The following is a 185835-nucleotide window of genomic DNA, read 5'->3' as shown; positions in this document are numbered from 1 at the left end:
AATCGGGCATGCTTATGGGTGTTCATCCGGGTCGGCTCTTTGGGTTGGATTGAGGTTTGGCGACTTCCAGTCTCTCAAACCCCATCCGGATGAACACCCGATACAACCTATTGAAGCTTCACACCTAGAGGTGGTGATGCCCCCGGCGGTGCCGCCAGGCCTGCGCCAAGAGCACGGCAGCGGTCATCGCGCCCAGCGTCAGCACGGCGGTCTTGGCCGGCGCGATGCGCGCCATGTCGTGCGCCATCTCGCCTGCGTGCGGGCCTGCGAGCTCGGCGCGGCGCCGGGCCATCTGCGCGCCCAGCTCGACGAGCCGTTCGCTGCCGAGCAGCTGCTCGGCGCGCGGCAGCAGCACCGCTTCCTCGTCGGCGACGTGGTGCAAGACGGTGCGCATCAGCTCGTGCAGCAGCGGCATCAGCTCGTCATCCTGCTCGTCCAGCGAACGCAGTTCGGAGGCGAGACGGCGCACCTCGTCGTGGTCGGGGATGCTGCGGTTGAGCACAGGATCCTCCAGGCCCGCCGCGCGCAGCGCCGGATAGAACAGCTCCTCTTCGAGCTGCGCATGGATCTCCAGCGCGGTGCACAGGTTGCGCACCAGCGCCGCGCAGGTGGCGGGCGAGACCTCGGGCGTGAACTTGTGGAACAGCGCCGCGATGTGCTCGTGGTCGTGGCGGATCGACTGCGTGGCGCTGGGAAGGACCTTCTCGAATAGAACGCTCATGGGGCGGCTCCTGTGGACGGCGTACTTGTCCTTGCACGGCGGGCAAGCGCGGTTCCCGCCCTCGCGTGACGGCACGCCGCTTGCCGATCAAGGATCGAAGTGCTCGCACAACGAAAGGGAACGTCATGGGAACCCGTAGCGTGCTTGGCGGGCAACGCGCCCCGAAGGAACCTCGCGGCCGCGACGCGGGGTCGCTCGGCCCGAGCGACAGCTCGGACAGCGGCAGCGACATGACCGGCGTCGATCGCGAGGAAGGCGATCCGAACCAGCCGGTCGACGTGGCGATGCAAGGCGACGCGACGCGCCCGCTGGTCAGCGGCGACATCCTCGACGGCGGGCCGTCGTCCGACGCTGCCGGCACCGGCGAGCGGCGCAGCGCCGGCTCGGATGCCGGCCCGCGCGAGGCGCCCGACATCTCGACCGACCGCATCGTCGACGTCGGCCGCACGGCCGGCGAGGAACAGCCCGCCGAAGACGAGGAGGCAGACCCCGACCTCGCCTTCATGGACGACGACGAGGAAGGCGACGACGAGGCGGATGCCGGCGAACGCGCGGGCGACGAGCCGCGGCGTCCGGGGGATCCGCAGCGCACGAAGACGTAGGTGTGAAGCTCCCTCTCCCGCGTGCGGGAGAGGGGGCCTTCAGCCTCCTTCGCCCCCGCTTCGCGACGAGCGCCGCCGCGCGTCGATCAGCGGCGTGACCGAGATGCCGTGCAGCAGGATCGACAACGCCACGCACAGCAGCGTGGCGTTCGCCAGCGCGCCGGCGATCGGCGTGTCGATCTCATGCTCCAGCGCGAACAGCAGGTAGTACACGCTGCCGATGCCGCGGATCCCGAACCAGCCGACCAGGCGGCGCTGCTCGACGGACATCATGCCCGGGCGCACCACCATCCACACCGACAGCGGACGCAGCAGCACCAGCAGCAGCAAGGCGAACAGCCAGTCGCGGACGTGGAAGGTCAGGCCGCTGAGCGCCGCGCCGATGCCCAGCACCAGCAGCGCCTCGACCAGCCGCTCGAGGCGCGCGCCGAACGCGTGCAGGCGCTCGGCGAGGTCCGCATCGCGCGAGGTCGCGCGGCTGCGCTGCGCCGGGATCAGCAAGGTCGCGCCGACACCGAACGCGACGACGAAGGTCGAGACCTTCAGCCAGCGCGCCAGCGCGTAGGCGATCGCGACGGCGCCGACATAGATCAGCTCGTCGCGCACCAGCGGGTCGCCGTGCTCGAGCCTGCGCCGCAGCGCCTGGCCGAGCAGCAGGCCGATCGAGATGCCGACCGCCGCGCCGCCGCCCATGGGCCACAGCAGGTCGTGCCACCACCACCGCGCGCCGTGCTCGCCGAGTTCGTGCAGACCCAGCCAGCCCAGGCACAGCATTACCGCAGGCAGCGCGGTGCCGTCGTTGAGGCCGCCTTCGACGGTGAGCGAAAGCCGCACCGCATCGCGGTCGCGCTCGGAGCGGATCTGCACGTCGGAAGCCAGCACCGGGTCGGTCGGCGCGAGCACCGAGGCGAGCAGCAGCGCGGCGGCCCACGGCAGGTCCAGCACCGCCCAGGCCACCGCGCCGGCCAGCACGATCAGCAGCACCATGCCCGGCCCGGCCAGCCACAGCGCGACATGCCACGCACGCGGGTCGGGCGGCACGCGCAGGCGCACGCCGACCGCGAACAGCGACATCAGCAGCGCGAACTCGGCGACCAGCGACAGCGAGGGCGCGTTGACCATCCACAGCTGCGTCGGCAGCCCGCCCACGGCACCGGCGGCGCCCCAGCCGACGGCGAGGTAGACGACCGCGGGCGTCAACGGCAGGCGGCGCACCGGCGCCTCGGCAATGGCCAGGGCTACCAGCACGACCCCGAGGACCAGCAGCGTGGGCGTGAGCATCGGTGGATCGCCCAACAAAGAGCCCGCCGGCGGCGGGCTCCGTGTCGATGCGGCTTGGCGCGCCGCTGCTCGCGGCGCGCCGCGGCCGCGGGCTACTTCGTCGAGCGGCTGGTCGAGCCGGTCGACGAACCGCTGCTGCCCGAGCCGGTGCTCGGCGAGGTGCTGCTGCCGGTCGTGCTGCCGCTGGCCCCGTAGCTGCCGCTCGAGCCCGCGCCGCTCGAGCCCGAGCTGCCCTGTTCGCCGGACGAGCCCTGGTTCGTGCGCGAACGCCGCCATTGCGAGAAGTCGTCGGAGAACTTCTTGTAGCGATCCTCACGCCACGAGCGGTAGTCCTCGTCGAGGTTGCGCATCTGCTCGCTGCGCCAGCTGTAGTAGTCGGGGTCGAAGTCGCGCTGCCACTGCTGCTCGGAGCCTTGTCCGCCATAGCCGCCCGCGCCACCGCCATGGCTGCCGTAGCCGCCTTGCTGCCCGTAGCCGCCCATGTAGCTGCTGCCGCCTCCGCCGCGCCAGCCGCTCTGGCCGCCCTGGCCGCCCTGGCCGGCATAGCCTCCACCGCTGCCGTAGTAGCCGCCGCTCTGGCCGTAGCCTTGCTGCGGGCTGCCCCAGTCCTGTCCGCCGCCGTGGCTGCCGTAGCCGCCTTGGCCGCCGCCACGCTGTCCGCCGTAGGGCTGGCCGTAGCCTTGCCCGTAGCCTTGGCCGCCGTAGCCGCCCTGGCTGCCGTAGTAGCCGCCTTGCTGGCCGCCGCCATAGCCGCCATAGCCGCCGCCGTACGGGTTGCCGTAACCGCCCTCGGGCCCGTAGCTGCCGCCGCCCATGCCGCGCGCGCCGCCGCTGTAGTAGTCGCCCATCATGTCTTCGTCCTGGCGGCCGCGTCCGTAGCTGCTCTCGGAAGGACGCCAGTCACCGTAGTTGCTGCCGCCTTCGCTGCGCTGCCCGCCGGAGCGGCCCTCGCCGTACTCGCGAGAGCGGTCCTGAGACTGGCGGCCATAGTCCTGGCCGCCGCGTCGGTACATGTCGTCACGCTGGTTCATCGCTGGTCCTTTCATGCATGTCGGTTCAGGCCCGAAGCAGGCTTCGAACCCGTGCAGCGGGGGGGCAATCGCTGTACCTGTGAAGCGAGGCCGAACGCGCGATCACGCGAGCGTGTCGGCGCCGGCGTCGGCCGCCTCGCGGCAGCTCACCGCACAGCGACGGCACATCGACGCGCAGGACTGGCAGTGGTCGTGCTCGTGGCGTGCGCACTCGGCCGCGCAGCGCTCGCAGATGCTGGCGCAGAACTCGCACAGCACCGGACCGAGCTCGCTGCCGCGCGCCATCGCGGCGGCGGTGAGCTGGCACACCGCCGCGCAGTCGAGATCGAGCCCGATGCAGCGCGCCAGCGCGGCGACGTCGGGTTCCTCGAGGCAGGCCCGGGCGCAATGCGAGCACGCGGCCGCGCAGAGGTTGCAGGCGTTCACGCAGGGACTGTGGGCGGTGTCGTTCATGGGGGCTTCTCTTTCTTTCGGTATGTCATGTCGACGCCATCGGCAATCCGGGTGCCGTGCCGCGTGGGCACGGCGTGTGCCGTAACGGCTGAAGGACTGAACGAACGGAGAGCCTGCGATGCCCAGGGCCTTGTGGAAGGGCGCCATCAGCTTCGGCCTCGTGCACGTGCCGGTGGCGATCTATCCGGCCGCCAGCAGCGGCGGCATCGACTTCGACTGGCTCGACGACCGCAGCATGGACCCGGTGGGCTACAAGCGCGTCAACAAGCGCACCGGCAAGGAAGTGCCGCGCGAGCACATCGTGCGCGGCGTCAAGCACGCCGACGGCGAGTACGTGCTGGTGAGCGACGAGGAGGTGAAGGCCGCCTATCCGCGCACCACGCAGACGATCGAGCTCGAGTCCTTCGTGTCGCCCGCCGAGATTCCCTTCGTGCTGCTCGAGCGGCCCTATTACCTCGAGCCGCAGGGCAAGGGCGACAAGGTCTATGCGCTGCTGCGCGATGCCTTGTCGGCCGCGCAGCGCGTGGGCATCGCGCGCGTCGTGATCCAGACGCGCGAGCACCTCGCGGCGCTGATCCCCGACGGCGCGCTGCTGATGCTCGACACGCTGCGGTGGCCGGCCGAGATCCGCAGCGCCGAGGCGCTGAAGGTGCCGCCGCACGGCAAGGGCGCGGCGGCGGTCAAGGACAGCGAGCTGAAGATGGCGATGGCGCTGATCGAGGACATGGCGCGGCCCTGGGACCCGGCCCAGTACGAGGACCGCTTCCAGGCCGCGGTGATGGCGCTGGTCGAGCGCAAGCTCGAGCGCGGCCAGACCGAGCGCGTGCAGCCGGTCGAGGAGGCCGCCGACCTGCGCGGCAGCAACGTGGTCGATCTCACCGAGCTGCTCAAGCGCAGCCTCGCCAAGCCGCCGTCGGCCGGCAAGGCCGAGGCCAAGCCGCGCGCCCGGCGTGCGGCCCCACGCCGTCGCGCATGAGGCGCCGCAAGGACCGAAGCGATGGCCGACCCGCTGCAGCGCTACCGCGCCAAGCGCGACTTCCGCATCACCCGCGAACCCGAAGGCGGGCGGGCCGCGGCGCGCGGCGCGGGGTCGCTGGCCTTCGTCGTGCAGGAGCACCACGCGCGCCGGCTGCACTGGGACTTCCGCCTCGAGCTCGACGGCACGCTCAAGAGCTGGGCGGTGCCGCGCGGCATCAGCGACGATCCGGCCGACCGTCGCCTGGCGGTGCAGGTCGAGGACCATCCGCTGTCCTATGGCTCGTTCGAGGGCCGCATCCCGGCCGGCCAGTACGGTGCCGGCACGGTCGAGATCTGGGACCGCGGCGAGTGGCAGCCCGAGGGCGACCCGCGCCGCGGCCTGGCGCGCGGCAAGCTGCACTTCGAGCTGCGCGGACGGCGACTGCGCGGCCACTGGACGCTGGTGCGCACGCGCGACCCGAGCCAGTGGCTGCTGTTCAAGAGCAAGGCGTCGGCCGACGCGCCCGCGCCAGCGCATGAAGCGCGCGCCGCACCGGCGCCCGACGCGCCCGGACGCGCGCTGAAGAACGCGCCGCGCGCCGAGCTGCCCGACACGCTGGCGCCGCAGCTCGCCACGCTCGTCAAGTCGCCGCCCGCCGACGAATCGAACTGGCTCTACGAGGCCAAGTTCGACGGCTACCGCATCCTCACGCGCATCGAGCGCAAGCAGGTGCGCATGTTCAGCCGCAACGGCCTGGACTGGACCGAGCGCTTCGCCGCGCTGGCGCGCTCGCTCGCCGCGCTGCGCCTGCCCGACGGCTGGTACGACGGCGAGGTCGTGATGCCCGGCAAGCAGGGCCTGCCCGACTTCGCCGGCCTGCAGGCCGCGCTGGCCAATGGCGCGCGCGGTGCCGATGCGCTGCACTACTACCTGTTCGACCTGCCGTTCTGCGAAGGCAAGGACCTGCGCGGCGTGCCGCTCGAACTGCGCCGCGCCAAGCTGCGTGAGCTGCTCGGTGAGGAGGGCGGGGTGGTCCACTTCAGTTCTGCTTTTGAGCAGACGGGGCGCGACCTGCATGCCGCGGCCTGCAAGCTCGGCCTCGAAGGCCTGATCGCCAAGCGGCGCGACGCGCCCTACGCAAGTGGTCGCAACACCGACTGGCTCAAGCTCAAGTGCCGCCTGTCGCAGGAGTTCGTCGTCGGCGGCTACACGCATCCGAAGGGCAGCCGCGCCGATCTCGGCGCCTTGCTGCTGGGCGTGCAGGCTGCGCCCGGCAAGGCCGGGCCGCTGCGCTACGTCGGCAACGTCGGCAGCGGCTTCAGCGCGTCGCAGCTGGCGATGCTGCGCAAGCGGCTCGAGCCGCTGCAGCGCGAGAGCAGCCCCTTCGCCGACGGGCCGAAGCCGGTGCGCACGATCGCCTGGGTCGAGCCGCGCCTGGTGATCGAGGCCGACTTCGCGAGCTGGACCGCCGACGGCCATCTGCGCCAGGCCTCGTTCCGCGGCCTGCGCGAGGACAAGCCGGCGCGGCAGATCACGATCGAGACCGCGCGCGAGCTCGGCGATGCGCCGGCAGCGAAGAAGCCGGCCGCCAAGGCCTCTGCAAAGTCCGCCGCCGCCAACGCCACCGCCAGCCAGGCCGGCGGCTACAAGCTCACGCACCCCGAGCGCGTCGTCGACGCGCACAGCGGCGCGACCAAGGCCGAGGTCGCCGAGTACTACGCGCGCGTCGCCGAATGGATCGCGCCCCACCTCGCGCAGCGGCCCGCCGCGGTGCTGCGCGCGCCCAGCGGCATCGGCGCGAAGATGTTCTTCCAGAAGCACAAGCCGGCGCAGATGGGCCTCGACGGCGTCGACGAGGTCGCGATCGAGGGCGACGACGACAGCATGCTGGGCATCGCGGTGCCGCAGGGCCTGATGGCCTGCGTGCAATGGAACGTGCTCGAGTTCCACACCGTCGGCGCGTGGTCGCGCAGCCCCGGCGTGGTCGAGCGCCTGAGCTTCGACCTCGACCCGGGCGAGGGCGTCCAGTGGCCGCGCGTCGTCGAGGCCGCGAAGCTGCTGCGCACGATGCTGCTCGAGCTCGGGCTGGAGCCCTTCGTGAAGACCAGCGGCGGCAAGGGCCTGCACGTCGTCGTGCCGCTCGCAGGACGTTGCGGCTGGGAGCGCGGCAAGGCCTTCTGCAAGGCCGTGGCCGAGCACCTGGCGCGCACGCTGCCGGAGCGCTTCGTCGCGATCGCCGGGCCGCGTCGGCGCGTCGGCCGCGTCTTCGTCGATTACCTGCGCAACCAGCCGGGCGCGACGACGGCCTGCGCCTGGAGCGTGCGCGCGCGCCCCGGCCTGCCGGTGTCGCTGCCGATCGAATGGGAAGAGCTCGATGCCGCCGCGCCGCTGCGCCTGACGCTGCGCGAGGCGATCGACGCGCGCCCGCAGGGCAATGCGCCGTGGGCGGGCTACGAGGATGCGCGCCGCACGCTGCGCGATGCCGAACGCGCGCTGCTGCGAGCCGGGCGCACTGGGGCACGCGATGGCTGAGGTCGGCCGGCGCGCACGCTGGCTGCCGTGGGCGGCCGCCGTGCCGCTGCTGCTGATCGCGGCGCTGCTGCTCGCCGAATGGAGCGGCTGGCGCTTCCTGCGCGCGAGCGTCGAGCAGCGCCTGTCGGACGCGGTCGGCGCGCCGGTGCGCATCGACGAGGGCTTCGAGCTGCACCTGCTGCGCGCGCAGCCGCGCGTCGCGATCGGCCGGCTGCAGGTGGACAGCCGGCGCGAGTTCGGCGTGCCGCACCTGCTGCTCGCGACCGCGCTGGAGATCAGCACCGGCTGGGGCGACCTGTGGCGCTGGCGCGGTGGCGAGCAGCTGGTGCTGCGCGAGGTGTCGGCGCGCACGCTCGGCGCGCAGCTCGTGCGCCTGGAGGACGGCCAGGCGAACTGGCGCCCCGCGGGCGCGGCGCCGGCGCCGCCGCCCGACGAAGCGCCGCCGCCGCTGCCGCGCGTGGGCCGCATGGCCGTGCCCGACGGGCTGATCGAGCTCGACGACCGGCCCCTGCGCACGAAGCTGCGCATCGCGCTGAGCGCGGTCGACGGCGCCGCGGGCACGCCGGCCTTTCGCGCCCAGGTGACGGGCCACTACCGCGCGATGCCGCTGCGCCTGGGCGCGGTTTTCAGCCCGGCGCCCCACGATGCGCAGCAGGTGCTGCTGCGCCTCGACGGCGAGGCCGGCCGCTCGCGGCTGCGCTTCGATGGCGCGCTGGCGCCGCTGGCGGCCGCGCGCACGCTGCAAGGCGAGGTGCGGGTCGAGGGGCCGTCGCTCGCCGCGATCGGCGTGCCGCTGGGGCTGACGCTGCCGACCACGCCGCCGTTCGACATCGCCGGGCGCCTGAGCCGCGAAGGCCAGCGGTGGCGCTTCGATGCGCGGCGCGCGGTGATCGGCAGCAGCCAGCTGGCCGGCGAGTTCGTCTTCGAACGACGTGCTCAGCGGCCTCACCTGGGCGGCACGCTGCGCGGCAAGCGGCTCGCCTTCGCCGACCTCGGCCCTGCCGTCGGCACCGGCGCGCGCCCGCCCCAGGCGCCGCGCGAGCGCGTGCTGCCGGCGCGGCGCTTCGACATTCCCCGCCTGCGCGCGATGGACGCCGACGTCGCGGTCGACGTCGACCAGCTCGACTTCGGCAGCGCGGCGCTCGCGCCGCTGGGCGAGGTCAAGGCGCGCGTGCGGCTGGCCGACGGCGTGCTGTGGATCCAGGACCTGCGCGCCGGGCTTGGCAAGGGCCTTCTCAGCGGGCGCACCCGGCTCGACGGCCGCGGCGACCCGGCGCTGTGGAGCGCCGATCTCGCGGTGCAGGGCATCGCGATCGAAGACTGGGTGCGCGGCGTGCGCCGTGCGCCGCGGCGCGCGCCGGCCAACGGCGTTGCCGCGCCGCCGCCGCCCTACGTGACGGGCGAGCTGGTGGCCGCCATCAACGTCAGCGGGCGCGGGCGCTCGACCGCCGAGCTGCTCGCCTCGATGGACGGCAAGGCGCGCCTGCAGCTTCGCAACGGCACGCTCTCGCACCTGGTCACCGAGCTGGCCGGCGTCGACATCGCGGAGTCACTGGGTGTCGCGGTCAAGGGCGACGAGCCGCTGCCGCTGCGCTGCGCGCGCGTCGACCTGCAGATCCGCGACGGCATCGCGACGCCAACGGTTGCGATGCTCGACAACCGCGACAGCTCCGTGCGCGTCGACGGGCGCATCGACCTGCGCGACGAGTCGCTCGCGCTGCGCGCGACGGTGCGCCCCAAGGACGTCTCGCTGCTGTCGCTGCGCTCGCCGCTGGTGGTCAGCGGCCATCTCGCGCAGCCGCGCGTCGGCGTCGAGGGCGGACGGCTGGTGCCGCGCGTGCTGGCCGCGCTGGCGCTGGGCTTCATCGCGCCGCCGGCGGCCGTGCTGCCGCTGGTGGACCCGGGGGCGCCGGCGCCGGCGCCTTGCGGCTGAAGTGGGCGCGCCGGGCGCACAGGCATCCCGCTTGCCGCGCCTGGCTGCCTGCCCTGCGGCGCAACCTAGGAGACGCTCATGAATCGCATCCGCGCGACGCGACCCGTCGGAGTGGCCATCGCATCGGCCCTGCTTGCAGCGACGATGCTGGGCGGCTGCGACCGCGCGAAACCGCCGAACGCGCCGGAGAACCCGCCCGGCACGCCAACGCCTTCCACCACGCCGACGCCCAGCCCTGGCATGCCGCCGGCCTCCGCGGCCAGTCAGTGAGCGGCTTCGGGCACGCTCCGCTGCACGAGACCTGGAGCCTGCTCGTCGAAGCCGGCCAGGCCTGGTTCGACGACCATGCCGCGAGCATGGGGGCCGCGCTGGCCTACTACACGCTGTTCTCGATCGCGCCGCTGCTGCTGATCGCGATCTCGATCGCCGGACTGCTGTTCGGCGAGCAGGCAGCGCGCGGCGAGGTCTTCGAGCAGCTCGCGGGCCTGATCGGCCCCGACGGCGCCGCGACGATCGAACAGGCGCTCGAGCGGCTCGACCAGCCGCGCGCCGGAGTGATCGGCACCGTGGTCGGCGTCGGCGTCGTGCTGGTCGGCGCGACCACGGTGTTCGGCGAGCTGCAGGCGGCGATGGACCGCATCTGGGGCGTGCCCAAGGCGCCGCGGCCGGGCTCGCGGCGCTGGTGGCAGCTGGTGCGCACGCGGCTGCTGTCGTTCGGCATGGTGCTGGCGATCGGTTTCCTGCTGATCGTCTCGCTGCTCGTCAGCGCGGGCATCTCGGCGCTGGCCACGGTGTGGGCGCCGCGATTCAACGGGGTCGCGAGCCTGGTGCAGACGCTCGACGCGGCGACCAGTTTCGCGCTGTTGACGCTGATGTTCGCGGCGATCCTGAAGTGGTTGCCGCGAGTGAAGATCGCCTGGCGCGATGTCTGGTTCGGCGCGATGACCACCGCGGCGCTGTTCGCGCTTGGCAAGAGCCTGATCGGCCTGTACATCGGCCGCAGTGCGATCGCCTCGGCGTTCGGCGCCGCGGCGGTGCTCGTCGTGCTGCAGCTGTGGGTCTACTACTCGGCTCAGGTGTTCCTGTTCGGCGCCGAGCTGACGCGCGCCTTCGCGCACCGCCACGGCTCGCTCAGCGCGTCGGCCGGACCGATTGCCGCCACCGCCGTCGCGCGCGCCCGCTGACGGCGGGCACGCCGATTGCCGTTCATCCGCTACCCCGGGGGTCCCTCCGAGCGCCTGCCCTTTGGCGTCCCCCCGATCTGGCGCCGGTTCCCCGGGGGCCTTTTTGCGGAACCGCTGCATTGGAGACTCCCTCGCCCCCGCGAGGGGGAGAGGGCGGCGGGGGTGAGGGGGCAACGCAGCAGCCCGCGAGATCAGATCACGCCGACCGCGCCGACTCCTGCGCCGGCCAGGCCAGCTTGCGGCGCCGGTCGGCCGACTCGATCTGCATCGACTGCCGGTACTTGGTGACCGTGCGGCGCGCGACCACCAGGCCCTGCCGGCCGAGCTGGCGCGTGATCTCGCCGTCGGAGAGCGGGCGCGTCGGGTCCTCGGCGGCGATCATTTCGTGGATCAGCTCGCGGATCGCGGTGGCGGTGCAGGCGCCGCCGCCGGCAGTGGACATCGCGCGCGAGAAGAAGTACTTGAGCTCGAGCACGCCCATCGGCGTGGCCATGTACTTGTTGTTGGTCACGCGCGAGACGGTCGACTCGTGCAGGCCCACTTCGCGCGCGACCTCGCGCAGGCCGAGCGGCTTCATCGCCAGCGGGCCGTAGTCGAAGAAGTGCTTCTGGCGCCGCACGATCTCCTGCGCCACCGAAAGGATGGTCGCGAAGCGCTGCTCGACGTTGCGCACCGCCCACTTGGCTTCCTGCAGGTGGTCGGCGAGTTCGCCGTTGTGCGCGCAGCGATGGCGCTCGAACATCTTGGCGTAGACGAGGTTGAGCCGCACATGCGGCACGACCGCGGGGTTGAGGCTCGCGGTCCACTGGCCGCGCACCTTCTTCACGATCACGTCGGGCGTGAGGTACTGGATGCCGGCGTTGCCGAAGCGCCAGCCCGGGCGCGGATCGAGCCGGCGGATGCGCTCGCACACCGCCTCGATCTCGACCACGTCGCAGCGCAGCGCGCGCGCCAGCCCGCCGATGTCGTGCGCGGCCAGCTCGTCGAGGTGTTCGCAGACGATCTGCTCGGCGAGATGGCGCTCGCGCTCGCCGGCAATCAGCGGCAGCTGCAGCCGCAGGCATTCGGCGACGCTGGTGGCGCCCACGCCCAGCGGCTCGAGCGACTGCACGCGCCGCAGCGCGATGCGCAGCTCCTCGACGCTGGCCGGGTCGTCCGGCGCGACGACGCTGGTCAGGTCCTCCAGCGGAATGCGCAGGTAGCCGTCGTCGTCGAGGCAGTCGACGATCGCATGCGCGAGCGCCAGGTCGCGCGGCGACAGCGGCAGCAGGTTGAGCTGGCCGTGCAGCGAGCCCGCCAGCGTGTCCTCGCCTTGCAGGCGGTCGAAGATGCTGGTGCCGTCCTCGCTGCCGCCGCCGCGCCCGCTGCCCAGGCTGCCGTCGGATTGCCACAGCTCCTGGCTGTCCATCACGTCGCCGCCCTCGAGCGGCGTCGCCTCGCCCAGCGTCGCGTCGCTTTCGGCGACGGCGGGGATCTCGCTCGTCTCGGGGGCCGCCGCTGCCGCCGCAGCAGCGGCCAGCGGATCGGCGCTGCCGGGCGCGACCTGCGGCTCGCCGTCGCTGTCCTCGACTTCGAGGAAGGGGTTTTTCTGCATCAGCTCGCCGAGCTGCTGCAGGTAGTCGGTCGACGACATCTGCAGGAGGCGTACGGCTTGTTGCAGCCGCGGCGACAGCGTCGTCTGTTGGCGCGCCTCGGTGCGCAGGGTGATGGCGGTCATGGGCGGTGGCAGCGACATGGGCGTGCTGAAAACGAATGGGCGGCGGAGCTCTTTCTGCAACCGCCATGCCACGAATGCGGGGGCGCGTGGACGCGGGCCCGCAGCCCGCGCCGTTCAAGGCTTTGCGCCGTTTGCGCCGCGCGCCGAGGCGGCACCGAACGGCCGTGCGAGGCCGGTAGTGATTGCGCCGCGCGGTCCGAATTGCCGCAGCTTTGGCCCCGGCGCAGGCCCTGGCCGGCGACTGTCACGAAATGCACGTCGGCCGGTGCCGCGTGCTTCGTGACCAAATGTCAGGGCGTCTTGCGCAGGCGACGCGCAACGCGGTCGAGCACCGGTCCGAGGCCGGTGTCGACGCGGCCGCTGAGCCGGTCTTCGTAGCCGCGCCGACCCATGCGCTCGATGTCGTTGCCGGTGTCGGCCTGCGAGTCCGCCGATTCGTCACGCTCGTGCGGCAGGCGGGGCGCCGGACGGCCCTCGACGTTGGGCCGCGTCGTGCCGGGTTTCCTGTTCATCGCGATCTCTCCAGGGTTTCGAGTTGTTGCGCGGGCACGCTGCGTGCCGGATGCGGGAACGGCGGTTGCCGAGTCGCGCTGAAGCGATGCGCCGCCGGGCGCGCCTGCGCCTCACACGGAGATCGCCATGCCTCATGCACATCTGGTCAATCGCAACCGCCTGCGCGTGGTGGCGAATGCACGCGCGGCCGTGCTCGAGACGCTCAAGGAGGACCACAAGCGGGCCAAGAAGGCGTTCCACGACTTCAGCCTGCTCGACCTCGACGAAGACCCTGAAGGCGCGCGACGCCTCGTCGAGCGCACCTGCGCCGAATTGACCATGCACGCCACGCTCGAGGAAGAGTTCCTCTACCCGGCGGCGCGCCGCGTGATGGTCGAGGAAGAGGTGGTCGACGAGGCCGAGGTCGAGCACGTCGCGACGCGCCGCCTGATCGACACGCTGCGCAAGATGGGCCCGAGCGACAAGAAGTACTCGGCCTACTTCGCGGTGCTGGGCGAGTACGTGCGCAACCACATCAAGGAAGAGGAGCTGGAGATCTTCCCGATCCTGCAGGGCGCCAAGCTCGACTGGGTGGCGATGAAGGAAGACATGGACATCCGCCGCTCCGAACTCCTGGCCAGTTTCCCCGAGCCGGTCGAGCTGACCCGCGTGATGCGCCAGGTCGGCGCGGCCAACGGCAACAACGGCTTCGAGCCGGCGGGCAGCGCGTCGACCACCGGCGCGGGGGCCGGTCCGGTCACGCCCTGAGCGGTTGACCCGGCCGTGGCCGAAGCTTTCTCCGCGCAGGCCGGCGAGCCCGGTGCGCCGTGGCTGCGCTCGTTCTGGATCGGCGGCTTCGAGGGCGCCGACCACGTCAACCGCGCCGGCGAACGCCTGGACATGGCCGCCGCCAATGGCCACCTGCGCATGCTCGCCGAGGACTACACCGCCGCGCGCGAGCTGGGCATCGGCGCGGTGCGCGAGAGCGTTGGCTGGCGCATCGCCGAGCCGCGCGAGCGCCGGCGTCGGCTGGCGCGCGCCTGCGAGATGGCCGAGCAGGCGCGCCGCGCCGGCGTGCAGGTGCTGTGGAGCCTGATGCACCACGGCCTGCCTGACGACCTCTCGCTCGACGACGACCGGCTGGTCGAGCGCTTTGCCGAGTTCGCCTACGACGTGGCCAGCGCGCTCGCGCCCTACCACGACGACGCGCCGGTCTACACGCCGATCGACGAGATCGGCCTGGCGGCGTGGGGCGCGGCCAGCGGCATGTTCGGGCGCCCCGGCGAGCCGCCCGTGCTCACGCCGCCCGACACGCCCGCTCAGCGCGCGCAGTCCGAGGCGCGCAGCGAGCGCATCCGCCGTCGACTCGTCACGGCGGCGCTGCGCGCCACCGCCGCGATCCGCGCCGCCGACAGTCGCGCGCGCTTCATGGCGATCGAGCCGCTCGGCCACGTGGTGGCCGCCGCGCGCGCGGACGAGCCGCTCGCGCGCCAGGCCAACGCGTCGCAGTGGCGCGTGCTCGACATGCTGCTCGGCCGCGAGGCGCCCGAGCTCGGCGGGCAGGAGCGCGCGCTCGACCTGATCGGCCTGTGCCACTACGCGAGCAGCCAGTGGGAGCTGCCCTCGCAGCAGCGCCTCGCGTGGGACGGCAGCGACCCGCGCCGCCGGCCGCTGGCCGAGCTGCTCGACGAGGCCGCGCGGCGCTACCGGCGCGCGCTGCTGCTGCAAACCAGCCATGTCGGCAGCGAGCGCACCGCCTGGCTGCACGAGGTCTGTGCACAGGCGCGCGCGGCGCAGCGCCGGCGCGTGCCGCTGGCCGGGCTGTGCCTGTACCCGCTGGTCGACCGCAACGACTGGGACGACACCGCGGTGTGGCACCACAGCGGGCTGTGGGACATCCGCGACGACGCGCAGCCACAGCCGGCCGGGCCGGTGCTGGTCGACGACTCGCTGCGCCGCGTGCCGGTGGCCGAGCTGCAGGACGCCTTGCGCGCATGGCAGCCGCAGCTGCCCGCGGCGAGCGCGCCGCCGCCGCCCGCGGTCACCATCGTCGCGTTCTCGCACGTGCGCTGGCGCGGCGTGTTCGCGCGCCCGCAGCAGCTGCTGGGCCGCCTCGCGCAGCGCTTTCGCGTCGTCTATGTCGAGGAGCCGGTTCCGGCGCCGGGCCCGGCGCGCCTGGTGTGCTCGAGCGCGGGTCCGGGCATCGAGGTCATCACGCCGCACACGCCGATCGACGAGCCTGGCTTCCACGACGCGCAGCTGCCCGGCCTCAAGCCCTTGCTCGACAGCCACTTCCAGTCGCTCGACGGCAGCGAGCTGGTGCTGTGGTTCTGCACCGCGATGGCGCTGCCGCTGGCAGCCTCGCTGCGCCCGCGCGCCGTGGTCTACGACTGCGTGGAGGACCTGAGCGCGTTCAAGGACGCGCCGCGCCAGCTGCGCCAGCGCGAGAGCGCGCTGATGCGCAGCGCCCAGCTGGTGCTCGCCGGCGGGCCGCGCCTGTTCGAGGCGCGGCGCGACAGCCACGCCAACATCCACTGCCTGCCCAACGGCGTCGACGCGCGGCGCTTCGCGCCGCACGCGCTGGCCGACGGCTGCGCGGCGCAGGGCGAGGCGCAGCGGCTGATGCAGCCGATCGGCACGCCGCGCCTGGGCTTCTACGGCGTGATCGACGAGCGGCTCGACCTCGCGCTCGTCGAGCGCCTGGCCGACGCCGACCCGCAATGGCAGATCGTGATGGTCGGCCCGATCGCGCGCATCGACGCCGCGCGGCTGCCGCGGCGCGACAACCTGCACTGGCTCGGCCTGCAGCCGCACGCCATGCTGGCGCACCTGCTGGCGAGCTGGGACGTGTGCCTGCTGCCGTTCGCGCGCAACGCGGCCACGCGCTTCGCCTGTCCCGGCCAGGTGCTCGAGTACCTGGCCAGCGGCAAGCCGGTGGTCGCCACGGCGGTCGGCGACGTGCCGGCGCTGTACGGCGAGGCGGTGACGCTGGCGCAGGACCACGGCGGCTTCGTCGTCGCCTGCGTGAAGGCGCTGATCGAGCGGCCGGCGTGGCGCGAGGAGCGCGAGGCGCGCGCGCGCGAGCTCGTCGAGGCCTCGTCGTGGGAGCGCGCCGCCGAGCGGGCGGGCGCGCTGCTCGACGAGGTGCTGGCGCGCCCGCCGCTGGAGCCGGCCGCGGTCGACGACGAGACCGCAATGCCGCCGCCGTACGCGCCGCCGCACGCGCCGGCGATGCCGCACGCCAAGCGCGTGCGCACGCGCTCGATCTCGCACCTCGTCGTCGGCGGCGGCGTCGCAGGGCTGGCCGCGGCCTGGCAGCTCGGGCAGGACGGCCTGGCCGCGCGCACGCTGCTGGTCGAGCGCGCCGACCGGCTCGGGGCCTCGTTGCGCAGCGCGCGCGCCGGCGGCTGCGAGTTCGAGTACGCCGACCTGGGCCTGCCCGACAGCGACGCGGCGCGCACGCTGATGCAGCGCCTGCTCGGCCGCAACCTGCAGTGGCGCACGACGGTGATCAGCTTCGCCGGCGGCGCGCCGGAAGCCGCGCTGTTCGGCAGCGACGAGGCGGGCGCGATCGCTCATGCCGCCGGTCGCGCCGATGCGCGGCGCAGCGCGACGCTGATCCTCCCGGCCCCCGCGCGCGGCGGCGCGAAGGCGCTGGTCGATGCCTGCGCGCGGCGCATCGATGCGCAGGTGGCGCTGAAGACGGCGCTGCTGCGCTTGTCGCCGTCGTCGCACACCGCGCGCCTGGACGACGGCCGCTCGGTGCACTACGAGGCGCTGGTCAGCACGATGCCGCTGCCCGACCTGGTGGCCGCCTGCGGCAGCGACATCCCGGCGCCGCTGCGGCGCGCCGCAGCGCAGCTGCGCACGCGCCCGGCGCGCTGCCTGTGGTTCGGCCTGCGGCGCGCGGATCCGCTGGCGGTGGACCGCTGCCTCTACCTGCCGGCAAGCGCGCCGTTCCAGCGCGCGCTGGTGTGCACCGCGTCGCGCTCGTTCGGAACGAACGCGAGCCCGTTCCGCGAAGGCCTGGTGATCGTGCGGCTCGACATCGCGCAGCCGGCGGGGGCCGAGGCGCAACGCGAGCCCGCCGCGCGCGACGAGCCCGGCGTGCAGGCGCTGCTCCTCGCCTGCCGCCGTCTCGGGCTGATCCGCCCGCACGACACCGTCGTCGCGCAGTGGGAGCTGCGCCTGCCCGGCGCCTATCCGCTCGACGATGGCGCGCGCGCCGCGCGCGTGCAGGCGCTGCGCGAATGGTTCGCCGCGCGCGACATCGAGCTCGCCGGCCACTTCGGTGCCTGGGGCGGCGACGGCGGGATGCATGCGCTCGAAGCGGGGCAGCGCGCGGTGCTGCGCCTGCGCGAGCACCGGCGCGCGCAGGCGCCGGACGCCGGGTGATCAGCTCCCTCTCCCTCGGGGAGAGGGCAGGGGTGAGGGGCTCGTGCCGGCCGAGGGCTTCGACCCTCACCCCAACCCTCTCCCGCACGCGGGAGAGGGAGTCATCCGCTCTCCCGCAGGCGCGATAGGAGGCTAAAGCCCCATCCGCTCGTGATGGCGATGCGCCGCGATGGCCTTCTCGAACGCCGCGATTGCCGCGGTCACGTCGAGTGGCTCGTCGTTGCCGAGTTCGGCGTCGGTGTCGACGCCGCAGATCACGATGCCCGGATCGGGCTGGCCGTCGGGCAGGAAGCGCTGCAGTCCACAGGCCGCGGCGAGCGACTCGTTGGCGCCGAGCATCAGGATCGGCTTGCCGTGGCGGTACTGGTCGCGCACGAAGTCGACCAGCGGTTCCGCAACGGCCGACGCACCGTCGCGCTCGCCGAGATCGGGCACGACCACCGCGTCCCACACCGCCGACGGTGCGGCTTCGAAGGTGATCTCGGCATCGACGGCGACCTCCTCGCTGCCGTCGATGCGCCCGAGCCGCGAGGCGACGAAGCGCGGCGCCGCCTTGGCCGCCAGCAGCGCCGCGTGCACGCCCATCAGCTCGCGGCTGACGAGGCCCTCGGCCGCCAGCAGCGCGACGCGCCGCCCGGTGATCTCGCCGTCGCCGGGCCGCGCCAGCAGCGACAGGCCCTGCGAGACCGTGACCTCGGGCTGCGGCTCCTCGTCGATCGCCATCGGCATCGGCTGCGGCACCGCGATGCCCAGCGCGGCCGCGACGCCCGCGGCCAGCTCGGCATGCACGTTGGCGAGCATCGAGACCACGCGCTCGCGCACCGCCGGCGTCTGCACCTTGGTCAGCTCGAACGCATAGGCGGCCACGATGTGGCGCTGCTCGATCGGCGACTGGCTGGCCCAGAACAGGCGCGCCTGCGTGTAGTGGTCGGCGAACTTCTCCGGCTTGGCGCGCAGCTTGTCGCCCGCCACCGGCAGCGCAAGGCTCGCGAAGCCGCGCAGCCCGGCCTGGAACGGACAGCCGCCGCCCAGCGAGTTGGGCTCGTAGCTGACGCGCCCGCGATGGATGGCCTGGCGGTGCAGGCCGTCGCGCTGGTTGTTGTGCGTCTGCGCGAGCGAGGCGTTGATCGGGATCTCGTGGAAGTTGGGCCCGCCCAGGCGCGTGAGCTGGGTGTCCTGGTAGGAGAAGTTGCGGCCCTGCAGCAGCGGGTCGTTGGTGAAGTCGATGCCCGGAACCACATGCGAGGTGCAGAACGCGACCTGCTCGGTCTCGGCGAAGAAATTGTCGGGGTTGCGGTCGAGCACCAGCCGCCCCACCGTGCGCAGCGGCACCAGCTCCTCGGGCACGAGCTTGGTCGGGTCGAGCACGTCGAAGCTGAAGGCCTCGGCCTCTTCCTCGCTGAACAGCTGCAGCTGCAGGTCCCAGCGCGCAAAGTTGCCGGCCTCGATCGCCTCCCACAGGTCGCGGCGGTGGAAGTCGGGGTCGGCTCCGCTGAGCTTGACCGCCTCGTCCCACACCAGCGAATGCGTGCCGGCCAGCGGCGTCCAGTGGAACTTCACCAGTGTCGCCTCGCCCAGCTTGTTGACGAAGCGGAAGGTGTGCACGCCGAAGCCCTGCATCATGCGGTAGCTGCGCGGGATCGCGCGGTCCGACATCAGCCACATCAGCATGTGCGTCGATTCGGGCATCAGCGAGACGAAGTCCCAGAAGGTGTCGTGCGCGCTCGCGGCCTGCGGCATCGCGTGGTGCGGCTCGGGCTTGAGCGCGTGGACCAGGTCGGGGAACTTCATCGCGTCCTGGATGAAGAACACCGGCATGTTGTTGCCCACCAGGTCCCAGATGCCCTCGTCGGTGTAGAACTTGACCGCGAAGCCGCGCACGTCGCGCGCGAGGTCGGTGGAGCCGCGCTCGCCGGCCACGGTGGAGAAGCGCACGAACACCGGCGTGCGCTTGCCCTCGAAGGCGAACGGCGCGGCGGCCGTGTATTCATCGAGCGACTGCGTGCACTCGAAGTAGCCGTGCGCGCCCGAGCCGCGCGCATGGACCACGCGCTCGGGGATGCGCTCGTGGTCGAAGTGCATCACCTTCTCGAGCAGCACGAAATCCTCGAGCAGGGTCGGCCCGCGCAGGCCGGCGCGCAGCGAGTGCTGGTTGTCGGCGATGCGCACGCCCTGCGCCGTGGTCAGCGCCTGGCCCTGCGAGTCCACGCGCACGCGGTCGAGCGACTCGTTGCCGGGGTTGTGGCCGAGATGCACGTCGCCCTCGCCGGTCTTCTCCGAAGCGGCCTCCTCGTTGACCGTGCTCGCGCCGGCCAGCGGTTCGTCCGACGGCGTGCACACACCCTCGCGCGGCACGCCGCCGTTCTCGGCGCCGTACTCCAGGGCCTTGGCCGCGTTGCACGGGCGCGCCGCGGCGAGCTGCTGCACGGCCGCGCGCTGGCGCGCGAGCGCCTGGTGGTTGGCTTCGGCCAGCCGGGCGATCGACGCGGGGTCGATCTCGGCGTCCGACGGGCCGGACACGCTGCCGAGCAGGCTGCCGAGCCGCACCTGCGCGGCGGTGCCGGAGGGCGGGTCGCGGGGCGGCGCTGCGGCCGGGGCGGGCCGGCTCGGCTGGCTCTTCGGGCTCTTCGGGGGCTTGCGGTGGTTGGGCATGGGTGGCTCGCGGGAGGGATGGCGCGATGAAGACCGCCGTGGCAAACGCCATGCCTCAGGAATGCGGCTTGCCTGCTGAGCGGCAAGACCCCAGCGCCAACAGGAGGATCCCCATGGCTCGCATGACCTCGAAGCGATCGTCGGCCGCCGTCCACCTCGTGCTGGCCCTGGCGGCGGCGGGCAGCGCCGCGCTGCTGGCCAGCGGCTGCGCGGTCAGCAGCGGCCAGAGCAGCGTCGGCCAGTACGTCGACGACACCACGATCACCACGCGCGTGAAGACGCGCATGGCCGCGGACCCGACGGTCTCGGCGATGCGCATCCAGGTCGAGACGCTCAACGGCGTCGTCCAGCTCGCAGGCTTTGCGGCCTCCGAGCGCGAGCGCCAGCTCGCCGGCGACATCGCCCGCAACGTGCCCGACGTGAAGAGCGTGCGCAACGACATCGTGGTGCGCCCGGCGACGCAGTAGCGCTGCGCGTGCCCATGGACGGCAGCGCGCGGCCCGCAAGACCCGCTGCCGGGCCGTGGGCGCTGCGCGCGCTGCTGGCGATCGCGCTGCTGGTCGTCGTTCACCTCGGTCAGGCGGTTCTCGTGCCGATGGTGGTGGCGCTGGTGCTGGCCTTCGCGCTGGCGCCGCTGGTGCGCCAGCTGGCGCGCTGGGGCGTGCCGCCGGTGCTGGCGGCCGGCCTGTCGGTCGGCGGGCTGCTGCTGGCTGCGGCGCTGATGGCGACGGCGCTGTCGGAGCCGGCCTCGCGCTGGTGGCGCGACGCGCCGCAGACGATCAACCGGCTGATCGACCGCGTCGACGAATGGCGCGCCAGCATCCCGCTGATCGCGCCGCCGCCACCGCCGCCGCGGCCCAAGGGCCGCGACCCGTCGCCGCAGCAGCCGCCGTCCGATCCGCTGCACGAGAAGATCGCCATCGAAAGCGCCGAGGCCACCTGGTCGCTGCTGGGCGGCACGACCGCCTTCCTGCTCGGCACCGCCGCGAGCCTGCTGCTGGTGTTCTTCCTGCTCGCGTCCGAGCGCTGGCTGCTGGAGCGCGCCTGCAAGCTCTTCCCGCGCACGCGGACGCGCTGCCTCGTGCTCGCCGCGATGCGCGACGCGCAGCGCAACATCGGCCGCTACATCGCCACGCAGGCGATCATCAACACCGGGGTCGGCATCGCCATCGGCCTGGCGCTGGCCTGGCTGGACGTGCCCAACCCGGGCCTGTGGGGCACGACGGCGGGGATCCTGAACTTCATTCCCTACCTCGGCCCGCTGCTCACCGCGGCGCTGCTGCTCGTGGTCGGTGCGCAGAACTTCGACGGCCTGACCGAGATGCTGGCGCCGGCCGCGGCGGCGCTGCTGGTGCACGCGATCGAGTCCAACTTCGTCAGCCCGGTGCTCGTGGGCCGCCGGCTGGCGATGCATCCGCTGGCGATCCTGGTCGCGGTGATGTTGGCGACCGGCCTGTGGGGGCTGGCCGGCGCGATGCTCGCGGTGCCGATGCTGATCGCGGTGCGCAGCCTTTGCCGGCGCTGGCGCTCGTGTCGGGTGGTGTGCGTGCTGCTGGAAGACGAGCGCGACGTGCGCACGGCGTGGCGGCGCAGCCTGGCGGGCGGGGGCGCGCCAGGCGGAGGCGAGGCAACGGCGAGGGCGCCGGCGAAGCGGCTGTAGGGGCCGGGTCGGGCTCGGCGACGTCGGGCCCTGGCTCAGCGGCCACTCGGGTTCGGCAGGCGCAGGCGTTCGAGGCGCACGATGCGCCGGCTGTCGAACTCGCCCGGCGCATCTTCCACGTAGTGCACGCGCAGCGTCTCACCTTGCGCAAAGTTCAGCGGCTCGTCGCCGCTGTTGGTGTAGCCCGCCACCGACGCGTCGCGGATGAAGCCGAAGGGCACCGCGCCGACGTAGAACGACTCCGCGATGCTGCGGTCGTAGCGCTTGGTCGAGCTGTTGTACTCGGCCCGATGCTGCACGCTGTAAGACTGCAGCGCACCTTCGACGACCAAGGTCTGCCCCTCGCGCAGGGCGGCCTGCAGGCGTTGGTGGTCCCAGACCGAGAAGCCCGTCGCGAGCAGGATCAACGCACTGGCGCCCGTGAAGAAGCACCGCACGCCGAGGCCATGGCGCTGCCGGCGGCGGCGCCAGAGCACGACGAGGGCCACCACCAGCGCCACGGCGCTGGCGACCAGCCAGCCCGTGTTCGGCGGGCCCTGCAGCGCGAGGTCGTAGAGCGTGTCGTAGGCGGCGGCGCGATGCGAGGTCGGCGTGGGATCCATGGGCGGAGCATGCTTGCGGCCGGTTGCAGCACGGCTTCGCGCGCGCGGCGGGCCGGTTGCATGTGTTGCGGGTGTGTTGCGTGCCAAAGGAGGAAGCACGATGGCCAAGTACCTGATTTCCTTTCCCAGCGCGGCGATGGTCGTGGCCGACGGCGAGTGGGAGGCGGTCGGCCGCGACGCCCACGCCGTGATCGACGAAGCCAAGGCCGCCGGCGTCTATGTCTTCGCCGGGGGCATCGACGAAGGCGTGGCGCCGGTCCTCGTCTCGGCCGACGGCAGGTTCAGCGAGGGCGGCTATCCGTGGGCGCCGCCCCTCGACGGCGGCTTTGCCGTGCTCGAACTGCCCACGCGCGAGGAGGCCGTGGCCTGGGCCGCGCGCATCGCGAAGGCCTGCCGATGCGAGCAGGAGTTGCGCGTCTTCCAGTTTGACCCGCAGTCCTGAGGGATCCTGGAAGAGCGTTTTGAGATCATAAAAGTCGACGAAAGACGTTTGCTAAGCAAGCAGGTCGACATTTGTGATCACATTTTAGGGGTGGCGCTACACTGCGGGCATGACAAGCAAGCTGCTCGCCGAATTCCTGGTCGCGCACCGCATCCACGAAGTGGAGTGCGTGATCCCCGACATGACCGGCATCGCCCGCGGCAAGATCCTGCCGCGCGACCTCTTTCTCGCCGCCGGCGAGATGCGCATCCCGAAGAGCGTGCTGCTGAACACCGTCAACGGCCAGCAGCCGGACAACGGTCCCTTCGTCGGCGATACCGACCCGGACATGGTCTGCCTGCCGGATCCGGCCACCGTGCGCGTCGTGCCCTGGGCGGCCGAGCCGGTGGCGGTGGTGATCCACGACTGCCAGGAATGGGACGGCCGTGCCGTGCAGCTCTCGCCGCGGGCCGTGCTGCGCCGCGTGCTGTCGCTGTACGAGCGCCAGGGCTGGCGGCCGGTCGTCGCGCCGGAGATGGAGTTCTACCTGGTCGCGCGCCAGCAGAACCCGCACGAGCCGCTGCAGCCGCCGCTGGGCCGCACCGGCAAGCCCGAGGTCGGGCGGCAAAGCTATTCGGTCGACGCGGTCAACGACTTCGACCCCTTCTTCATGGAGTTGTCGAGCTTCTGCGAGCAGCATCAGCTCGGCGTCGAAACCCTGATTCACGAGGCCGGCCCCGGCCAGATGGAGATCAACTTCAGCCATGGCGATGCGCTGGACCTGGCCGACCGCGTGTTCCTCTTCAAGCGCACGGTGCGCGAGACGGCCTTGCGCCACGGCGTGTTCGCCACCTTCATGGCCAAGCCCATGGAGCAGGAGCCGGGCAGCGCGATGCACATCCACCAGAGCCTGGTCAGCACATCGGACGGCAGCAACGTCTTCAGCCGCGAGGACGGCTCGGCGAGCGAGCTGTTCATGCACTACCTGGCCGGCCTGCAAACCTACATCCCGCAGCTGATGCCGATGTTCGCGCCCTATGTGAACTCGTACCGCCGGCTGGCGCCCTACATGTCGGCGCCCATCAACGTGCACTGGGGCTACGACAACCGCACCTGCGGCCTGCGCGTGCCCAAGTCCGGCCCCGAGGCGCGGCGCATCGAGAACCGCGTGCCCGGTGTCGACGTGAACCCCTACCTCGCGATGGCCGCCACGCTGGCTTGCGGCTGGCTGGGCATGCGCGACCGGCTGCGGCCCACCGAACCCACCGCCGGCAGCGCCTGGAACGTCAGCCACGAACTGCCGCGCCACCTCGAAGACGCGATCGAGGCCATGCGCGCATGCGACCCGGTGAAGGAGGTGCTGGGCGAGCATTTCGTCGACGCCTTCTGCGCGGTGAAGGAACTCGAATACGCCACCTACAACCGGGTGATCAGCTCCTGGGAGCGCGAGCATCTGCTGCTGCTGGTCTGACCATCATGACCACCACCACCACCACCACGACGAACCGCGCCCGCACCGGCATCGCGCCGCAGCGCGTGCACGCGCTGGCCGCGGCCGAGCGCGCCCGCTACGCGGCGGCCAACCCGCGCTCGCGGGCCCTGGCCGCGCAGGCCGCCCGGCACCTGATGTTCGGCGTGCCGCTGCACTGGATGAACGACTGGTCGACGCCGTTTCCGCTGCACGTCGACCATGCCCGCGGCGCGCGCCTGGTCGACGTGGACGGGCACGCGCGCATCGACTTCTGCCTCGGCGACACCGGCGCGATGTTCGGCCATTCGCCGCCGGCCGTGACGGCCGCGCTGCAGGCCCAGGCGGCGCGAGGTCTGACGACCATGCTGGCCAGCGCCGATGCCGCGGCCGTGTCGGCCCTGCTGGCCGAGCGCTTCGGCCTGCCGCATTGGCAGTTCGCCATGACGGCCACCGACGCCAACCGCTTCGTGTTGCGCTGGCTGCGCGCGGCCACGGGTCGCCGTGTGCTGCTGGTCTTCAATGGCTGCTACCACGGCACCGTGGACGATGTGTTCGTCGACCTGGTCAATGGCCGGCCGGTGCAGCGCGACAGCCTGCTCGGCCAGGTGCACGACCTGACCGCCACCACGCGCGTGGTCGAGTTCAACGACCTTGCCGCCCTCGAGGCCGCGCTGGCGCCGGGCGACGTGGCCTGCGTGCTGGCCGAGCCGGTGATGACCAACATCGGCATGGTGCTGCCGCAGCCCGGCTTCTGGGAGCGAGCGATCGACCTCATCCACCGGCATGGCGCCAGGCTGGTGATGGACGAGACCCACACCATCAGCAGCGGACCCGGCGGCTATGCGCGCGCGCATGGCTTGACGCCCGATGCGGTCGTGATCGGCAAGCCCCTTGGCGGCGGCATGCCTTGCGCCGCCTATGGCTTCAGCGCCGAGCTGGCCGCGCTGGCCGAAGCCGCCAAGCGCTCGGCGCCGCCGGGCCACTCGGGCATCGGCACCACCCTGACCGCCAACCTGCTGGCCATGGCCGCGATGCGCGCCACGCTGAGCACGCTGATGACGCCCGAGGTCTACGCCGCGCTGCATGCGCGCTGCACGCGCCTGGCAGAGGGCCTGCGCGCCGTGATCGCGCAGCGCGGCCTGCCCTGGTGCGTGACGCAGGTGGGCGCGCGCTGCGAGTTCCAGTTCTGCGCCACGCCGCCGCGCAACGGCAGCGAAGCCGGCGCGGCCATGGATGCCGATCTGGAGCAGGCGATCCATCTGGCCCTGCTCAACCGCGGCGTCATGATCACGCCCTTCCACAACATGATGCTGGTCTGCCCCGACACCACCGACGCCGACGTGGCCGCCTTGCTCGCCGCTTTCGACGAGATACTGGCCGAGCTCACCGGCTGACCCTCATCGCCCGATGCCCACTGCCCCCGCGCCGACCACCACCCAACAGGACGACACCTACGCCACGCTGCGGCAATGGGTCACGGTGGGCCGCTTCCAGCCCGGCGAGCGGCTGAAGATCCGCACGGTGGCGGCGGCATTGGGGGTGGGCGAGATGCCGGTGCGCGCCGCGCTGCAGCGGCTCGCCGCCGAAGGCGCGCTGGTCAACGTGCCCAATGCAGGCGTGGCGGTGCCGCGGCTGTCGCTGCCCGAGTTCGACGACCTGCTGCAGATGCGCATGCTGCTGGAAGGCGAAGCCGCCGAGCGCGGCGCGGCGCGGCTGGACGCCGCCGGCGTGAAGGCCCTGGCCGCGCTGTGCCAGCGCATGGCCAAGACGCTGGCCAAGGGCGACGCCGAGGGCTACCTGGCGGCCAATGAAGACTTTCACGTGATGCTCTACAAGGCGGCGGGCTCGCCGATGCTCTTCGAGCTGATCGACACGCTGTGGCTCAAGGCCGGCCCGATCTCGAACCAGCTGTTCGACACGCCCGAGGCTTCGGCGGTGTTGAACGACGCCCATGAAGACCTGCTCAAGGCGCTAGCCCGCCGGGACAGTGCAGGCGTGCGCCGCGCCGTCGAGAAGGACATCTTTGTCGCGGGCCAGTTCCTGCGGCAGCGGATCAAGGCCAGCAGCGCCAACGCCCGATGAGTCAGGCGGCTTGCCGCAATTCGGCGCGGAGCCGACGGCCGTTCCTTCCTGGTTCACAACTGCGTCGCGCGATTCACCGGTGGGCTGACGACGTCGCTGGACGTTCGTTGCATGCCCTCGTTGGCGCTTGATCAGCGCGTGCGGCGCGGTTCGCTTTTGCCTCGCAGTTGGGCGCCCGCGCTCGCGCTGCCGCTCGTGGCGGGCCTGTCGGCCCCGCGTTTCGCAGGCTTGACGAGGCCGGTCGACGCCGCGACGACGACAGTTTCGTACTTGGCGCTGTAGTGCCTGCGCATGCGCACGATCTCTTGCGTGTACTTGCGGGCAAGCTGCTTCTTCTTCGTCTGCGACAGCAGGCGCCCGGCGAGCTGGAAGAACTTCGACTCCTCCTCCTTCAGGTGGTGGCGCACCTTGAAGCTGAGCTTCTTCGCGGTTGCGATCCAGCCGGCCTGCTTCTTGTTGCGCACGGACAGGTCGTCCAGCAACTCGTCGATCTGGTGGTGCTCGTGCAGCGCATGGCGCGACGCGTCGAGGCCGCCGTCCTCCATCAGCAGCGGGACGTACAGGTGACGTTCCTCGGCCGCCGCATGCGCCATCAGCTCGACCTTCAACTGCAGGAAGAGCAGTTGGCGCGCAGCCATGTCGCCGCGCGATGCCGTGAGCTTGCGGCACAGGTCACGCTGCAAATCATGACTTTCGCGGATGGCATCAAAGATCATGTTTCAGCTCCCGCATCACCTGGCACGCGCGCGGAATGCATTCGTCGCCAGCGAGCGAAGAATGGCGACGCTGGGTGTCTCAGACACTGCGTCGCACCATCATTTCCTTGATCTTGCCGATGGCCAGCGCGGGGTTCAACCCTTTGGGACAGACGTCGGTGCAGTTCAGGATCGTTCGGCATCGGAACAGGCGGTAGGGGTCCTGAAGGTCGTCCAGTCGTTTGCCGCTGGCCTGATCGCGGCTATCCACCAGAAAACGGTAAGCCTGCAGCAACCCTGCCGGCCCGACGTACTTGTCGGGGTTCCACCAGAAGCTCGGGCATGCGCTGGAGCAGCAGGCGCACAGGATGCACTCGTACAGGCCATTGAGTTCACCGCGGGCCTCGGGCGACTGCAGTCGCTCACGCTCTGGCGGCGGGTCGTCATTCACCAGCCAGGGCTTGATCGAGTCGTACTGCTTGAAGAAGCCAGTCATGTCGACGAACAAGTCGCGGATCACCGGCAGGCCAGGCAGCGGCTTCAGCACCACGGTGCTCGGCAGCGAGCGCATATTGGTCACACAGGCCAGGCCGTTCTTGCCGTTGATGTTCATGGCGTCAGAACCGCAGATTCCTTCGCGGCAGGAGCGGCGAAAGCTCAAGCTCGGGTCGAACGCCTTCAGGCGCGTCAGCACGTCCAGCAACATGCGGTCGGCGTTTCCCACCTCCAGCTCAATCACCTGCATTCGAGGTTTCTCGTCGGCATCCGGGTCGTAGCGGTAGATGTGGAAGCTGTGCATGGCGACGATCAGGGTGTCGATGGGCGGAGGTAGCGGTCCGCCCGGTCGACCAAGCTCAGCATCTCGTCGGCCGCTCGCAGCGTGATCGGGTGGGGGGTAAAGCCGGCTCGCGGCGAGATGTAGCTCGCCATCCCTCGCGCAAGGGTCAGTTGTCGATCCGGCGCCTTGGCCAGCAGCGCGATGACCAGGTTCTCCAGCGCGATCACGCGGATGCGGAGCTGCACCAGTTCCGCGTTCGTCATTGGCGTGTCATCAGGCGGACGCCCGTCGTGCCTCGACGCAGGAGGGAAGTTCCCCTCAGGTTCGGAATCCAGAGTCGGGGTCACTGGGCTGGTCATCGTCATCGTGAACGGGCGAAGGTACGCCCCGCGCCTAGCGTGCGCTCAGTCAGACTTCGGAATCTGTGCGGGAGCGCACTCAGGGCGCGCACCCGAACTTGCGAACTCACGGACGCGTTCAATCCAGAGGTGGCATACGTTGTCGGCTGCGGCAGCTACCGATGTTTACCAACGGCTGCGTTTAAGACACGTTGACCCTCGCACCAGCGGCACGAGGCGCCACCCCAGCGGCTTCCGTCTCACCACCGCCCCGTACCCGCCAGCGCCGGCGACTCCTCTTGCAGTTGCCAGCGCAAGGGCAGCGCCGACGGGCGCAGCAGCGCCTCGCGCAGGTGCAGGCGCACCAGCCGCAAGGCCCCGGCAAAGGCCTGCACCTGCGGGCCTTCCCAGACGATCTCGGCGTCGCCGGTGATGTGCAGCAAGTCGCCGCTGGCGAAGTCGGGGAACACCAGCCCGGCGCGCGGCTGCAGCATCAGGTTGCCCAGCGTGTTGAAGAAGGAGTTGCCGATGAAGTCGGGCCAGGTCAGCGTCGCGCCGTCGTCGCTCACCTGCACGAAACCGGCGCGCCCGCCGCGGTGCGACACGTCGCTGCCGCCATTGATGCCGTCGCCTGCCGCGTGGGTGGCGATGAAGAACGTGTCGGCCGCGCGCAGCTGGGCGGCCATCGGCTCGTCCAGCCGCGTCGCATGCCGCGGCGCGGCCGGCGCCGCCGCGCCGGCGTCGGGCAGCGCCAGCGGGCGGCGAAGCTGGATGTACTTCGGGCAGTTGCCGAAGCTTTGCTGGACCTCCAGCGTCCAGCCTCCGTTCCCGAGGGCGCGGACGACGCCGTTGGCGCGATTGCGCCGCCGCGTCGGCAGTTCGATGCCCAGCAGGCCGACCTGCGCACCTTCATGCAGCAGCGGCGCCAGCGGATCGTCGGCCGGCGGCAGCGCCTGGATGCGCAGCGCGGTGTCGCTGGGCGAACTGACGAAGCCCGGCGCGGCCCCGGCCAGCAAGGTGGCCGACGGCTGCCCGGCCGCATCGGCCGCGCCCAGCACAACGAAGGGCAGCAGCGGGAAGAAGTCGCGATGCTGCTGCGGCATCGCGCCGCGCATCACGCGTTGGCCGATCTCCTGCATGCGCTCGTGCACCCCGGTGCGCCGCTGCGCGGCCTGCTCGCCGGCATGGAAGGGGGCAACGTGCGGATGCGGCCAGCCCGGCAGCGACGACATGGCGTGCTCCTTGTTCGAAGACAGATGAAGATGGCGACCGGGGCCGGGGCTCAGGCGGCCAGCAGCCCGCAGCGCGACGGCGCCATCGGCACGAAGCGCGGCAGCGCCTCGATGCGCCGCAGCCAGCCGCGCAGCACCGGAAACGGCTCCAGCGAGACATTGCCCTCGGGTGCGTGCGCGGTGTAGCTGTACAGCGCGAGGTCGGCGATCGTGGGCTGGCTGCCGGTGATGAAAGCCCGGTTGTCCGCCAGCGTCCGCTCGATCACGCTGAACAGCGCCTGCGCCGCGGCAATGGCCGGGCCGGGGTCGTCCGGCAGGCCGAACAGCTGCACCACGCGGGCGCGCGCCGCGCCGTACGCCAGCTCGCCGGCGGCCACCGACAGCCAGCGCTGCACCTGGGCGGCGGCGGCCGGATCGCGCGGCAGCCAGTGCTCGGGCGCATAGCGCAGCGCCAGGTAGGTGAGGATGGCGTTGGAGTCGGCCACCACCGTGCCGTCGTCGTCGATCACCGGCACCTGGCCGAACAGGTTGAGGGCCAGGAACTCGGGGCGCTTTTGCTCCTTGCGCCGCAGGTCGACGTCGATGTTTTCGTACGGCAGCCCCAGCAGGTTGATGAAGACCTCGGCGCGATGCGCGTGGCCGGACAGTGCGTGGCGGTACAGCTTGATCGGGCGGGCGGGGACGGTCGTGCTCATGTCTGCGGCTCCATCGGTGGCGGGATGGCCGCGATTCTTGGCCGGTCTCGCCGCGCAATAAAGACTGCGGCGCGGATTTGACTGATCCGATTACCGGAGCAATCATCGCGCCCTCATGGACAAGCTGCGCGCGCTGGAAACCTTTGTCGCGATCGTCGAGCAGGGCAGCCTCACGGCCGCCGCCGACGCGCTGGATTCGTCGCTGCCCGCGGTGGTGCGCCAGCTGGCCGGCCTGGAGGGCCAGCTCGGCGTGCGGCTGCTCAACCGCACCACGCGACGGCTGTCTCTCACCGAGGAGGGGCGGCTCTACCTGGAGCGCGCGCGCCGCGTGCTGGCCGACGTGGACGAGGCCGACCGCTCGGTGAGCCTGCGGCAGGCCGAGCCCAGCGGCTTGCTCTCGGTGACCGCGCCGGTGCTGTTCGGCCACATGCATGTGGCGCCGGCCATCGCGCGCTTCCTGCAGCGCTATCCGCAGATGCAGGTCAACCTGGTGTTGCTCGATCGCGTGGTCGACCTGATCCAGGAAGGCCACGACGTCGGCGTGCGCATCGCGCAGCTGGCCGACTCGACGCTGGTGGCGCAGCCGGTCGGCGATGTCCGCCGCGTCGTCGCGGCCAGCCCCGAGTGGCTGCGCCGGCACGGCACGCCGCGCCATCCGCGCGAGCTGGCAAAGGTGAACTGCATCCTCGGCAACGAGGGCCGGCAGTGGCGCTTCATCGAAGGCGGCAAGCCGCTGACGGTGGCGGTGCAGGGCAACTTCGAATGCAACCTGGGCGCGCCGCTGCTGGAGGCCTGCGCGCTGGGGCTGGGGCCGAGCCGCTTCCTGTCCTACCAGGTGGCGCCCTATGTGCGCGACAAGCGGCTGCGCGTGGTGCTGGCGGCCTTTGAGGAGCCGGCCCGCCAGGTGAGCATCGTCTACCCGAGCGCACGGCTGCTGCCGCTGCGCACGCGGGTGTTCATCGAGTGGCTGAAGCAGGAACTCTCGGCGACGCTGCAGCCGCTGCCGCCGGCGGCTCGCCAACCTTCTGCTTGAGGTTGATCTGCGACCATCGGTCCTCGCAAGCCTTGACCTGCACCCGATGCCCACGATGTCGACCCCACCTGCTCCTCGATGAGCACGCCGCCCCCGTTGAAGTACCTGGCGGGCTACCCGCCCGAGCTGCTGGCGCGCGTTCGCGAGCTGATCGACCAGGGCGGCCTGGCGCAGAACCTGGAGCGTCGCTATCCCGAGCGCCATGCCGTGCTCAGCGACGGTGCGCTGTACGACTACGTCTCGGCGCTCAAGAGCCGCTACATGCGCAATGCCGGGCCGCTGGCGAAAGTGCTCTACGACAACCGGCTGCAGCTCGTGCACAAGGCCCTGGGCACGCACACCACCGTCTCGCGCGTGCAGGGCGGCCATCTCAAGAGCAAGCGCGAGATCCGCATCGCCAGCCTGTTCCAGCAGGCACCCGCCGCGTTTCTCAGGATGATCGTCGTGCACGAGCTGGCGCACCTGAAGGAGCGCGAGCACGGGAAGGCGTTCTATGCGCTGTGCGAGCACATGGAGCCCGCGTACCACCAGGTCGAGTTCGACGTGCGGGTGTGGCTGACCTTGCGCGAGGCGTCTACAGCAACTCGTTGAGCAGGTAGAAGGCGTTGTCCTTCAGCTTGTGCACCCAGCCGCGGCGCTGCCACGCCTCGAGCTCGATCTCCTCGGCGCGCTGGACATACCTTTCGAAGACGGCATCGAGCCGCTCGGCCAGGCCCTGGTCCAGGATGGACAGGCTGATCTCGTCGTTGGTCTCGAAGCTGCGGTCGTCGAAGTTGCTCGAGCCGATGGCGCTCCAGACGCCGTCGACGGTCATGATCTTCTGGTGCAGCAGCGTGTGCGGATACTCGAAGAGGCGCACGCCGTTCTTCAGCAGCTTCTCGAAGTTTCGATGCCCGGCGTGCTGGACCATCGGGTTGTCAGAGCCGCTGGTAGACGGCATCAGGACGCGCACGTCGACACCGCGCCTGACGGCCGCGCCGAAGGCATCGATGGCATCGGGCTCGGGAATGAAGTACGGGTTCTGGATCCAGATGCGCTTGCGCGCCACGCAGATGGCCGTGTGATGGAGGATCTTCACCGTCGGGGCCGAGTTCTCCGGCTTGGCGAATACCGCGTGGATGAGCACATCGCCCGCCGGCTCGAGCTTGGGGAAGACGTCGTCACCCAGGAACAGCTCGCCGGTCTCGCCGGCCCAGTTCTCGCTGAAAGCGCCTTGCAGGCTGTGCACGATGGGCCCGTGAAGCTGCACGCTGACGTCGGAGAAATGCTGGTGGTCCTCGGCATCGCCGAGCCAGCTGTCGACGATGCAGTGCCCGCCGACGAAGGCCTCGCGCCCGTCGATCACCACGATCTTGCGGTGGTCGCGGTCGTTCAGCACGCCGATGTTGCGAAACGAGCGCTCGTGAAAGAACTTCAGGTGGCAGCCGGCCTCGCGCATCTGCCGCACGACATCCTTGCCCACCCCCTTCGAGCCTTGCGCATCGAGCAGCACGCGCACCTGCAAGCCGGCGCGCGCGCGTTCGATCAGCGCGCCGGCCAGGCGCCGCCCGAGCTGGCCGTCTTTCCAGAGGAAGGTCTCGAAATGCACGGACCGGCGGGCCGCGCCGATGCGCGCGAGCAGCACCTCGAAGAACGCCCCGTTCTCGAGCACCTCGACCCGATTGCCGCCGACCGCCGTGCCCAGTGTCAGGCCCGCGAGGCTGGGCATCAGTTCATCGATGCGAGCGTCGCTGTCGATGCGCAGGGCAGGGTCACGGTGACGGCGGATCGACCAGATGACGACGACCTGCAGCACGACCACCGCAAACAGCAAGCCTCCCCACACCCAGCTGATCATGGCGCCACCTCCGGTGCGAGTCCGACGGGAAAGGTCGGGCCGGATGATCATGCCTCAGGCCCGCGCCGGTCGACCCTGCGGCACACTCGCTGCGATGCCCGCCGCCAAATCCGCCATCCAAGCCGAAGCCGCCCCGATCTTGTTCAAGAGCGCCAGGGCTTTCGAGACCTGGCTGAAGAAGCATCACGCCACCTCCAACGGCCTGTGGCTCAAGATCGCCAAGCGCGGCGCCGCTGAACCCAGCGTCACCTACCCCGAGGCGGTGGAGATCGCGCTCTGCTGGGGCTGGATCGACGGCCAGAAGAAGGGTCTCGACGACCAGTACTTTCTCCAGCGCTTCACGCCGCGGCGCGCGCGCAGCATCTGGTCGAAGGTCAACGTCGACAAGGTCGCGGCGCTCATCGAGGCGGGCCGCATGCGGCCGCCGGGCTACGCGCAGATCGAGGCCGCCAAGGCCGACGGACGCTGGGCCCGCGCCTACGACGGAGCGCGCACGTCCGCGGTGCCCGATGACCTGCTGGCGGCGCTGGAAGCCGAGCCGAAGGCCAAGGCCTTCTTTGCCACGATCAACGCGACCAATCGCTATGCGGTGCTGTGGCGCATACAGACGGCCGCCAAGGCCGAGACGCGTGCCCGGCGCATTGCCCAGCTGGTGGCAATGCTCTCGCGCGGCGAGACCATCCACATCTTCAAGCCCCGTGCCAAGGCGTGACCGCGAGGTTCGCGCGGTCTGCTTGCGAGCCGTGAGTTGAGGTTGGGCTGGCGCGGCTCAGGGTTTCCCTAGAATCGCGGCCGCCACGCCGGCAGCCAACGGGCTTGCCGACGCGGTCATCCGCTGGGGGTGTTGGCAGGCCGCAAGGCGCGCCGACTGAGAGAGTCCCTTTGAACCTGATTGAGGTAATCCTCGCGCAGGGAAGCACGTTCATCGGCCCGCCGGCTTTCTCTTTCTCGCACCGGCATGGCGGCCCGAACGCTTGCCGACCTGCCATCTGCATGAGTTGCACATGGCACATCCGTCTTTCTCCCGTTTGAGCCGTTCCCGGCTTTCGGCCCTGTGGCTGTCGACGCTGGCCTGCGGCGCGGCCTCGGCGCAACCGACGCCACAGCCGGCAGCATCCGCCGCAGCCACCACTGCGGCCACTGCGGCGCCGAGCCGGCACATGATTGCCGAGATCCAGGTCGTTCCCCGGCCGTCCGGCACGGCGGACGACCGCTACAAGCACGTCGACGCCGCCATCGCCGTCATCCAGGCCTGCGGCCTGCGCTACGAGGTGCACGGCATGGGCACCGTCGTGGAAGGTCCGCCCGAGAAGATCTGGCCGCTGCTGCAAGCCGTGCACCAGGCCACGCTCGAGGCCGGCGCCGAGCGAACGTTGAGCATCATCAAGGTCTCCAGCGGGGCCGGGACGGGCGGGCCGTCTGTCGATGAACTGGTGCGCAAGTTCAGGAGGTGAGGGGATTCCGGTGCGCCGTGGGGCGCGCTGGGATTGCGCTTCAGACTGATCTCAGTCACTCCTCATCGAGTCGACGAGGGACAGGAGCCGGCCAGGACCGGCCGCTGGGGACGGGCCGCTCCCTGCCCCTGCGAACTGCATGTTGTTCGGTGAATGGGCTTCCGTCATGCCATACCACCGACTTGCATCTGTGGGCCATGGGCATGTCACAAACCGGTCCGCCTGCTCGTCAGGCACCACACTCTCTTTGCCGACATGACACATTTGGACGATTGTTCCCAGAGTCGCGGTGCTGCGGATCGAGCACGGCGGTTCGATCTCGAGCACGCACGAAGGTTGCGGGCGCTTGCCTACCGCATGCTCGGTTCGCGGGCCGAGGCAGAGGACATCGTGCAGGAGGCCTGGCTGCGTTGGGCTGAGGTCGACGAGAGCACGGTGGTCAGCGAAGGCGCCTACCTGTCGCGGGTTGTCACCCATCTTTGCCTAGACCGGCTGCGCTCGGCCGCGGTGCAGCGTGAACAGTACATCGGCGTCTGGCTGCCCGACCCCTTGCTGGACGACGTGGCCGCCGTCGATGAGACACCTGGGCCCGAGCAGCAGGCGGAGTTCGCACAGGACGTGTCGGTGGCGTTCTTGCTCGCCCTGGAGCGGCTGTCGCCACTGGAGCGGGCGGCCTTTCTGCTCCACGACGTGTTCGATCTGGGCTATGACGAGATCGCCCGCCACCTCGATCGCAGCGAAACGGCTTGCCGCCAACTGATCAGCCGGGCGCGCAAGCGTGTCAAGGCCGACTATGCGCGTCACGAAGTCGCCGAAGAGGAGCGGCAGCGCCTGTTCCATGCATTTGCCGACGCGGTGCGCAGCCGCGACGTAAGCGCGCTGGCCCAGGTGCTGGCGCAAGACGCCGTTCTGCTGGCTGACGGCGGCGGCAGGGTGACCGCCGTGCCGCGTCCGCTGCATGGCCGAGCACAGGTGGCCCAGGCCTTCATCGGCTTTGCCCGATTGACCACCAGCAGAGGCTGGCGCCTCGAGCCGGCGCGGGTGAACGGCTTCCCCGGCTGCCTGCTGTTCGACGACCTCGACGGCGGCCGGCTGGTGCAGACCATCGCCCTCGCGCCTTCGTCTACAGAGCCCGGGCACATCGGCGCCATTTACGTACAGCGCAACCCTGACAAGCTCGGGCATGTCACAAACCGGGACAGGGGTCCGTCTTGACGGTGTGCGCGGCGCGGTGCCGGGCACATCGTTCTCAAGCAAGGAACTGCCCATGACCCCGACCGACCTGCAAGCCCACCTGGATCCCGGCGCCATCGCCCCCGAGCTGTTCAAGAAGTACCTGGACTTCGCCCTGGCCTCCACACTGGACGAGGGACTGGCCCTGCTGGTGGACATCCGCGCCTCGCAGCTCAACGGCTGCGCGTTCTGCCTGGACATGCATGTCAAGCAGGCTCGTATCGCCGGGGAACGCGAGCTGCGCCTGCACCATGTGGCGGTCTGGCGCGAATCGCCGCTCTTCAGCCCCAGGGAGCGCGCCGCACTGGACTGGACGGAGCAGCTCACCCGACTGGGCACCGAAGGCGTGAGCGATGCCGACTATCGCCAGGTACGCGAGCACTTCGACGACACAGCCCTGGTGGAACTGACGTTCCGCGTGATTTCCATCAACGGCTGGAACCGCCTGAACATCGCCTTTCGCCGGGTGCCGGGTTCGCTGGACCGCGCGTACGGTCTGGACAAGGCGGGCCTGCAGTGATCGCGGACGCACGCTGGCGCGACCTCTTCGCTGGGCCGCTGGCACTGCGCATGGCGGTACTTGCCAGCGGCATCGCCCTGCACTCAGTGAGCCTCTACATTACGGCCAGCATGCTGCCCACGGTGGTGGAAGACATCGGTGGCCTGCCGCTCTACGCGTGGAACACCACAGTGTTCGTGATTGCGGCCATCCTGGGCGCCGCGGTGGCGGTGCCGGTGCTGCAACGGGTCGGGCCACGCTGGGCCTACGTATCCGCCAGCGCGGTTTTCGCGGCCGGCAGCGCGCTGTGCACGCTGGCTCCCACCATGCCGGCAATGCTGCCGGGGCGCCTGCTCCAGGGGCTCGGGGGCGGCTTGTGGCTGGCGCTGCCCTACGTGCTGGTGCGTCAAGTCTTGCCGGCGCCTCTGTGGTCGCGCGCACTGGCGCTGTTCTCCGGCATGTGGGGCGTGGCCACCCTGCTCGGGCCGGCCGTGGGCGGCGCGCTGGCTCAATACGCCAGCTGGCGCCTCGCGTTCGGTGCCTTGGTTCCCCTCGCGCTGTTGCTGGCCCTGAGCGCCACTGTGGCGTTGCGGGGTGTGAAGGCCGAAGCCGCTACGACGGCGTCTCCAGTGCTTCAACTCGCCCTGCTGGCGGCGGCCGTTCTGGCCGCGTCGAGCAGCACCGTCGCCGACTCCACCCTGGCCGGCGCGCTGGGTCTGGTAGTCGCGCTGGGGATGCTGCTGGCGATCGGCGGGCACGATCGAATCGCAGTCGCCCGCCTGTTGCCGAGCGCGGCCTATGTGCGCTCCAGCCCGCTCGGGCGGCTATACGCGGTGTCGGCGCTGATGGCCATCACGGTTACCTGTTCCGAAGTCTTCATCCCGCTGTTTCTGCAGCGCAACCAGGGCCACTCACCGCTGGCAGCCGGCTACATCGCCGCGACAGCGTCCGCGGGCTGGACGATCGGCGCCTTGTGCAGCGCATCGATGGCTCCCGGACCGGCCCATCGCTTCGTTCGGTTCTCACCATGGCTGTGCGCGTTGGCGATGGCTCTGCTGTGCACTGCAATGGCGGAAACGAGCGCGTCACCGTCGTTCGGTTCCACGCTGGGCATTGCGCTCGCGCTTGTCGCGCTGGGTCTGGGCGTGGGCTTGGCCTGGCCACCTCTGGCCAGCAGCATCATGACCGCTGCACCGCCAGCCGAGGCAGACCTGGCGTCTGGCGCCATCATGACCGTGCAGTTGATTGCCACCACGATGAGTACGGCTGCGGGCGGCTACCTGATCGGGTTGACGGCGCCGGCCGACGCACCAGACCTTGCGGCACCGGCGGCTTGGCTGTTCGGCCTGCTGGCGCTGGCCCCGGTGGCTGCTGCGGTGCTATGGCCACGCCACAAGGCCAGCGGCGCGTAGGCTTGAGTGTGCTGACTCAGATGCGGCTGCATCTCAGCAGTGCCAGCATGCACGGGCGGCAGCTGAAGGGAAATCAGAGAGGTGAACCAAGTGTCGCCGATGGGTCGAAAGCGGCCCGTCGGTTCTGGGGTTTGGACTTCCGCTTGAAGCCGAACTGAGGCGGTCGACCGGGGAATGTCGGCTGCCCAGCTTCGGCCAGAAGCGAAGGTTGTCGAAAGGCCGTGCTCGGGCGAGCCAGTGCCGCCGCCGGACGCGAGCCCGCGCACCGGGTGGCCAATGTCGAATCGGCATGCTTCCGTTCGTCATCATGGTGCGAGGCGCCCTCAAGCGGGTGCGTCGGCCGGTCAACCCAACAGGAGTCAAGGCATGTCCTACATCGACGGTTTCGTGATCGCGGTTCCAACCGCCAACAAGCAGAAGTTCATCGAGCACGCGCGTCATTTCGACCCACTGTTCATCGAGTTGGGCGCGATCCGTGTGATCGAGGGATGGGGCGACGATGTGCCCGACGGAAAAGTCACCGATTTCCGTCGCGCGGTGCAGGCCACGGCCGAGGAAACGGTGGCCTTCGCGTGGGTCGAATGGCCCGACAAGGCCACGCGCGATGCCGCCATGAAGAAGATGGTGGAAGACCCGCGCATGGACCCGTCCACACCCGGCAATCCCCCCATACCCTTCGACGGCAAGCGCATGATCTTTGGCGGCTTCGAACAGGTGGTCGAAGTGAAGGCCTGAACGGCGGGTCGACCAGCGACTGTCGGCAGCCCACTTTCGGCCAGTTGCGGGCTTTCGACGAGACTCGGCGACCTGCAGCTGCGTGCTGGCTGCCGTCCTTCAGGTTCGGCGCTGACGCAGTGCCGAGCGGAGGCCGTGCCGAGCGTGTCAGGCGGCGGGGCTCGTGAGGGTGCGAGAGACCGGCCTGATGTGGGCGAACATGCTGCGGGCGTTCCAAGTCGGAAAGGCTCTGACGAGCGACGAGGGGCCATGCAGTTGGATGCGGTGCTCCCGGGTGGCCTGGGCCCAGGAGAGCTGGCCGGCGTGCCATTTGACGAAGGCCTCGGCGTGCGCCGTGACGTAGAGGTCTTCGTCGTGGCCGCGGTACGTCTTGCAGATCTCGGTGTCTCCGCGCTCGATGAGCAGCCAATAGCGCTCTGGGCGCGGGCCCGTGAAGTCGAAGCGGATGACGATGCGTCGATCCGGGATCTGCTCTCGCCGCAGCGCATTGCACATCGACCACAGCGCGACGAAGGGGTCGAGGTGCTCTGGGGCGATCTCGAGCCAATGCGCGCCCCACTCACCGAGCGACTGGCACACCGCGAACAGGTCGTGGCCCGCGGGCGCGAGCTCGTAGTGGTGCCCGCGCCCGTTGGGCTTGGGTGCCGACTCGACGATACCGAGCCTTTCGAGCTGCTTGAGCCGTTGTGAGAGCAGGGTGCGGGACAGCCCGGGCGCGCCCTCCAGGATCTCGCTGAAGTCGGCGCAGCCCAGGTGCAGGTTGCGGATGATCAGCGGCGTCCAGCGCTCGGCGAAGATCTCGGCGCCACGGGCGATCGGGCAGTACTGGCCGTAGGTTCTCACGGAGCCAGTGTTGCGCGCCTGCGTTCGGTTTGGAAGTCCAGATTCTTGACTATCCAACCGCGGTCTGCCGTGCTCCGATGGGCCCATCCAGAAAGGAGCACCCGATGACGACATCGACCACCGTGGAAGTCGGCCCGCGGAGCATGAGGCCGACCGGCGTGCAGATCGACGGGTTCCGGGGCCGGCAGATATGTGCCGGCGACGCCGACTACGACGCTGCCCGCGCTGTCTGGAACGGCGCCATCGACCGGCGCCCACGCCTGATCGCCCGCTGCATCGGCGCCGCCGACGTGGTCGCAGCCGTGTGCTACGCCCGCGACCACGACCTGGAGATTGCCATCCGGGGCGGAGGCCACAACGTGGCCGGCACCGCCGTTTGCGACGACGGGATCGTCATCGACTTGTCGGCGATGCGGGCCGTGCAGGTCGATCCCGTGCGCCGCAGGGCCTGGGTGCAGGGCGGGGCGCTGTGGGGCGACGTCGACCACGAGACGCAGGCGCACGGCCTGGCCACCACCGGCGGCATCGTGAGCCACACCGGCGTCGCCGGGCTCACCCTCGGCGGCGGCGTCGGCTGGCTGATGCGCAAGCACGGCCTGACGGTCGACAACCTGCTCGCCGTCGACCTCGTGACGGCTGAAGGACAGCGGCTGCGGGCGTCCGAGGACGAGCACACCGACCTGTTCTGGGCGCTGAGAGGCGGCGGCGGCAACTTCGGTGTGGTGACGGCGTTCGAGTTTCGCCTCCATGCGGTCGGGCCCGCCGTCCTGGCCGGGCCGATCCTCTGGGACGCGAGCGCCGCCGGGGACGTCCTGCGCTGCTACCGCGACCTTGTCCGCGACGCTCCCGACGAGCTCGGCACGGTCGTGAGGTTCGGCACCGTCCCGCCGCTGCCGGTCATTCCCGCGGCCTTGCACTGGCGTCCGGTGCTGATGGTCGGTACCTGCTACGCCGGGCCGATCGAGGACGGCGAACGGGCGCTCCGACCGCTGCGCGCATCGCGGACTCCGCTGCTCGACCTCGTCGGGCCCAAGCCGTATGTGGGATTCCAGAGCGCGCTCGACTCGACCGTTGTCCATGGTTGGAACTACTACTGGAAGTCCACCCACCTCCCGTCGCTCAGCGACGACCTCGTCGACGTGATCGCCGAGAACGCGTTCTCCTGCGCGTCGCCCCGCTCGTACGTGGCGATGTTCCATCTGCAAGGGGCCGTGGGCCGGGCGGCCGAAGGCTCGACGGCGTTCGGCAACCGGCAGGCGTCGCACGCGATCACCCTCGACGCCGTGTGGCGCCCGGGCGAGGACTTCGGCGACCGGGACACCGCTTGGACGAGGAGGTTCTTCGCGGCCCTCGGCCGCTTCCGGGAAGGCGTCTACGTCAACTTCCTCGGCGCCGACGAAGAGCCTGACCGGGTGCGCGAGGCGTACGGCGACGCCGTCTACGACCGGCTGGTGGACGTGAAGACGACGTACGACCCCGACAACGTCTTTCACCACAACCAGAACATCCGCCCGAGGTCGCATGCGAACTGAGACGGTCAACCACGGACTGCCGGTCGTGCGGCGCGGGGCGGCCAAGGATCGGCCTGCGGGCGCTAAGCCCCGATGGGTAGGTTCACCGCTTTGGCGATCTCCTGCACGCAGGCGATGGCGCGTTGCGCCATGGGCGACGGCGTGCGATTGACCAGCGTCACGATCCCCATCTCCGAATAGACGTCCGGCACGTCGTCGACGTCGAGCCGCACGATCGCACCCGCGCGAACATCGTCGCGCAGCCCCGCCTCGGGCGCGCCGATCACGGTGTCGGTGGTGAGCGCCAGCGTGCGCAGCAGGAAGACGTCGTCGCACTCCACCGCCAAGACGGGCTCCTGTCCCGCGGGCAATCCGATGAGCCGCGCGAGCAGAGCGCGCATCGGCTTGGGCAGCCGGGTGGTCGCGAAACCGCAGCGCCAGACCTGCGCGAAGGTGCAGCGCCGACCGGCCAGAGGATGGCCCGTGCGGGCGTACAGGTGCGCCGGCTGGCGCCCGATCGAGCTGATCTCGATCTTCGGATCCGCCGGCACGTCGCGCACGTCGGCGACGAAGAACTCGATGTCCTCGGCCACCAGCCGCGCGTGCAGCAGCTCCCAGTTGTTCGTCTCGAGCCGCAGGCCGACACCCGGGTATTGCTTGCGCAGGGCCACGACGACCCGCGGCATGATCGTCGCGGCGGGGAACGGCCCGGCGCCGAAGGCCGTGTCGCCGAGCTGGCTGTCACGGTACAGCGCCGCGTCGCGCTGCAGGCAGCGCGCGTCGAACAGCAGGCGTCGCGCCCGCTCGACGAGAAAGGCGCCCGCGGGCGTCGGCTTCACGTCGCCTGTGTCGCGATCGAAAAGGCGCATGCCGACATCGCGCTCGATCGACTGAATGCTGCGGCTGAACGCCGGTTGGCTCAGGTGCACCCGCTCCGCGGCGCGCGCGAAGTGGCACTCGTCGGCGAGCGCGACCACGTGCGAGAGCCGCTTCAAATCCATCGCTCAATGCTGCCGATGCATTGAGGCGTTGTCAACAATGCATTGGACACATTAACGGGCGCCGCCGATAAATGGCACGCCCGCAAGAACGCGCGCCCGAAGGCGCCGCCCCGCAAGGAGACAAGCGATGAGTCCGATGCTTCAGAACGTACTGGTGCTGGCCCTGATCCTCGGCTACGGGCTGATGGAGTTCGCGACGCGCCGCTACCAGGCCACGGTGAACGCGAACGGCAACGACACGAAGCTGGAGTTGCTGATGTTCGTGAGCCTGATCGCGGTCGCACAGCCCGTGGCCTTGCTCGGCACCGACGCGCTGTGTACGTGGCTCGTACCCGGCCAGCGCGGTGCATGGGCGGATCTGCCCTGGTGGAGCATGGTCGCGATCTTCCTCGTGGCCGACGACATGACGCAGTACTGGTGGCACCGCCTCTCCCACACGCCGCTGCTGTGGCCTCTGCATCGCGCCCACCACTCGGCCAAGTACATGAGCATTCGCATCACGTACCGCAACAACTTCTTCTACTACCTCCTGATGCCGGGGATCTGGGCGGGCGGCGTGCTGCTCTTCCTCGGCTTCGGCAAGGTGTACGCGGCCTACATCGTCGTGAAGATCGCGGTGATCCTGGGCGCCCACTGCGCTTGGCGCTGGGACGAGCCGCTCTACCGCATCCGCGCGTTGCGCCCGCTCATGTGGGTCGTCGAGCGGACGATCTCGACGCCGGCCACGCACTGGGCGCACCACGCGCTCACCAACGCCGACGGCATCGGCCACTACAAGGGCAACTTCGGCAACCTGCTGTTCTTCTGGGATGTGCTGTTCGGCACGGCGCACATCACGCGCAAGTACCCGGCGGCCGTCGGCCTGGAAGACGACCGGCTCTTCGGCGAGGAGCACTGGGCCGACCAGATGTTCTACCCGCTGTCGCACTCCACGCGCGAGCACACGGCGCTGCGCCCAGGCGGCCGCCCCTACGAGAGCAGCGCCGATGCCCCGCTGACCGCGTCGGCGAACGGCAGCGGAGCCTGATCCCATGAACGACCGGACCCTGGCCGTCGACGGCGGCGCGCGCGTTGCCCAGATCTTCGACGCGCAGCAACGCGCGTTCGACGCGCAACCCTTTTCTTCGGCGGATGAACGCCGTGCTCAGCTGCGTGCCCTGAAGCGGCAGGTCTCGCGCTACCAGGACTTGCTGGCCGATGCGATCAGCCGCGACTTCGGCTGGCGCTCGCCGTCCGAATCGATGATGCTCGACGTGCTGCCCACGACGCTCGAGATCGACCATGCGATCTCGCATGTCAGGCGCTGGATGAAGCCGAGCCGCCGCTCCACCGAGCTGCTGTTCCTCTCCAACAGCCTGAGCGTGCACTACCAGCCCAAGGGCGTGGTGGGCGTGATCGCCACCTGGAACTTCCCGGTCTACCTGTCGCTTGGGCCGCTTGCGGCGGCGCTGGCCGCGGGGAACCGCGTGATGATCAAGATGCCGGAGGTGACCCCGGCCACCAACGGCGTGCTCAAGGGCCTGCTCGGCGAAGTGTTCCCCGAGGACCGCGTCGCGTTGATCGGCGGCGAGCTCGAGGATCCGAACGCCTTCTCGTCGCTACCCTTCAACCACATCGTCTTCACCGGCTCGCCGCAAGTCGGGCGCATCGTGATGCGCCAGGCGGCGCAGCACCTCACGCCGGTGACGCTGGAGCTGGGCGGCAAGTCGCCGGCCCTGGTGATGCGCGGCTACCCGGTGCGCGAGGCCGCGCTGCGCATCGCGCACGGCAAGGGCGCCAACAGCGGCCAGGTGTGCGTGTCACCCGACTACGCACTCGTCCCGCGCGAGCATGTGGCCGCCTTCGTGTCGCAGGTGCAGGCGAGCTTCGTGCGCCTCTACGGCGAGTGCGCGGCCGACAGCCGGGACTACACCTCGATCGCGAGCGATCGACACGTCGCGCGCCTCCAGGCACTGCTCGACGATGCAAGGGCCAAGGGCGCCGTCGTGACGCCGTGCGGCCCGCTCAACGATGCGCGCCGGATGCCCTTGCACATCGTCACCGGCTGCACGCCGGAGATGGCGCTGATGCGCGAGGAGATCTTCGGCCCCATCCTGCCGGTGATTCCCTACGACACGCACGACGAGGCGATCGCCTTCATCTGCGCCCGGCCGCGGCCGCTCGCGCTGTACTGCTTCAGCCACGACGCGGCGGCGCGCGACGACGTGCTGCGTCGCACGCACTCGGGCGGCGTGACGATCAACGACTGGGCCTGGCACGTGGTCAACCACGACGCGCCTTTCGGCGGGGTGGGCAATTCGGGCATGGGCACGTACCACGGCGTCGAAGGTTTCCGCGAGCTGTCGCATGCGCGCACGGTGTTCAAGCGGCATCGCCTGTTCCCTGTCGGTCTGTTCTATCCGCCGTATGGCAAGGCCGTGCAGCGGCTCGCGCTGAAGTTGTTCATCGGCCGCGCCGATCCGGCGTTGAAGAAGGCGCAGTGAACGATTGGCGATTGGATTGAAGAGAAAAGCGCATCGACGATGAATGTCCCCGAGACCCCTTCTTTCGCCCCGCTCGATGAAGCCACGCGTGAGCTCGCGCTTGCCGGGAAGTCCCTCGCGGTGACCGGCGGCTTCGGCGCGCTCGGCCGTGCGGTCACCCGAGAACTGCTGGCCGCCGGCGCGCGCGTGTCCATGCTCGACAAGGCACCGGCGCCGGCCGACGTGCCGGACAACGTCGTTGCGCTCGGCGGCATCGACTTGGGCGACGCCGCGGCGGCGCACCGTGCCCTGGACGACGCCGCATTGCGTTTGGGCGGCCTGTCAGCGCTGGTCAACGTCGCCGGCGGCTTTCGATGGGAAACGGTGGAGCAGGGCAGCGTCGACACCTGGGACGCGCTGTATGCCATGAACCTGCGCACCACCTTGCTTGCGTCGCAGGCCGCGCTGCCGCACCTGCTCGCAGGAGGCCACGGTCGCATCGTCAACGTAGGCGCATCGGCTGCCGGCCATGCCGGTCTCGGGATGGGCGCCTATGCCGCCGCGAAGTCCGGCGTCGCGCGCCTCACCGAAGCGATGGCCGAGGAGTTCAAGGACCGCGGCATCACCGTCAACGCCGTGCTGCCGAGCATCATCGACACGCCAGCCAACCGCTGCGCGATGCCGAACGCCGATCACGCCCGGTGGGTGAGTCCGCGTGCGCTGGCACGCGTGGTCGTGTTCCTTCTCTCCGATGACGCGGCGGCGATCACCGGTGCGCTCATTCCCGTGAAGGGACGCACCTGAAGGAGTTCCACATGAACGACCTGCTTGCTGCGGCCGCCGGGACAAGAGGAACTCGTAGCCGATCACCGGCAGCGCGGCTTTTTCTTTGGGAGCCCAAGGTTTTTTATAGAACCGGCGTTGGGGCCAAGTTTTCTTATGCCGCGCTGCCCCGCCCAAACAACCCCGCCAGCCGCCTCACCGCTGCCTCGGCCAGCGCCCGGTCCGGCGCCACGCTCTCGTTGCCAAAGTCCCCGTCCCCCTGCGCCTGCACCAGCAGGCCGTCGCGCCGCGAGACCACCGAGAGGTTGTGGCCGCGCCAGGTGATGCCGTAGCGCACGTCGGGCTGCGGCACCAGGCGAGCGATCTGGCCGCGCACGGGCACGAGGCTCTCGTCGCCGAGCAGCGCGCGGGCGCCGTAGCCGGTGGCATTGACCAGCGTGCGTTCGCTCAGGCCGGCAAACTGGCGCGGGCTCTCAAAGTCGCGGTGCACGATCTCGCCGCCGTCGCGCATGAACTCGTTCATCAGCAGCTGGCTGTAGGCCGGCAGGTTGAACACCATCTGCGTGTAGCGCCGCGCAAAGGGCACCGGGAACGGGTGCTGGTGGGGCGCCAGCGGCACCGAGCGCGGGCGCAGGTCGCCGAGCAGCTCGCCTTCGAGGTCCGCGTAGTCCGGTTCGGCTGAGGCCTCGGGCTGGGCCGGCTCTGGCAGCGGCAGGCCGAACGGAATGTCCGACAGGACATAGCCCTCGCGCCATTCCACCGGCTCGCCGGGCAGGCCCAGCAGGTGCTGGTACATCTGGTGCGAGTCGCGCGCCATCGTTTCCCACTGTCGGCGGAACGCGGGCGTCGCATGGGCCTCGTCGCACAGGCGCGATGACGGCGACCAGACGCCGGTGGCCATCGACGAGCGCACCTGCGGCGGCAGCTCGCGGCTGTAGATGCGCACCCGCAGGCCGGCGCGCTGGGCCACGCGCGCGGTGGTGAGGCCGATCGCGCCGCAGCCGATCACCGCGAGGCGCTTCTCGCGCGTGGTCAGCGCCAGCTCCACCGCGAGCCGGGCCGAGCCCCACGAGAGCGACCAGCCGCTGCCGCCGTGGCCGTAGTTGTGCACCACGGTCTGACGCCCCCATTGCTGCGCCTCGATGCGCGGCCCCGCGGCGCGGAACGGCCGCGTGCACACCATGATCTCGACGATGCGATCGATGCGCGCCTGCATCGGCACCAGCGGCGCCGGCGTCGCGAAGGGCGCGCCCGCGCTGCCGCCGGGCGAGGACGTCTCGGCGGGCGAAGCGGGTGCAGGGCGGGCGCCCATCGCCGCCAGCGCGGCGCCTGTCCCGCCGATGAAGCGGCGACGTTGCATGGTGATGGGCTGATGCGGGGCAGATGCGCCTCGCCGTGTGAGGGTTCCGAAAGGCGCGGATTGTCGAGGCGCCCGCGCGCCTCGCCTCATGGCGGCCCGGCCGGCGTCAAGCCGCGCGCCGCAGCGCCTCGTCCGCCAGCGCGCCGGCCAGCTCGAGCCGGAAGTAGCGGATCGTCTCCTTCAGCCCGTCTTCGAGCGAGACACACGGGCGCCAGCCCAGCATGTGCATCGCGCGCCGGATGTCGGGGCGGCGGCGCACGGGGTCGTCGGCCGGCAGCGGCCGGCGCACGAGCGCGGAGCGGCTGCCGGTCAGGCGCAGCACCAGCTCGGCCAGCTCGAGCACCGTGGTCTCGACCGGGTTGCCGACGTTGAACGGCCCCGGCCCGTCGCTGGCCATCACGCGCACCAGTGCCTCGACCGTGTCGTCCACGTAGCAGAAGCTGCGCGTCTGCTCGCCGTCGCCGTAGACGGTGAGCGGCTGGCCCAGCAGTGCCTGCACGATGAAGTTGCTGACCACGCGGCCGTCGCCCGGGCGCAGCCGCGGGCCGTAGGTGTTGAACACGCGCGCGATGCCGACCGTGGTGTCGAACTGGCGCGCGTAGGCAAAGGTCAGCGCCTCGGCGAAGCGCTTGCCTTCGTCGTAGCAGGAGCGCGGGCCGATCGGGTTGACGTGGCCCCAGTCCTCCTCGGCCTGCGGATGCGCGAGCGGATCGCCGTAGACCTCGCTGGTCGAGACCTGCAGCAGCCGGCTGTCGCCGTGGCGCGCGAGCTCGAGCAGGCGCCAGGTGCCCACGGCGCTGGTGAGCGCGGTGTGCACCGGCTCCTTCTGGTAGGCCGTGGGGCTGGCGGCGCAGGCGAGGTTGTAGATGCGCTGCGTGGGCGGCAGGTCTTCCGGCAAGGGGTGGCAAATGTCGTGCAGGCGCAATCGGATGCGCCGGCCGTTGGATGCGAGCCGCGCGAGGTGCGTGCGCCGTCCGGTCGAGAGGTCGTCGAGCGCCACCACGTCGTGCCCGTCGCGCAGCAGGCGCTCGCACAGATGGCTGCCGATGAAACCGGCGCCGCCGGCCACGATCACCGCTGCACCGTCCATTGCTGGGCCTCCTTGCGCTTGTGTGGCATTGAAGCCGTCGTCGGCAACCCCCATGCCTACGCTGTTGTCGCGGGCATGGCGGTTGCCAACGCCGGCTGCCAGCAGGCCTTTCGTGCCGGCTGCCTGGAGCCGCGATGCGCATCGTCTACGTCACCGAGACCTACCCACCGGAACTCAACGGCGTCGCGATGACCACCTGTCGCACCGTGGCCGCGCTGCGCGAGCGCGGCCATGAGGTGTGCGTCGTGCGGCCGCACCAGCCGGGCCACGACGATCGCGCGCCGGCGCTGGCGCCGACGAGCGACCAGCTCACCTTCGGGCTGCCGATCCCGATGTACCCGCAGCTGCGCTTCGGCCTCGCGAGCGCCGCCGCCCTGGCGCGCCGCTGGCGGCCGCTGCGGCCGCAGCTCGTGCACGTGGCGACGCCGGGGCCGCTGGGCGCGGCGGCGGTGGTCGCCGGGCGCCGCCTGGGCGCGGCGGTGACGAGCGACTTTCGCACCCACTTCCAGCGCTACTGCGGCCACTACGGCCTGGGCCTCGCGAGCGGCGCGGTGCGCGGCTACCTGCGCTGGCTGCACAACCAGGCGCACCGCAGCTTCGTGCCCACCGACGAGGCGCGCGAGGAACTGCAGCAACTGGGCTTCGAACGCCTGGCGGTGGTCGGGCGCGGCGTCGACGGCGAACACTTCAGGCCCGAGCTGCGCAGCGCCGAGCTGCGCGGCGCCTGGGGCGCGACGCGGCCCGGCCAGGTGGTGATGCTCTACGTCGGCCGCCTCGCGCGCGAGAAGCAGCCGGAGCTGGCGCTCGCGGCGTTTCGCGAAGCGCGCCGCGTGCGGCCCGGCACGCGCATGGTGGTGATCGGCGACGGCCCGTGCCGCCGCCGGCTCGAGGCCGAGTATCCGCAGGCGCTGTTCCTCGGCGTGCGCACCGGCATCGATCTCGCGCGCTGCTATGCGAGCGCAGACGTGTTCCTGTTCCCCAGCCTGACCGACACCTTCGGCAACGTCACGCTCGAGGCCCTGGCCTCGGGCCTCGTCGTCGTCGCCTACGACACCGGCGCGGCGCGCCAGCACCTGCGTCACGGCTTCGACGGCGTGCTGTGCCCCAAGGGCGATGCGCAGGCGTTCATCGAGCGCACGCAGCGCGCGGCGCTGCTGGCGCTGCCGCCCTCGCCGATGCGCTTCGAGGCGCGCCGCACCGCGCTCGCGCTGAAGTGGCGCCCCGTGTTGCAGCGCTTCGTCGACGAGCTCGACGAGGTCTCGTTCCAGGTCCACCTCGAGCAGATGCGCCATGCAGCCCTGGCCTGAGGATGACCACCCCCGAAGCGCCTTCGGCGCCTCCCCCTCGAGGGGGCGACGCCAGCGGACCGGCGAAGCCGGATCCGCGGCGTCCGCTGGGTGGCGCCAATTCATGTCTCGCGCCTCGTACGAAGCGACGTGGAGCCACTGCTGCGAGCTGGACCTTCGCTGGACGCTCGCGCTGCAGCGCCACCTCGCGAACCGCGCGGTCGTGCTGTCGCTGGCCATCGTGAGCCGGCTGGGCGATGGCGTGCTGTGGTACGGCTTGATGATCGCGCTGCCGTGGCTGGACCGGCGCGACGGCTGGGCGGTGGTGGCGCACATGTTCGCGCTGGGCGTCCTGAACCTGATGATCTACCGCGAGGTCAAGCGTCGCACCGCGCGGCGCCGGCCCTTCATCGCCTGCGTCGATGTCTGCGCGCGCGCCCGCGTGCTCGACCAGTTCAGCTTCCCGAGCGGGCACACGCTGCACGCGGTCGCGTTCGCGACCCTGCTGACGGTCAACTACCCGCCGATGGCGCCGGCGCTGTGGGCCTTTGCGGCGCTGGTCGCGGCCTCGCGCGTCGCGCTGGGCCTGCACTACCCGAGCGACGTGCTGGCCGGCGTCGCGCTCGGCCTGCTGACGGGCGGCATCGTGGTCGCCGGGTCCTGAAGCGCGTCGAGCGCGCCGCCCAGCGTCAGCGCCGGGCCGCCGCGCAAGCCCGCCTCGAGCCGCCGCATCCACGCGCGGCGCACGTTCGCGTGCTCGGCATCGCCCGGGTGCAGCTCCAGGCGCAGCGGCGCGGCGCGCGTCTGCACGCGCGCGAGCACGGCGTTCCAGGCGATCGACGCCTGGCGCCGCCACGCCGAGCGCGTGCTGTAGGCGTGCGCCAGCGAGCTCAGGCGGCGCCCGCGCCCCGGCGCGTCGATGTGCGCGAGAAAGCACAGGTAGTCGAAGCCGGCGCGCTCGAGCACCGCGCGCGCCGCCGGGCTGCAGAGCCAGGCCGGCGCGACGAAGCCGCGCGCCGGCGGCAGGCCGTGGCTTTCGAACCAGCCGCGCGCTGCCGCCAGCCGCCGCAGGGCCTCGGCCTCGTCGAGGCCGGCGAACTCGCCCTCGGCGCGCGTGTAGATGCGCCGCAGCCACCAGTCGAGCGGGTGCCGCGGCCGCGCCGCGTCGACGTGGCTGTAGCCGTGCAGCGCGAGCTCGTCGCCGCGCGACACCGCCTCGTGCAGCCCGGCGATGAAGGCCGGCGTCGACGGCGCCCAGTGCAGGCGCGGCACGACGAGCCAGGTCACCGGGATCGGCGCGGCCGACGGCGCCACGCTCTGCACCGCCTGCCACAAGCGTTCGCAGCGGGGCCAGGTCGGCGCGCCCGCGTCGTGGATCACGACGCAGACGGGGCGTTGCGCGTGGGCGGGCACGTCGGTTGGCGGCCTGCGGCCGGCGGCGGCGGGCTCGTGTTCGCCGCCGCGGGTGTGCCGAGGCACAGCTGGCGGTAGCGCGCGGCCAGCGAGGGCAGGATGCGGCGCCAGTCGTGCTCGGCGCTGCGCGCGAGCGCCGCGCAGATGCAGTCGTTGGGCCGCTCGAGCGCCGCGCGCAGCGCCTCGGGCCAGTCGTGCGCCGGAGCATCGGCATCGACGCCGATGCCGGCGCCGTCGCGCACCAGCTCGCCCAGGCCCGCGGCCGCGCGCACGACGACCGGCGTGCCGCAGGCCATCGCCTCCAGCACGGCGAGGCCGAAGGTCTCCTGGTCGCCGGCATGCACGAAGACATCGACGCTGGCCATCAGCCGCGCGACGCGCAGGCTGTCGCGTTCGTGCGGCAGGCAGCGCACGTGCTCGCCCTGCGGCCGGCACGGGCCATGGCCTTGCAGCAGCAGGAAGTGGCGCGGCCCGAGCGCGGCCACCGCATCGGCCAGCAGTTGCAGGTGCTTCTCGGGTGCCAGGCGGCCGGCATAGAGGAACAGCCGCGCGCCCGAGGGCAGCTCGAGCTGCTTCTCGAGGCGCCGCCGCCACAGCAGGTCGGCACGGCTGGGCTGGAACACCTCGCGGTCGACGCCCAGCGGCTGGTGCTCGACGCGCTCGATGCCCATGCCGCGCAGCGTGCGCGCCATCGCCTGGCTGGGCGCGAGCACGACATCGAAGTGGCGATAGACCGTGCGCAGGTAGGCGGCGGCGAGGCGGTATGCCCCCGCGCCGGCCAGCCGGCCGGGCAGCTCGAGCGCGCGGTGCCCGCCGAGGCAGGCCTGGCGAGCGACCGCCGCGAGGTTGCCGTGGCAGAACGCGACGATGGGCACCTCGCTCGCGTCGCGCACGCGGATCGCGGCCCAGGCGGGTGCGAATGGGTCGCCGGCCTCGATCAGGTCGGGCAGTTGCTCGGCGATGCGGCGCGCGAGCTCGGCCGTGTTGAGCGGCAGCCGGTAGCTGCCACCCGAACCGGGCAGCGGCCAGCCGCCGACCTCGATGCAGCGCGTGTGCTGCGGCGACTCGGCGCCGTTGCGCCGCGGCACGACCAGCGCGTGCTGCCAGCCGGCGCGCGTGGTGAGCCAGTGCGCGCGCGTGAGCACGTAGCGTCCGACGCCGCCGCCGGTGCGGCTCCAGTACATGGTGGTGTCGACCAGCGTCAATGGCCGCGGTCCCAACGATCCCGGTGTCCTGTTCATGACCGCGGTTCGGCAAACGTCGTGCCGTTCGCATGCCGTCCGGTAAGCGTCGTCACGCCGCCCGTCATGCGGCGCCGCCTTGCCCGAGCGTCTCGCCGTGGGCACGCCAACTGCCCCGAGTCCCGAACGGCACAACCGCCCCCGAAGAGGAGCCCCTATGGAACGACTGAACCCATCCCTTCCTCCCCTCGCGGAACGCACCAGCCTGTACGGCTTCTTCGGCCTGGTGGCCCTCGCGCTGCTGATCCTCGGAGGACTGAACTGGGCCCTGCTGGGCCTGATCGAGGTGGATCTCGTCGCCGTGCTGTTCGGCCCGATGACGACGGCCTCGCGCACGGTCTACGCGCTCTTCGGCGTGGCGGCGGTCTATGCCTTGTCGCTGTTGCCGCGCGTCTCGCGCATGGATTGAGCCGCACGGCCCGAGCCCTTTGAACCCTGTTGACCCTGTCGGAGACCAGCACCATGAAGAACGAGGAAGCGATCGGCGTTCTCAATGATCTGATCGAGAACTGCAAGGACGGCGAGTACGGCTTTCGCGCCTGCGCCGAACACACCAAGCGCGACGACATCCGCAGCCTCCTGCTGCAGCGCGCCGACGAATGCGCGCTGGCCGCGCGCGAGCTGCAGGCCCACGTGACCGAACTCGGCGGGCGCCCCGACGACCGCGGCACCGCGGCCGGCGCACTGCACCGCGGCTGGGTCGCGGTGCGCGGCACGCTGTCGGGCTACACCGACCTCGCGATGCTCGAGGAATGCGAGCGCGGCGAGGATGCCGCGGTGGCGCGCTATCGCCGCGCGCTGGAAAAGCAGGACCTGCCGGCCAACCTGCGCGCGACGGTCCAGCGGCAGTATGAAGGTGCGCTGCGCCACCACGACCAGGTGCGCAACCTGCGCAACTCGTTGAGGACGACGGCCTGAGCCCTCACCCCAACCCTCTCCCGCACGCGGGAGAGGGCGCACCCCCCACGCCCCAAGCTCCCTCGCCCCCGCCAGGGGGAGAGGGCAGGGGTGAGGGGGCAACGCAAGTTGCCGTCCAACCCTAGCCGCACACCTCGCGCAGCAGTCGATCCCAGTCCGCCGCGAAGCGCCCGATCGAGAAGCGCGACATCGCCAGCCGCCGGCCGCGCTCGCCGAGCGCCTGCGCGAGCGTGCGGTTGGCGAGCAGTTCCTGCATGCGCTCGTGCAGCACCTCGGGGCGGGTGTCGATGAAGCCGGTGTCGCCGTCGCGCAGCACCGAGGCGAGCTCGGTGGTCGCCAGCGCGACGACCGGCACGCCGGCGAACATCGCTTCCAGCAGCGTGAGGCCGAGGCTGGTGTAGCGCACCGGATGGAAGAAGAAGCGGTGGCGCGCCATCACGCTGGCGAGCTCGTCGTGCGCGATCTCGCCGATGCCGCCCAAGGCCTCGCTGCCCATGCCGGCGAGCACCAGCGGCGCGCGCTCGCGCGCCTGCTCGAAGACATCGAGGCCGAGCCGGCGGCCACGTTTGGCGAGGTCGTTGACGACGGTGATGCCGGCTTCGATCTCACCGCTGTAGCGCGCCGCGGCGAGCGGCCGCACGCCGTGCTCGATCACGACGCTGCGCGCGCGGCCGTTGTCCCACATCAGCGCATTGAACGCGGTGACGTGGACGATGGCCGCCGCCTCGTCGGCCGCCCAGTGGCGCGTGTTGGTCGGGTGCTCCTGGGGCGGATCGTGCTCGAGCGCGATGACCGGCAGCGCGTGCTGTTCGGCGCTGAGCAGGTGGCGGTCGTGCAGCCAGTTGTGGCGCGACTGGTAGAGCACCGCGTCGAAGCGCATGCCGGGCAGGTCGCTGACCGGCGCGTCGTGCACGTTGTCCGACCACGGCAGGCGGCCGCTGCGGCCGCTGCGAAACGGCTGGCCGCTGGTGTCATGCACCAGCCAAAGATCGTGCGGGATGTGGCTCAGGTAGTGCAGGTAGTTGCCGTGCACGTGCCAGGTGAGGATGCGCAGCCGCCGCGTCATGGCCCGTTCAGCGCATTCCCCTGCGCGGCGGCGATGCGCACGCCGGCGCGACGCGCGGTGCCGCGCGGCGGCGCGAACCAGCAGGCCTCGAGCACGTCGGCCACCTCGATCGCCGTGGCGCAGCCGTGGCCGATCGGGCAATCGCGGTGAGCGCAGGGCCGGCACTCGACGTCGGCCGCGACGACGCGGTGCAGCTGGCGGTTCAGCGGCGCCCAGCGCTCGACATCCGAGCCGCAGCTGACGACGACGCTCGGCTTCTCGAGCGCGGCCGCGAGATGCGACAGCCCGGTGTCGTTGCAGACCACGCCGAGCGCGCCTTCCAGCAACGCGGCCAGGCTCCACAGGTCCGTCTTGCCGGCCATCACGATGGGCTCTTCCTCCATCTGGTCGGCCACCGACTCGATCAGCTCGACCTCGGGCGTGCCTCCGGTCAGCACGACCTCGTAGCCGCGGCGCACCAGCGCGTCGGACAGCGCCGCGAAGCGCTCGGGCCACCAGCGCCGCGACGGCAGCTGCGCGCCGGCATGCACGCACACGTAGCGCTCGGGTGGGCGGCCGGGCCAGAGCGCGGCGAGCGATTCGCGGTCTTCATCGGTGAGGTCGAAATGCGGCATCACGCCCTGGCGCGCCATGCCGAGGTGGTCGGTCAGCGCGAGCAGGCGCAGGCTTTCGTGGCCGCGCTCGGGCCAGCGCAGCCACGACGGCGAGTCGGGCGGCGTCGGCGGCGTCCAGCAGTGGCCGTCGTGGAAGCCGATCATGTTGCGCGCGCCGAAGCAGGCCAGGAGCGGGTTGACGATCGCGCCGCTGCCATGCAGCTGGATCGCGAGGTCGAAGCGGCGGTCCTGCACCTGGGCCAGGAAGTCGGGCAGCGCGCGCACGTCGGCCGGCGTTTCCGGAAAGCCGGGATAGCCGGGCAGGGCGATGAACTCGTCGACGCAGTCGAGCCGCGCCGCCCACGGTCCGGCCCAGCCGAGCCCGACCAGGCAGATGCGCGCCTTCGGGTAGTGGTGACGGATCGCGCGCAGCGCGGGCGTCGCGCACAGCATGTCGCCGAGCATCAGCGCGCGCAGCACGACGATGCGCTCGATCGGCGCATCGAAGGCCGGCCTCATCGGTCCTTCCCTCATCGGTCCTTCTCCAGCAGGAAGGACTCGATGAACAGCGCATCCAGCGGCGTGCTGTGGAAGGCGTCGATCGCGTCCTTGGGCGTGCAGACGATCGGCTCGCTGCGCACGTTGAACGAGGTGTTGATCAGCACCGGCACGCCGGTGCGCGCCTCGAAGGCCTTGAGCAGCGCGTGGAACGGCGGGTTGGCGACCGCGTCGACGGTCTGGATGCGCGCGGTGTGGTCGACGTGGCAGCAGGCGGGGATGCGCTGCGCCTTGTCGGGGCGCACGCGGTAGGTGAACAGCATGAACGGCGAGCTGCCGCCGTTGTCGCGCGTGGCCTCGAACCACTGCGGCATCGCCTCTTCGAGCACCGCCGGCGCGACCGGACGGAAGTCCTCGCGGTCCTTGTACTCGTTGAGCCGCGCCTGCATGTTGGCCTCGATCGGCGAGGCGATGATCGAGCGCGCGCCGAGCGCGCGCGGGCCGAACTCCATGCGGCCCTGGAACCAGCCGATCACGCGGTTGTCGGCCAGCAGGCGCGCCGCGGCTTCGGCCCGGGCGGCGTCGTCGGCGAGGCGCCGGTAGGGCACGCGGGCCCACTTCAGCAGCGCCTCGATCTCGTCGTCGCCGAAGGCCGGGCCCAGGAAGGCGTCGCGCATCGGATGCAGCCGCGGCGCGAGCGGCTGCAGCAGCGGCAGCGGCATCGCCTGCGGCACGCCGGGGGTGGCCGCCGGCGGCGCCGGGGCGTCGTCGCGGCGCTGCAGCGCGTCGACCCACAGCGCGGCGCCCAGCGAGGTGCCGGCATCGCCGGCCGCGGGCTGCACCCAGACCTGCTCGAACGGGCCTTCGTCGCGCAGGCGCGCGTTCATCAGGCAGTTCAGCGCGACGCCGCCGGCCATCGCCAGGCACGGCTCGCCGGTCGCGGCGTGCAGCCAGCGCGCGAGCTTGAGCACGGCCTCCTCGAGCGCACCTTGCAGCGACGCGGCGAGGTCGAGGTGGGCCTGTTCGAGCGGCATGCCGCGCTCGCGCGGCGGTCCGGCCCACGAGGCGAGCTCGTAGGACTCGATGCGAAAGCGCCCGTCGTCGCCGACGCGCAGCATGTCGTCGAAGTGCTGGCGAAAGCGCGCGGTGCCGAACGCCGCCAGCGCCATGACCTTGAACTCGTCGCTCGACGGCAGGAAGCCCAGGTGCTGCGTGACGCGCTCGTAGAGGATGCCCAGCGAATGCGGTACCTCGACCTGGCCGAGGTGTTCGTAGGCGCCGTCGCGCCAGGCGCCGTAGCTGGTGGTGGCGCGTTCGCCGCGGCCGTCGAGCGTCATCATCGCGCAGCGGCTGAACGGCGCGCACAGGAAGGCGCTGGCCTGGTGCGCGAGGTGGTGGTTGACGAAGTGCCAGCGCCAGCCCGCCGGCATGCCGGGCGGTCCGAAGCGGCGCTGCAGGTGCAGCGGCACCGCATCGCGCAGGAAGCGCGGCGCGTTGATGACGTAGGCCGCGAACACGGGATCCCACGGCCCTCGCCACGAGGCATCGAGGACCGCGTCGTCGACCGGCGCGTCGGCCGAGGGCTGCCAGGGCAGCGAGAAGCCGCTGGCGCCGGCGTAGTCGGGGCCGAGGAACAGGCCCGGGTCGAAGCTGTAGGCGACGTGGTCGACGTCTTCCATCGTCGCGCCGCAGGCCGCCAGGCAGTGGCCGATCGCGTTGAACGGCAGCTCCCAGGCCGAGAACGGCACCGGCCGCTTGGCGTGCTTGATGCGCGTGAAGCGCTCCTCCTCGCAGGCCGCGACGATGCGTCCGTCGACGACGATCGCCGCCGAGCTGTCGTGGTAGGCGGCGTTGATGCCGAGCGTGATCATGTGTCTGGGGCCCGTTAAGGCGATGGGAGGGCCACTGCGGCGCTTGCGCGGCGCGGTCGCATCGCCAGGTTCATCGCGGCATCGACCACCTGCTCGACCGCCACGCCGTTCAGGCAGGCGTGGTCGGCGCGCGGGCAGGTGCTCTTGAGGCAGTGGCGGCAGTCGACGTGCCGGTGCAGCACGGCCGCCGGCACGCGCCACGGCGTGTGCTGCGGGTTGGTCAGCGCATACAGCGCGACGACGGGCGTGCCCAGTGCGGCGGCCAGGTGCATGGGCGCGCTGTTGTTGGCGATCAGCAGCCGCGCGCCGCCGATCAGCGCGGCCAGCGTGCCCAGCGCCAGGTCGCGCGTGATCGCCACCGCGTCGCCCCCGGCGTGCGCCAGCGCGCGGGCGACGAGCTCGGCCTCGTCGTCGCTGCCGGTGAAGACCGCGCGCCAGCCGGTGCGCGCGCCGACCTCGCGCGCGGCGCGGCCGAAGCGCTCGGGCGCGTAGCGCCGCGACGCGGCGTTGGCGCCCACGTGGACGACGAAGTAGGGCTGCCGTTCGGCCAGGCCGTGCGCGACGAGCGCCGCCGCGGCGGCGCGCGCATCGCTCGCGCCGATGTCGATCTGCAGGCGTTCGCTCGCTGCGCTGAAGCCGACGCTGGCGACCAGGTCGAGCTGGCGGCGCACCTCGTGCCGCATCGCGTCGCCGAGCCGGTCTTCGTCGCGCACCCAGTGCGTCAAGAGGCCGTAGGGGTTCTCGCGGCTGTGCGCGAGCCGCAGCGGGATGCCGGCCATGCGGCACACCAGCGAGGCCGGCAGCGCCGACTGCGTGCTGACGGTGAAGATCACCGCGGCATCGAAGCGCCGCGCGCGCAGCCGCTCGATCAGCGCATCGTCGTCGTCGAAGCAAGCACCGCTGACCCACGGGGCGCGGTGCGCGATCACTGCATCGACCATCGGCAGCAGCGGCGCGAGCGCGGCGCCGGCCGGCGAGGTCAGCAAGGTCACCGAGGGCCGGCCCGGCGCGTCGTGCAGCGCGGCCAATGCCGGCGTGGTCATCACGACATCGCCGATGCTGTCGAGCCGCACCGCGAGGATGCGCGTGGCGCTCCGCCACTCGAGCGCGGAGCCGAACGTGGATGGGCTCGTCATCGCGCGCTCTCGCCCGTGCCCTGCCTCAGGCCGGCTGCGGCTGCCGCGCCGGCGGCGCCTGCCGCGCCGAGGCGATCGCCTGCGCGGCCTCGAGCAGGTCGTGGCAGACCACGTGCGGCTCGCGCATCGGCCCGCGCTTCCACTGCGTCTCGTTGCCGACGTCGACCAGCACGGTGCGGCAGCCCGCGCGCCGTCCGGCCTCGATGTCGTCGAGGATGTCGCCCACCATCCACGAGCGCGCGAGGTCCAGCCGCAGCGACACCGCGGCCTGCTTGAGCAGGCCGGGCGCGGGCTTGCGGCACAGGCAGGCTGGGCGGCCGTCGGGCCCCGGCGCGTGGCCGCAGGTGTAGACGCCGGCGAACGCGAGGCCGGCCTCGTCGCGCAGGCGGCGCGACAGCGCGCGCAGCAGCTCGCCGTAGTCGGCGCGCGAGAAGCGGCCCTCGGCCAGCCCCGGCTGGTTGGTCACCAGCACGAGCAGGTAGCCGCCATCGGCCAGCCGGCGCAGCGCCTGCAGCGCACGCGGCATGAACTCGATGCGCGAAGCGTCGACGTTGTGCGCGACGTTGCGCACCAGCGTGCCGTCCTTGTCGATGAAGACACAGGGGCGCGGCTGCGCGAGCGGCTCGTCGGGCGCGATCCAGCGGCTGCTTCTGATCATGGCCACGAGGTCTCGTTCTGCGGCAGGACCATCAGCTCCGGCACCACCGAGCCGCGCGGCATCGTCAACGCGAAGCGCACGCCGAGCGCGACGTTGGCGGGGTCTTGCAGCAGCGCCGGGTCGAGGTCGGAAAAGCGGTCAAGCAGGAAGGGCGTGCGCATGCCGCCGGCGATCACGCTGGTCACGCGCACGCCCCTGGCGCGCAGCTCGGCGTGGATCGACTGCGTGAGGCCGAGCAGTCCCCACTTGCTGGCGTGGTAGGCGCTCGCATTCGGCCAGGCGCGGCGCGCCGCGGTGGACGCGATGTTGACGATCTGGCCGCCCTCGCCGTCGTAGCCGTCGATCAGCGCCGGCAGCGCGGCCTTGATCAGCAGGAACGGCCCGCGCAGGTTGGTCGACAGCACGCGGTCGAAGTCGGCGACGCTCAGATCCCCGATCGCGCAGGTCACGTCGGTGCCGGCGTTGTTGACCAGCGCGTCGATCGTGCCGAAGTGCGAGACGCTGCGCTCGATCGCGGCGACGCAGTCTTCGGCATCGCTGACGTCGCAGGTCACGACCAGGCTGCGCTCGCCGCGCGGGTCGATCGATTCGGCGTGCTGCCCGGCCTTCAGCCGGTTGATGTCGGCCAGCACGACGCGCGCGCCCTGCTCGACGAGGTCGCGCGCGATCGCCGCGCCCAGGCCGCTGGCGGCACCGGTCACGAAGACCACGCGGTCTTCCAGCGGCAGCAGCTGCGGCGTGCGCACGCGTGCCGTCTGTTCCACCTCCCGCGCGAAGGCCTCCTCGGCCAGTGAATCGATCAATGCAGACATGCCATCACTCCTGTTGATGAAGCGAACGTCGAGCCGGCAGGAACCAGCCGCAGCGAGCGGCGCCGGCGGGTGCGACCGCGCGTCAGCACGGCCCGGTAGACCTCGAGCAGTTGCGCGGCGATGCGCTCCCAGGTGAACTCGGTGCGCACGCGGCGCAGGCCGGCGAGGCCCATCGCGCGCGCCACCTCGGGGTGCGCGTCGACGTAGGCCAGGCTCGCGGCCAGCGCGCGCGGGTCGCGTGGCGGCACCAGCAGGCCGGTCACGCCGTCGATCACGCTGTACTTGATGCCGCCGACGTCCGCGCCGATCACCGGCAGCGCGCAGGCCATGGCCTCGAGCGGCGTGATGCCGAAGGGCTCGTACCACGGCGTCGAGACGAACACGTCGGCCGCCGAGTACCACCAGCGCAGTTCGGCGCGCGAGCGCTGGCCGACGAAGTCGACGCGGCTGCGCACGCCGCATTCGAGCGCCAGCCGGCGCAGCCGCTTGGCCTCGGCCGCGGTGCCGCCGCCCTTGTCGGCATCGCCGCCGACCACCAGCAGGCGCGCGGGCGCGTCGAGCAGCGCGAGCGCGCGGATCACGTTGTCGATGCCCTTGCGCGGCACCATGCGTCCGAGCTGCAGCACCGTGAAGGCGTCGCCGTGCAGGCCGAGGCGCTGGCGCGCGGTCTCGCGCGCGAGGGGCGCGAGCTCCTCGCGGTCGATGCCGCAGGCCACGGTGTGCAGGCGGTCGGTGTCGGCGCCGTACAGCCGCACCATGTCGAGCCGGTCCTGCGGGCACTCGGCGATCACGGCGTCGGAGCGCTGCATCAGCACGCGCTCGATGCCGATGCGCGAGGCGGGAAAGGCGTCGTCGGGCTGGTGCTCGCGCCGCACGAGGCCGAGCGCGTGGAAGGTCGTGACCAGCGGCACGTCGAACTCGTCTTGCAGCCGCAGGCCGACCCAGCCCGACATGAAAAAATTGGCATGCACCACGTCGTAGCCGACGCTGTGGCGCATCAGCGCGGCCATCTGGCTCGCGAAGGCCGGCATCAGCTCGAGCATGCATTCCTTCGCGACGAAGCTCGGCGGTCCGGCATCCACATGGATCACGCGGCAGCCGGGGCGCATGTCGACCACCGTCGGCATGTCACGGTCGTCGCGGCGCGTGAAGATGTCGACCTGGTGGCCCTGCATCGCCAGCGCTTTCGCGATGTTGGCGACGTAGGTGTTCTGCCCGCCCGCGTCGACCGAACCGAGGCTGGCCAGCGGCGATGCGTGTTCGCTGATCAAGGCGATGCGCAGCGGAGCGCCGGTCATCGTGTCTTCCCATCGTTTGAAGGTAGCGCGGTTCGGCAATCCGCGTGCCGTCAGCGAGGGGGTCAGCACGATGCAGCCAGCGCGATGCAAACGATGTGTCGGTCGTCAGGAAGCGATCGGCGGGCGCAGCGCTTCGGAAGGCGTATCGGTGGCCGCGGGCGGTGTCGGCACGCCGCCGCCTTCGCCTTCCCAGCGTTGCAGTTCGGTGGGCTTGGCGCGGGGGCGCATCGCCTCGTGGCGCGCGTGCCGCACGGCGCGCAGCGCATAGGCGAGCAGCGCGCCCAGTGCGGCGATCACAACGACGTCTTGCTTCATCTGTCGGCTCCTCGGTTGGTTCGAACGGCTCGAAGGCGTGGCGGGTGCGCCGGCCGCAAACAGGGCTCAAACGGGGTTCAGGCAATCGACGTGCCCGTGACACCGCGAGGCCACGCAGCACCGTTGAAGCGCGATTCACCGATTGACGGCCTTCGCGGCGGCGCTACGCTCGCCGAAGCCATGTGGTCCACGCAACGGCCGACGCAGCGGCCCATGCAACCAGCGCCAGCCTCCGCCCGCCTGCCCGGCTCTGCCGGGCTGCGGTGGCCGACGGCATCGCTGCGCGCCTACCTCACGGTCGTGATCGTCGTCGCGACCTTGCCGATCGCCGGTCTGCTCGGGCTGCTGCTGTACCAGAAGCTGCAAGACGAGCAACAGCGCATGCGCGCCGAGCTCACGCGCTCGGCCGCGTCGATCGCCAGCGTGCTCGAGCGCGAGCTCCTGTCGTCGGTCGACGCGCTGGCCACCGTGTCGCAAAGCGAGGCGCTGCGCCAGGGCGACCTGGCCACGTTCGAACGCCAGGCGCGTGCGCGCACGATGCTGCGCTCGACCTGGAGCGGCGTGTTCCTCGCCGATGCCACCGGCCAGGTGCTGTTCACGACCGGTTGGCCGAGCGACGCCGACGTGCGCTGGGCGACGGTGGGGCTCGATCTCGCCAACGTCGCGCGGCGCGGCGAGCCGCTCGCGTCGGACCTGCTGGCCGGCGGGCCGCAGGGCCCGTTCGTGACTGCGGTCGCGGTGCCGGTGATGAACGGTCCCGAGGTGCGCTGGGTGCTCGGTGTGTGGATTCCGACCTCGGTCTGGCAGGACGTCACGCAGCGCGCGTCGGGGCGGCCGGGCAACGTGGCGCAGGTGCTCGACGGGCGCTACAACGTGATCGCTCAATCGGCGCAGCCGGCCGCGATCGGCCAGCCGATGCCGGCGAAGACGACAGCCGCGCTGTCCGCGCAGGCCGGACGCATCGCGCGCGTGCCCATGCCCGAGGGCGAGGAGAGCTACACGGCGGTCAGCAAGGTGCCGCTGTCGAACTGGCGCGTGGCGGTCGGCGTGCCGGTCGAGTCGATGGACGCCGCGTTGCGCCAGGCCATGATCTCGGCTGCCGGCATCGGCCTGCTCGGCCTGCTCGTGGGCCTGATGTGCGCGCTGTTCGTCGCGCGCCGCGTGACCGAGCCGCTGCTGGACCTGGTGCGCTCGCCGCGGCCGACGCGCGGCGCGCCGATCGTCGTGCGCGAGATCGCGCAGCTGCACGACGCGCTCGAGCAGGCCGCGCGTGCCGACGAGTTCGCGCGCGAGCGCCAGCAGCGCAAGGCCGACGAGTTCGAGGCGCTGTTTCGTGCCAGCCCGATCGGCATGGCGTTCACGCAGGACACGCAGTGCAGGAACGTCACGCGCAACCCGGCGCTCACGCGCATGCTGGGCGGGCTGCCCGACGATGGCGAGATCACGGTCTGGTATCGCGGCCAGCCGCTGCCGCCCGAGCGCCAGCCGCTGCAGCTGGCGGCCGCACAAGGCAAGACGGTGCCGGCGATCGAGCTGGAGCTGCGCCGGGACAAGGGCGAGCCGGTGTTCGTGCTGGCCAACGCCGAGCCATTGGTCGATGCCAGCGGTCAGCCGCGCGGTGCGGTCGGCGCGATGGTGGACATCACCGAGCGCAAGCGCAACGAGGCCAAGCTGCTGAACGCCGACCACCGCCTGCGCGAGTCGCAGCGGCTGATGGACCTGGCGCAGGAGGCCGGCCACGTCGGCTTCTTCCACTACGTCGTCGCCGACGATGCGCTGGCCTGGACGCCGGGCCAGGCGCTGCTGTTCGGACTGGGCAGCGAAAGCCAGGAGACGACGCTGCTCGAGTGGGTGCAGCGCGTCGCGGCCGAGGACCGCGCGCATGTCGAGGCGATGCTGCGCAACGCGCTGGCGCGCGGACAGGAGAAGGAAACCATCGACTTTCGCGTGCGCCACGGCGAGGACGGCTGGCGCTGGCTGTCGAGCCGCGTGCTGATCACCTACGACCAGGGCCGGCCGCAGCAGATGCTCGGGGTCACGGTCGACGTGACCGACCAGAAGCTGGTCGAGCGCGAACGCGCCGCGCTGGTCGAGCACGAGCAGAAGGCGCGTCGCGAAGCCGAGGACGCCAACCGCGCAAAGGACGAGTTCCTGGCGATGCTGGCGCACGAGCTGCGCAATCCGCTGAGCGCGATCGCCTCCGCGGTCGAGGTGCTCAACCGTGCCAAGTCGCAGGCCGAGATCGCCGATGACGCGCGCCGCATCATCGAGCGCCAGACGCGCCACCTGGCGCGCCTGATGGACGACCTGCTCGACGTCTCGCGGCTGATCTCCGGCAAGATCCTGCTCAGCCGCGCGCCGGTGGAGCTGGGTGCGCTGGTCGAACGCATCGCCGCAACCGCGCGCGTGACCGGCAGCGGCAAGGAGCACGAGATCAGCGTGCGCGCCGACGAGGTCTGGGTCGATGCCGACATCACGCGCATCGAGCAGGTCATCAACAACCTGCTGACCAATGCGCTGAAGTACACGCCGGCGGGCGGGCGCATCCGCTTCGAGGTGACGCGCCAGGACGAGCGCGCCTGCCTGGCGCTGCACGACGACGGCGTCGGCATCCCGCCCGAGCTGCTGCCGCGCGTGTTCGATCTCTTCGTGCAGGGCGAGCGCAGCATCGACCGCCGCGCCGGCGGGCTGGGCATCGGCCTGACCCTGGTGCGCCGCCTGGTGGAGATGCACGGCGGCTCGGTGCACGTCGAAAGCGGGCCGGAGGGCTCGAGCTTCTACGTGCACCTGCCGACGATCGATCGGCCCGCAGGCCTTGCGGAGTCGACGCGCATCGCGCCCGGCCTTCGGCGGCGCGTGCTGCTGGTCGAGGACAACGACGACACGCGCGTGTCGCTGCAGGAAGTGCTCAGGCTCGACGGCCACGAGGTGCAGTCCTGCGGCGACGGCACGCGCGGCCTGGACATGCTGCTCGAGCAGCGTCCCGACGTGGCGGTGATCGACATCGGCCTGCCGGGCATGTCGGGCTACGAACTCGCGCGCGAGAGCCGCTTGCGCGGCTACACCGGTCGGCTGATCGCGCTGTCGGGCTACGGCCAGGCGCGCGACATCCGCCAGGCGCGCGAGGCCGGCTTCGATGCGCACCTGGTCAAGCCGGTGGAGCTGGATGCCCTGCGCGCGCTGATGATCGACAAGGGGGATTGAGTCGCTTGAAGGCTCCCTCTCCCCGCAAGCGGGGCGAGGGAGTTGGCGGCACGAAGCGGCATCAGGCTCCGACGCTGGGCCGGTGCGCCGACCGCGGGCGCTGCGTGTCGTCGTCCTTGCGCTTGATGACCGTGATCGTGCCGTCGGTCTCGAGCGTCGCGCTGGCCACCTGGTCGAGTCGTTCGACGCCGGACTCGCGCAGCTTGCCCTCCAGCTCCTCGAAGGTGATCAGCTCGGCGCGCATGTTCTTGCGCTGCAGGCGCCCGTCGATCACCAGCTTCAGCGGGCTGGGCTCCATCAGCTTGCGCAGCCACGGACTGTGGAAGCTGAGCCAGTCGAGCAGGTAGTTCCACGCGCCGATCGTGCCGATCAGCACCAGGCCTTCGGAGATCGAGTCGTAGCCGCCGGCCATCGCGTTCTGCGAGGCGTCGGCGATCAGCACCACGAGCAGCACGTCGGCGATCGCGATCGAGCCGATGTCGCGCCGCAGCACGAAGCGAAACAGCAGGAACAGCGACCAGTAGATCGACGTGCCGCGCACCACCAGCTCCAGCGGGCTGACGCCGAAGCCGAACAGGGCGGTCCAGTCGACGGTCATCGCCGCGCGTTCACGCGCTGCCGGGCCGCCTCGTGGTGGCGCGACCACCACGGCGCGACGACCGAGCCGATCCCCGTCGCGGCCAGCGCCGTCGCGACACCGGCCGTGCGCGGCGTCATGCGCCGCGTCACGGCGTGCGGCAGCAGCGGCCAGGCCATCGCCACCAGCGCGGGCCAGGGCAGCAAGGCACGCGCGCGGTGGTGGCGGCCGTCCATCGCCTGCAGAGCGGCTTCGGCGACCAGCAGCGCGGCCGGCGCGGCACGCGCGGCGGTGGCCGCGGCGGGCGGGTCGGTGCGGGCCGCGGCGGCGCGCGGGGAGCGCGCCCGGCGCCGCGCCGCGCGGCCCACGAGGCCGAACAGGACCAGCGCGCCGAGCGTGGCCGCGGCGGCGAGCGCGCCCTTGCGCAAGCCGTTCGCCGCCTCGGCGCGCAGCGCGCCGCCGAGGCGGTGCAGCTGCTCGAGCACCGCATCGTCGCGGGCGATCACGCGCCGCTCCGCCGCCGCGATCTGTTCGTTCAGCGAGGCGGCGCCGTTCATGGCGCCCATCCGGCCTGCGCGGGGTCCGACCGGCGCGCCTGCGCGTCGTCGCCGGCGGCGGCGTGCCGCGTCAGGTGCCGCAGCGTCAGCGGGATGCCGACCGACGACAGCAGCCTCAGCGCCCAGCCCAGGCACAGCGCGGCCAGCACCACGTTGACCGCGATCACGCCGACCACCGCGACGATCCAGCTCGCGCCCGCCAGCAGCAGCAGCCCGGCGGCCGCCGCGCACAGCGTCATCCATGCGCTGGCCACCAGGATGGTGCCGGCCACCGCAAGCGCGGCGATCACCACCATCACCGCGCCCGAGCGGCGCAGTTCCAGCTGCAGCAGCACGACGCGGTCGCTGAGCTGGCCGAGCAGTTGCTCGGCCAGGCCGGCCAGCGCGCCCGCGAGCGGTCCGGGCGCGCGCGCCGCCTCGTCGCCGGCGAGGCTCGCCGGACGGCGCGGGGTGGCGTCCATCGACGTCAGCGCGAGATCAGGCGGCCCACCAGCAGCCCGGCGAGCACGCCCAGCGCCACGGCCGCCAGCGGATGCGCGCGCACCTCGTTGCGGCACGTCGTCACCCACTCGTCACGCCAGGCGTTCACGTCGGAGGCGGCGGTGCTCAGCGTGTCGAGCGCCGGCGCGGCGCGGCGCGCGACGCGGTCGACCGCCTCGTGGGCGCCGTGCACGACGCGGTCCAGCGTGGCGGGCCCGCTGGCCGCCGGTCGGGCCGGCTCGGTGTCCGGCGAGCGCGGGAACGGCGTGCCTTCGTTCGAAGAGCCGCTCGGCATGGTGGGCGTCTGGGTCGCCATGGGGAACTCCTTCCGGATGTGAACGCGCGGGCGATCTGGTGAGCGGATGCTGCTCAGCGTGGACGTCCGCGCCGCACGAGGTTGACGATGGCCAGCAGCACGATCGCGCCGATCAGCGAGACGAGCAGGCTCGCCGGACTGAACACGTTCTGGTTGATCGTCGGTGCGCCGACCAGCGGCGAGAGGAGCCAGCCGCCGATGGCCGCGCCGACGATCCCCACGACGATGTTCAGCACGATGCCCTGCTGCCCATCGGTTCGCATCACCATGCTGGCCAGCCAGCCGAGGATGCCGCCCACCACGAGCCAAACAATCAGAGTCGTCATCGCATGCTCCTCGCTTCGAGCTGGCGCCGCAGCGGCGCCCGTCGGCGAGGTTCGGCAATCCACATGCCCGTCCTGGGGGGCGTCGTGCCAAGCGGTTACCACCGGGCCTGGGCAAAGTGGTAAAAGGCTCGCTCGCAGTCAACCCAGCCCGGAGGGCCTGCCGTGAGCCATGCGTTGATCGTCGAAGACGATCGCGATGCCGCCAAGATGATGGCCGCGCTCATTGCCGAAGAGAAGTTCACCGTCAGCATCGCCGGTTCGCTGAAGGAAGCGCGCGCGCAGTTCGTCTTGCAGCACCCCGATGTCGTCCTGCTCGACCTGCAGCTGCCCGACGGCAGCGGTCTGAAGCTGTTCGAGGAGCCCGACCTGGTCGGCAACACCGAAGTGGTGCTGATCACCGGCCACGCCAGCCTGGAAACTTCGGTCCAGGCGCTGCGCCTGGGCGTGGCCGACTACCTCATCAAACCGATCAACTTCAAGCACCTGCAAGGCGTGCTGTCGCGGGTGATGCGCCCGTCGGAGCTGCGCGCCGAGATCGAGACGCTCAGCGACGAGCTGCAGGCCTCGGGCCACTTCGGCCAGCTGTGGGGACGCTCGAACCCGATGCGCGCGGTCTACGAGCAGATCTCGCGCGTGGCCGGCACCGCGGTCACGGTGCTCATCACCGGCGAGAGCGGCACCGGCAAGGAGGTCGTCGCGCGCACGATCCACGAGCTCAGCCGCCGGCGCAGCAAGCCCTTCCTCGCGGTCAACTGCGGCGCGATCTCGCCGCACCTGATCGAAAGCGAGATCTTCGGGCACGAGAAGGGCAGCTTCACCGGCGCCGAGCGCCAGCACCTGGGCTTCTTCGAGCGCGCCAATGGCGGCACGCTGTTCCTCGACGAGATCACAGAAATGCCGCAGGACCTGCAGGTCAAGCTGCTGCGCGTGCTCGAGACCGGCACCTTCATGCGCGTGGGCTCGACGCAGTCGCTCGACACCGACGTGCGCGTGCTCGCCGCCACCAACCGCGTGCCCGAGGGCGCCATCGCCGCCGGCAAGCTGCGCGAGGACCTCTACTACCGCCTCAACGTCTTTCCGCTGTCGCTGCCGCCACTGCGCGATCGGCGCGACGACGTCGGCCTGCTGGCCAACCACTTCCTGGCCGAGATCGGCAAGAAGGAAGGCCAGGACAAGCGCTTCACGCCGGCCGGCATCGCGCGGCTCGAGCGCTACGACTGGCCGGGCAACGTGCGCGAGCTGCGCAACGTCGTGCAGCGCGCTTACGTGATGTCGCCGGGCAGCACGATCGAGGAGCAGTGGCTGCCGAGCGGGGGCGAGCCTGCCGCCAGGGAACCCGCGCCGCGCGCGGGCGACGCGGCGTCGATCCGCATCCCGATCGGCGCGTCGATCGCCGATGCCGAGAAGACGCTGATCCTCGCGACGCTGGCGCACTACGACCACCACAAGGAAAAGACCGCGGCGGTGCTCGGGATCAGCCTGAAGACGCTCTACAACCGCCTGCGCGAGTACGCCGCCGAGTCGCCCGGCGAAGCGCTCGACGACGCCGAGGACTGACTTAGAGCGCCCTTGGCCGCTTGGGAGCGGCCCGGTGCTGGCCTCGTGGAGGTCGTGCCCCCACGCTCACGGCGTTCGCTGCCCCCCGAGGGGGCGCTCGGCCGCTTGGGAGCGGCCCGGCGCTGGCCTCGTCCCGGCGGCCGCTTCAGCCGGCGGCGGTGTGCCCGTCCGAAGCCTTCCAGGCGACGACGCGGTTGCGGCCCTCGTGCTTGGCCGCGTAGAGCGCGTCGTCGGCGCGCTGGATCAGCGCCGTCGCGTCGATCTGCCTGCCGCGCGCCTGCGCGATGCCGATCGACACCGTGACCGGCGGCAGCCTGCGTCCCTCGAAGCACACCTCGAGCGACGCGATCCGGCGGCAAAGCGCCTCGAGGTGGCCGGTGGCGCCCTCGGCCGGCGAGTGCGGCAGCAGCAAGGCGATCTCCTCGCCGCCGATGCGGCAGGCGATGTCCGAGCGCCGCACCGCCTGCTGCACCTCCCGGCCGACCGCGCGCAGCACCGCGTCGCCGGCCGGATGGCCGTACTCGTCGTTGAAAGCCTTGAAGTGGTCGATGTCGAGAATGGCCAGGCTGAGCGCGCTGCCGTCGCGCTGCGAGCGCGCGACCTCGTGCGCCAGCGCGTCGTTGAAGAAGCGGCGGTTGTGCAAGCCGGTGAGCTCGTCGCGCAGCGCCTGGTCCTGCAGCGCCAGGCGCATGCGCAGGCTGGTCAGCGCAAGGTCGAGCGCGGCGGCGAAGGCCTGCGCGCCGCAGGACACCAGGCCCAGCCAATGCGCCGGCAGTGCGCTGCTGCGGTCGAGCTGGAGATCGAGGCGGCGCGCCGCTGCTGCACCGGTGGCGCCGCTGGCGGCCGAGGGCGGCACGCACACGCGCAGCGTCTGCAGGCTTGCGGCCGCGTCGGGCGGGCGCAGCGAGGCGGGCTCGCGCCATTCGGCCAGCGCCTGCGACGCGGCGCCTGGGCGCGTGAGCCGGCCGGCCCAGCCGGGAAAGAGCTTCGGGCCGGCCTCGGCAACGACCGCGAAGGCCTCCTCCTCGGTGGCCGCGGCGAGCAGGCGCTCGGTCATCGCCGACAAGGCCTGCAGGAAACGCTGGGCGCTGTCCCCCGAACGCAGCGCCTGTTCGAGCGCGCGTTCGAGGCGAACCGTGTCGCTGGAGGAGGCGCCATCGCGCCGCGGCGGCACGACGGTCGCCGGCGCGGCCAGTGCGACCGCCTCGGCGGGCGCCGCCGTCAGCGCGGCGATGCCGCCGCGCATGCGCGCCCAGGCGCGCGGCGAGAGCGTGGTCCGGTGGTTTCGCATGGCGCTCACTCCGGCAGCCGGTCGACCGGCGAAGAGATCTCGCGCACCGCCTGCGCCAGCGGCTGGTCGCGGCTGCGCGCCAGGTCGGCCAGCGCGACGATGCCCACCAGGCGGCCGTCGCGCACGACGGGTAGGCGGCGGATCTGGTCCTCGCCCATGATCTGCAGCACCGCCTCGACGTCCTCGTCCTCGCCGCAGTAGACGACGTGGTCGCTCATCACCTCCTCGACGCGTGTGTTCGACGCCAGCCGACCCGGCGCGACGACGCGCACGGCGATGTCGCGGTCGGTGAGCGTGCCCACCAGCTGTCCTTCGCGGCACACCGGCAGGCTGCCGATGCCGCAGGCGCGCATGCGCTGCGCGGCGAACTGGACGGTGTCGTCGGGCGCGACGGTCTGCACCTCGCGACTCATGACCTGGCTGACGGTGGGCATCGGCGCTCCTGGGTGCGGCCGCGACGGCCGCACCCCCTCTCGGCAAGGGGCGTGCCTTGAGGAAAGCGACTGCAACGGGCGCATCGGCGGCGACCGCGGCGCCTGCTCACGCGGCGCGCCGCGCGAGCAGGCCGCGCGCGGTGACCAGCAGCTCGCGCGCGTCGACCGGCTTGGCGAGATGGGCCTGGAAGCCGGCCAGCATCGTGCGCATGCGGTCGTCGGGCTGCGCGAGGCCGGTCAGCGCGATCGCCGGCAGCCGCCGCCCCAGCGCGACGCCGCGCTCCAGCTCGAGCGCGCGGATGCGGCGCACGACCGCCAGCCCGTCCTGATGGCCGCCCAGCGCGATGTCGCACACCAGCAGGTCGGGCCAGGCGCTGCTCGGCTGCTGCGCCAGCCAGGCGAGCGCCGCCTCGCCGCTGTCGTAGGCCAGCACGCTCGCGCCTTCGAGGCGCAGCAGCAGGCCGATCGACTCCAGCGCGTCGGCGTTGTCGTCGATCGCCATCACGCGCGCGCCGGCCAGCAAGGCCTCGCCGGGCGGCGCCGGCGGCGGCTCGGGCGGCGGCAGGCTGGGCGCAGCCCCCGGGGCCGGCGAGGGCAGGTTGAGTGCGCGCAGCGGCAGCTCGAGCGCGACCATCGTCGTGCCGCCGTCGTCGCCGTGGTGCATCTGCAGCGTGCCGCCCTGGCGCTCGACGATCGAGCGCAGCACCAGCGGGTCGAGCGTCGCGCCGGGCTCCGCCGGCGCCGCCGCGACGCCGCCCGGCGCGTGCTCGCTGTGCACCTCGAGGCGCGCGTTCGGGCCGGCGCGGCGCAGGCTCAGCTCGATGCGCCCGCCGTGCGCGGTCGCGTTCAGCGCCCAGTGGCACAGGTTGTGGATCACGTCGGTCAGCGCGCCCGGATCGCCGCTGACGCTGGCGTTCTCGACGTCGATCGCCGTGTAGACGGTCACGCCGCGGCGCTGCGTCAGCGGGCGCAGCGTGTCCAGCGCCAGCGCGATCAGCACGCCCAGGTGCACCGGCTCGCGCGCCAGGCGCCGTTCCAGCCGTTCGAACTCGCGCTGCTGCAGCTGCAGTTTCCACAACTGCGCGTACAGGCCGTCGAGCTCGAGCAGCGCGTCGTGGCGGCCGCGCTCGACGATGCGGCCCTTGTCGAGCACGATGATCTCGTCGGCGTCGACGATGGTGGACAGGCGGTGCGCGATGACCAGCGTCGTGCGGTCGCGCGCGAGCCGGTCGAGCTGCTCCTGGATCGCCCGCTCGGCGCGCGTGTCGAGCGCCGAAGTCGCCTCGTCGAGGATCAGGACGGCCGGGTTCTTCAGGAAGGCCCGCGCGATCGCGATGCGCTGCTTCTCACCGCCCGACAGCGCGACGCCGCGCTCGCCGACCGGCGTGTCGTACTGCTGCGGCAAGGATGCGATGAACTCGTGCACCTGGGCCGCCGCGGCGGCGTCGACGATCGCGTGGGCCGGCGCGCCGAGCCGCCCGTAGGCGATGTTCTCGCCCACCGTGCCGTTGAACAGCGTGGTGTCCTGCGGCACGACGCCGATCGCCTCGCGCAGCGAGGCCAGGCTCACGTTGCGCACGTCCTGCGCGTCGATCAGCACGCGTCCGGCGTCGACGTCGTACAGCCGCAGCAGCAGCCGCGCCAGCGTCGACTTGCCCGAGCCGCTGCCGCCGACCACCGCGACCGTGCTGCCGGGCGCGATGTCGAGGCTGAAGTGGCGCAGGATCGGGCGCCCCGGCTCGTAGCCGAAGTCGACCTCCTCGAAGCGGATCGCCGCGCCGCGCAGCGCCAGGGCCGGCGCGTTCGGTGCGTCGCGCACTTCCACCGGCTCGTCGAGCACCTGCAGCAGCCGCTCGGCGTTGACGCGCGCGTCGCGCGCCTCGCGCACCACGAAGCCCAGCGCGTTCAGCGGCAGGCAGATCTGGATCACGTAGGCGTTGACGAGCACCAGGTCGCCGACCGTCATGTCGCCGGCCATCGTGCGCTGTCCGGCCAGCAGCATCACGGTCGCGACGCCGATCGCGATGATCCCGCCCTGGCCGATGTGCAGCGCCGACAGCGCGCGCTGGTTGGCGAGGTTGTTGTCGATCAGCTGCTGCCACAGCTCGCCGTAGCGCCGGCGCTCGTAGGCCTCGCGTGCGTAGGCGCGCACCGAGTCGAGGTTGAGCAGGCGGTCGACCAGGTGGGCGTGCGCGCGCGAGTCGATCTCGTTGACGCGGCGCTGGCGCAGCTCGCGGCGCTGCGTCAGCGCGCCGGTGTAGGTGGCGTAGGCAACGAAGGTCGCGAGCATCGCGGCGCTGAAGCTCAGCGGGTAGCGCGAGGCCATGATGGCCAGCACCGCGATGAACTCCACCAGCGTCGGCACCATCGTGAACAGTCCGGCGCCGAGCAGGAAGCCGACGCCGGCGGTGCCGCGGTCGACGTCGCGGATCAGCGCGCCGGTCTGGCGGCGGCCGTGGAAGCGCGAGCCGAGCGCAAGCAGGCGCTCGAAGCAGCGCTGCGACACCGCGCTGGTCACGTGCTGCGTGACGCGCGAGAACACCAGGTCGCGCAGCTCGGTGAACAGCGTGCCGGCAAAGCGCAGCAGCGCGTAGCCCAGCAGCAGCCACACCGGCAGCTGCAGCGCGGCGGCCATGCCTTGCGCGGCGAACTCGCTGAACCGGTCGACGATGGCCTTCAGCGCCATCGGCACCAGCACCGCGCAGGCCTTGGCCAGGATCAGCAGCGCCAGCGCCGCGAGCGTGCGGTGGCGAAAGCGCCAGACGTAGGGCGCGACCGTCGCGAAGATGCTCGAGGAAGGTCCCGAGGCTTCAGCGGCCGAGGGTGGAGCCACCGGGATGACTGCCGCGGGCCGCTGCCTGTCCCGCGCGCGGGCGGCCCTTGCGCCGCGACAGGAGATCCTCGACGGTCAGCTCGCTGAACCGCAGCGCGCGCTGCACCGGCAGCCCGCGCAGCGCGCGCTGCAACTGGCGGACCGTGGCCTCGTCGTTGATGCGCACCAGCAGCCAGTGGCTGCCCTGGCGCGCCAGCGGCGCGAGCCCCGGGGCCGCGTCGCCGCGGCGCCAGAAGGTCGCGGGCGACGGCAGATCGTGCGCGGCGGCCGCCTCCAGGCGGCGCAGCATCGCCTCGGGACGCAGGCGGCGGCAGTGCGGCCTGCCGGGCGCGAAGCGCTGCAGGCGGCGCGCCACCGCGTCGCAGTGCGGCGCCTCGGCAAAGGCGCACAGCACGTGGTCATGAGCGGACAGCCGCAGCTGCTGCGCATTGACGCTGGCCGGCCAGGGGCCGTAGCTCGTCGGGTAGTGGGGAGCATCGGTCGGTCGCATTCGCGGTTTGCGGCAAACGGCGCGCCTGCGCGCCGGCGGCGGGCGCGGCGGCGTGCCGCGCGGCCATGCGGCACGACGGTTGCCCTCATCGGCGCGACAACAGAAGACGAACATGTCCGTGAGAACCAGCGATGTCGTCGTGGTCGGCGCCGGTCCGGCCGGATTGACCGTCGCATGCGGACTGAGGCGCAGCGGCCGGCGCGTCGTCGTGCTCGACGACGGGCGCAGCGCGGCGCGCGAGATCGACCACGTCGGCAACTATCCGGGCCGTGCGCCCGGGCTTCCCGGCCAGGCCTTGCTGCAGGAATTGCTGCAGCAGCTCGACGCCGCGCACGGCACCGTGACCGACCGCTGCATCGCAAGCATCGAGCGCGTCGACGGCGGTTTCGAGCTGCCGGGCGAATGGCATCGGCTGCGCTTTCGCTGCCTGGTGCTGGCCACCGGCTGCGGCGACCCGGCGCCGGCCATTCCCGGCCTGCAGGGCGTGCGCTACCGCCAGCGCCTGTGGCACCGCTCGATGGGCAACGAAGCGATGCTGGCCGGGCGGCGCGTCGCGGTGGTGGGCGGTGCGCGCGCGGTGGCCGACGCGCTCTTCCTCGCGCATGCCGGCGCGGTCGTGACGCTGTTCGACAGCGACGCCGATGCCGCCTGCGAAAGTCGGCTGGAATGCTGCGCGCAGCCGATCCGCAAGTTGCTCTGTCCCACGAGCGGCGAGGTCGTCGCGCGGCTGGCCGACCAGAGCCTGCGGCGCTTCGACTGGCTGTGCGTGGCCAGCGCGCGCGAGCCGCGCGTCGAACTGGCGCTCGCGCTCGGCGTCGCGCTGGCGCCCGACGGCCATGTGCTGATCTCGTCCTCGTGCGCGACCAGCGTGCCGGGCGTCTACGCGGTCGGCGATGTCGCGAGCCCGTGCGGCCAGTTGGCGATCGCGGTCGGCCACGGGGCGATCGCCGCCGACGCGATCAACCGCCGGTTCGACGAGGGACGCGACGACATCGAGACGGGCCCGGCGTTCGCGCGCCCCGGATGGAGCGGCATCGCGCCGGGCATCGTGGCGTCGGGCGCGACGCCGTGAAGCGCGACGCGCAGGCTCAGCACCGCCGCGCCAGAAAGGCCAGCAAGCGGCGTTCGGCCGCCGAGTGACGACCCCGCGCGCGCACGCGCCGCAGCGCGGCGGCCTCGTCCAGGCAGGCATCACCCGAAAACCACTCGAGGATCGCCGGGTGCACGTAGGCCTTCTTGCACACCGCGACCGTGTTGCCGAGCTGGCGCGCGACCGGTTCGAGCAGCGCGCGCGGCGCCAGCCTGGGCTGCGGCGCGGCGGATGCCCGGGTGGCGGTCTTCCACGTAGACGAGCCCGCCGCCGGCCGCGGGGCCGGCCAGGGCGGGCTCGGCGGCGCGCGGCTTCAATCGGTCAATCGGTCAGCAACTCGGTCGCGGCCTCGGCTTCGTCGTCGGCGCGCACCAGCAGCACGCGCACGTCGTTGGGCGTGACCGCGCCGATGCCTTCGTCGGGAATCACGACGAGCAGCCAGTCGGCGTTGTTGTTGACCGTGACGGACTTGCTGAAGATCACGGTCTTGGTACCCACCGGCGTGATGCGCAGCAGGTAGGTGCCGCCGTCGCGCTCGACCGAGTCGGCGCCCGAGCCGGGGTTGGAGGTCTTGTACGCGACCTGCCCGAAGGTCGGCGACACGGTCGCGATGTCGGTGGTCGGCGTGGTCAGGTAGACGTCGATGGTCGACGCGTTGAACGCGGCGTTGACCACGCGCAGCCGTGCCTTGTCGCTGACCAGGCCCTTGTTGTACGGGTCCTCGATGCGCAGCAGGTCGGCGGCGGCGCTGCCCGGCAGCGCGACGATCGTGTTCTTGTCGCCGCGCTTCGCGTCGAAGCTCACGCTGCCCAGGTCGACGGTCGGGTTGGTCTCGGTCTTGAGCGCCCAGGTGGCGGTGCCGCCGGCCACGTCGAAGTAGCGCGAGGCGAACAGGTAGTTCACGCCGGTGGCGTCGGCCTGCTTCGCGTCGTTGCGGTACAGCGAGACGCTGGGACCGGCGGGGATCGCGTGCACGAACCGCACCTTGGGATCGGCGATGTCGGCACGATCGTCGAAGTCGTCGTCGCTGCCGCCGCAGGCGGTCAGGAACACGGCGCCGAGAACGATGGCGCCGAGCGGGCGCATGAAGCGCAAGAAGGACGTGGACATGGCAACTCCTGGATGCGTGTATCGCTGCTTTGGTGCGCCATCCAGGCAACCGATGTGCCGCTGCAACCCGCAGCCACCCCCGCAGGCAAGGGCATGTCGATTGCCATGCCGCAGCACGAAACATCGAGTCCCTCGCGCGCGGCGTCGACGATGCCGCGGCGCGTGCGTTGCGGCTGGAATCACCCATGAATCAAGGCGTTCTTGTCGTTGGCGACAGCATGCTGGACCGCTACTGGGATGGGCGCGTCGAGCGCATCAGTCCCGAGGCGCCGGTCCCCGTGCTGCGCATGGGCCGCGAATGGCAGCGCGCCGGCGGCGCGGCCAACGTCGCCGTCAACGTCGCGTCGCTCGGCTGCGCGGTCGAACTCGCGACGCTGCTCGGCGACGACGATGCCGGACAGCGGCTCGCCGCCTTGCTGCACGAGCGCGGCGTCAGGCTGCATGCGGTTCACCGCGAGGGCCTCGTCACGACGCAGAAGATCCGCGCCGTGTGCCGGCGCCAGCAGCTGCTGCGCGTCGACGTCGAGGAAGACGTACCCGGCGACAGCGCGCGCGCGCTGGCCGACCTGGTGTTCGACCTGCTGCCGGCGCACCGCCTGGTGCTGCTGTCCGACTACGACAAGGGCGCGCTGCGCCACGGCGACGCGATGGTGCGGCGCGTGGCCGCGCAGGGCGGGCGTGTGCTGGTCGATCCCAAGAGCACGGCCGACTTCACGCGCTACCGCGGGGCGTGGCTGGTCAAGCCCAACGAGGCCGAGGCCCGCGCGGCCGGCGGCGCCTGGAGCGACGACGCCGGCTTCGAGCGGCGCATGACGCATCTGCGCGAGCAGCTCGACCTCGAGCACCTGCTGGTCACGCGCGGCGAGCAGGGCATGGCGCTGTTCTCGCGCGATCGCGCGACGCTGCACGTGCGCGCCGAGCAGCGCGAGGTGTTCGACGTCAGCGGCGCCGGCGACACCGTGCTCGCCGCGCTGGCCGCGGCGCTGTGCGCCGGCCGCACGCTCGACGACGCGGTGCGCTACGCCAACCGCGCGGCGGGCATCGTGGTCGGCAAGTTCGGCACCGCGAGCGTGACGCCGGCCGAGGTGGGCGAGGACGTCGTGGAGACCGCGGCCACATGAGCGGCGCCGAGCTGTTCGACCGCAACCTCGCCGCGCACCAGCAGGTGTTCGCGGCGCTCGGCGCGATGCGCGAGGCGGTGGCGCTGGCCGGCGCGCGGCTGGCGCAGGTGATCGCCGAAGGCGGGCGGCTGCTGCTCTTCGGCAACGGCGGCTCGGCCTGCGACAGCCTGCACATCGCCGCGGAGCTGAGCGGTCGCCTGCGGCAGGAACGGCGCGCGCTGCCGGCCTGGTCGCTCAGCGGCGACGTCGGGGCGCTCACCGCGATCGGCAACGACTACGGCTACGAACAGGTGTTCGCGCGCCAACTGCAGGCGCATGCGCGCCGGGGCGACTGCGCGATCGCGCTGTCGACCTCGGGCCGCAGCCCCAACGTGCTGCGCGCGCTGGCCTGCGCCGAGGAGCTGGGGCTCGAGAGCATTGCGCTGCTGGGCCGCGACGGCGGGCCGGCGCGCACGATGGCGCGGCTGGCGCTGGTCGTGCCGCATGACGACAGCGCGCGCATCCAGGAGGCGCACATCTTCATCGGCCACACCTGGTGCGGGCAGATCGAGCAGGCGCTCGGCCTGGTGCCGGCAGGGGGCGGACGCGCATGAAGTCGCGCGTCCTGCCGGCCGGCATTGCCGCGTGCCGCCAGCTGCCGCGCCCGCTGGTGTTCACCAACGGCGTGTTCGACCTGCTGCACGCCGGCCATGTGCACTGCCTGGAGGCCGCGCGCAGTGAGGGGCGTTCGCTGGTGGTCGGCATCAACAGCGACGCGTCCGCGCGCCGGCTCGGCAAGGGCCTGGGGCGGCCGGTGCACGGCGAACGCGACCGCGCGCGCGTCGTCGCGGCCCTGCAGTGCGTCTCGGCGGTGCTGCTGTTCGACGAGGACACGCCGGCCGCGCTGATCGACGCGCTGCGCCCGGACGTCTACGTCAAGGGAGGGGACTACCTCATCGAGCGCCTGCCCGAAGCGGCGCAGGTCGCCGCCTGGGGCGGGCGCACGGTGATCGTGCCGCGGCTGCCCGGGCTGTCGAGCAGCACCGCCTTCGCGCGCACGCGCCTGCAGGCGCCGTAGCGCGGGCCGGCCGCTCAGCGCTGCAGGGATTCGCCGCCGCCTGCGGTGCCGCTGGCCTGCGATTGGCTCGAACGGTCCGGGCGCGCCGGCTCGCTGATCGAGCCCAGCGCCGAGCCGGCCTCGTTCTCGTCGCCGCGCACCGCGATGTCGCCCAGCGAGACGATGCCCACCAGGTGCTTCTCGCGGTCGACCACCGGCAACCGGCGGATCTGCGCCTCGCTCATCTGCCGCGCGGCATCCTCGAGCGACTGGTCTTCGAAGCACCAGCGCGGATGCGCGCTCATCACCTGGTCGAGCCGCGTGTCCTCGGGCCGGCAACCCTGGGCGACGCCGCGCAGCACGATGTCGCGGTCGGTCACCATGCCGATCAGCTCGCGGCCGTTGCACACCGGGATCACGCCGACATCGAGTTCCTGCATCGCTTGCGCGGCGAGCGTCAGCGTATCGCCGGGCGACAGGGTGCGCACGCCGCGCGTCATCACGTCGGAGATTCGCGTCATGGGGCCCACCTTTCTCGATGCTGGTTCTTGGCCCGGCAAGGCGCATGCCTTGCGAGGCGGCGTGGCCGGGGTCGACGGGAATGGCGATTGCCTTGCGGCTCCTCATCAAGGCGCACTGGCCGCGGGCGCGGGCTTCGAACCCGCACCCTGAGGCGTCTGGGCCTTGTCGGCGCGCCCGGTGTTCACGCCGGGCGGTGTGCCGGGGGTGGAGCCAGTGCGCGGATTGACCGGGCTGCTGGCGCCGCTGGCCGGCACGGCTGCCTTGTTGCCGCGCGCGGACGTGGCGCCCGGCGGCAGTTCGGCCGGGGTGGTGGCCTTGGGGGCACTGGCGGGCACGCTGGCGCGCGGTGCGGCCGGCGTCGCACGCTGCTGCTGGGCCAGCGAGGGCGCTTGCAGCGCGATGGCCACGAGCGCCGCGGCGGAACAGAAGACGGACTTCGAAAGGCACTTCATGCTCATCTCCCGGCCCGAGCCTTGCCGAGCCCACCCTTCTGGCGGCAATCTTCGTTCCTCCACGCCACAAGCCCAGACCATGTCCCGTCACGCCGACGACAGCCAACGCTTCGCGCTGCTGGTCGACAGCGTCCTCGACTACGCGATCATCCTGCTCGACACCGAGGGCCGCGTGATGTCGTGGAACGCCGGTGCGCAGCGCATCGAGGGCTGGCGCGCCGACGAGATCATCGGCCGCTCCTTCGAGACCTTCTACACCCCGGAAGCGCTGGCGGCCGGCTGGCCGAAGGAAGAGCTGCGCCGCGCCGCGCGCGACGGCCGCTTCGAAGACCTGGGCTGGCGCGTGTGCAAGGACGGCCACCAGATCTGGGCCAGCGTCGTGATCACCGCGTTGCGCGACGAACGCGGCGAGCTGGTGGGCTTCGGCAAGGTGGTGCGCGATCTCACCGAGCTCAAGCGCCAGCAGGAGGCGCTGCGCCAGAGCGAACAGCTGTTCCGGCTGCTGGTGCAGTCGGTCGAGGACTACGCGATCTTCATGCTCGACGCGCAAGGCGCGATCCTCACCTGGAACGACGGGGCGGCCGCGATCCACGGCTACGAGCCGCACGAGGTCCTCGGCACGCACTTCGCGCGCCTGTTCACGCCCGAGGATGCGCAGGCCGGGCGTCCCGGCGCGGAGCTGGCGCGCGCGCTGCGCGATGGCCGCGCCGAGGATCAGGGCTGGCGGGTACGCAAGGGCGGCACGCGCTTCTGGGCCGACGTGGTCGTCACGCCGGTGCACGACAGCCAGGGCGCGCTGCTGGGCTTTGCCAAGGTCACGCGCGACCTCACCGAGCATCGCCGCCTGGCCGAGCTCGAGCGTTCGAGCCAGCGCATGAGCGAGTTCCTGGCGATGCTGGCGCACGAGCTGCGCAACCCGCTGGCGCCGATCCGCAACGCGGTCGCGGTGATGCAGGCAATGAACGCGCTGCCGCCGACGTTGGTGCAACTGCGCGAAATCATCGGCCGCCAGACCGGCCAGCTCACGCGCCTGGTCGACGACCTGCTCGACGTGGCCAGGGTGGCGACCGGCAAGATCGTGCTGCGCCGCGCCGCAGTCGACTTTCGCGAGGTGGTGCACCTGAGCGTCGAGGCCGCGCAGCCCGAGATGGACGCGCGCGGCCATCGCCTGAATCTGTCGCTGCCCACGCAGGCGCTGCCGATGCACGCGGACGCGGCGCGTCTGGCGCAGGTGCTGCAGAACTTGCTGAACAATGCGGCGCGCTACACGCCCGACGGCGGCGAGATCGGCCTCGCGGTACGCGTCGAGGACGGCCAATGCGTCACCGTCGTCAGCGACAGCGGCGTCGGACTGGCGCCGCACTCGCTGACGCGCATCTTCGAACTGTTCGTCCAGGAGGCGCCGGAGGCGCCCGGCTACGACCGCGGGCTGGGCGTGGGCCTGGCGCTGGCCCGCATGCTGGTGATCCAGCATGGCGGCTCGCTGCAGGCGCACAGCGAAGGGCTGGGCCGGGGCAGCCGCTTCACGCTGAGCCTGCCGCTGGCGCAGACACCGGTGGACCAACAGCCCAGCGGCGCATCGGCGCTCGATCGCCGCTGACGCGGCGGCCTCGCGCCGGCTGCGGCAGCATCACCAGCGTCACAAGCGCGAGCGCGCGCCGCTGCCCAGGTTCAGGAAAGCGGCCGGCACGGTGTCGGCGTGCAAGTCGTCGTCTCGTTCCAGTTCGGCCCGGGCGACGCGTTCCGGCGGGCGAGGGTACTCGGTGACCCACAGGTCCATGCCGCGCTGCAGCACCCACTCGTCGGGCAGCGGCGAGCCGGCGCGCTGCAGCTCCTGCGCATAGGCGCGGCCCCAGGCCTTGGCCTCCAGCGGTGGGGGCGCCTGCGGTTCGGCCGGCACGCCCAGGGCGTCCAGCAGGCGCTGGAACAGCCGCTCGGTCAGGTCGGGAAAGGAGAAAGCAGTCATGGCGTCACCCGGCAAATCAGTCAGCAGATGCCGCCATGGGCAACCGACGTTCCGGGTCGCGCACCCACAGGCCTTCGGGCATGCCGCTTGCCCAGTCTTCCTTGGACTTCAGCGGAGGACGCCATGGAACGCAACTGGTGGGCATATCGATTCGCAAAGGCCATGCTGCAACTCGGCGCGCAGATGAGCTACGACGTGCTCTTCAAGCGCGGCTGCCGCCTGTGGGCGACGTCGCAGTTCGCGCACCCGGAGCAGGCGGCGGACTCGGAGTTCGGGCACATCGACGAGCACGCCGGCCTGTCCTCGACGTGAGCGCGTCGCGTCTTTCAGGCGTCTCCCAGGTACAGGGCTTGCCCGTCAGGGCCGTCGGCAACGGGCCGATGCCATCAAGACCAGGAGATGTCATGGAGCAGAAGCGCAACCAGCAGGAGCAGAACCGTTCTTCGAAATCCCATGAGCAGCAACAGGGCCGTCAGGACGCTTCCAAGCGCCAGGACCAGAGCGATCAGCAACGCTCGGGCGGACAGGGCAGCCGCGAGAGCGAACGCCCGCGCCAGGATGCCCCGCGCCACCAGGGTGATCGCTGAGTGATCCGGCGCCGCCGGCCGGCGGCTTGACTTCAAGGGGCGCCTCGATCGTGCGATCGAGGCGCCCTTTTCACGTCCCGCTCGCGCTCAATGCACGCGCCGCGGCGACATCTCGCCGGTCTCGTCGGGCGCCGCAGGAAGCGGTTCGGGCGGCTCGCGGCCGGTGCAGGCCGTGCCAAGCAGCAGGACCACGAGGCCGGTGAGGACGACGCCACAGGTCAGGGCGCGGCGCGCAAGGGCGCTGGAGGTCTTCATGGCGGGGCAAGGGCAGGGTGGCGATGGCTCGCATCGTCCACACGCGGCGTCCCATGAGCGTCCCACGGGCGCGGCCTCGTCGAGGACCGAAGACGCGCGGGGCAGGCGGCGGTGACCGCTGCCCTGAGTCAGCCGCTGCCGGCGGACGGGCGAGCCGCCCAGGCGCGGGCGATCGCCCCGTGTTCGGGAATGCGGTGCAGAAAGCCTTGCCGCAGCGCCGGATCGGCGATCCGGGCGGCGCGGCGCTGCAGTTCGTCGTGCGCGGCGGCAAGCGTCGGCGCGGCGCGGTCGTCGCCGGCGAAATCCAGCGCCTGCCAGCACACACACTGGTTCCACAGCGCATGCTCGGCCCCTTCGAAGCCGCCGCCTGCGGCCAGGTGCTCGAGTGCTCGCGCCAGCGCGGCCATTGCGCGCTCGATGTCGCCGGCGTCGAGCGCGCACGCGGCCAGGCCGACGGCCGCGTCGTGCTCGCACGGATAGCCCTTCTCGGCGGAGATGCGCCGCGACTGTTCGAACGCGGCCTGCGCGGCCGGCCCATGGCGCAGAGCCTGCTCGGCCTCGCCCAGCCGGCACCACGCATGCGCCTCGACCAGCGGCGCTTGCATGCCGCGTGCGAGCTCGAGCGCCGCCTGCGCGTGGCGAGCGGCTTCCTCGGCCTCGCCGGCCCGCAGCGCCGATTGCGACAGCGCCAGCAGCGCATACGGTTGCGGGTTGCGGTCGCCGACGGCTCGCGCGAGCTGCAGCCCTTGCGCCAGATGCGCGCGGGCCTCTTCGTTGGCGCCGATCGCATGCAAGGCGCTGCCCATGTTGATCAGCGTGATCGCCTCGCCGCGCCGGTCGCCCAGCGCGCGATCGAGCGTCAGCAGCTCCCGGCACGTGGCGATGCTGGCTTCGATGTCCTGCTCGGCCTCCGCAAAGCCGCACAGGCTGTTGAGGAACAGGCCTTCGAGGTGACGCAGCCCGTGGCTGCGCGACTCGTCCAGCCCCGCGAGCGCCTGGGCCTTGCCGGCGGCCACGTCCCCCTGTGCCCGCAGCGCGGCCGCCAGTCTGTGCCGCGCGCGCAGCCGCAGCTCGACGTCGCCGGTGCGCGCGGCCACCGCAAGGGCCTGGCCCGCCAGTTGACGGGTCGCGCCGAAGTCGCCGGTACGCAGCGCGATGTCGCAGCGGCGCCAGGCCACCTCGCCGCGGCGCGCGTCGTCGTCGAGCGCCTCGGCGATCGCCTGCAGCGCGTCGATCGCGGCGAGCTGTTCGGCGCGCCGGCCCATCGAGTCGAGCGAGCGCTCCTGCACATCGCGCAGCTGCCAGCGCAGGGCCAGCGTCTGCCGGTCGGCCGTGGCTTCGTCCAATGCCAGCGCGAGCGCCCGCGACACGCAATCGAGCGCCTCGACATGGGCAAAGCGCTCGCGCGCCCGCTGTGCCGCGCGCGCGTAGTAGTGCTGCGCCTGGGGCGCGGCGCCGGCTTTCTCGTGGTGCTCGGCGATCGCCGCGCTGAAGTCGGCGACCCGGGCCGGGCTCAGCGATGCCAACCAGGCCGCCGCGCGCGCGTGGCACTCGCGCCGCTCGCGCTTGAGCAGCGTGTCGTAGATGACGCGGTGGAACAGCTGGTGCTTGAAGGCATAGGCCTGCGCGCCTTCGAGCGCCTCGTCGGGGCGCTGGCGCAGCAGGCCGCGCGCCAGCAGCGAGGGCAAGGCGGCGACGGCGCTTTCGTCCAGCGCGGCCAGCGCGCGGTCCCAGAACGTGAGGCCGATCGCGCTGGCCTGCCGCAACGCGCGCCGCTCGAGCACCGGCAGGTGGTCGAGCCGCACCTGCAGCACTTCCGTCAACGTGGGCGGCACGGCCGCGGCAGAGAAGTCGTCGGCCTCGAGCGACCAATGCCCGTCCTCGATCACGATGGCGCGCCGGTCGATCAGCAGGTTGACCAGCTCTTCCATGAAGAACGGGTTGCCCTCGGCGCGCGCGATCAGCGTCTCGCGCAGCGACGCGGGCACCCGCGCCAGCTTCTTCAGCACCTCGTCGGCCAGCTGCTCGCTGTCGGCTCCGCCCAGCGGCTGCAGCTCGATGCGCAGCGCCGGCGGCGGCGTGGCCTCGCCGCGGCGCTCGAACAGCTCGGGCCGCATCAGCCCGATCACCGCGATCGGCAGGTCGGCGCACTCCAGCGCCAGCTGATCCAGGAAGTCGAGCGAGCCTTCGTCGGCCCAGTGCAGGTCGTCGCACTGCAGCAGCACGGGCACGCCCTCTTGCGCGCACAGTCCGCGCAAGGCGCGCGCGGCCGCATGGAAGCCGCGCTGGCGGATCTGCCGGCTGTCGGCGAGCAGGGCTTGCACGTGCGCACTGGCAGAGTGGTCGAGCCCGAGGAGATGGCCCAGCACATGGGCCTGCGCCAGCGCGAGGCTTTCGCCGCCGGCTTGCAGCAGCGGCACCGCTTCGGCCTCGAAGCGCTCGCGCGCGGAGGGCTCGGTGTCGCCGTCGGCGATGCCCAGCCGCGACGCGAGCAGGTCGCGCAGCAGCCCGTAGGGGCGGCTTTGGGTGGCGGGCGTGGCGCGCGCGCGCAGCCGCACGAAACGCTCGGCGCGCCCGCGCGACCATGCGTCGAACTCGTGCAGCAGGCGGCTCTTGCCCAGGCCGGCGTCGCCGACGACATGGATGCGCTGCAGGCGGCGCTCGGCGAGGAGGCGCTCGAACGCGTCCTGCAAGGCGCGCAGCGGTGCGTCGCGCCCGACCATGCGCGTCTCCACCCCTTGCACGCCGCGCACGACCGCGCGCGCCGCGCCCGGCCCCGGGCCGTGCACGACGTAGGTGACGACGGGCTCGTCGACGCCCTTGATCGCCACCGGTGCCTGGCGCTCGCAGTCGAACAGGCCGCGGACCAGCGCGTGGGTCGCGTGGCTGATGCGAAGGTGGCCGGCGGGCGCCAGCTGCTCCATGCGCGCCGCCACGTTGACGGCGCTGCCGCGGATGCTGCCGGCGCCGTCGACGGCGTCGATGCCGCCCAGTAGCACGCCGCCGGTGTGGATGCCCACGCGCACGTCGAAGCCGTCGTGCGCGTGCCTGCGGTGCACCAGGGCCTGTTGCCGTCGGCCTTCGTCGAGCAGCGCCAGGCCGCAGCGCACGGCGCGCTCGGCGTCGTCTTCGCGTGCCGCCTCGGCGCCGAACACCGCCAGCAGGTTGTCGCCGGCGTACTGCAGCACCTTGCCCCCGTGCTGCCCGACCACGCCGGTGAAGCGCGCCAGCGCGCCGTCCATCACGGCCTGCACTTCTTCGGGATCGAGGCGCGTGCTGAGCGTGGTGGAGCCCACCACGTCGAGGAACAGGATGGTCACTTGCCGCAGATCGGGAGCGGCAGCCTCGTGCGCCGCGGCCGTCAGGGCCGCCAGCTTCTCGCGCAGCGGGCCGAGGCTTGCGTCGACCACGGCATCGCCGAGGAGGGCGCGCTGCGATTCGAGAGCCGCGATGGCCGTCGCGAGGCGCTCCTGCTGCGTGCTCATGGGCGTGCAGCATAGCGACCGGCGGTGCTCGCAGGGGCGGCTCGACGGCCGCGGGCCCGCCGGCAATGACCCCAGGAAACCCTGGGGTTTCTACCGCCCATAGTTAGAATGAACGTTCAGTCTTATCTAACGAGGTCTGCCCGATGCCGCCACTTCGAATCACCGCCGTCACGCTTGCCGCGCTTGCCGCGGCGGCCGTCATCGTCGGCTGCAGCCGCTCCGGTGCCGCCGGCGGCGCACCGGCCGGGCCTGCCGCACCGCAGGTCGGCGTCGTGACGCTGGCCGCGCAGACGGTGCCGGTCACGACCGAGTTGCCGGGGCGCACCTCGCCCTACCTGATCGCCGAGGTGCGGCCGCAGGTCACCGGCATCGTGCTGGAGCGCCGCTTCGCCGAAGGCGGCGAGGTCAAGCCCGGCCAGCCGCTGTACCGCATCGACCCCGCCACCTACGAAGCCACGCTGGCCAGCGCGCGCGCCGCGCAGGCCAAGGCCGAGGCCAACCTCGCGAGCACGCGCGCCAAGGCGCAGCGCTATGCGGAGCTGGTGGCGATCAAGGCCGTGAGCCAGCAGGACAACGACGACGCCCAGGCCGCGCTGAAGCAGGCCGAGGCCGAGCTGCAGTCGGCCAAGGCGGCGGTCGAGACGGCGCGCATCGACGTGGGCTACACCAGCGTCGCCTCGCCGATCGGCGGGCGCATCGGCAAGTCCTCGGTCACGCAAGGCGCACTGGTCACCGCCAACCAGGCCACCGCGCTGGCGACGGTGCAGCAGCTCGATCCGATCTACGTCGACGTCACGCAGACCAGCGCCGACTTGCTGCGCCTGCGCAAGGAGCTCGGCCAGGACGCGCGCAAGCAAAGTGCCGGCGTGAAGGTCACGCTCAAGCTCGAGGACGGCAGCGTCTACCCGCTGCCCGGCAAGCTGCAGTTCTCCGACGTGACGGTCGATCCGTCGACCGGCAGCGTGACGCTGCGCGCGCTGTTCCCCAACCCCGATCGTGTGCTGCTGCCCGGCATGTACGTGAAGGCGCAGATCGCCGAGGGCGTGCGCGAGCAGGCGATCCTCGCGCCGCAGCAGGGCGTGACGCGCAACGCCAAGGGCGAGGCCACGGCGCTGGTGGTCGGCGCGAACAACCAGCTCGAGCAGCGCCAGCTCGTGGCCGAGCGCACGGTCGGCGACCGCTGGCTGGTGACCTCGGGCCTGGCGGCGGGCGACAAGCTCGTCGTCGACGGCCTGCAGAAGGTGCGTCCCGGCGCGACCGTGACGCCGGTGGAAGCGACGCCGAGCGTGGTCGCCGCCGCCGCGAGCGCTGCCGCGCCCACGGCGGCCAAGTAAGGAGCGCACGATGGCTCGCTACTTCATCGACCGGCCCATCTTCGCGTGGGTCATCGCGATCGTGATCATGCTCGCGGGTGTGCTCGCGATCCGCATCCTGCCGATCGCGCAGTACCCGTCGATCGCGCCGCCGGCGGTCACGATCTCGGCTTCCTATCCCGGCGCGTCGGCCAAGACCGTCGAGGACACCGTCACCCAGGTCATCGAGCAGAAGATGAAGGGGCTCGACGGCCTGATGTACATGAGCTCGACCAGCGAGTCGAGCGGCACGGTGTCGATCACGCTGACCTTCGAGGCCGGCACCGACCCGGATATCGCCCAGGTCCAGGTGCAGAACAAGCTCGCGCTGGCGACGCCGCTCCTGCCCGAGGAAGTGCAGCGCCAGGGCGTGCAGGTCGCCAAGGCGCGCACCAGCTTCCTGATGGTGCTGGGCTTCGTGTCCGAGGACGGCTCGATGAACAACATCGACCTCGGCGACTACGTGGCGGCCAACGTGCAGGACGTGGTCTCGCGCGTCAACGGCGTCGGCGAGGTGCAGCTGTTCGGCAGCCAGTACGCGATGCGCATCTGGCTCGACCCGGCCAAGCTGCAGACCTACAAGCTCACGCCGTCGGACGTGAGCGCGGCCATCAGCGCGCAGAACGCGCAGGTCTCGGCCGGCCAGCTCGGCGGCCTGCCGGCGCTTGCCGGCCAGCAGCTCAACGCCACCGTCACCGCGCAAAGCCGGCTGCAGACGCCCGAGCAGTTCCGCAACATCATCCTGCGAACCGCCAGCGACGGCGCGACGGTGCGCCTGAGCGACATCGCCAAGGTCGAGATCGGCGGCGAGTCCTACGACGTGATCGCGCGCTACAACGGCCGCCCGGCCACCGGCATGGGCATCAAGCTCGCGACCGGCGCCAATGCGCTCGACACCGCCAATGCCGTCGTGAAGACCGTGCACGAGCTCGAGCGCTACTTCCCCGCCGGCATGAAGGCGGTGATCCCCTACGACACCACGCCGTTCGTGAAGGTCTCGATCGAGGAGGTCGTCAAGACGCTCGTCGAGGCCGTGGTGCTCGTGTTCCTGGTGATGTATCTGTTCCTGCAGAACTTCCGCGCGACGCTGATCCCGACGATCGCGGTGCCGGTGGTGCTGCTGGGCACCTTCGGCGTGCTGGCGGCCTTCGGCTACTCGATCAACACGCTGACGATGTTCGCGATGGTGCTGGCGATCGGCCTCCTGGTCGACGACGCCATCGTCGTGGTCGAGAACGTCGAGCGCGTGATGACGGAAGAAGGCCTGTCGCCGCGCGAGGCGACGCGCAAGTCGATGGGCGAGATCACCGGCGCGCTGATCGGCATCGCGCTGGTGCTGTCGGCGGTGTTCGTGCCGATGGCCTTCTTCGGCGGCTCCACCGGCGTGATCTACCGCCAGTTCTCGGTGACCATCGTCACCGCGATGGTGCTGTCGGTGGTGGTGGCGATGGTGCTGACGCCGGCGCTGTGCGCGAGCCTGCTCAAGCCCACGCACGGCCACACGGGCGGGGTGCTGGGCGGCTTCTTCGCGCGCTTCAACCGCGCCTTCGAGCGCACCAACGACGGCAGCCGCTCGCTGGTTGCGCGCCTGATCGCGCGCGACAAGCGCACGCTCGCGCTCTACGCGCTGATCGTCGCGGCGATGGCGGCGCTGTTCGTGCGCCTGCCCAGCGCCTTCCTGCCGGCGGAGGACCAGGGCATCCTGTTCACGCAGGTCACGCTGCCGGCCGGCGCGACCACCGAGCGCACGCTGGGCGTGGTGCAGCAGGTCGAGAAGCACTTCCTCGAAGACCAGTCCGAGGCCGTCCAGTCGATCTTCACCGTCACCGGCTTCAGCTTTGCCGGGCGCGGCCAGAACGCCGCGATCGGCTTCGTGAGCCTCAAGGACTGGAGCGAGCGCAAGCGCCCCGACCTCAAGGTCGATGCGGTGGCCGGCAAGGCCATGGGCGCGTTCTCGCAGATCCGCGACGCGCTGGTGTTCGCCTTCTCGCCGCCGGCGGTCACCGAACTCGGCAACGCCAGCGGCTTCGACTTCCAGCTGCAAGACCGCGCCGGCCTCGGGCACGACGCGCTGATCGCCGCGCGCAACCAGCTGCTCGGCATGGCCGCGCAGAGCAAGGTGCTCGCGGCGGTGCGGCCCAACGGCCAGGAAGACACGCCCGAGCTGCGCCTGGACGTCGACCTCGCCAAGGCCGGCGCGCTCGGCGTCGCGCAGGCCGACATCAACGCCACGCTGGCCACCGCCTGGGGCGGCAGCTACGTCAACGACTTCATCGACCGCGGCCGCGTCAAGAAGGTCTACCTGCAAGGCGACGCCGGTGCGCGCATGAAGCCCGAGGACCTGGGCCGCTGGACGGTGCGCAACGCGGCCGGCGAGATGGTGCCGTTCTCGGCCTTCGCGAGCGCGCACTGGAGCTACGGCTCGCCGCGCCTGGAGCGCTACAACGGCCTGGCCTCGGTGCAGATCCAGGGCCAGGCGGCGCCGGGGCGCAGCAGCGGCGAGGCGATGGCCGAGATGGAGCGCCTGGCCGCGCAATTGCCGGCCGGCATCGGCTTCGAGTGGACGGGCCTGAGCTACCAGGAACGCCTGACCGGCGCGCAGGCGCCGATGCTCTACGCGATCTCGCTGCTGGTGGTGTTCCTGTGCCTGGCCGCGCTCTACGAGAGCTGGTCGATCCCGTTCGCGGTGATGCTGGTCGTGCCGCTGGGCGTGATCGGCGCGCTGATCGGCGCGTCGCTGCGCGGGTTGTCGAACGACATCTACTTCCAGGTCGGCCTGCTGACCACGATCGGCCTGTCGGCCAAGAACGCGATCCTGATCGTCGAATTCGCCAAGGAGCGCGTCGAGCAGGGCCTCGGGTTGGTGGAAGCCACGCTCGAGGCGGTGCGGCTGCGCCTGCGCCCGATCGTGATGACCTCGCTGGCCTTCGTGCTCGGCGTGCTGCCGCTGGTCACCGCCAGCGGCGCCGGCTCCGGCGCGCAGAACGCCATCGGCACCGGCGTGATGAGCGGCATGCTCTTCGCGACCGTGCTGGCGGTGCTGTTCGTGCCGGTCTTCTTCGTCGTCGTGCGCCGGCTGTTTGCCCAGCGCACGCCGCGCCCGGGCGACGCGCCCGCGGCCGCGCTGCCCGCTCCGGAGGCCACCGCATGAGTTCGATTCGATTCCACACCCTGGCGGCGGCCGCCGCGCTGATGCTGGCCGGCTGCGCGAGCATGGCGCCCGAGCTCACGCTGCCCGAGGCGCCGGTGCCGGCGCGCTACGAGGGTGCTGAAGGTGCCACATCGGTCGCCACGTCCGCCGGCACGACAACGGCGCTCGCCGACTGGCGCGGCTTCTTCGCCGACGAGCGCCTGCGCGCGCTGATCGAGCGCGCGCTGCTCAACAACCGCGACCTGCGCGTCGCCACGCTCAACATCGAGCGTGCCCGCGCGCAGTACCAGGTGCAGCGCGCCGACCTGCTGCCCACCGTCTCGGCGGGCGGCTCGGGCTCGCACCAGCGCACGCCGGGCGACCTGAGCGGCACCGGCCAGCCGGTGACCTCGCACCAGTACAGCGCCTCGCTGGGCGTGGCGTCCTACGAGCTTGACCTGTTCGGCCGCGTGCGCAGCCTGCGCGACCAGGCGCTGTCGCAGTTCTTCGCCACCGAGGCGGCGCAGCGCGCGACGCGCATCAGCCTCGTCGCCGAGCTCGCGAATGCCTATCTGACCCACGCCGCCGACCGCGAGCGGCTGCAGCTCGCGAAGGACACGCTGGCCAGCCAGCAGAGCTCGTTCGAGCTGGTGCGCCAGCGCCATGCGCTGGGCACGGCCTCGGCGCTCGACGTGCGCCAGGCGCAGACCAGCGTGGAGAGCGCGCGCGTCGACGTGGCGCGCTACACCAGCCTCGTCGCGCAGGACCGCAACGCGATCTCGCTGCTGGTCGGCATGCCCGTCGACGACGCGCAGCTCGCGCAGGCGCCGATCGAGGCGCTCAACGCGCTGCCCGAGGTCGACGCCGGCCTGCCTTCGCAGCTGCTGCAGCGGCGCCCGGACATCGTGCAGGCCGAGCAGACGCTGCGCGGCGCCAACGCCAGCATCGGCGCGGCGCGCGCGGCCTTTTTCCCGAGCATCACGCTGACCGCGTCGGCCGGCTCGGCCAGCGCGAGCCTGTCGGACCTGATTCGCGGCGGCCAGGGCGCGTGGAGCTTCATGCCGCAGATCAGCGTGCCGATCTTCGACGGCGGGCGCAACCGCGCCAACCTCAAGGTCGCCGAGACCGATCGCGACATCGCGGTGGCGAACTACGAGAAGGCGATCCAGTCGGCGTTCCGCGAGGTGGCCGACGCGCTCGCCGAGCGCGCCACGCTGGGCGAGCAGCTCGACGCCCAGCTCGCGCTGACCGAAGCCACGGCCGAGACGCATCGCCTGTCGCAGGCGCGCTTCGATCGGGGCGTCGACAGCTCGCTGCAGGTGCTCGACGCGCAGCGCTCGTACTATGCGGCCCGCCAGAACCTGATCGCCACGCGCCTGTCGCGGCTGACCAACCAGGTCACGCTGTACAAGGCGCTCGGCGGCGGTTGGCAGGACAGCAGCCCACGATCGTGAAACCCAAGCGACACCACGACCCCGAACACGCCAAGGCGCGCCGCGAGCAGGTGCTCAACGCCGCGGCCGAGTGCTTTCGCCGCCGCGGCTACCACGGCGCCGCGATGGCCGAGGTGGCGCGCACCGCGGGCATGAGCCCGGGCCACATCTACAACTACTTCGCCGGCAAGGAAGAGATCATCGAGGCCCTCGTCGCACGCGACGTGGAAGAGATGTTCTCGATGCTGGGCGAGATGCAGGCGCGCGGCGGCGAGCTGATCGACGCGATGATCGATGGCGTTGACTTCGGCGTCGACAAGAACCTCGATCCCGACCGCGCCGCGCTGGAGCTGGAGATGCTGGCCGAAGGCGCGCGCAACCCCAAGGTGGTGGCCATCCTGCGCGAGGCCGACGCGCGGGCGCGCGCGCGCTTTCGCGAGATGCTGACCGGCCCGCGCGGCAGCCTGCGCGGGCTCGATGCGCGCGAGATCGACGCGCGCATCGAGGTCGTCGGCGCGATCTTCAACGGCCTGCTCGCGTGCGGGCTGATGAATCCCGCGCTGGACCGCGACGCCGTGCTGTCGGTGCTGCGCCCGACGCTGCGCCGGCTCTTCACGCCCTGAGCGAGACGGCTCAGGCCTTGTAGGCCACCGCCGCCGCGCCCGGCCCGGCCAGCGCGATCACCTCGGTGCGCGCGAAGCCCGCCTCGCGCGCCCAGCCGTCGAAGTCGGCGCCGCTGTAGTCGAAGGCGTCGCCGAACTCGATCAGCATGTTCAGCGACATCAGCAGCCCGAAGGCGTTGTGGCGCCGATCGTCGTCGATCAGGTGGTCGATCGCGATCAGGCAGCCGCCCGAAGGCAGCGCGTCGAAGGCCTTGCGCAGCAGCCGCTGCTTGGTCTCGAGGTTCCAGTCGTGCAGGATCATGCCCATCGTGATCACGTCGGCGCGCGGGAATTCGTCGGCCAGGAAGTCGATCGACTGCGCCCGCACGCGCGCCGAAAGCCCGCGCCGCTCGATGTGGCGCTGCGCGATCTCGGTGACCGCCGGCAGGTCGTGCGTCGTGCACGCGAGGTGCGGGTGGCGCTCGGCGACGATGCAGGCGAGCTGACCGGTCGCGCCGCCGACGTCGGCCAGCGAGCGAAAGCGCCCGAAATCGAAGCGCTCGGCGAGCAGCGTGAAATTGCCGGCCGAGAAGCCCGTCATCGCGGACATGAACTGCTCCAGCCGCGCCGGCTCGCGGTACAGCGTCTCGAACATCGAGCTGCCGCCATCGCGCAGCTCGTTTTGCGGCAGGCCGCTGCGCAGCGCCTCGCCCAGGCGGCCCCAGAACGGGTACAGCCGCGCGTTGGCCATCTCCAGTGCGCCGCCGAGGTAGGCGCCGCTGCGGCGATCGAGGTAGAGCTGGGTCTCGGGCGTGTTGCGGTAGGCGGCCTGGGCGCCGCTGCCTTCGCGTTCGAGGAAGCCGAGCGCGAGCAGCGCGTCGGGGAAGTCCGGCACCGCGCGCGGGTGCAGTTGCAGCCGTTCGCGCAGCTGCTCGGCGGTGAGCGGTCCGTCGCCGAGGGCGGTGAAGACGCCGAGCTCGACGGCGGCGAGCAAGGTCTTCGAGCGCCAGAACGCGAGGCCGGTGTCGAGGATGCGGTCGGGGTTGGGCAGGGTGGGCATGGGCGGCTCCTTGCGGCTCATCGCGGACTCAGCGGGCCGGCGCGGGCGCGGCGCCCTCGGCGACCCAGCGGCGCACCAGCACCGCCATCTGCTCGGCGAACAGCGGATCACGCACGTCGGGCGCGGCGTCGGCCGCCGGCGCGGCGGGGCACTGGCCGGCCAATGCCGGCTTGCTGGGATGCACCAGCGTGGCCGCGGCCACCAGGGCCACGGCAGCGGTCAGCGCGGCCGTCGTGCCGCGGGCGGGGGAACTGGATCGGGTCATGGTCGGCTCCGTCGGGTCGGCGCCGCGGCTGCGGCGCATGACGATCAGCATCGGCGCTGGACGGCGCTTCTGCCATGGCCCGAATGGGAGCAGTGGCGGGCCATGGCCTCCTCCCGCGAGGGGAGGCTGTCGGCCGGGATCAAGGTTTTCATGGAGCCGCGCGTTCGCGGCAGGCGGCCCCCGCCGGGGGCTCATGCCGTGGCGGTCGGCGCTGCGCGCCGACTCCGCTGCGCTGCTCGGGCCGGGGGCGCGCCGCGGAACTCGCTACGCGGGCTTGCAGCCCGCTGCGCTCGAACAGCCGCGGCGAGTCAGTTCACGATGCGCGCGAAGAGGCTGGTGCGGGGTTTCGCTGCGAACAGGCACGCCTTTGCCACCCGCCCGGCACTACTTCAGGTTGATCAACGGCGTCCCGCCCCCAGCCGGCAGCACCACCGTGCTGTTGCCCTGCTTGGCGAACGATTGCATCGCCTCGATTTCCTTCATGCGGATCAGCGCCGGCGTCAGCGACTCCGCGATGATGCGGTTGGCCTTGGCGTGGCCTTCGGCCTCGACGACCTGGCGCTCGGCCTCGGCCTTGGCGAGTTCCACTTCCTTGCGCTTGGCCTCGATCTGCTGGTCGACCTTGGCGCGCTCGCGGATCGCGTTCTCGATGTTGGCGTCGGTGACCAGGTTGCGCACGTTGACGTTGGTGATGAAGAACGAGCCCTTGTCCGACTTGTCCAGCTCGGACTGCAGGTTCTTGCGCACTTCTTCCGACAGCTCGGCGCGCTTGGTGTGCATGGTGGTCGCGTCGAAGCCGGCCACCGACTTGTAGACCGCCTCGCGGGCCTCGCGCAGCATGCGGTTGTAGCCGACCGCGTAGTCGCCGCCTTCGGTCTTGGTGACGTCGCCCTGGTACTTGACGAACAGGTCGGCGACCTTGCCCGGGTCGACCTTGAAGTACACGTCGATGTCGACGTCCTGCATCGTCAGGTTGTCGCGCGACTTCGGCCGCAGGTCGGTGAGCTGGACCGCGACCTCCTTGGTCGTGAACTCGTCGACCGACTTGAACAGTGTCGAGTAGACGCCGGGCGGCAGCTCGTCCGTCGCGACCTTGCCGAAGCTGCGTTCGACGCCGACGTTGCCGGTGTCGATCTGGGAGCAGCCGGCCAGGGTGGCGACGATCAGCGGCAGGAGCAGGGCGCGGGCGTGGTTCATGGCTTCAGCAGGGGAGTGGAAGAGAAGTGGTAGCTCGCGGCGGCGAGCGCCAGCACGATCAGCACCATGGCGCCGAGGCGCCATGCGTGGCGTGCGGCCAGACCGAGCGCCTTCTCGCGCTTGAGCGGCGCGGTGAGCTGCCACGCGACGTACAGGCCGATCACGGCCGCGAGCAGGAGCACGAGATGCTTCACATCGATCTCCGCGGAGTCAGTGCCGGTGGGCGATGGCCTCCCGGCGGCGGCGCATTCTCGCCGCGGGGCCGGCGAGCGACGGCGCTCAAGCGCGGGAGTTCGACCGCCGCCGCGGCTTCAGCGCCACAGGCGCTGTCGTGCCCGGCACCGGCAGCCTCGCTTCCGCCTTCACCTCGCGCAGCACGATGCTCGAGTACACGTGCTGGACGCCCGGCAGCTTGAACAGCGTCTCGTGCAGGAAGCGCTCGTAGCTCGCGATGTCGGCCACGTAGACCGTGAGGATGTAGTCGGCCTTGCCGGTGGTGGAGACGCAGCGCACGATCTGCGGGCTCGCGGCCACCGCGTCCTCGAAGCGCTGCACCAGCGCCTCGTTGTGCTCGCCGAGGTTGAGCTCGACCACGACCGCCAGGCCCAGGCCCAGCTTCTCGCGGTCGGCCAGCGCGATGTAGCCGGTGATCACGCCGGCCGCTTCCATCGCCTTGATGCGCTTCCAGCACGGCGTGGTCGACAGGCCCACGGCCTCGGCGATCTGCTGCACGGTTTGCCTCGAATCGCGCTGCAGTTCGGAGAGGATCGCGAGGCTGTAGCGGTCAAGGAGAACAGATTCTTCGCTCATGGCATTTTTCGGAGAACCGTGTTCTCGGATTAATGGCTGACCCTAGTGTATTGAAGGAGCTCATTCGCGGTTGCGGCGCCTACGCTTGTTCCATGGACACGATCGCCCCGCCCCAGCCCGCGCCTGCCCCGGTTCAGCGCCCGGATTACCGCCTTTCGGACCACCTGTGGGCCGACCACGGCCAGGTCTTCATGACCGGCACCCAGTCGCTGGTGCGCCTGCTGCGCATGCAGCGCAGCCGCGACGCCGCGCGCGGCCTGAACACGCACGGCTTCATCAGCGGCTACCGCGGCTCGCCGCTGGGCATGGTCGACCAGGCCGTGTGGAAGGCCGGCAGCAAGTTCACCGAGCACGGCATCCGCTTCGTGCCGGCGATCAACGAGGAACTCGCGGCGACGCAGGTACTGGGCACGCAGCGCGTGGAGTCGGACCCCGAGCGCACCGTCGACGGCGTGTTCGCCATGTGGTATGGCAAGGGCCCGGGTGTCGACCGCGCCGGCGACGCGATCAAACACGGCAACGCCTACGGCAGCTCGCCGAAGGGCGGCGTGCTGGTCGTGGCGGGTGACGACCATGGCTGCGTTTCGTCGTCGATGCCGCACCAGAGCGACCAGGCCTTCCAGGCCTGGGGCATGCCGATCGTCTCGCCGGCCAACGTGGCCGAGATCGTCGAGTTCGGCCTCTACGGCTGGGCGCTGTCGCGCTACTCGGGCAACTGGGTCGGCCTGACCGCGCTGTCCGAGGTGGTCGAAAGCGGCAGCACGGTCGACATCGACCAGATCGTCTCGCGCGCGGACGCGTGGCTCGATGCCGACGCGGTGCGCGCCGCCACCGGCCACCAGCCTCCAGCCGACGGCCTGCACTACCGCTGGCCCGACCTGCCGTCGCTGCGCATCGAGTCGCGCCTGGCCGACAAGCTCGAAGCCGTGGCCGCGTTCGCGCGTGTCAACAGCATCGACCGCCTCGAGATCCCGAGCCCGCAGGCGACGGTGGGCATCGTCACCTGCGGCAAGGCGCATCTCGACTTCATGGAGGTGCTGCGCCGCCTCGAGGTGACGCCCGAGCTGCTCGAGTCCGCCGGCGTGCGGCTCTACAAGGTGGGTCTGAGCTTTCCGATCGAGACCACCCGCATGCGCGAGTTCGCGAAGGGGCTCAAGGAGATCCTGGTCGTCGAGGAGAAGGGCGCGGTGGTCGAGGCCCAGCTGCGCGAGCTGTTCTACAACGACCCGGTCGCCACCCGGCCCGCGATCTCCGGCAAGCGCGACCGTCATGGCGCGCCGATGCTCTCGGCCCTGGGCGAGCTGCGTCCCTCGCGCCTGATCGTGCCGGTGGCGCACTGGCTGGCCGAGCACCTGCCCGGCCGCGAGGCGCTGCTGAGCCACCTGCATTCGCTCAACGACTTCACGCTGCCAACCCTGCCGAGCAACGCCAGCGACAGCGTCAAGCGCCTGCCGTACTTCTGCGCCGGCTGCCCGCACAACACCAGCACCAAGGTGCCCAAGGGCTCGACCGCGCGCGCCGGCATCGGCTGCCACTTCATGGCCAACTGGATGGAGCGCGACACCAGCGGCCTCATCCAGATGGGCGGCGAGGGCGTCGACTGGGTCTCGCACGCGATGTTCACCAAGACGCCGCACGTGTTCCAGAACCTCGGCGACGGCACCTACTACCACTCGGGCTACCTCGCGATCCGCCAGGCGGTGGCCGCGAAGGCGACGCTGACCTACAAGATCCTGTTCAACGACGCGGTCGCGATGACCGGCGGCCAGCCGGTCGACGGCGTGATCAGCGTCGATGCGATCGCGCGCCAGGTCGAGAGCGAAGGTGTGGCCGAGGTCGTCGTCGTCAGCGACGACATCGGCAAGTACGACGACATCAAGCACCGCTTCCCCGCCGGCACCACCTTCCACGACCGCGCCGAGCTCGACGCCGTGCAGCGCCGCCTGCGCGAGGTGAAGGGCGTGACCGTGCTGATCTACGAGCAGACCTGCGCCGCCGAGAAGCGCCGCCGCCGCAAGAAGGGCGAGCTCGCCGAGCCCGAGCGCCGCCTGTTCATCAACGACGCGGTCTGCGAAGGCTGCGGCGACTGCAGCGTGCAGAGCAACTGCGTCGCGGTGCTGCCGCACGAGACGCCGCTGGGCCGCAAGCGCCACATCGACCAGAGCAGCTGCAACAAGGACTACAGCTGCGCCAACGGCTTTTGCCCGAGCTTCGTCGGCGTGCGCGGCGCGAAGATCCGCCGCCATCCGGGCGTGCTGGGCACGCATCGGCAGGCGCTGCTCGACCGCGCCGCGGCGCTGGCGCGGCCGGCGCCTCATGTCTGGACCGGCCCCTACGACCTTCTGGTCACCGGCGTCGGCGGCACCGGCGTCGTGACCGTGGGCGCGCTGATCGCGATGGCCGCGCACCTCGAGGCCAAGTCGGCCAGCGTGCTCGACTTCATGGGCTTTGCGCAAAAGGGCGGCTCGGTGCTGAGTTTCGTGCGCGTGGCCGACGTGCCGTCGCGTCTCAACCAGGTGCGCATCGACACCCAGCAGGCCGACGCCATCCTCGCCTGCGACGTGGTGGTGGGCGCCTCGCCCGAGGCGCTGCAGACCGTGCGCCACGGGCGCACGCGCATCCTCGCCAACCTGCACGAGATGCCGGTCGCCGAGTCGCTGCGCAATCCGGACGCCGAACTCAAGGTCGACCTGCTGGTCGACAAGATGCGCATCTGCGCCGGCGACGAGCGCGTCGAGACCTTTGATGCGCAAACGCTCGCGCAGGACTTCCTCGGCGACACCATCACCGCCAACGTTCTGGCGCTGGGTTACGCCTGGCAGCGCGGCATCGTGCCGCTGAGCCTGGAGGCGCTGCAGCGCGCGATCGAGCTCAACGGCGTCGCGATCGAGACCAACCAGCTCGCGTTCTCGCTCGGGCGACTCGCGGCCGGCGATCCGGCCGGGCTGGAGGCGCTGCGCGGCGAGGCGGCCGCGACCACGGTCAAGGCCGAGGACGAGCCGCTCGAGGCCATCGTCGCGCGCGGCATCGCGCATCTCACCGGCTACCAGAACGCGGCCTATGCGCAGCGCTTCGAGCGCACCGTGCGCGCGGCCGAGCGCCGCGAGCGCGAGCTCAAGGGCGACGCCTCGCTGCCGTTCACGCGCGCCGTCGCGCGCAGCCTGCTCAAGCTGATGGCCTACAAGGACGAGTACGAGGTCGCGCGCCTGTACACCGATCCGGCCTTCAAGGCCGCGCTCGCGCACCAGTTCGAAGGCGAGCTGCAGCTCGAGTTCTACATGGCGCCGCCGGCGATCGCCAAGGGCAAGCACGGCGCGGCGCCGAAGAAGCGTCGCTTCGGCCCGTGGATGCTGGGCGCGATGAAGTGGCTGGCCAAGGGCAAGGCGCTGCGCGGCACGCCGTTCGATCCGTTCGGGCGCACCGAGGAGCGCCGCATGGAGCGCGCGCTGATCGCGACCTTCGAGGCGCGCGTCGCCGAACTGTGCGAGGGGCTCGCCGCCGAAAAGCTCGCGCTGGCGACCTCGATCGCCGCGGTGCCGCTCACGATGCGCGGCTTCGGCCACGTCAAGCTCGCCAACGTTGCGATCGCGCGCGCCCGCGAGGCCGAGTTGCTGCACCGCTTCGACCCGTCGCGCTATCCGCGCCCGCCGGCCAGCGGCGGGGCGGGGCAGATCCGCGGGATCGCGGTCGTCGCAGGCTAGGACAGTTCGACGACCACCTTGCCGCGCGCCTGCCCCGACTCGACGCGTTGGTGGGCCTGCAAGGCGGCGTCGAACGAGAAGCGCCGCTCGTCAAGCAGCGGCCGCAGGCGACCCGCATCCACGAGCTCGGCAACGGCCTCGAGGATGCGCCCGTGGTTCGCCCGGCCTTGGCCGGTGAGCATCGGCAGCAGGGTGAACACGCCCGAGTAGGTGGCCGAGCGGAAGGACAGCGGCGCCAGCGCGTGCGTGCCCCAGCCCAGGCAGCTCACGACATGACCGACATAGGGCCGGGCCGCGGCGAAGGACGCATCCAGCACCGGTCCGCCGACCGTGTCGTAGATGACATCGAATCCTTGTGCGCCCGTGTGCTGCTGCACATAGGCCTCAACGGACGTCGACGTGTGGTCGATCGGCGTCGCGCCGAAGCCGCGCACGAGCTCGGCCTGCTCGGGGCGCACCGTCGCGAAGACCTGCGCACCCAGGGCCACGGCCAGCTGCACCGCCACATGACCGACGCCGCCCGCGCCGCCATGCACCAGCACCCGTTGCCCGGCGTGCGCCCGGGCGCGGTCGACCAGGCCTTCCCAGGCGGTGATCGCGATCAACGGCAAGGCCGCCGCCTCGCGCATCGACAGGCTGGCAGGCTTGCGTGCCAGCAGGTCCGCATCGACGGCGGCGAACTCGGCCAGGGTGCCCTGCAGTCCGCCGACCCCGCCGACCAGCCCGTAGACCTCGTCGCCGACGCGAAAGCGCTCGACGCCCGCGCCCACGGCCTCGACGACGCCGGCCATGTCCATGCCCAGCACGGCCGGCAGCGCCTGCCTGGCATGAGCCGCCTTGCCGGCGCGGATCTTCGAGTCGAGCGGATTGACGCCGCTGGCGGCGATGCGCACCAGCACCTGGCCGGGGCCTGCGATCGGCCGCGCCAGCGTGCGCGGCACGAAGGCCTGGTCGACGGCCTCGAGAACGAGGGCCTGCATGGTGTCGTTGGCGTTCATGGGGGCTGCCTTTCGTTGATCCATGGATGAATTCTTGGCGCTTCACGATTGCATGTAAATTGACGCCAGTGAGCTCACGCCATTCATAAATGAATGGGTCGACCCGTGGACTGGAACGACATCAGGATCTTCCTGGCCATTGCGCGCGCCCGCACCCTCGGCGGCGCTGCGCGCGCCATCGGTCAAAGCCAGCCCACGATGGGCCGACGCCTGCGCGTGCTCGAAGGTCAGCTCGGCCACGCGCTGTTCCAGCGCGGGCCCGAAGGCCTTGTGCTCACGGATGAAGGAACGACCCTGCTGGTCCATGCCGAGCGCATGGAAGCCGAGGCGCTGGCGCTGGATCGCGTGCTGGGCGGCCAGGACACGCAGCTCGAAGGCACGTTGCGCGTGTCGTCCTCGGACTGGTTCGGCAGCCACATGCTGACGCCGGTCTTCGCCGAGTTCTCGAAGACGCATCCGGGCGTTTCGATCGAGCTGGTCACCGACGCGCGGCTGTTCAACCTCGCGCGGCGCGAGGCCGATCTCGTGTTTCGCATTCGCGCCTTCGACGAAGCGGGCGTGATCCAGCGCAAGCTGATGCACATCGGGTATGGCCTGTACCGCCCCAAGGGCCTGCGCGCGCCGCGACTCGGCGACGGGGCGGGTTGTGCGCTGATCGCGCTCGACAGCGCCTTCAGCGAGTTTCCCGATGCGCGCTGGCTGAAGAAGCTGCTGCCCCGTGCGCACGTTGCGTTCTCGAGCAACAGCCGCGAGGTCCAGGCGCGCATGTGCGCCGCGGGCGTGGGGCTGGCCGTGCTGCCTCGGCCGCTCGGCGACAGCGTGAAGGGCATCGAGCGGATCGACTGCGACCCGCCGCCGCCGGGTCGCGATGTCTGGATCGGCTACCACCGCGACTTGCGGCAGCTGCGTCGCCTGCGCGCCTTGCTCGACCTGACGATCGAGCGGCTGGGCGGCGAGCCCGCCGCCCAGCCGTGAACGCGCGACGCCCGGCGCGCTGAGGCGTGCGTGCGCTCGCGCGCCTGCCCGCCGACATGGGAGGGGCCGACCGCGCTGGACGGCCGCGTCGCGGGCGTACAGTACGCGGGTCCCAGCTGGGAAGGCAGTACCTCCGGATTCCCGGAAGCAGTTGCCGGAATCGGGTGGTTTCACCGGCTCGTCGCATCGACGGGCCTGATGTCAAACTCAGTCCGAGTTCCGGCCAGCGTGCCGGCCAGCAGTCATGCATGGAAGTCACACAGCCAGCGAGGCCGCAAGGCGGATGCTGCGTAGGTCGAGCTGGGTCGCTTCGCTGACGCCCGACCAATTGCAGCGCGTCGAGCAGGAGTCGAGCGAGAGGGTCGTTGGCGCCGGCGCCTATCTCGCGAGGCGCGGAGAGGCGGTCGAGCACTGGTACGGCGTCGTCGAAGGCATCGTCAAGGTCTACACCGTCTCGAGCGAGGGCCGGACGATGTCGTATGCCGCCATCACCGCCGGCGGCTGGTTCGGCGAGGGCTCGATGCTGTGGCCCTCGCGGCAGCGCATGTACGACGCCACGGCGCTGCGCGAGTCGCACATCCTGTGCATTTCGCGCGCCACCTTCGACTGGCTGTCGGCCAGCAGCGCGGCGTTCAACCGCTTCCTCGCCGAACACCTGGCGAGTCGGCTCGGCCAGCTGATGAGCGCGCTCGAGCACGACCGGCTGACGCCGCCTGAATCGCGCCTGGCGCATTGCCTGCTCGAGGTCTTCAACCCGACGCTCAACCCGGGCAGCGGCACGCGCATCGCGATCACGCAGGAAGAGATCGGCTACCTGTGCGGCCTCTCGCGCCAGGTGGTGAACCGCGCGCTGCGCGAGTTCGAGGAGGCGGGTCTCATCAAGCTCGAATACGGCGTGCTGTCCGTGCTGTCGATGGAAGGCCTGCAGGCCGCGTCTCACGACGCCTCGGCGCGCGGGTAGGTCGCGCATTCGCGGCAGGCGGTCCCCGGCGGGGGGTCATGCCGTGGCGGTCGACGCTTGCGCGTCGACTGCGTTGCGCTGCTCTGGCCGAGGGCGCGCCGCTCGCATCCAATGAATCGCCGACGCACTTGCGCCGGCGCCAACCTCAGCGCAGGAACTTGCCGCCCTTTTGCACCATCGACATGTCGATGTAGCGCGAGGCGCTGCGCCCCGGTTCGCTGAAGCCGACCCTGAAGCCGCCGGCGTCGTGGTGCTTCATGGACCACGCGGCGTCGATCAGCGCCGATCGCGTGATCTCGCCGCCGATGCGGCGGAGCACGTCGACGAAGATGCGCGCGTTGATGTAGCCCTCGAGCGCCGTGTGGTTGAATTCGGGCGCGTGCCCCGCGGCGAGCCAGTCGCGGCGGAAGTCGCGCACGATCGGGACGGTGGAGCCCATCGGGTACGGCACCACTTGCGAGACGGTGATGCCGACGGCGTCGTCGCCGAGCGCATCGATGGTCGAGCCGGCGCCGAAGACCGACAGGGCGTAGATCGGCAGGCCGCGGCGCTGCGATCGCAGCGCCTTCACGAGCGCGACCGTCGGCTTGCCCGCGACGCCGGCGAGCACCGCCTCGGGCTGCACCGAAACGATCCGCGCCGCTGCTTCGGCGGCGTCGGACGCATCGGTCTCGACGGTCGCCGTGGCGACGGATGCCAGGCCGCGGCGCTCGAGCGCGGCGCGCGCGCCCTCCCAGATCTCCTTGCCGAAGGCATTGTTCTGGTAGGCCACCGCGATGCGCTTGAGCCCGATGGTCGCGACATGCTCGATGAGCCGCTCCGCCTCGTCGGGGTAGCTCGGCCGCACGTTGAACACGTTGCGCGCTCCCTTGGGCCGAGCCGACAAGGCGCCGGTGTACGGCGCGAAGAACGGGATGCCCGAGGCGAGAACCTTGGGCATCATCGCCTCGACCGTCGGCGTACCCATGCAGCCGAACAGCGCCAGCAGCGAGCGATCGGCCATCAGGCGCTCGACGTTGGCGAGCGCGCGCGCGGCGTCATAGCCATCGTCGAGCGTGGTCAGCTCGATCGGGCGGCCGCCGACGCCGCCCTGGCCGTTGACGGCGACAAAGCAGGCGCTCGCGCCCTGGGCCATGGCCAGGCCGAGATCGCCGATCGGCCCGGAGAGCATGCCGGTCTGGCCGAGGCGCAGGGCCTCGGGTGTCGCGCCGCGCGCAAAGCCGCATAGCGCGATCGACGACAACAGGCCCAGCGCGTGGCGGCGCGAACAGGGCCCGAGGGCCGTGGCGGGCAGGGTTGCGCTGCGCATGTCGTCTCCCGTGGTGGCGTCGGCGAATCCTGGAGCCGGGGCGCGCCGCAAGAATGTCTTCTCGCCAACAGAGCAGCCAGCATCCGCCCGGCCTGCCGGCCGTGGTCGGCATGGGCGGATTGCCGAGAGGCGCGTGTCGATCGCGCCGATAGGCGGCGCGGCCTTGCGTGCCTAGATTCGCGCCATGGACCGACTCAAGGACAAGCGCGCGCTGATCACCAACGGCACCAGCGGCATCGGCCTCGCGACGGCGCGACGCTTCATCGACGAGGGCGCGCGAACCCACGTGACCGGCACCGTCGCCGACGCCGTCGAGAAGCTGCGCCGCGAGCTCGGCCCGCACGGCTGCGCGTGGTGCCTGGACGCCAGCATCGCCGCCGACCAGCAACGGCTGGCTGAGCGTGTCGCCGACGACTGCGGCGGCCTCGACGTGCTGTTCGTCAACCTGGCCGCGGTGCGGCTCGCGCCGCTGAACACCTGGGACGAGGCAGCGTTCGATCACGAGATCGCCGCCAACGTGAGAGGGCCCTTCTTCCTGCTCAGGACGCTGCTGCCGCTGCTGCGCCGTCCGTCGTCGGTGGTGATCAACACGACCTTCGGCGGCCATACGGGCATGCCGTACGCCAGCGTCTTCGCGGCCGGGCGCGCGGCGCTGATGGCCCTGGCGCGCAGCCTGGCCGTCGAGCTGATCGGCCAGGGCATCCGCATCAACATGCTGAGCCCGGGCCTGGTGGCGATGCCTGCCGCGCCGAACGATCGCGCCCACGACGCCGCGCGCGCCTCGATCGCGGCCCAGGTGCCGGCGCGCCGGCTCGGCGAGCCGCTCGAGATTGCCGATGCGGTGGTCTACCTGGCCTGCGACGAATCGATGTACGCCGTCGGCACCGAGCTCGTGGTCGACGGCGGGCTGGCCGCGGCCTGAGCGGCCGCCCCGCCCGCGGGCGCGAGCCGCAGGGTTTGCGGAGCCTGCGCGAGATCGGCGCACCACGCGCGCCAGGCGGGCGACGCGGCGACGCCGCGAGCGTGCGCGGCCTGCGCCGCCGCATCGGCGTAAGCGGCCATCCATGCCAGCACGGCAATGCCCTCGCGCACCGGCAGGCGCGGGAAGTCGTTGCGCGCCGGCTCGGTCTCGAACGCGGCGATCCAGCGCGCGCCGTCGCGCGTCCACAGCGGGCGAATCTCGCGCTCGAAGCGCGCGATGCGGCCTTCGTCGGCCAGCCGCGGCAGGAAGCACAGGGTCGTGGTGATCAGCGGTGCGCGGCGGGCGCTGTCCCAGTCCTCGCTCGCCACGCCCGGCGAAGGCAGCGGGCGCAGCAGCAGCACATCGTCGCTGTCGATCATCGTCGCGTTCGCAGCGTCGCGATGACGGCGCCACACCGGCCCGTCGTAGAACGCGGCGAGCGCCGGCGCGCGCATGCCCAAGCCGGCGAAGCCGCGCATCCAGACGAAGCGGTCGGCATCGTCGAGGTCGCGCCAGGTGCCGAGCACGCGCAGGCCCAGTGCCTCCTGGGGCGCCACGAACTCGCGCTCGAACAGCTCGACCAGCACGTCGCGCTGGCCGGGATGCAGCGTGTACTGGCGCAGCTCGATGACCGCGGGCAGGGCTTTGGCACAGGAGGGTGTGGGCATCATGGCGCGATGCTCGCGCGCGAGCGCGACCGAACGTGTCAGCAGTGGAGCGCAAGGGCTACGCACGCACGCTGCCTTACACAGAAAGCAGGAGTGACCCCCGCGCGGCAGCGCGCGCTAATCACCGCCGTTCGCCGACGGCGGACACGCAGACGACGGGCCGTTCGAGGCCCTGGCCTCGCCGGCCGAGGCGTGTTGCGCATCCCCTGGCCGGCTCTCGACGGAGGGGCGTGCCATGTCGACATCACCGGTCGCGACGAACCTGCAGGCCAACGACAACCTGATCGAGGACCGCCTGCAGGTCATGCTGCCGCCGATCGCGCAATCGGTCGCCGGCTGTTTCGAGGCGGTGCAAAACCGCAGCGGCGAGCAGCCGGTGACCGAGCTCGTCACGGTGAGCAACCAGAACACGCTGATGCGCTTCTTCCCCGACCCCGCGTCGGGCTCGGGCTGGAACCACGAGGAGGTGCCGGTCGACAGTGCGCCCGCGCAGGCAGCGATCCAGAAGCTGGTGAGCTTCTACCAGGGCTCGACGCTGTATGCCCTGGTCCACTATCCGGCCGCGCAGGGCAACCAGGTCGTGGGCATGCAGCGCACGGTCGCGAATCAATGGGGGCCGATGATCTTCGACCCCAGTCTCGCCGACGCCCTGGGCAAGATGAGCCAGACCGATGCCTTCGTCGACGCCTCGGGCACCTGCTACTTCTACGGCATCACCACGGCCCTTTCGCCGCCCACCTTCGTGATCGTGGCGCAGGGCGGCAGCGGCCACTGGGTGCCGGTGTGGATGCAGCCGGTGCAAAGCGCGACGGCTTCGTACCGGTTGCTCCCCGGCTACGGCGGCAACCAGATGACGGTCGCCGTGATCGACGGCAGCGCGATCTCCTTCCAGGGCGGCACGGTCACCGGCGGCGAGCTGGTCTTGCAGGGCACGCCGGCGACGCAACAGCTCGGCCTGGGCCCGCTCAGCGCCGAGCGCGTGTTCGCCTTGCCGAGCGGCGCCGCGCAGGAGCCCGGCTTCTTGCTGCTGAGCACCGACTGGCAGCTCTATCTGGTGAGCGGCTACGACGGCCCCTCGCCCAGTGGCGTCGCGCTCACCGGCGGCGACCAGCAGCCCGGCGGCGTGATCGGCGTGGCCGTGGGCCAGGCGCAGCAGGGGCTGGCCATGGTCTTCGCAGTCGACGACGCACAACAGCGCCTGTGGCTGCTGCGCCAGGCGGCAGGCACGACGCAGGCCGTCGGCTTCGAGCCCTGGGTGCAACTGGGCAACAACGTGGCGAGCCTCACCTGTCCGTGGTCGATGGGTGCCGGACCCGAGCTGCTGTTCTACGACCTGCGAGGCAACGTCAACCACCTGTGTCAGCAGGTGCAGCAGGGCAACTGGTTCCAGCAGGCGATCGCCACGCCGGCGCCCGACGGCCAGCCGCTGGCCGACAGCGCGAGCTACTGCACCGAGTTCGTCACCACCGATGCGAACGGCATGATGCTGCCCGGCCAGGTGGTCGAGGTCAGCGCCGACCGGCCCTGCGTGGCGGTGATCAACAGCCTCGCCTATCACGTCGGCGTCGATGCGCCGGCCACCGTCGTGAGCGACATGCAAGGGCGCGTGACGGTGGCGGTCGAGGCCGCCTCGCTGGTGTCGCCGGCACTTCAAGTCTCTGCCGCAGGGCTCGGCACGCGCGGCGGCTATCGCGCCGATCTGCGCGCCCACCAGCGCCTGGCCGGCCAGGATCCGAGCTTTGCGGTGAACGGCACGACGATGCAGGCGGCCGGGCTGATCCCGGCCTCGGTGTCGCCGAGCGATGCCGATGAACTGGCGCAGCGCGCGCAGGCGCTGGGCCAGGCGGCGGTGGCGATGCATGGGGCCGCGCTCGGACCCGCCGGGCCGGCCGCGGCGGCCCGCAGCCCGATCCGCCACCGCGCGTGGGAAGTCGACTTCAGGCGCAGCGCGGGCATGTGCCGCGACCTCGGCGCCGCGGAAGCGGCGCAGCTGCAGGCGGCCGCGACCGGCAGCGTGCTGTCCGACATCTGGGGCGACATCTGCAACTTCTTTCGCAACGTCATCGACGACCTCGAGAAGCTCGCGGTCTCCATCGCCGACGGCCTGGTCTACGTGGCCGTCACGATCGGCCAGGAGGTGAAGCACTTCGTGCTGAAGACGTTGGCCGAGGTGGGCGATTGCATCGAGGTCTTCCTGCAGGCGGTGGCCGCGCTGGCGAAGGACGTGGTCGACGCGGTCGAGACCGCGGTCAAGTGGCTGCGCATGCTGTTCGACTGGGACGACGTGCTGCTCACCAAGCAGGTGGTGCGCTACTACCTGAGCGAGAGCCTGACCAACCTGCAGGCCGGCGTCGCCGACCAGGTGCCCAAGGCCCTGATCGGCGCGTTCGACGCCGTCAAGAACGACATCGTCGGCTGGATCGACCAGATCGAGAGCTACATCGAGGCCGGCACCAGCTTCAACCAGATGGGGCCACAAAGCTCGAGCGATCCGGTCTCGCAAGGCGGACCGCCGCTCGCCGGCATCGGACTCGCCAGCGCCTACCAGGCCAACGGCACGCAGTGCAACTACCTGCATTCGAAGCTGCTCGCCAACGGGCCGCGCGCCACCGGCCTGCCGACGAGCCTGAGCGCCGGTGCCGGCTTCGATCCGTCGACCATCATCGCCGCGTTCGAGCAGGCCTTCCCCAGCCAGCAGCTGCAGCAGAGCTGGCAGAAGGTGCAGGCCTACAGCGCGCAGATCCGCAGCGCCGGCAGCTTCCTCGAGGTGGTCGTGCTCGACGCGCTCGAGGCCGTCAAGGATCTTGCGCTGCTCGTGATCAGCGGCATCGAGGCGGTGCTGCTCGCCCTGGTCGACCTGCTCGCGCTGGCGCTCACCGCGTTCGACGACGTGATGTCGGTCAGCATCGAGATTCCGTTCATCTCGCAGCTCTACCGGGACATCAGCGGCGGGCAGGACTTGTCGATGCTCGACCTGATGAGCCTGCTGATCGCGCTGCCCACGACCTTGCTCTACAAGCTCATGTACGGCGGCAGCAGCCTGACGCCGCCGTTCACCGCGGCGGATGTGCAGCAGATCACTTCGCAGCCGATCGCCTGGCCCGACCGGCTTGGCGGCTCGCCGGCGGCGGCGCTGCGCGAGGGACCGGCGGGCGACGTGCTGAGCGCCTCGCTGGCGACCGCCTTCCTGATCTGCGGCCTCGGCTACACGGTCTGCGACATCGGGCTGGACGCCGCGGCAGCGCAAGCCGCCGGCGCGACCACGCCGCCGGTCTCGCCGCCGCCGCGCGACGCCACCTTCTGGGGCGGCATCGCCTCGATCCTGTTCGCGGTCGGCATGCAGGGCTTCGGCGTGCCCTATGCGGCGATGGCGCGCATCGACCAAGGCAAGGGCACGAAGGCGGACTCGTGGTCCGTCGGCGCGTGGTGCGCGGCCTGGGTGCCGACGCTGCTGGACATCGGCTTCGCCGCCGGCTCGCCGAGCAAGAAGGTCACGCGCCTGCAGGGCCCGGTGGGGCCGTGGCTGTCGTGCGTCGCGGGCGTCGGCATGTTGGGCGCCGGCATCGGCGCGGCGGTGACGATGAAGGGCGACAGCAACTACAGCACGGCCAGCCAGGTGGCCGTGCTGCTGCCGGTGTGGCCCTACATCCTTCAGCCGCTGGTGCTGCTGGGCGATGAGAGCCCGCCGACCGCGGGCGCACAAGTGGGCTTGTGGCTGGTCGACCTGGTGTGCGATGTCGGCACCTGCATCGCCGTGAGGAGTGCGGCATGACAGCCGCGCGGCGCTCGTGCACGGTGCTGGCGTCCCTGGCCGTCGCCGGCCCGCTCGCCGCGCAGCCGGCCGCGCCCGTGCCGCAGGGCATGGTCAGCTTCTTCGCGACGCCCGGCGGGCAGGCCTGTCCGAGCGGCTGGAAGGAAGCCGGCTATGCGGCAGGGCGACTGATCCTGGCCGCGAAGGACGGCAGCCGCAACGGCAGCAGCCAGGGCGAGCCCATGGCCGACCAGCAGCCGCCGCTGCACGTTCATGCGTACAGCGGCAATGCCAGCGTGGCCTCGAAGGGCACGGTCACCGCCGGCGGCAGCGACAAGGGCGTCGGCGCGGCGGGTTCGTACGCGACCTCCGGCACTTCGGATCCGGCCGACATCGGCTATCCCTTCGTGCAGTACCTGGCCTGCGAGTTTTTCGCCGGGTCTTCGAGCGCCAGCGGTGACGCCTTTCCCTACGGCAGCTTCTCGTTCTTCAACACGGCGAGCTGCCCGAACGGCTGGTCGCCCAGCACCGCGGCCGACGGCCGCTTCGTGCTCGCGATGCCGGCCGGCGGCACGGCCGGCACCGCCTCGCAGGCGGTGTGGTCCGGCTACAGCGCGGCGACGCACACGCACGGCTTCAGCGGCTCCGTGCGCGTGGGCTCCAAGGGCTTCGTCTGGGGCGGCGGCCTCAACGAGTCGCTCGCCGCACCGGGCAGCATGCCGCTCAGCGGGTCGCTGGCCGCCAATGCGCAGGCCTCGCCGGTCGTGCCTTTTGTCGTGCTGCTCGCCTGCCAGAAGACGGCCTTCACGCCCTCGTCGCAGGGCCTGCCGCTGGGCATCTCGACCTTCTTCGGCGCGCAGCAGTGTCCGGACGGCTGGGGCAACACGCTGGCCGCGCCAGGGCGCTTCTTCGTGGCGATCGGCGGGACCGGCACGCAAGGCGCGGCCTTCGGTGGAGGCCCCATGGGCGTGAACGAGTCGAGCCGCAGCCACGGCCACGCGATCGGCGGCTCGATCACGATCACCGAGCACGACACCGACCTGACCGAGACCTGGCACAACCTGCACCTGGGTCAGAAGGGCAGCTGGTCCTACAGCGCCGCCTCGTCGGCGGACGGCGTGGCGCTGCCCTTCATCATGCTGCAGGCGTGCACCTACAGCGCAAGTGCCGCGCGATAGATGGGCGACTGTTTGCCCGGTCCGGCGAACCCTTCCGCCGTGTCGACAGGGCCCTAGTCTTCGCCGTAGGCCGCCAAGAACACCCGCACGGCTTCGCGAAGCAGTGCCTTGTTCTCGCGTTCATCGGGCATCTCCAGCATCAGCAGCCCGCGGATGTGGCCGTCGCCGAGGAACATCGAAAGGAACAAGTCCGCCGCCTGTCGCGGGTGCGGCACGTTCAGCGCGCCCGCCGCGTGGGCACGGCGCAGGTACGCCGCCACGTCGCCGATCAGCCGCTCGGCGCCTTGGCGGTAGAACGCCCGGCAGGCTTCGGGATACGCGCCCGCGACGCCGTAGACCGAGCGGAACTTGCCCAGCGAGTCGTCCTCGCGCGCCAGCGCCAGGAACTGCTCGCCGATCGCCAGCAGGGCCTTGCGGGGCTGCTTCGGGTCCAGCGCCTCGACGCCCTCGACGCCGCCCACCACGCGGTCGGTGCGTTCGCGCACCACGGCCTCGAACAGGCCTTCCTTCGACGCGAAGTTGCTGTAGATGGTCATCTTCGAGACGCCGGCATCGGCCGCGATGGCGTCCACGCTGGCGCGCTCCAGGCCATGCATCGTGAAGTGGCGGTGCGCCGCTTCGATGATGCGCCGGCAGCGCTCGGGATCTCGGGGTCGGCCGCGGCGCGGCTTGGGTGCGTCGTCGTCCTTGGTGGGAGTCATGGCAAGAATTACTGTACTTGACAGTCCATTATAGCTCGCTACACTTACTGGACTAGATGGTCCAGTATATGAAGCCCTTCATCAAGCCCGCACCGCACCGCACGCCCCACGCCGGCGTCCGGGTCGCTCGTGCCCTGCCGCTGTTCGCGGCGTTCTCGGTGGTGCTGGCGAGCGTGTCGGCCTGCTCGACGGCGCCCGTGCAGCCACCGGCGCCGTCGGTGCCGCTGGCGCCCGCGTTTGCGCAATCGGGGTCGTCGCCGGCGGTTCAGGCGCTCGATGGCGCCTGGTGGGCCGGCTGGGGCGACCCGACGCTCGCGGCGCTGGTCGACCAGGCCCTGGCCGCCAACCATGACGTGGCCATCGCCTTGCAGCGCGTCGCGCAGGCCCGCGCCGGCCGCGACGCGCAGGACTCACACCTGTGGCCCACGATCGGCCTGCAGGCTTCGGCCTCGCGCAGCGACAGCGGCCTGCCCGCGCCGGTCAAGCAAGGCCTGCCCGACACGCGTGCGCTGCGCGTCGGCGTCGATGTCGCCTGGGAGATCGACCTGGCCGGCGGCGTTCGCGCCGCGCGCGATGCGGCGCAGGCCGATGCCGCGGCCGCCGGCGCGGGCGTGCAAGGCGCGCGGCTGCTGGTGGCCAGCGACGTCGCGCGCCAGTACTTCGTTCTGCGCAGCGCCGAAGAGCGGCTGCGCATCGTGCAAGCCCTGGCCGCGGCGCAGCGCCAGACGGCCACACGCGTGGAGAGCCGCTTTCGCGAAGGCGAGGCCAGCGCCTTCGACCTCGACCGCGCGCGCGCCGAGGCCGATGCGTTCGACGCCCAGGTGCCCGCGCTGCGGATCCTGGCCGGCACCTCGCAGACCCGCCTGGCCGTGCTGCTGGGCCGCAACCCGTCGGAGCGTGTCGTCGGCGACGGCGCGGACTTCGCATGGCCCGGCGCACGCGACATCGGCACGGGCCAGCCCAGCGAACTCCTGCAGCGACGTCCCGACCTGATCGCCGCCGAGGCGCGCGTCGCGGCCGAGACGCTGCGCGGCGCCGAGGCCCGCGCCCAGTGGTGGCCCAAGCTCTTCCTGAGCGCCCTGGTCGGCCGCCAGGACCTGCAGCTCAACGCGCTGGATCTCGCGCCGGTGCGCTTCTCCAACGTGGCGCTGGCCTTTGCGGCGCCGATCTTCAACGCCGGGCGCATCGACGCCGGCATCCGCGCGCAATCGGCGCGTGCCGAGGAGGCGCTGCTGGCCTGGCAGAAGGCGGTGCTGGTGGCCGTGCAGGAGGTCGAGGACAGCCTGCTCGTGCGCCACCAGGAAGCCGAGCGCGCCGCCGCGCTGGCGCGCACCGTCGACCACCGTCGCCGCTCGCTGCAGCGCGCCGAGTCGCTGCAGCGCGAAGGGCAGATCGACCTGCTGGTGCTGCTCGACGTGCAGCGCTCGGTGCTCGCCAGCGAACTGGCCCTGTCGGACAGCCGCCTTCAGCAGGTGCTGGCCGACGTGCAGCTCTACAAGGCCCTGGGTGGAGGCTTCGTCGCAACCGCCCAGACCGCCACCGCCATGAACCCTCTTGCCGCAAGGACGCCGCAGTGAACCGCCGCCTTCCCGCCCTCACCCTCACGGCCCTTGCCGCCGCCGGCGCGCTGCTGGCCGCCTGCAGCGAGCCGCCTGCGCCGGCTGCGGTCGTCAAGCCGGTGTTCGTGACCACCGTCACCGAGGCCACGTCGGCGCAGACGCGCACCTTCACCTCGGTCGTGCGCGCCCGCGTCGAGACCGAGCTGGGCTTTCGCACCGCGGGCAAGGTGGTCGAACGGCTGGTCGACGTCGGCGACACCGTGAAGGCCGGCCAGGTGCTGGCCCGGCTCGACCCTGCCGACTACCAGCTCGCCGTGCGGGCCGCCGCCGACCAGGTGCAGGCGGCCTCGGTGGACGCGCAGCAGGCGGCCTCGGACGAGGCGCGCTTTCGGCGCCTGCTGGCCGATGGCTCCGTCGGCGCTGCCGACCACGAGCGCCAGAAGGCGCGCGCCGACGCGGCCGCCGCGCGGCTCGACCAGGCGCGCCGCCAGTTGGAGCTGGCGCGCAATCGCGAGGGCTACGCGACGCTGCTGTCGCCTTACGCCGGGGTCGTCACCGCGCTGCGCTTCGAGCGCGGCCAGGTGGTGGCCGAAGGCCAGCCGGTGATGTCGCTGGCGCGTGACGGCGAGCGCGAGATCGTCGTCGATCTGCCGGAAGACTGGGTCGGCCGCGCGCGTTCGCTGGTCGCGACCGCCGCGCCGTGGCACGACGCGGCATCGCCGCTGCAGCTGACGCTGCGCGAACTCTCGCCGCTGGCCAGCGCGCAGGGCCGCACCTTCCGCGCGCGCTATGCCGCCGCCGCGCCGTCGCGCGCGCAGATGGCGGCCTTGCCGCTGGGCAGCACGATGCAGCTCACGCTGGCGGCGCCGAAGGCCGGCCCGGCGACCGCCGTCGTGCCGGTTACCGCGCTGGTGAAGGGCAGCGGGCCGACGGGCGTCTGGACCCTGGACGCCAAGGGCTCGGGCCTGGTGTTCGCGCCGGTGCAGGTGGTGTCGATCGACGACGCCTCGGCGCGCGTGAGCGGCCTGGCCGTCGGCAGCCGCGTGGTCAGCGTCGGCGCCCAGAAGCTCGATGCGGGCATCCCCGTGCGCGCCATCGAGCGTGCGCCCGAAGCCGCCGCGGGCGCGGCCGTCGCCGAGAGCAAGTCATGAAGCGCTTCAATCTCTCGCAATGGGCCGTCACGCACCGGCCGATGGTGCTGTTCCTGATCATCACGACGCTCATCGTCGGCACGCTGGCCTTCAGCCGGCTCGGCCGCCTGGAGGATCCCAACTTCGACGTGCCGCAGATGACGGCCATCGTCGTGTGGCCGGGCGCCACCGCGCAGGTGGTGCAGGACCAGGTGCTCAACCGCATCGAGCGCCGGCTGCAGGAGCTCGACCACTTCGAGTACGTGCGCAGCTTCGCGCGCCAGGGCTATGGCGGCATCACGCTGTGGATGAAGGGCGGCAGCAGCAAGGCCGAACTCGAGAACGCCTGGTACCAGGCGCGCAAGAAGATCGGCGACGTGCGCCAGGAGTTTCCCGAGGGCGTGCGCGGGCCCTTCTTCAACGACGAGTACAACGACCGCTACAGCGTGCTCTACGCGCTGAGCGCTCCGGATCTCTCGATGGCCGAGCTGGTGGACGTCACCGAAGCGGTGAAGCGCCGCTTCCAGAGCGTGCCCGGCTCGGCCAAGGTCGACGTGCTGGGCAAGCAGGCCGAGCGCGTGTACGTGGAGCTGTCGACGCGGCGTCTGGCGGCGCTCGGCATCGCGCCGACGGCGGTGTTCGACGCGCTGGCGCGCCAGAACCTCGTGATCCCGGCCGGCTCGGCCGACACGACGCACGACCGCGTCCAGGTGCGCGTGGACGGCCGGCTGAGCACTGCCCGCGATGTCGCCAACGTCACGCTCGAAGTGGGCGGCCAGCTGCTTCGGCTGGCCGACGTCGCCACGGTGCGCGCCGGCTACGAGGATCCGCCCAGCTTCAGCATTCGCCACAACGGCGTGCCGGTGCTGGCCATCGGCGTGACGATGCAGCAGAACGGCAACGTGCTCGACTTCGGCCATGCGCTGGAGAAGCGGCTCGCCGAGATCCGGCAGGAGCTTCCCGTTGGCGTGGAGATCGAGCAGTACGCCGACCAGCCGCGCGTGGTGGCCGAGTCGGTGTGGGAATTCGAGCGCTCCTTCCTGGAGGCGCTGGCCATCGTGCTCGCCGTGTCCTTCCTGTTCCTCGGCTGGCGCACCGGCATCGTGGTCGCCGCCTCGGTGCCGCTGGTGCTCGGGCTGGTGGCCGCCGTCATGTATGCCGCCGGCTGGGCCCTCGACCGCATCTCGCTCGGCGCGCTGATCATCGCGCTGGGGCTGCTGGTCGACGACGCCATCATCGCGGTGGAGATGATGGTGGTGAAGCTGGAGGAGGGCTGGGACCGCCTGCGCGCCGCCACCTACGCCTACACCTCCACCGCTTTCCCGATGCTGACCGGCACCCTGGTCACCGCGGCCGGGTTCATGCCGGTGGGCTTTGCGAAGTCGATTGCCGGCCAGTACGCGGGCGGCATCTTCTGGGTGGTGGGCGTGGCCCTCATCCTTTCGTGGCTCGTGGCGGTCGTCTTCACGCCCTACCTGGGCGTGATGCTGCTGCCGAAGAATCTTTCGACCGGCACGCACCATGACGTCTACGACCGGCCGATCTACCACCGGCTGCGCCGCATCGTCGACTGGGCGGTGCAGCACCGCGTTCTGGTGCTGGCGCTGACGGTGCTGATCTTCGGCCTCGCCGGGGCTGGCATGCTGAAAGTGCAGCAGCAGTTCTTCCCCACCGCGTCGCGGCCCGAGCTGCTGGTCGACCTGCGCCTGCGCGAGGGCGCGTCGTTCGCCGCCACCGAGCACCAGGTGAAGCTGCTCGAGGAACGGCTGAAGAAGGATCCGGACATCGAGTTCTTCACCGCCTACACCGGCGCCGGCACGCCGCGCTTCTACCTGTCGATCCAGCCGGAGCTGCCCAACCCGGGCTTCGCCCAGTTCGTCATCAAGACGGCCGGCATCGAGCCGCGCGAGCGCGTGCGCTCGCGTCTGATGGCGCTCTTCGACAAGGATGAAGACTTTCCCGACGTCCGGGCCCGCGTGCAGCGCCTGGAGTTCGGCCCGCCGGTGGGCTTTCCGGTCCAGTTCCGCGTCATCGGGCCGGACAAGGCCCAGGTGCGCGAGATCGCCTACCGGGTGCGCGACACGGTGCGCCAGAGCGCGCTCGTGCGCGACACGCAGCTCGACTGGAACGAACAGGTGCGCTCGGTGCGCATCCATGTCGACCAGGACAAGGCGCGCCTGCTCGGCCTGTCGAGCGCCGACATCCAGGGCCTGGTGCAGACCACGCTGGACGGAGCGCCCGTCACGCAGATCCGCCGCGGCGAGGAACTCGTCGACGTGGTCGTGCGCGCCACGCCCGAGGAGCGCAAGAGCATCGGCCAGATCGGCGACCTGCAGGTCTTCACGCGCAGCGGCGTGACCGTGCCCTTGTCCCAGCTGGCGCGCATCGAGCCGACCTTCGAGGAGCCGGTGCTGTGGCGGCGCAATCGCGACATGGCGCTCACCGTGCGCAGCGACGTGATCGACGGCGTTCAAGGCCCCTACGCCACGGCGCAGATCCGGCCATCGCTGCAGCCCATCATCGACAGCCTGCCGCCGGGCTACCGCATCGAGGAGGGCGGCGCGATCGAGGAGAGCGACAAGGCCAACGTGGCGCTGTTCGCGGTGTTTCCGGCCATGTTCGCGGTGACGCTGACGCTGCTGATGATCCAGCTGCAAAGCTTCTCGCGGCTGGCGATGGTGTTCCTGACGGCGCCGCTGGCGCTGATCGGCGTGGTGCCGGCGCTGCTGCTGTTCCAGGCGCCGTTCGGCTTCGTCGCGCTGCTCGGCGTGATCGCGCTCGGCGGGATGATCATGCGCAACTCGATCATCCTGGTCGACCAGATCGACCAGGACATCGCGCGCGGCGTCGCGCCCTGGACGGCCATCGTCGACGCCACGGTGCGGCGTTCGCGCCCGGTGGTGCTGACCGCCGCCGCCGCGGTGCTGGCGATGATTCCGCTCACGCGCAGCGTGTTCTGGGGGCCGATGGCCATCTCGATCATGGGCGGTCTCGTGGTCGCCACCGCGCTCACGCTCGTGTTCGTGCCGGCGCTGTACGCCGCGTGGTTCCGCATCCGGCGCGACAGCCCGGCGCAAGTGCCGCCGAGCGAGCCGGCGAGCGAGCCGGCGCCCGTGACGGTCGGCGCCTGAGTGCCATGGACGCCGGGCTCGATCGCGCCACCGTGCCGAGACGCCGTCGCAGGCATGCCCGGCCTCGGGAGCTGCTCGAGGCGGCGCTCGCGCTGGTGGTGGAGAAGGGCTACGCCGGCGTCCGGGCGGAAGACATCGCGGCGCGCGCCGGCGTCTCCAAGGGAACGCTGTATCTCTACTTTCCGAGCAAGGACGACCTGCTCAAGGCACTGATCGCCGAGGGCCTGCTGTCTCACGTGGCCATCGGCGCGCACGAGGCACCGCATGACCGCCCGAGCGTCGATCTGCTGCGCGAGGTGCTGACCGCCTGGCAAGCGGCGCTGATGCGAGTCGACGCCGGCGGCATCTTCAAGCTGGTGTACGCGGAGGCGCGCAACTTCCCGGCACTGGCCGAGTTCTGGTCCACCGAGGTGATCGAGCCCGCGCGGCGCCTCGTCTCCGAGATCGTCGTGCGCGGCATCGATCGCGGCGAGTTCCGGCCCGTGGATCCCGACGTGGTGGTCCACGCGCTGGTGCTGCCGATCGTCTTCTCGTGTCTTCACCAGCACGCCATCGGTCCTCGAATGCCGCCTGATCGCTCGACCCGTGCGAGCGATCCGTTCAACCGGCATTTTGATTTGGTCATTCACGGTTTGATCGGAAAGTGAGTCGGCAATGTCAATGAATCCCGCAAATCAATCCCGGCCCGTGGCCGTCGTCACCGGCGCAACGGCAGGCATTGGTGCCGTGACCGCCGGCGCGCTGAAGGCTGCCGGCTACCAGGTGTTCGCCACCTACCGCAAGCCGCCGGCGACGAAGCTTGCGGGGGTCGACTATGTGGCTTGCGACGTGACCAGCGGCCCGTCGGTCGACGCCGCGGTGCGCGAGGTGCTTGCGAAGGCAGGGCGCATCGACCTGCTGGTCAACAACGCGGGCGTCGGCTTGATGGGCGCTGCCGAAGAGTCTTCGCTCGAGCAGGCCAAGGCGATCTTCGAGGTCAACGTGTTCGGCGTGATGCGCATGACCCGGGCGGTCCTGCCCGCGATGCGCCGGCAGCGTTCGGGACGCATCGTCAACGTCAGTTCGGTGCAGGGCTTCATTCCGGCGCCCTTCATGGCCTTGTATGCATCGAGCAAGCACGCGATCGAAGGCTACTCGGAGTCGCTGGACCATGAAATCCGGGACGCCGGCATTCGGGTGGTGCTCGTCGAGCCAGCCTACACGCGCACGGGCTTCGACAGCCATGTGCTGACCGCTGATCAGCAAGACGATCACTACGCCGCGGCGCGATCGCATGCCGAAGCGGTGTTCCGCGCCGTGATGACCACGGCCGACGCGCCGGAAGTGGTGGCCGAGACGGTCGTTGCCGCCGCCAGCGCGCCGACACCGCGCCTGCGCTACGCGGCAGGCCCCCTGGCCAGGAAGGTCAGCCTCCTGCGGCGCTTCGTCCCGGCGTCGGCCTTCGACAAGAGCTTGCGAAAGCAATTGCAGATGCCCGTATAGGCCGGCGCCATTGATCTCCACCCGCGTGAATGGCGACACGCATCAGGAAAAGGAAGACGTCATGAGCATCACCTATTCCCGCATGCTGCTCCTCGCCATTCGTGCGCACAGGCGGGCGAACGAAGGGGCCGGAAAACCCGGGTCGGTTCCTGCCATTCAAGACGTGCCGACCGCGCTGCCGGCCGTCGATGCGCCGCAAGATCGTGTTCCTTCATCCGTCGACGTGAACGCTGAAGCCCGAATCACGGGGCCAATCTTGATGAATCGGAAATGGTGATTTGCCAATCGGTGCTCTTCAATTGAAGGCGTCGATGCCTATATTGAATTCACCCGTTTCTGAATTCGTGGATTGATCTCAATAGCCTCTCAAACGTTCAAAGGAATACGCATCATGAATATCAAGCCATTTGTCGCCATCGCGATCGCGGCCCTCGGCACGAGCGCGGCCATCGCGCAGGTCAACCCCATGTCGGGCACCGACATCACGAACCAATCGCTGCAATCGTCGCGCTCGCGTGCCGAGGTTCTGGCCGAGCTCGAGATCTGGCAGCAGTCCGGGCTCGCGGAACTGGAGCGTCGCGGTGACCCGAACGTCTTCAGCGAGCCTTATCGCCGCGCTCAGGCCCGCTATGCGGCGCTGCGTGCATCGCCGGCATTTGCGGTCCGCGTGCAGACGCTGTCGCGCACGCGCGGCTGAGAAGGACGGGGTCACCCGCAACTGCCCACATACCCGCACGCGGTGCAGAAATCGCACCCGTCCTTGCGGATCAGCGTCGTGTTGCCGCACTCGGGGCAGGCGTGGCCGGCCATCGGCCCGCCCGGCGAGTCGTCGTCCTGCGGCGCTTGCAGCAGGCCCATCTCGCGCAGCGGATAGCCGTGCTCGTCGAGGATGCCGAGCATCGCGTAGCGGTGGATCGCCAGGCGCGCGAGATAGGCGACCGTCGAGGGCCAGGTCTGCTGGCGCGCCTGCTCGCGCGGCAGGCCGGGCACGAAGGCCATGAAGTGGCCCAGCGGTTCGGCGTAGCTCAGCAGCTTGCGCAGCTTCATGCCGATCCACGCCGGGTCGAGCACGCGCATGTCGAGCGAGAGGATGCGCGCCAGGCCGTCGAGCGCGCGCGGGTAGTTGCCCGACAGGCCCATCGCGCAGGGCCGCGTGCTGCCGTCGGGCAGGACGATCTCCTTGAGCGTCAGCGTGAAGGCCTCGCCCGAGGCCGGGTTGTGCACGTCGACCGACCAGGCCAGGGTGCCGTCAGGCCCGGTCACCGGCTCGTCGCGGCTGAACATCGCGCGGATCACCGGTGTCTCGGCGCTGGCGCGCGACCACAGGCCCAGCGCCTCGCAGCGCCAGCGGATCACCGCCGCGGTCGCCGCGACCACGCCGGGGAACAGGCGCGGCGTGCCGTCGGGCGGCATCGGCATCTCGAACGCGCGCTCTTCGCGCACGGTGGCCAGCACGTCGAGCTTGGCCTGGATCCAGGCCACGTCGCGGGTGCGCAGGTCCATCGACAGCGTCTTGGCCAGGGCGCCGAGGCCGCGCGGCTGCTCGGCGCCGTTGACCCACACCTCGAAAGGCGCCGGCCGGCCGTCGTCGCCCGGCAGCTCGCCGATGAAGAGCGCGAACTCGCCGAACGGGTGGCGCAGCATGTAGGTCCACGCCGCATTGCCGGCCGGCAGCTCGGGGCGGCCCGGCCAGCGCAGCGAGGCCAGCACCGGCTGCGAGGCCAGGCGCAGCGCGAGGCGGTCGTTGGCGTTGGGGGCGAGCGCGGGCCGCGCCGCGGCGGCGGGCTCGGCGACGTCGGCGTCGGCCTGCGTGCTCAGCACCGCGCCCAGCACCGCGTTGGGCCGATAGGTCGCCAGGCCCTTGAGGCCGGCGCGCCAGGCGCCGAGGTAGAGGTCCTTGAAGTCCTCGTAGGGGTAGTCGGCCGGCACATTGACGGTCTTCGAGATGGCCGTGTCGACGAAGGGCGCCACCGCGGCCACCATCTCGGCATGCGCCTGCGCGCTCATCTCCAGCGCGGTGACGAAGGCCGGCGACAGCGGCGCGTCGGCGCCCTTGAGGTGCCGCCACAGCCGCCAGGCGTGGTCCTCCACGGCGTACTCGCGCGTGCTGCCGTCGGCCATGCGCTTCTTGCGGGTGTAGCGCCACGAGAACGCCGGCTCGATGCCGTTGCTCGCGTTGTCGGCGAAGGCCAGGCTGATCGTGCCGGTCGGCGCGATCGACAGCAGGTGCGAGTTGCGCAGACCCACCTGCCGCACGCGCTCCTTCAGCTCGGCCGGCAGGCGCGAGGCGAAGGTGCCGCGGCGCAGCAGCAAGTCGGCGTTGAACAGCGGGAACGCGCCGCGCTCGACGGCCAGTTCGGCCGAGGCCGCATAGGCCGCGTCGCGCAGCAGCTGGGCGATGCGCGCCGCGGCGGCGCGGGCCTCGGCGCTGTCGTAGCGCAGGCCGAGCATCACCAGCGCATCGCCCAGACCGGTGAAGCCCAGGCCGATGCGGCGCTTGTCGCGCGCCTCCTGCGCCTGGCGCGCCAGCGGCCAGACGGAGACGTCGAGCACGTTGTCGAGCATGCGCACCGCCAGCTTCGCGAGCGCCGCGAAGCCGGCTTCGTCGAAGCGCGCGCCGGGCTCGAAGGGCTCGACGACGAAGCGCGTCAGGTCGATCGAGCCGAGGCAGCAGCAGCCGTAGGGCGGCAGCGGCTGCTCGCCGCAGGGGTTGGTGGCGCTGATGGTCTCGCAGTAGCCGAGGTTGTTGTCGGCGTTGATGCGGTCGAGGAACAGCACGCCCGGCTCGGCGTGGTCGTAGGTGGAGCTCATGATCTGGTCCCACAGCGCGCGCGCCGGCACGCTGCGGTAGATCCAGCTGCCGTCGGCGCGCTGGTGCGCGCCTTCGGCGGCCAGGCGCGGCCCCGGCGCCACGCGGTGCCACAACTCGACCGGCGCGTCGTCGACCACGGCCTGCATGAAGGCGTCGGTCACGCCGACCGAGAGGTTGAAGTTCGCGAGGTCGCCTTCGTCCTTGGCGTGGATGAACTCCTCGATGTCCGGGTGGTCGCAGCGCAGCACGCCCATCTGCGCGCCGCGGCGCGCGCCGGCCGATTCGACCGTCTCGCAGGAGCGGTCGAACACGCGCATGTACGACACCGGGCCCGAGGCGCTCGAGCGCGTGCTTTCGACCCAGGCGCCGCGCGGGCGGATGCGCGAGAAGTCGTAGCCGACGCCGCCGCCGCGGCGCATGGTCTCGGCGGCCTCGGTCAGCGCGGTGTAGATGCCGGGATGGCCTTCGTCGTCGCCGGCGATCGAGTCGCCCACCGGCTGCACGAAGCAGTTGATCAGCGTCGCGCTGAGGTCGGTGCCGGCGGCCGAGCAGATGCGCCCGGCCGGCACGAAACCCGCCTGCAGCGCGCCCAGAAAGCGCTCCTCCCAGGCCGCGCGCTGCGCCGCCGGCTCGGCCTGCGCGAGCGCGCGGGCGATGCGCCGTCGCACGTCGTCGATGCTGCGCTCGTCGTCCTTGGCGTACTTCTCGCGCAGGACCTCCTCGCTGATCGCCTGGGCGGGCAGGGCGGTTCGCACGGGGATGGCGGTGAGTTCGGTCATGGGCGCTCCCTTGGGTGGATCCAGCCACCTTAGTGCCGCTTTTCCGACGTGGTTTTGACCCAGATAGGATCGGATGCAGTTTGCGCCGGACTCGGGAGGGCGCCGATGCAAGCCGATCGGGGGGGGCGCTGCCATGAAGCCGTTTCGGATCCTGTTCGCCGCGTGCGCGGCCCTGCTGGCCGCCTGCAGCGCGCCGCCGCGCGGCGAGGGCGTGCCGCGGCTGGCGCTGGTGATCGGCAACGCCGCCTACGAGAACGCGCCGGCGCTCAAGAACCCGGCCAACGATGCGGCCGACATGTGCGCGGCGCTCGGCCGGCTCGGCTTCAAGACGCTGTGCCATGCCAACGTGCGCGACCGCGCCGAGTTCGACGCGCGGGTCAAGGAGTACGTCGAGCAGCTCGGCCCCTCCTCGGTGGGCGTGTTCTATTTCTCCGGCCACGGCGTGCAGGCGCGCGACGCCAACTTCCTGATCCCGACCCAGGTGCAGCCCAGGTCGGTGAGCGAGGATCCGCTGCGCGTGCTGTACGGGGTCGATGAGCTGTTCGATCGGCTGCGCCAGCGGCCGACGAAGTTCCAGCTGGTGATCCTCGACGCCTGCCGCACCGACCTGTTCGCCGCGCCGCGGACCGCGACCTCACGCGGTGCGCCGCCGGCAGCGACGAAGTCCGCGCTCGTGCGCGCGCTCGAGACCGACGGCCGCGCCGCCAGCGGCCTGGCGCCGATCAAGGATGCGCCGCCGTCGACCATCGTGCTCTACGCCACCGCCTCGAAGGACGCGGCCTACGACGGCGACGGCCGCAACGGCCCGCTGACCAAGCACATCCTGCAGCACATCGGCACGCGCGGCGTGCCGGTCGAGGAGTTCATCAAGCGCGTCACGCAAGGCGTCGAGACCGAGACCGCGCGCGACTACCGCCGGCGCCAGACGCCCTTCATCTACGGCTCGTTCGGCGGCACGTTCTGCTTTGCCGGCTGCCCCGGCGCGGCGCAGGTGCCGCCGTCGTTCTGATCAGAACGATGCGATCGCGCCGAGCGTGAAGCCCTGCGTCGTGTCGCGGCCGTCCTGCGCGTTGAACGCGTCCTTCGAGGTCAGGACCTGGATGCGGTAGCCGCCGGTGAAGGTCCAGCTCTTGATCCATGCGCCGCCGTCGATGGTGTAGGCCAGGCCCAGCTCGGCGAGCCGGTAGTCGGCGTCGAACTGGATGTCGTCGCCGCCGGGCGTCTTGAGCCAGCCCAGCCCCACGGCGCCGTACAGCGACCAGGGCCCGGACATCGGCGCGTTCAAGTTGACGCCGATCACCGGCCCCGCGGGCCGGTAGACCGCGTCGCCATCGCCTTGCGAGACCTTCTTGTAGCCCAGCGTCAACGCCAGGCCGGGGAGCACGGCGTAGCCGATGTTGAGGTCGTACTCCTTGCGGGTGCCGGTGCCGCCCTCGACGAAGTGGAAGTCGGTCGATGGCATGCCGCTGAACGATGCGAAGAAGTCGCCGTAGCGCACGCTGATCAGCGGCAGCCACGCGAACTTCTCGTTCGCCGAGACCTGCGTCAGCGCCAGGTTGTTCACGCCGTCCGGCGCGAAGTAGCTGAAGGTCGACCAGTCGGTGTACCAGGCTCGCACTCCGACCGAGATGCTCAGCCCGGCCTCCTGCGCCCGGGCCTGGCCGGGGCCGCACAGGGCGCACGCAGCCAGCGCCGCGCCCGCGATCGCGGATCTGTTCATCGTCTTCCCCCGCTTGTGGCTCTTTCTGCCCTGTCAAGTTAGGTCATGCCAAGCGGGCTGAAAAGCCGCGCCGCTACGCTCCCCGGGGGATGGCGGCGAGCCTGGGCGAGGGCTACATTGAGGCCGTGCCGGCCCATCCCGGGCCGGTCGCACCCTAGGCCCCGGAGGTGCGGCGATGAAGGACCTGACCCTGTCCGTCGTCGGCGTGCTCGTGCTCGCGCTGGCGCTCGGACTGGCGTTTCGCTGGCTCTATCCGCTGGTGGACATGAGCAGCGAGCTGGCCGCGCTGTTCGTCTTCGTCGCCATCGTGCTGCGGCTGCTGCTCGCGCGGCTGTGGGCGCTGCGCCGCAAGCCGCCGGCGCCGGGCGACGTCAAGGCTTCGCAATGAAGCTGGGCCTTGCGCTGCTGGGCGCCTGCGCATGGCTGCTGCAGGCCTGCACGACGCCGAGCCCGCCGCCCCAGCAGGCGCCCGTCGACTCGCCGACCAAGGGCTGGCCCGGCACGACCACGCCCGAGGTGCGCGACAGCGCCTGGCTGCCGCTCGACCGCGCGACGCCGGCGCCTGCCGGCTACGGGCTCTACAGCGTGCTGCTCACGCGTTCGGCCAACCGCAACACGCTGCGCGTGCTCGGCGAGCTGTTCTCGACCACCGACAGCGCCGGCGAGACCGCGTTCGCGCGCGAGAACCTCAACCTCGTTGCGATCCCGGTGAAGAACACATCGGACGCCGCGCGGCTGCTGGTCGCCGCGCGCCAGCAACCGCAGGCCGCGGCCGCCGCGCTGATGCAGCAGTCCTACGACCACGGCCAGGCGACGATGATCCTCGCCAGCGTGTGCCACCCCAGCCGCGGCGCGCAGGTCATGAAGGTGTGCGGCTCGCAGTCGCCCGAAGGGCCGCTGCTCGTGACCGCCGCGCGTCCGATCGACGGCAAGCTCGCGGCCGGGCAGCCGCTGCTGATCGTGAACCTCTCGAGCACGCCGCCCGAGGCGGTGCGCGAGGTGCTCGCCGCCTACCGGCGCCAGATCCTGCGCGCCGACTTTGCGGACCGCGCCGAGGTCGACGGCTGGCGGCTGCGCGCGCTGAACCACGTGCTCGACGCGGCCAAGCTGCTGCCGGAGCTCAGCAAGGCCTACGCGAGCGCGAAGTAGCGCCGCGCGGCGGCCGGTCGGCTTGACTCAGGGCTGCGTGCGCGGGGACGCGATCACCTGCAGCGCGAGCCGCAGCCCGCGCTCGTAGAGCTCGTCCGGTGCCAGGCGCTGGGGCGGTGCCGCTGTCGGTGCGGCATCGCCGATGAACCCGGCGGCGCGCAGCCTCGACACGGTGACGAGCGTCGGCGCGCCGTCGGCCGCGGTCGAGGCGATGCCGACCAGATGGCCGCGCATGTCCGTCACCGGACCGCCGGGCGCGGTGGGCGGCACGTCGATGCCCAGCCGGCGCCGCGCACCCTCGCCGATCGGCTGACCGAGAAAGCCCTGGCTCAGGCGTGGCCACGCGGGCGTGTCAGGGCCCGCAGCAAACTGCAGCACGCCGGCCGGCGAGCCGGGGAAGGCATCCGACGCGGCCCAAGCTGCTGCGGGCGACGGCAGCGGCGAAGCCAGTTGGAGGAGCGCGATGCCGGTTGCCGCATCGATCGCTTCGACGTGTGCCTGCACGGTCTGGCCCAGCCCGTTGCGAAGCCACAGCGGCCGGTCCTTCGCGAGCAGCTGCGCCGGCGCGAGAGCACGGCGGCCGCCGTCGATCAGCAGGCCGGTGGCGATCACCGTCGCGGGCGCCGGCGGTTGCGCGCCGACGGCGTAAGGCGCGAACAGCGGCGGCGATGCTTGCGTTCTCGCGGCCGGCGCGGCGCTCGGTGTTGCCAGCGCGGTGCTCACCGCGTCGAGCAGCGCCGCATCGTCGACACGACCGCGGGCCGCTTCGAGCGTGCGAACGGCCGCGGCCTGCTGGCCTCCCACCGACAGGAGCCACGCGTACAGGGCGACACCTTCGGCCTCGTCGGCATGCACGCCGGCGGTGTGCGCGGCAAAGGCGAGGGCTTCGCGGTAGCGGCCGGACTGCATCGCGGCGCGCACGATGCCGGTCTCGATGCCGGCTTCGTGCGCGCGCTCGGCCGCCGCCTCGAAGCGCTGCGTTGCCGCGGCCGCGTCGCCGCGCGCGAGCGCGGCCTCGGCTTGCTCGACCAGCGATGTCACGTCGGCCGGCAGTGCGGCGAGCGCGGCGGTGCTCGCGAGCGCCAGCGCCGCGGCGCGCAGCGATGCCGCGATCACGGCAGGCGCGTGATGCGCGGCTTGCCCAGCTCGGGCGCGGCCGGGTTGTAGGCCGGCTTCGCGGGCAGCTTGAAATTCGCCAGGTAGGCGGTCAGCGCGTCGATGTCCTGCGCGCCGCCGAGCGCGTCGCTGGTGGCGGTGGCAAAGGTCGTGAAGCCGTCGCCGCCGCTGGCGATGAAGTTGTTGACCGTCACGCGGTAGGTCTTGGCCGGCTGCACCACGTTGCCGAGCGAGTCGACGATCTGGTCGACCACCGCGCCGTTGGCGTTGACCAGGCGCACGTCGGTGATGCGCGCGTCGCAGGCCTTGGTCGAGTCCCAGGTGTACTTGAAGCCGGCCGAGGGAATCAGCATGCGCGTGTTGGCCTGGCCGCGGCAGCCGGCGAACTGCTGCTCGAGCACGTTCTTCAGGTTCTGCGCCGTGATCGTCAGCGTGACCAGCGAATTGCCGAAGGGCTGCACCGTGAAGGCCTCGCCGTAGGTCACGTTGCCGTCGCCTTCGCCGGCCGTGCTGCTCGGGTACGTGAAGCCGGGGTTGCGCACGCCGCCCGGGTTCATGAAGGCGATCTGCGCGTTGCCGAAGCCGGCGGGCGCGGTGGCCTGCAGCTGCGAGTCGGCGATCAGCTCGCCGGCGGGCATGTTGCCGGCGGCGTCGGCGCTGTTGGGCAGCGGCGCGGTGATCGAGCCGATCACCTGGTTGGCGATCGGCGAGACCAGGCCGTTGTAGGCCGTCACGAGGTCGCGTACCGCGGGCTGGGCGGCGATCGCGGCGACGATCTCGGGGTCGTTGCGGTCGACCAGGCGATTGGTCGGGCTCACCGAGACGATGTCGCGCGTGCGCGCATCGAGCGTGACGTCGATGTCGGTCAGCACGCGGCCGAAGGCGCTCGCGCTGGTGACCGGCACCAGGCGCCCGGCCGCGTTGGGCAGTCCGGTGGGGCGCGGCGTCGAGGTGACCGCGCCGTTGACCGAACGCACGTCGACCGTGTTGGCCGAGCAGTTGTAGGCCGCGTGGGTGTGGCCGCTGATCACGAGGTCGACCGCGTTGTCCAGGCGCGAGACGATGTTCGCGAGATCGGAGCCCGCGAGGTTGCCGTCGCAGCCGTTGATGTCGGAGAAGCCCGCCGACTGGAAGCCGCCCTGGTGCACCAGCACGACGATGGCCTCGATGCCCTGGCGGCGCAGGCGCGGGATCAGCGCGTTGACCGTGTCGGCCTCGTCGCGGAACTCCAGGCCCGCCACGCCGGCCGGCGTGACGATGCCGGGCGTGCCCTTGAGCGTCATGCCGATGAAGGCGATGCGCACGCCGTTGAAGGCCTTGACGCCGTAGGCCGGCAGCAGCGGGCGGCCGGTCGCGGTGGAGACCACGTTGGCCGACAGCCACTGGAAGCGCGCGCCCTCGAAAGGCGCCGGCGTGCCGACCTGGGCGCCCAGGCAGCTGTTCGGGTCCTGCGCGCCGTTGGTGAGCTTGCAGCCGCCGTTTTGCAGGCGCAGCAGCTCGGCTGCGCCCTTGTCGAACTCGTGATTGCCGACGGCGTTGAACTCGAGGCCGATGCGGTTGAGCGTCTCGACCGCCGGCTCGTCGAAGAACAGCGCCGAGATCAGCGGCGAGGCGCCGATGAAGTCGCCCGCGCCGACGACGACGTTGTGCTTGTTCTGCGCCTTCAGCCGCGCGACGTAGGCCGCCAGCGCGTCGGCGCCACCGACCGGCGGGCGCTGCGCAAAGGGAACCGAGGTGTTCTGCCCGAACGTGCCGGGGCTTTGCAGGTTGCCGTGGTAGTCGTTGAAGCCGACGATCTTGACGCGGATGGGGCCCTGGTTCGGGCGCCCGTGCGCATCGGCCGGTGCCGGTACCTGGGCCTGGGACGCAGCGCTGCCGAGCACGAGTGAAGCGGCCAGCGCGATGGCGATGCGACGGGACATTGAGCCTCCTGGAAGATGGAATCCAACGGCGCGCACCATGCCCGCGCCGCAAGTCAATTCGATGACCCGTTGGTGACGCACGCAGTGACGCACGCCGATCGCGCACGCACGAACGCCACGCGTTAAAGCCGTCTTAAACGCGCCTTGCGACGATCGCCGCTCGTTCGCAACCCCACGGAGGTTCCATGTCCCGCTCACTCGCGCACTACGCCGTCGTCTCGCTGGCGGCCGCCGCGGCATCGTTGTTCCAGGCCACGGCCTGCGCGCAGTCCGCCGAGGACGATCGCTTGCACATCAGCGTCGGCGCCGCGGCGCTCAGTTCGCCCGAGTACCCGGGCAGCGGTGACCAGGAAACCCGGGCCGTGCCGATGCTGCGCATCGACTACGGCCGCTTCTTCCTCGGCAACGTGCCCGGCCTGCCCGAAGCCGCCGGCATCGGCGCGCGGCTGTACCGCAACGGCGGGCTCACGCTCGGCGCGGCCGTGACGGCCGAGCTGCGCGACATCCGCAAGGAGTCCGACGCCGCGCGTCTGGCCGGCCTCGGCGATGTGGAGGGCACGCAGCGCGTCGCGCTCTACGGCGTCTACACGTTCGACCGCTACGCGCTGCGCGCGGCGGTGGCGCAGGACATCGGCGACAAGGACCTCGGCCTGGTCGGGGCGCTGGAGGCCGACGTGAGCTTCGCACTGACGCCCAGCCTGTCGCTGACCATCGGGCCGACCTTGACCTTCGGCAGCAGCGAGTACATGCAGACGGTCTACGGCGTCACGCCGCTGCAAAGCGCGCGTTCGGGCATGCCGGTCCATTCGGCCGGCTCGGGCCTGACCTCGGTGCGCTTCTCGGCCACGGCGAACTACCGCTTCACGCCGCAGTGGAGCGCCGGCCTGCGCCTGACGGCCGGCCGGCTGCAGGGCGACGCGAAGGACAGCCCGATCGTCGAGGACGAGACGCAGAACTCGGTCGCGGCCTTCGTCGTCTACAGCTTCTGAGCCGCCCGGGGGAACCAGACCTTGACGCGCGTGCCGCGGCCATCGACGCCGGCGCCGACGTCGATCAGCGCCCGATGCAGCTGCGCGACGCGCGCCACCAGCGACAGCCCGATGCCGCTGCCGCTGCCGGGCGTGCCGGGCACGCGGTAGAAGCGGTCGAAGATGCGTTCGCGCTCGGCGGCCGGCACGCCGATGCCGTCGTCCTCGACCACGAGCATCGGCCGCGCCTGGCCGTCGCGCTCGGCCATGCGGCAGGAGATCGCGACGCGCACGCTGGTGCCGCCGTGGCGCAGCGCGTTGTCGACGAGGTTGCGCACCAGCACGCCGATCGCGTCCACGTCGCCGCGCACGACACAGGCCTCGACCTCGACCTGCAGCGTCTTGCGCTCGCGCCGCGCCAGCTCGGCGAACTCCTGCGCGACATGGGCCACCAGCTCGTGCAGCGCGACCTCGGGCCGCTCGTCCTCGGCGCTGGACGCGTCGACGCGCGCCATGTCGAGCAGCTGCTCTGTCAGGCGCGAGCTGCGCTCGATGCCGCGCATCAGCGGCGTGATCGCGTCGCGCGCCTGCTCGAGCGTCTCGGCCGAGCGCGCCAGCTCGGCCTGCGCCATCAGCACCGCCAGCGGCGTGCGCAGCTCGTGGGCCGCATCGGCGATGAGTCGCCGTTCCGACTGCAGCGCGGTGTCGAGCCGGGCCAGCAGCTGGTTGAAGGCACGGATCAGCGGGCGCAGCTCGTCGGGCACCTGCTGCGTGGGCACCGGCCGCATGTCCAGGCTGTCTCGCCGCACCAGGGCCGAACGCACCTCGTTCACCGGCCGCAGCGACCATCGCACGATCGCCCACGCGACGGCGCCCAGCAGCAGCACCATCGCTGCCGCGACCGCGATGCCGCTGAAGGCCCACAGCGCCAGCTGATGGGCGATCTGCGCCCGCGACTTGGCGACCTGGACGACGATCTTCGACCCGGCATCGCTGACCGCATAGGCGCGCCACAGGTCGCCGTTCACCGTCACCAGGTCGATGGCGTCGGGCTTCGCGGCGTCGATCGGAATCAGCGGCGTGGGCGGGGCGTCGGGCGAGCGCAGCAGCAGGCGGCCGTCGGTGCTCCAGATCTGGAAGCTCACCGCGTCGCGCTGTGCGGCGATGCCGGGCGGCAGGCGGTAGCCGCCGCCTTCGCGCAGGCGATCGACGTCCTCGTGCAGCGTCGCGGGCATCGAGCGCAGGAGTTCCTGCCCGGCGTTGCGCAGCCAGCGGTCCCACCAGCCGGAGGATTCGTGCCGCAGCATCAGCCACTGCACGCCGATCCACAGCAGCCACACGCCGCCCACCGCGGCCAGCAGGCCGAGCAGCAGCCGAACGCGCAGCGAACCCAAGCGCGCCGTCATGACGAGACGGCCCCGAGCCGGTAGCCCTGGCCGTGCACGGTCGTGATGAGCGACTCGCCGAGCTTGCGGCGCAGGCTGTGGATATAGACCGCAACCGTGTTGCTCTCGATGGGGCTGTCGGCGCCGTACAGCGCGACCTCCAACTGGGCGCGCGTGACGACGCGCCCGCTGCGCTCCATCAGCGTGAGCAAGGTGCGGTACTCGTGCACGCTCAGGTTCACCGGCTCGCCGGCGCGCCAGACGCAGCGCTGCGCCGGGTCGAGCCGCACCTCGCCGAACTCGAGCACCGGCGCGACGCGACCGTTCGCGCGCCGCAGCACCGCGCGCAGCCGCGCCTCGAGCTCGTCGAGCTGGAAGGGCTTGACGACGTAGTCGTCGGCGCCGGCGTCGAGGCCCTCGATGCGTTCGCTGAGCTGGCCGCGCGCGGTGACGATCAGCACCGGCGTGGTGTCGTAGCGCTCGCGCATGAAGCGCAGCACCCGCAGGCCCGAGCCGCCGGGCAGGCCCAGGTCGAGCAGGACCGCGCCGTAATGGTGGTCGCCCAGCGCGATGCGAGCCGCCGCCGCATCGGGGGCGACATCGACCTCGTAGCGGTGGCGCAGCAGGCTCTCGCGCACCGCGGCGGCCAGCATCGCATCGTCTTCGACCAGCAGGATCTGCATCGGGCCGAAGTATCTCGAACGCGGCGTTAAACAGTCTTTAATGCCCTCTGGCGGAGCATGCGCCGGTGTCGTTCACCTGCGCCCCACGCCCATGAGTTCGTCCGCTACGGCCGCTCGCAGCGAGCCGACCCGTCCGATGAGCCCGCCCCCCAGCTTCACCGACGGCCCGGCACTCGAGCTCCATGCGGCCGATCCCTTCGTGTTTCGCCCGGCCGAGCTGCGCCAGGTCGGCATCGAGATCCGCCGCGCGCTGGAGGCCTGCAACGTCTGCCTCGTCGCGCGCAGGTCGCGGCTGCGCCTGGTCGAGTCCTCGCTGGGCCTGCGCGCCGGCGGCGGTGAAGTGGCCGGCATCGTCGAGGTGGGCGTGGGCTCGCAGATGCGGGAGCTGCGTTTCGCCGCGGCGCTGCCGGGTCTGTTCGTCGACGTGCAGCTCGAGCGGCGCTCGCATGTGCTCGACACGCTGCGCCTGGTCACTCGCGGCGGCCACGCGCTGCGCATCGGCTTGCCGGCGCTGCTGGCCTTGTCGGATGCCGCGCAAACGCCGTTGACCGACATGCAAGTCGAGTACGTGGGGCGGATGCCCGAGGACGACGGGCATGGCGACGTGGTCGAGCGGCTCGTCGGCGGCAGCGCAAGGGCCGGCCACGAACCGCTGCGCGCGGCGCTCGGCGAACTCGAGGCCCGCCATGGCGACCATGACGTCCACCTGCTGCTCTTCAGCTTCGAGCTCCTGCGGCGCCATGCCATGGCCGCCGCCCGCGCCCATATTGATCGGGTCACGCGCGGCGATCTCGCCGAGGCGGCATTGCTGCATTACTTTGTTCTGCTGTGCAATGAGCGCCCACCGGCGAGCTGGCCCGACGCGACGCGCGCCACGCTCGACCGCGCGGCCGCGCTCGGCTTCACCGCGGTCGCGGTCTCGCTGTCGACGATGGAGCAGGGCTTTCGCCTGCATTCGCGCGGCGTCGCCGCATCGGACGCCCACGCGATGCGCTATCCGATCGCGACGAGCGAGCACCGCCGGGCCTTCTTGACGAGTCATGCGCCCGCGCCCTAGCGTGGGCGCCATGAACCTGCATCGTCTCGACCTCGTCTCGCTCTCCCTGTTCAGCCTGGTCGCGCGCAGCGGCAGCATCAGCAAGGGCGCCGCGCTGGCCTCGCTGGCGGTCGGCGCGGCCAGCAAGCGCATCGCCGACCTCGAAGACGCCGTCGGCGCGGCGCTGCTCGAGCGCCACTCGCGCGGCGTCACGCTCACCGTCGCCGGCCAGGCGCTGCAGCGCCATGCGCAGCGCATCCTGAGCGATGTCGACCAGCTCGCCGCCGACCTGTCCGACTACGCCTCGGGCCTGGTCGGCGTCGTGCGCCTGTGGGCCAACACCTCCGCCGTCACGCAGTTCCTGCCGTCGGACATCGCCAGCTTCGTGCGCCGCAACCCGGGCATCCGCATCGAGCTCGAGGAGGAAGACAGCAGCGAGGTCGTGCTGGCGGTGATGGACGGGCGCGCCGACTTCGGCATCTTCGCGGACCGCACGCCGGCCATCGGTCTGCACCTGATGAACTACCGCGAGGACCGCCTGGTCCTCGTCGTGCCGCGCGGCCACGCCCTGGCGCGCCGGCGCACGGCGCGATTCGAGGAGGTGGTCGACGACGACTTCGTGAGTCTCTCCAAGGGCACCTCGCTCGCGCAGCGCCTGCAGGCCGAGACGGAAGTGCTGGGGCGCCGGCTGAAGATGCGCATCCAGGTGCGCAGCTTCGACGCGATGTGCCGCATGGTGGCCGCCGGCATGGGCGTCGCGATCCTGCCGGGCGAGGCGATCCGCCCCTATGTGCGCTCGATGAACCTGCACGAGGTCGCGCTTGATGACGCCTGGGCGACGCGGCGCCTGCTGATCGGGCTGCGCGACGCGAACGCCGTGCCGCGCCACGTGCGCATGCTGATCGACCACCTCTGCGCGGCGCCGCGCCGTTGAACCGGCTGCACCGGGAACTCCCCGCATCGGCTTTCTCGATCCGCGAAAGCAGGGCTCGCGGCTTGGTTCTTCCCGGACCGCGGGCCGGCTTCCAGAATGCCTTCGCACCCCGATCGCAAGGAACTCCTGCATGAACATGCCGACGAACGCCGCGATGTCGCCCAGCGCCTTGAAGGGCCTGCGCGTCGTCGAGATGGGCCAGCTGATCGCCGGCCCCTTCGCCGGCAAGATGCTGGCCGAGTTCGGCGCCGAGGTGATCAAGATCGAGCCGCCGGGCACCGGCGATCCGCTGCGCAACTGGCGCCTGATCAAGGACGGCACTTCGGTGTGGTGGCAGGTGCAGTCGCGCAACAAGCGCTCGATCGCGCTCGACCTGCGCCAGTCACAAGGCCAGGACGTCGCGCGCAAGCTGATCGCCGAGGCCGACGTGCTGATCGAAAACTTCCGCCCCGGCACGCTCGAAGGCTGGGGCCTGGGCTACGAGGCACTGGCCGGACTCAACCCCGGCCTGGTGATGCTGCGCATCTCCGGTTACGGCCAGAGCGGCCCCTACCGCGACCTGCCGGGCTTCGGCGCGATCGGCGAGGCCATGGGCGGCCTGCGCCACCTGACCGGCGAGCCCGGGCAAGTGCCGGTGCGCTGCGGCATCTCGATCGGCGACACGCTCGCGGCGCTGCACGGCACGATCGGCATCCTCACCGCGCTGTACCACCGCAAGGTCAACGGCGGCCAGGGCCAGGTGATCGACGTCGCGCTGAACGAGTCGGTGTTCAACGTGATGGAAAGCCTGATCCCCGAGTACAGCGTGTTCGGCGCGGTGCGCGAGCCGGCCGGCAGCGCCTTGCCGGGCATCGCGCCGTCGAACGCGTATCGCTGCGCGGATGGCTTCGTGCTGATCGCCGGCAACGGCGACAGCATCTTCAAGCGCCTGATGCAGACCCTCGGCCGCGACGACCTCGCCGGCGACCCGGGCCTGGCCGACAACGCCGGACGCGTCGCGCGCGTGGCCGAACTGGACGCGGCGATCGAGGCCTGGACGCGCTTGCGCCGCGTGGCGGAGGTGCTCGAGGTCCTGGGCGCCGCGCGCGTGCCGGCCGGCAAGGTCTACACCGCCAAGGACATCGCCGAGGACCCGCACTACCGTGCGCGCGACATGATCCTGCGCCAGGCCACGCGCGACGGCTACGAGCTTGAGGTGCCGGGCATCGTGCCCAAGCTGCTCGGCACGCCGGGCACGCTGCGCTCGCCCGCACCGCGGCTCGGCGAGGACACCGACGCGGTGCTGGACGAGCTGGGCCTGTCGGCGCGCGAGATCGCGGCGCTGCGCGAAGCCAAGGTGGTCGCATGAAAGGCATCTGGCACGGCGCCGGGCGGCGCATCCACATGCAGGAAGTCGGCACGCGCGACGGCCTGCAGATCGAGGAAACCTTTGTTCCCACCGACGAGAAGATCGCGCTGGTGAATGCGCTGTCGCGCGCCGGCCTGGCGAAGATCGAGGTCACGGCCTTCGTGTCGCCCAAGGCGATTCCGGCGCTGCGCGATGCCGAGGTCGTGCTGCGCGAGATCGAGCGCGCGCCCGGCGTGGTCTACAGCGCGCTGGTGCCCAACGTGCGCGGCGCCGAACGCGCGATCGATGCGCGCGCCGACGAGCTCAACCTCGTGATGTCGGCCAGCGAAAGCCACAACCTCGCCAACCTGCGCATGACGCGCGGGCAGTCGTTCGCGGCGCTGTCGGAAGTCAACGCGATCGCGCGCTCGGCCGGGGTCGCGGTGAACGTGTCGCTGTCCTGCGCGTTCGGCTGCCCGATAGAAGGCGACGTGCCCGAGGCCACGGTGCTCGGATGGTGCGAGCGCTTCGTCGGCGAGCTCGGCGCGCGCGGCGTGACGCTGTGCGACACCACCGGCATGGCCTATCCAGGCCAGGTCGCGGCGCTGGTGCGGGCCTTTCGCGCGCGCTGGCCGGCCACCGAACTCACGCTGCACTTCCACAACACGCGCGGCATGGGCCTGGCCAACGTGCTCGCCGCGATCGACGCGGGTGCCGAGCGCTTCGACGCTTCGCTCGGCGGCCTGGGCGGCTGCCCCTACGCGCCCGGCGCCAGCGGCAACGTCTGCAGCGAGGAGATCGTGCACGCGCTCGAGCTGATGGGCTATGACACCGGCGTGGACCTCGCCGCACTGATCGACGCGTCGAGGCGGCTGCCGGCGCTGATCGGCCACGACACGCCGAGCCAGATCGTCAAGGCCGGGCGCCGGCTCGACCTGCACCCCTTGCCTGCAGACTTCGAGGCCACGCGCGAACGTGCGCTGGCGCGCGATCAGTGAACCCCAGACCCTTCGAACGAGAAACCAGGAGACAAGTCATGCACAAACCTCAACGACGCCTCGCCGCGCTTTCGCTCGCCATGCTCGCCGCGTGGCCGGTGCTGGCCGCGGCGCAAGGCCCCAACGGCTACCCGAGCAAGCCGATCACGCTGATCGTGCCGACCGCGCCGGGCGGCACCACCGACATCGCCGCGCGCATGCTCGCCGAGCCGCTGGGCCGCGCGCTCGGCCAGACGGTGGTGGTCGACAACCGCGGCGGCGCGAGCGGCGGCATCGCGGCCGTGGCGGTCAAGCGCGCCGAGCCCGACGGCTACACGCTCCTGATGCAGTACTCCGGCTACCACGTCATCACGCCCAACGTCAGCAAGCAGACGCCGCAGTGGGAGGCCAAGGACTTGCAGGCGGTGGCCAATGTGCTGAGCGCGCCGCAGGTCATCGTCGTGCGCGAGGGCCTGCCGGTGAAGACGCTGGCCGAGCTGGTGGCCTATGCGAAGGCCAACCCCGGCAAGCTGAGCTATGCCTCGTCGGGCAATGGCTCGCTGCAGCACGTGACCGGCGCGATGCTGGTCCAGCAGACCGGCATCGAGATGACCCACGTGCCCTACAAAGGCACCGGCCCCGCGCTGCAGGACCTGCTCGGCGGCCAGGTCGACCTGACCTTCGGCACGCCGCCGCCGTTCATGTCCTTCATCCAGTCGGGCAAGCTGCGCGCGCTCGCGGTGACGGGCAAGGCGCGCCTGCCGTCGCTGCCCAACGTGCCGACGGCCGCCGAGGCCGGCCTGCCGCAACTCGACGCGACCTCGTGGTTCGCCGTGTTCGCGCCGGCGAAGACCCCGCAGCCGGTGATCGACAAGCTGTCGGGCGAGATCGCCAAGGTCATGGCCACGCCGGCCTTCAAGCAGAAGGCCGCCGAGCAGGGCGCCGAGGCACACTTCCTCGGCCCGCAGCAGCTGGCCGACTACAGCAAGGCCGAGCTCACGCGTTGGGGCTCGGTGGTCAAGGCCTCGAAGATCGAGGCCGACTGAATCGGGCCCCCGCGCCCGCTTCGTTCGCCGCCTCAGGCCAAACGCGCGTCCAGCGAGATGCTGGCGTTGAGGACCTTGGAGACCGGGCAGCCGACCTTGGCCTTGTTGGCCAGCTCGACGAACCGGGCGTTGTCGATGCCCGGCACCTTGCCGACCAGGGTGAGGTGGACGGCACTGATCGCAAAGCCGCCTTCGACCTGCTCGAGCGTGACCTGGGCCGTGGTGTCGAGCTGCTCGGCCTTCAAGCCGGCTTCGCCGAGGATGAGCGACAGCGCCATCGTGAAGCAGCCCGCGTGCGCGGCACCGAGCAGCTCTTCGGGGTTGGTGCCGGTCTTGCCTTCGAAGCGGCTGGAAAAGCCGTAGGGATAGGCTTTCAGCGCGCCGCTTTCGGTGGTGATCGCGCCCTTGCCATCCTTGAGGCCGCCCGACCACGCGGCCGAGCCCTTGCGATTCAGCTTCATCTCGATGCTCCCGAGGTGGGCGCAGGGTCGACGCGACCGCTGCGCGGTGAACCCTGAAGATAGGACACCTGCGGCGGCTTGCCTACCTCGCCGACCGCAAGACGCGGTCAATTGCAGAGGGACGCTGCTGCCCACTCGGCCGGTGTGGCCATGCAACCCGGTCTCAAGACTTCGGTGCCGTGGACTTGCAGCCATACGACTCGAGGAGTTCCCAAACGTCCTCGCGATCGAACAGTCGCCACCCCAGCGCCGTGAACCGAGTCAGGTCGTCCTGCGTGGGAAACGAGTAGTACGCGCCGGCGGACGGATCCTGCGGTGTTCCATTCACTGGTTCGCCGCTCTCGAGCCGGCGGATCGCGTTCAAGATCAGTCGCGTACCCGGCCGGTAGAGCGAGAGGATGTGCCACAGCAACGAGCGCTCTTTGGCGACTGCCGTTCGCGCTGTCTCGACGATCGGGCCTGCGTCGATGGCCGGACTGTCGATCCAGTGAAGGGTGCATCCGATCTGCGCATCGCCGTTCAGCAAGGCGCGGAAGGTCGCGAGAACGCCTCGGTATCGAGGCAGGAGGCCCGAGTGCAGGTTGAGGATGCCGCGCGGCGCCAGCCCCAGCGCCTCCTTGCCCAGAATCAGGCCGAAGCGAATCGAGATGACGAGATCGGCGCGCGCATCCCGCAAGCGCTGCAGCGCCGCTTGATCGTTCAAGCTTGCCAGCGCCTGGACCGGAGTGCCAAAGCGCCGCTCCAGTTCACCAAAACCTGCAAAGCGGCCATCGCCGTGCGAGGTCTGTTCCATCAGCGGGAATACCAGTCTGTTGAACAGGTCTTGCTCGACGAACGCAAGTTGTCCGAGCATTCGCGGCGGGACAGCGCTCGCCCCGACCCGTTCCGAAAGGAAGATGCCGACGGTGCTCTGGTGGATCTCGGGCAACAGCAAGTTGAGAGCAAGATTGCTCTCGATGTCTCGGTTCACGAGAAAGGCGATCCGCATGAATCCCTCCTGCTCGGCCGCACCCGCTGTCGCTGATGCCGCGCCGCGAACGTCAGACGAGATTCTGAGCGCGACCTGGCGCGGTCGCCAGGAGGGCATGGCGACCGCGCAGCCATATGTCCATCGGGCGGACCTCGCGGCCTCTCTTCGGCCCGCAGCGGGGAGCCTCGCTACTGCGACGCGTCGATGATCATCTTCGCGACGGCTTGCGTCGAAGACCTTGGCGTTCATGCGCTTGGCCTGGTAGCGCTGCATCTGGGGCGCCCTGCGTCGCGGCAATGAGATCCTGCTCGGCGCGTGGCAGGTCGGGCGCGAAGTGATTGGAGACGCCTTCGTCGCCGAGGTGCAGGTAGCCCTTGGCGTCCTTGACGAAGGCGGCACGCCCGGGCGGAGGAGGGGTAGGGCTTGACGGTGTCCTGCAGCAGTCGCCCGACGTCGGGCGCATGGGCCGCTACATCGACCAGGGCCGGTGATGCCCATCCGTGCCCACGACGGACAAAAAAAAGAGCCCGCACTTACGTGCGGGCCCTTCGGATCTTTGGTGGAGAGGAGGAGGATCGAACTCCCGACCTTCGCATTGCGAACGCGACGCTCTCCCAGCTGAGCTACCCCCCCAAAAGAGACGCGCAGTATAGCGCATCAAAGAAGCTGCTTTAGCCAGTGGCCTGTTCAGCCGAGCCCGTTGCGGCGCGCCAGTTCCAGCCACAGGCCGGAGTGGTCGACGTCAGCCAGGCCGTGCTCGGCGGCGCTGGCGAAGAGCTGCTCGAGCAGGCTCGTGATGGGCAGCTCGAGCGGAAGCGGCTGGGCGGTGACCAGCGCGTTGCGCAGGTCCTTGAGCTGCACCGCGACGGCGCCGCGCTTGGCGAAGTCGCGCTCGAGCATGCGCTGGCCGTGCACCTCGAGGATGCGGCTGTCGGCAAAGCCGCCGCGCAGCGCCTCGCGCACCTTGGCCGCATCGGCCCCGCCGCGCTCGGCCAGCAGCAGGGCCTCGGCGACGGCGCCGATCGTGATGCCGACGATCATCTGGTTGGCCAGCTTGGCGAGCTGACCGGCGCCGGCCGGGCCGACGTGCGTGGCGCGGCCCAGCGGTGCGAACACCGGCAGTGCCCGTTCAAAGTCGGCCGCCGCGCCGCCGGCCATGATGGCCAGGGTGCCGGACTCGGCACCGAGCGTGCCGCCCGAGACCGGCGCGTCGAGCGCGCCGACGCCGCGCGCGGCCAGCTGCGCGGCGTGCTCCCGCGCCTGCGCGGGCTGGATCGAGCTCATGTCGACGAACAGCGCGCCGGCCGGCATGGCCTCGCGCACGCCATGCGTTTCAAGCACGTCGCGCACCACGCCGCCGTGCTCGAGCATCGTGATCACCACGTTCGCATCGCGCACCGCGTCGGCCGCCGTGGCGGCGACCTCAGCGCCGTCATCGGCCAGCGGCCGGGCCTTGGCGGCGGTGCGGTTCCAGACGCTGACCGGGAAGCCGGCGCCCAGCAGGCGGCGGGCCATCGGCAGGCCCATCAGGCCGGTGCCGAGCAGGGCGATGCGGGTGCGTGGATTGCTCATCGTGGAAGGCTGACAAGGGGGCTGCGATGCGGCCCGAGCCAGTGTAGAACCGCAGCTTCGCGCGGCGCATGGCAAGGAGGATTCGCATGTCCCGCATCACCCCGATTGCCGAACGCAAGGGCTGGCCGTGGGAGCCGCCCCGGCTCGACGGCGACTGGCTCGACGCGCAGTACAACAGCCGCGCGCGCATCCCCGAGCACCCGCGCATCTTCGAGCGCTGGGCGCGCGACTCGGCTGCGGTGCGCGAGCGCTACGCGCGGCGCATCGACGTGCGCTACGGCCCCGGCGACCATGAAACGCTCGACGTCTTTCCGACCACGCGCGCCAACGCGCCGGTGCTGTTCTTCATCCACGGCGGCTGGTGGCGCTCGCTGGATAAATCGGACCACTCGTTCATCGTGCCGGCCTTCGTCGATGCCGGCGTGATGGTGGTCGTCGTCAACTACGGCCTCGCGCCGGGCGTGAGCATCGAGCAGATCGCCTTGCAGATGACGCAGGCGCTGGCCTGGGCCTGGCGCAAGGTCGAGCGCTACGGCGGCAGCCGCAAGCGCATCGTGCTGGCCGGGCACTCGGCGGGCGCGCACCTCGCGACCATGCTGCTGGGCTGCGACGCGCGCCTGCTCGGCGACGACCTGCCTTCGCATATCGCGACGCGCGCGCTGGCGATCTCCGGCGTCTACGAGCTCGAGCCGCTGCGCCGCGCGCCCTTCCTGAAGGACGACCTGAACCTCACGCCGCGCGCGGTGGCGCGCCTGAGCCCGGCGCGCTGGGCGCCGCCGCGCGGCGCCCGGGTTTACGCCATGGCCGGCGCGCTCGAGAGCGAGGAGTTCCTGCGCCACAATGCGCTGCTTTGCGCGGCCTGGGGCTCGCGCGCGGTCGCGCTGTGCGACACGGTCGCCGGCGCCAACCACCTCGACGTGCTGGACCACCTGGCCGCACCCGATGGCCGTCTGCACGCGCTGGCGCTGCAGCTGCTGCGCCAGGACTGAGGTCCGCGGCCGGGCCCCGAGCCGTTCACAAGCGTGAAACAGGGCCGGCTTGCCGGCCTTGCTCGGGCTTTTTTGGCGCGCGGGCCGCGGTCCAATCGCAGTAGGAGAAGTAGGTTCCATGCCCGTTGCCGCCCCGACGACCCGCCGACTCGGTCGCTTCGTGCTGCATGCGCTGCTCGGCAAGAGCAGCCGCAGCATGCTGTGGCACGCCTCGGATCCGGCACGCGGGCAGGACCTGCTGTTGCACCTGCCGCGCCATCAGCCCACCGACGCCGCGGCGCTCGAGACCTGGCTGCGCGAGGCGCGCCATGCGCAGCGCCTGAGCCATCCGCTGCTGGCGGCCGCGGCCGAGATCGGCGTGGAGTCGAACTGGCCCTTCGTCGCCTGCGAGCGCGGCGCCGGTCGCACGCTCGCCGAAGTGCTGGCCGAGGGACAGCCACCGGCGCCGACCGAGAGCGCCCAATGGCTGATCGACGCACTCGAAGGCCTCGCCTATCTGCATGAAGCCGGCGCCGCCCACCACGATCTCGGCTTGCATACGCTGCTGCTGACGCCGCAGGGCCGCGTCGCGGTCATGGCGCCGGGCGTCGGCCGTCCCGCCACCGCGCCGACCGCGCGCGGCGGCGCCGGCGACACCGCCGACCTGCAGCGCCTGCGGCTGCTGCACGAGACCGACCTGATGGCCGCCGGCGCGCTGCTGCAGCGCCTGCTGGGCGGCAGCATGCCGCTGGACGACGGCGACGTGCCGGGCATCGTCGAGCGCGTGCGCGCCGGCGAGATCGCGCGGCTGCCGTGGACCACGCCGCACCTCGTTCCCGAGGCCTTGCGCGCGATCGCCAACCGCGCCCTCGAACGCGAACCGCAGCGCCGCTACCTGGGCGCGCGCAGCCTGGTGCGCGCGCTGGCCGGCTGGCTCGAGGCGCAGTCGGCCGACGCCGGCGGGCCGCTCGCGCTGCTGCTCGACCGCCTGCAGACGGTGGGGCCGTTGCCGGCGCGGCCCGGGCTGTCGGGCCGCGTCGCGCAGCTGGTCAGCATGGAACAGGGGCGGCTCGACGAGCTGGTCGACGTGATCGTGCAGGACCCGGCGCTTGCGCTCGAACTGCTGCGCACCCTCAACGCGGTGCGCTACGCGGCGCACACCGGCGACGGCCCGATCACCACGGTGCGCCGCGCGGTGCAGCTGATCGGCCTGGCCGGCGTGCGCTCGACCTCGCTGGGCCTGCGCGCCTGGCCCGGACCGCTGGCGCCGGCGGGTGCCGCGGCACTGGAGCAGGCGATGAACATCGCACGCACCGCCGGCCACGTGGCCGAGGTGGTGTGCCCGCCTGATCTCGACGCCGAAGAGGCGTTGCTGGTCGCGCTGCTGCAGCACCTCGGCCAGATGCTGGTGCGCTACCACTTCCCCGACGAAGCGCTGCAGATCGAGCAGCTCGTGCATCCGCTCGCCGCGCCCGGCCAGGCCGCGCCACGGCCCACGGCGCCGGAGGCCGCGGCCAACGCGGTGATCGGCACCGATCTCGAGTCGCTCGCCGTCGCGGTGGCCCAGCACTGGGGCCTCGACGAGAACATGCTGCGTGCGATGCGTCCGCTGCCGCCCGAGGCGCCGGTGCGCCAGCCCGACGACAACGTCGACCGGCTGCGCGCGGTGGCCAGCTGCGCCAGCGAGGTCGCTGCCGGCGTGCCGATCGCCAAGGTCGTGACGCGCTATGCGCGCGCGCTCGGCGTGACGAGCGAAGAGCTGGCCAATGCGCTCAAGCGCGCCCGCCGTCTGATCGCTGCGGCCGCGCCCGCCGCGGCACGCGCCGCGTGATGGCCGGCTTCGCTGCGCGGCCGAACTCGCGCATTGGCCGTTTCGAACTGCTGCGCGTGCTCGGCCGCGGTGCGCAAAGCACCGTGTGGCTGGCGCGCGATTCGCGCCTCGAGCGCGAAGTGGCGCTCAAGCTGATCGAGGGCGATGACACCGCAACGGCCGCCGCGCTCGGCGAAGGCCTGGCCGAGGCGCGCGCGGTCGCGGCGCTGAACCATCCGCACATCGTTGCGGTGTTCGAGGCCGACATGCACCAGCCGCCCGGGGCGGCGGCTCAAAGCTATCTCGTGTTCGAGGTCGTGCCCGGCGAGTCGCTGGCCGAGCGATTGAAGTCGAAGGGCCCGATCGCGCCGCGCGCCACGGTCGAGCTGCTGCTCGGCGCGGTCGACGCGATCGCGCAGGCGCATGCGGCGGGCGTCGTGCACCGCGACATCAAGCCATCGAACCTGCTGCTCGACGTCGCGGGCCGCGCGCGCGTCACCGACTTCGGCATCGCCGCGCGCACGCATCCTGGCGCGGCGCCGGTCGCCGCCGCCGGCACGCCGCGCTACGTCGCGCCCGAAACGCTGGCCGGCGACGCGCCGACGCCGGCGGTCGACGTGTTCGCGCTCGGCCTGCTGGTCGCCGAGTGCCTGCTGGGCCGCCCGCTGGTCGACGAGAAGGGCGCCGAGGCGGCGATGGCGCGCATCGCGCGCGGCGACCGCGAGCCGCTCGCGCTGCCGCCAAGCACGCCGCAGCCGGTCGACGACGCGCTGCGAGCGATCGTCAACCGCTGCCTCGCGCATGACGCCGCGGCGCGTTTTCGCGATGCCGGCGAACTGCATGCCGCGCTGCTCGCCTGGCTCACGCCGTCGGCCGTGACCGCGAGCGACGCACCCGACGCCGCGCCCAAGGCCGGCGTGCTCGAGTTCCTGCTGCGCCGCATGCGCCACAAGAGCGACTTCCCGGCGCTGTCCGATGCGGTCTCGCGCATCCAGCGCGTCGCCAACGCCGAGAACGAAAGCCTGGGCAGCCTGGCCGCCGAGATCCTCAAGGACGTGGCGCTCACCCACAAGCTCTTGCGCCTGGTCAACACCGCGAGCTACAGCCATGCCGGCGGCGGCACGATCAGCACCGTCTCGCGCGCGGTCGCGCTGATCGGCTTTGCCGGCATCCGCAACCTTGCGCTCTCGCTCGTGCTGCTCGAGCACATGAACGACAAGCTGCATGCCGAGCAGATCAAGCAGGAGTTCGTGCGCTCGCTGCTGGCCGGCACGCTGGCCTCCGAGCTGAGCGCGAGTTCGCGCGACGCGGAAGAGGGCTTCATCGCCGCGCTGATGTGCAACCTCGGGCGCCTGCTGACCGAGTTCTACTTCCCCGAGGAAGCCGAGCAGGTGCGCCGGCTGGTGCGTCCCGGCGCGGCGCCCGCGCGCGAGACGCCGCGCCTGCCGGTGCCCGAGGCGCAGGCCTCGGCTTCGGTGCTGGGCCTGAGCTACGAGGAACTCGGCGTCGGCGTCGCGCGCAGCTGGGGCCTGCCGGAATCGCTGCAGCGCGCGATGCGCCCGCCGGCGGGTGCATCGCCGTCGCAACCGCCGGCACAGGCCGCGGAGCGCCTGCGCTGGCTGGCCGCGGCCTCGAACGAAGTGGCCGATGCGCTGCTGCACGCCGAGCCGCACGAGGCCGCGCAGCGCGTCAACGCGGTCGCCGAGCGACACGCGCGCGCCTTGGGGCTCGCGCCGCGCGACGTGGCCGAGGCCGTGCAGCGCGCGCGTGCGCGCCTCACGCAACTGGCCGACGGCCTGCAGCTCAGGCTCAAGCCCGGCTCGGCCGCCGAGCGCCTGCTCGACCGCCCGCTCGACGCCAAGGCCGCCGCCGAAGCGGCCTTCGCCGACACGATCTCGGGCCATGCGCTCGGCGATCCGCGTGCCGCGGCTGCGGCCGCGAGCAGCTCGGCCGATGCCGCCGGCGTGCTCGCTGCCGGCATCCAGGACATCACCGCCACGCTGGTCGGCGACTCGTTCAAGCTCAACGAGGTGCTGCGCATGATCCTGGAGACGATGTACCGCGCCTTGGGCCTGCGCCGCATCGTGTTCTGCCTGCGTGATGCGAGAAGCGGCGAACTGGTCGGACGACTCGCGCTCGGTGCGGGCAGCGAAGGCCTCGCGCCGCGCTTTCGCATTGCATTGAAACCTGCGCCCGGCCAGCCGATCGACCTGTTCGCGGCGGTGAGCCTCAAGGGTGCCGACACGCTGATCGCCGACGCCACGCTGCCGGCGATCGCGCCGCGCCTGCCTGCATGGTTCAAGGGCGACCTCGCCGCGCCCACGTTCCTGCTGCTGCCGCTGGTGCTGAAGAACGCGCCGATCGGGCTGATCTACGCGGATCAGTCCGCGGCCGGCGCGATCCGCATCGAGGAGAAGGAACTCGCGCTGCTGCGCACCTTGCGCAACCAGGCCGTGATGGCATTCAGGCAGGCGAGCGGGGGGTGATCCCCACGCGGGTAGAATTCGCTCCTGACGGGCCTCCCCGCATGGGGGCGCGGCCAACCGGGTCAGGTCGGGAACGAAGCAGCCCTAACCGTTAGCACTCAGTGCCGGGGTCAAGGCTCGTCACCCCAACACCCACCGAACCGCGCCATCGCTGCGCGCATCAGCGCAGCTGCAGATCCTCGTCGCCGTAGGTCACGCCCAGCGGCTCGACGATCAGGCGCTTCGGCCCTTCCTCGACCGTACCGGCAACCCAGGCCTCGATGCCGTTCGCCTTGGCGATCTCGACCGTGCGCTGCGCGTCCTTGGCGTCCACATAGAGCGCGAAGCCCGCGCCCATGTTGAGCGTCGAGTAGGCCTCGCGCGCGTCGTGGCCGGCCTGTTCGGCGATGAACTTCAGCACCGCGGGCACCGGCGGCACGGTGTGGATGCGATAGGTCAGCGCCTTCGGGTGGCGCAGCAGCTTGCGCCAGCCGTGGCCGGTGACGTTGGCGCTGTAGTGGGGCACGATGCCGGCCTTGGCGAGCGCCTCGGTCACCGGCGAGTACAGCACCGTCGGCGCGAGCAGCGCGGCGCCGAAGCTCAGGCCCGGCGCCACCTCGGTGAGATAGCCCTCAGGCAGGCGCTCGGCGAGCTTGCGCGCCAGGCTCAGGCCGTTGGCGTGGATGCCGCTCGAGGCGAGCAGCACGATCGCGTCGCCGGCGCCGAGCTTGTCGCCGACGCTGAGGCGCGACTTCGGGTTGACGATGCCGGTGCAAGACGCTGCCAGGTCGATGCGCCCGGCCTCGACGATGCCGGCCAGCGCCGGCGTCTCGCCGCCGCCCCACGCGACGCCGCAAACCTCGCAGGCCTTCTTCCAGCCGGCCACGAGCGCTTGCGCGCGCGCGGCGTCCTCGAACCATTCGCTGCCGCCGGCGGCCCAGTAGGCCTGCACGACCAGCGGCGTGGCACCCACGGTGATGAGGTCGTTGATCGCCATGGCGATCGTGTCCTGCGCGATGCCGTCGTACCAGCTGCGGCCGGTGAGCCTGGCCATCTCGTCGGCGACGAGGGCCTTGGAGCCCAGGCACTCGACGATGCTCGCCAGGTAGAACGGCCCCACGTCGACCACGTAGGCCGACTCGCCGCGCGACGCTGCCACCTCGCTGAAGCCGTGGCCGGCGAGCTGGCTCGCGGTGCTGGCGGCGGCGCGCTGCGCAGCAATCTTGAGCGGGTCGATCAGGTCGTAGTTGACCCCGGCCTGTTCGTAGCTGAGGGGGGCGGGGGCGGGGGTGTGGCTCATGAGGCGGTCGCGGACTCGAATGCGCGATTATCCGTTGCCACCGGGGCGCGCTTCCCTATGCTGTGCGGGTACGGCCGTTGCCGGGGCGAGGCGAATGTCCATGACGCTCACGACGGTTCATCTCGAAGTGATGCTGCACCTGGGCGGCGCGGTGCTGGCCGGCGGCCTGATCGGCCTCGAGCGCAGCTACCACGGTCGCCCGGCAGGCTTTCGCACCCACACGCTGGTGTGCCTGGCGTCGACCCTCCTGATGCTGGTGACGGTCTACCAGCCGATGTGGTTCCAGCCCACCGACGGCCAGAACGTCACCATCGATCCCACGCGCATGGTGCAGGGCATCATGACCGGCATCGGCTTCCTCGGCGCCGGCGTGATCTTCAAGGAAGGCCTGTCGGTGCGCGGCCTGACCACGGCGGCGTCGATCTGGATCACCGCGGCGATCGGCGTGCTGATCGGCGTGGGCTTCTTCTTCGCGGCGATCGCCGCGACGTTGCTGACGCTTGGCACGCTGGGCGTGTTCCGCCAGATCGAGCTGCGCATGCCGACCTACCAGTTCGCGCAGCACGTGGTGCGCTTTCGCCGCGGCGATGAGCTGCCCGAGCCGCAGCTGCGCGAGCTGCTGAAGAAGCACGGCTTCAGCGTCGACACGCTGAGCTACCGGCTCGAGGGCGACGAGCACGAGGTCGAGTACCGCATGATGCTGCGCACCTTCGATCCCGCGAACTTGAATCGCCTCGCGCGCACGCTCACCGCGATGGAGAACGTGACCGGCTTTCGCATCTCCCCGACGGGAGATTGAGCGCGACCCGAGGGCCGGCTCGCGTTCGGAGCGGCCCGTAGAATGCCCCGATGAGCACCGTGGTCCTGGCCCGCAAGTACCGGCCCAAGCGTTTCGCAGAGATGGTCGGGCAAGACCATGTCGTGCGCGCGCTCGGCAACGCGCTGGCGAACAACCGCCTGCACCACGCCTACCTCTTCACCGGCACGCGCGGCGTCGGCAAGACCACGGTCTCGCGCATCCTCGCCAAGAGCCTGAACTGCACCGGCCCCGACGGCAGCGGCGGCATCACCGCCGAGCCCTGCGGCGTGTGCGACGCCTGCCGCGAGATCGACGCCGGTCGCTATGTCGACTACATCGAGCTCGACGCCGCCTCGAACCGCAGCGTCGAGGAGATGACCCAGCTGCTCGACCAGGCCATGTACCGGCCGGTGGCGGGGCGCTTCAAGGTCTACATGATCGACGAAGTGCACATGCTGAGCGGGCACGCGTTCAACGCGATGCTCAAGACGCTGGAAGAACCGCCCGAGCACGTGAAGTTCGTGCTGGCCACCACCGATCCGCACAAGGTGCCGGTCACGGTGCTGTCGCGCTGCCTGCAGTTCAACCTGCGGCCGATGGCGCCCGAAACCATCTCCGATTACCTGCAGCAGGTGCTGCCGTCCGAGGGCATCGCGGCCGACATCGGCGCGCTGCGCCTCATCGCGCGCGGCGCGCGCGGCTCGATGCGCGACGCGCTGTCGTTGACCGACCAGGCGATCGCCTTCGGTGCCGGAACGCTTTCGGAAGCGGGCGTGCGCGAGATGCTCGGCGCCGTCGGCCGCGCGCCGGTGCTGGCGCTGGTCGAGGCGCTGGCGGCCGGCGACGGCGCCGCGCTGATCGCGCAAGTCGATGCGCTGCGCGACCAGGGCCTGTCGGCCGACGGCGCGCTCGAGGAGCTGGCCAACGTCGCGCAGCAGATGGCGATCGAACAGGCCGTGCCCGGCGCGCTCGGCGCCGCGGGCGACGACGAGCTGCAGGCCGTTGCCGCGCTCGCGCAGGCGCTGCCGCCCGACGAGACCCAACTTCTCTACAGCCTGGCGATCCACGGCCGCCCCGAGCTCTCGCTCGCGCCTGACGAGTACGCCGGCCTGACGATGGTGCTGCTGCGCGCACTGGCCTTCCGGCCCGGCGCGCGTGCGCAGAACGCGCCCGCCGCGCCGCGCGCGGCGGTGCCGCAGGCGGCCCTGAAGGCGCCGGCGCCGCCGTCGATCGCGGTGCAGCCGGCGCCGCCGCCGGTGGTGCGCAGCAGCCGTCCGCCCGAGGCCGCGGCGCCGGTCGCCGCAGCGAAGCCGCGCAGCCCGGCGCCGTGGGAGGACGAGCCGGCCTACCTGCGCGCGGACGACGAGCAGGCGGTCGCCGAGGCGGTGGTGCGCGAGCCGGCGCCCGTCGTGCCGGCGGGGGTGGCTGCCGAACCGGTGGCTGCCACGCCCGAGGCCGACCGCTGGACCGCGCTGATGCAGCAGCTGATCGAGCGCGGCGCGGTCAGCGCGCTGACGCGCGAGCTCGGCTGGCAGGCGCACTGCACCGCGTATGACGAGGCGCGCGGGCGCATCGTGCTGGTCGTCGAGCGCGAGACGCTGCGCCAGAGCGCCCACGTCGACAAGCTCCAGGCGGCGGTGCGCGCGGCGCTCGGGCGCGAGATCACGCTCGCGGTCGAGGCCGGCACCGCCCTCGACACGCCGGCGCGCCGCGATGCCGCCGCGCGCGCGCAGCGCCAGCGCGATGCCGAGGCCACGATCCAGAACGACCCGCTGGTGCAGCAGCTGATGCAGCAGTTCCAGACGGCGCGCATCGTGCCCGGCTCGATCCAGCCGCGCTGACGCGCGGCGCGGCATCCAACCCCTTTCGAAGGACCGACACCATGATCAACAAGGGACAACTCGCCGGCCTGATGAAGCAGGCCCAGGCCATGCAGGACAACCTCAAGCGCGCGCAGGAAGAGCTTGCGCTGCTCGAGGTCGAAGGCCAGTCCGGCGCCGGCCTCGTGAAGGTGCAGATGAGCTGCAAGCACGACGTCAAGCGCGTGACCATCGACCCGAGCCTGCTGGCCGACGACAAGGACATGCTCGAAGACCTCGTCGCCGCGGCCTTCAACGATGCGGTGCGCCGCGCGGCTGCGCTGAGCGAAGAGAAGATGGGCAAGCTGACGGCGGGCATGCCGCTGCCGCCGGGGATGAAGTTCCCGTTCTGAGTTGAAGTCCGGCCTGGCCCTCGCCCCAGCCCTCTCCCGCACGCCGGAGAGGGAGCGAATGCATGAACTCCCTCTCCCCCGCTCGCGGGGGAGAGGGCAGGGGTGAGGGGGACTCGGTATGAGCACCACCACATCCTCCCTCGACGCCCTCGTCGACGCCCTGCGCAAGCTCCCCGGTATCGGCGTCAAGTCAGCGCAGCGCATCGCCTACCACCTGCTGCAGCATGACCGCGCCGGCGCGCAGCGGCTCGCGCAGGCGCTGGACGCCGCGGTCAGCGGCGTGCGCCACTGCGCGCGCTGCCACACGTTCACCGAGGCCGAGGTCTGCTCGACCTGCCTCGACCCATCACGCGATGCGCGCACGCTGTGCGTCGTCGAGACGCCGGCCGACCAGGCGGCGATCGAGCGCAGCGGCAGCTACCGTGGCCTGTATTTCGTGCTGATGGGCCGGCTGTCGCCGCTCGACGGCATCGGCGTGCACGAGATCGGCCTGGCCCAGTTGTTCGAGCGCGCGACCGACGGCAGCGTGGCCGAGGTCATCGTCGCGACCGGCTTCACGACCGAAGGCGAGGCCACGGCGCAGGCGATCGCGCAGACGCTGAAGCCGCGCGGCGTCGCGGTCACGCGGCTGGCGCGCGGCGTGCCCGTGGGCAGCGAGCTCGAGTACGTCGACCTCGGCACGATCGCGCATGCCTTCGTCGATCGGCGCTGAGGCCGTCTTCTAGTAGCCCAGGCTCATCACCACGCCGATCTGGCGGTCGTTGAGCCAGGCGCTTTGCGGTCGCTGCGGTGTGCCGTAGTCGGCGCGGCGCAGGGTGCGCAGCAGGTTGCCCACCTCGATGCCGAGCTTGAGGCGCTCGCCCGCCTGCCAGTGCAGCGCCGCGTCGACCCAGTCGTAGCCCTCGTTGTAGATCGGCAGCGTGCCGACATTGGCAACGCTGACCACGCTACCGAGAAAGCGGCTGCGCCGGTTCCAGGCGAGTTGCGCGGACCACGGTCCTTGCCGCCAGCCGAGCACCGCGTCCAGCGCATGGCGCGACACGTTGGGCAGCGGCAGCGACGCGCCGAGCGAGCGGTTGGGCGTGTCGCTGTCGGTCCAGGTGTAGGCGAGGTCCAGCGACAGGCCGTGCAGCGCGCCGCCCGGCACCGCGCGCGCACCGAGCTCCAAGCCCCGCACGCGCGCCGGCAGGCTGTTGACCGGACGGCTGATCAGGTAGGTCTGGCCGCCGTGCACTTCGGAGCGGCTCTCGGTGACGATGAAGCCCTCGACGCGCTTATAGAACGCGGTCACGCGCAGCGCGGCGTCGCGCGCGAAGAGCCGCTCCCACGAGAGATCGGCGTTGTCCGAGCGCACCGGCTCGAGCGTCGGCGTGCCCGCCGTGCCCTGGTTCAGCGAGGGCGTGATCGGGTTGGGCACCAGCACGAGCGAAGGCGAGAGCTGGTTGAAGTCGGGCTGGCCGATCGTGCGCGAGGCGGCCAGGCGCCAGCTCGTCGTGTCGCTGGCGCGCCAGCGCAGGTTGACGCTGGGCAGCCGCTCGGTCGCGCTGGTGTGCGCGTCGACCGGCGTCACCCCGGTCTCGGGCAGCGACTGCGCGCTGGCCACGCGGCGCTCGGTGCGCACGATGCGCAGGCCGGCGTCCCCGTCGATCGCGAGGGCGTTCGAGCGCAGCTTGACCATCAGGTAGGCGGCGCGGCTGCGCTCGTCGATGTGCCACAGGCCGAGCGGGCTCGCGGCCGTGGGCAGGGGGGTCGCGATGCCGAAGCGCGTGCGCAGGCCCTGCGCGTCGCGCGCGCCGCGAAGCGTCGGCACGATGAAGTCGCTGGCGCTCGTCGTGCCGGTGCCGGGCAGGTAGTCGGCGAACGGGTTGCGCATCAGGGCCAGCGGCCCGTCGGCCGCGCCGGGGCCGTCGAGCGCGAGATCGCCGAACACCAGGCCGGGCGCGTTGCCGGCCTCGCGCTGCGCGAGCCGCAGGCCGAAAGACAGCGCCTCGATGGCGGCAGCCGCGACGCGCTGTTCGGCGTCGAGCCGCCACGCGCTCAGCGTGCCGTCGAAAGGCCGCGTGCGGTAGGCCAGGCCGGCATAGCGCCAGGCGGCGGGGTCTTCGAGGTTGGTGCCTTCGACCGAGGTCGACGGCACGTGACGCCCGGTATCGTGGATGAAGCGCGCCGCGCGCGCCGAGAGGAACGGTCCGCTGAAGAACAGGCTGTCGCGCGCCAGCGTGCGGCTGAGGTCGGTCGAGACCGCGAGCATCTCGTTCGCGCGCCAGCGCGCGCCGAGCGCGGCCTGGCGCGTGCGCGCCTCGGTGTCGCGCGCGAAGTTCAGCAGCGACAGCGGCGCGTCGGTCCAGGCCACGCGCCGCACGGTTTCACCGCCGTCGTCGAGCACGACGCTCGTCGGGTCGAAGCTCGGCGAGGACAGCAGGTTGAGCTGGTGCGTGTCCTGCAGCGTCTTCAGGCGCACGAGGCTGGCCTCGCCTTGCAGCGTCCAGGCCGGCTCGGGCGACCACTGCAGCACGAGCGACAGGCCCTCGCGCTCGCGTCGGCCCTGGCTGCCGTTGAGCGTGCTCGAGCTCGCGACGGTCACGCGGCGTCCCGGCACGAGGTCGTCGCGCACGCTCGGCACGCCGGTGGTCTGCTGGTCCTCGCGCCAGGCGCGGCGCTCGTAGGAGGCGCCCAGCAGCGCGCCGAACGCGCCGCCGCCGTCGAGCCCCCAGCGCCGGCTCAGCAGCGTGCCGGCCTGGCCCGAGCCGCGGTTCGCAAGGTCGGCATGGGCCCAGCGCAGCGTCGCGCCGGCGTGCCGCTCGGGCAGGTCGAAGGGGCGCCAGAAGCGCAGGTCGATATCGCCGCCCAGGCCGCCTTCGACGCGGTCGGCGCGCGCGCTCTTGTAGACCTCGACGGCAGCCAGCAGCTCGACCGGCACGTCGGCGAGATCGAGCCCGCGGCCGGTGCCGGCGCTGAAGCTCTCGCGGCCGTCGAAGGTGGTCTGGACCTGGCCGAGCCCGCGCAGCGTCAGGCCCGAGCCCTCGCCGCGGTCGCGCCCGACCTGCACGCCGGGCACGCGCTGCAGCGCCTCGATCGCGCTGCGGCGCGGCAGCTCGCGCATCGTCGCGGCATCGATGCCGTCGACCACGCCGGCTTGCGCGCGCGCGGCCGCCGCACCGGGGCTCGGCGGCGCATGGTCGGCGATCAGCACGCGCGGCAGCGCCTGGCCGTCGTCGGTCGCGGCGTCGTGTTGCGCCAGGCCGTCGCACGACAGCGCGGTCAGCACGCCGGCGAGCCAGGCACGGTGCATTGCGCGCCTTTCGCCGCCGCTCAGTTCGTCGCCGCCTCGCGCAGCGCGTGGCGCCAGCGCAGGCCGAGCAGGCGCGCGATGGCATCGAGCAGCACGGCATGCTCGATGGGCTTGGGCACGAAGGCGTCGGCGCCCGCGGCGCGCACCTCGGCCTCGCTCTTCGACGAGGCGCTGGCCGAGGTGACGATCACCGGCAGCCGCGGGGCCATCGTGCCGCGGCGGATCTCGCGCGTCACCTCGAGGCCGTCGAGCCCGGGCATCGCGAGGTCGAGCAGCGCGATGTCGGGGCGCGTCGCGTTGAACAGCGCGAGCGCCTCGCGGCCGTCGTGGGCCGGCGTCACGTCGAAGCCCAGCGGCTCGAGCAGCTCCTGCAGCACGACCAGGTTCTCCGGCGTGTCGTCGGCCAGCAGAATGCGCCGCCGCGGCCCCTCGTAGCCGACGATCACCGGCGCGTCCCCGCCGGCCGCCAGCGGCGCCGTGGCCGCCGGCATCGCGACCGGCAACACGAGATCGAACCAGAAGCTGGTGCCGCGCCCCGGCACGCTGCGCACCGTGACGTCGCCGCCCATCAGGCGCACGAGCTGGCGGCTGATCGCCAGGCCAAGGCCGCTGCCGCCTTCGCGGCTGCGCGCGTCGCCGACCTGCTCGAACACCTGGAACAGGCGCTGGAGCTGGCTTTCGTCCATGCCGATGCCGGTGTCGTCGATGCGAAAGCGCAGCCGGGCCGAGCCGCCCGGCGCATCGCCATCGAGCCGCTCGACGTGCAGTTCCACGAAGCCCTGGTCGGTGAACTTCACCGCGTTGGACAACAGGTTCAGGAGCACCTGGCGCAGCCGCTTCTCGTCGGCGCGCACGAGGGTCGGCAGCGCGGTGTCCATCGTCAGCCGGAAGCCCAGGTTGCGTTCCTGCGCGCGCACGCGAACGATGTCGGCCACGCCTTCGACGAAGCCGCGCAGCTCGATGTCGCCGATGCGCAGCTCGAGCTTGCCGGCATCGATGCGGGCGAGGTCGAGCAGGTCGTTGATCAGCTCGAGCAGGTGGCGCCCGCTGTGCTCGATCACGTTCAGGCCGCGCAGCTGCGAGGGCCCGAGCGACTTGTCCATCAGCAGGATCTGCGCGAAGCCGAGGATGCCGTTGAGCGGCGTGCGCAGCTCGTGGCTCATCTGCGCGAGAAAGTCGCTGCGCGTGCGCGCCAGCCGCTCGGCCTCGGCCAGCGCCTGCTCGCGCTGCACCTCGGCGGTCTTGCGCTCGGTGATGTCGCGCGTGGCGCCCACGGTGCCGAGCACGCTGCCGTCTTCGTCGACCACCGCCGCCTTGAAGCTCTCGCTCCAGGCCGGGCCGCCCATGCCGCTCACGCACTCCTCGACGGTGCGGCGCTCGCCGCTGCTCATGACCTCGGCGTCGTCGCGCTCGCGCTGCAGCGCGGCCAGCTCGGGCAGCAACTGCGCGTCGGTGCGGCCTTCCATCGCCGCCGCGCTCAGGCCGTGCGCCGCCGCATGCGACTGGTTGGTGACCACGTAGCGGCCCTGCGTGTCCTTGAGCCACGCGGCCATCGGCAACAGGTCGATCAGCGTGCGCAGGTAGCGCGCCTGCTGGCGGAGCGCCGCGGTGCGCTCGTGCACGCGCTGTTCGAGGCTGGCGTTGAGCGCGCGCACCGCATGCTCCGAGCGCCGCAGCCGGCGCACGAAGGCTGCGCTGACGATCAGCAGCACGAGCGACGCGGCGAGCATGCTCCAGGCCCAGCGCTGCTGCAGCGTCTGTTGCTGCAGCATTGCTTCCTGGCGCTCGTTGCTGCGCTTGAGTTCGTCGATCGAGCGGCGCTGTGCGTCGGCCTCGTAGCGGCGCGCCAGCTCGACCATGCGCTGGCTCGAGCGCTCGCGGTTCGCGCGCGCGGTCATCGCCGCGGCCTCCTCGGCCAGCGCATAGGCGCGCTTGTGGTCGCCGCGCTCGGCCGCCAGCGCGGCCAGGCGGCGCGCGCTCTCGCTCACGTAGAGCGCGAAGTCGACCTTGCGCGCGATCTGGTAGGCCCGCTCGGCGTCGGCTTCGGCCAGCGCCTGCTTGCGCTGCGCCTGGCGGATCTCGCTGCGTCCGTTGAGCGCGAACCACTGGCCGATCGGGCTCGGATGGTTTTCGTAGATCGTGATGATCTGGTCGAACATCGCCGCGGCCTCGTCGAAGCGCTTCTGGCGGCGCAGATGGTCGGCCAGGCCGATGCGCGCGAACGCGACGCCGTAGGGCGAGCCGACCTGCTCGAACAGCGCGATCGCCTCGTGCGCCATGCGCTCGGCTGCCGCCGTATCGCCGTTCTCGGCGCCGTAGCCGGCCAGCGCGCGCAGGGCGTAGGCCTGTTGCAGCTTGCTGCCGGCGCGGCGCGCGCTTTCGAGCATCAGTTCGTAGTGCTCGAGCGCCTTGGCGCGCATGCCGCTCTGGTCGTAGGCGATGCCCAGCCCGTTGTAGGCGTAGACCAGGGCCATCGGGTCGTGGTCGCGCCGGGCGATCTCGAGCGCCTGCATCGACATCGTGACCGCCTCGTCGAACTGCCCGAAGCGCAGGTAGGTCACGCCGGTGCGCAGGAGCGCCTCGCCGAGCAGGTCGGTACGGTTCGTGCCGTCCAGCGCGGCCAGCGCCTCGGCGCTCGAGGTCCGAAGCACATCGAGGCGGCCCAGGTAGACGCCCGCCAGCGCGAGGTTGAGGTGAGCCTCGGCCTGGCCGACGCGGTCGCCGTGGCGCGTCGCGATGTCGAGCGCCTGCTGGGCGTGAAGCGTGGCGGCCTCGGCGCGCGCGAGGTGGATCTCGGCCCTCGCGACGACATTGAGCGTGCCGGCCCGCTGCGGCGCCGGCGCGGCGGCGGGCAGCTCGTCGAGGTCGGCGCGCGCCTGCTGGTAGGCGGCCGGCGCGTCGTTCTCCGACAAGGCCCGCAGCGTCGCGAGGCGCTGGCGCCAGGGTTCTTCGGTGCCGGCATGGGCGAGACCGCCCATCCATGCCGCCGCGGCCAACAGCAGCCCAACGGCTCCTCGAAGCCGTCGGGCCGCGCCCCACGCCAAGTTCATGCCTTCACCGTACGCGAACTCGCTGGCGACCGTCACCGTGGACAGTGCAGCGCCGGATTCTTCTCCCCGCCGGCGCCCTATGCAATCGACATGCCGCGCCCGAGGGATGGGCGGTCAAGCTCAGCGACTGGCGGTCTTGCGGCCGGCGCGGGTCCTGGCGGTCTTGCGTGCACCGGCGGCAGGCTTGGCGGTCTTGCCGGCCTTGGCGGCCTGGGCCTTGGCCGGCAGGTACAGCACGATGCGCTGCCCGCGGCCGATGCTCGCATTCGGGCTCAGGTTGTTCCACTGCGCCAGCGACGCGAGGCTCACGCCGTGCCGCTTGGCGATCGAGCTCAGCGTGTCGCGCGGCTTGGCGGCGACGACGACTCGCCGGCCCGGCGCGCGCTCCGGCGCGAGCGCCAGCATCGCGTTGTCGGCAACATGCTCGGCGACGTCGCGGTCGCGGTGGCCGTTGCGCGGCACCAGCAGCGTGGAGCCGGCCTTGACCAGCATGCGCGGCGGGATGCGGTTGATCTCGCGCAGCTGCGCCTCGCTCATGCCGACCTGCTTGGCCGCCTCGGACGGCTTCATCGTGCGCGGCACGACCCACGCGGTCCAGCTCGCGAGCGGGCCCTTGTGTTCGGGCAGCACGCGCACGAAGCGGTTCGCGTTGTCGTAGGGCAGCAGCACCTGCGGCGTGCCGGCGGCCAGGATCACCGGCTTGTTCAGCGAAGGGTTGAGGGCCTTGAACTCGTCGAGCGGCAGTCCGGCCAGGTTCGCGACGAGCTGGGCGTCGATGTCGCGCTGGATCGGCACGCTCAGGAAGTAGGGGTGATTCTCGATCGGCGGCAACTCGAGCCCGAAGCTCTGCGGCTGCGCGACGATGTTCTTCACCGCCTGCAGCTTGGGCACGTAGTTCGCGGTCTCGGCCGGCATGCGCAGGTTGAGGTAGTCGGTCGGCAGGCCGGCGCGCTGGTTGCGCGCGATCGCGCGCTGCACGTTGCCTTCGCCCCAGTTGTAGGCCGCGAGCGCGAGATGCCAGTCGCCGAACATGCCGTACAGGCGCTGCAGGTAGTCGAGCGCGGCGCGCGTGGAGGCGAGGATGTCGCGCCGGTCGTCGCGGAAGATGTTCTGGTGCAGCTCGTAATCGCGCCCGGTGGCCGGCATGAACTGCCACATGCCCGAGGCCTTGGCGACCGACATCGCCTGCGGGTTGAACGCGCTCTCGACGAAGGGCAGCAGCGCGAGCTCGCTGGGCATGCCGCGGCGCTCGAGTTCATCGACGATGTGATAGAGGTAGCGGCTCGAGCGCTCGGTCATGCGCTGCACGTAATCGGGACGGCTCGCGTACCAGCGCGCGTGCTTCTCGACCAGCTCGGTGTCGATGTCGGGCATCGTGAAGCCGCGGCGAACGCGCACCCAGAGATCGCGCCGCGCCGATTCGTCGTCGAGCGCGACCGGCGTGTCGGGGCGCAGAGGGTCGGTCGGCGCGCCTGCGGCTTCGGCGGCTTCGTTGTTTTCGGGCGCGCTCGCGGCGGGCGCGGTAGCGACGACGGCAACGTCGGGCGCCGATGCAGGCGTTTCGGGCGCCGAGGCGGCGGCTTCGAGGGGGGCGGCAGCGGGCTCGCTGGGGACGCTCGCGCAGCCGGCGAACCACAGGCCGAGGGCGGCGGCGAGCAGGTGCGGAAGTCGTCGCAGGCGCAGTGACAGGCGCAGTGGCGGATTCAGGGTCATCGGTAATTGTTCTTCCATTCGCGCAGGGTCGCGAACACCTCGACTGGGGCATCGTTCGCGGCACCCTGGCGGCGGGCGCTTTCGATCACGGCCGCTTCGCGTGCGCGCAAGAAGGGGTTGATCGCGCGCTCGGTCTGGATCGTGCTCGGCAGCGTGGGGTTCCCCTGTGCGCGCAATTGCTTGCAATGTTCGCGGTAGCGGGCGAGCTCGGCGTTGCCGGGTTCGACCGCGTGCGCGAACGCGAGATTGGCCAGCGTGTACTCGTGCGCGCAGCACACCCGCGTCTCGCCGGGCAGCGCAGCCAGTGCATCCAGCGAAGCCAGCATCTGCGCCGGCGTGCCTTCGAACAGGCGGCCGCAGCCGCCCGAGAACAGCGTGTCGCCGCAAAGCAGGATCGGCGCTTCGCCCTCGGGCTCGCCGTAGAACGCGACGTGGCCGGCGGTGTGGCCGGGCACGTCGATGACGCGAAAGTCGCAGCCGAGCAGCGTGACGACGTCGCCGCCCAGCACGGCGCGGGTGCGATGCGGAATGCGTTCGCGGCCGGTGCCGATCACGCCGCCGCCGGGCGCGTCAGGCGCGAGCCGCGGCAGCAGCGCGTCGATGCCGCCGACGTGATCGCCATGGTGGTGCGTCACTACAATGGCTTGCAGATCGAGCCGGCGCTCGTCGAGCACGCGCTCCACCGGTGCCGCTTCCCCCGGATCGACGACGATGGCCGCACGACCGTCGTGAAGCATCCAGATGTAGTTGTCCGTGAAGGCGGGAACAGCGACCAGGTTCATGACGCAAGAGGCGCCGATTATAGGTTTGCACCCCTGGCTGGCGACCCCGCCGGGCCGCTATCTCGCGGCGTGGGAACAGGCGCGGCTCGATGCGCTGGTCGGCGACATCTTCGGTTTCCACGCGGTGCAGCTCGGCCTGCCCGAGGTCGATGGCTTGCGCAGCAACCGCATGCCGCACCGCTGGTTGGTGGTGGGCGAGCAAGGCGACCTCGCGGTGGAGCGGCCGGCGTCGCTTTCCGACGATCCGCCGGCCGACGACAACAGCGCGCCGGCCGCCACACAGCCCGCGCCGGTGGCCGCGGCGGTGCTGTGCGACTTCGACGCGCTGCCGTTCGCCAGCCAGAGCCTCGATCTCGTCGTGCTGCCGCACACGCTGGAGCTCGCGCGCGACGCGCACCAGGCGCTGCGCGAGGTCGAGCGCGTGCTGGTGCCCGAGGGCCGCGTGGTCGTGCTCGGCTTCAACCCGGCCAGCCTGTGGGGCTTGCGCCAGTGGTTCGGCCGCTGGGCGCTGCGGCTGGGGCTGGCCCACGAGTCGCGCGCGCTGTTCCTGCCGCGCACCGGCGAGTTCATCGCCCAGCGCCGGTTGCGCGACTGGCTGCGCCTGCTGGGCTTCGAGGTCGAGAGCGCTGGCTTCGGCTGCTGGCGCCCGGCGCTGCGTTCGCAGCGCTGGCTCGACCGCTGGCGCTGGATGGAGCCCACCGGCGAGCGCTGGTGGCCCGTGTTCGGCGCCGTCTACATGGTGGTGGCGATCAAGCGGGTGCGCGGCATGCGCCTGATCGGGCCGGCCTGGAAGCGCGCGCCGGCGCCGCGCGCCTCGCCGGCCGTGGCGACGCACCGCCACCACCATCGTCATCACCACCGTCTCTCCAGTGGCCGCTGAGCCGGCCGCTCGCATTCCCTGCACGACTGCTTCATGACTCTTCCGATTGCGCGACCGAGCGTCACGATCTACACCGACGGTGCCTGCAAGGGCAACCCGGGCCCCGGCGGCTGGGGCGCCTGGCTCGTCAGCGGCGACCACCACAAGGAGCTGTTCGGCGGTGAGGCCCAGACCACCAACAACCGCATGGAGCTGATGGCGGTGATCGAGGCGTTGGCCTCGCTCAAGCGCAGCTGCGACGTGCAGCTCTACCTGGACAGCGAATACGTGCGCAAGGGCATCACCGAGTGGCTCGCCAACTGGAAGCGGCGCGGCTGGCGCACGGCCGACGGCAAACCGGTGAAGAATGTCGAGCTGTGGCAGCGGCTGGAAGCGCTGGTGGCGCTGCACCGCATCGACTGGCACTGGGTGCGCGGCCACGCGGGCGACCCGGGCAACGAGCGCGCCGACGCGCTGGCCAATCGCGGCGTTCCGCGCGTGCGGTGAAGCGATGCGGACGTGAAGGCAATGTTTCTCCGGGTGCCGCGTCGGGCTTTGGGCTGAAGCCGGTGGGCGCTCGGCGATCGGGCGACGATCGCGGGTTGGCAAGACAACGATTCAGATGAAGAGACTGCACTTGAGCGTGGCCGTCGTCGGCCTGGTCGGACTGTCGGGCGCCGCCTGGTGGTGGCAGCACCGCGCGGCAGCGCCGTCCGCGCCGCGCACCGAGGCGACGGTGCCCAACGGCGCCCAGGCCGCGGCGCCGACCGCCGCCGGCGGGCCGGCGGCGGTCGAGGTGGCGCAGGCGCTGCGCCAAAGCCTCACCGACGACACGACCGCGGTCGGCAGCCTGACCGCGCGCCAGGGGGTGGTCGTGCGCCCCGAGGTCAGCGGGCGCATCGTGCAGCTCGGCTTCCAGGACGGCGAGCGCGTGCGGCGCGGCCAGCTGCTGGTGCAGATGGACGACAGCCTGCCGCGCGCCCAGCTGCAGCAGGCCCAGGCCCAGGCCTCGATCGCGCGCACCACGCTCGCGCGCAACAAGGAACTGGTGGCGCAGAACTTCGTCACGCAAAGCGTGGTCGACCAGGCGCAGTCCAACCTCGAGGTCGCGCAGGCGCAGGTCGCGCTCGCGCAGGCACAGCTCGAGAAGCTGCGCATCCTCGCGCCTTTCGACGGCGTGGCCGGCATCCGCAAGGTCAACGTCGGCGACTACCTGAAGGACGGCGCCGACATCGTCGCGCTGCAGGACGTGTCCAGCCTCTATGTCGACTTCCGTCTGCCCGAGCGCTTCACGGCGCGCGTGAAGCCGGGCCAGTCGGTGGCGATGCAGTTCGACGCGCTGCCGGGCCAGGACTTCGAGGCGCGGGTCGATGCGCTGGAATCCGTGATCGACGCCGACGGCCGTTCGCTCGCGGTGCGCGCGCGCCTGGCGCAGCCGGCGGCGGCACTCAAGCCGGGCATGTTCGCGCGAGTGCGCGTCGTGCTGGCCGAGCGCAGCGGCGCGGTGATGGTGCCCGAAGAGGCGCTGGTGCCGCAGGGCGGCAAACAGTTCGTCGTCAAGGTCGTCGAAGGTGCCCAGGGTCCGGTGTCGCAGCGGCTCGAGGTCGCGACCGGACTGCGCCGCGCCGGCAAGGTCGAGATCCTGAACGGCGTCGCGCACGGCGACACCGTGGTCACCGCCGGCCAGGCGCGCCTGATGCGCGGCGACGGCGTGCCGCTGCGCGTGGTGCAGGTCGGATCGGCCGTGCCGGCGGCGTCGGCCGCGTCGGCACCCAAGGCGCGCCAGCCTGTCTGACCCGCAGACCCCGCCATGCAACTCGCCGAAACCTCGATCCGCCGCCCGGTCTTCGCGACCGTGCTGTCGCTGCTGCTCGTGCTGATCGGCGTGGTGTCGTTCAGCCGGTTGTCGGTGCGCGAGTACCCGCGCATCGACGAGCCGGTGGTCACCGTGTCGACCCGGCTGGTCGGCGCCTCCAGCGAGGTGATCGAGTCGCAGGTCACCAAGCCGCTCGAGGACTCGCTGGCCGGCATCGACGGCGTCGACATCCTGACCTCGATCTCGCGCTCGGAGCAAAGCCAGATCACGGTGCGCTTCAAGCTCGAGAAGAACCCGGACAACGCCGCGGCCGACGTGCGCGACCGCGTCTCGCGCGTGCGCGGGCGCCTGCCGGATGCGATCGACGAGCCGGTGATCGCCAAGGTGGAGGCCGACGCGACGCCGACCATCTGGCTCGCGTTCTCCGGCGAGCAACTCTCGCCGCTGGACGTGACCGACGTCGTCAACCGCATCGTCAAGCCGCGCCTGCAGACGGTGCCGGGCGTGGCCGACGTGCAGGTCAACGGCGACCGCCAGTACGCGATGCGCGTCTGGCTCGACCCCGACAAGCTCGCCGCCTACCGCCTCACGGTGCAAGACGCCGAGGACGCGATCCGCAAGCAGAACCTCGAGGTGCCGGCCGGGCGCATCGAAAGCCGCCAGCGCGAGTTCACCGTCACCGCGCGCACCGACCTCAACACCGTGGCGCAGTTCGCCGACATCGCGGTCAAGCAGGTCAACGGCTTCACGGTGCGCATGCGCGACATCGCGCGCATCGAGCAGGCCGCGGCGAGCGAGCGCTCCAGCGTGCGCCTGAACGGCGTGCCGGCGGTGTCGATGGGCGTGATCCGCCAGGCCACCGCCAACCCGCTCGAGGTCTCGGACGGCGTGCGCGAGGTCATGCCCAAGATCCAGCAGGACCTGCCGCCGGGCCTGAAGGTGCAGGTCGCCAACGACAACTCGGTGTTCATCGCGCGCTCGGTCGAGTCGGTCTATCACACGATCGCCGAAGCCGTCGCGCTGGTGGCGCTGGTGGTGTTCGTGTTCCTGCGCACGGTGCGCGCGTCGATCATTCCGCTGGTCACCATCCCGGTCAGCCTGATCGGCGCGTTCGCGCTGATGGCGCTGGCCGGCTTCACGGTCAACACGCTGACCCTGCTCGCGCTGGTGCTGGCGATCGGCCTGGTGGTCGACGACGCGATCGTCGTGCTCGAGAACATCTACCGCCACATCGAGGAGGGCGCGACGCCGTTCCAGGCCGCGCTGCAAGGCGGCAAGGAAGTCGGCTTCGCGGTCGTCGCGATGACGCTGACGCTGGCGGCGGTGTACGCGCCGCTGGCCTTCACGCCGGGTCGCACCGGGCGGCTGTTCACCGAGTTTGCGCTGACGCTGGCCGGCGCTGTGCTGGTCTCGGGCTTCGTCGCGCTGACCCTGAGCCCGATGATGTGCAGCAAGCTGCTGCGCCACAACCCCAACCCCGGCCGCTTCGACCGCGGCATGGAGGCGGTGCTGGTGGCGATCACGCGCGGCTACGAGCGCTTGCTGTCGTGGAGCCTGGCGCGGCGCTGGATCGTGCTGGCGGTGATGGCGGCCGCCGGCGGCAGCGCCTGGTGGCTGTTCCACGGCATGAAGAGCGAGCTTGCGCCCCTGGAGGACCGCGGCGTGATCTTCACCAGCGTCAGCGGCCCCGACGGCGCGACGCTCGAGTACACGCAGCGCTACCTCAACGCCATCTACGACGTGGCGCGCGGCTACGACGAGTTCGACCGCATCTTCGTCGTCGCCGGCAATCCGACCGTGGCGCAAGGCATCGCCTTCCTGCGTGCCAAGGACTGGTCCGAGCGCGACAAGAGCACGCTGCAGATCGCGCGCGAGCTGCAGCCCAAGTTCGCGACGCTGCCCGGCGTGACCGCGTTCCCGGTCACGCCGCCTTCGCTGGGCCAGGGCTTTCGCGAGCGGCCGATCAGCTACGTGGTCGTCACCTCCGACAGCTACGAGAACCTCGCCCAGGTCACCAACAACTTCATGACCGAGCTGGCGAAGAACCCGCGCATCGTCCAGCCCGATTCCGACCTGCGGCTGAACAAGCCGGAGATCTACATCCGCGTCGACCGCGACCGCGCGGCCGATGCCGGCGTCGCGGTCGACCAGGTCGCGCGCACCATCGAGACCATGCTCGGCGGGCGCCAGGTCACGCGCTACAAGCGCGACGCCGACCAGTACGACGTCATCGTGCAGACCGAGCCCACGGGCCGCACGACGCCGGAAGACATCGACAAGCTCTTCGTGCGCGGCCGCGGCGACACCATGATCCCGCTGGCGGCGCTGGTCAACGTGACCGAGAGCGTTTCGCCGCGCGAGCTGAACCACTTCAACCAGCGCCGCTCGGTGACCATCACCGCCAACCTCGCGCCGGGCTATGCGCTCGGCGAGGCGCTGCAGTTCATGGACGAGACCGCGCGCAAGCTGCTGCCGCCGGGCTACTCGACCGAGCTCAACGGCGTGTCGCGCGAGTTCCGCTCGTCCAGCGGCTCGCTCGGACTGGTGTTCGTGCTGGCGCTGCTGTTCATCTTCCTGGTGCTGGCGGCGCAGTTCGAGAGCTTCGTCGACCCGCTGGTGATCCTGCTGTCGGTGCCGCTGTCGATGGTGGGCGCGCTGCTCGCGCTCAAGCTCACCGGCGGCACGCTCAACGTCTATTCGCAGATCGGGCTGATCACGCTGGTGGGCCTGATCAGCAAGCACGGCATCCTGATCGTCGAGTTCAGCAACCAGCTGCGCCAGCAGGGTATGGAGACGACGAGGGCAGTGGTGGCAGCGGCCAGCCTGCGCCTGCGCCCGATCCTGATGACCACCGGCGCGATGGTGCTCGGCGCGCTGCCGCTGGCCCTGGCCACCGGTGCCGGCGCCGAGAGCCGCCAGCAGATCGGCTGGGTCATCGTCGGCGGCATGACGCTGGGCACGCTGCTGACGATCTTCGTCGTGCCGACGGTCTACACGCTGTTCGCGCGCGGCAAGGCGCCGGGGCCGATCGAGACGCCCGCGGCGCACAAGCCGAGCGAACAGGCTGTGTGACGTTGGCCCCCACGCTCGCTTCGCTCGCTGCCCCCCGAGGGGGCCCTTGCAGCGGACCGGCAAAGCCGGATCCGCGCAAGACCTGGTACCCCACGCGGTGGCCGGGCGTGCGCTCCCGGCGCCGCGCTTAAACCAGGCCGTCGAACGGCATCACGTCGACGCGCTCGCCCGCCGCGACCGAGCCCTGCTCGTGGCGCAGCACCACCAGCCCGTTGGCCTGCGACATCGAGCGCAGGATGCCCGAGCCCTGCGCGCCGGTGAGGCTCACGTGCCAGTCGCCGTCGGCGCCGCGCACGACACGGCCGCGCTGGTACTCGGTGCGGCCGGGCTTCTTGCGGATCGCCTCGGCGCTGCGTGCGCTCAGCATCGGCAGCGGCTCCGGCGCAGCGCCGGCCATGCGCAGCAGCGCGTCGCGCACGAAGGCATAGAAGGTCACCATCACCGCGACCGGATTGCCCGGCAGGCCGAACAGCACCGCGGCCTTGGAGCCGGGCCCGGCGGCGTGGATGCGGCCGATCGCCATCGGCCGGCCGGGGCGCATTGCGATGCGCCAGAAGGCCACCTCGCCCAGCTTGGCCATGGTCTGCTTGGTGTAGTCGGCCTCGCCGACGCTGACGCCGCCCGAGGTGATCACCGCGTCGGCGCAGTCGGCCGCGGCGCGGAACGCCGCTTCGAGCGCGGCCGGGTCGTCGCGCACGACGCCCATGTCGATCGCGTCGACGCCCAGGCGCGCGAGCATGCCGTGGATTGTGTAGCGGTTGCTGTCGTAGACGCAGCCGGCATCGAGCGGCTCGCCGATCGAGCGCAGCTCATCGCCGGTGGAGAAGAAGGCCACGCGCAGCCTGCGCCGCACCGGCAGCTCGGCGCGGCCGAGCGAGGCGGCCAGGCCCAGGTCGGCCGGGCGGATCAGGCGGCCCGCGGTCAAGGCAGCTTCGCCTCGCGCGAGATCCTCGCCCGCCAGGCGGCGGTTGTCGCCGGTGCGCACTGCACCGGCCGGAATGACGACCACGTCGCCGTCGCTGCGCGTGAACTCCTGCGGCACCACGGTGTCCAGGCCGGGCGGCATCACGGCGCCGGTCATGATGCGCACGCACTCGCCGCGCGCGGGCGCGGCGCCGTCGAACTGCTGGCCGGCCAGGCCGGTGCCGACGACGCGCAGCCGCGTGTCGCCCTCGGCGGCGAGGTCGGCGCCGCGCAGCGCGAAGCCGTCCATCGCCGAGTTGTCGTGCGCCGGCACGTCGATCGGCGAGACCACGTCGGCGGCCAGCACGCGGCCGAGCGTCGCGCGCAGCGCGATCGACTCGACCGCCGCCACCGGCGTCACGAAGCGGGCGATGAACTCCTGCGCCTGCGCGACCGGCAAGGCGTTCGGGTCGTAGCCGCTGACGCAGGAGGCGATCTGTTCGATCGAGGGCAACTCGTTCATCGGTTCACAGCGTCAGCGCCATCTGCGCCTTGTCGTGGTAGCTCTCGCGCCCGCGAGCGTCGACCAGGCGGATCGCGCGCGGCAGCAGGCCGTAGCGCCTGAAGCCCGCATGCTCGTAGAGCGACACGACCCGCTCGCTCGATGCCGTGACCGACAGCGTGATCAGCTGCAGCCCCTGCGCCGCGCGCGCCTCGCGGATGCAGGCATCGACCAGCGCGCGGCCGATGCCGCGGTTGGTGTGGCTGGGCAGCACCATCAGCCCGATCAACCAGGCAATGTGGCGCACCTTGTTGCGCGTTTCGCGCTCCAGGCCCACCGAGCCGACGAGGTGGGCGCCGTCGAAGGCGCCGAGCAAGAAGGTGCCGCCCAGCGGCTCGGCGTTGCCGAGCCGGCCGAGGTAGCTCTCGGGCGAGCGGCGCACCTCGGTCTCGTGGTCGGAGGTGAAGGCGTCCGGATGCAGGCGCAGCGCCTCGTCGCGCAAGGCCTTGTAGGGGGCGAGGTCGGGGGCGGCGAGGCGGCGGATCACGATGCCGTCGAGACCTGAGGCTGCTTCGGCCATGGTGTCTTTGATCAGCTGCGCTGCGCTTCGGCTTGCCGAAGCTCGTCGAGCGTGTTGGCGTTGAAGAAGGCCGCGTCGTCGGGGAAATCGACCTCGACGCAGCGGTGCAGGGCGGTCCAGCGGTCGATCTTGCGGCCGCCCTCGTGGGTGAAGCGCACCAGGCTTTCGAGCAGCGAGGTGCGCAGCAGGCAGAACACCGGCTGCACCTGCGGGCGGCCGTCGGCGTCGATCGTGCGCGGCATCGCGATCTCGGCGTCCTGGGCCTCGGCGGCGGCCGCCAGGCGCGCCACCAGGTCGAGCGGGAAGGCCGGCGTGTCGCAGGGCACGGTCACCATCCACGGCGTCTCGCAGCGCTCCAGGCCGGCCAGGAAGCCGGCCAGCGGCCCGGCGTACTCACCGACGCCCTGCGGGTCCGGCCACACCGGCACGCCGAAGCTTTCATACGCCGCGAGATTGCGATTGGCGTTGACCATCAGCTCGCCGACCTGCTCGCCCAGGCGCAGCAGCGTGTGCAGCGCCAGCGGCACGCCGCGGTAGGGCTGCAGGCCCTTGTCGACGCCGCCCATGCGGCTGCCGCGGCCGCCCGCGAGGATGAGTCCGGTGATCTCGTGTCGGTCCATCGGTTCCGATCAGCCGCCGATGTAGCTCATCTCGACGCGGCGCTCGCGTGCCTCGGGCGGCAGCTCGGCGCGCCCGCGCAACTCGGAGTAGCGGTCCTGGCGCACGTGCCAGATGCGCGCGATCGCGCCGGCGATCTGCGCGTCGCTGACGGCCGGATCGCGCAGCAGCGCGCGCAGGTCGTGGCCGCGGCTGGCGAACAGGCACAGGTAGAGCTGTCCTTCGGTGGACAGGCGCGCGCGGTTGCAGTCGCCGCAGAAGGCCTGCGTGACGCTGGAGATGAAGCCCACCTCGCCGGCGCCGTCGGCATAGGCCCAGCGCTCGGCGGTCTCGCCCGGCGCGCTGGCGTCGAGCGGGCGCAGCTCGAAGTGCTCGGCCAGCCGCGCGCGCACTTCGGCCGAGGGCAGCACCTCGTCCATGCGCCAGCCGTTGGTGGCGCCGACGTCCATGTACTCGATGAAGCGCAGCGCGATGCCGCTTGAGCGGAAGTGCCGCGCCATCGGCACGATCTCCTGGTCGTTGGTGCCGCGCTTGACGACCATGTTGACCTTGATCGGCGCCAGCCCCGCGGCCTGCGCGGCCTCGATGCCGGCCAGCACGTCGGCAACCGGGAAATCGACGTCGTTCATGCGCCGGAACACCGCGTCGTCGAGCGCGTCGAGGCTGACCGTCACGCGCTGCAATCCGGCGTCGCGCAGGCTCCTGGCCTTGCGCGCGAGCAGCGAGGCATTGGTCGTCAGCGTGAGGTCCAGCGGCGTGCCGTCGACGGTGCGCAGCGCCGCCAGCATCTCGATGAGGCGCTCGATGTTCTTGCGCAGCAGCGGCTCGCCGCCGGTCAGGCGGATCTTGTGCACGCCGTGCGCGACGAACAGCTTCGCCAGCCGCGTGATCTCCTCGAAGCTCAGCAACTCGGCATGCGGCAGGAAGGGGTGGTCCTTGCCGAACACTTCCTTGGGCATGCAGTAGCTGCAGCGGAAGTTGCAGCGGTCGGTCACCGAGATGCGCAGGTCGCGCAGCTCGCGCCCGCGGGCGTCGGCCACGTGGCCGCTCGGCGCGATGGGATCGAGGGAGATCGCGGGGCGCTGTCGCTGCGCCGCGCGCAGATCGATCAACGGGATGCTGCGTTCCGCCATGGCCCGATTGTGCCGCGCGCAGCGGGGGCCGCCCGTGCGCCGCGTCAAGGCCCTGCGATCTACTGCAGCGGCGGGGTGGCCGGCGCCAGCGGCGCTGCGGCGCCGGACGTCAGCGTCGACGGGATCTCGGCCGGCGGGATGAACGGCGCGGCGGCGGCCGGCATCAACACGCTGCCCGCGCCGCTGCCTTCCGGCGCGCGGCGCGCGCCGTTGTAGCGCTTGGCCCAATAGGCTGCGCGCATGTCTTCCACGCGCACCTGGCCGCCGGTGCGCGGTGCGTGGATGAACTTGCCGTCGCCGACGTAGATGCCCACGTGCGAGAACGCGCTGCGCAGCGTGTTGAAGAACACCAGGTCGCCGGGGCGCAGTTCCTCGCGCTTGACCGACAGCCAGCCCGGCGCCTTGGCCTGCTCCTGCGAGCGTCGCGGCAGCACCAGGCCGAGGCTGCTTTCGAACACGTGGCGCGTGAAGCCGCTGCAGTCGAAGCCCTGCTCGGCGCTCTGGCCGCCGCGCTTGTACGGCACGCCGAGGAAGTTCATCGCCCGCAGCACGAGATCCGAGGCGAGGTCGGACGCAAAGTCCGAGGCGTTCGACGCGAACTGCGAGGCCGCCGCGCTGCCGCGTTCGAGCAGGCCGCGCTCGCGCAACAGGTTCATCACCGGATCGCTGGCCGCCTGGGCTGGCGGCTGCGGCGCAGCCAGCACCGGGGCCGCTGCCGCCAGGAGCGTCGCGAGCAGGATCGCGACGCGGCGGGCAGGGCGGGGCGGCTTGAGCATGGGCCGGGAGGCTATCGGGCCGCACACCTTGCGTCAAGCGAAAAAACATAGTGTTATCAAGCACTTGGCACGAAACCGTGCGGCTTGCGAGGGCGTCAGCGTCAGGGCGGCGTCAGTGGGGACGCCTGCAATGGCGGCTGGCCGCGCCGCGAACGAAGATCAGCACGACAAGGAGACAAGCGATGCGCTACGAGGACTTCTATCGCCGCTCGGTCGACGAGCCCGAGGCTTTCTGGGCCGAACAGGCCAAAGCGATCGACTGGCAGCGCCCGTTCGATCGCGTGCTCGACGCCAGCCGCACGCCGTTTGCGCACTGGTTCGTTGGCGGCACGACCAACCTCTGCCACAACGCCGTCGACCGCCACCTCGCGGCGCGCGGCGAGCAGAAGGCGATGGTCTGGGTCTCCACCGAGGTCGACCGCGAGGTCGCCTACTCCTACCGCGAGCTGCACGCCGAGGTGCAGCGCATGGCGGCGATCCTGCAATCGCAGGGCGTCGGCCAGGGCGACCGGGTGCTGATCTACATGCCGATGATTCCCGAGGCGGTGTTCGCGATGCTGGCCTGCGCGCGCATCGGCGCGATCCACTCGGTGGTGTTCGGCGGCTTCGCCAGCGTCAGCCTGGCCACGCGCATCGACGACGCCCAGCCCAAGCTGGTGGTCAGCGCCGACGCGGGCTCGCGCGGCGGCAAGGTCGTGCCCTACAAGCCGCTGCTCGACGAGGCGATCCGCCTGGCCGCGCACAAGCCGCAGCACGTGCTGCTGGTCGACCGGGGCCTGAGCGCCATGGAGCGCGTGGCCGGACGCGACCTCGACTACGCGCCGCTGCGCGAGCAGCACAAGAACGCCAGCGTGCCGGTCGCCTGGCTGGAGTCGGCCACGCCCAGCTACACGATCTACACCAGCGGCACCACCGGTCGGCCCAAGGGCGTGCAGCGCGACACCGGCGGCTATGCCGTCGCGCTGGCCGCGAGCATGCGCAACATCTTCCGCTGCGAGCCGGGCGAGACCTACTTCTGCACCAGCGACATCGGCTGGGTCGTCGGCCACTGCTACATCGTCTACGGGCCGCTGATCCACGGCATGACGACCATCCTCTACGAAGGCCTGCCGATCCGCCCGGACGCCGGCATCTGGTGGCGCCTGGTCGAGAAGTACAAGGCCACTGCGATGTTCAGCTCGCCCACCGCGGTGCGCGTGCTGAAGAAGCACGACCCCGAACACCTCAAGCGCCACGACCTCAGCTCGCTGCGCGGCCTCTACCTCGCCGGCGAGCCCCTCGACGAGCCGACCGCGGCCTGGATCTCCGAGGGCATCGGCCGCCCGATCATCGACAACTACTGGCAGACCGAGTCCGGCTGGCCCATCCTCACGCTGGCCAACGGCGCCCCGGGCGTCGAGCCCAAACAGCCCAAGTTCGGCAGCCCCGGCGTGCCGATGTACGGCTTCAAGGTCAAGCTTGTCGACGAGCACAGCGGCGCCGACCTCACCGAGCCGAACCAGAAGGGCGTGGTGGTGATCGAGTCGCCGACGCCGCCGGGCTTCATGCAGACCGTCTGGCGCGACGACGAGCGCTTCGTCAAGACCTACTGGTCCACCGTGCCGGGCCGGCAGGTCTACAGCACCTTCGACTGGGGCATCCGCGACGAGGACGGCTACTACTTCATCCTCGGGCGCACCGACGACGTGATCAACGTGGCGGGTCACCGGCTCGGTACGCGCGAGATCGAGGAGGCCATCTCCAGCCACCCGGCGATCGCCGAGGTGGCCGTGGTCGGCGTCGCCGATGCGCTCAAGGGCCAGGCCGCGATGGCCTTCGCGGTGCTGAAGGATGCGTCGGCGGCGGCGAACGAGGCCGATGCGCTGCGGCTCGAGGGCGAGGTGATGAAGCGCGTCGACGAGACGCTGGGCGCGGTCGCGCGGCCGGCGCGCGTGCGCTTCGTCACGCTGCTGCCCAAGACGCGCTCCGGCAAGCTGCTGCGCCGCGCGATCCAGGCGGTGTGCGAGAAGCGCGACCCGGGCGACCTGACGACGATCGAGGATCCGGCGGCGCTGCAGCAGATCCGCGATCTGGTGGCCTGAGCGTTGGGCGCCTGCCGGCGCCTGCGCTCAGCCGGCGCGCCGGATGGTCGCCAGCAGCGCGCCCGCGGCGACGAACAGACCGCCAAACACGCGGTTCATGATGCGCAGCTGGCGCACCGACTTCAGCGCGCGCAGCACGCGCGCGGCCAGCGCGGTGTAGACGCCCATCACAACCAGGTCGGTGAAGCCCAGCGTCGCGCCGATCACGAGGTACTGCGGCAGCAGCGGCTCGGCGAGGTTCAGGAACTGTGGCACCACGGCCAGCAGGAACACGGTGCCCTTGGGGTTGACGGCGTTGACCGCCCAGCCGCGCGCGATCAGCGCGCCGATGCCGGTGCGCGCCGCGGCGCCCTCGTCGGCGCTGGCCAGCGGCACCGCCGGTGCGCGCCATTGCTTGATGCCCAGCCAGATCAGGTAGGCCACGCCGAGCCACTTGACCAGCGCGAAGGCGGTCGACGAGGTCGCGATCAGCGCGCCCAGGCCGGCGCCGACCAGCACCACCTGGGTCCAGATGCCCAGCACCAGGCCGATCGTGACCACGTAGCCGCGTGCGAAGCCGTGGTTCAGGCCGGCGCTCATCGCCGCCACCGCGCCTGCGCCGGGAGAAATGCTGATCGCCCAGGAGGCGGCGAAGAAGGTCAGCCAGACCGAGAGTTCCATCACGTTCCCCTGCGCCGCGCGTGGCGCGTACAAACAATTACAGGTCCGCCTCGGACCAGGCGCCCGATGCTACGGCAGCATCGTCGCAGGCGCGCGCGCGAGGCCTTTCATGGCGGGCCCTCAAGCTTGTCGGCGCGCTGCCGACAACCATGAGGACGACGACCGCCCCACCGGGGCCGGCGCCGCCCCAAGCCATGAGCGACACCTTCGACCTCGACATCCAACATCTGCGTATCGGCCTGCACGTGCAGCTCGACCTGGGCTGGATGGCGCATCCCTTTCCGCTGAACAGCTTCCGCCTGGCCTCGGCCGAGCAGATCGAGACGCTGCGCGGGCTGGGGCTGCGGCAGGTGCGGGTGGTGGCCTCGCGCAGCCTGCCGGCGGCGCTGCACGCACTGGTCGACGAGGGCGTGATCGACGCCGGCCAGGCGCCGCCGCGCGAGCCGGCGCCGCGCGCCGTGGCCGTGGCGGCGGTGCGGCCGCAGCCGCCCGACCCGGCCGAGGAAGAGCGACAGCGCCGGCGCGCGCAGCAGGCCGCCGAGCAAGAATGCCTGGCGCAGGCCGAACGCGCCTACGCCGAGGCTGGCCGCGGCCTGCGCCGCTGCTTCGAGCTCGTGCGCAGCCAGCCGCAGGCCGCGCGCGAGCAGTGCGAGGCCCAGGTGCGCGACTACCTCGACCTCGTGCTCGGCGCGCAGGAGATGGCGATCCGCCTGCTCGGCGAAGGCGCCGGCGACCGCGCCTCGATGCACGCGATCAACGTGACCGTCATCTCGCTGCTGCTCGGCAAGGCGCTCGGCCTGCCCGAGGAGGCGATGCAGGAGCTCGGCGTCGGCGCGATGCTGCACGACGTCGGCAAGCTCGACCTGCCCGAGCGCGTGCGCTGGCTCGACCCGACGACCGCGCTGGTGTCGGTGCACGAGCGCCAGTACTACCAGGAGCACGTCGCGCTCGGCGTGGTGGTGGGCAAGCAGATGACGCTGTCGCCCGGCGCGCTGCTGGTGCTCGCGCAGCACCACGAACTGGCCGACGGCAACGGCTTTCCGCTCAAGCTCGCCGGCGAGCGCATCAGCCTGCCGGCGCGCATCGTCGCGCTGGTCAATCGCTACGACAACCTCTGCAACCCGGCCAGCCCGGCGCATGCGCACACGCCGCACGAGGCGCTGTCGCTGATGTACGCACAGATGAAGCCGCAGTTCGACGCCGCGGTATTCGCCGCCTTCGTGCGCATGATGGGCGTGTACCCGCCGGGCTCGGTCGTGCAGCTCAGCGACGACCGCTATGCGCTGGTCACCACCGTCAACTCCAGCCGCCCGCTCAAGCCGCGCGTGCTTGTGCACGAGCCGCGCGCCGGCCGCGACACCGCGAGCAGCGTCGACCTCGAACAAGCGCCCGGCCTGAGCATCCGCCGCAGCCTGAAGCCGCAGCATCTGCCGCGCGCGGCGCTCGATGCGCTGTCGCCGCGCCCGCGCGTGTGCTACTTCTTTGAACGCGCCCGCGAGCTCGAATTCACCGCGTCGGCCACCGACGCGCGTGCGCGAAAGGAGGTGGCGTGATGACCGCGACCGCCCCGAGCGCCGCGCGCGGCGAGAGCTTCACCGGCTGGCAGCCCTGGCTCGACGGCCTGCTCGACGCGGTGTGCGTGATCGACGCAGCCTCGCTGCGCGTCATCGCGGCCAATGGGGCCGCCGCGGCACTCTACGCACGCGAGCACGAGGCGCTGATTGGCCGCCCGGTCGCCGATCTGTCCGCGACGCCCGAGGACGCCGCGTTCTGGGACGGCGTGCGCGCGGGCGACGCATCGCCGCTGCACTCCGAGACCTGGGCCGCGCAGGCCGACGGCAAGCTGGTGCCGGTCGACCGGCGCGCCAGCCGCATCACCTTGCCCGACGGCAGCGGTGCCTGGCTGCTGGTGCTGCGCGACCTGAGCGACGAGCGCGCCGCCGAAGGCGAGCTCGAGAAGCTGGTCGCCGAGCTGCGCGCGACGCTGGAGTCGACCGCCGACGGCCTGCTGGTCACCGACCTGCACGGCGCGATCCGCGGCTGCAACCAGCTCTTCGCCGAACTGTGGAGCCTGCCGCCGGAGCTGCTGACCGAGCGCGACGACGCGGCGGTGCACGCGTGGATGCATGCGCAGGTGGCCGACGAGCACGCCTACAACGCGCAGCTCGACGCGATCGAGCGCGAGCCGCTGCGCCGTGCCTGCGACCTGCTGGTGCTGCGCAACGGCCGCGTGCTCGAGCGCGTCGCGCTGCCGCAGTACGGCCGCGGCCAGCCGATCGGCCATGTCTACTCGTTTCGCGACATCACCGAGCGCCTCGCCAATGCCGCGCGCCAGCAGCTCGCGACGCAGGTGTTCGAGTCCAGCCTCGATGCGATCTTCGTCACCGACGGCGAGCTCAGGCTGGTGGAGGTCAACGCCGGCTGCGAACGCCTGATGGGCCGCTCGCGTGCCGACCTGCTCGGCCTGGGCGTCGCGGAACTGGTCTACCACCCGAGCGACGAGGGCTGGTTCGAGCGCGTCTCACAGCGCCTGCGCTCGCATGGCGTGTGGGAGGGCGAGCTGTGGCATCGCCGGCCCGACGGCAGCACGCTGCCCGGCCATGTCTCGCTGGTCAAGGTCGCCGCGCCTAGCGAGCCGATCGCCGCGCCCGCGCTGCCGGCCGAGCGCTGCGTGGGCTTTTTTCGCGACCTGTCGGACACGGTGGCTGCGCACCAGCGCATCCAGGAGCTGGCTTTCAGCGACGCGCTGACCGGCCTGCCCAACCGCGTGCTGCTGGCCGAGCGCGTCGAGTTCGCGCTGGCCATGGCCAAGCGCGACGCGAGCAACTTCGCGCTGCTCTTCCTCGACCTCGACCGCTTCAAGCACATCAACGATTCGCTCGGCCACCTGTTCGGCGATCGCGTGCTGGTCGACGTGGCCGAGCGGCTCAAGGGCTGTGTGCGCCAGGTCGATACCGTCGCGCGCCTGGGCGGCGATGAGTTCGTGATGCTGGTCCACCATGCCGACGCGCAAGGCGCCGAGGCCACCGCGCGGCGCGTGCTCGACGCGCTGGCCAGGCCCTTCGAGCTCGAGGGCATGGCCTTCAGCATCACCTCGAGCATCGGCATCGCGCTGTACCCGCACGATGGCCTGACGCTCAACGACCTGATCAAGAACGCCGACGCGGCGATGTACCGCGTCAAGGAGCGCGGCCGCGCGGGCTACCGCTTCTACCAGCGGCAGATGAACGTCGACCTGCTGGCGCGCATGAAGCTCGACCACGCGATGCGCATCGCGCTGGAGCAGGGCCACTTCGTGCTGCACTACCAGCCGCAGATCGACCTCCACAGCTCGGCGGTGGTCGGCGCCGAGGCGCTGATCCGCTGGCACGACCCCGAGCAGGGCAACGTGCCGCCGTCGGAGTTCATCCCGGTCGCCGAGGAAACCGGCTTCATCGTCGCGCTGGGCGACTGGGTGCTGGCGCAGGCGGTCGAACGCGCCGCGGCCTGGCATGCGGCCGGCCATGCGATCACGGTCGCCGTCAACGTCTCGGCGCTGCAGTTCCAGCAGGCCGACTTCGTCTCGCGCGTCGCGCAGGCGCTCGACAGCGCCGGGCTGCCGGCCGCGCACCTCGAGCTCGAGCTCACGGAGTCGATCCTGCTCAAGGACGCCGACGAGGCGCTGCAGCGGCTGGTGGCGCTCGACCGGCTCGGCGTGAGGTTGGCGATCGACGACTTCGGCACCGGCTATTCGAGCCTGAGCTACCTGAAGCGCATCCCGATCCGCAAGCTCAAGATCGACCGCAGCTTCGTCAAGGGCCTGCCGGGCGACGAGAGCGACGCGGCGATCGCCACCGCGGTGATCGAGCTGGCGCGCGCGCTGCGCCTGCGCGTGATCGCCGAGGGCGTCGAGACGCCGCGCCAGCGCGAGTTCCTGCGCGAGGCCGGCTGCGACGAGTTCCAGGGCTTCCTGGTGTCTGCCGCGGTGCCGCCGGACGAGTTCCTCAGGCTGCTGACGCGTCCGCGCGGCGGCGTGCGCGTCGCGGCCTGATCAGGCCGCGACGGCCGGCCCCACGGTGCGGTAGAGCGCGCGCACCAGGTCCGACTCGGTGATGATGCCCGCCAGGCGCTTGTCGTCGTCGATGATCGGAATGTGGTGGTGGCCGCCGGCCGAGAACAGGGGCACCAGCTCGGCCAGGTGCTGACGCTCGCGCGCCACGCGCACCTCGCGCGTCATGATCTGGCCGATCACCTCGGCCTTGTCGGAATGCACGCTGCCGCTGCCGCGCAGGAAGCTGCGCAGGCGCTCGGCGAGGCCGGCGTGGCCGTCCAGGCGTGCGTGGCGGATGAAGTCGGCCAGCGTCACGATGCCGACGATGCGCCGCGCGCGGTCGATCACAGGCAGCGCCTTGATGCGGCGCTCGCGCATCAGCGTCCAGGCCTCGGACAGCGGCGTGCCGAAGTGCACCGCCAGCGGCTCGCGCGTCATCACGTCGGCGCAGCGCAGCTGGCCGAAGTTGCGCTGGTAGGCAGCCGCCTCGGCGTGGTGCAGCAACTGCTCGAGATCGTCGCGGCTGATGTCGAGCACCTGGTTGTAGTGCGCGAGCGCGGCATCGAGGTCGGCGGCGCTGAAGCGCGCCGGCGCCGCGGGCGTCGGAGGGCGGCGCTGCGCGTGCGGGTAGCGCCGGCCGGTGAGGCCGTTGTAGGCCATGCCGGCGGCCACCAGCAGCAGCGAGTCGAACAGCACCGGAAAGAGCGCGAACTGCCAGTTCGCCGCACCGAGCGCGGCCAGCAGCGCGCTGGCGCCGCCCGGCGGGTGCAGGCAGCGCAGCGCGAACATCACGGCGATCGCCGCCGCCACCGCGGTCGCGCCGGCCCACGCGGGATCCGGGATCGCGGCCGCGCACAGCGCGCCGACCAGGGCCGACAGCGTGTTGCCGCCGACCACCGACCACGGCTGGGCGAGCGGGCTGGCCGGCACGGCGAACACCAGCACCGCGCTGGCGCCGATCGGCGCGACCAGCCATGGCACGCCGTCGGCGACGCCGATCCACCAGCGCGCGACCATGCCCGTCAGAACGATGCCCAGCCCCGCACCGACGAAGGCGCGCCAGCGCTCGCGCGCATCGACCGCCACCGGCGCGGGCCGCAGGGCATCGAGGAACTGGATCAGGCGCTCACGGGGCGATGGCATGGACAAAGGCGGCAAGGGCGGGCGCGATGGGCGACGCGGTCGGGGCCGCGAGGTTATCAATCGCCGCCTGCGCTCGCGCGGCTGTGCAGCCGCAGCCCGAAGCCCGTCCTGCGCCAGGCCCATGCGAGGATGAAGAAGAACACCGTGAAGATCGCGCCGCCCCACCATTCGGTGACGTTCTCCAGCGCGTCCTTCTGCGCCTGCGTCGACCACCACAGCGGCAGGAGCACATGGGCCAGGCCGAGCAGCGGCAGCGTGGCGCACAACAGCAGCAGCGCGGTCGCGATGCGGCGCCGCTGCCGGCTGTCGCGCAGATGGCGCTGCCACTGGTCGCTGACGATCAGCATCGCGATGCAGCTCAGGCCGAAATAGAAGAACACGCCGTAGTGACGCATCCAGCGGTAGCCCGCGCCCTCGGTGCCGAGGAAGCTGCCGTACAGCGCCAGCATCGCGCCGATCGCGATGCCCAGCGCCGGCAGCGTGCGCTGCCAGCGATCCGCCGCCGCGCCGAGCGAGCGCAGCCAGCCGGCGCACAACAGCCAGCACAGCGCCTGCAGCACCGCCGACGGCAGCAGCAGCGTGCGAAACAGGATGTTGGGCAGGCCGTGGCGCGCGGCGCGGCTGATCGAGACGCAGCCTTCGAGCAGCGGCTGGCAGTCCGGTACCAGGTCCAGCCGCACCGACAGCCGCCACGCGACCAGCGTGGCGATCAACGGCAGTGCGCCGGCCAGCAGCGCCAGCGGCCACAACGCGTGCACACGGTCGTCGGATGCATCGACTCGCATCGCCTGTCCTCAGGTCTGCCCCGGACCACGGGAAGCGCCAGCATCGCAGCAACTGGCAAGGCGGTCACGGATGCTGTATAAATAAACAGTATCGCCATGAGCCTGCCACCACCACCGCCGATCAAGGGCCGCGGCACGCCGCAGCGGCTGGCACACCGCTTCGAGTCGCTCGCGCGCGCGGCCGAGGACGACGGCTGGGGTTCGCTCGAAGACCAGGCCACCGATCGGGAAGCGGCCGTGCCGGTCGTGACACAGGTCATCCAGGAGCAGGCGCGCAGCGTGATCTCGCGCAACGACTCGCCCGACATCCCGTTCGACCAGGCCATCAACCCCTACCGCGGCTGCGAGCACGGCTGCAGCTACTGCTACGCGCGGCCCACGCACAGCTACCTCAACCTCTCGCCGGGGCTCGACTTCGAAACGCGCATCGTCGCGAAGATGAACGTCGCCGAGCGGCTGCGCGCCGAGCTCGCGAAGCCCGGCCACCAGCCCACGCCGATCAACCTCGGTTCGGCCACCGACTGCTACCAGCCGCTCGAGCGCCGGCTCGGTCTCACGCGCGCGATCCTGCAGGTGCTGACCGCCTGCCGGCATCCGTTCACCATCGTCACCAAGTCGGCCGGCATCGAGCGTGACCTCGATCTCATCGCACCGGCCGCGCGGCGCGGCGAGGCGCTGGTGTTCGTCAGCATCACCTCGCTCGACGCGGCGCTGGCGCGCAAGCTCGAGCCGCGCGCGGCCGCGCCGCACCGGCGGCTGCAGGCCGTGAAGCGCCTGTCGGACGCCGGCGTGCCGGTGGGCGTGAACGTTGCGCCGATCATTCCCTTTCTCAACGAGCCGGAGATCGAGCGCATCGCCGAAGCGGCCGCCGAGGCCGGCGCGACTTCGCTGCACTACACCGTGCTGCGCCTGCCGTGGGAGGTGGCGCCGCTGTTCAAGCAATGGCTGCAAGACCATGTGCCCGAGCGCGCCGAGCGCATCCTTGCGCGCGTGCACGACATGCGCGGCGGCAAGGACTACGACGCCGACTTCCGCCAGCGCATGCGCGGCGCCGGCCTGTGGGCCGAGCTGATCCGCCAGCGTGTCGACAAGGCCGCGGCGCGGCACGGGCTGGCGCGCTCGACGCCGCCGCTGTCGAGCGCGCACTTCAGCGCGCCGCGTCCGGACGATCCGCAGCGGGAGCTTTTTTGAGTGATGCGCGCAGGCCGATGCGCGGGCCAAAGGCGGCGTGGTGCAGCGCCGCGCACACCGTCCAGCAGATCCAGGCCGTCCACAGCGTGTGGCTCGCGTAGTGCGCGCCGCGCATCATCTGCGCGAGCCCGAACACGCTGCCCAGCACGAGCACGCTGGCCAGCATCGCGCGAGCGCGCAGCGGCCGCACGTCGCGCCACGCGAACCAGGCGCTCATGAAGGCCAGCGCGCCGGAGGCGTGGCCCGACGGGAAACAGTGCCCGCTGCCGCCGTCGGCGACGCCGAATCGCCAGTGCGAGACGTAGTGCGCCGCGCCGCCGAACTCGGCCAGCGACCATGGGCAACTGGTTGCGCTGGCCTGCTTGAGCAGCGGAATGAGCGCCAGGCACACGGCGGTCGATGCGAACCACAGCGCGCGCTGGCGCGGGGCCAGCATGCGCGCGCGCCACGGCCCCCAGCAGCTCAGCAGCAGCCACACGAACAGCAGCACGCTCAGCCAGTAGCCGCCGCGGTGGAGCACGCCGCTGGTCAGCCAGTGCTCGCGCCAGGCAAAGCCATGTCCGTTGCCGAACAGGCGCACGAGCGCGAGGTCCCAGCCGCTGGCGTCCCACAGCAGCAGCGCGACGAGGCCGGCCGCGGCGATCGCCAGGTCCGTGCGCCAGCGCGGCACGGCCGCTGCCGTCGGCAGCTCAGCCGGCAGTGCGGCAGTTGGCAATGGCATCGAGCTCGCTCCGGTATTCGCTGGCACGCACGCCGGCCAGGCCCAGCGTGGTGTGGAACAGGTTGTCGTGGCTCAGCGGCGCGTCGCGCAGGCGCTCGAGGCAGCTGCCGTCGACGCCGAGCGCGCGCTTTGCGCCGCTGCCCAGCCACAGCAGCATCGGCACATGGGTCTGCGCCTGCGGCGCGATCGCGTAGGGCACGCCGTGCAGGTACAGGCCGTTCTCGCCCAGCGACTCGCCGTGGTCGGAAACGTAGAGCATCGCGGTCGACCAGGCGTCGTTGCGCGCGGCCAGCCAGGCGACCGCCTGCGACAGCACATGGTCGGTGTAGACGATCGAGTTGTCGTAGGCATTGACCAGCGCGTCGCTGGCGCAGTCCTGCAGCACGTTGCTCGTGCACTCCGGCGCGAACGGCTTGCGTTCGGCGGGCGAGCGCGACGCATAGGCCGGCCCGTGGCTGCCCATCTGGTGCAGCACGACCACGACGCCGCGCGCGCGGCGCTGCGCGTCGAGTGCGGCGATGCGCGCGTCGAGGTCGTACAGCAGCGCCTCGTCGAGGCACTCGCCGCCGTGGCACAGCGCGCCCGGCGCGCTGAACTGGCCCGGCGCCGGCTGCGCGGTCGAGGCATGCGGCACGCGCTCGCACAGGCCCTTGCAGCCGGATTGGTTGTCCAGCCACAGCACGGCCAGCCCGGCGCGCTGCAGCAGGTCGACCAGGTTCTCGCTGTCCTGCTGGCGGTCGAGGAAGGCTTGGCGCCCGAGCGGCGAGAACATGCAAGGCAGCGAGGCCGCGGTGCTGGTGCCGCACGAGCGCACCTGCCGGAAGCTCACCAAGCCCTCGATGCGCGACAGCTCGGGGTTGGTCGGCCGCTCGTAGCCGTTGAGCGCGAAGTGGTCGGCGCGCGCGGTCTCGCCCACCACCAGCAGCACCAGCGGCGGCTTGGCGCCGGGCGGCGCGGCGAGCAGGCGCGCGTCGAGCCCGATCGGCTGCGGCGGCCCGGCCGGGCGGGCCTGGGCCGCGAATGCAATGCGGCCGAGCGCATAGACGCTGTTGAGCGGATTGATCAGGTAGCGCAGCTCCTTGTGGTTGCGCGTCGTGCTCGACAGCGTCTGGAAGTTCGCATACCCCAGCCCGACGATCGCCGCCAGCAGGGCGGCTGCCGCGATCATGCGCACCAGCACGCGGGAGGGCCAGCGCCCGGTCGGTGCGCGCAGCGGCTGGCGCCACAGCCACAGCGCCGGCAGCACGCCCACTGCAACGACGGTGAGCGCCATGCGCAGGCTCAACAGGTCTCGCGTCTCGCGGACGTCGGTCTGTAGCACGTTGACCATCATCGTCGGATCGATGACGACGCCGTAGCTGGACATGAAGTACGCGCCGAACGCGGCGGCGAGCAGGAACAGCGTGATCGCCGGGCGCAGGACGCGGCGCGACGACAGCGGCAGCAGCACCAGCGCGGTCAGCGCCGCGACGGCGACGAACATCGACGCGCCGAACACCGCGAAGCGCAGGCCATGCATCTCCGGCAGCGCGGCGAGCGCGCGCCACAGCGGCCAGTTCGCGGCGGCCGCGATCCACAGGCCGGCCAGGAAGACGAGGGTGATGGGGTGCCAGTCGCGCTGCGCGGCGTCCGGCGCGCGGTCCGCGGGGACCGCCGTCGACGAGATTGCCATCCGGCGATCGTGGCCGGCGAGGCTTAGGCCTCCATTAAGGAGGCGGCCGGGCGGCGGGCCGGGCCCGGCGGGCCGGGCCGACCGCGCGCCGCGGCCGTCGTCTTACTTGAACAAGTCCTTGACCCGGTCGGCCCAGGTCTTGGCGTTCGGCGAGTGCTTGTCGCCGCCCTTTTGCAGCGACTCGTCGAGCTCGCGCAGCAGCTTGCGCTGGTACTCGGTGAGCTTGACCGGCGTCTCGATCGTGATGTGGCAGTACAGGTCGCCGGGATAGCTCGCCCGCACGCCCTTGATGCCCTTGCCGCGCAGACGGAAGGTCTTGCCGTGCTGCGTGCCTTCGGGCAGCTCGATCTCGGCCTTGCCGGCCAGCGTGGGCACCTCGATCGCGCCGCCCAGCGCCGCGGTCGCAAAGCTCACCGGCACCGAGCAGTGCAGGTCGTCGCCATCGCGCTCGAAGATGTCGTGCGGCTTGATGCGGATCTCGATGTAGAGATCGCCCGGCGGACCGCCGTTGGTGCCCGGTTCACCGTTGCCGGCCGATCGGATCCGCATGCCCTCGCCGATGCCGGCAGGGATCTTCACCTCGAGCGTCTTCTGCTTCTTGGTGCGGCCGGCGCCGTTGCAGGTGGGGCAGGGCTCGGGAATGATCTTGCCGCTGCCGTGGCAGTGCGGGCAGGTCTGCTGGATCGAGAAGAAGCCCTGGCGCAGGTGCACGGTGCCCGAGCCGTGGCAGGTCGGGCAGGGCTTGGCGCTGGTGCCCGGCTTGGCGCCGCTGCCGCTGCACGTGGCGCAGTTCTCCCAGCTCGGGATGCGGATCTGCGTTTCCTTGCCGAGCGCTGCCTCCTCGAGCGTGATCTCCATCTGGTAGCTGAGATCGCCGCCGCGGTAGACCTGCGGGCCGCCGCTGCGCCGCCCGCCCTGGCCGAAGATGTCGCCGAAGATGTCCCCGAAGGCCTCGGCGAAGCCACCGAAGCCTTCGGCGCCCGGCCCGCCCGGACGGAAGCCGCCAGCGTTGGGGTCCACGCCCGCGTGGCCGTACTGGTCGTAGGCGCTGCGCTTGCCGGCGTCGGAGAGGATCTCGTAGGCCTCCTTGGCCTCCTTGAACTTCTCTTCGGCCACCTTGGCCCCGTCGCCCTGGTTGCGATCGGGGTGGTGCTTCATGGCCAGCTTGCGGTAGGCCTTCTTGATGTCGTCCTCGGATGCGTTCTTCGCGATGCCGAGGACTTCGTAGTAATCGCGCTTTGCCATGTTGTCGGGCCTTCAGGCGATGGATGCGGGCGCGCTTGCGCGGCGGTCTGAACGAGCAAGCCCCCGCGAGCGGCGGGCGCGCGCGGGGGTGTGCTGCGAGAACGGGCGCGTCACCGCATCCCTGCCTGGACGGCGTTCCTCGATTACTTCTGGTCCTTCACTTCCTTGAAGTCGGCGTCGACGACGTTGTCGTCGGCCGCCGGCTTCGCACCGGGTGCCGGGCCGGCCTCGGGCGCCGCGCCGGCCGCCTGCTGGGCCGCCTGCGCGTCGGCGTAGACCTTCTCGCCGAGCTTCTGGCTGGCCTGCATCAGCGCCTCGGTGCGCGACTCGATCGCCGCCTTGTCGTCGCCCTTGATCGCTTCCTCGACCTCCTTGATCGCGGCTTCGATCTTCTCCTTCTCGGCGGCGTCGAGCTTGTCGCCGTGTTCGGTCAGCGACTTGCGCACCGAGTGGACCATCGCGTCGGCCTGGTTCTTCGACTGCACCAGCTCGACCTTCTTCTTGTCCTCGGCCGCGTTGAGCTCGGCGTCCTTCACCATCTTCTGGATCTCTTCCTCGCTGAGGCCCGAGTTCGCCTTGATGGTGATCTTGTTCTCCTTGCCGGTGGCCTTGTCCTTGGCGCCGACGTGCAGGATGCCGTTGGCGTCGATGTCGAAGGTCACCTCGATCTGCGGGATGCCGCGCGGCGCCGGCGCGATGCCCTCGAGGTTGAACTCGCCCAGCAGCTTGTTGCCCGACGCGAGCTCGCGCTCGCCCTGGAACACCTTGATGGTCACGGCCGGCTGGTTGTCGTCGGCGGTGGAGAACACCTGCGAGAACTTGGTCGGGATCGTGGTGTTCTTGGCGATCATCTTGGTCATCACGCCGCCGAGCGTCTCGATGCCCAGCGACAGCGGGGTCACGTCGAGCAGCAGCACGTCCTTGCGGTCGCCGCCGAGCACCTGGCCCTGGATCGCCGCGCCCACCGCGACGGCCTCGTCGGGGTTGACGTCCTTGCGCGGATCCTTGCCGAAGAAGGCCTTGACCTTCTCCTGCACCTTGGGCATGCGCGTCTGGCCGCCGACCAGGATCACGTCGTCGATCTCGCTGACCTTGACGCCGGCGTCCTTGATCGCGATGCGGCAGGGCTCGATCGTGCGCTCGATGAGATCCTCGACCAGGGCCTCCAGCTTGGCGCGCGTGAGCTTGATGTTCAGGTGCTTCGGACCCGTGGCGTCGGCCGTGATGTAGGGCAGGTTGACGTCGGTCTGCGACGAGTTCGACAGCTCGATCTTGGCCTTCTCGGCCGCCTCTTTCAGGCGCTGCAGGGCCAGCACGTCCTTCGTGAGATCGACGCCCTGTTCCTTTTTGAACTCGGTGACGATGTAGTCGATGATGCGCTGGTCGAAGTCCTCGCCGCCGAGGAAGGTGTCGCCGTTGGTCGAGAGCACTTCGAACTGCATCTCGCCGTCGACATCGGCGATCTCGATGATCGAGATGTCGAAGGTGCCGCCGCCGAGGTCATAGACGGCGATCTTGCGGTCGCCCTTGCCGTGCTTGTCGAGGCCGAAGGCCAGCGCGGCCGCGGTCGGCTCGTTGATGATGCGCTTGACGTCCAGGCCGGCGATGCGCCCGGCGTCCTTGGTGGCCTGGCGCTGGCTGTCGTTGAAGTAGGCCGGCACCGTGATGACGGCCTCGGTGACCTCTTCGCCGAGATAGTCCTCGGCGGTCTTCTTCATCTTGCGCAGCACTTCGGCGCTGATCTGCGGCGGCGCGAGCTTCTTGCCGCGCTCCTCGACCCAGGCGTCGCCGTTGTCGGCCGCGACGATCTTGTAGGGCATCAGGTCGATGTCCTTTTGCACTTCCTTCTCGGTGAACTTGCGGCCGATCAGTCGCTTGACCGCGTAGAAGGTGTGCTTGGGGTTCGTGACCGCCTGGCGCTTGGCCGGCGCGCCGACGAGGATCTCGCCGTCTTCCTGGTACGCGATGATCGACGGGGTGGTCCGCGCACCTTCCGAGTTCTCGATCACCTTCGTGGTGTTGCCTTCCATGATGGCCACGCACGAGTTCGTGGTGCCGAGGTCGATGCCGATGATCTTGCCCATCTTGTGCTCTCCTGAATGCGGTGTTCGCTGGTGTTCGAGTTGTGGATAACTCGCCGGCTTTCAAGGGCGCCGGCCTGTGGTTTCTTTACTTCGGCGCCGCCACGGTGACGAGCGCCGGGCGCAGCACGCGCTCGGCGATCAGGTAGCCCTTTTGCAGCACCGCGACGACGGTGTTGGCCTCCTGGTCGGCCGGCACCACCGAGATCGCCTGGTGCTGGTGCGGGTCGAACTTGGCTCCCGCGGCAGGCGCGATCTCGAGCACCTTGTTGCGCTCGAGCACGGCGACCAGCTGGCGCAGCGTGGCGTGGGTGCCTTCGCGCAGCTGCTCGGGAGTGGCGTTCTCGATCGCCAGCGCCGCTTCCAGGCTGTCCTTGACCGGCAACAGGCTCTCGGCGAACGACTCGACCGCGAACTTGCGCGCCTTGCTCATCTCCTCGTCGGCCCGACGGCGCACGTTCTCGGCCTCGGCCTTGGCGCGCAGGTAGGCGTCGGACAGTTCGGCCTGCTTGGCTTCCAGTTCCGCGATGCGCGGGTCGATGACGGGCGTCTCGGGGCCGAGCGTCGGCTCGATCTGGTCGTTAAGCGGTTGATTCTCTTCAGGTTTTTCCATGTCTCTCGGGGCTTTCTGGCGCTTCGCGTGAGCACCTGGGGCCGGTGACCGCAATTTCAAGAGGGGATTGTCGCCGGCCGGCGGCGCGCGGCCGCCGGAGCTGGCAGGGCCTGCGGGCAAGGCGTGTTCTCAGCCTTCGTCGTCGGGCCCGATCGAGGCGCTCCAGCGCTGCCAGTCGGCGAGCTGGCGGCGGTCGCGCTTGGTCGGGCGGCCTTGCTCGATGGTTGCCGCCGGTTCGGGCGCGAGGCGGCGGCGCTGCGCCTGCGCCTCGCGCGCGGCCAGGCTTTCGGGCGTTTCCTCGTAGAGCTGCTGCGCGACCGGCGCCGGGCCGCGCACATGGCTCAAGGCCCGCACGATCACCGTGCGCGGCTCCTGGCCCTGGCGCAGAACCACCTCGTCGCCCGGCTTCAGCTCGCGCGAGGCCTTGGCCACCTGCCCGTTGACCTGCACCCGGTGCTTCGCGATTTCCTCGGCCGCCAGGCTGCGCGTCTTGAAGAAGCGCGCCGCCCACAACCACTTGTCGAGCCGCACGCCGGAGTCGTTCGTTGTCACGCCCCGGATTGTGGCGCGAGCGGCAGGTGCACCACGGCGTCGAGGCCGGCGACGCGGCCGGCTTCGAGCCGGTCGAGCAGCTCGATGCGCCCGCCCAGGCGCTCGCAGACCTCGCGGCAGATCGAAAGGCCCAGGCCGCTGCCGGTGGTGGGGTGGCCGGTGTGGAAAGGCTCGAACAGCCGCTCGCGCATCGAAGGCGCAATGCCCGGCCCGCTGTCGCGCACGACCAGCCGCGCCAGCGCGCCGTCGCGCTCGAGCAGCAGCTGAAGCGGCGCGCCGCGCGGCGTCTCGCGGATGGCGTTGTGCAGCAGGTTGCGGACCATCTCGCGCAGCGTCCAGGCGTGGCCGGTCACCGGCAGCGGCGTCTCGGGCGCGACGAGCTCGAAGGCGATCTCGCGATCGGCGATCAGCGGCGCGAGGTCGAGCGCGACCTCGCGCGCCACTTCGGTCAGGTCCACCGCCTGCGGCGGCGACTCGCGGTGCACCTGCTCGACCTTGGCCACCGCAAGCATCTGGTTCGCGAGCCGGATCGCGCGGTCCACCGTGCCGTGCATCTCGGCCAGCGTGGCCTGCGCGTCGGCATGGCCGCGCAGGCCGTTCTGCGCCTGGGTCTTGAGCACCGCGAGCGGCGTGCGCAGCTGGTGCGAGGCGTCGCGGATGAACTGCTTTTGCTGAACGATCATGCGCGCCAGCCTTTGCATCAGCTCGTTGACCGCGCCGACCACCGGCTGCAGCTCGCTCGGCAGTCCGGGCGTCGCGAGCGGCGAGAGATCGCGGTCGTTGCGCACGGCCAGCTCGCGGCGCAGCGTCTGCACCGGTCGCAGCGCGCGCGTCACGACGACCAGCGTGACGCCGGTCACCACCGCGATCAGCAGGGCCTGGCGCGCCAGCGTGTCGAACAGGATCTCGCGCGCAAGCTGCTCGCGCACGTCGAGCGTCTCGGCGACCTGGATCAGCACCACGCCGCGCGCGTCCTGGCCGGACACCGGCTGGTAGAGCGCGGCCATGCGCACCGGCTGGCCCTGGTAGAGCGCGTCGTAGAAGTCGACCAGGGCCGGGTAGTCGCTGCGCTGCGGCAGCGTGCCGGTGTAGCGCGGCAAGTCCTCGTAGCCGGCGACGAACTCGCCGTCGAAGCCGCTGACGCGATACACCATGCGCCCGGTCGGGCCGGCGTCGAAGATCTCCAGCGCGGTGTAGGGCACCTCGACCTGGAGCTTGCCGTTCTGCAGCCGCAGCAGCTCGCCGATCGAGCGCGCCGACGCGAGCAGCGAGCGGTCGTAGGCCGTGTTGATCGAGCGCAGCGCGCTGCGGTACAGGCTCCAGGTGTCGAACAGCACGAACAGCGCGATCGGTCCGATGATCCACGCCAGCAGGTGGCGCCGAAGCGAATGACCCATCTTCAAGCGGGTGCGTCCTCGCGCAGCAGGTAGCCCAGGCCGCGCAGCGTGACCAGCGAGACGCCCGAGCCGACCAGCTTCTTGCGCAGCCGGTAGGCCACGACCTCGATTGCCTCGAACTGGATCTCGGACTCCATCGGGAACACGACGCGAAAGAGCTTTTCCTTCGCGACCGCGTGGCCGGGCGTCGCGAACAGCGCCTTCAGCAGCGCCTGCTCGCGCGGCGTGAGCTCGAGCACCTGGCCTTCGAGGTAGAAGGCGCCCGAGCGGCGCTCGAAGCTCAGCGCGCCGACGCGCTGGGGCGCGTCGTTGTCGCGCCCGTGGCGGCGCAGCAGCGCGCGGATGCGCGCCTCGAGCTCGTCGAGGTCGAAGGGCTTGGCGAGGTAGTCGTCGGCGCCGGCGTTCAGGCCGACCACGCGGTCGCCCACCGCCGCGCGCGCCGTGAGCACGACGATCGGCGTGTCCAGACCCTCGGCGCGCGCCTTGTGCAGCACCTGCAGGCCGTCGAGGCCCGGGATGGTGAGGTCGAGCAGGGCCAGCGCCGGCGGATCGTGGCGCAGGCGCGCCAGCGCGTCGGTGCCGTTGGCGCAGCGGTCGACCTCGAAGCCGCGCCGCTCGAGCGCGAGCTGCAGCGCCTGGGCCATCGCGAAATCGTCTTCGACCAGCAGCAGTTTCATGCCCGCAGTGTCGCTCCGGCGCGCGGCGCTTCGGCCCCGGGGCTTTCCTGCGCGCGCTGCCCTTCGACAGCCGATTGACAGCTCGCCGCGCGCTTTCGACAGCCGGCTGACAGCGCCTGCGGGTTGTCGCGTACGAGCGCGCCGACGCGCGCCGCCGACCATCCCCCACGTTCCCGACGCCATTCATCCAACGATCCCGAGGAGACACACGCATGAAGAGCGCATCCACCCCCCGCCTGCTCGCGCTGGCGCTTGCTGCCGGCGCGGCCTCGCTGGCCCACGCGCAGTCGGCGCCCAGCGTCACGCTGTACGGCCTGCTCGACGCCTACGTCGAGTACCGCACCCACAACAACGCCGCCGGCGATTCGCGCACCGCGCTGAACTCGGGCGGCATGAACACCTCGCGCTGGGGCATGCGCGGCAGCGAGGACCTGGGCGGCGGCCTGAAGGCCATCTTCCAGCTCGAAGGCGAGCTCAGCCTCGACACCGGCGCCGGCGGCAGCTCGCTGTTCGGCCGCCAGGCCAACGTCGGCCTCGAGGGCGGCTTCGGCCGCGTGATCGCCGGTCGCTCGTACAGCACCAGCTACGACTTCATCCTGCCGTTCGACCCGATGGGCTACGCGCCGGTCTACTCCTGGGCCACCTCGGCCGGCGCGACCGGCGCGCGCAAGGACGGCATGGTCACCGGCGTGTCCAACCTGGTGAAGTACCGCGGCAAGGTCGGCGGATTCAGCTTCGGCGCGAGCTACGGCTTCGGCGAGCAGGCCGGCAGCTTCAGCGACGGCCACACGGTCAACCTGGGCGCGAGCTACGCCGCCGGCCCGCTGGCCGTGGTGGCGACCGTCGAGCAGATCAACGGCGTGTCGGACGCCACCACCGGCGCGCGCGACAAGACCCGCACCGCGCACATCGGCGCGAGCTATGCCTTCGGCGACACGGTCAAGCTGTTCGGCGTGCTGCGCGACTACAGCAAGGAGTTCGGCGCCGGCGGCGACGACAACGACAGCCGCACCTGGTGGATCGGCGCGAACTGGCTGCCGATGCCGGGGCTGACGCTGACCGCGGCCTACTACGCGCAAGACATCCGCAGCAGCAACGTCGCGCCCACGGTCGACGACCCCTCGCTGATCGTGCTGCGCGCGCGCTATGCGCTG

General features: G+C 71.5%; 164 protein-coding genes, 1 tRNA gene, 1 other RNA gene and 1 riboswitch (1 of these 167 only partly in view). Of the genes, 82 read left to right on the top strand and 84 right to left on the bottom strand.

The window, feature by feature from the left end; all coding sequences use genetic code 11:
• Nucleotides 1–124: 124 nt before the first annotated feature.
• Entirely contained in the window at nt 125–721 is a 597-nt protein-coding gene (locus ACO2TI_RS03870) for a hemerythrin domain-containing protein (RefSeq protein ID WP_423282128.1), read from the bottom strand.
• Nucleotides 722–846: 125 nt separating this feature from the next.
• On the opposite strand from ACO2TI_RS03870, the gene ACO2TI_RS03865 reads away from it, so the two are divergent.
• Nucleotides 847–1323 carry a hypothetical protein gene (locus ACO2TI_RS03865; protein ID WP_423282127.1) on the top strand — a complete coding sequence of 159 codons (477 nt, stop codon included), beginning with the start codon at nt 847–849 and terminating at the stop codon, nt 1321–1323.
• Nucleotides 1324–1362: 39 nt separating this feature from the next.
• Here ACO2TI_RS03865 and ACO2TI_RS03860 read toward each other — a convergent pair whose 3' ends face one another.
• From ACO2TI_RS03860 to ACO2TI_RS03850, 3 genes are all read right to left on the bottom strand, one after another.
• Nucleotides 1363–2604 carry a cation:proton antiporter gene (locus ACO2TI_RS03860; RefSeq protein WP_423282126.1) on the bottom strand — a complete coding sequence of 414 codons (1242 nt, stop codon included), beginning with the start codon at nt 2602–2604 and terminating at the stop codon, nt 1363–1365.
• A gap of 92 nt (nt 2605–2696) precedes the next feature.
• Nucleotides 2697–3635 (bottom strand): hypothetical protein, encoded by a 939-nt coding sequence (locus ACO2TI_RS03855; protein ID WP_423282125.1) that lies wholly within the window; start codon nt 3633–3635, stop codon nt 2697–2699.
• Nucleotides 3636–3737: 102 nt separating this feature from the next.
• On the bottom strand, nt 3738–4088 hold the full coding sequence (locus tag ACO2TI_RS03850; protein ID WP_423282124.1) for a four-helix bundle copper-binding protein: 351 nt from the start codon (nt 4086–4088) through the stop codon (nt 3738–3740).
• 118 nt (nt 4089–4206) lie between these two features.
• Here ACO2TI_RS03850 and ACO2TI_RS03845 point away from each other — a divergent pair, with 118 nt between their 5' ends.
• The 5 genes from ACO2TI_RS03845 (at nt 4207) to ACO2TI_RS03825 (ending at nt 10695) form a co-directional block, all read left to right on the top strand.
• Nucleotides 4207–5064 (top strand): Ku protein, encoded by an 858-nt coding sequence (locus tag ACO2TI_RS03845; protein WP_423282123.1) that lies wholly within the window; start codon nt 4207–4209, stop codon nt 5062–5064.
• Between the two features lie 21 nt (nt 5065–5085).
• On the top strand, nt 5086–7578 hold the full coding sequence (gene ligD, locus ACO2TI_RS03840) for a DNA ligase D (protein WP_423282122.1): 2493 nt from the start codon (nt 5086–5088) through the stop codon (nt 7576–7578).
• Nucleotides 7571–9511, top strand: coding sequence for an AsmA family protein (locus ACO2TI_RS03835; protein WP_423282121.1), 1941 nt, complete (start codon nt 7571–7573; stop codon nt 9509–9511). Before ligD ends, ACO2TI_RS03835 begins: the two co-directional genes overlap by 8 nt.
• Nucleotides 9512–9589: 78 nt before the next feature.
• Nucleotides 9590–9781, top strand: coding sequence for a hypothetical protein (locus tag ACO2TI_RS03830; RefSeq protein WP_423282120.1), 192 nt, complete (start codon nt 9590–9592; stop codon nt 9779–9781).
• Complete coding sequence (locus ACO2TI_RS03825) at nt 9778–10695, top strand: YihY/virulence factor BrkB family protein (protein ID WP_423282119.1); 918 nt, start codon at nt 9778–9780, stop codon at nt 10693–10695. Before ACO2TI_RS03830 ends, ACO2TI_RS03825 begins: the two co-directional genes overlap by 4 nt.
• Before the next feature lie 196 nt (nt 10696–10891).
• Here ACO2TI_RS03825 and rpoN read toward each other — a convergent pair whose 3' ends face one another.
• Nucleotides 10892–12412 carry an RNA polymerase factor sigma-54 gene (gene rpoN, locus ACO2TI_RS03820; protein ID WP_423282118.1) on the bottom strand — a complete coding sequence of 507 codons (1521 nt, stop codon included), beginning with the start codon at nt 12410–12412 and terminating at the stop codon, nt 10892–10894.
• A gap of 290 nt (nt 12413–12702) precedes the next feature.
• A complete protein-coding gene (locus tag ACO2TI_RS03815; RefSeq protein WP_423282117.1) occupies nt 12703–12924 on the bottom strand; it encodes a hypothetical protein in 222 nt (73 codons plus the stop codon).
• Between the two features lie 127 nt (nt 12925–13051).
• Between ACO2TI_RS03815 and ACO2TI_RS03810 the strand changes: the two genes are divergently transcribed.
• On the top strand, nt 13052–13672 hold the full coding sequence (locus tag ACO2TI_RS03810; protein WP_423282116.1) for a hemerythrin domain-containing protein: 621 nt from the start codon (nt 13052–13054) through the stop codon (nt 13670–13672).
• A gap of 15 nt (nt 13673–13687) precedes the next feature.
• Nucleotides 13688–17299: a glycosyltransferase gene (locus ACO2TI_RS03805; protein ID WP_423282115.1), complete on the top strand. Its 3612-nt coding sequence runs from the start codon at nt 13688–13690 to the stop codon at nt 17297–17299.
• Nucleotides 17300–17431: 132 nt separating this feature from the next.
• Here the strand turns inward: ACO2TI_RS03805 and ACO2TI_RS03800 are convergent, their stop codons facing one another.
• Entirely contained in the window at nt 17432–19951 is a 2520-nt protein-coding gene (locus ACO2TI_RS03800) for a catalase (protein WP_423282114.1), read from the bottom strand.
• A 113-nt stretch (nt 19952–20064) separates the two neighbouring features.
• Between ACO2TI_RS03800 and ACO2TI_RS03795 the strand changes: the two genes are divergently transcribed.
• Both ACO2TI_RS03795 and ACO2TI_RS03790 read left to right on the top strand, forming a co-directional pair.
• A complete protein-coding gene (locus tag ACO2TI_RS03795; RefSeq protein ID WP_423282113.1) occupies nt 20065–20418 on the top strand; it encodes a BON domain-containing protein in 354 nt (117 codons plus the stop codon).
• A gap of 14 nt (nt 20419–20432) precedes the next feature.
• The gene (locus tag ACO2TI_RS03790) at nt 20433–21611 is read left to right on the top strand and encodes an AI-2E family transporter (protein WP_423282112.1); all 1179 of its coding nucleotides are present in this window, start codon (nt 20433–20435) and stop codon (nt 21609–21611) included.
• A gap of 35 nt (nt 21612–21646) precedes the next feature.
• Here the strand turns inward: ACO2TI_RS03790 and ACO2TI_RS03785 are convergent, their stop codons facing one another.
• Nucleotides 21647–22213 (bottom strand): hypothetical protein, encoded by a 567-nt coding sequence (locus ACO2TI_RS03785; RefSeq protein WP_423282111.1) that lies wholly within the window; start codon nt 22211–22213, stop codon nt 21647–21649.
• 100 nt (nt 22214–22313) lie between these two features.
• On the opposite strand from ACO2TI_RS03785, the gene ACO2TI_RS03780 reads away from it, so the two are divergent.
• The 4 genes from ACO2TI_RS03780 to ACO2TI_RS03765 all read left to right on the top strand — a co-directional run bounded on the left by ACO2TI_RS03780 (nt 22314) and on the right by ACO2TI_RS03765 (nt 26187).
• Nucleotides 22314–22655, top strand: coding sequence for a YciI family protein (locus ACO2TI_RS03780; RefSeq protein WP_423282110.1), 342 nt, complete (start codon nt 22314–22316; stop codon nt 22653–22655).
• Nucleotides 22656–22764: 109 nt separating this feature from the next.
• Nucleotides 22765–24105 carry a glutamine synthetase family protein gene (locus ACO2TI_RS03775; RefSeq protein ID WP_423282109.1) on the top strand — a complete coding sequence of 447 codons (1341 nt, stop codon included), beginning with the start codon at nt 22765–22767 and terminating at the stop codon, nt 24103–24105.
• A gap of 5 nt (nt 24106–24110) precedes the next feature.
• Nucleotides 24111–25499 (top strand): aspartate aminotransferase family protein, encoded by a 1389-nt coding sequence (locus ACO2TI_RS03770; protein ID WP_423282108.1) that lies wholly within the window; start codon nt 24111–24113, stop codon nt 25497–25499.
• 13 nt (nt 25500–25512) lie between these two features.
• A complete protein-coding gene (locus ACO2TI_RS03765; protein ID WP_423282107.1) occupies nt 25513–26187 on the top strand; it encodes a GntR family transcriptional regulator in 675 nt (224 codons plus the stop codon).
• Between the two features lie 131 nt (nt 26188–26318).
• Here ACO2TI_RS03765 and ACO2TI_RS03760 read toward each other — a convergent pair whose 3' ends face one another.
• The 5 genes from ACO2TI_RS03760 to ACO2TI_RS03740 form a co-directional block, all read right to left on the bottom strand.
• Nucleotides 26319–26903, bottom strand: coding sequence for a hemerythrin domain-containing protein (locus ACO2TI_RS03760; protein ID WP_423282106.1), 585 nt, complete (start codon nt 26901–26903; stop codon nt 26319–26321).
• Between the two features lie 79 nt (nt 26904–26982).
• A complete protein-coding gene (locus ACO2TI_RS03755) occupies nt 26983–27681 on the bottom strand; it encodes a succinate dehydrogenase iron-sulfur subunit (RefSeq protein WP_423282105.1) in 699 nt (232 codons plus the stop codon).
• Nucleotides 27682–27689: 8 nt separating this feature from the next.
• Nucleotides 27690–27923, bottom strand: coding sequence for a hypothetical protein (locus tag ACO2TI_RS03750; RefSeq protein WP_423282104.1), 234 nt, complete (start codon nt 27921–27923; stop codon nt 27690–27692).
• A 335-nt stretch (nt 27924–28258) separates the two neighbouring features.
• Entirely contained in the window at nt 28259–29230 is a 972-nt protein-coding gene (locus ACO2TI_RS03745; RefSeq protein ID WP_423282103.1) for a pyridoxamine 5'-phosphate oxidase family protein, read from the bottom strand.
• Nucleotides 29231–29280: 50 nt separating this feature from the next.
• The gene (locus ACO2TI_RS03740) at nt 29281–29925 is read right to left on the bottom strand and encodes a glutathione S-transferase family protein (RefSeq protein ID WP_423282102.1); all 645 of its coding nucleotides are present in this window, start codon (nt 29923–29925) and stop codon (nt 29281–29283) included.
• Between the two features lie 115 nt (nt 29926–30040).
• On the opposite strand from ACO2TI_RS03740, the gene ACO2TI_RS03735 reads away from it, so the two are divergent.
• Together ACO2TI_RS03735 and ACO2TI_RS03730 are read left to right on the top strand one after the other, a co-directional pair.
• A complete protein-coding gene (locus ACO2TI_RS03735; protein WP_423282101.1) occupies nt 30041–30958 on the top strand; it encodes a LysR substrate-binding domain-containing protein in 918 nt (305 codons plus the stop codon).
• 78 nt (nt 30959–31036) lie between these two features.
• Entirely contained in the window at nt 31037–31549 is a 513-nt protein-coding gene (locus tag ACO2TI_RS03730; RefSeq protein WP_423282100.1) for a M48 family metallopeptidase, read from the top strand.
• Here ACO2TI_RS03730 and ACO2TI_RS03725 read toward each other — a convergent pair.
• Nucleotides 31533–32795, bottom strand: coding sequence for a phospholipase D-like domain-containing protein (locus ACO2TI_RS03725; RefSeq protein WP_423282099.1), 1263 nt, complete (start codon nt 32793–32795; stop codon nt 31533–31535). The two genes, ACO2TI_RS03730 and ACO2TI_RS03725, sit on opposite strands and share 17 nt — an antisense overlap.
• Before the next feature lie 94 nt (nt 32796–32889).
• Here ACO2TI_RS03725 and ACO2TI_RS03720 point away from each other — a divergent pair, with 94 nt between their 5' ends.
• From ACO2TI_RS03720 to ACO2TI_RS03695, 6 genes are all read left to right on the top strand, one after another.
• Nucleotides 32890–33507 carry a YdeI/OmpD-associated family protein gene (locus ACO2TI_RS03720; protein ID WP_423282098.1) on the top strand — a complete coding sequence of 206 codons (618 nt, stop codon included), beginning with the start codon at nt 32890–32892 and terminating at the stop codon, nt 33505–33507.
• 115 nt (nt 33508–33622) lie between these two features.
• A riboswitch (TPP riboswitch) is annotated at nt 33623–33727 on the top strand.
• A gap of 72 nt (nt 33728–33799) precedes the next feature.
• Nucleotides 33800–34249: a thiamine-binding protein gene (locus tag ACO2TI_RS03715; protein ID WP_423282097.1), complete on the top strand. Its 450-nt coding sequence runs from the start codon at nt 33800–33802 to the stop codon at nt 34247–34249.
• Nucleotides 34250–34504: 255 nt separating this feature from the next.
• On the top strand, nt 34505–35464 hold the full coding sequence (gene sigJ, locus ACO2TI_RS03710) for an RNA polymerase sigma factor SigJ (protein WP_423282096.1): 960 nt from the start codon (nt 34505–34507) through the stop codon (nt 35462–35464).
• 52 nt (nt 35465–35516) lie between these two features.
• Nucleotides 35517–36002 carry a carboxymuconolactone decarboxylase family protein gene (locus ACO2TI_RS03705; protein WP_423282095.1) on the top strand — a complete coding sequence of 162 codons (486 nt, stop codon included), beginning with the start codon at nt 35517–35519 and terminating at the stop codon, nt 36000–36002.
• Nucleotides 35999–37393, top strand: coding sequence for an MFS transporter (locus tag ACO2TI_RS03700; RefSeq protein WP_423282094.1), 1395 nt, complete (start codon nt 35999–36001; stop codon nt 37391–37393). The genes ACO2TI_RS03705 and ACO2TI_RS03700 overlap by 4 nt, the downstream gene beginning before the upstream one ends.
• A gap of 366 nt (nt 37394–37759) precedes the next feature.
• Nucleotides 37760–38128, top strand: a complete 369-nt coding sequence (locus ACO2TI_RS03695) for a DUF1428 domain-containing protein (RefSeq protein ID WP_423282093.1) — start codon at nt 37760–37762, stop codon at nt 38126–38128.
• 147 nt (nt 38129–38275) lie between these two features.
• Here ACO2TI_RS03695 and ACO2TI_RS03690 read toward each other — a convergent pair whose 3' ends face one another.
• Entirely contained in the window at nt 38276–38971 is a 696-nt protein-coding gene (locus tag ACO2TI_RS03690; RefSeq protein ID WP_423282092.1) for a winged helix-turn-helix transcriptional regulator, read from the bottom strand.
• Between the two features lie 104 nt (nt 38972–39075).
• Between ACO2TI_RS03690 and ACO2TI_RS03685 the strand changes: the two genes are divergently transcribed.
• Nucleotides 39076–40503 (top strand): FAD-binding oxidoreductase, encoded by a 1428-nt coding sequence (locus ACO2TI_RS03685; protein ID WP_423282091.1) that lies wholly within the window; start codon nt 39076–39078, stop codon nt 40501–40503.
• A gap of 62 nt (nt 40504–40565) precedes the next feature.
• On the opposite strand, the gene ACO2TI_RS03680 is transcribed toward ACO2TI_RS03685, so the two are convergent.
• Nucleotides 40566–41483: a LysR family transcriptional regulator gene (locus ACO2TI_RS03680; RefSeq protein WP_423282090.1), complete on the bottom strand. Its 918-nt coding sequence runs from the start codon at nt 41481–41483 to the stop codon at nt 40566–40568.
• A gap of 127 nt (nt 41484–41610) precedes the next feature.
• Between ACO2TI_RS03680 and ACO2TI_RS03675 the strand changes: the two genes are divergently transcribed.
• Genes ACO2TI_RS03675 through ACO2TI_RS03665 form a run of 3 tightly spaced genes read left to right on the top strand, consistent with a single transcriptional unit; the run spans nt 41611 to nt 44749 of the window.
• Nucleotides 41611–42510 (top strand): sterol desaturase family protein, encoded by a 900-nt coding sequence (locus tag ACO2TI_RS03675; RefSeq protein ID WP_423282089.1) that lies wholly within the window; start codon nt 41611–41613, stop codon nt 42508–42510.
• A 4-nt stretch (nt 42511–42514) separates the two neighbouring features.
• Nucleotides 42515–43966, top strand: a complete 1452-nt coding sequence (locus tag ACO2TI_RS03670; protein ID WP_423282088.1) for a coniferyl aldehyde dehydrogenase — start codon at nt 42515–42517, stop codon at nt 43964–43966.
• Nucleotides 43967–44005: 39 nt separating this feature from the next.
• Nucleotides 44006–44749 carry an SDR family NAD(P)-dependent oxidoreductase gene (locus ACO2TI_RS03665; RefSeq protein WP_423282087.1) on the top strand — a complete coding sequence of 248 codons (744 nt, stop codon included), beginning with the start codon at nt 44006–44008 and terminating at the stop codon, nt 44747–44749.
• A 133-nt stretch (nt 44750–44882) separates the two neighbouring features.
• Here the strand turns inward: ACO2TI_RS03665 and ACO2TI_RS03660 are convergent, their stop codons facing one another.
• Nucleotides 44883–46088, bottom strand: a complete 1206-nt coding sequence (locus ACO2TI_RS03660; RefSeq protein WP_423282086.1) for an FAD-dependent oxidoreductase — start codon at nt 46086–46088, stop codon at nt 44883–44885.
• Nucleotides 46089–46194: 106 nt separating this feature from the next.
• Nucleotides 46195–47178 carry a UDP-glucuronic acid decarboxylase family protein gene (locus tag ACO2TI_RS03655; protein ID WP_423282085.1) on the bottom strand — a complete coding sequence of 328 codons (984 nt, stop codon included), beginning with the start codon at nt 47176–47178 and terminating at the stop codon, nt 46195–46197.
• A gap of 134 nt (nt 47179–47312) precedes the next feature.
• Here ACO2TI_RS03655 and ACO2TI_RS03650 point away from each other — a divergent pair, with 134 nt between their 5' ends.
• Both ACO2TI_RS03650 and ACO2TI_RS03645 read left to right on the top strand, forming a co-directional pair.
• Nucleotides 47313–48485 (top strand): glycosyltransferase family 4 protein, encoded by a 1173-nt coding sequence (locus tag ACO2TI_RS03650; protein WP_423282084.1) that lies wholly within the window; start codon nt 47313–47315, stop codon nt 48483–48485.
• Nucleotides 48486–48588: 103 nt separating this feature from the next.
• A complete protein-coding gene (locus ACO2TI_RS03645) occupies nt 48589–49128 on the top strand; it encodes a phosphatase PAP2 family protein (protein WP_423282083.1) in 540 nt (179 codons plus the stop codon).
• Here the strand turns inward: ACO2TI_RS03645 and ACO2TI_RS03640 are convergent.
• Both ACO2TI_RS03640 and ACO2TI_RS03635 read right to left on the bottom strand, forming a co-directional pair.
• Nucleotides 49056–49844, bottom strand: coding sequence for a DUF2334 domain-containing protein (locus ACO2TI_RS03640; protein ID WP_423282082.1), 789 nt, complete (start codon nt 49842–49844; stop codon nt 49056–49058). The two genes, ACO2TI_RS03645 and ACO2TI_RS03640, sit on opposite strands and share 73 nt — an antisense overlap.
• Nucleotides 49841–51082, bottom strand: a complete 1242-nt coding sequence (locus ACO2TI_RS03635) for a glycosyltransferase (protein WP_423282081.1) — start codon at nt 51080–51082, stop codon at nt 49841–49843. The genes ACO2TI_RS03640 and ACO2TI_RS03635 overlap by 4 nt, the downstream gene beginning before the upstream one ends.
• Before the next feature lie 193 nt (nt 51083–51275).
• On the opposite strand from ACO2TI_RS03635, the gene ACO2TI_RS03630 reads away from it, so the two are divergent.
• Both ACO2TI_RS03630 and ACO2TI_RS03625 read left to right on the top strand, forming a co-directional pair.
• Nucleotides 51276–51527, top strand: coding sequence for a DUF378 domain-containing protein (locus tag ACO2TI_RS03630; RefSeq protein ID WP_423282080.1), 252 nt, complete (start codon nt 51276–51278; stop codon nt 51525–51527).
• Nucleotides 51528–51580: 53 nt separating this feature from the next.
• Nucleotides 51581–52036: a PA2169 family four-helix-bundle protein gene (locus ACO2TI_RS03625; RefSeq protein ID WP_423282079.1), complete on the top strand. Its 456-nt coding sequence runs from the start codon at nt 51581–51583 to the stop codon at nt 52034–52036.
• 121 nt (nt 52037–52157) lie between these two features.
• Here ACO2TI_RS03625 and ACO2TI_RS03620 read toward each other — a convergent pair whose 3' ends face one another.
• The 8 genes from ACO2TI_RS03620 to ACO2TI_RS03585 all read right to left on the bottom strand — a co-directional run bounded on the left by ACO2TI_RS03620 (nt 52158) and on the right by ACO2TI_RS03585 (nt 60283).
• Nucleotides 52158–53102 carry a glycosyltransferase family 4 protein gene (locus ACO2TI_RS03620; RefSeq protein WP_423282078.1) on the bottom strand — a complete coding sequence of 315 codons (945 nt, stop codon included), beginning with the start codon at nt 53100–53102 and terminating at the stop codon, nt 52158–52160.
• The gene (locus ACO2TI_RS03615) at nt 53099–54214 is read right to left on the bottom strand and encodes a glycosyltransferase family 9 protein (protein ID WP_423282077.1); all 1116 of its coding nucleotides are present in this window, start codon (nt 54212–54214) and stop codon (nt 53099–53101) included. Before ACO2TI_RS03615 ends, ACO2TI_RS03620 begins: the two co-directional genes overlap by 4 nt.
• A gap of 11 nt (nt 54215–54225) precedes the next feature.
• Nucleotides 54226–56064: a carbamoyltransferase gene (locus ACO2TI_RS03610; protein WP_423282076.1), complete on the bottom strand. Its 1839-nt coding sequence runs from the start codon at nt 56062–56064 to the stop codon at nt 54226–54228.
• A gap of 14 nt (nt 56065–56078) precedes the next feature.
• Nucleotides 56079–57200: a glycosyltransferase family 9 protein gene (locus ACO2TI_RS03605; protein ID WP_423282075.1), complete on the bottom strand. Its 1122-nt coding sequence runs from the start codon at nt 57198–57200 to the stop codon at nt 56079–56081.
• 25 nt (nt 57201–57225) lie between these two features.
• Nucleotides 57226–57858: a D-glycero-alpha-D-manno-heptose-1,7-bisphosphate 7-phosphatase gene (locus tag ACO2TI_RS03600; protein WP_423282074.1), complete on the bottom strand. Its 633-nt coding sequence runs from the start codon at nt 57856–57858 to the stop codon at nt 57226–57228.
• A complete protein-coding gene (locus tag ACO2TI_RS03595; RefSeq protein ID WP_423282073.1) occupies nt 57855–58670 on the bottom strand; it encodes an SDR family oxidoreductase in 816 nt (271 codons plus the stop codon). Before ACO2TI_RS03595 ends, ACO2TI_RS03600 begins: the two co-directional genes overlap by 4 nt.
• Nucleotides 58658–59968 carry a glycosyltransferase gene (locus tag ACO2TI_RS03590; RefSeq protein ID WP_423282072.1) on the bottom strand — a complete coding sequence of 437 codons (1311 nt, stop codon included), beginning with the start codon at nt 59966–59968 and terminating at the stop codon, nt 58658–58660. Before ACO2TI_RS03590 ends, ACO2TI_RS03595 begins: the two co-directional genes overlap by 13 nt.
• A 105-nt stretch (nt 59969–60073) precedes the next feature.
• Complete coding sequence (locus tag ACO2TI_RS03585; RefSeq protein ID WP_423282071.1) at nt 60074–60283, bottom strand: hypothetical protein; 210 nt, start codon at nt 60281–60283, stop codon at nt 60074–60076.
• Between the two features lie 213 nt (nt 60284–60496).
• On the opposite strand from ACO2TI_RS03585, the gene ACO2TI_RS03580 reads away from it, so the two are divergent.
• Nucleotides 60497–63487, top strand: coding sequence for an ATP-binding protein (locus ACO2TI_RS03580; protein WP_423282070.1), 2991 nt, complete (start codon nt 60497–60499; stop codon nt 63485–63487).
• A 61-nt stretch (nt 63488–63548) separates the two neighbouring features.
• On the opposite strand, the gene ACO2TI_RS03575 is transcribed toward ACO2TI_RS03580, so the two are convergent.
• The 5 genes from ACO2TI_RS03575 to ACO2TI_RS03555 are packed head-to-tail and all read right to left on the bottom strand — an operon-like array spanning nt 63549 to nt 65743.
• The gene (locus tag ACO2TI_RS03575; RefSeq protein ID WP_423282069.1) at nt 63549–64085 is read right to left on the bottom strand and encodes a DUF421 domain-containing protein; all 537 of its coding nucleotides are present in this window, start codon (nt 64083–64085) and stop codon (nt 63549–63551) included.
• Nucleotides 64082–64621 carry a hypothetical protein gene (locus ACO2TI_RS03570; RefSeq protein ID WP_423282068.1) on the bottom strand — a complete coding sequence of 180 codons (540 nt, stop codon included), beginning with the start codon at nt 64619–64621 and terminating at the stop codon, nt 64082–64084. Before ACO2TI_RS03570 ends, ACO2TI_RS03575 begins: the two co-directional genes overlap by 4 nt.
• Nucleotides 64618–65082 carry a hypothetical protein gene (locus ACO2TI_RS03565; RefSeq protein ID WP_423282067.1) on the bottom strand — a complete coding sequence of 155 codons (465 nt, stop codon included), beginning with the start codon at nt 65080–65082 and terminating at the stop codon, nt 64618–64620. The genes ACO2TI_RS03570 and ACO2TI_RS03565 overlap by 4 nt, the downstream gene beginning before the upstream one ends.
• Nucleotides 65083–65087: 5 nt before the next feature.
• Nucleotides 65088–65417, bottom strand: coding sequence for a hypothetical protein (locus ACO2TI_RS03560; protein WP_423282066.1), 330 nt, complete (start codon nt 65415–65417; stop codon nt 65088–65090).
• A 53-nt stretch (nt 65418–65470) separates the two neighbouring features.
• A complete protein-coding gene (locus ACO2TI_RS03555; RefSeq protein WP_423282065.1) occupies nt 65471–65743 on the bottom strand; it encodes a GlsB/YeaQ/YmgE family stress response membrane protein in 273 nt (90 codons plus the stop codon).
• Nucleotides 65744–65905: 162 nt separating this feature from the next.
• Between ACO2TI_RS03555 and ACO2TI_RS03550 the strand changes: the two genes are divergently transcribed.
• The gene (locus tag ACO2TI_RS03550) at nt 65906–67300 is read left to right on the top strand and encodes a sigma-54-dependent transcriptional regulator (RefSeq protein ID WP_423282064.1); all 1395 of its coding nucleotides are present in this window, start codon (nt 65906–65908) and stop codon (nt 67298–67300) included.
• Between the two features lie 145 nt (nt 67301–67445).
• Here the strand turns inward: ACO2TI_RS03550 and ACO2TI_RS03545 are convergent, their stop codons facing one another.
• The 4 genes from ACO2TI_RS03545 to ACO2TI_RS03530 form a co-directional block, all read right to left on the bottom strand.
• Nucleotides 67446–68591, bottom strand: a complete 1146-nt coding sequence (locus tag ACO2TI_RS03545; RefSeq protein ID WP_423282063.1) for a GGDEF domain-containing protein — start codon at nt 68589–68591, stop codon at nt 67446–67448.
• A 5-nt stretch (nt 68592–68596) separates the two neighbouring features.
• Nucleotides 68597–69025: a CBS domain-containing protein gene (locus ACO2TI_RS03540; protein WP_423282062.1), complete on the bottom strand. Its 429-nt coding sequence runs from the start codon at nt 69023–69025 to the stop codon at nt 68597–68599.
• A gap of 106 nt (nt 69026–69131) precedes the next feature.
• Nucleotides 69132–71858, bottom strand: a complete 2727-nt coding sequence (locus ACO2TI_RS03535) for an ATP-binding cassette domain-containing protein (protein ID WP_423282061.1) — start codon at nt 71856–71858, stop codon at nt 69132–69134.
• Nucleotides 71836–72348, bottom strand: a complete 513-nt coding sequence (locus tag ACO2TI_RS03530; RefSeq protein WP_423282060.1) for a hypothetical protein — start codon at nt 72346–72348, stop codon at nt 71836–71838. Before ACO2TI_RS03530 ends, ACO2TI_RS03535 begins: the two co-directional genes overlap by 23 nt.
• Nucleotides 72349–72460: 112 nt before the next feature.
• On the opposite strand from ACO2TI_RS03530, the gene ACO2TI_RS03525 reads away from it, so the two are divergent.
• Nucleotides 72461–73420 (top strand): NAD(P)/FAD-dependent oxidoreductase, encoded by a 960-nt coding sequence (locus ACO2TI_RS03525; protein ID WP_423282059.1) that lies wholly within the window; start codon nt 72461–72463, stop codon nt 73418–73420.
• Nucleotides 73421–73436: 16 nt separating this feature from the next.
• Here the strand turns inward: ACO2TI_RS03525 and ACO2TI_RS03520 are convergent, their stop codons facing one another.
• Nucleotides 73437–73592, bottom strand: coding sequence for a hypothetical protein (locus ACO2TI_RS03520; protein WP_423282058.1), 156 nt, complete (start codon nt 73590–73592; stop codon nt 73437–73439).
• A 167-nt stretch (nt 73593–73759) separates the two neighbouring features.
• A complete protein-coding gene (locus ACO2TI_RS03515; RefSeq protein WP_423282057.1) occupies nt 73760–74548 on the bottom strand; it encodes a DUF4397 domain-containing protein in 789 nt (262 codons plus the stop codon).
• Between the two features lie 185 nt (nt 74549–74733).
• Between ACO2TI_RS03515 and ACO2TI_RS03510 the strand changes: the two genes are divergently transcribed.
• Genes ACO2TI_RS03510 through ACO2TI_RS03500 form a run of 3 tightly spaced genes read left to right on the top strand, consistent with a single transcriptional unit; the run spans nt 74734 to nt 76726 of the window.
• On the top strand, nt 74734–75669 hold the full coding sequence (locus tag ACO2TI_RS03510) for a bifunctional heptose 7-phosphate kinase/heptose 1-phosphate adenyltransferase (RefSeq protein WP_423282056.1): 936 nt from the start codon (nt 74734–74736) through the stop codon (nt 75667–75669).
• On the top strand, nt 75666–76262 hold the full coding sequence (locus ACO2TI_RS03505) for a D-sedoheptulose-7-phosphate isomerase (RefSeq protein WP_423282055.1): 597 nt from the start codon (nt 75666–75668) through the stop codon (nt 76260–76262). Before ACO2TI_RS03510 ends, ACO2TI_RS03505 begins: the two co-directional genes overlap by 4 nt.
• Entirely contained in the window at nt 76259–76726 is a 468-nt protein-coding gene (locus ACO2TI_RS03500) for an adenylyltransferase/cytidyltransferase family protein (protein ID WP_423282054.1), read from the top strand. The genes ACO2TI_RS03505 and ACO2TI_RS03500 overlap by 4 nt, the downstream gene beginning before the upstream one ends.
• Before the next feature lie 14 nt (nt 76727–76740).
• On the opposite strand, the gene ACO2TI_RS03495 is transcribed toward ACO2TI_RS03500, so the two are convergent.
• Both ACO2TI_RS03495 and ACO2TI_RS03490 read right to left on the bottom strand, forming a co-directional pair.
• Nucleotides 76741–77226, bottom strand: a complete 486-nt coding sequence (locus ACO2TI_RS03495) for a CBS domain-containing protein (protein ID WP_423282053.1) — start codon at nt 77224–77226, stop codon at nt 76741–76743.
• Nucleotides 77227–77331: 105 nt separating this feature from the next.
• Nucleotides 77332–77679, bottom strand: coding sequence for a hypothetical protein (locus ACO2TI_RS03490; RefSeq protein WP_423282052.1), 348 nt, complete (start codon nt 77677–77679; stop codon nt 77332–77334).
• Nucleotides 77680–77758: 79 nt separating this feature from the next.
• Here ACO2TI_RS03490 and ACO2TI_RS03485 point away from each other — a divergent pair, with 79 nt between their 5' ends.
• Nucleotides 77759–79279, top strand: coding sequence for a PAS domain-containing sensor histidine kinase (locus tag ACO2TI_RS03485; RefSeq protein ID WP_423282051.1), 1521 nt, complete (start codon nt 77759–77761; stop codon nt 79277–79279).
• Nucleotides 79280–79318: 39 nt separating this feature from the next.
• On the opposite strand, the gene ACO2TI_RS03480 is transcribed toward ACO2TI_RS03485, so the two are convergent.
• On the bottom strand, nt 79319–79645 hold the full coding sequence (locus ACO2TI_RS03480; protein ID WP_423282050.1) for a hypothetical protein: 327 nt from the start codon (nt 79643–79645) through the stop codon (nt 79319–79321).
• Nucleotides 79646–79768: 123 nt separating this feature from the next.
• Between ACO2TI_RS03480 and ACO2TI_RS03475 the strand changes: the two genes are divergently transcribed.
• Complete coding sequence (locus tag ACO2TI_RS03475) at nt 79769–79957, top strand: hypothetical protein (protein WP_423282049.1); 189 nt, start codon at nt 79769–79771, stop codon at nt 79955–79957.
• Nucleotides 79958–80049: 92 nt separating this feature from the next.
• Nucleotides 80050–80232 carry a hypothetical protein gene (locus ACO2TI_RS03470; RefSeq protein ID WP_423282048.1) on the top strand — a complete coding sequence of 61 codons (183 nt, stop codon included), beginning with the start codon at nt 80050–80052 and terminating at the stop codon, nt 80230–80232.
• Nucleotides 80233–80319: 87 nt separating this feature from the next.
• Here ACO2TI_RS03470 and ACO2TI_RS03465 read toward each other — a convergent pair whose 3' ends face one another.
• Together ACO2TI_RS03465 and ACO2TI_RS03460 are read right to left on the bottom strand one after the other, a co-directional pair.
• Nucleotides 80320–80487: a hypothetical protein gene (locus ACO2TI_RS03465; RefSeq protein ID WP_423282047.1), complete on the bottom strand. Its 168-nt coding sequence runs from the start codon at nt 80485–80487 to the stop codon at nt 80320–80322.
• Between the two features lie 128 nt (nt 80488–80615).
• Nucleotides 80616–83972 carry an ATP-binding protein gene (locus ACO2TI_RS03460; protein WP_423282046.1) on the bottom strand — a complete coding sequence of 1119 codons (3357 nt, stop codon included), beginning with the start codon at nt 83970–83972 and terminating at the stop codon, nt 80616–80618.
• A gap of 143 nt (nt 83973–84115) precedes the next feature.
• Between ACO2TI_RS03460 and ACO2TI_RS03455 the strand changes: the two genes are divergently transcribed.
• Genes ACO2TI_RS03455 through ACO2TI_RS03440 form a run of 4 tightly spaced genes read left to right on the top strand, consistent with a single transcriptional unit; the run spans nt 84116 to nt 90510 of the window.
• Nucleotides 84116–85306: an efflux RND transporter periplasmic adaptor subunit gene (locus ACO2TI_RS03455; RefSeq protein ID WP_423282045.1), complete on the top strand. Its 1191-nt coding sequence runs from the start codon at nt 84116–84118 to the stop codon at nt 85304–85306.
• A gap of 10 nt (nt 85307–85316) precedes the next feature.
• A complete protein-coding gene (locus ACO2TI_RS03450; RefSeq protein ID WP_423282044.1) occupies nt 85317–88475 on the top strand; it encodes an efflux RND transporter permease subunit in 3159 nt (1052 codons plus the stop codon).
• The gene (gene adeC / locus ACO2TI_RS03445) at nt 88472–89908 is read left to right on the top strand and encodes an AdeC/AdeK/OprM family multidrug efflux complex outer membrane factor (RefSeq protein WP_423282043.1); all 1437 of its coding nucleotides are present in this window, start codon (nt 88472–88474) and stop codon (nt 89906–89908) included. The genes ACO2TI_RS03450 and adeC overlap by 4 nt, the downstream gene beginning before the upstream one ends.
• Entirely contained in the window at nt 89905–90510 is a 606-nt protein-coding gene (locus ACO2TI_RS03440; protein ID WP_423282042.1) for a TetR/AcrR family transcriptional regulator, read from the top strand. The genes adeC and ACO2TI_RS03440 overlap by 4 nt, the downstream gene beginning before the upstream one ends.
• Nucleotides 90511–90520: 10 nt before the next feature.
• Here ACO2TI_RS03440 and ACO2TI_RS03435 read toward each other — a convergent pair whose 3' ends face one another.
• From ACO2TI_RS03435 to ACO2TI_RS03415, 5 genes are all read right to left on the bottom strand, one after another.
• On the bottom strand, nt 90521–91549 hold the full coding sequence (locus ACO2TI_RS03435; RefSeq protein WP_423282041.1) for a methyltransferase: 1029 nt from the start codon (nt 91547–91549) through the stop codon (nt 90521–90523).
• Between the two features lie 28 nt (nt 91550–91577).
• Nucleotides 91578–91814 (bottom strand): hypothetical protein, encoded by a 237-nt coding sequence (locus ACO2TI_RS03430; protein WP_423282040.1) that lies wholly within the window; start codon nt 91812–91814, stop codon nt 91578–91580.
• 384 nt (nt 91815–92198) lie between these two features.
• Nucleotides 92199–93011, bottom strand: coding sequence for an SPFH domain-containing protein (locus ACO2TI_RS03425; RefSeq protein WP_423282039.1), 813 nt, complete (start codon nt 93009–93011; stop codon nt 92199–92201).
• Nucleotides 93008–93205 (bottom strand): hypothetical protein, encoded by a 198-nt coding sequence (locus ACO2TI_RS03420; protein ID WP_423282038.1) that lies wholly within the window; start codon nt 93203–93205, stop codon nt 93008–93010. Before ACO2TI_RS03420 ends, ACO2TI_RS03425 begins: the two co-directional genes overlap by 4 nt.
• An 85-nt stretch (nt 93206–93290) precedes the next feature.
• Nucleotides 93291–93821, bottom strand: coding sequence for an Lrp/AsnC family transcriptional regulator (locus tag ACO2TI_RS03415; protein ID WP_423282037.1), 531 nt, complete (start codon nt 93819–93821; stop codon nt 93291–93293).
• A gap of 92 nt (nt 93822–93913) precedes the next feature.
• Here ACO2TI_RS03415 and ACO2TI_RS03410 point away from each other — a divergent pair, with 92 nt between their 5' ends.
• Nucleotides 93914–97522, top strand: coding sequence for an indolepyruvate ferredoxin oxidoreductase family protein (locus ACO2TI_RS03410; RefSeq protein ID WP_423282036.1), 3609 nt, complete (start codon nt 93914–93916; stop codon nt 97520–97522).
• On the opposite strand, the gene ACO2TI_RS03405 is transcribed toward ACO2TI_RS03410, so the two are convergent.
• Entirely contained in the window at nt 97519–98520 is a 1002-nt protein-coding gene (locus tag ACO2TI_RS03405; RefSeq protein ID WP_423282035.1) for a zinc-dependent alcohol dehydrogenase family protein, read from the bottom strand. The genes ACO2TI_RS03410 and ACO2TI_RS03405 overlap by 4 nt on opposite strands.
• A 93-nt stretch (nt 98521–98613) precedes the next feature.
• On the opposite strand from ACO2TI_RS03405, the gene ACO2TI_RS03400 reads away from it, so the two are divergent.
• Nucleotides 98614–99495: a LysR family transcriptional regulator gene (locus tag ACO2TI_RS03400; RefSeq protein WP_423282034.1), complete on the top strand. Its 882-nt coding sequence runs from the start codon at nt 98614–98616 to the stop codon at nt 99493–99495.
• A gap of 283 nt (nt 99496–99778) precedes the next feature.
• Nucleotides 99779–100456, top strand: a complete 678-nt coding sequence (locus tag ACO2TI_RS03395; RefSeq protein WP_423282033.1) for a Crp/Fnr family transcriptional regulator — start codon at nt 99779–99781, stop codon at nt 100454–100456.
• 145 nt (nt 100457–100601) lie between these two features.
• Here the strand turns inward: ACO2TI_RS03395 and ACO2TI_RS03390 are convergent, their stop codons facing one another.
• The gene (locus ACO2TI_RS03390; protein WP_423282032.1) at nt 100602–101765 is read right to left on the bottom strand and encodes an ABC transporter substrate-binding protein; all 1164 of its coding nucleotides are present in this window, start codon (nt 101763–101765) and stop codon (nt 100602–100604) included.
• Between the two features lie 184 nt (nt 101766–101949).
• Between ACO2TI_RS03390 and ACO2TI_RS03385 the strand changes: the two genes are divergently transcribed.
• Nucleotides 101950–102687, top strand: coding sequence for an SDR family oxidoreductase (locus ACO2TI_RS03385; RefSeq protein WP_423282031.1), 738 nt, complete (start codon nt 101950–101952; stop codon nt 102685–102687).
• Here the strand turns inward: ACO2TI_RS03385 and ACO2TI_RS03380 are convergent.
• Nucleotides 102612–103397: an NIPSNAP family protein gene (locus ACO2TI_RS03380; protein WP_423282030.1), complete on the bottom strand. Its 786-nt coding sequence runs from the start codon at nt 103395–103397 to the stop codon at nt 102612–102614. The two genes, ACO2TI_RS03385 and ACO2TI_RS03380, sit on opposite strands and share 76 nt — an antisense overlap.
• Before the next feature lie 232 nt (nt 103398–103629).
• On the opposite strand from ACO2TI_RS03380, the gene ACO2TI_RS03375 reads away from it, so the two are divergent.
• Both ACO2TI_RS03375 and ACO2TI_RS03370 read left to right on the top strand, forming a co-directional pair.
• On the top strand, nt 103630–107166 hold the full coding sequence (locus ACO2TI_RS03375; RefSeq protein WP_423282029.1) for a hypothetical protein: 3537 nt from the start codon (nt 103630–103632) through the stop codon (nt 107164–107166).
• Nucleotides 107163–108323 (top strand): hypothetical protein, encoded by a 1161-nt coding sequence (locus tag ACO2TI_RS03370; protein WP_423282028.1) that lies wholly within the window; start codon nt 107163–107165, stop codon nt 108321–108323. The genes ACO2TI_RS03375 and ACO2TI_RS03370 overlap by 4 nt, the downstream gene beginning before the upstream one ends.
• 53 nt (nt 108324–108376) lie before the next feature.
• On the opposite strand, the gene ACO2TI_RS03365 is transcribed toward ACO2TI_RS03370, so the two are convergent.
• Entirely contained in the window at nt 108377–109024 is a 648-nt protein-coding gene (locus ACO2TI_RS03365; RefSeq protein WP_423282027.1) for a TetR/AcrR family transcriptional regulator, read from the bottom strand.
• A gap of 68 nt (nt 109025–109092) precedes the next feature.
• Here ACO2TI_RS03365 and ACO2TI_RS03360 point away from each other — a divergent pair, with 68 nt between their 5' ends.
• The 7 genes from ACO2TI_RS03360 to ACO2TI_RS03330 all read left to right on the top strand — a co-directional run bounded on the left by ACO2TI_RS03360 (nt 109093) and on the right by ACO2TI_RS03330 (nt 117023).
• Nucleotides 109093–110601, top strand: a complete 1509-nt coding sequence (locus tag ACO2TI_RS03360) for an efflux transporter outer membrane subunit (RefSeq protein ID WP_423282026.1) — start codon at nt 109093–109095, stop codon at nt 110599–110601.
• A complete protein-coding gene (locus ACO2TI_RS03355) occupies nt 110598–111734 on the top strand; it encodes an efflux RND transporter periplasmic adaptor subunit (protein ID WP_423282025.1) in 1137 nt (378 codons plus the stop codon). Before ACO2TI_RS03360 ends, ACO2TI_RS03355 begins: the two co-directional genes overlap by 4 nt.
• Nucleotides 111731–114844, top strand: a complete 3114-nt coding sequence (locus ACO2TI_RS03350) for an efflux RND transporter permease subunit (RefSeq protein ID WP_423282024.1) — start codon at nt 111731–111733, stop codon at nt 114842–114844. The genes ACO2TI_RS03355 and ACO2TI_RS03350 overlap by 4 nt, the downstream gene beginning before the upstream one ends.
• Nucleotides 114845–114849: 5 nt before the next feature.
• Complete coding sequence (locus ACO2TI_RS03345) at nt 114850–115491, top strand: TetR/AcrR family transcriptional regulator (RefSeq protein WP_423282023.1); 642 nt, start codon at nt 114850–114852, stop codon at nt 115489–115491.
• Between the two features lie 40 nt (nt 115492–115531).
• Nucleotides 115532–116326, top strand: coding sequence for an oxidoreductase (locus ACO2TI_RS03340; RefSeq protein ID WP_423282022.1), 795 nt, complete (start codon nt 115532–115534; stop codon nt 116324–116326).
• A gap of 61 nt (nt 116327–116387) precedes the next feature.
• A complete protein-coding gene (locus ACO2TI_RS03335) occupies nt 116388–116603 on the top strand; it encodes a hypothetical protein (protein ID WP_423282021.1) in 216 nt (71 codons plus the stop codon).
• 72 nt (nt 116604–116675) lie between these two features.
• The gene (locus tag ACO2TI_RS03330; protein WP_423282020.1) at nt 116676–117023 is read left to right on the top strand and encodes a DUF4148 domain-containing protein; all 348 of its coding nucleotides are present in this window, start codon (nt 116676–116678) and stop codon (nt 117021–117023) included.
• An 11-nt stretch (nt 117024–117034) separates the two neighbouring features.
• Here ACO2TI_RS03330 and ACO2TI_RS03325 read toward each other — a convergent pair whose 3' ends face one another.
• A complete protein-coding gene (locus ACO2TI_RS03325) occupies nt 117035–119917 on the bottom strand; it encodes an adenosylcobalamin-dependent ribonucleoside-diphosphate reductase (protein WP_423282019.1) in 2883 nt (960 codons plus the stop codon).
• Between the two features lie 133 nt (nt 119918–120050).
• Here ACO2TI_RS03325 and ACO2TI_RS03320 point away from each other — a divergent pair, with 133 nt between their 5' ends.
• Nucleotides 120051–120926, top strand: coding sequence for a caspase family protein (locus ACO2TI_RS03320; protein WP_423282018.1), 876 nt, complete (start codon nt 120051–120053; stop codon nt 120924–120926).
• Here the strand turns inward: ACO2TI_RS03320 and ACO2TI_RS03315 are convergent, their stop codons facing one another.
• Nucleotides 120927–121637 carry a hypothetical protein gene (locus tag ACO2TI_RS03315; protein WP_423282017.1) on the bottom strand — a complete coding sequence of 237 codons (711 nt, stop codon included), beginning with the start codon at nt 121635–121637 and terminating at the stop codon, nt 120927–120929.
• Nucleotides 121638–121812: 175 nt separating this feature from the next.
• Between ACO2TI_RS03315 and ACO2TI_RS03310 the strand changes: the two genes are divergently transcribed.
• Both ACO2TI_RS03310 and ACO2TI_RS03305 read left to right on the top strand, forming a co-directional pair.
• Nucleotides 121813–122025: a hypothetical protein gene (locus ACO2TI_RS03310; protein ID WP_423282016.1), complete on the top strand. Its 213-nt coding sequence runs from the start codon at nt 121813–121815 to the stop codon at nt 122023–122025.
• Nucleotides 122022–122786, top strand: coding sequence for a hypothetical protein (locus ACO2TI_RS03305; RefSeq protein WP_423282015.1), 765 nt, complete (start codon nt 122022–122024; stop codon nt 122784–122786). The genes ACO2TI_RS03310 and ACO2TI_RS03305 overlap by 4 nt, the downstream gene beginning before the upstream one ends.
• A 27-nt stretch (nt 122787–122813) precedes the next feature.
• On the opposite strand, the gene ACO2TI_RS03300 is transcribed toward ACO2TI_RS03305, so the two are convergent.
• Nucleotides 122814–123902: a hypothetical protein gene (locus tag ACO2TI_RS03300; RefSeq protein ID WP_423282014.1), complete on the bottom strand. Its 1089-nt coding sequence runs from the start codon at nt 123900–123902 to the stop codon at nt 122814–122816.
• The gene (locus ACO2TI_RS03295) at nt 123899–125824 is read right to left on the bottom strand and encodes a bifunctional metallophosphatase/5'-nucleotidase (RefSeq protein ID WP_423282013.1); all 1926 of its coding nucleotides are present in this window, start codon (nt 125822–125824) and stop codon (nt 123899–123901) included. The genes ACO2TI_RS03300 and ACO2TI_RS03295 overlap by 4 nt, the downstream gene beginning before the upstream one ends.
• A 185-nt stretch (nt 125825–126009) precedes the next feature.
• On the opposite strand from ACO2TI_RS03295, the gene ACO2TI_RS03290 reads away from it, so the two are divergent.
• Nucleotides 126010–126813 (top strand): MipA/OmpV family protein, encoded by an 804-nt coding sequence (locus ACO2TI_RS03290; protein WP_423282012.1) that lies wholly within the window; start codon nt 126010–126012, stop codon nt 126811–126813.
• Here ACO2TI_RS03290 and ACO2TI_RS03285 read toward each other — a convergent pair.
• Both ACO2TI_RS03285 and ACO2TI_RS03280 read right to left on the bottom strand, forming a co-directional pair.
• Complete coding sequence (locus ACO2TI_RS03285) at nt 126801–128198, bottom strand: ATP-binding protein (protein WP_423282011.1); 1398 nt, start codon at nt 128196–128198, stop codon at nt 126801–126803. The genes ACO2TI_RS03290 and ACO2TI_RS03285 overlap by 13 nt on opposite strands.
• Nucleotides 128195–128860, bottom strand: a complete 666-nt coding sequence (locus ACO2TI_RS03280) for a response regulator transcription factor (RefSeq protein ID WP_423282010.1) — start codon at nt 128858–128860, stop codon at nt 128195–128197. Before ACO2TI_RS03280 ends, ACO2TI_RS03285 begins: the two co-directional genes overlap by 4 nt.
• Before the next feature lie 136 nt (nt 128861–128996).
• Here ACO2TI_RS03280 and ACO2TI_RS03275 point away from each other — a divergent pair, with 136 nt between their 5' ends.
• From ACO2TI_RS03275 to ACO2TI_RS03255, 5 genes are all read left to right on the top strand, one after another.
• Entirely contained in the window at nt 128997–129917 is a 921-nt protein-coding gene (locus ACO2TI_RS03275) for a hypothetical protein (protein ID WP_423282009.1), read from the top strand.
• Nucleotides 129918–129927: 10 nt separating this feature from the next.
• The gene (locus tag ACO2TI_RS03270; protein ID WP_423282008.1) at nt 129928–130830 is read left to right on the top strand and encodes a LysR substrate-binding domain-containing protein; all 903 of its coding nucleotides are present in this window, start codon (nt 129928–129930) and stop codon (nt 130828–130830) included.
• A gap of 130 nt (nt 130831–130960) precedes the next feature.
• Nucleotides 130961–132178 (top strand): CaiB/BaiF CoA transferase family protein, encoded by a 1218-nt coding sequence (locus tag ACO2TI_RS03265; protein WP_423282007.1) that lies wholly within the window; start codon nt 130961–130963, stop codon nt 132176–132178.
• Complete coding sequence (locus ACO2TI_RS03260; RefSeq protein ID WP_423282006.1) at nt 132175–133155, top strand: hydroxymethylglutaryl-CoA lyase; 981 nt, start codon at nt 132175–132177, stop codon at nt 133153–133155. Before ACO2TI_RS03265 ends, ACO2TI_RS03260 begins: the two co-directional genes overlap by 4 nt.
• 38 nt (nt 133156–133193) lie before the next feature.
• Nucleotides 133194–134180, top strand: a complete 987-nt coding sequence (locus tag ACO2TI_RS03255; protein ID WP_423282005.1) for a Bug family tripartite tricarboxylate transporter substrate binding protein — start codon at nt 133194–133196, stop codon at nt 134178–134180.
• A 32-nt stretch (nt 134181–134212) separates the two neighbouring features.
• On the opposite strand, the gene ACO2TI_RS03250 is transcribed toward ACO2TI_RS03255, so the two are convergent.
• The 4 genes from ACO2TI_RS03250 to ACO2TI_RS03235 form a co-directional block, all read right to left on the bottom strand.
• Nucleotides 134213–134641, bottom strand: coding sequence for an OsmC family protein (locus ACO2TI_RS03250; protein ID WP_423282004.1), 429 nt, complete (start codon nt 134639–134641; stop codon nt 134213–134215).
• Nucleotides 134642–134804: 163 nt separating this feature from the next.
• The gene (locus ACO2TI_RS03245; protein WP_423282003.1) at nt 134805–135884 is read right to left on the bottom strand and encodes a formyl transferase; all 1080 of its coding nucleotides are present in this window, start codon (nt 135882–135884) and stop codon (nt 134805–134807) included.
• A 284-nt stretch (nt 135885–136168) separates the two neighbouring features.
• Nucleotides 136169–136244: transfer RNA gene (locus tag ACO2TI_RS03240), tRNA-Ala, on the bottom strand.
• Between the two features lie 54 nt (nt 136245–136298).
• Nucleotides 136299–137183, bottom strand: a complete 885-nt coding sequence (locus ACO2TI_RS03235; protein WP_423282002.1) for an NAD(P)-dependent oxidoreductase — start codon at nt 137181–137183, stop codon at nt 136299–136301.
• Between the two features lie 86 nt (nt 137184–137269).
• Between ACO2TI_RS03235 and ACO2TI_RS03230 the strand changes: the two genes are divergently transcribed.
• From ACO2TI_RS03230 to ffs, 4 genes are all read left to right on the top strand, one after another.
• The gene (locus ACO2TI_RS03230; protein ID WP_423282001.1) at nt 137270–138172 is read left to right on the top strand and encodes an alpha/beta hydrolase; all 903 of its coding nucleotides are present in this window, start codon (nt 137270–137272) and stop codon (nt 138170–138172) included.
• Nucleotides 138173–138290: 118 nt separating this feature from the next.
• The gene (locus tag ACO2TI_RS03225) at nt 138291–139982 is read left to right on the top strand and encodes a serine/threonine protein kinase (RefSeq protein WP_423282000.1); all 1692 of its coding nucleotides are present in this window, start codon (nt 138291–138293) and stop codon (nt 139980–139982) included.
• Nucleotides 139982–142447, top strand: coding sequence for a protein kinase domain-containing protein (locus tag ACO2TI_RS03220; protein WP_423281999.1), 2466 nt, complete (start codon nt 139982–139984; stop codon nt 142445–142447). The genes ACO2TI_RS03225 and ACO2TI_RS03220 overlap by 1 nt, the downstream gene beginning before the upstream one ends.
• A 26-nt stretch (nt 142448–142473) precedes the next feature.
• An RNA gene (gene ffs / locus ACO2TI_RS03215) (signal recognition particle sRNA small type) lies at nt 142474–142572 on the top strand.
• A gap of 35 nt (nt 142573–142607) precedes the next feature.
• Here ffs and ACO2TI_RS03210 read toward each other — a convergent pair.
• Nucleotides 142608–143726, bottom strand: a complete 1119-nt coding sequence (locus tag ACO2TI_RS03210; protein WP_423281998.1) for an AIR synthase related protein — start codon at nt 143724–143726, stop codon at nt 142608–142610.
• A 100-nt stretch (nt 143727–143826) separates the two neighbouring features.
• On the opposite strand from ACO2TI_RS03210, the gene ACO2TI_RS03205 reads away from it, so the two are divergent.
• From ACO2TI_RS03205 to recR, 4 genes are all read left to right on the top strand, one after another.
• Nucleotides 143827–144525, top strand: a complete 699-nt coding sequence (locus tag ACO2TI_RS03205) for an MgtC/SapB family protein (protein ID WP_423281997.1) — start codon at nt 143827–143829, stop codon at nt 144523–144525.
• A gap of 50 nt (nt 144526–144575) precedes the next feature.
• Nucleotides 144576–146366, top strand: a complete 1791-nt coding sequence (dnaX, locus tag ACO2TI_RS03200) for a DNA polymerase III subunit gamma/tau (protein WP_423281996.1) — start codon at nt 144576–144578, stop codon at nt 146364–146366.
• A gap of 41 nt (nt 146367–146407) precedes the next feature.
• Nucleotides 146408–146737 (top strand): YbaB/EbfC family nucleoid-associated protein, encoded by a 330-nt coding sequence (locus ACO2TI_RS03195; RefSeq protein ID WP_423281995.1) that lies wholly within the window; start codon nt 146408–146410, stop codon nt 146735–146737.
• Between the two features lie 118 nt (nt 146738–146855).
• The gene (gene recR, locus ACO2TI_RS03190; RefSeq protein WP_423281994.1) at nt 146856–147449 is read left to right on the top strand and encodes a recombination mediator RecR; all 594 of its coding nucleotides are present in this window, start codon (nt 146856–146858) and stop codon (nt 147447–147449) included.
• 9 nt (nt 147450–147458) lie between these two features.
• Here recR and ACO2TI_RS03185 read toward each other — a convergent pair whose 3' ends face one another.
• The 4 genes from ACO2TI_RS03185 to gloB all read right to left on the bottom strand — a co-directional run bounded on the left by ACO2TI_RS03185 (nt 147459) and on the right by gloB (nt 155574).
• Nucleotides 147459–150029, bottom strand: a complete 2571-nt coding sequence (locus ACO2TI_RS03185) for a TonB-dependent receptor (RefSeq protein WP_423281993.1) — start codon at nt 150027–150029, stop codon at nt 147459–147461.
• 20 nt (nt 150030–150049) lie between these two features.
• Nucleotides 150050–153079, bottom strand: a complete 3030-nt coding sequence (locus tag ACO2TI_RS03180; protein ID WP_423281992.1) for an ATP-binding protein — start codon at nt 153077–153079, stop codon at nt 150050–150052.
• 120 nt (nt 153080–153199) lie between these two features.
• Nucleotides 153200–154792, bottom strand: a complete 1593-nt coding sequence (locus tag ACO2TI_RS03175) for a transglycosylase SLT domain-containing protein (RefSeq protein ID WP_423281991.1) — start codon at nt 154790–154792, stop codon at nt 153200–153202.
• Nucleotides 154789–155574, bottom strand: coding sequence for a hydroxyacylglutathione hydrolase (gloB, locus tag ACO2TI_RS03170; RefSeq protein ID WP_423281990.1), 786 nt, complete (start codon nt 155572–155574; stop codon nt 154789–154791). Before gloB ends, ACO2TI_RS03175 begins: the two co-directional genes overlap by 4 nt.
• Between gloB and ACO2TI_RS03165 the strand changes: the two genes are divergently transcribed.
• From ACO2TI_RS03165 to ACO2TI_RS03150, 4 genes are all read left to right on the top strand, one after another.
• Nucleotides 155573–156454 carry a class I SAM-dependent methyltransferase gene (locus tag ACO2TI_RS03165; protein WP_423281989.1) on the top strand — a complete coding sequence of 294 codons (882 nt, stop codon included), beginning with the start codon at nt 155573–155575 and terminating at the stop codon, nt 156452–156454. The genes gloB and ACO2TI_RS03165 overlap by 2 nt on opposite strands.
• A gap of 33 nt (nt 156455–156487) precedes the next feature.
• Nucleotides 156488–156940: a ribonuclease HI gene (gene rnhA, locus ACO2TI_RS03160; RefSeq protein WP_423281988.1), complete on the top strand. Its 453-nt coding sequence runs from the start codon at nt 156488–156490 to the stop codon at nt 156938–156940.
• Nucleotides 156941–157055: 115 nt separating this feature from the next.
• Entirely contained in the window at nt 157056–158228 is a 1173-nt protein-coding gene (locus ACO2TI_RS03155; protein WP_423281987.1) for an efflux RND transporter periplasmic adaptor subunit, read from the top strand.
• A 15-nt stretch (nt 158229–158243) separates the two neighbouring features.
• A complete protein-coding gene (locus ACO2TI_RS03150; RefSeq protein WP_423281986.1) occupies nt 158244–161321 on the top strand; it encodes an efflux RND transporter permease subunit in 3078 nt (1025 codons plus the stop codon).
• Nucleotides 161322–161448: 127 nt separating this feature from the next.
• Here ACO2TI_RS03150 and glp read toward each other — a convergent pair whose 3' ends face one another.
• The 5 genes from glp to ACO2TI_RS03125 are packed head-to-tail and all read right to left on the bottom strand — an operon-like array spanning nt 161449 to nt 165833.
• Nucleotides 161449–162747: a gephyrin-like molybdotransferase Glp gene (gene glp, locus ACO2TI_RS03145; protein ID WP_423281985.1), complete on the bottom strand. Its 1299-nt coding sequence runs from the start codon at nt 162745–162747 to the stop codon at nt 161449–161451.
• A 4-nt stretch (nt 162748–162751) separates the two neighbouring features.
• Nucleotides 162752–163306, bottom strand: a complete 555-nt coding sequence (locus ACO2TI_RS03140) for a GNAT family N-acetyltransferase (RefSeq protein WP_423281984.1) — start codon at nt 163304–163306, stop codon at nt 162752–162754.
• Nucleotides 163307–163317: 11 nt separating this feature from the next.
• Complete coding sequence (gene mobA / locus ACO2TI_RS03135; protein WP_423281983.1) at nt 163318–163926, bottom strand: molybdenum cofactor guanylyltransferase MobA; 609 nt, start codon at nt 163924–163926, stop codon at nt 163318–163320.
• A gap of 9 nt (nt 163927–163935) precedes the next feature.
• Nucleotides 163936–165057, bottom strand: coding sequence for a GTP 3',8-cyclase MoaA (gene moaA, locus ACO2TI_RS03130; protein ID WP_423281982.1), 1122 nt, complete (start codon nt 165055–165057; stop codon nt 163936–163938).
• A 59-nt stretch (nt 165058–165116) separates the two neighbouring features.
• Nucleotides 165117–165833, bottom strand: a complete 717-nt coding sequence (locus ACO2TI_RS03125) for a C40 family peptidase (RefSeq protein ID WP_423281981.1) — start codon at nt 165831–165833, stop codon at nt 165117–165119.
• Between the two features lie 158 nt (nt 165834–165991).
• Here ACO2TI_RS03125 and ACO2TI_RS03120 point away from each other — a divergent pair, with 158 nt between their 5' ends.
• Entirely contained in the window at nt 165992–167914 is a 1923-nt protein-coding gene (locus ACO2TI_RS03120) for a propionate--CoA ligase (RefSeq protein ID WP_423282140.1), read from the top strand.
• A gap of 27 nt (nt 167915–167941) precedes the next feature.
• On the opposite strand, the gene ACO2TI_RS03115 is transcribed toward ACO2TI_RS03120, so the two are convergent.
• Entirely contained in the window at nt 167942–168574 is a 633-nt protein-coding gene (locus ACO2TI_RS03115; protein WP_423281980.1) for a LysE family transporter, read from the bottom strand.
• Between the two features lie 194 nt (nt 168575–168768).
• Between ACO2TI_RS03115 and ACO2TI_RS03110 the strand changes: the two genes are divergently transcribed.
• Nucleotides 168769–170127, top strand: a complete 1359-nt coding sequence (locus ACO2TI_RS03110) for an HD-GYP domain-containing protein (RefSeq protein ID WP_423281979.1) — start codon at nt 168769–168771, stop codon at nt 170125–170127.
• The gene (locus ACO2TI_RS03105; protein ID WP_423281978.1) at nt 170127–172604 is read left to right on the top strand and encodes an EAL domain-containing protein; all 2478 of its coding nucleotides are present in this window, start codon (nt 170127–170129) and stop codon (nt 172602–172604) included. The genes ACO2TI_RS03110 and ACO2TI_RS03105 overlap by 1 nt, the downstream gene beginning before the upstream one ends.
• Here the strand turns inward: ACO2TI_RS03105 and ACO2TI_RS03100 are convergent, their stop codons facing one another.
• Nucleotides 172605–173747 (bottom strand): HPP family protein, encoded by a 1143-nt coding sequence (locus ACO2TI_RS03100; protein WP_423281977.1) that lies wholly within the window; start codon nt 173745–173747, stop codon nt 172605–172607.
• A 56-nt stretch (nt 173748–173803) separates the two neighbouring features.
• Entirely contained in the window at nt 173804–174532 is a 729-nt protein-coding gene (locus ACO2TI_RS03095; RefSeq protein WP_423281976.1) for a hypothetical protein, read from the bottom strand.
• A 96-nt stretch (nt 174533–174628) separates the two neighbouring features.
• Between ACO2TI_RS03095 and ACO2TI_RS03090 the strand changes: the two genes are divergently transcribed.
• Entirely contained in the window at nt 174629–175723 is a 1095-nt protein-coding gene (locus tag ACO2TI_RS03090) for a PA0069 family radical SAM protein (protein WP_423281975.1), read from the top strand.
• Here ACO2TI_RS03090 and ACO2TI_RS03085 read toward each other — a convergent pair.
• The 8 genes from ACO2TI_RS03085 to ACO2TI_RS03050 form a co-directional block, all read right to left on the bottom strand.
• Nucleotides 175680–176444 (bottom strand): phosphatase PAP2 family protein, encoded by a 765-nt coding sequence (locus ACO2TI_RS03085; protein ID WP_423281974.1) that lies wholly within the window; start codon nt 176442–176444, stop codon nt 175680–175682. The genes ACO2TI_RS03090 and ACO2TI_RS03085 overlap by 44 nt on opposite strands.
• Nucleotides 176413–178116, bottom strand: a complete 1704-nt coding sequence (locus tag ACO2TI_RS03080) for a phosphoethanolamine transferase (RefSeq protein ID WP_423281973.1) — start codon at nt 178114–178116, stop codon at nt 176413–176415. The genes ACO2TI_RS03085 and ACO2TI_RS03080 overlap by 32 nt, the downstream gene beginning before the upstream one ends.
• A 102-nt stretch (nt 178117–178218) precedes the next feature.
• Nucleotides 178219–179361 (bottom strand): molecular chaperone DnaJ, encoded by a 1143-nt coding sequence (dnaJ, locus tag ACO2TI_RS03075; RefSeq protein ID WP_423281972.1) that lies wholly within the window; start codon nt 179359–179361, stop codon nt 178219–178221.
• Between the two features lie 143 nt (nt 179362–179504).
• On the bottom strand, nt 179505–181445 hold the full coding sequence (gene dnaK, locus ACO2TI_RS03070) for a molecular chaperone DnaK (RefSeq protein WP_423281971.1): 1941 nt from the start codon (nt 181443–181445) through the stop codon (nt 179505–179507).
• 85 nt (nt 181446–181530) lie between these two features.
• Nucleotides 181531–182055, bottom strand: coding sequence for a nucleotide exchange factor GrpE (grpE, locus tag ACO2TI_RS03065; RefSeq protein ID WP_423281970.1), 525 nt, complete (start codon nt 182053–182055; stop codon nt 181531–181533).
• Nucleotides 182056–182184: 129 nt separating this feature from the next.
• Nucleotides 182185–182607, bottom strand: a complete 423-nt coding sequence (locus ACO2TI_RS03060) for an RNA-binding S4 domain-containing protein (RefSeq protein WP_423281969.1) — start codon at nt 182605–182607, stop codon at nt 182185–182187.
• Nucleotides 182604–184004, bottom strand: a complete 1401-nt coding sequence (locus ACO2TI_RS03055) for a sensor histidine kinase (protein WP_423282139.1) — start codon at nt 184002–184004, stop codon at nt 182604–182606. The genes ACO2TI_RS03060 and ACO2TI_RS03055 overlap by 4 nt, the downstream gene beginning before the upstream one ends.
• 2 nt (nt 184005–184006) lie before the next feature.
• Entirely contained in the window at nt 184007–184681 is a 675-nt protein-coding gene (locus ACO2TI_RS03050; protein ID WP_423281968.1) for a response regulator, read from the bottom strand.
• Between the two features lie 212 nt (nt 184682–184893).
• On the opposite strand from ACO2TI_RS03050, the gene ACO2TI_RS03045 reads away from it, so the two are divergent.
• Nucleotides 184894–185835, top strand: partial view of a porin gene (locus ACO2TI_RS03045; protein ID WP_423281967.1) — the 5' portion only. The gene runs 135 nt beyond the window's last position; 942 of the gene's 1077 nt are visible here — the first part of the coding sequence; its start codon is at nt 184894–184896; its stop codon lies beyond the right edge, outside the window.

Source organism: Caldimonas sp. KR1-144 (assembly GCF_049446155.1).
Classification (GTDB): Bacteria; Pseudomonadota; Gammaproteobacteria; order Burkholderiales; family Burkholderiaceae_C; genus Rivibacter.
Note: the sequence above shows the minus strand (reverse complement) of the source record. Positions and strands in the feature narration are given on the sequence as shown.

Bases quoted from the DNA above. Each gene is read 5' to 3' on its own strand.
- ACO2TI_RS03650 (WP_423282084.1), top strand. From the start codon at position 47,313: ATGCGCATCGTCTACGTCACCGAGACCTACCCACCGGAACTCAACGGC.
- ACO2TI_RS03760 (WP_423282106.1), bottom strand. From the start codon at position 26,903: ATGATCTTTGATGCCATCCGCGAAAGTCATGATTTGCAGCGTGACCTG.
- ACO2TI_RS03555 (WP_423282065.1), bottom strand. From the start codon at position 65,743: ATGACGACTCTGATTGTTTGGCTCGTGGTGGGCGGCATCCTCGGCTGG.
- ACO2TI_RS03495 (WP_423282053.1), bottom strand. From the start codon at position 77,226: ATGACGCGAATCTCCGACGTGATGACGCGCGGCGTGCGCACCCTGTCG.
- ACO2TI_RS03260 (WP_423282006.1), top strand. From the start codon at position 132,175: ATGAAAGGCATCTGGCACGGCGCCGGGCGGCGCATCCACATGCAGGAA.
- ACO2TI_RS03320 (WP_423282018.1), top strand. From the start codon at position 120,051: ATGAAGCCGTTTCGGATCCTGTTCGCCGCGTGCGCGGCCCTGCTGGCC.
- ACO2TI_RS03595 (WP_423282073.1), bottom strand. From the start codon at position 58,670: ATGTCTGCATTGATCGATTCACTGGCCGAGGAGGCCTTCGCGCGGGAG.
- ACO2TI_RS03115 (WP_423281980.1), bottom strand. From the start codon at position 168,574: ATGGAACTCTCGGTCTGGCTGACCTTCTTCGCCGCCTCCTGGGCGATC.
- ACO2TI_RS03815 (WP_423282117.1), bottom strand. From the start codon at position 12,924: ATGAACAGGAAACCCGGCACGACGCGGCCCAACGTCGAGGGCCGTCCG.
- ACO2TI_RS03400 (WP_423282034.1), top strand. From the start codon at position 98,614: ATGGGTCGACCCGTGGACTGGAACGACATCAGGATCTTCCTGGCCATT.
- ACO2TI_RS03085 (WP_423281974.1), bottom strand. From the start codon at position 176,444: ATGCCATTGCCAACTGCCGCACTGCCGGCTGAGCTGCCGACGGCAGCG.
- sigJ (WP_423282096.1), top strand. From the start codon at position 34,505: ATGACACATTTGGACGATTGTTCCCAGAGTCGCGGTGCTGCGGATCGA.
- ACO2TI_RS03680 (WP_423282090.1), bottom strand. From the start codon at position 41,483: ATGGATTTGAAGCGGCTCTCGCACGTGGTCGCGCTCGCCGACGAGTGC.
- ACO2TI_RS03090 (WP_423281975.1), top strand. From the start codon at position 174,629: ATGAGCCTGCCACCACCACCGCCGATCAAGGGCCGCGGCACGCCGCAG.
- ACO2TI_RS03175 (WP_423281991.1), bottom strand. From the start codon at position 154,792: ATGACCCTGAATCCGCCACTGCGCCTGTCACTGCGCCTGCGACGACTT.
- gloB (WP_423281990.1), bottom strand. From the start codon at position 155,574: ATGAACCTGGTCGCTGTTCCCGCCTTCACGGACAACTACATCTGGATG.
- ACO2TI_RS03855 (WP_423282125.1), bottom strand. From the start codon at position 3,635: ATGAACCAGCGTGACGACATGTACCGACGCGGCGGCCAGGACTATGGC.
- ACO2TI_RS03425 (WP_423282039.1), bottom strand. From the start codon at position 93,011: ATGAACCACGCCCGCGCCCTGCTCCTGCCGCTGATCGTCGCCACCCTG.
- ACO2TI_RS03860 (WP_423282126.1), bottom strand. From the start codon at position 2,604: ATGCTCACGCCCACGCTGCTGGTCCTCGGGGTCGTGCTGGTAGCCCTG.
- ACO2TI_RS03165 (WP_423281989.1), top strand. From the start codon at position 155,573: ATGACGCAAGAGGCGCCGATTATAGGTTTGCACCCCTGGCTGGCGACC.
- ACO2TI_RS03095 (WP_423281976.1), bottom strand. From the start codon at position 174,532: ATGCGAGTCGATGCATCCGACGACCGTGTGCACGCGTTGTGGCCGCTG.
- ACO2TI_RS03525 (WP_423282059.1), top strand. From the start codon at position 72,461: ATGTCCGTGAGAACCAGCGATGTCGTCGTGGTCGGCGCCGGTCCGGCC.
- ACO2TI_RS03810 (WP_423282116.1), top strand. From the start codon at position 13,052: ATGCCTCATGCACATCTGGTCAATCGCAACCGCCTGCGCGTGGTGGCG.
- ACO2TI_RS03750 (WP_423282104.1), bottom strand. From the start codon at position 27,923: ATGACGAACGCGGAACTGGTGCAGCTCCGCATCCGCGTGATCGCGCTG.
- ACO2TI_RS03390 (WP_423282032.1), bottom strand. From the start codon at position 101,765: ATGCGCAGCGCAACCCTGCCCGCCACGGCCCTCGGGCCCTGTTCGCGC.
- ACO2TI_RS03350 (WP_423282024.1), top strand. From the start codon at position 111,731: ATGAAGCGCTTCAATCTCTCGCAATGGGCCGTCACGCACCGGCCGATG.
- ACO2TI_RS03450 (WP_423282044.1), top strand. From the start codon at position 85,317: ATGGCTCGCTACTTCATCGACCGGCCCATCTTCGCGTGGGTCATCGCG.
- ACO2TI_RS03455 (WP_423282045.1), top strand. From the start codon at position 84,116: ATGCCGCCACTTCGAATCACCGCCGTCACGCTTGCCGCGCTTGCCGCG.
- ACO2TI_RS03305 (WP_423282015.1), top strand. From the start codon at position 122,022: ATGAAGCTGGGCCTTGCGCTGCTGGGCGCCTGCGCATGGCTGCTGCAG.
- mobA (WP_423281983.1), bottom strand. From the start codon at position 163,926: ATGGACCGACACGAGATCACCGGACTCATCCTCGCGGGCGGCCGCGGC.
- ACO2TI_RS03285 (WP_423282011.1), bottom strand. From the start codon at position 128,198: ATGACGGCGCGCTTGGGTTCGCTGCGCGTTCGGCTGCTGCTCGGCCTG.
- ACO2TI_RS03765 (WP_423282107.1), top strand. From the start codon at position 25,513: ATGCCCACTGCCCCCGCGCCGACCACCACCCAACAGGACGACACCTAC.
- dnaX (WP_423281996.1), top strand. From the start codon at position 144,576: ATGAGCACCGTGGTCCTGGCCCGCAAGTACCGGCCCAAGCGTTTCGCA.
- ACO2TI_RS03725 (WP_423282099.1), bottom strand. From the start codon at position 32,795: ATGATCAGCTGGGTGTGGGGAGGCTTGCTGTTTGCGGTGGTCGTGCTG.
- ACO2TI_RS03790 (WP_423282112.1), top strand. From the start codon at position 20,433: ATGGACGGCAGCGCGCGGCCCGCAAGACCCGCTGCCGGGCCGTGGGCG.
- grpE (WP_423281970.1), bottom strand. From the start codon at position 182,055: ATGGAAAAACCTGAAGAGAATCAACCGCTTAACGACCAGATCGAGCCG.
- ACO2TI_RS03195 (WP_423281995.1), top strand. From the start codon at position 146,408: ATGATCAACAAGGGACAACTCGCCGGCCTGATGAAGCAGGCCCAGGCC.
- ACO2TI_RS03270 (WP_423282008.1), top strand. From the start codon at position 129,928: ATGAACCTGCATCGTCTCGACCTCGTCTCGCTCTCCCTGTTCAGCCTG.
- ACO2TI_RS03310 (WP_423282016.1), top strand. From the start codon at position 121,813: ATGAAGGACCTGACCCTGTCCGTCGTCGGCGTGCTCGTGCTCGCGCTG.
- ACO2TI_RS03645 (WP_423282083.1), top strand. From the start codon at position 48,589: ATGTCTCGCGCCTCGTACGAAGCGACGTGGAGCCACTGCTGCGAGCTG.
- rnhA (WP_423281988.1), top strand. From the start codon at position 156,488: ATGACTCTTCCGATTGCGCGACCGAGCGTCACGATCTACACCGACGGT.
- ACO2TI_RS03580 (WP_423282070.1), top strand. From the start codon at position 60,497: ATGCAACCAGCGCCAGCCTCCGCCCGCCTGCCCGGCTCTGCCGGGCTG.
- ACO2TI_RS03745 (WP_423282103.1), bottom strand. From the start codon at position 29,230: ATGTCGTCGCTGCCGGGCTGGCCGCATCCGCACGTTGCCCCCTTCCAT.
- ACO2TI_RS03230 (WP_423282001.1), top strand. From the start codon at position 137,270: ATGTCCCGCATCACCCCGATTGCCGAACGCAAGGGCTGGCCGTGGGAG.
- ACO2TI_RS03105 (WP_423281978.1), top strand. From the start codon at position 170,127: ATGACCGCGACCGCCCCGAGCGCCGCGCGCGGCGAGAGCTTCACCGGC.
- ACO2TI_RS03475 (WP_423282049.1), top strand. From the start codon at position 79,769: ATGGAACGCAACTGGTGGGCATATCGATTCGCAAAGGCCATGCTGCAA.
- ACO2TI_RS03180 (WP_423281992.1), bottom strand. From the start codon at position 153,079: ATGAACTTGGCGTGGGGCGCGGCCCGACGGCTTCGAGGAGCCGTTGGG.
- ACO2TI_RS03845 (WP_423282123.1), top strand. From the start codon at position 4,207: ATGCCCAGGGCCTTGTGGAAGGGCGCCATCAGCTTCGGCCTCGTGCAC.
- ACO2TI_RS03225 (WP_423282000.1), top strand. From the start codon at position 138,291: ATGCCCGTTGCCGCCCCGACGACCCGCCGACTCGGTCGCTTCGTGCTG.
- ACO2TI_RS03430 (WP_423282040.1), bottom strand. From the start codon at position 91,814: ATGACCCGATCCAGTTCCCCCGCCCGCGGCACGACGGCCGCGCTGACC.
- ACO2TI_RS03665 (WP_423282087.1), top strand. From the start codon at position 44,006: ATGAATGTCCCCGAGACCCCTTCTTTCGCCCCGCTCGATGAAGCCACG.
- ACO2TI_RS03530 (WP_423282060.1), bottom strand. From the start codon at position 72,348: ATGCGACCGACCGATGCTCCCCACTACCCGACGAGCTACGGCCCCTGG.
- ACO2TI_RS03655 (WP_423282085.1), bottom strand. From the start codon at position 47,178: ATGGACGGTGCAGCGGTGATCGTGGCCGGCGGCGCCGGTTTCATCGGC.
- ACO2TI_RS03600 (WP_423282074.1), bottom strand. From the start codon at position 57,858: ATGATCAGAAGCAGCCGCTGGATCGCGCCCGACGAGCCGCTCGCGCAG.
- ACO2TI_RS03275 (WP_423282009.1), top strand. From the start codon at position 128,997: ATGAGCCCGCCCCCCAGCTTCACCGACGGCCCGGCACTCGAGCTCCAT.
- recR (WP_423281994.1), top strand. From the start codon at position 146,856: ATGAGCACCACCACATCCTCCCTCGACGCCCTCGTCGACGCCCTGCGC.
- ACO2TI_RS03435 (WP_423282041.1), bottom strand. From the start codon at position 91,549: ATGCCCACCCTGCCCAACCCCGACCGCATCCTCGACACCGGCCTCGCG.
- ACO2TI_RS03675 (WP_423282089.1), top strand. From the start codon at position 41,611: ATGAGTCCGATGCTTCAGAACGTACTGGTGCTGGCCCTGATCCTCGGC.
- ACO2TI_RS03155 (WP_423281987.1), top strand. From the start codon at position 157,056: ATGAAGAGACTGCACTTGAGCGTGGCCGTCGTCGGCCTGGTCGGACTG.
- ACO2TI_RS03385 (WP_423282031.1), top strand. From the start codon at position 101,950: ATGGACCGACTCAAGGACAAGCGCGCGCTGATCACCAACGGCACCAGC.
- ACO2TI_RS03850 (WP_423282124.1), bottom strand. From the start codon at position 4,088: ATGAACGACACCGCCCACAGTCCCTGCGTGAACGCCTGCAACCTCTGC.
- ACO2TI_RS03465 (WP_423282047.1), bottom strand. From the start codon at position 80,487: ATGAAGACCTCCAGCGCCCTTGCGCGCCGCGCCCTGACCTGTGGCGTC.
- ACO2TI_RS03470 (WP_423282048.1), top strand. From the start codon at position 80,050: ATGGAGCAGAAGCGCAACCAGCAGGAGCAGAACCGTTCTTCGAAATCC.
- glp (WP_423281985.1), bottom strand. From the start codon at position 162,747: ATGAACGAGTTGCCCTCGATCGAACAGATCGCCTCCTGCGTCAGCGGC.
- ACO2TI_RS03410 (WP_423282036.1), top strand. From the start codon at position 93,914: ATGGACACGATCGCCCCGCCCCAGCCCGCGCCTGCCCCGGTTCAGCGC.
- ACO2TI_RS03545 (WP_423282063.1), bottom strand. From the start codon at position 68,591: ATGCGAAACCACCGGACCACGCTCTCGCCGCGCGCCTGGGCGCGCATG.
- ACO2TI_RS03660 (WP_423282086.1), bottom strand. From the start codon at position 46,088: ATGCAACGTCGCCGCTTCATCGGCGGGACAGGCGCCGCGCTGGCGGCG.
- adeC (WP_423282043.1), top strand. From the start codon at position 88,472: ATGAGTTCGATTCGATTCCACACCCTGGCGGCGGCCGCCGCGCTGATG.
- ACO2TI_RS03575 (WP_423282069.1), bottom strand. From the start codon at position 64,085: ATGACCGTCGACTGGACCGCCCTGTTCGGCTTCGGCGTCAGCCCGCTG.
- ACO2TI_RS03335 (WP_423282021.1), top strand. From the start codon at position 116,388: ATGAGCATCACCTATTCCCGCATGCTGCTCCTCGCCATTCGTGCGCAC.
- ACO2TI_RS03280 (WP_423282010.1), bottom strand. From the start codon at position 128,860: ATGCAGATCCTGCTGGTCGAAGACGATGCGATGCTGGCCGCCGCGGTG.
- ACO2TI_RS03735 (WP_423282101.1), top strand. From the start codon at position 30,041: ATGGACAAGCTGCGCGCGCTGGAAACCTTTGTCGCGATCGTCGAGCAG.
- ACO2TI_RS03370 (WP_423282028.1), top strand. From the start codon at position 107,163: ATGACAGCCGCGCGGCGCTCGTGCACGGTGCTGGCGTCCCTGGCCGTC.
- ACO2TI_RS03110 (WP_423281979.1), top strand. From the start codon at position 168,769: ATGAGCGACACCTTCGACCTCGACATCCAACATCTGCGTATCGGCCTG.
- ACO2TI_RS03605 (WP_423282075.1), bottom strand. From the start codon at position 57,200: ATGACGAGCCCATCCACGTTCGGCTCCGCGCTCGAGTGGCGGAGCGCC.
- ACO2TI_RS03685 (WP_423282091.1), top strand. From the start codon at position 39,076: ATGACGACATCGACCACCGTGGAAGTCGGCCCGCGGAGCATGAGGCCG.
- ACO2TI_RS03775 (WP_423282109.1), top strand. From the start codon at position 22,765: ATGACAAGCAAGCTGCTCGCCGAATTCCTGGTCGCGCACCGCATCCAC.
- ligD (WP_423282122.1), top strand. From the start codon at position 5,086: ATGGCCGACCCGCTGCAGCGCTACCGCGCCAAGCGCGACTTCCGCATC.
- ACO2TI_RS03565 (WP_423282067.1), bottom strand. From the start codon at position 65,082: ATGGACGCCACCCCGCGCCGTCCGGCGAGCCTCGCCGGCGACGAGGCG.
- ACO2TI_RS03210 (WP_423281998.1), bottom strand. From the start codon at position 143,726: ATGAGCCACACCCCCGCCCCCGCCCCCCTCAGCTACGAACAGGCCGGG.
- ACO2TI_RS03295 (WP_423282013.1), bottom strand. From the start codon at position 125,824: ATGTCCCGTCGCATCGCCATCGCGCTGGCCGCTTCACTCGTGCTCGGC.
- ACO2TI_RS03515 (WP_423282057.1), bottom strand. From the start codon at position 74,548: ATGTCCACGTCCTTCTTGCGCTTCATGCGCCCGCTCGGCGCCATCGTT.
- ACO2TI_RS03715 (WP_423282097.1), top strand. From the start codon at position 33,800: ATGGCACATCCGTCTTTCTCCCGTTTGAGCCGTTCCCGGCTTTCGGCC.
- ACO2TI_RS03720 (WP_423282098.1), top strand. From the start codon at position 32,890: ATGCCCGCCGCCAAATCCGCCATCCAAGCCGAAGCCGCCCCGATCTTG.
- ACO2TI_RS03560 (WP_423282066.1), bottom strand. From the start codon at position 65,417: ATGGCGACCCAGACGCCCACCATGCCGAGCGGCTCTTCGAACGAAGGC.
- ACO2TI_RS03055 (WP_423282139.1), bottom strand. From the start codon at position 184,004: ATGGGTCATTCGCTTCGGCGCCACCTGCTGGCGTGGATCATCGGACCG.
- ACO2TI_RS03585 (WP_423282071.1), bottom strand. From the start codon at position 60,283: ATGAAGCAAGACGTCGTTGTGATCGCCGCACTGGGCGCGCTGCTCGCC.
- ACO2TI_RS03785 (WP_423282111.1), bottom strand. From the start codon at position 22,213: ATGGATCCCACGCCGACCTCGCATCGCGCCGCCGCCTACGACACGCTC.
- ACO2TI_RS03780 (WP_423282110.1), top strand. From the start codon at position 22,314: ATGGCCAAGTACCTGATTTCCTTTCCCAGCGCGGCGATGGTCGTGGCC.
- ACO2TI_RS03615 (WP_423282077.1), bottom strand. From the start codon at position 54,214: ATGAGGCCGGCCTTCGATGCGCCGATCGAGCGCATCGTCGTGCTGCGC.
- ACO2TI_RS03150 (WP_423281986.1), top strand. From the start codon at position 158,244: ATGCAACTCGCCGAAACCTCGATCCGCCGCCCGGTCTTCGCGACCGTG.
- ACO2TI_RS03185 (WP_423281993.1), bottom strand. From the start codon at position 150,029: ATGCACCGTGCCTGGCTCGCCGGCGTGCTGACCGCGCTGTCGTGCGAC.
- ACO2TI_RS03405 (WP_423282035.1), bottom strand. From the start codon at position 98,520: ATGAACGCCAACGACACCATGCAGGCCCTCGTTCTCGAGGCCGTCGAC.
- ACO2TI_RS03630 (WP_423282080.1), top strand. From the start codon at position 51,276: ATGGAACGACTGAACCCATCCCTTCCTCCCCTCGCGGAACGCACCAGC.
- ACO2TI_RS03705 (WP_423282095.1), top strand. From the start codon at position 35,517: ATGACCCCGACCGACCTGCAAGCCCACCTGGATCCCGGCGCCATCGCC.
- ACO2TI_RS03480 (WP_423282050.1), bottom strand. From the start codon at position 79,645: ATGACTGCTTTCTCCTTTCCCGACCTGACCGAGCGGCTGTTCCAGCGC.
- ACO2TI_RS03800 (WP_423282114.1), bottom strand. From the start codon at position 19,951: ATGCCCAACCACCGCAAGCCCCCGAAGAGCCCGAAGAGCCAGCCGAGC.
- ACO2TI_RS03755 (WP_423282105.1), bottom strand. From the start codon at position 27,681: ATGCACAGCTTCCACATCTACCGCTACGACCCGGATGCCGACGAGAAA.
- ACO2TI_RS03315 (WP_423282017.1), bottom strand. From the start codon at position 121,637: ATGAACAGATCCGCGATCGCGGGCGCGGCGCTGGCTGCGTGCGCCCTG.
- ACO2TI_RS03250 (WP_423282004.1), bottom strand. From the start codon at position 134,641: ATGAAGCTGAATCGCAAGGGCTCGGCCGCGTGGTCGGGCGGCCTCAAG.
- ACO2TI_RS03415 (WP_423282037.1), bottom strand. From the start codon at position 93,821: ATGAGCGAAGAATCTGTTCTCCTTGACCGCTACAGCCTCGCGATCCTC.
- ACO2TI_RS03235 (WP_423282002.1), bottom strand. From the start codon at position 137,183: ATGAGCAATCCACGCACCCGCATCGCCCTGCTCGGCACCGGCCTGATG.
- ACO2TI_RS03080 (WP_423281973.1), bottom strand. From the start codon at position 178,116: ATGGCAATCTCGTCGACGGCGGTCCCCGCGGACCGCGCGCCGGACGCC.
- ACO2TI_RS03460 (WP_423282046.1), bottom strand. From the start codon at position 83,972: ATGAGCACGCAGCAGGAGCGCCTCGCGACGGCCATCGCGGCTCTCGAA.
- ACO2TI_RS03325 (WP_423282019.1), bottom strand. From the start codon at position 119,917: ATGACCGAACTCACCGCCATCCCCGTGCGAACCGCCCTGCCCGCCCAG.
- ACO2TI_RS03590 (WP_423282072.1), bottom strand. From the start codon at position 59,968: ATGACCGGCGCTCCGCTGCGCATCGCCTTGATCAGCGAACACGCATCG.
- moaA (WP_423281982.1), bottom strand. From the start codon at position 165,057: ATGGCGGAACGCAGCATCCCGTTGATCGATCTGCGCGCGGCGCAGCGA.
- ACO2TI_RS03375 (WP_423282029.1), top strand. From the start codon at position 103,630: ATGTCGACATCACCGGTCGCGACGAACCTGCAGGCCAACGACAACCTG.
- ACO2TI_RS03255 (WP_423282005.1), top strand. From the start codon at position 133,194: ATGCACAAACCTCAACGACGCCTCGCCGCGCTTTCGCTCGCCATGCTC.
- ACO2TI_RS03485 (WP_423282051.1), top strand. From the start codon at position 77,759: ATGTCCCGTCACGCCGACGACAGCCAACGCTTCGCGCTGCTGGTCGAC.
- ACO2TI_RS03395 (WP_423282033.1), top strand. From the start codon at position 99,779: ATGCTGCGTAGGTCGAGCTGGGTCGCTTCGCTGACGCCCGACCAATTG.
- ACO2TI_RS03500 (WP_423282054.1), top strand. From the start codon at position 76,259: ATGAAGTCGCGCGTCCTGCCGGCCGGCATTGCCGCGTGCCGCCAGCTG.
- ACO2TI_RS03345 (WP_423282023.1), top strand. From the start codon at position 114,850: ATGGACGCCGGGCTCGATCGCGCCACCGTGCCGAGACGCCGTCGCAGG.
- ACO2TI_RS03510 (WP_423282056.1), top strand. From the start codon at position 74,734: ATGAATCAAGGCGTTCTTGTCGTTGGCGACAGCATGCTGGACCGCTAC.
- ACO2TI_RS03505 (WP_423282055.1), top strand. From the start codon at position 75,666: ATGAGCGGCGCCGAGCTGTTCGACCGCAACCTCGCCGCGCACCAGCAG.
- ACO2TI_RS03770 (WP_423282108.1), top strand. From the start codon at position 24,111: ATGACCACCACCACCACCACCACGACGAACCGCGCCCGCACCGGCATC.
- ACO2TI_RS03625 (WP_423282079.1), top strand. From the start codon at position 51,581: ATGAAGAACGAGGAAGCGATCGGCGTTCTCAATGATCTGATCGAGAAC.
- ACO2TI_RS03740 (WP_423282102.1), bottom strand. From the start codon at position 29,925: ATGAGCACGACCGTCCCCGCCCGCCCGATCAAGCTGTACCGCCACGCA.
- ACO2TI_RS03795 (WP_423282113.1), top strand. From the start codon at position 20,065: ATGGCTCGCATGACCTCGAAGCGATCGTCGGCCGCCGTCCACCTCGTG.
- ACO2TI_RS03730 (WP_423282100.1), top strand. From the start codon at position 31,037: ATGAGCACGCCGCCCCCGTTGAAGTACCTGGCGGGCTACCCGCCCGAG.
- ACO2TI_RS03830 (WP_423282120.1), top strand. From the start codon at position 9,590: ATGAATCGCATCCGCGCGACGCGACCCGTCGGAGTGGCCATCGCATCG.
- ACO2TI_RS03610 (WP_423282076.1), bottom strand. From the start codon at position 56,064: ATGATCACGCTCGGCATCAACGCCGCCTACCACGACAGCTCGGCGGCG.
- ACO2TI_RS03380 (WP_423282030.1), bottom strand. From the start codon at position 103,397: ATGATGCCCACACCCTCCTGTGCCAAAGCCCTGCCCGCGGTCATCGAG.
- ACO2TI_RS03220 (WP_423281999.1), top strand. From the start codon at position 139,982: ATGGCCGGCTTCGCTGCGCGGCCGAACTCGCGCATTGGCCGTTTCGAA.
- ACO2TI_RS03870 (WP_423282128.1), bottom strand. From the start codon at position 721: ATGAGCGTTCTATTCGAGAAGGTCCTTCCCAGCGCCACGCAGTCGATC.
- ACO2TI_RS03670 (WP_423282088.1), top strand. From the start codon at position 42,515: ATGAACGACCGGACCCTGGCCGTCGACGGCGGCGCGCGCGTTGCCCAG.
- ACO2TI_RS03695 (WP_423282093.1), top strand. From the start codon at position 37,760: ATGTCCTACATCGACGGTTTCGTGATCGCGGTTCCAACCGCCAACAAG.
- ACO2TI_RS03365 (WP_423282027.1), bottom strand. From the start codon at position 109,024: ATGACTCCCACCAAGGACGACGACGCACCCAAGCCGCGCCGCGGCCGA.
- ACO2TI_RS03620 (WP_423282078.1), bottom strand. From the start codon at position 53,102: ATGACGCGGCGGCTGCGCATCCTCACCTGGCACGTGCACGGCAACTAC.
- ACO2TI_RS03490 (WP_423282052.1), bottom strand. From the start codon at position 77,679: ATGAAGTGCCTTTCGAAGTCCGTCTTCTGTTCCGCCGCGGCGCTCGTG.
- rpoN (WP_423282118.1), bottom strand. From the start codon at position 12,412: ATGACCGCCATCACCCTGCGCACCGAGGCGCGCCAACAGACGACGCTG.
- ACO2TI_RS03835 (WP_423282121.1), top strand. From the start codon at position 7,571: ATGGCTGAGGTCGGCCGGCGCGCACGCTGGCTGCCGTGGGCGGCCGCC.
- ACO2TI_RS03205 (WP_423281997.1), top strand. From the start codon at position 143,827: ATGACGCTCACGACGGTTCATCTCGAAGTGATGCTGCACCTGGGCGGC.
- ACO2TI_RS03140 (WP_423281984.1), bottom strand. From the start codon at position 163,306: ATGGCCGAAGCAGCCTCAGGTCTCGACGGCATCGTGATCCGCCGCCTC.
- dnaK (WP_423281971.1), bottom strand. From the start codon at position 181,445: ATGGGCAAGATCATCGGCATCGACCTCGGCACCACGAACTCGTGCGTG.
- ACO2TI_RS03570 (WP_423282068.1), bottom strand. From the start codon at position 64,621: ATGAACGGCGCCGCCTCGCTGAACGAACAGATCGCGGCGGCGGAGCGG.
- ACO2TI_RS03290 (WP_423282012.1), top strand. From the start codon at position 126,010: ATGTCCCGCTCACTCGCGCACTACGCCGTCGTCTCGCTGGCGGCCGCC.
- ACO2TI_RS03540 (WP_423282062.1), bottom strand. From the start codon at position 69,025: ATGCCCACCGTCAGCCAGGTCATGAGTCGCGAGGTGCAGACCGTCGCG.
- ACO2TI_RS03245 (WP_423282003.1), bottom strand. From the start codon at position 135,884: ATGCAGCGCTACCAGGCCAAGCGCATGAACGCCAAGGTCTTCGACGCA.
- ACO2TI_RS03100 (WP_423281977.1), bottom strand. From the start codon at position 173,747: ATGCCATCGCCCCGTGAGCGCCTGATCCAGTTCCTCGATGCCCTGCGG.
- ACO2TI_RS03125 (WP_423281981.1), bottom strand. From the start codon at position 165,833: ATGCTCAAGCCGCCCCGCCCTGCCCGCCGCGTCGCGATCCTGCTCGCG.
- dnaJ (WP_423281972.1), bottom strand. From the start codon at position 179,361: ATGGCAAAGCGCGATTACTACGAAGTCCTCGGCATCGCGAAGAACGCA.
- ACO2TI_RS03360 (WP_423282026.1), top strand. From the start codon at position 109,093: ATGAAGCCCTTCATCAAGCCCGCACCGCACCGCACGCCCCACGCCGGC.
- ACO2TI_RS03865 (WP_423282127.1), top strand. From the start codon at position 847: ATGGGAACCCGTAGCGTGCTTGGCGGGCAACGCGCCCCGAAGGAACCT.
- ACO2TI_RS03050 (WP_423281968.1), bottom strand. From the start codon at position 184,681: ATGAAACTGCTGCTGGTCGAAGACGATTTCGCGATGGCCCAGGCGCTG.
- ACO2TI_RS03265 (WP_423282007.1), top strand. From the start codon at position 130,961: ATGAACATGCCGACGAACGCCGCGATGTCGCCCAGCGCCTTGAAGGGC.